The organism is Streptomyces sp. 11x1, assembly GCF_032598905.1.
Lineage (GTDB): Bacteria > Actinomycetota > Actinomycetes > Streptomycetales > Streptomycetaceae > Streptomyces.
In genome coordinates this window covers 3,778,784-4,006,940 of record NZ_CP122458.1, presented here as the reverse complement: position 1 = coordinate 4,006,940, position 228,157 = coordinate 3,778,784, and the positions used below count along the sequence as shown (strand labels likewise).

The 228,157-nt window shown below is 70.9% G+C and carries 194 protein-coding genes, 10 pseudogenes and 1 riboswitch (1 of these 205 only partly in view); of the genes and pseudogenes, 115 read left to right on the top strand and 89 right to left on the bottom strand.

What is annotated here, in order from left to right; translation table 11 throughout:
• The 4 genes from P8T65_RS17345 to P8T65_RS17330 all read left to right on the top strand — a co-directional run.
• On the top strand, positions 1–637 hold the final stretch of the coding sequence (locus P8T65_RS17345; protein ID WP_316726235.1) for a serine/threonine-protein kinase. The gene continues 1,292 nt to the left of window position 1, outside the view; only the last 637 of its 1,929 coding nucleotides appear in the window; its start codon lies off the left edge, out of view; it ends in the stop codon at positions 635–637.
• Positions 638–809: 172 nt separating this feature from the next.
• Entirely contained in the window at positions 810–2,447 is a 1,638-nt protein-coding gene (locus P8T65_RS17340; RefSeq protein WP_316726234.1) for a succinic semialdehyde dehydrogenase, read from the top strand.
• A gap of 111 nt (positions 2,448–2,558) precedes the next feature.
• A complete protein-coding gene (locus P8T65_RS17335) occupies positions 2,559–4,340 on the top strand; it encodes a GMC family oxidoreductase (protein ID WP_316726233.1) in 1,782 nt (593 codons plus the stop codon).
• A 238-nt stretch (positions 4,341–4,578) separates the two neighbouring features.
• Positions 4,579–5,319, top strand: coding sequence for a hypothetical protein (locus P8T65_RS17330; protein WP_316726232.1), 741 nt, complete (start codon positions 4,579–4,581; stop codon positions 5,317–5,319).
• Between the two features lie 408 nt (positions 5,320–5,727).
• On the opposite strand, the gene P8T65_RS17325 is transcribed toward P8T65_RS17330, so the two are convergent.
• Positions 5,728–6,015, bottom strand: a complete 288-nt coding sequence (locus P8T65_RS17325; protein WP_316726231.1) for a chorismate mutase — start codon at positions 6,013–6,015, stop codon at positions 5,728–5,730.
• 601 nt (positions 6,016–6,616) lie between these two features.
• On the opposite strand from P8T65_RS17325, the gene guaA reads away from it, so the two are divergent.
• Complete coding sequence (guaA, locus tag P8T65_RS17320; RefSeq protein WP_316726230.1) at positions 6,617–8,197, top strand: glutamine-hydrolyzing GMP synthase; 1,581 nt, start codon at positions 6,617–6,619, stop codon at positions 8,195–8,197.
• Positions 8,198–8,259: 62 nt separating this feature from the next.
• Here guaA and P8T65_RS17315 read toward each other — a convergent pair whose 3' ends face one another.
• The gene (locus P8T65_RS17315) at positions 8,260–8,742 is read right to left on the bottom strand and encodes a pyridoxamine 5'-phosphate oxidase family protein (RefSeq protein ID WP_230219639.1); all 483 of its coding nucleotides are present in this window, start codon (positions 8,740–8,742) and stop codon (positions 8,260–8,262) included.
• A 251-nt stretch (positions 8,743–8,993) separates the two neighbouring features.
• Between P8T65_RS17315 and P8T65_RS17310 the strand changes: the two genes are divergently transcribed.
• Entirely contained in the window at positions 8,994–9,788 is a 795-nt protein-coding gene (locus tag P8T65_RS17310) for a class II aldolase/adducin family protein (protein ID WP_184904509.1), read from the top strand.
• Between the two features lie 101 nt (positions 9,789–9,889).
• Here the strand turns inward: P8T65_RS17310 and P8T65_RS17305 are convergent, their stop codons facing one another.
• The gene (locus tag P8T65_RS17305) at positions 9,890–10,828 is read right to left on the bottom strand and encodes a DUF4429 domain-containing protein (protein ID WP_316726229.1); all 939 of its coding nucleotides are present in this window, start codon (positions 10,826–10,828) and stop codon (positions 9,890–9,892) included.
• Positions 10,829–11,211: 383 nt separating this feature from the next.
• On the opposite strand from P8T65_RS17305, the gene P8T65_RS17300 reads away from it, so the two are divergent.
• Positions 11,212–12,465 (top strand): hypothetical protein, encoded by a 1,254-nt coding sequence (locus tag P8T65_RS17300; RefSeq protein ID WP_316731618.1) that lies wholly within the window; start codon positions 11,212–11,214, stop codon positions 12,463–12,465.
• A 386-nt stretch (positions 12,466–12,851) separates the two neighbouring features.
• The gene (locus P8T65_RS17295) at positions 12,852–13,400 is read left to right on the top strand and encodes a DoxX family protein (protein ID WP_316726228.1); all 549 of its coding nucleotides are present in this window, start codon (positions 12,852–12,854) and stop codon (positions 13,398–13,400) included.
• Between the two features lie 269 nt (positions 13,401–13,669).
• Here P8T65_RS17295 and P8T65_RS17290 read toward each other — a convergent pair whose 3' ends face one another.
• Together P8T65_RS17290 and P8T65_RS17285 are read right to left on the bottom strand one after the other, a co-directional pair.
• The gene (locus P8T65_RS17290; protein WP_316726227.1) at positions 13,670–13,942 is read right to left on the bottom strand and encodes a hypothetical protein; all 273 of its coding nucleotides are present in this window, start codon (positions 13,940–13,942) and stop codon (positions 13,670–13,672) included.
• On the bottom strand, positions 13,929–15,443 hold the full coding sequence (locus tag P8T65_RS17285) for a PspC domain-containing protein (protein WP_316726226.1): 1,515 nt from the start codon (positions 15,441–15,443) through the stop codon (positions 13,929–13,931). The genes P8T65_RS17290 and P8T65_RS17285 overlap by 14 nt, the downstream gene beginning before the upstream one ends.
• A gap of 131 nt (positions 15,444–15,574) precedes the next feature.
• On the opposite strand from P8T65_RS17285, the gene P8T65_RS17280 reads away from it, so the two are divergent.
• Both P8T65_RS17280 and P8T65_RS17275 read left to right on the top strand, forming a co-directional pair.
• Positions 15,575–16,900, top strand: a complete 1,326-nt coding sequence (locus P8T65_RS17280; protein WP_316726225.1) for a PspC domain-containing protein — start codon at positions 15,575–15,577, stop codon at positions 16,898–16,900.
• Positions 16,897–17,772: a response regulator transcription factor gene (locus P8T65_RS17275; RefSeq protein ID WP_316726224.1), complete on the top strand. Its 876-nt coding sequence runs from the start codon at positions 16,897–16,899 to the stop codon at positions 17,770–17,772. Before P8T65_RS17280 ends, P8T65_RS17275 begins: the two co-directional genes overlap by 4 nt.
• A gap of 176 nt (positions 17,773–17,948) precedes the next feature.
• Here the strand turns inward: P8T65_RS17275 and P8T65_RS17270 are convergent, their stop codons facing one another.
• Positions 17,949–19,028 (bottom strand): NlpC/P60 family protein, encoded by a 1,080-nt coding sequence (locus P8T65_RS17270; RefSeq protein WP_316726223.1) that lies wholly within the window; start codon positions 19,026–19,028, stop codon positions 17,949–17,951.
• A gap of 482 nt (positions 19,029–19,510) precedes the next feature.
• Here P8T65_RS17270 and P8T65_RS17265 point away from each other — a divergent pair, with 482 nt between their 5' ends.
• Positions 19,511–19,864, top strand: a complete 354-nt coding sequence (locus P8T65_RS17265; RefSeq protein ID WP_316726222.1) for a hypothetical protein — start codon at positions 19,511–19,513, stop codon at positions 19,862–19,864.
• A gap of 276 nt (positions 19,865–20,140) precedes the next feature.
• Positions 20,141–20,257: pseudogene (locus P8T65_RS17260) on the top strand (IS5/IS1182 family transposase); the annotation flags it as partial.
• Positions 20,258–20,490: 233 nt separating this feature from the next.
• Here P8T65_RS17260 and P8T65_RS17255 read toward each other — a convergent pair.
• The gene (locus tag P8T65_RS17255) at positions 20,491–21,078 is read right to left on the bottom strand and encodes a hypothetical protein (RefSeq protein WP_316726221.1); all 588 of its coding nucleotides are present in this window, start codon (positions 21,076–21,078) and stop codon (positions 20,491–20,493) included.
• A 349-nt stretch (positions 21,079–21,427) separates the two neighbouring features.
• Here P8T65_RS17255 and P8T65_RS17250 point away from each other — a divergent pair, with 349 nt between their 5' ends.
• On the top strand, positions 21,428–21,883 hold the full coding sequence (locus P8T65_RS17250; protein WP_316726220.1) for an NUDIX hydrolase: 456 nt from the start codon (positions 21,428–21,430) through the stop codon (positions 21,881–21,883).
• Between the two features lie 188 nt (positions 21,884–22,071).
• Positions 22,072–22,773, top strand: a complete 702-nt coding sequence (locus P8T65_RS17245) for a hypothetical protein (protein WP_316726219.1) — start codon at positions 22,072–22,074, stop codon at positions 22,771–22,773.
• A gap of 269 nt (positions 22,774–23,042) precedes the next feature.
• On the opposite strand, the gene P8T65_RS17240 is transcribed toward P8T65_RS17245, so the two are convergent.
• Positions 23,043–23,222: a hypothetical protein gene (locus P8T65_RS17240; RefSeq protein ID WP_316726218.1), complete on the bottom strand. Its 180-nt coding sequence runs from the start codon at positions 23,220–23,222 to the stop codon at positions 23,043–23,045.
• Between the two features lie 109 nt (positions 23,223–23,331).
• Positions 23,332–23,574, bottom strand: a pseudogene (locus P8T65_RS17235) (ATP-binding protein); the annotation flags it as partial.
• On the opposite strand from P8T65_RS17235, the gene P8T65_RS17230 reads away from it, so the two are divergent.
• Positions 23,462–23,878: a DUF6192 family protein gene (locus P8T65_RS17230; protein ID WP_399103133.1), complete on the top strand. Its 417-nt coding sequence runs from the start codon at positions 23,462–23,464 to the stop codon at positions 23,876–23,878. The pseudogene P8T65_RS17235 and the gene P8T65_RS17230 sit on opposite strands and share 113 nt — an antisense overlap.
• Entirely contained in the window at positions 23,878–24,294 is a 417-nt protein-coding gene (locus P8T65_RS17225; protein WP_316726216.1) for a RacP protein, read from the top strand. Before P8T65_RS17230 ends, P8T65_RS17225 begins: the two co-directional genes overlap by 1 nt.
• 305 nt (positions 24,295–24,599) lie before the next feature.
• Here P8T65_RS17225 and P8T65_RS17215 read toward each other — a convergent pair whose 3' ends face one another.
• The 3 genes and pseudogenes from P8T65_RS17215 to P8T65_RS17205 all read right to left on the bottom strand — a co-directional run bounded on the left by P8T65_RS17215 (position 24,600) and on the right by P8T65_RS17205 (position 27,449).
• Positions 24,600–24,956 carry a hypothetical protein gene (locus P8T65_RS17215; protein ID WP_316726215.1) on the bottom strand — a complete coding sequence of 119 codons (357 nt, stop codon included), beginning with the start codon at positions 24,954–24,956 and terminating at the stop codon, positions 24,600–24,602.
• A gap of 358 nt (positions 24,957–25,314) precedes the next feature.
• A pseudogene (locus P8T65_RS17210) lies at positions 25,315–25,905 on the bottom strand (transposase); the annotation flags it as partial.
• A gap of 332 nt (positions 25,906–26,237) precedes the next feature.
• Positions 26,238–27,449, bottom strand: coding sequence for an NlpC/P60 family protein (locus P8T65_RS17205; protein ID WP_316726214.1), 1,212 nt, complete (start codon positions 27,447–27,449; stop codon positions 26,238–26,240).
• A gap of 8 nt (positions 27,450–27,457) precedes the next feature.
• A riboswitch (cyclic di-AMP (ydaO/yuaA leader) is annotated at positions 27,458–27,630 on the bottom strand.
• A gap of 241 nt (positions 27,631–27,871) precedes the next feature.
• Between P8T65_RS17205 and pcrA the strand changes: the two genes are divergently transcribed.
• The gene (gene pcrA / locus P8T65_RS17200; RefSeq protein ID WP_316726213.1) at positions 27,872–30,388 is read left to right on the top strand and encodes a DNA helicase PcrA; all 2,517 of its coding nucleotides are present in this window, start codon (positions 27,872–27,874) and stop codon (positions 30,386–30,388) included.
• Between the two features lie 96 nt (positions 30,389–30,484).
• Here the strand turns inward: pcrA and P8T65_RS17195 are convergent, their stop codons facing one another.
• A complete protein-coding gene (locus P8T65_RS17195; RefSeq protein WP_316726212.1) occupies positions 30,485–32,092 on the bottom strand; it encodes a M23 family metallopeptidase in 1,608 nt (535 codons plus the stop codon).
• A 415-nt stretch (positions 32,093–32,507) separates the two neighbouring features.
• Entirely contained in the window at positions 32,508–33,368 is an 861-nt protein-coding gene (locus P8T65_RS17190; protein ID WP_316726211.1) for an alpha/beta fold hydrolase, read from the bottom strand.
• Between the two features lie 657 nt (positions 33,369–34,025).
• Here P8T65_RS17190 and P8T65_RS17185 point away from each other — a divergent pair.
• Entirely contained in the window at positions 34,026–34,442 is a 417-nt protein-coding gene (locus P8T65_RS17185; protein ID WP_230219653.1) for a cobalamin B12-binding domain-containing protein, read from the top strand.
• Between the two features lie 150 nt (positions 34,443–34,592).
• Here the strand turns inward: P8T65_RS17185 and P8T65_RS17180 are convergent, their stop codons facing one another.
• Positions 34,593–36,251: a DUF5691 domain-containing protein gene (locus P8T65_RS17180; protein WP_316726210.1), complete on the bottom strand. Its 1,659-nt coding sequence runs from the start codon at positions 36,249–36,251 to the stop codon at positions 34,593–34,595.
• A gap of 92 nt (positions 36,252–36,343) precedes the next feature.
• Complete coding sequence (locus P8T65_RS17175; RefSeq protein ID WP_316726209.1) at positions 36,344–37,720, bottom strand: SWIM zinc finger family protein; 1,377 nt, start codon at positions 37,718–37,720, stop codon at positions 36,344–36,346.
• A gap of 133 nt (positions 37,721–37,853) precedes the next feature.
• On the opposite strand from P8T65_RS17175, the gene P8T65_RS17170 reads away from it, so the two are divergent.
• From P8T65_RS17170 to sucD, 6 genes are all read left to right on the top strand, one after another.
• The gene (locus tag P8T65_RS17170; protein WP_316726208.1) at positions 37,854–39,020 is read left to right on the top strand and encodes an AAA family ATPase; all 1,167 of its coding nucleotides are present in this window, start codon (positions 37,854–37,856) and stop codon (positions 39,018–39,020) included.
• A gap of 8 nt (positions 39,021–39,028) precedes the next feature.
• Positions 39,029–41,506 (top strand): DUF5682 family protein, encoded by a 2,478-nt coding sequence (locus tag P8T65_RS17165; RefSeq protein WP_399103130.1) that lies wholly within the window; start codon positions 39,029–39,031, stop codon positions 41,504–41,506.
• Positions 41,507–41,657: 151 nt separating this feature from the next.
• A complete protein-coding gene (locus tag P8T65_RS17160; RefSeq protein ID WP_316726207.1) occupies positions 41,658–42,824 on the top strand; it encodes a VWA domain-containing protein in 1,167 nt (388 codons plus the stop codon).
• A gap of 278 nt (positions 42,825–43,102) precedes the next feature.
• Positions 43,103–44,212: a hypothetical protein gene (locus P8T65_RS17155; RefSeq protein ID WP_316726206.1), complete on the top strand. Its 1,110-nt coding sequence runs from the start codon at positions 43,103–43,105 to the stop codon at positions 44,210–44,212.
• Positions 44,213–44,836: 624 nt separating this feature from the next.
• Entirely contained in the window at positions 44,837–46,015 is a 1,179-nt protein-coding gene (gene sucC, locus P8T65_RS17150) for an ADP-forming succinate--CoA ligase subunit beta (RefSeq protein ID WP_316726205.1), read from the top strand.
• Between the two features lie 19 nt (positions 46,016–46,034).
• The gene (gene sucD, locus P8T65_RS17145; RefSeq protein ID WP_230219659.1) at positions 46,035–46,919 is read left to right on the top strand and encodes a succinate--CoA ligase subunit alpha; all 885 of its coding nucleotides are present in this window, start codon (positions 46,035–46,037) and stop codon (positions 46,917–46,919) included.
• Positions 46,920–47,017: 98 nt separating this feature from the next.
• Here the strand turns inward: sucD and P8T65_RS17140 are convergent, their stop codons facing one another.
• Positions 47,018–47,980, bottom strand: a complete 963-nt coding sequence (locus P8T65_RS17140) for an RNA polymerase subunit sigma-70 (RefSeq protein ID WP_316726204.1) — start codon at positions 47,978–47,980, stop codon at positions 47,018–47,020.
• A 231-nt stretch (positions 47,981–48,211) separates the two neighbouring features.
• Here P8T65_RS17140 and P8T65_RS17135 point away from each other — a divergent pair, with 231 nt between their 5' ends.
• Positions 48,212–50,371 (top strand): DUF6350 family protein, encoded by a 2,160-nt coding sequence (locus P8T65_RS17135; RefSeq protein ID WP_316726203.1) that lies wholly within the window; start codon positions 48,212–48,214, stop codon positions 50,369–50,371.
• A gap of 70 nt (positions 50,372–50,441) precedes the next feature.
• Here P8T65_RS17135 and P8T65_RS17130 read toward each other — a convergent pair whose 3' ends face one another.
• Entirely contained in the window at positions 50,442–51,236 is a 795-nt protein-coding gene (locus P8T65_RS17130; RefSeq protein ID WP_184906476.1) for a hypothetical protein, read from the bottom strand.
• 372 nt (positions 51,237–51,608) lie between these two features.
• On the opposite strand from P8T65_RS17130, the gene purN reads away from it, so the two are divergent.
• Both purN and purH read left to right on the top strand, forming a co-directional pair.
• Positions 51,609–52,238 (top strand): phosphoribosylglycinamide formyltransferase, encoded by a 630-nt coding sequence (purN, locus tag P8T65_RS17125; protein WP_316726202.1) that lies wholly within the window; start codon positions 51,609–51,611, stop codon positions 52,236–52,238.
• On the top strand, positions 52,235–53,797 hold the full coding sequence (gene purH / locus P8T65_RS17120; RefSeq protein WP_316726201.1) for a bifunctional phosphoribosylaminoimidazolecarboxamide formyltransferase/IMP cyclohydrolase: 1,563 nt from the start codon (positions 52,235–52,237) through the stop codon (positions 53,795–53,797). The genes purN and purH overlap by 4 nt, the downstream gene beginning before the upstream one ends.
• Before the next feature lie 115 nt (positions 53,798–53,912).
• On the opposite strand, the gene P8T65_RS17115 is transcribed toward purH, so the two are convergent.
• Positions 53,913–54,035, bottom strand: coding sequence for a peptidoglycan-binding protein (locus P8T65_RS17115; RefSeq protein WP_399099092.1), 123 nt, complete (start codon positions 54,033–54,035; stop codon positions 53,913–53,915).
• Positions 54,036–54,422: 387 nt separating this feature from the next.
• Between P8T65_RS17115 and P8T65_RS17110 the strand changes: the two genes are divergently transcribed.
• Complete coding sequence (locus P8T65_RS17110) at positions 54,423–54,791, top strand: peptidase inhibitor family I36 protein (protein WP_316726200.1); 369 nt, start codon at positions 54,423–54,425, stop codon at positions 54,789–54,791.
• A gap of 63 nt (positions 54,792–54,854) precedes the next feature.
• Here P8T65_RS17110 and P8T65_RS17105 read toward each other — a convergent pair whose 3' ends face one another.
• The gene (locus tag P8T65_RS17105) at positions 54,855–55,433 is read right to left on the bottom strand and encodes a hypothetical protein (protein WP_316726199.1); all 579 of its coding nucleotides are present in this window, start codon (positions 55,431–55,433) and stop codon (positions 54,855–54,857) included.
• Between the two features lie 283 nt (positions 55,434–55,716).
• Here P8T65_RS17105 and P8T65_RS17100 point away from each other — a divergent pair, with 283 nt between their 5' ends.
• The 3 genes from P8T65_RS17100 to P8T65_RS17090 all read left to right on the top strand — a co-directional run bounded on the left by P8T65_RS17100 (position 55,717) and on the right by P8T65_RS17090 (position 58,558).
• Entirely contained in the window at positions 55,717–56,571 is an 855-nt protein-coding gene (locus tag P8T65_RS17100; protein WP_316726198.1) for a bifunctional methylenetetrahydrofolate dehydrogenase/methenyltetrahydrofolate cyclohydrolase, read from the top strand.
• A gap of 544 nt (positions 56,572–57,115) precedes the next feature.
• Positions 57,116–57,568 (top strand): DUF3017 domain-containing protein, encoded by a 453-nt coding sequence (locus P8T65_RS17095; RefSeq protein ID WP_316731616.1) that lies wholly within the window; start codon positions 57,116–57,118, stop codon positions 57,566–57,568.
• A 486-nt stretch (positions 57,569–58,054) separates the two neighbouring features.
• Positions 58,055–58,558 carry a helix-turn-helix domain-containing protein gene (locus P8T65_RS17090; RefSeq protein ID WP_316726197.1) on the top strand — a complete coding sequence of 168 codons (504 nt, stop codon included), beginning with the start codon at positions 58,055–58,057 and terminating at the stop codon, positions 58,556–58,558.
• Between the two features lie 138 nt (positions 58,559–58,696).
• Here the strand turns inward: P8T65_RS17090 and P8T65_RS17085 are convergent, their stop codons facing one another.
• Complete coding sequence (locus P8T65_RS17085) at positions 58,697–59,230, bottom strand: peptidoglycan-binding domain-containing protein (protein WP_316726196.1); 534 nt, start codon at positions 59,228–59,230, stop codon at positions 58,697–58,699.
• A gap of 438 nt (positions 59,231–59,668) precedes the next feature.
• On the opposite strand from P8T65_RS17085, the gene P8T65_RS17080 reads away from it, so the two are divergent.
• The 3 genes from P8T65_RS17080 (at position 59,669) to P8T65_RS17070 (ending at position 63,491) form a co-directional block, all read left to right on the top strand.
• Positions 59,669–61,033, top strand: coding sequence for a DUF2690 domain-containing protein (locus tag P8T65_RS17080; protein WP_316726195.1), 1,365 nt, complete (start codon positions 59,669–59,671; stop codon positions 61,031–61,033).
• A 491-nt stretch (positions 61,034–61,524) separates the two neighbouring features.
• A complete protein-coding gene (locus P8T65_RS17075; protein WP_184904451.1) occupies positions 61,525–62,514 on the top strand; it encodes a malate dehydrogenase in 990 nt (329 codons plus the stop codon).
• A gap of 146 nt (positions 62,515–62,660) precedes the next feature.
• On the top strand, positions 62,661–63,491 hold the full coding sequence (locus tag P8T65_RS17070; RefSeq protein WP_316726194.1) for a hypothetical protein: 831 nt from the start codon (positions 62,661–62,663) through the stop codon (positions 63,489–63,491).
• 71 nt (positions 63,492–63,562) lie between these two features.
• On the opposite strand, the gene P8T65_RS17065 is transcribed toward P8T65_RS17070, so the two are convergent.
• Positions 63,563–64,792, bottom strand: coding sequence for an epoxide hydrolase (locus P8T65_RS17065; RefSeq protein WP_316726193.1), 1,230 nt, complete (start codon positions 64,790–64,792; stop codon positions 63,563–63,565).
• A gap of 63 nt (positions 64,793–64,855) precedes the next feature.
• On the opposite strand from P8T65_RS17065, the gene P8T65_RS17060 reads away from it, so the two are divergent.
• The 4 genes from P8T65_RS17060 to P8T65_RS17045 all read left to right on the top strand — a co-directional run bounded on the left by P8T65_RS17060 (position 64,856) and on the right by P8T65_RS17045 (position 69,297).
• A complete protein-coding gene (locus P8T65_RS17060) occupies positions 64,856–65,887 on the top strand; it encodes a WYL domain-containing protein (protein ID WP_316726192.1) in 1,032 nt (343 codons plus the stop codon).
• 152 nt (positions 65,888–66,039) lie between these two features.
• The gene (locus P8T65_RS17055) at positions 66,040–66,429 is read left to right on the top strand and encodes a hypothetical protein (RefSeq protein WP_316726191.1); all 390 of its coding nucleotides are present in this window, start codon (positions 66,040–66,042) and stop codon (positions 66,427–66,429) included.
• A gap of 21 nt (positions 66,430–66,450) precedes the next feature.
• On the top strand, positions 66,451–67,635 hold the full coding sequence (locus tag P8T65_RS17050) for a glutathionylspermidine synthase family protein (protein WP_316726190.1): 1,185 nt from the start codon (positions 66,451–66,453) through the stop codon (positions 67,633–67,635).
• A 213-nt stretch (positions 67,636–67,848) separates the two neighbouring features.
• Entirely contained in the window at positions 67,849–69,297 is a 1,449-nt protein-coding gene (locus tag P8T65_RS17045; RefSeq protein ID WP_316726189.1) for a glycine hydroxymethyltransferase, read from the top strand.
• Positions 69,298–69,344: 47 nt separating this feature from the next.
• Here P8T65_RS17045 and P8T65_RS17040 read toward each other — a convergent pair whose 3' ends face one another.
• The 3 genes from P8T65_RS17040 to P8T65_RS17030 form a co-directional block, all read right to left on the bottom strand.
• Positions 69,345–70,112, bottom strand: coding sequence for a hypothetical protein (locus P8T65_RS17040; RefSeq protein ID WP_316726188.1), 768 nt, complete (start codon positions 70,110–70,112; stop codon positions 69,345–69,347).
• Between the two features lie 101 nt (positions 70,113–70,213).
• Positions 70,214–71,023 (bottom strand): hypothetical protein, encoded by an 810-nt coding sequence (locus tag P8T65_RS17035; protein ID WP_316726187.1) that lies wholly within the window; start codon positions 71,021–71,023, stop codon positions 70,214–70,216.
• A gap of 76 nt (positions 71,024–71,099) precedes the next feature.
• The gene (locus P8T65_RS17030; protein WP_316726186.1) at positions 71,100–71,723 is read right to left on the bottom strand and encodes an RNA polymerase sigma factor; all 624 of its coding nucleotides are present in this window, start codon (positions 71,721–71,723) and stop codon (positions 71,100–71,102) included.
• A gap of 175 nt (positions 71,724–71,898) precedes the next feature.
• On the opposite strand from P8T65_RS17030, the gene trpS reads away from it, so the two are divergent.
• Together trpS and P8T65_RS17020 are read left to right on the top strand one after the other, a co-directional pair.
• Entirely contained in the window at positions 71,899–72,891 is a 993-nt protein-coding gene (trpS, locus tag P8T65_RS17025; protein WP_399103126.1) for a tryptophan--tRNA ligase, read from the top strand.
• Positions 72,892–73,141: 250 nt separating this feature from the next.
• The gene (locus P8T65_RS17020; protein ID WP_316731615.1) at positions 73,142–73,723 is read left to right on the top strand and encodes a 2'-5' RNA ligase family protein; all 582 of its coding nucleotides are present in this window, start codon (positions 73,142–73,144) and stop codon (positions 73,721–73,723) included.
• A 29-nt stretch (positions 73,724–73,752) separates the two neighbouring features.
• On the opposite strand, the gene P8T65_RS17015 is transcribed toward P8T65_RS17020, so the two are convergent.
• Together P8T65_RS17015 and P8T65_RS17010 are read right to left on the bottom strand one after the other, a co-directional pair.
• The gene (locus P8T65_RS17015) at positions 73,753–74,508 is read right to left on the bottom strand and encodes a decaprenylphospho-beta-D-erythro-pentofuranosid-2-ulose 2-reductase (RefSeq protein WP_316726184.1); all 756 of its coding nucleotides are present in this window, start codon (positions 74,506–74,508) and stop codon (positions 73,753–73,755) included.
• A 91-nt stretch (positions 74,509–74,599) separates the two neighbouring features.
• Entirely contained in the window at positions 74,600–76,288 is a 1,689-nt protein-coding gene (locus P8T65_RS17010) for an FAD-binding oxidoreductase (protein ID WP_316726183.1), read from the bottom strand.
• 143 nt (positions 76,289–76,431) lie between these two features.
• On the opposite strand from P8T65_RS17010, the gene P8T65_RS17005 reads away from it, so the two are divergent.
• The 3 genes from P8T65_RS17005 (at position 76,432) to P8T65_RS16995 (ending at position 78,978) form a co-directional block, all read left to right on the top strand.
• Positions 76,432–76,977: a phosphatase PAP2 family protein gene (locus tag P8T65_RS17005; protein ID WP_316726182.1), complete on the top strand. Its 546-nt coding sequence runs from the start codon at positions 76,432–76,434 to the stop codon at positions 76,975–76,977.
• A complete protein-coding gene (locus tag P8T65_RS17000; RefSeq protein ID WP_399099084.1) occupies positions 76,970–77,938 on the top strand; it encodes a decaprenyl-phosphate phosphoribosyltransferase in 969 nt (322 codons plus the stop codon). The genes P8T65_RS17005 and P8T65_RS17000 overlap by 8 nt, the downstream gene beginning before the upstream one ends.
• Before the next feature lie 104 nt (positions 77,939–78,042).
• The gene (locus tag P8T65_RS16995) at positions 78,043–78,978 is read left to right on the top strand and encodes a YihY/virulence factor BrkB family protein (protein WP_316726181.1); all 936 of its coding nucleotides are present in this window, start codon (positions 78,043–78,045) and stop codon (positions 78,976–78,978) included.
• Positions 78,979–79,072: 94 nt separating this feature from the next.
• Here the strand turns inward: P8T65_RS16995 and P8T65_RS16990 are convergent, their stop codons facing one another.
• Entirely contained in the window at positions 79,073–80,374 is a 1,302-nt protein-coding gene (locus P8T65_RS16990) for a D-alanyl-D-alanine carboxypeptidase family protein (RefSeq protein ID WP_399099082.1), read from the bottom strand.
• A 127-nt stretch (positions 80,375–80,501) separates the two neighbouring features.
• Here P8T65_RS16990 and P8T65_RS16985 point away from each other — a divergent pair, with 127 nt between their 5' ends.
• The 4 genes from P8T65_RS16985 to P8T65_RS16970 all read left to right on the top strand — a co-directional run bounded on the left by P8T65_RS16985 (position 80,502) and on the right by P8T65_RS16970 (position 84,349).
• Positions 80,502–80,759, top strand: a complete 258-nt coding sequence (locus P8T65_RS16985) for an SCO4848 family membrane protein (protein ID WP_215448646.1) — start codon at positions 80,502–80,504, stop codon at positions 80,757–80,759.
• The gene (locus P8T65_RS16980) at positions 80,759–82,090 is read left to right on the top strand and encodes a metallophosphoesterase (protein WP_316726179.1); all 1,332 of its coding nucleotides are present in this window, start codon (positions 80,759–80,761) and stop codon (positions 82,088–82,090) included. Before P8T65_RS16985 ends, P8T65_RS16980 begins: the two co-directional genes overlap by 1 nt.
• 192 nt (positions 82,091–82,282) lie before the next feature.
• Entirely contained in the window at positions 82,283–83,836 is a 1,554-nt protein-coding gene (locus tag P8T65_RS16975) for an ABC transporter substrate-binding protein (protein WP_316726178.1), read from the top strand.
• Positions 83,837–83,953: 117 nt separating this feature from the next.
• Positions 83,954–84,349: an ATP-binding protein gene (locus P8T65_RS16970; RefSeq protein ID WP_316726177.1), complete on the top strand. Its 396-nt coding sequence runs from the start codon at positions 83,954–83,956 to the stop codon at positions 84,347–84,349.
• Here the strand turns inward: P8T65_RS16970 and P8T65_RS16965 are convergent.
• Positions 84,336–85,790 (bottom strand): annotated as a pseudogene (locus P8T65_RS16965) (ATP-binding protein); the annotation flags it as partial. The gene P8T65_RS16970 and the pseudogene P8T65_RS16965 sit on opposite strands and share 14 nt — an antisense overlap.
• On the bottom strand, positions 85,787–86,455 hold the full coding sequence (locus tag P8T65_RS16960) for a response regulator transcription factor (protein ID WP_316731613.1): 669 nt from the start codon (positions 86,453–86,455) through the stop codon (positions 85,787–85,789). The pseudogene P8T65_RS16965 and the gene P8T65_RS16960, both read right to left, overlap by 4 nt.
• Before the next feature lie 272 nt (positions 86,456–86,727).
• Here P8T65_RS16960 and P8T65_RS16955 point away from each other — a divergent pair, with 272 nt between their 5' ends.
• On the top strand, positions 86,728–89,175 hold the full coding sequence (locus tag P8T65_RS16955; protein WP_316726176.1) for an MMPL family transporter: 2,448 nt from the start codon (positions 86,728–86,730) through the stop codon (positions 89,173–89,175).
• A gap of 1 nt (position 89,176) precedes the next feature.
• Here P8T65_RS16955 and P8T65_RS16950 read toward each other — a convergent pair whose 3' ends face one another.
• The 6 genes and pseudogenes from P8T65_RS16950 to P8T65_RS16925 form a co-directional block, all read right to left on the bottom strand.
• A complete protein-coding gene (locus tag P8T65_RS16950) occupies positions 89,177–89,764 on the bottom strand; it encodes a Uma2 family endonuclease (protein ID WP_316726175.1) in 588 nt (195 codons plus the stop codon).
• Positions 89,765–89,854: 90 nt separating this feature from the next.
• Positions 89,855–90,658, bottom strand: a complete 804-nt coding sequence (locus P8T65_RS16945) for a TetR family transcriptional regulator (RefSeq protein WP_316726174.1) — start codon at positions 90,656–90,658, stop codon at positions 89,855–89,857.
• Positions 90,659–90,667: 9 nt separating this feature from the next.
• Positions 90,668–91,186, bottom strand: coding sequence for a DUF393 domain-containing protein (locus P8T65_RS16940; protein WP_316726173.1), 519 nt, complete (start codon positions 91,184–91,186; stop codon positions 90,668–90,670).
• The gene (locus tag P8T65_RS16935) at positions 91,183–91,599 is read right to left on the bottom strand and encodes a hypothetical protein (RefSeq protein ID WP_316726172.1); all 417 of its coding nucleotides are present in this window, start codon (positions 91,597–91,599) and stop codon (positions 91,183–91,185) included. Before P8T65_RS16935 ends, P8T65_RS16940 begins: the two co-directional genes overlap by 4 nt.
• Before the next feature lie 115 nt (positions 91,600–91,714).
• A complete protein-coding gene (locus P8T65_RS16930) occupies positions 91,715–92,125 on the bottom strand; it encodes a VOC family protein (RefSeq protein WP_316726171.1) in 411 nt (136 codons plus the stop codon).
• Positions 92,126–92,283: 158 nt separating this feature from the next.
• Positions 92,284–93,418 (bottom strand): annotated as a pseudogene (locus P8T65_RS16925) (hypothetical protein); the annotation flags it as partial.
• Between P8T65_RS16925 and P8T65_RS16920 the strand changes: the two are divergent.
• From P8T65_RS16920 to P8T65_RS47280, 3 genes and pseudogenes are all read left to right on the top strand, one after another.
• Positions 93,419–97,229: pseudogene (locus tag P8T65_RS16920) on the top strand (polymorphic toxin-type HINT domain-containing protein); the annotation flags it as partial.
• Positions 97,230–97,528: 299 nt separating this feature from the next.
• The gene (locus tag P8T65_RS16915; protein ID WP_316726170.1) at positions 97,529–98,044 is read left to right on the top strand and encodes a hypothetical protein; all 516 of its coding nucleotides are present in this window, start codon (positions 97,529–97,531) and stop codon (positions 98,042–98,044) included.
• Positions 98,045–98,182: 138 nt separating this feature from the next.
• The gene (locus tag P8T65_RS47280) at positions 98,183–98,848 is read left to right on the top strand and encodes a transposase (RefSeq protein ID WP_399099076.1); all 666 of its coding nucleotides are present in this window, start codon (positions 98,183–98,185) and stop codon (positions 98,846–98,848) included.
• Positions 98,849–99,365: 517 nt separating this feature from the next.
• Here the strand turns inward: P8T65_RS47280 and P8T65_RS16900 are convergent.
• On the bottom strand, positions 99,366–99,578 hold the full coding sequence (locus tag P8T65_RS16900; protein ID WP_316726169.1) for a DUF397 domain-containing protein: 213 nt from the start codon (positions 99,576–99,578) through the stop codon (positions 99,366–99,368).
• Positions 99,579–99,589: 11 nt separating this feature from the next.
• On the bottom strand, positions 99,590–100,441 hold the full coding sequence (locus P8T65_RS16895; protein WP_316726168.1) for a helix-turn-helix transcriptional regulator: 852 nt from the start codon (positions 100,439–100,441) through the stop codon (positions 99,590–99,592).
• 260 nt (positions 100,442–100,701) lie between these two features.
• On the opposite strand from P8T65_RS16895, the gene P8T65_RS16890 reads away from it, so the two are divergent.
• Positions 100,702–101,154: an ATP-binding protein gene (locus P8T65_RS16890; protein WP_316726167.1), complete on the top strand. Its 453-nt coding sequence runs from the start codon at positions 100,702–100,704 to the stop codon at positions 101,152–101,154.
• A 91-nt stretch (positions 101,155–101,245) separates the two neighbouring features.
• Here P8T65_RS16890 and P8T65_RS16885 read toward each other — a convergent pair whose 3' ends face one another.
• Complete coding sequence (locus tag P8T65_RS16885; RefSeq protein ID WP_316726166.1) at positions 101,246–102,049, bottom strand: hypothetical protein; 804 nt, start codon at positions 102,047–102,049, stop codon at positions 101,246–101,248.
• Between the two features lie 95 nt (positions 102,050–102,144).
• Positions 102,145–103,521, bottom strand: coding sequence for an FG-GAP and VCBS repeat-containing protein (locus tag P8T65_RS16880; RefSeq protein ID WP_316726165.1), 1,377 nt, complete (start codon positions 103,519–103,521; stop codon positions 102,145–102,147).
• A gap of 376 nt (positions 103,522–103,897) precedes the next feature.
• On the opposite strand from P8T65_RS16880, the gene P8T65_RS16875 reads away from it, so the two are divergent.
• From P8T65_RS16875 to P8T65_RS16855, 5 genes are all read left to right on the top strand, one after another.
• Positions 103,898–104,623, top strand: coding sequence for a DsbA family protein (locus P8T65_RS16875; protein WP_399103123.1), 726 nt, complete (start codon positions 103,898–103,900; stop codon positions 104,621–104,623).
• Between the two features lie 231 nt (positions 104,624–104,854).
• Positions 104,855–105,166: a hypothetical protein gene (locus P8T65_RS16870; protein WP_316726163.1), complete on the top strand. Its 312-nt coding sequence runs from the start codon at positions 104,855–104,857 to the stop codon at positions 105,164–105,166.
• Positions 105,167–105,315: 149 nt separating this feature from the next.
• The gene (locus tag P8T65_RS16865) at positions 105,316–105,813 is read left to right on the top strand and encodes an NINE protein (protein ID WP_316726162.1); all 498 of its coding nucleotides are present in this window, start codon (positions 105,316–105,318) and stop codon (positions 105,811–105,813) included.
• On the top strand, positions 105,806–106,204 hold the full coding sequence (locus tag P8T65_RS16860) for a DUF2752 domain-containing protein (protein ID WP_316726160.1): 399 nt from the start codon (positions 105,806–105,808) through the stop codon (positions 106,202–106,204). The genes P8T65_RS16865 and P8T65_RS16860 overlap by 8 nt, the downstream gene beginning before the upstream one ends.
• 313 nt (positions 106,205–106,517) lie before the next feature.
• The gene (locus P8T65_RS16855) at positions 106,518–106,781 is read left to right on the top strand and encodes a TM2 domain-containing protein (protein WP_033525300.1); all 264 of its coding nucleotides are present in this window, start codon (positions 106,518–106,520) and stop codon (positions 106,779–106,781) included.
• A gap of 205 nt (positions 106,782–106,986) precedes the next feature.
• Here P8T65_RS16855 and P8T65_RS16850 read toward each other — a convergent pair whose 3' ends face one another.
• The 5 genes from P8T65_RS16850 to P8T65_RS16830 form a co-directional block, all read right to left on the bottom strand.
• Positions 106,987–107,766 (bottom strand): succinate dehydrogenase iron-sulfur subunit, encoded by a 780-nt coding sequence (locus tag P8T65_RS16850; protein ID WP_184904368.1) that lies wholly within the window; start codon positions 107,764–107,766, stop codon positions 106,987–106,989.
• Positions 107,766–109,520, bottom strand: coding sequence for a succinate dehydrogenase flavoprotein subunit (gene sdhA, locus P8T65_RS16845; RefSeq protein WP_316726159.1), 1,755 nt, complete (start codon positions 109,518–109,520; stop codon positions 107,766–107,768). The genes P8T65_RS16850 and sdhA overlap by 1 nt, the downstream gene beginning before the upstream one ends.
• Before the next feature lie 23 nt (positions 109,521–109,543).
• Positions 109,544–110,035, bottom strand: coding sequence for a succinate dehydrogenase hydrophobic membrane anchor subunit (locus P8T65_RS16840; RefSeq protein ID WP_316726158.1), 492 nt, complete (start codon positions 110,033–110,035; stop codon positions 109,544–109,546).
• A 5-nt stretch (positions 110,036–110,040) separates the two neighbouring features.
• Positions 110,041–110,421, bottom strand: coding sequence for a succinate dehydrogenase, cytochrome b556 subunit (gene sdhC, locus P8T65_RS16835; RefSeq protein ID WP_078853945.1), 381 nt, complete (start codon positions 110,419–110,421; stop codon positions 110,041–110,043).
• Positions 110,422–110,721: 300 nt separating this feature from the next.
• On the bottom strand, positions 110,722–111,348 hold the full coding sequence (locus P8T65_RS16830; RefSeq protein ID WP_316726157.1) for a 2-oxo-4-hydroxy-4-carboxy-5-ureidoimidazoline decarboxylase: 627 nt from the start codon (positions 111,346–111,348) through the stop codon (positions 110,722–110,724).
• A 210-nt stretch (positions 111,349–111,558) separates the two neighbouring features.
• On the opposite strand from P8T65_RS16830, the gene P8T65_RS16825 reads away from it, so the two are divergent.
• The 5 genes from P8T65_RS16825 to P8T65_RS16805 all read left to right on the top strand — a co-directional run bounded on the left by P8T65_RS16825 (position 111,559) and on the right by P8T65_RS16805 (position 116,200).
• Positions 111,559–113,211 carry a glycoside hydrolase family 20 protein gene (locus P8T65_RS16825; protein ID WP_399103121.1) on the top strand — a complete coding sequence of 551 codons (1,653 nt, stop codon included), beginning with the start codon at positions 111,559–111,561 and terminating at the stop codon, positions 113,209–113,211.
• Between the two features lie 246 nt (positions 113,212–113,457).
• Positions 113,458–114,309, top strand: coding sequence for a DUF4328 domain-containing protein (locus P8T65_RS16820; protein WP_316726156.1), 852 nt, complete (start codon positions 113,458–113,460; stop codon positions 114,307–114,309).
• Between the two features lie 106 nt (positions 114,310–114,415).
• Complete coding sequence (locus tag P8T65_RS16815; protein ID WP_316726155.1) at positions 114,416–114,961, top strand: hypothetical protein; 546 nt, start codon at positions 114,416–114,418, stop codon at positions 114,959–114,961.
• Between the two features lie 85 nt (positions 114,962–115,046).
• The gene (locus P8T65_RS16810) at positions 115,047–115,652 is read left to right on the top strand and encodes a hypothetical protein (protein ID WP_316726154.1); all 606 of its coding nucleotides are present in this window, start codon (positions 115,047–115,049) and stop codon (positions 115,650–115,652) included.
• 119 nt (positions 115,653–115,771) lie between these two features.
• Positions 115,772–116,200, top strand: a complete 429-nt coding sequence (locus P8T65_RS16805) for a hypothetical protein (RefSeq protein WP_316726153.1) — start codon at positions 115,772–115,774, stop codon at positions 116,198–116,200.
• Between the two features lie 259 nt (positions 116,201–116,459).
• Here the strand turns inward: P8T65_RS16805 and P8T65_RS16800 are convergent, their stop codons facing one another.
• Positions 116,460–118,556 carry an FG-GAP-like repeat-containing protein gene (locus tag P8T65_RS16800; protein WP_316726152.1) on the bottom strand — a complete coding sequence of 699 codons (2,097 nt, stop codon included), beginning with the start codon at positions 118,554–118,556 and terminating at the stop codon, positions 116,460–116,462.
• Between the two features lie 341 nt (positions 118,557–118,897).
• On the opposite strand from P8T65_RS16800, the gene P8T65_RS16795 reads away from it, so the two are divergent.
• From P8T65_RS16795 to P8T65_RS16780, 4 genes are all read left to right on the top strand, one after another.
• Complete coding sequence (locus tag P8T65_RS16795; RefSeq protein WP_184904348.1) at positions 118,898–119,488, top strand: RNA polymerase sigma factor; 591 nt, start codon at positions 118,898–118,900, stop codon at positions 119,486–119,488.
• The gene (locus P8T65_RS16790) at positions 119,485–120,396 is read left to right on the top strand and encodes a hypothetical protein (RefSeq protein ID WP_316726151.1); all 912 of its coding nucleotides are present in this window, start codon (positions 119,485–119,487) and stop codon (positions 120,394–120,396) included. Before P8T65_RS16795 ends, P8T65_RS16790 begins: the two co-directional genes overlap by 4 nt.
• A 384-nt stretch (positions 120,397–120,780) precedes the next feature.
• Positions 120,781–121,467, top strand: a complete 687-nt coding sequence (locus P8T65_RS16785; RefSeq protein ID WP_316726150.1) for an RNA polymerase sigma factor — start codon at positions 120,781–120,783, stop codon at positions 121,465–121,467.
• Positions 121,467–122,780, top strand: coding sequence for a hypothetical protein (locus tag P8T65_RS16780; RefSeq protein WP_316726149.1), 1,314 nt, complete (start codon positions 121,467–121,469; stop codon positions 122,778–122,780). The genes P8T65_RS16785 and P8T65_RS16780 overlap by 1 nt, the downstream gene beginning before the upstream one ends.
• A 314-nt stretch (positions 122,781–123,094) precedes the next feature.
• On the opposite strand, the gene P8T65_RS16775 is transcribed toward P8T65_RS16780, so the two are convergent.
• Positions 123,095–124,027, bottom strand: coding sequence for a L,D-transpeptidase family protein (locus P8T65_RS16775; RefSeq protein ID WP_316726148.1), 933 nt, complete (start codon positions 124,025–124,027; stop codon positions 123,095–123,097).
• Positions 124,028–124,250: 223 nt separating this feature from the next.
• On the opposite strand from P8T65_RS16775, the gene P8T65_RS16770 reads away from it, so the two are divergent.
• Both P8T65_RS16770 and leuE read left to right on the top strand, forming a co-directional pair.
• Positions 124,251–125,831, top strand: a complete 1,581-nt coding sequence (locus P8T65_RS16770; protein ID WP_316726147.1) for a methylmalonyl-CoA mutase family protein — start codon at positions 124,251–124,253, stop codon at positions 125,829–125,831.
• A 140-nt stretch (positions 125,832–125,971) separates the two neighbouring features.
• The gene (leuE, locus tag P8T65_RS16765; RefSeq protein WP_316726146.1) at positions 125,972–126,625 is read left to right on the top strand and encodes a leucine efflux protein LeuE; all 654 of its coding nucleotides are present in this window, start codon (positions 125,972–125,974) and stop codon (positions 126,623–126,625) included.
• Positions 126,626–126,652: 27 nt separating this feature from the next.
• On the opposite strand, the gene P8T65_RS16760 is transcribed toward leuE, so the two are convergent.
• From P8T65_RS16760 to P8T65_RS16745, 4 genes and pseudogenes are all read right to left on the bottom strand, one after another.
• Positions 126,653–127,582 carry a class I SAM-dependent methyltransferase gene (locus P8T65_RS16760; protein ID WP_316726145.1) on the bottom strand — a complete coding sequence of 310 codons (930 nt, stop codon included), beginning with the start codon at positions 127,580–127,582 and terminating at the stop codon, positions 126,653–126,655.
• A gap of 177 nt (positions 127,583–127,759) precedes the next feature.
• A pseudogene (locus P8T65_RS16755) lies at positions 127,760–128,443 on the bottom strand (hypothetical protein).
• 24 nt (positions 128,444–128,467) lie between these two features.
• Positions 128,468–129,802, bottom strand: a complete 1,335-nt coding sequence (locus P8T65_RS16750; RefSeq protein ID WP_316726144.1) for an alpha-2,8-polysialyltransferase family protein — start codon at positions 129,800–129,802, stop codon at positions 128,468–128,470.
• Complete coding sequence (locus tag P8T65_RS16745) at positions 129,799–130,776, bottom strand: glycosyltransferase family 2 protein (protein WP_316726143.1); 978 nt, start codon at positions 130,774–130,776, stop codon at positions 129,799–129,801. The genes P8T65_RS16750 and P8T65_RS16745 overlap by 4 nt, the downstream gene beginning before the upstream one ends.
• Before the next feature lie 198 nt (positions 130,777–130,974).
• Here P8T65_RS16745 and P8T65_RS16740 point away from each other — a divergent pair, with 198 nt between their 5' ends.
• The 5 genes from P8T65_RS16740 (at position 130,975) to P8T65_RS16720 (ending at position 137,626) form a co-directional block, all read left to right on the top strand.
• The gene (locus P8T65_RS16740) at positions 130,975–132,330 is read left to right on the top strand and encodes a DUF6716 putative glycosyltransferase (RefSeq protein ID WP_316726142.1); all 1,356 of its coding nucleotides are present in this window, start codon (positions 130,975–130,977) and stop codon (positions 132,328–132,330) included.
• A gap of 44 nt (positions 132,331–132,374) precedes the next feature.
• Positions 132,375–133,676 (top strand): N-acylneuraminate cytidylyltransferase, encoded by a 1,302-nt coding sequence (locus tag P8T65_RS16735; protein ID WP_316726141.1) that lies wholly within the window; start codon positions 132,375–132,377, stop codon positions 133,674–133,676.
• Between the two features lie 15 nt (positions 133,677–133,691).
• The gene (locus P8T65_RS16730) at positions 133,692–134,630 is read left to right on the top strand and encodes an N-acetylneuraminate synthase family protein (protein ID WP_316726140.1); all 939 of its coding nucleotides are present in this window, start codon (positions 133,692–133,694) and stop codon (positions 134,628–134,630) included.
• A gap of 142 nt (positions 134,631–134,772) precedes the next feature.
• Complete coding sequence (locus P8T65_RS16725; protein WP_316726139.1) at positions 134,773–135,879, top strand: hypothetical protein; 1,107 nt, start codon at positions 134,773–134,775, stop codon at positions 135,877–135,879.
• A gap of 493 nt (positions 135,880–136,372) precedes the next feature.
• A complete protein-coding gene (locus P8T65_RS16720; protein WP_184904325.1) occupies positions 136,373–137,626 on the top strand; it encodes an amidohydrolase in 1,254 nt (417 codons plus the stop codon).
• On the opposite strand, the gene P8T65_RS16715 is transcribed toward P8T65_RS16720, so the two are convergent.
• On the bottom strand, positions 137,623–138,714 hold the full coding sequence (locus tag P8T65_RS16715) for an IS630 family transposase (protein WP_316725954.1): 1,092 nt from the start codon (positions 138,712–138,714) through the stop codon (positions 137,623–137,625). The two genes, P8T65_RS16720 and P8T65_RS16715, sit on opposite strands and share 4 nt — an antisense overlap.
• 403 nt (positions 138,715–139,117) lie before the next feature.
• Here P8T65_RS16715 and P8T65_RS16710 point away from each other — a divergent pair, with 403 nt between their 5' ends.
• From P8T65_RS16710 to P8T65_RS16675, 8 genes are all read left to right on the top strand, one after another.
• The gene (locus tag P8T65_RS16710; RefSeq protein ID WP_316726138.1) at positions 139,118–140,173 is read left to right on the top strand and encodes a BMP family ABC transporter substrate-binding protein; all 1,056 of its coding nucleotides are present in this window, start codon (positions 139,118–139,120) and stop codon (positions 140,171–140,173) included.
• A gap of 329 nt (positions 140,174–140,502) precedes the next feature.
• Complete coding sequence (locus P8T65_RS16705; RefSeq protein ID WP_316726137.1) at positions 140,503–141,555, top strand: BMP family ABC transporter substrate-binding protein; 1,053 nt, start codon at positions 140,503–140,505, stop codon at positions 141,553–141,555.
• Between the two features lie 282 nt (positions 141,556–141,837).
• Complete coding sequence (locus P8T65_RS16700; RefSeq protein WP_316726136.1) at positions 141,838–143,412, top strand: ABC transporter ATP-binding protein; 1,575 nt, start codon at positions 141,838–141,840, stop codon at positions 143,410–143,412.
• Entirely contained in the window at positions 143,412–144,548 is a 1,137-nt protein-coding gene (locus tag P8T65_RS16695) for an ABC transporter permease (RefSeq protein WP_184904318.1), read from the top strand. Before P8T65_RS16700 ends, P8T65_RS16695 begins: the two co-directional genes overlap by 1 nt.
• Positions 144,545–145,819, top strand: coding sequence for an ABC transporter permease (locus P8T65_RS16690; protein ID WP_316726135.1), 1,275 nt, complete (start codon positions 144,545–144,547; stop codon positions 145,817–145,819). The genes P8T65_RS16695 and P8T65_RS16690 overlap by 4 nt, the downstream gene beginning before the upstream one ends.
• On the top strand, positions 145,816–146,223 hold the full coding sequence (locus P8T65_RS16685; protein WP_184904314.1) for a cytidine deaminase: 408 nt from the start codon (positions 145,816–145,818) through the stop codon (positions 146,221–146,223). The genes P8T65_RS16690 and P8T65_RS16685 overlap by 4 nt, the downstream gene beginning before the upstream one ends.
• 70 nt (positions 146,224–146,293) lie before the next feature.
• The gene (locus P8T65_RS16680; protein ID WP_316726134.1) at positions 146,294–147,577 is read left to right on the top strand and encodes a thymidine phosphorylase; all 1,284 of its coding nucleotides are present in this window, start codon (positions 146,294–146,296) and stop codon (positions 147,575–147,577) included.
• A gap of 55 nt (positions 147,578–147,632) precedes the next feature.
• Positions 147,633–148,019 (top strand): STAS domain-containing protein, encoded by a 387-nt coding sequence (locus P8T65_RS16675; RefSeq protein ID WP_316726133.1) that lies wholly within the window; start codon positions 147,633–147,635, stop codon positions 148,017–148,019.
• On the opposite strand, the gene P8T65_RS16670 is transcribed toward P8T65_RS16675, so the two are convergent.
• Positions 147,912–148,916, bottom strand: coding sequence for a sigma-70 family RNA polymerase sigma factor (locus tag P8T65_RS16670; RefSeq protein WP_316726132.1), 1,005 nt, complete (start codon positions 148,914–148,916; stop codon positions 147,912–147,914). The two genes, P8T65_RS16675 and P8T65_RS16670, sit on opposite strands and share 108 nt — an antisense overlap.
• 360 nt (positions 148,917–149,276) lie before the next feature.
• On the bottom strand, positions 149,277–150,542 hold the full coding sequence (locus tag P8T65_RS16665) for an MFS transporter (protein WP_316726131.1): 1,266 nt from the start codon (positions 150,540–150,542) through the stop codon (positions 149,277–149,279).
• 63 nt (positions 150,543–150,605) lie between these two features.
• On the opposite strand from P8T65_RS16665, the gene P8T65_RS16660 reads away from it, so the two are divergent.
• Positions 150,606–151,604, top strand: a complete 999-nt coding sequence (locus P8T65_RS16660; protein WP_316726130.1) for a LysR substrate-binding domain-containing protein — start codon at positions 150,606–150,608, stop codon at positions 151,602–151,604.
• Positions 151,605–151,679: 75 nt separating this feature from the next.
• Here P8T65_RS16660 and P8T65_RS16655 read toward each other — a convergent pair whose 3' ends face one another.
• Positions 151,680–152,450 carry an alpha/beta hydrolase gene (locus tag P8T65_RS16655; RefSeq protein ID WP_316726129.1) on the bottom strand — a complete coding sequence of 257 codons (771 nt, stop codon included), beginning with the start codon at positions 152,448–152,450 and terminating at the stop codon, positions 151,680–151,682.
• Positions 152,451–152,563: 113 nt separating this feature from the next.
• On the opposite strand from P8T65_RS16655, the gene P8T65_RS16650 reads away from it, so the two are divergent.
• Positions 152,564–153,727 (top strand): adenosine deaminase, encoded by a 1,164-nt coding sequence (locus tag P8T65_RS16650; RefSeq protein WP_316726128.1) that lies wholly within the window; start codon positions 152,564–152,566, stop codon positions 153,725–153,727.
• Positions 153,728–153,860: 133 nt separating this feature from the next.
• Entirely contained in the window at positions 153,861–154,274 is a 414-nt protein-coding gene (locus tag P8T65_RS16645; protein WP_316726127.1) for an ATP-binding protein, read from the top strand.
• Between the two features lie 105 nt (positions 154,275–154,379).
• Here P8T65_RS16645 and P8T65_RS16640 read toward each other — a convergent pair whose 3' ends face one another.
• The 5 genes from P8T65_RS16640 to afsQ1 form a co-directional block, all read right to left on the bottom strand.
• Positions 154,380–154,580, bottom strand: a complete 201-nt coding sequence (locus P8T65_RS16640) for a PspC domain-containing protein (RefSeq protein ID WP_316726126.1) — start codon at positions 154,578–154,580, stop codon at positions 154,380–154,382.
• 122 nt (positions 154,581–154,702) lie between these two features.
• On the bottom strand, positions 154,703–155,257 hold the full coding sequence (locus P8T65_RS16635; RefSeq protein WP_316726125.1) for a VanZ family protein: 555 nt from the start codon (positions 155,255–155,257) through the stop codon (positions 154,703–154,705).
• 254 nt (positions 155,258–155,511) lie between these two features.
• Positions 155,512–156,135, bottom strand: a complete 624-nt coding sequence (locus tag P8T65_RS16630) for a hypothetical protein (protein ID WP_316726124.1) — start codon at positions 156,133–156,135, stop codon at positions 155,512–155,514.
• Positions 156,132–157,832: an ATP-binding protein gene (locus P8T65_RS16625; RefSeq protein ID WP_399099056.1), complete on the bottom strand. Its 1,701-nt coding sequence runs from the start codon at positions 157,830–157,832 to the stop codon at positions 156,132–156,134. Before P8T65_RS16625 ends, P8T65_RS16630 begins: the two co-directional genes overlap by 4 nt.
• On the bottom strand, positions 157,730–158,407 hold the full coding sequence (gene afsQ1, locus P8T65_RS16620) for a two-component system response regulator AfsQ1 (protein WP_013001223.1): 678 nt from the start codon (positions 158,405–158,407) through the stop codon (positions 157,730–157,732). The genes P8T65_RS16625 and afsQ1 overlap by 103 nt, the downstream gene beginning before the upstream one ends.
• Before the next feature lie 264 nt (positions 158,408–158,671).
• Here afsQ1 and P8T65_RS16615 point away from each other — a divergent pair, with 264 nt between their 5' ends.
• Positions 158,672–159,439, top strand: a complete 768-nt coding sequence (locus P8T65_RS16615; RefSeq protein ID WP_316726122.1) for a SigE family RNA polymerase sigma factor — start codon at positions 158,672–158,674, stop codon at positions 159,437–159,439.
• A gap of 201 nt (positions 159,440–159,640) precedes the next feature.
• Here P8T65_RS16615 and P8T65_RS16610 read toward each other — a convergent pair whose 3' ends face one another.
• Positions 159,641–160,270: a uridine kinase gene (locus P8T65_RS16610; protein ID WP_215448701.1), complete on the bottom strand. Its 630-nt coding sequence runs from the start codon at positions 160,268–160,270 to the stop codon at positions 159,641–159,643.
• A gap of 139 nt (positions 160,271–160,409) precedes the next feature.
• On the opposite strand from P8T65_RS16610, the pseudogene P8T65_RS16605 reads away from it, so the two are divergent.
• Positions 160,410–160,810: pseudogene (locus tag P8T65_RS16605) on the top strand (hypothetical protein); the annotation flags it as partial.
• A gap of 112 nt (positions 160,811–160,922) precedes the next feature.
• On the opposite strand, the gene P8T65_RS16600 reads toward P8T65_RS16605, so the two are convergent.
• Genes P8T65_RS16600 through deoC form a run of 3 tightly spaced genes read right to left on the bottom strand, consistent with a single transcriptional unit; the run spans position 160,923 to position 164,198 of the window.
• Positions 160,923–161,810: an aldehyde dehydrogenase family protein gene (locus P8T65_RS16600; RefSeq protein WP_316726121.1), complete on the bottom strand. Its 888-nt coding sequence runs from the start codon at positions 161,808–161,810 to the stop codon at positions 160,923–160,925.
• The gene (locus P8T65_RS16595) at positions 161,803–163,239 is read right to left on the bottom strand and encodes an aldehyde dehydrogenase family protein (protein ID WP_316726120.1); all 1,437 of its coding nucleotides are present in this window, start codon (positions 163,237–163,239) and stop codon (positions 161,803–161,805) included. Before P8T65_RS16595 ends, P8T65_RS16600 begins: the two co-directional genes overlap by 8 nt.
• Positions 163,240–163,244: 5 nt before the next feature.
• Positions 163,245–164,198, bottom strand: a complete 954-nt coding sequence (deoC, locus tag P8T65_RS16590) for a deoxyribose-phosphate aldolase (RefSeq protein ID WP_316731611.1) — start codon at positions 164,196–164,198, stop codon at positions 163,245–163,247.
• 197 nt (positions 164,199–164,395) lie between these two features.
• Between deoC and P8T65_RS16585 the strand changes: the two genes are divergently transcribed.
• Both P8T65_RS16585 and P8T65_RS16580 read left to right on the top strand, forming a co-directional pair.
• A complete protein-coding gene (locus P8T65_RS16585; RefSeq protein WP_316726119.1) occupies positions 164,396–165,067 on the top strand; it encodes a PH domain-containing protein in 672 nt (223 codons plus the stop codon).
• A 232-nt stretch (positions 165,068–165,299) separates the two neighbouring features.
• A complete protein-coding gene (locus P8T65_RS16580) occupies positions 165,300–167,066 on the top strand; it encodes a hypothetical protein (protein ID WP_316726118.1) in 1,767 nt (588 codons plus the stop codon).
• Between the two features lie 134 nt (positions 167,067–167,200).
• Here P8T65_RS16580 and P8T65_RS16575 read toward each other — a convergent pair whose 3' ends face one another.
• The 3 genes from P8T65_RS16575 to P8T65_RS16565 form a co-directional block, all read right to left on the bottom strand.
• Positions 167,201–168,832 carry a phospho-sugar mutase gene (locus P8T65_RS16575; RefSeq protein WP_316731610.1) on the bottom strand — a complete coding sequence of 544 codons (1,632 nt, stop codon included), beginning with the start codon at positions 168,830–168,832 and terminating at the stop codon, positions 167,201–167,203.
• 353 nt (positions 168,833–169,185) lie between these two features.
• Positions 169,186–170,010, bottom strand: a complete 825-nt coding sequence (locus P8T65_RS16570; RefSeq protein ID WP_316726117.1) for a purine-nucleoside phosphorylase — start codon at positions 170,008–170,010, stop codon at positions 169,186–169,188.
• Between the two features lie 116 nt (positions 170,011–170,126).
• Positions 170,127–170,564 carry a gamma-glutamylcyclotransferase gene (locus tag P8T65_RS16565; protein ID WP_045562870.1) on the bottom strand — a complete coding sequence of 146 codons (438 nt, stop codon included), beginning with the start codon at positions 170,562–170,564 and terminating at the stop codon, positions 170,127–170,129.
• 214 nt (positions 170,565–170,778) lie between these two features.
• Between P8T65_RS16565 and P8T65_RS16560 the strand changes: the two genes are divergently transcribed.
• Both P8T65_RS16560 and P8T65_RS16555 read left to right on the top strand, forming a co-directional pair.
• Positions 170,779–172,227 (top strand): NAD(P)H-quinone dehydrogenase, encoded by a 1,449-nt coding sequence (locus P8T65_RS16560; protein WP_184904279.1) that lies wholly within the window; start codon positions 170,779–170,781, stop codon positions 172,225–172,227.
• Positions 172,228–172,396: 169 nt separating this feature from the next.
• A complete protein-coding gene (locus P8T65_RS16555) occupies positions 172,397–173,404 on the top strand; it encodes a DeoR/GlpR family DNA-binding transcription regulator (protein ID WP_316726116.1) in 1,008 nt (335 codons plus the stop codon).
• A gap of 68 nt (positions 173,405–173,472) precedes the next feature.
• On the opposite strand, the gene P8T65_RS16550 is transcribed toward P8T65_RS16555, so the two are convergent.
• Positions 173,473–174,039 (bottom strand): helix-turn-helix domain-containing protein, encoded by a 567-nt coding sequence (locus tag P8T65_RS16550; protein ID WP_316726115.1) that lies wholly within the window; start codon positions 174,037–174,039, stop codon positions 173,473–173,475.
• Between the two features lie 213 nt (positions 174,040–174,252).
• Entirely contained in the window at positions 174,253–176,028 is a 1,776-nt protein-coding gene (locus P8T65_RS16545) for a biotin carboxylase N-terminal domain-containing protein (RefSeq protein ID WP_230219750.1), read from the bottom strand.
• Positions 176,029–176,398: 370 nt separating this feature from the next.
• Here P8T65_RS16545 and P8T65_RS16540 point away from each other — a divergent pair, with 370 nt between their 5' ends.
• Positions 176,399–176,899 (top strand): hypothetical protein, encoded by a 501-nt coding sequence (locus P8T65_RS16540; RefSeq protein ID WP_316731609.1) that lies wholly within the window; start codon positions 176,399–176,401, stop codon positions 176,897–176,899.
• A 9-nt stretch (positions 176,900–176,908) separates the two neighbouring features.
• Here the strand turns inward: P8T65_RS16540 and P8T65_RS16535 are convergent, their stop codons facing one another.
• The 4 genes from P8T65_RS16535 to P8T65_RS16520 form a co-directional block, all read right to left on the bottom strand.
• Positions 176,909–177,532: a nucleoside triphosphate pyrophosphatase gene (locus tag P8T65_RS16535; protein ID WP_184904271.1), complete on the bottom strand. Its 624-nt coding sequence runs from the start codon at positions 177,530–177,532 to the stop codon at positions 176,909–176,911.
• A 337-nt stretch (positions 177,533–177,869) separates the two neighbouring features.
• Positions 177,870–177,998 carry a morphogenic membrane protein MmpB gene (gene mmpB, locus P8T65_RS16530; protein ID WP_086784515.1) on the bottom strand — a complete coding sequence of 43 codons (129 nt, stop codon included), beginning with the start codon at positions 177,996–177,998 and terminating at the stop codon, positions 177,870–177,872.
• A gap of 72 nt (positions 177,999–178,070) precedes the next feature.
• Positions 178,071–178,280 (bottom strand): acyl-CoA carboxylase epsilon subunit, encoded by a 210-nt coding sequence (locus P8T65_RS16525; protein ID WP_184904269.1) that lies wholly within the window; start codon positions 178,278–178,280, stop codon positions 178,071–178,073.
• Between the two features lie 27 nt (positions 178,281–178,307).
• A complete protein-coding gene (locus tag P8T65_RS16520; RefSeq protein WP_316726114.1) occupies positions 178,308–179,906 on the bottom strand; it encodes an acyl-CoA carboxylase subunit beta in 1,599 nt (532 codons plus the stop codon).
• Positions 179,907–180,208: 302 nt separating this feature from the next.
• Here P8T65_RS16520 and P8T65_RS16515 point away from each other — a divergent pair, with 302 nt between their 5' ends.
• On the top strand, positions 180,209–181,111 hold the full coding sequence (locus tag P8T65_RS16515) for a biotin--[acetyl-CoA-carboxylase] ligase (protein WP_316726113.1): 903 nt from the start codon (positions 180,209–180,211) through the stop codon (positions 181,109–181,111).
• Positions 181,112–181,228: 117 nt separating this feature from the next.
• On the opposite strand, the gene P8T65_RS16510 is transcribed toward P8T65_RS16515, so the two are convergent.
• Positions 181,229–181,354, bottom strand: coding sequence for a hypothetical protein (locus tag P8T65_RS16510; RefSeq protein WP_316726112.1), 126 nt, complete (start codon positions 181,352–181,354; stop codon positions 181,229–181,231).
• 93 nt (positions 181,355–181,447) lie between these two features.
• On the opposite strand from P8T65_RS16510, the gene P8T65_RS16505 reads away from it, so the two are divergent.
• Complete coding sequence (locus P8T65_RS16505) at positions 181,448–182,602, top strand: adenylate/guanylate cyclase domain-containing protein (protein ID WP_316726111.1); 1,155 nt, start codon at positions 181,448–181,450, stop codon at positions 182,600–182,602.
• A gap of 15 nt (positions 182,603–182,617) precedes the next feature.
• Here P8T65_RS16505 and P8T65_RS16500 read toward each other — a convergent pair whose 3' ends face one another.
• Positions 182,618–183,175, bottom strand: a complete 558-nt coding sequence (locus P8T65_RS16500) for a hypothetical protein (protein WP_316726110.1) — start codon at positions 183,173–183,175, stop codon at positions 182,618–182,620.
• A gap of 702 nt (positions 183,176–183,877) precedes the next feature.
• On the opposite strand from P8T65_RS16500, the gene P8T65_RS16495 reads away from it, so the two are divergent.
• From P8T65_RS16495 to hutH, 3 genes are all read left to right on the top strand, one after another.
• Positions 183,878–184,693 carry an enoyl-CoA hydratase-related protein gene (locus tag P8T65_RS16495; RefSeq protein WP_316726109.1) on the top strand — a complete coding sequence of 272 codons (816 nt, stop codon included), beginning with the start codon at positions 183,878–183,880 and terminating at the stop codon, positions 184,691–184,693.
• Positions 184,694–184,853: 160 nt separating this feature from the next.
• On the top strand, positions 184,854–186,023 hold the full coding sequence (locus P8T65_RS16490) for a sensor domain-containing diguanylate cyclase (RefSeq protein WP_230219756.1): 1,170 nt from the start codon (positions 184,854–184,856) through the stop codon (positions 186,021–186,023).
• A 285-nt stretch (positions 186,024–186,308) separates the two neighbouring features.
• Complete coding sequence (gene hutH, locus P8T65_RS16485; protein WP_316731608.1) at positions 186,309–187,847, top strand: histidine ammonia-lyase; 1,539 nt, start codon at positions 186,309–186,311, stop codon at positions 187,845–187,847.
• A gap of 210 nt (positions 187,848–188,057) precedes the next feature.
• Here hutH and P8T65_RS16480 read toward each other — a convergent pair whose 3' ends face one another.
• Complete coding sequence (locus P8T65_RS16480) at positions 188,058–188,342, bottom strand: hypothetical protein (protein ID WP_399103117.1); 285 nt, start codon at positions 188,340–188,342, stop codon at positions 188,058–188,060.
• Positions 188,343–188,494: 152 nt separating this feature from the next.
• Here P8T65_RS16480 and P8T65_RS16475 point away from each other — a divergent pair, with 152 nt between their 5' ends.
• The 5 genes and pseudogenes from P8T65_RS16475 (at position 188,495) to P8T65_RS16455 (ending at position 195,410) form a co-directional block, all read left to right on the top strand.
• Positions 188,495–188,836 carry a hypothetical protein gene (locus P8T65_RS16475; protein WP_316726107.1) on the top strand — a complete coding sequence of 114 codons (342 nt, stop codon included), beginning with the start codon at positions 188,495–188,497 and terminating at the stop codon, positions 188,834–188,836.
• A 218-nt stretch (positions 188,837–189,054) separates the two neighbouring features.
• Positions 189,055–190,323 carry an Ig-like domain-containing protein gene (locus P8T65_RS16470; protein ID WP_316726106.1) on the top strand — a complete coding sequence of 423 codons (1,269 nt, stop codon included), beginning with the start codon at positions 189,055–189,057 and terminating at the stop codon, positions 190,321–190,323.
• A gap of 173 nt (positions 190,324–190,496) precedes the next feature.
• Complete coding sequence (locus tag P8T65_RS16465; RefSeq protein WP_316726105.1) at positions 190,497–191,990, top strand: ABC transporter permease; 1,494 nt, start codon at positions 190,497–190,499, stop codon at positions 191,988–191,990.
• A gap of 122 nt (positions 191,991–192,112) precedes the next feature.
• Positions 192,113–192,796 carry an ABC transporter ATP-binding protein gene (locus P8T65_RS16460; protein ID WP_316726103.1) on the top strand — a complete coding sequence of 228 codons (684 nt, stop codon included), beginning with the start codon at positions 192,113–192,115 and terminating at the stop codon, positions 192,794–192,796.
• Between the two features lie 293 nt (positions 192,797–193,089).
• A pseudogene (locus P8T65_RS16455) lies at positions 193,090–195,410 on the top strand (S8 family serine peptidase).
• Positions 195,411–195,486: 76 nt separating this feature from the next.
• Here P8T65_RS16455 and P8T65_RS16450 read toward each other — a convergent pair.
• Positions 195,487–196,407: a helix-turn-helix transcriptional regulator gene (locus P8T65_RS16450; RefSeq protein WP_316726102.1), complete on the bottom strand. Its 921-nt coding sequence runs from the start codon at positions 196,405–196,407 to the stop codon at positions 195,487–195,489.
• A 181-nt stretch (positions 196,408–196,588) separates the two neighbouring features.
• Between P8T65_RS16450 and P8T65_RS16445 the strand changes: the two genes are divergently transcribed.
• From P8T65_RS16445 to P8T65_RS16435, 3 genes are all read left to right on the top strand, one after another.
• The gene (locus P8T65_RS16445) at positions 196,589–197,632 is read left to right on the top strand and encodes an NAD(P)-dependent alcohol dehydrogenase (protein ID WP_316726101.1); all 1,044 of its coding nucleotides are present in this window, start codon (positions 196,589–196,591) and stop codon (positions 197,630–197,632) included.
• Between the two features lie 197 nt (positions 197,633–197,829).
• Positions 197,830–198,672 carry an MBL fold metallo-hydrolase gene (locus tag P8T65_RS16440; protein WP_316726100.1) on the top strand — a complete coding sequence of 281 codons (843 nt, stop codon included), beginning with the start codon at positions 197,830–197,832 and terminating at the stop codon, positions 198,670–198,672.
• Between the two features lie 396 nt (positions 198,673–199,068).
• Positions 199,069–199,623 carry a hypothetical protein gene (locus tag P8T65_RS16435; protein ID WP_316726099.1) on the top strand — a complete coding sequence of 185 codons (555 nt, stop codon included), beginning with the start codon at positions 199,069–199,071 and terminating at the stop codon, positions 199,621–199,623.
• A 183-nt stretch (positions 199,624–199,806) separates the two neighbouring features.
• On the opposite strand, the gene P8T65_RS16430 is transcribed toward P8T65_RS16435, so the two are convergent.
• Positions 199,807–200,901 (bottom strand): transcriptional regulator, encoded by a 1,095-nt coding sequence (locus P8T65_RS16430; protein WP_316726098.1) that lies wholly within the window; start codon positions 200,899–200,901, stop codon positions 199,807–199,809.
• Positions 200,902–201,887: 986 nt separating this feature from the next.
• A pseudogene (locus P8T65_RS16425) lies at positions 201,888–202,443 on the bottom strand (transposase family protein); the annotation flags it as partial.
• Between the two features lie 192 nt (positions 202,444–202,635).
• Between P8T65_RS16425 and P8T65_RS16420 the strand changes: the two are divergent.
• On the top strand, positions 202,636–203,088 hold the full coding sequence (locus P8T65_RS16420) for a DUF5707 domain-containing protein (RefSeq protein WP_316726097.1): 453 nt from the start codon (positions 202,636–202,638) through the stop codon (positions 203,086–203,088).
• Positions 203,089–203,148: 60 nt separating this feature from the next.
• Here the strand turns inward: P8T65_RS16420 and msrA are convergent, their stop codons facing one another.
• The 4 genes from msrA to P8T65_RS16400 form a co-directional block, all read right to left on the bottom strand.
• The gene (gene msrA / locus P8T65_RS16415; protein ID WP_316726096.1) at positions 203,149–203,814 is read right to left on the bottom strand and encodes a peptide-methionine (S)-S-oxide reductase MsrA; all 666 of its coding nucleotides are present in this window, start codon (positions 203,812–203,814) and stop codon (positions 203,149–203,151) included.
• A 176-nt stretch (positions 203,815–203,990) separates the two neighbouring features.
• On the bottom strand, positions 203,991–205,088 hold the full coding sequence (locus P8T65_RS16410; protein ID WP_316726095.1) for a hypothetical protein: 1,098 nt from the start codon (positions 205,086–205,088) through the stop codon (positions 203,991–203,993).
• Positions 205,085–206,725 carry a M48 family metalloprotease gene (locus tag P8T65_RS16405; RefSeq protein ID WP_316726094.1) on the bottom strand — a complete coding sequence of 547 codons (1,641 nt, stop codon included), beginning with the start codon at positions 206,723–206,725 and terminating at the stop codon, positions 205,085–205,087. Before P8T65_RS16405 ends, P8T65_RS16410 begins: the two co-directional genes overlap by 4 nt.
• 176 nt (positions 206,726–206,901) lie before the next feature.
• A complete protein-coding gene (locus P8T65_RS16400) occupies positions 206,902–208,020 on the bottom strand; it encodes a hypothetical protein (RefSeq protein WP_316726093.1) in 1,119 nt (372 codons plus the stop codon).
• 198 nt (positions 208,021–208,218) lie between these two features.
• Between P8T65_RS16400 and P8T65_RS16395 the strand changes: the two genes are divergently transcribed.
• Positions 208,219–209,373 (top strand): cystathionine gamma-synthase, encoded by a 1,155-nt coding sequence (locus P8T65_RS16395; RefSeq protein WP_184904226.1) that lies wholly within the window; start codon positions 208,219–208,221, stop codon positions 209,371–209,373.
• A gap of 60 nt (positions 209,374–209,433) precedes the next feature.
• Here the strand turns inward: P8T65_RS16395 and P8T65_RS16390 are convergent, their stop codons facing one another.
• The 3 genes from P8T65_RS16390 to P8T65_RS16380 form a co-directional block, all read right to left on the bottom strand.
• Positions 209,434–209,682, bottom strand: a complete 249-nt coding sequence (locus P8T65_RS16390; RefSeq protein WP_184904224.1) for a hypothetical protein — start codon at positions 209,680–209,682, stop codon at positions 209,434–209,436.
• Entirely contained in the window at positions 209,679–210,170 is a 492-nt protein-coding gene (locus P8T65_RS16385; protein WP_316726092.1) for a sigma factor-like helix-turn-helix DNA-binding protein, read from the bottom strand. The genes P8T65_RS16390 and P8T65_RS16385 overlap by 4 nt, the downstream gene beginning before the upstream one ends.
• 140 nt (positions 210,171–210,310) lie before the next feature.
• Positions 210,311–210,805, bottom strand: a complete 495-nt coding sequence (locus tag P8T65_RS16380; RefSeq protein WP_184906451.1) for a MarR family winged helix-turn-helix transcriptional regulator — start codon at positions 210,803–210,805, stop codon at positions 210,311–210,313.
• Positions 210,806–210,969: 164 nt separating this feature from the next.
• Between P8T65_RS16380 and ilvA the strand changes: the two genes are divergently transcribed.
• The gene (ilvA, locus tag P8T65_RS16375; protein ID WP_316726091.1) at positions 210,970–212,199 is read left to right on the top strand and encodes a threonine ammonia-lyase; all 1,230 of its coding nucleotides are present in this window, start codon (positions 210,970–210,972) and stop codon (positions 212,197–212,199) included.
• 64 nt (positions 212,200–212,263) lie between these two features.
• Here ilvA and greA read toward each other — a convergent pair whose 3' ends face one another.
• Together greA and P8T65_RS16365 are read right to left on the bottom strand one after the other, a co-directional pair.
• The gene (greA, locus tag P8T65_RS16370; RefSeq protein ID WP_230219785.1) at positions 212,264–212,764 is read right to left on the bottom strand and encodes a transcription elongation factor GreA; all 501 of its coding nucleotides are present in this window, start codon (positions 212,762–212,764) and stop codon (positions 212,264–212,266) included.
• 210 nt (positions 212,765–212,974) lie between these two features.
• Positions 212,975–213,373 carry a DUF4307 domain-containing protein gene (locus P8T65_RS16365; RefSeq protein WP_316726090.1) on the bottom strand — a complete coding sequence of 133 codons (399 nt, stop codon included), beginning with the start codon at positions 213,371–213,373 and terminating at the stop codon, positions 212,975–212,977.
• 211 nt (positions 213,374–213,584) lie between these two features.
• Between P8T65_RS16365 and mca the strand changes: the two genes are divergently transcribed.
• Positions 213,585–214,436 carry a mycothiol conjugate amidase Mca gene (gene mca / locus P8T65_RS16360; protein ID WP_184906449.1) on the top strand — a complete coding sequence of 284 codons (852 nt, stop codon included), beginning with the start codon at positions 213,585–213,587 and terminating at the stop codon, positions 214,434–214,436.
• A gap of 21 nt (positions 214,437–214,457) precedes the next feature.
• Complete coding sequence (locus P8T65_RS16355; RefSeq protein ID WP_316726089.1) at positions 214,458–214,703, top strand: hypothetical protein; 246 nt, start codon at positions 214,458–214,460, stop codon at positions 214,701–214,703.
• Between the two features lie 114 nt (positions 214,704–214,817).
• Here P8T65_RS16355 and P8T65_RS16350 read toward each other — a convergent pair whose 3' ends face one another.
• The gene (locus P8T65_RS16350) at positions 214,818–218,117 is read right to left on the bottom strand and encodes a tetratricopeptide repeat protein (RefSeq protein WP_316726088.1); all 3,300 of its coding nucleotides are present in this window, start codon (positions 218,115–218,117) and stop codon (positions 214,818–214,820) included.
• A 258-nt stretch (positions 218,118–218,375) separates the two neighbouring features.
• On the opposite strand from P8T65_RS16350, the gene P8T65_RS16345 reads away from it, so the two are divergent.
• The 6 genes from P8T65_RS16345 to P8T65_RS16320 all read left to right on the top strand — a co-directional run bounded on the left by P8T65_RS16345 (position 218,376) and on the right by P8T65_RS16320 (position 227,976).
• The gene (locus P8T65_RS16345; RefSeq protein ID WP_316726087.1) at positions 218,376–220,424 is read left to right on the top strand and encodes a thioredoxin domain-containing protein; all 2,049 of its coding nucleotides are present in this window, start codon (positions 218,376–218,378) and stop codon (positions 220,422–220,424) included.
• Between the two features lie 214 nt (positions 220,425–220,638).
• On the top strand, positions 220,639–221,901 hold the full coding sequence (locus P8T65_RS16340) for a glycosyltransferase (RefSeq protein ID WP_316726086.1): 1,263 nt from the start codon (positions 220,639–220,641) through the stop codon (positions 221,899–221,901).
• Entirely contained in the window at positions 221,898–223,646 is a 1,749-nt protein-coding gene (locus P8T65_RS16335) for a phospholipid carrier-dependent glycosyltransferase (RefSeq protein WP_316726085.1), read from the top strand. Before P8T65_RS16340 ends, P8T65_RS16335 begins: the two co-directional genes overlap by 4 nt.
• Positions 223,643–224,938 carry a glycosyltransferase family 2 protein gene (locus P8T65_RS16330; protein ID WP_316726084.1) on the top strand — a complete coding sequence of 432 codons (1,296 nt, stop codon included), beginning with the start codon at positions 223,643–223,645 and terminating at the stop codon, positions 224,936–224,938. Before P8T65_RS16335 ends, P8T65_RS16330 begins: the two co-directional genes overlap by 4 nt.
• A gap of 32 nt (positions 224,939–224,970) precedes the next feature.
• Positions 224,971–227,394 (top strand): galactose oxidase-like domain-containing protein, encoded by a 2,424-nt coding sequence (locus tag P8T65_RS16325; protein ID WP_316731607.1) that lies wholly within the window; start codon positions 224,971–224,973, stop codon positions 227,392–227,394.
• Positions 227,395–227,781: 387 nt separating this feature from the next.
• Positions 227,782–227,976, top strand: a complete 195-nt coding sequence (locus P8T65_RS16320; protein ID WP_316726083.1) for a hypothetical protein — start codon at positions 227,782–227,784, stop codon at positions 227,974–227,976.
• Positions 227,977–228,157: the final 181 nt, after the last annotated feature.

Sequence of the window (228,157 nt, the reverse complement as noted above, 5' to 3'; positions counted from 1 at the left end):
GCGTGCCGGTCGTCTCGTCGCTCTGGCCGCCGTCGGGCTGCTGCTGACCGCCGGGGGAGCCTGGGCCGGGGTCGCGCTCGACACCGGCGGCGGTGTCACCGAGGTCGCCGAGCCAACGGTCGGGTGGGTGGACGCCCGCGTCGAGTCCCCGAGCACCGACCCCACTTCGGGCACCACGGCCGGCACGCGCTGGGTGGCCCACCGCGAGGAGGCCATGGACGCCGTCCTCGCCCTCCCCGTGCCCTATGAACGGATCCGCGCGGAAGGCGGCGACGACGAGCAGCCCCGTGCCGTCACCTACGAGGGCGAGGAGGTCGTCCGGGTGCGGCTGACACAGTGGGACGAGGCGCCCGCCTCACCCATGGAACAGGCCAAGGACTCCACGGACATCGTGGCGGGCGACGTGAAGTCGACCGCCAACTACACCACCACGAGCTTCCACGACCAGGAGGCCGTCCTCGCCGACACCACCCACTACCTGGACGGCACACCCACCCGCGTCCTGGAACTGATCGTCCGCACCGACGACGACCGGATGTACGAACTGCGGGTGGACATGCCGAAGGGCACGGCGGACGAGAAGAAGGGCACGGCCGTCTTCAAAGGGGCGCGGGAGCGGCTGGAGATCGGACCGTAGGCAGCCGCCGCGCACGGACGTGATCCACGCCGCATTCGCGGCCGCACGCCACCGCCCGCCGCCCTGATGAGCCACTTCGTTGCCAGCGATCACTGGCGTGGTGTGTGCGCCCGGTGAAAGCCTGTTACCGCCGGGTACCCAAAGTCGTACGGTCCGGAATACCCTGCGCGTCATGACGGACTCGCAGGCCCCCGAGAAGACCGGTACGACCACCACGGTAACGACCGGCACCAACCCCCTCGCGGCAGCCCCGCAGGGCGCCCGTACCGCCGCCGACGTGGTCACTCCCGAACTGGTCGCCCAGCTCACCAAGGGCGTGGTCGGCTCCGGCCGCACCGCCAACCACACGCCGTTCACCGGTGAGAAGCTCGCCGACCTGCCGGAGTCCACCCCCGAGGACGTGGAGCAGGCCTACGCGACGGCCCGCGCCGCGCAGGCCGTCTGGGCCCAGCGGTCCGTGCGGGAGCGCGCCGCCGTCCTGCTCCGCTTCCACGACCTGGTCCTCGAACGCCAGGCCGAGGTGCTCGACCTCATCCAGCTGGAGACCGGCAAGGCCCGCCTCCACGCCCACGAGGAGGTCCAGGCCGTCGCGGTCGCCGCACGTCACTACGGCCGCAAGGCCCCCTTCTACCTCAAGCCGAAACGGCACACCGGCGCCGTCCCGACCCTCACCAAGGTCACCGAACTCCGCCACCCGCGCGGCGTGATCGGCCAGATCGCCCCCTGGAACTACCCCCTCGAACTCTCCGTCGGCGACGCGATCCCCGCCTTCGTCGCGGGCAACGCCGTCGTGATGAAGCCCGACACGGAGACCTGCCTGACCGCCCTGTGGGCCCGCGACCTGCTCATCGAGGCCGGCCTGCCCGCCGACGTCTTCCAGGTCGTCCTCGGCGAGGGACCCGTCATCGGCCCCGAGGTCGTCAAGCACGCCGACTACGTCTCCTTCACCGGCTCCACCCGCACTGGGCGCGAGGTCGCCCAGGGCGCGGCCGCCCGCCTCGTCGGCGTCTCTCTCGAACTCGGCGGCAAGAACGCGATGCTGGTCCTCGCGGACGCCGACATCGAGAAGGCGGCGGCGGGCGCCGTCCGCGCCTGTTTCTCCTCCGCCGGCCAACTCTGCATATCCATCGAGCGGTTGTACGTCCACGAGTCCATCGCCGACGCCTTCCTGGAGCGCTTCGCCGCCCGCACCAAGGCCATGCGCCTCGGCACGTCCCTCGCGTACGGCGCCGACATGGGCTCCCTCGTCGGCGAACGCCAGCTGGAGACCGTCACCCGCCACGTCGACGAGGCCGTGGAGAAGGGCGCGAAGGTCCTCGCGGGCGGCGTGGCCCGCCCCGACATCGGCCCCTACTTCTACGAGCCGACCATCCTCGACGGCGTCACGGAGCCCATGTCCGTGTGCACGGAGGAGACCTTCGGCCCGGTCGTCTCCGTCTACCGCTTCACGGACGAGGACGAGGCCATAGCGGAGGCCAACTCCACCGCGTACGGCCTCAATGCCTCCGTCTGGACCAAGGACGGCCGCCGCGGCCGCGAGGTCGCCTCCCGCGTCCGCGCCGGCACGGTCAACGTCAACGAGGGCTACGCCTCCGCGTACGGCTCCGTCCAGTCCCCCATGGGCGGCATGAAGGACTCCGGCCTCGGCCGCCGCCACGGCTCCGAGGGCATCCTCAAGTACACGGAGGCCCAGACGGTCGCCCAGCAGCGCCTGCTGCCCATGGCCCCGTCCCTCGGCATGGACGACGAGAAGTACGCCCAGTTCATGAGCCGCAGCCTCCGGGCGATGAAGGCACTCCGGCTGCGCTAGCGGCCCCTGCCCTCAGGGGCGCGGGGCTGTATCGACATGCGGCTCCGCCGCGTGGGCGCGAGCAACCACATACGGCCCGCAGACAAGGACCGTTCTCAACGAGGAGAACAAGTGTCGTACGACTACGACGTCATCGTCGTCGGATCCGGTTTCGGCGGTTCGGTCACCGCCCTGCGCCTGACCGAGAAGGGCTACAAGGTCGGCGTCCTCGAAGCGGGCCGTCGCTTCACCCGAGCCACCCTCCCCAAGAACTCCTGGGACCTGAAGAACTACCTCTGGGCGCCCGCCCTCGGCCTGTACGGCATCCAGCGCATCCACCTCCTCGGCAACGTCATGGTGCTGGCCGGAGCAGGCGTGGGCGGCGGCTCCCTCAACTACGCCAACACCCTCTACGTGCCGCCCGAGCCGTTCTTCGAGGACCCGCAGTGGAAGGACATCACCGACTGGCAGGAGGAGTTGAAGCCGTACTACGACCAGGCCCGCCGCATGCTCGGCGTACGGCTCAACCCGACGATGACCCCGTCGGACGTGCACCTGAAGGCCGCAGCCGAGCGGATGGGCGTCGGCGACAGCTTCCACCTCGCCCCGGTCGGCGTCTTCTTCGGTGACGGCGAGGACGCCGACGGCAAGGCGAAAGCCGCGCCGGGCGACCAGGTCGCGGACCCGTACTTCGGCGGCGCGGGCCCTGCCCGCAACGCCTGCACCGAGTGCGGAGCATGCATGACCGGCTGCCGCCACGGCGCGAAGAACACGCTCAACGAGAACTACCTCCACCTCGCCGAGAAGGCGGGCGCGGTGGTCCACCCGATGACCACGGTCGTGGCCGTGACGGAGGACTCGCAGGGCGGCTACGCCGTGACGACCCTCCCGACCGACAACCGCAGGAAGGGCGAGAGCCGGGTGCTCAGGGCCCGCCGCGTCGTCCTCGCGGCCGGCACCTACGGCACCCAGACCCTCCTGCACCGGATGAAGGCGAACGGCCAACTCCCGCACCTCTCGGACCGCCTGGGCATGCTGACCCGCACCAACTCCGAAGCGCTGGTCGGCGCCCAGACCGACAACCGCCGCTACCGCAAGGCGCACGGCGCGCCCGAGGTCGACTTCACCCGCGGCGTGGCGATCACCTCCTCCATCCACCCCGACGAGAACACCCACATCGAGCCGGTCCGCTACGGCAAGGGCTCCAACGCGATGGGCGGCCTGTCGATCCTCCAGGTCCCGTACGCGGGCAGCACCGCGTCGGGCACCGCCCGCGTCCTCGGCTGGCTGGCGTACGCGGCCAAACACCCCTTGCTGGTGGCCCGTTCGCTCTCCAACCGCCGCTGGTCGGAGCGGACCATCATCGGCCTGGTGATGCAGTCCCTGGACAATTCCCTGTCGACCCACCTGAAGCCGAAGGGCCTGGGCAAGGGCCTGTTGACGGCACGTCAGGGCCACGGCGCGCCCAACCCCAAGCAGATCGAGGCCGCTTCGCGGGCCGCCTCCACCATCGCCGCCGAGATCAACGGCTTCGCCGGCAGCAACGTGGGCGAGCTGATGGGCACCCCGCTCACCGCGCACTTCCTCGGCGGCTGCCCCATCGGCGCCACCGCGGACGACGGAGTGATCGACCCGTACCACCGCCTCTACGGCCACCCCGGCATCTCGGTCGTCGACGGCGCCGCCGTCTCCGCGAACCTGGGCGTCAATCCGTCCCTGACGATCACGGCGCAGGCCGAGCGGGCGATGTCGTTCTGGCCCAACAACGGCGAGCCGGACCGGCGCCCCGACCCCGGGGAGGCCTACGAACGCCTCACTCCCGTGGTGCCCCTGCACCCGGTGGTCCCGGGGGACGCCTTCGGCGCGCTCCGGCTGCCGCTGATGCCGGTTCCGACGGTGCCGCCGAAGAAGTAGTTACGGAGAAGGACCCGCACCCCCCTCCGAGCGCGGGTTCTTCTCTCGTGTGCCAGATGTGACTGGTGAGTGCCGTGAAAGGTTGCCCGCAATAACTGCTTTCTTGTGTGATGTGAGTCACGTGGATGGGTCGTCGGGTCGGTACAACCGACGGGCACGCCCCGCCGTCACATACATGTTCGATGGGGCCTATGGGGCCCCTGTGAGGCATGAAACGAAAGTCATGAGGGTGGGGGACATGAAGTCGACGATGTCGCGGGTGGCGGTGGCCGTCTCGGTCGTGGCCACGCTGGGATTGACCGCGGCGTGTGGCGGGGGCGGCGACGAGGACAAGGCGGAGAAGAAGCCGTCGGCCGCGGGCAGCGCCTCGGCAGCCGAGGACGCCAAGAACGGGGAGGACGGCGCCGGGAAGGCCGCGCTGACCGCCGCCCAGCTGAAGGAGGCGGCCCTCGCGAAGGGGGACGTGAAGGGGTACAAGATCGCCGACATGCCCGCGGAGGACATGCCGGCCGAGACCGTTCCCGCGCAGCCGGCCGCCTGTCAGCCCCTCGCGAACATGTTCTACTTCACCTCCGACCCGCAGGCGAAGGCCCGCGCCGGACGCACGGTCACCTCGGAGGACGAGCTTTCCGCCAGCGTCATCTCCCTCGCCCTGGCCGCGCACGAGCAGGACGACGCCGAGAAGGTCATGGCCGATCTGCGCAAGGCGACGGAGAGCTGCGACGGGTACGAGCACGTCGGCAACAAGTACAGCGGCATCGAGGCCCTCACCGCTCCCGACCAGGGCGACGAGGCCGTCGCCTACAAGGTGAAGGGCGACATCGAGGGCGCCGAGATCCCGATGTCCTTCACGGTGGTGCGCAGCGGCTCGACACTCATCGGGTTCTACTCGATGAACATGCTCGACGCGGACAAGGCCGAGGTGCCGGACGCGATCCTGGACGCACAGGTCGCGAAGGTGGAGAAGGTCGCCGGCTGAGCGCCCCCGGCGTGACGAAGGGCCCCGCGGAACGGCAGGCTCGGCCGTTCCGCGGGGCCCTTGGGGTCGGTGATCTGTTCCGCGTCGTGAAGGGGGAACGGGCTCCGTGACCGTCGCGCCCACCTCGGAACAGTTCCGCCGGTCGGCCCCGGGCGTCCCCGGAGCCGGCCGTTCTCTTGAGTGACCGGGCTGCTGTCCCCTGCCGTCCGGTCACAACCCTGGAGCGAGGTCCCACGGCGCACGGCACGATCCGGACGCCTCATCGCTCCAGCGGAGCCACGCGTGGTTCTTTCGGGCCCGCACCTGGCTGGCACGGACACCGACACCAACGAAACGCGTCGTACGGCGGTCACGCGCCGTACGGGTGAGAGGACAGGCGTACGTATGTGCGCCGCCGGTGCGCGCCGGTCAGACACGGCCCCGGCACAGCTCCAGCAGGGTCATGGCGAGCGCGGTGCCCGGCTTGCCGAGGGCGTCCCTGTAGTGGGCCAGGACCTCCATCTCCCGCGACAGGTTCACGCGCCTGCCGCCGGACTCGATCCGTGCCTCCTGGATCACGGCGGAGACCGCCACGCGTTCCTGGATCAGGCCGATGATCCGGTCGTCCAGGGCGTCGATGCGTTCCCGGGCACCGGTGATCACACCGGCCGCCTCGGAGGTACGGGCACCGGTCTTCTCGGTGGAGGTGAGGGTCATCCTGGGGCTCCTCGTCGGAAGTCGAACGGACCCCCGGAGCGGCAAGACCCGGAAAACGCCAGCCGCCCCGGACCTTGTCGGCCCGGGGCGCCTGGGGAAGTCGCTTGTCAGTTGCTCAAGCAGCACGACCATGGCAGCCGGTGGGCCCGGTGCCATAGCTAAAGACAAGGGTCGAGTGCGCGAACATGAGCGCCAGTATGCCACGCCCCGCCCCTACCGCCCGGCCCGCGCCCCTTTTAGGGGCGCGGGGAACTGCGCGACAAGCCACGACGAGGGCGCCAGTCCGCCACGAACCGATCCCGGCAGACGCGTGTCCGGAAGTTTGACGCACTCGCGCGTGTCCGGAATCGCGGTGGGGCATGCCGGATGCCCGGGCGAGGGCGGGCCGTCAATGGCGCCCGGGCGCAGGCGGCGACCGCCTCCCCGCGCCGGCCCATCCTTTGCGCGGCCTCGCCCCACCGTCCCCACCCGACGAGAGTCCTTCCTCCCGCAAAGGGGGCGCGGCGGTCCCCGGCCGAGCCACCGGTGGCCCGCTTCACGAGCGCCCACCCCGGTAGACTCGGACCACACAGACCCCCGCCCCACCGCCGGAAGGCACCTCGTGTCATCAGCGAACCCCGCTGCCGCCGTTCCCGACACCGTCCTGGTCGTCGACTTCGGCGCCCAGTACGCCCAGCTCATCGCCCGACGGGTCCGCGAGGCCCGGGTCTACAGCGAGATCGTGCCGAGCACCATGCCGGTCGCGGAGATGCTCGCCAAGAACCCGGCGGCGATCATCCTCTCCGGCGGCCCCTCCTCGGTCTACGCCGAGGGCGCCCCCCGCCTCGACCGCGAGCTCTTCGAGGCCGGCGTCCCCGTCTTCGGCATGTGCTACGGCTTCCAGCTGATGGCCACCACCCTCGGCGGCACCGTCGACAACACCGGCGCCCGCGAGTACGGCCGTACCCCCCTGCACGTCTCCAAGAGCGGCAGCACCCTCTTCGAGGGCACCCCCGACGAGCAGTCCGTCTGGATGTCCCACGGCGACGCCTGCTCCGCCGCCCCCGAGGGCTTCACCGTCACGGCCTCAACCGACGTCGTCCCGGTCGCCGCCTTCGAGAACGACGAGAAGAAGCTGTACGGCGTCCAGTACCACCCGGAGGTCATGCACTCCACGCACGGCCAGCAGGTCCTGGAGCACTTCCTCTACCGGGGCGCGGGCATCACCCCCAGCTGGACCACCGGCAACGTCATCGAGGAGCAGGTCGAGGCCATCCGCGAGCTGGTCGGCGACAAGCGCGCGATCTGCGGCCTCTCCGGCGGCGTGGACTCCGCGGTCGCCGCGGCCCTCGTCCAGAAGGCCATCGGCTCCCAGCTGACCTGCGTCTACGTCGACCACGGCCTCATGCGCAAGAACGAGACCGAGCAGGTCGAGAAGGACTTCGTCGCCGCGACCGGCGTCCAGCTGAAGGTCGTCGACGCGGAGGAGCGCTTCCTGAAGGCGCTGGCCGGGGTCTCCGACCCCGAGCAGAAGCGGAAGATCATCGGCCGCGAGTTCATCCGCGTCTTCGAGCAGGCCCAGGCGGAGATCATCGCCGACGAGGGCCCCGAGGTCGCGTACCTCGTCCAGGGCACCCTCTACCCGGACGTGGTCGAGTCCGGCGGCGGCACCGGCACGGCCAACATCAAGTCCCACCACAACGTCGGCGGCCTGCCGGAAGACCTCGAGTTCAAGCTGATCGAGCCGCTCCGCAAACTCTTCAAGGACGAGGTCCGGATGGTCGGCCAGGAGCTGGGGCTCCCGGAGGAGATCGTCCAGCGTCAGCCGTTCCCGGGCCCCGGCCTCGGCATCCGGATCGTCGGCGAGGTCACCAAGGAGCGCCTCGACCTGCTCCGCGAGGCCGACGCCATCGCCCGCGAGGAGCTGACGGCGGCCGGCCTCGACCGCGACATCTGGCAGTGCCCGGTGGTGCTGCTGGCGGACGTCCGCTCCGTCGGCGTCCAGGGCGACGGCCGCACCTACGGCCACCCCATCGTGCTGCGCCCGGTCTCCTCCGAGGACGCCATGACCGCCGACTGGTCGCGACTGCCGTACGAGGTCCTCGCGAAGATCTCCACCCGGATCACCAACGAGGTCGCCGACGTCAACCGCGTCGTCCTCGACGTGACGAGCAAGCCGCCGGGCACCATCGAGTGGGAGTGAGCCCCGGGCTCAGGGCCCTTCGGGGCTCGGGGCTTCGGGCTCTGTAGGGCTCGGGCAGGGGCTCAGGTCCGTTTGAGGGCGCGCACCGGCTCTCCGGGCTTCCAGACCTGGACGACCAGGTACTTGTCGTCCTCGACGTAGGTCCGTACGACCTCCGTCAACTCGGCGCGGAAGAGGTGGAACGGCTCCGGCGGTTCCACCTCTTCGCCGTACGCGGCCTTCTCCGCCGGATCGTCGACCTCGACCGCCCGCCCGCTCACCCGCACGTCCCCGCCGCCCATCCCCGTGCCCGGCCCCGGGTTGGCCTGCAACGCGAAGCGGGGATCGCGGCGCAGATCGAGTGCCTTGAGCGAGTCGGGCATCATCCCCAACCACAGCTCCCCCCGCTTGAACCGGACCTCCAGCCCGGTCGTACGCGGCGACCCGTCCTTGCGCAGGGTGGCGAGGACGTGATGGGTGAAGGCCCCGAAACGCGCTTCGACGGTCTCGGCGAGCTCAGGTTCGGCGGCGACGAAGGCGCCCCAGTTCGAAAGATTCTCCGGCATACATCGAGTCTCACCCGGATACCCGACAACCATTGTCCGGTTACCCCGAGCGACGTACGGCCGACATGCGGCCGATGTATCGGCGCCGCGGGGCGCCGTACGGCGCTGCCCGACCCGGCCGAGCGGTGCGCCACCTGACGCGCTTCGGTGACTTGCGTAACGGTTGCGCACTCTCTTCACGGGACGGACCTGTTCTCCCTGGGGACCGACGGTAGCTTCCGCTTCGTAAAGGAAGTCATTCTGGAGGACACATGCACGGGCCCACACCGCCCCTGCCTCTACCCACCGACCAGCTCCGGTTCGCCATGCCGCCGATGCACGAGTCGGTGGAGGACGAGCGACGGCACCGCAAGGAACGGCTGGCCGGGGCCCTGCGGATCTTCGGGCGCATGGGGTTCGAGGAGGGGGTCTCGGGACACATCACCGCGCGCGACCCGGAGTTCAGCGACTGCTTCTGGGTCAACCCGTTCGGGATGCCCTTCAAGCACGTCACGGTGAGTGACCTGGTCCTCGCCAACCAGGACGGCCAGGTGATCGAGGGCCGCTACCACGTGAACCAGGCCGCGTTCACCGTCCACGCCCAGGTGCACGCCGCCCGCCCGGACGTCGTCGCCGTCGCCCACTGTCACTCCGTGCACGGCCGCGCCCTGTCCGCCCTCGGCGAGCTGCTCGACCCGATCACCCAGGAGTCCTGCGCCTTCTACGAGGACCAGGCGCTCTACGACCACTACACGGGCGTCGCCGTGGACGCGGACGAGGGCCGCCGCATCGCCGCCGTCCTCGGCAGCCGCAAGGCCCTCGTGCTGCGCAACCACGGACTGCTGACGGTCGGCGACTCGGTCGACGCGGCGGCCTGGTGGTTCCTGTCCATGGAACGTTCGGCCCAGGTGCAGCTCACGGCGAAGGCGGCGGGCCGCCCCCTGCTCATCGAACACCGGCTGGCCGTCGCGACACGTGAGCAGGCGGGCGGCGACCTGGTGGCGTGGATCAACTACCAGCCGCTGTGGCAGGACATCAGCCGCAGCGAGCCGGATCTGCTGAGTTGAACCGCAGCATCCGGAAGGGGGCGCAGGGAAACGCGCGACCAGCCAAACAGCCCCCGCCGACGCGTGACGGCCTGGTGGGACGGCGATCTCGCGCGTGCCCGTCAGAAGCCGCGCAGCACGGCGGCCTTCGTGGCCGCGAACTCCTCGTCCGTGAGGACGCCCCCGCGGTGCAGCTCCCCGAGTTCGCGGAGCCGACGCAGGAGCGTGTCGTGGTGGTCGGAGGAGCCGGTGCGGTCGGAGGCGTCGGTGCGGTCGGAGACCGACGGCCGCGCCGCGTCGACCCCGCCCGGCCGCGCGCCGTCCACGGTTGTGTTCGCGGGGCCGTTCGCCCCTGTCGACGGATGGGGGAGCCGTGCCGTGACCGCCGTCGCGACGAGCGCCGTGAGCAGGTCGCGCCGCGCACTGCCCCACAGATCGAGGGCGAACGGATCCCGCTCCGGCGGCAGCTTCGAGAACACGGTCTCGCGCGTCACGAACCGCAGGAACCCGTCCTCGTAACCGGAGTTGGGCACCCACTCGACCTGCACCAGTTCCCCGATGTCGATGATCCGCGGGCCGGTCGCGCGCTTGACCCGGTCGGAGGTGTCGTTCCAGTCGATCCGGACCCGCGTCCCGTCGAACGACACCGTGCCGTCACTGGACCGCACCGACACCGGCACGGGCGGACCGGGCAGGAGGTAGGCCCCGGCGGGCTCCTTCGGCGTCTGCTCCAGCAGCATCGACCGCCGTATCTCCTCGGCCACGTACTCGGCGACCCCCGACCGGTCGAGATCGACCGTCAGCCGGTACGGGTCGGCCTCGTCCGGCAGCCGCCCGCCCGTGGCCTGCAGCAGCGGATCACTGCCCTCACGCAGCCGCAACCGCAGCCGCCCGCGCTTGCGTTCGGGCTCGTAGACGACACCGGCCACCGCCTCCAGCGGCACCGCGATCTCCCCGTACGTCTGTCGGAACAGCGCCACGGAACGGTGCAGGCCCGGCGTGATCCGGACCGTGTCGCCGTCGAAGGCCCAGACGCCGTCACGCTGGATGATCTCGGCCATAGGAGGATTCTCCCAGCCCGGTCAACACGAGCACCCGCACTTCACCCCGCGCCTCCCACGCACGGAGTGGCCCTGCCGAATGCGGGCCGTGTTCCATACGGCACAATTCGCTGTCATCGCAGGGCAGTTGTACGGCCGCACGGCTGTGGTAGTGAGCGGACGAATGTACGACACCGCGCTACGGCGGTATCGACGCAGCGGTCCCGGCAACGCACGGGCGACTGTCGTCGCCCTCGTGGCCGGAGCGGTGACAGCAGTGCTGGCAGATGGCAATGACGGTGGCGGCGAAAGCCGAAGTACGCGGACGTGGGCGCGGTGGCGCCCGCGGACGACGGCGCGGGAAGGCGGACTCGGGCGTGGCGGTGCAGGAGGCGAGAGGGGGCATGGGCGCGGGCGCCCATGAAGGCGGGTGCACGTGCGGGGACTGCCCGCACGGGGCGCGCGCGGGACACCGGCGCGCGGTCGCCGAGTTCCTGCTGAAGCGGGAGGAGTTCGCGTCGGGGCAGGGGCTGCCGGCGGCGGTCGCGCACTCCGCGTCCGCCTCCCGCCAGTGGGTGTCCGACGAACTCACCCAGTCCGCGGCCCTCGTCGCCGAACGCGGCCGGGTCGAGGGCGAGACCTGGCTGGCCCGCCTGTGGCTGCGCACGGCGATCGTGGTCTGGGCCGCCGTCGTCACCCTCCTCCTCGTCCAGTCCCTCACCGCGATCGGCACGGGGTGGACCTCGGCCCGCACCGCCGGTCTGCTCGCCGCCCTGCTGGTGGCCGCGGCCCTGACGGGCGCCGGGTATCTCCACCGGGCGCGCGGCGGTGCCCTCGCACCGGTCATCGGCGAGGACAACCGTCTCTCCACCTCCCGCGCGATCGCGGCCGGTTGGGTCCTCTTCGTCGTCTTCGCGGTCCTCGTCCTCGTCGGCCGCCTCGCCGCGGCCTCCAACCACCGCGAACGCGACGCCCTCATCGCCGGCCTCGACCTCGCCCGCGGCGCCGGCATCGTGACCGTCCTCGCCGTCGTCTGCGGCATCGCCGTCCTGGTCCGCCGCGTGGTCGGTCTCCGTGTCCTCTCCCAGCGCCTCCAGAAGGTCCGCGCCCACCGCCCCCGCGCCGCCGACCTCCTCACCGACGACTCCGGCCGCGGCAGCTTCACCGACATCCAGTACGTGATCATCTGCACCGTCGCCCTCGCCTTCGCGGCGGTCCGCCTCGCCCGCCGCCCCGACCAACTCCCCGACCTCCCCTGGGGCCTGGCCCTCCTCGTCCTCGTCTCCGCGGCCACCTACGTCGCCGGCAAGTACGCCGAGGGTGGCCGCCCCGTCATCCTCTCCGTCGTCCGCGCCCGCGAGGCCGGCGACCTCGACGCCCCCATCCGCAACGGCGACGACATCGAGATCCGCGGCTCCGGCTTCGTCCCACCCGGCGCCCAGACCGCCGACCACCTCTCCCGCATGGTCGTCCGCATCGGCCCCGTCCACGTCCACGTCCCGCTCGTCCCCGTCGCCGGCGGCTTCAGCAACCCCACCGACGCCGTCCTCACCGCGCCCGTCCCCGTCGACGTCGAACCCGGCAAGATCGAAGTCCAGGTCGTGACAGCGGCGGGCGTGGAGACCAACCGCTACACCATCGAGGTCGCAGCGGACTGACCGGTCACCGAGGGGACGGGCCCCAGGGCGGGGACGAAGGAGGGGAGCGGGGAGTTCAGGGGAAGCGGGCCGCCGTCCGTCCAGCGGAGGTGCGGAGGTTCAGAGGCGGGGGGCACGGAGGCGCGGGGAGCGGCTCGGCCCCTCGGTCGGTGGCGCGGGGAGCAGGTCGGCCCTCGGATCCGCGGCCCCTCGGCCGGTGGGCCGGCGGGCCGGAGGAAAAGGTCCGTCGGCGGTGGAGGGGAGCCTCCCGGACGGAGGCCACCCTGCCTCCCGACAAGGCTCTCCGACCCGGAAAAACACGCCCGAACCATTGAGCACCCCCACCCCTCTGAACGTATCGTCTGTTGAGGGGTCAACGGCACGGCGGACAAGAGGCGGCGCAGACCATGACTCACGACATTCGCTCGGACTCCCACACCCCCTACTTCGACGGCGGCCCCGACCGGCGCGACACCGCCACCCGCTACGCTCTCCTGCCCCTACGCCTCTTCCTCGCCGTCACCTTCATCTACGCCGGCTTGGACAAACTCACCGACAGTGCCTTCATGGCGGACTCCGGCTCCGGCTCCATCGGCGACATGATGAGCGCCGCCCGCGACTCCTCCGCCATCCCAGCCATGATCGACATGGCCCTGAACAACCCCGTCGGCTTCGGCTACGCCATCGCCATCGGCGAACTCGCCGTCGGTATCGGCGCCCTCCTCGGTTTCCTCACCCGCCTCGCCGCCTTCGGCGGAGCCCTGATCTCCCTCAGCCTCTGGCTCACGGTCAGCTGGTCGGCATCTCCGTACTACTACGGCAACGACCTCCCCTACCTCATGGCCTGGATCCCGCTGATCCTCGCCGGCGCCCCGGTCCTCTCGGTGGACGCCGCCATCCGTTCTCGACGCCGGGGCGGCACCAGCAGGCACCGAGCGGGCGCCGCCTACCACTGAGCCCCACGACGCCCCGCCGCACCGGATGAGTGCGGCTGAGGCCGGGCGGAGTCGTCCGGTGAGCGGGGCTGTGCCTGGCCGCACTGGTTGAACTGTCCGCTGGGGGAGCCGTGCGGTCTGGTTGGGGCCGCGTGAGTCCGAGGAGCTCTGGCTCGCTCCCCGCCCGCTCCCAGCCGGACCGGCCTTCCTCTCTGCCGCGTTCACCCACTCTCTGCCGCGTCCATCCGCTGTCGGCCGGGCTTCCCTACTTTCAGCCGTCCCTGCCTGCTCTAGCCATGCCTATCCGTGCCCGCCGCCCCGGATGCCCCCGCCGCTCCCGTGGGCCCCGTTGCTCCCGGCCGCCCCGCGCGCCGCCGCCCCCGTATCTCGTGGTCCAGAGAAGCCACGGCCCCCGCGAGACACAGCCCCCCGACCACCAGGGGTATCACCACGAACCACGGGGTCTTCCAGGCGCCTCCCGCGTCGCCGAGGTACACGACACCGGCGGCGGCGAGGAAGAGGCCGGCGACGAGCTTCCCGGGCCGGAACTCATGCCGCAGCACGGGCCACCTCCGCCTGTCCCAGACCGACTTCGAGGTCGATGGTGAGCGTGCCCCCACTGCCCGAGCCCTTCGCGGGGGGCAGTGTCAGCCGGTCGCTCCTGTCCGGTGCCACGTCCACGTCCTCCTTGTCGTCACCCGGCAACTGGATGTCACCCAGGCCCACTTCGATGTCGAGCCGCACGGTGACGTCCGGTGGAACCACCACCTGCACCTTGCCCGCGCCCACCTCCACGCTGGTGCTCAGCGACTCTCCCTTCGGTATGTCCACCCGGGACAGGTCCAGCGTCCCCACCCCGGTCCCGAGCTCGTAGCGGGCCGCCACGCTGTCCGCGTTCCGCGGTGTCCACTTCGTACGGGCCCAGTCGGTGGTGATGTTCGACGGAAGCGCCGCCGTGCCCGCCAGGAGTCCCGCCGTGACCACCGCCAGGAAGATCGACCCCGCTCCCGTACGGCCGAGGAAGGCGCTGAGGGCTATGCCCAGACCGAACACGGTCAGAGCGCAGGCCAGACCGGTCTGCAGGCTGGCGGCGAGGGTGCGGTCCTCCCAGGTGGCTCCGGTACCCGCGCCGCCGGCGAGCAGCGCCAGCAGGAAGATCCAGCCACCGATCCAGCGCGGCCCCCGCGGCTTCGGCGGACGCGCCACGCGTATGTCCTGACGGGTGGGCCGGATGCCCCGGGCGATGTTGACCGCCGCGGCTATGTCCCGGTCGCGGGACTCCCACGGGCCCCATAGATAGCCCGTCCCACCGATGTGGGTACCGTCCTTGACTATCGGGTCGCGCCACCACGACGGGTAGGCGGAGGCCACCGGTGGTGCCTGGGCCTCCGGCGGGGCGTCGGCCACCGCCTGGGCGGCCAGTGGATCGGGGTCGGGGGCGCCGCGGTGCTGCGACCAGTACCCCGCGCCGGCCAGGAGCAGGGAGACGACCACCGAGAAGGTCAGGACGGTGGTGTTGCCCAGCATGGTGAGGAAGACGCCGCAGCCGACCAGCGCGAAGAGCACGGCCGTGAGGGCCTGGCCGTCGACCCGGCCGGTCAGCAGCTTGCGCAGCTCGTTCTCCTCCTCGTCGTCGTACGGCACGAACAGCCAGGCGAAGCCGTAGAAGAGGAGGCCGAGGCCTCCGGTGAGGGAGAGCACCGCCAGCACCACGCGGAAGATCACCGGATCCATGTCGCACTGGCGCCCGAGCCCGGCACAGACACCGCCCAGCATCTTGTACCGCCGGTCACGGCGGAATCTGTGCGGGGGACCGGGGGGACCGAGAGGGCCGGGGGAACCGGCCGAAGCGTCGGGGCCGGTGGCGTCCGATTGATCCGCTCGCGTGCCCGCTTCTGCCTGCGGGCCCGCGCCCGTGTGCGCGCCCGCGCCCTCGTGCGCGCGCGGCTTCCTGGCCCCCGTGCCCGGTGGGGGCACGGCGTCCTGCGGCTCGCTGGTGGACCGCAGGGCGTCCGGACCCGAGCCGGGGCCCGGCTCCGCTGCCGCGTGCTGGTGATCCGTCATGCGTCCATCGTGACCGCCGCGCCGTTGCGATGGCACTCGGGATGACCCTGGTCGAACCCTGATATCCGTCAGGGGGATGTGTTCGATCACGCTCGCGCCGAAGATCAGGGACGTCTCGGGGGTCGACCCTGATGCCTCGCTCGGCCGTGCGTGTGAACATCGATGGCATGCCGGAAGCCGCAGCACCGCCAGTCGACACTCCGCGGCCCCCGCGCAAGCTCTACCGCAGCAGCGACGGACGCTGGCTCGGAGGCGTGGCGCGAGGGCTCGCCGGACATCTCGGTCTGCCTGTGACCTGGGTGCGGCTCGTGTTCGCCGGCCTCTTCCTGGCCGATGGCCTCGGTGCCCTCGTCTACGCGGCGTTCTGGTTCTTCGTTCCCCTCGGCGTGGGAGGCGTCGACAACCAGCGGCCTCCGGCCATCGCCACGGAGATCTCCCCCGACGGCCGCCGCAAGCTCGTGGCCCGCAAGCCCGACCGAGGCCAGATAGTCGCCCTCCTCCTCATGGTCGTCGTGGCCATGGTCTTCGTCGGCAATGTGAACCTCGGGGAGGGCGCCAGGGCGTATCTCTGGCCGACGGTGCTCGTCGCCGCCGGCGTCGCCCTGGTCTGGCGCCAGGCGGACAACGCGCGGCGGGCCCGCTGGGCCGAGGTAGGCCGCCGTCGACGCACGATCACCCTGCTGCGCTCCGTGGCCGGTGTCCTGCTGGTCACCGCGGGGGTCTCCGGGATATTCGTCCTCCAGGGCTCGGCCGCCCACCTCGGCTCGGTCCTGCAGGCGGCGCTCGCGGTCCTCGTGGGCATAGCCCTGCTGGCCGGTCCGTACCTCGTGCGCATGACCCAGGACCTCTCCGAGGAGCGCCTGATGCGCATCCGCGCCCAGGAGCGCGCGGAGGTCGCGGCCCATGTCCACGACTCGGTGCTGCACACGCTGACGCTCATACAGCGGAACGCGGACAAGCCGAACGAGGTCCGCCGCCTCGCCCGCGCCCAGGAGCGCGACCTGCGGAACTGGCTGTACAAGCCCGAGGGCACGGGGAAGGACGAGGACGACGAGCCCGACACCCTCGCCGAGGCCGTCCGGCGGAACGCGGCCGAGGTCGAGGACAAGCACGGTGTCCCCATCGAAGTGGTCGTCGTCGGCGACTGCCCCCTCGACGAGGGACTGACCGCACAGATGCAGGCCGCGCGCGAGGCGATGGTCAACGCCGCCAAGTACGGTGGCGAGGGCGGCGCCGTGCAGGTCTACGCCGAGGTCGAGGGAAGGACGGTATTCGTGTCCGTCCGCGACCGCGGTCCAGGATTCGACCTCGACGCGATACCCGCCGACCGCATGGGCGTCAGAGAATCGATCATCGGCCGCATGGAGCGCAACGGAGGCACGGCACGGCTCCGCGCCGTACCGGGCGGCGGCACGGAGGTCGAGCTGGAGATGGAGAGGGCGGAGACGACGTCATGAGCGACGCGAACGGGGCCAACGACACTGCCGCAGAGGGCGGTTCGGGCACGACGCCGAGCGGGGGGCCAGGAGGTACTGCCGCGAGGGGCACGGGTTCGGCAGAGGGGCTGCCCGGCGAGCCCGTCCGGCAGGAAACGCCGGTCCAGCCCTCCACGCCCGAGGGTGCCGCCGCGCCCAGCGCACTCGGCGCACCGGGACCGTCCGGTCCCGGGCGGCATGTCCGGGTGGTGCTGGTGGACGACCACCGTATGTTCCGTACGGGAGTGCAGGCCGAGATCGGGCAGACGGACCGTACGGGGGTGGAGGTGGTCGGGGAGGCCCCCGACGTCGATCAGGCGGTCTCGGTGATCACGAGTACGCGGCCCGAGGTGGTGCTCCTCGATGTGCACCTGCCCGGCGGCGGCGGGGTCGAAGTCCTGCGCCGCTGTTCGTCGTTGATGGCGGACGCCGAGCAGCCCGTGCGCTTCCTCGCCCTGTCCGTGTCGGACGCGGCGGAGGACGTGATCGGGGTGATCCGGGGCGGCGCACGCGGCTATGTCACCAAGACGATCACCGGCTCGGACCTGGTGGAGTCCATCTTTCGGGTCCAGGAAGGCGACGCGGTCTTCTCTCCCCGCCTGGCCGGCTTCGTGCTCGACGCCTTCGCCTCCACCGACGCCCCGCCCGTCGACGAGGACCTCGACCGCCTCACCCAGCGCGAGCGTGAGGTGCTGCGGCTCATCGCCCGTGGCTATGCATACAAGGAGATCGCCAAGCAGCTCTACATCTCGGTGAAGACGGTCGAGTCCCATGTGTCCGCCGTCCTGCGCAAGCTGCAGCTCTCCAACCGCCACGAGCTGACGAGGTGGGCGACGGCACGCCGCCTGGTGTGAGGCCGGAGCGCCACGGCGGGACGGCGGGGCAGGTCGGCCGAGGCGGGTCCGGCCGCGCCCGCCGTGTCTCCCCGCGCAGGGCACCCCCACCCGCCACTCAGGCCCACGGCTCGGACCCCACGGCTCGGACCCAAGCCTCGGGCCCACGGCTCGGTGCCCACGGCTCAGGGCCCCGCTCAAGCCACCCGTGTCGCCCCCGCGTACGGCATCTCGTCCAGGGGTGCCACGCGTACCGGGGCCGAGGGGTTGGGGGCGTGGATCATCTGGCCGTTGCCGATGTAGATGCCCACGTGGCTGATGCCGGAATAGAAGAAGACGAGGTCGCCGGGGCGGAGGTCGGAGCGGGCGACGCGGGGGCCGGCGTTGATCTGGGAGTAGGTGGTGCGGGGGAGGGAGACACCGGCGGCGCGGTAGGCGGCCAAAGTGAGGCCGGAGCAGTCGAAGGCGTTGGGCCCGGTGGCGCCCCAGACGTACGGGCTGCCGATCTTGGAGTAGGCGTAGGAGATGGCCGCGGCGGCGCGGGAGTTGGGGGCGTCGGCCGTGGCGGAGGCGGCGGAGACCGGCCCGGTGAGGCCGCGCTGGGCCGTGGTGGAGGAGCGCGAGGCGTGCCCCGTGGCGCCGCTGCGGGTGTCGAAGCGTGAGCGGTCCTCGGTGGTGAGTCGGCCGAGCAGTTGACGGGCGTCGGTCAGCTTGGAGGTGACGGTTTTCTTGTGGCGTTTCAGTTCGGTCTGCCGGGTCTTGAGCGTGCCCAGTTCGACGCGGGCGGCGCCGCGCAGCCGTTCGATGTCCAGCAGTTGCTTCCGTACGCTCGCCACGTCCGCCGAGTGTCGGCTGCCGACGCGCTCGGCGAGGGCGGCGCCGTCCAGGTACTGGTCGGGATCGGCGGAGAGGGCGAGCTGCCAGGTGGGGGCGATGCCGCCGTCCCGGTACTGCGCCGCCGCCAGCGAACCGAGTTCGTCGCGGGCCGAGTTGAGCCGTTCGGTGCGGCGGGCGGCCTGGTCGCGCAGCTCCTCTAGGTTCTCCTGAGCCTTGTCGGCCTTCTCCTTCGCGCCGTTGTACTTCTCGGTGGCGACCTCGGCCTCTTGGTACAGCTTGGCCACCTTCGCCCTGACCTGCTCCGGGGTGAGCTGGGGGTCGGCGTGCCCGGTGCCGTCGAAACCGGTCGCCGTCGCCGCGCCCGCGAGGGCGATCGTCGCGGCCGTGCGGGCCGTATGGCCGCCGAGCGAGCGCTGTCTGGGCTTGCGGTGCGCTGCCACGTGGAGTCCACGTCCTCTCCGTACGACCGCCGTCCGCAGTACGAACATCGTCTGTCCGTACGGACCGCCTGGGGGGAGCGGTGACGCGTCCGGCGGCGGCCCGCACAGGGGGAGCGGGATGCCGCCGGACCTTTCTCGGCGGTGGTGGCCGACTGCCGCCCCTGGCCCGGGCGGCGGTGGGGAGCCGGTCACCTGAGGGAGGACGCTAAACCTGGGTGTGATGGCTCGGTAACGCGTTGTACAGAAGTGGCGCGCACCGACTGGGAGGTGACCGTATGTGACCGGGATCCGGTCCCGGCGCTGCCGACTTCACGCTGTGCGATGACCGATGCGGCGATTTCGGACCGGGCGGGGGCATCTCGGTGCTATGGGGCGCATATATGCAAGGTCATCTGAGGGTCCGCTCGAGGGTGCCGGTCGAGGGTTCCGGTCCGGCCGCCCCGGTGCCCGACGGGTCCCGGGCGCCTCATTAGGCTCCGGGCATGGACGTACTCATCCACATCCTCGTCGCCCTCCACATCATCGGCATCGCCTCCCTCCTGGGCGGCTTCCTCACCCAGATGAAGGCGATGGGCCAGGGCGCCGCCCGCTTCGTCCCCGCCATGCTGCACGGTGCCCTCACGATGCTCGTCACCGGTGCCCTCCTCGTCGGCCTCAACCAGGCCGACGACCAGCCCGTCGACAACATCAAGATCGGCGTCAAGCTCGCGCTGCTGATCGTGATCCTCGGTCTGGTCTACGTGAAGCGCGACGAGGAGACGGTGGAGAGGCCGCTCTTCGCCCTGGTGGGCGCGCTGACCACCGCCAACGTCTTCATCGCGGTGCTCTGGACCTGAGGCAAGCCTCGCGGTGAGGCCCCCGGGGGCGAGCCCCGTGTAGGTTCTCGTTTGACCTGCCGGTCGGGAGTCGACCGACCTGGGCTTTTGGCGCTGGTTCTCAGCGATTTGTCGGCGGCTTCTTCTCACCGAACTGTCGGATTCCTCAGGCTCGACCGACACGTGGCAGGTCACGATAGGGCGGCGCGGCGGCGACCCGACGCACACCAGCGGCGTGCACTGGTCGGCGGCAGACATGACCAGCCCGCTCGCGGCCGTACGATCCGCGTCGGGCAATACGAACGGCTCATCCAGCATTCCGAGACCTTGATCACCTGGGCGGCTGTCACTCTCATGACCAGGCGCCTCGCCCGGAAAGGCGCGACCCCCAGCTGGCCGAGGAAACCGACCGCTGCCGACGGCTGACCGGCCTTCCCCGACCGCATCAGGAGCGTGGCGATGGCGCCGGACGGGCGGCTGGTGGTCGCCTTCGGCTCGGACATTGCGGTCCTGGCCCACCGCTGACCCACTCTGAAAGCGGGTGAAGGCCCCCTACGTACCGCTCTCTCCGTCCCACCGGCAGGTGCGCGGCTGTGGGGGACGGAGGACGCCGTGGCGGTCGCGCGGGTGGAGGGTGTGGCCGTGGATCAGGAAGTCGCCGGGCCCCGCGACCTCTGGGGCTCGGCCTGTGGGCGTCTCGCCCACAGGAAGGCACCCGTCACGACGTCCAGGCAGTAGAGCACGGCGACGCCGGTGCGGTGACCGTCCCGATACTGGAGGGTCACGCGGTCTCCGGAGAGCGTCAGCGGGGCCGTGCGCCGCATGAGCGTCATACGGCGCCAGTCGGGCTGGACCACCGCTCCGTCCCCGGTCTCGCGCGGCAGCACGGTCGACCACAGGAGCGAACCGTCCGTGCCGACCCGTTCGACCTGCCCGAAGTCCCGCCCGTTGCCGGGCTCCCAGACGAGCACGAACGCCTCGGGCAGGAGCAGGAAAGCCGTCAGCCGCGCTCCCGGTCCGCGTGGCAGCGTGAGCCGGCGCAGTTCCCTGCCGTCGGGTCCGCTCTCCCGCAGCACACACGTCGTCCACACCGTGCTGTACGCCGTCCACAGGGTGCCCTCGGCGGAAGGCCACCGGTCACGGACCTCGTTCTCGCGGATCGGCGCAGCGTCGGGGGCGCGGCCGTGCACGGCACAGGGGAGACCCGCGGCGCACAAGGGATCGTTTCCTTTCATGCCCCGACGATACGGTCAACCGGGTTCATGGGCAGGAGGGTTCCGGGGGCCGCTCGCGATCCGCCGACACGCACATGAAGAGGGGAGAGTCCCAGGCACCCGTTTCGATCAGGCCCGAAGCGAACGCGTTGCGGCCTGTCTTTGCAGGGCGGGAGTGGGCAACGTTTGTCGACGGTTCTTGCGGACGGGTTCTATGGAAGCGACGAGAATGTGGCCGTCCGCCGTTTCGAGGACGCAGGCTGCCGTGGGCGTGTACGCGGCTGGGGCACGCGGCGGGGCGGTCGAGCCGCCAACGGCCTCCACCGACCAGCTCTGTTCATCAAAGTGGACCTCGCCTTGAGGAGGCGTCATGGCCGACAGCAGTCACGGATACGTCAGGGACCGGCGTGGCTGCTGCCACTGGGGTCCGCACGGCGCTGCAGGTCTTCTGCTGCGCCAAGGTCCTCGATTCCTGCTCCAGCGCCGATCCTGGCGAGTCCATCACGGCCGCACCTGGAGCATTCCCGGAGGCGCGCTGAAATCCGGCGAGAGCCCCTGGGACGGGGCCCGCAGGGAGTTCGCTGAAGAGCTCGGCAGCGTTCCAGCAGTGTGTCCCGTCCGCACCTTCGTCGACGACCATGGCGGATGGGCCTATCACACTGTCGTCGCGGACGTGGTGGAGCTGTTCGGTCGTCACGGTGGCGACGGCGAAGGCGCTGCCCACCGGTGGTGCACTCCCGCCGAGATCGACTCGCTGCGCCTCCATCCCGGATTCGCGGCCGCCTGGCCTCAGTTGATCGCCGGGCTGGGTATGGCCGGACGATGATACTTCGTGGGCAAGGGGCCAACGGGGTGCTGGCCGCGAGGCGGCAAATGTCGTTCCCGCCGTATCTGGCAGGGGCGTTTTCCAGGATCGTCACTGTCCGGCCGATCCGTTCGGCTGTGCGGGCAGGAGCGGGAACCTCACCTGGCTCAGCAGCGTTCTTCAGCAGGCGATGAGAGGAGGAGCTGGGAGTGGACGAGAGTCAGTCTGCAGTTGCGGAGCCGACGTGGTTTGTTCGCTCGCTCCGCGAGCGTGGCTACGCCTTCAGCAGCGAGCCGGGTCTTGCCACGAGTTCGGGACCTGGCTATCTGGTCAGCGCCGCGGGCCACACCGTGGCCTGCGCGGTGATGACAGGGGGACGCACCTTCAACCTCGATTCGTTCCTGGACGGATTCGAGGAGGCGGCAGACCGACTGGGGAGTCTGCGTGACCGAGGTCTGCCTCTCGTGGTCGTTGTGGAACGCGACCTGGACAGCTGGTTCTTCCCTGACCCAGGCTCTCGGCTGCTCGATACGCTGCTGCACGGCGACGTGCCCAGGGAACTGTACGACGACCCGCCCCGAAGTCCTTGGTCGCCCCGTGGCGACGAGCGGCCGGAGCGAAGGCTGGTGGACGCCCACCCTCACATCAGTGCGCTCGCGGTGGTGTACCACCACAGCAGCCCCGACGCCCCGCGGCTTCGGGACATTCCGGAACCCTTTGATCCGCCCCAGGAGTGGTTGCAGGCCCTGCTCGAGGCACTCCCTGAAGCCCCGTCGGGCTCCTTCTCTTCCCTGCACCTCTTGGAAACCTTGGGTGGCACTGCCGCGACCCTGCCTCGTGAGGTCTTCGACGGACCCATGGACCGACGGTGGATCCCGAACGACGACCGCACCCGCCTCCTTCCCCCTTGACCGGAACCCGGGCGATCCCACGCATGCGAGCGGCTCGGTCACGGCGTCAACCCGGCCACGCTGGCAGACGGGCCTTGATGAGGCGCGCGGTATCGGCCCGGAGTTTCTCACCGGGGAGCTGCGGGCTCGCACGACCCCCTGGATGGTGTTCGCCGTGCAGGCGGGCCCAGCAACTCTGCCGGGGATCTTGCAGTCGTCGAGGCCGGCCGCCAGCGGCCCGTCAGGGCTTCAGCCGGGGAGCCCGTGGCGGTCCAGGAAGTCTTGGAGGGTCACTCCGGCCGCTCGTCAGGGTCATGGTCACGCGGAGGCAGCTCCGTGTCTCTGAGGCTCCATGCCGCATCATCGACGGCACGCTCCCGCATGAGGTCGAACACCATATAGACAAACACCACCCCGGCCGACACGAGGACGGCGCCGATGCCGATGGCCCATCCGGCTATTTTTGACAAGGCGTGCCTCTTCCTCTGCTTTTGTTCGTGGACGTCTTGTCCACGATGCCAGGGCTGTCACGGTACTTCAGGATGGACACCGCCGTGACGGCGGCGGGAACCCTGGTGGTCAGCCTGCGGCGGTGTCCTGGGCTCGGGCGGCCCGGGTTCTGGCGAGTCGGTAGGAGTCGGTGCCGGTCTCGATGATGTTGCCGCCGAAGGTGAGGCGGTCGACGATGGCCGCAAAGAGCCGGGTCTCGGTGAACGTCCTGGTCCACCCGCCGAATGATTCGGTAGAGGCGCTGGCGCAACTGCGTTCCCAACGCCACTGCCTGGACCGACACACCGACGAACAGAACTCCGCCCCGGGCCGAACTCCCGGCCTGAATCGTTCCCAGCAGCCCCGGCAGATCCTCTCCCCAGCTCGACCGGCGTACTCGGACACCAGGCCGGCGCAGGACTCAGAGCTACTCGGCACCGAGGCTCAGAAACACGCACGAAGACGCACTAAGACCGTGCCGCAACTGCGCGACCGGCAGCTGACCGGCGACGAACAGGCCGTGCTCGCGCAGAATGTCGCCCGCTGTCGGGCCGTGCTGGACTGGATCGAGACCACTGCCGAGACCGGCAAGGTCGACATGGACGAGAAACCCGCCCGCCTGCTGCGGAGTGAGTAGTGGCACGCAAGCGCTCCCCGGCCGCGGAGCGCCACGCCGACCTGGTCCGCACCGCGCTGTTCGAGGTCGCGCCCGCCGGCATGACGCTCACACGGCTGATGGGCTCGTGCGAGCTCAGCCGCTGGCAGACCAGACGCGGGCTCGGCGCGCTGCGGGACATGTGCGCCGAACGCGGCTGGCCGCCGGTGATCTGGACCCGGGAGCTGGGCTATTACTTCTGCGCGAGTGAGGAGGAGCTGGAGGAGCGGGAGCGGGCCTGGCTCAGTGGGAAGCTGACCCAGTTCCGCCGGATGATCACGGGCACGATCGGCCCGTACCTGGCCTTGTTCCCAAAGAGCACGTGGGCCGGCTACCTCAGCAACCAGATGAAGGCGATCGAGTCGAACCTCGCGATGGCCGCCCGGCCACCGCGCTGACACCTCCGGGGCGGGGCGCTCACCGCCAGATCAGGAGCCGGGGCCGGCCCCAGCGCCCCCGCCGCCACTGCCGCGACCACGAACGCCTCCCCGTGATGAGCAGATCCCTCATCACCTGGGCGGCCATCACCCTCATGACCCGCCGCCTCACCCGCCGCAAGGCGCGCCCCGTGGATCGACGCGACGTCACCCCGTACTACCTGGCACAGGCAGCGGCTGGCCTGCCGCCCAACCTGCGGTACCGGCCCGGTCACAGCGGCTTCCGACAGTCCAGCGGAGGCGGACCAGGCACTGGGTTGACCGACTCAGGGCTTGCTCGTCCAGGTCTGGGGGACGGCGATCGTGGCCGTCTGCGCTACGTGGTCTGAGAGGTACGCCATGCCGCCCAACGGCATCGCAACCGGTTCGGTGAAGAGGAGTTCGGTCCTGGTGACGGTGTAGCGATCGGGGTCACCATGGACGAGCAGGTAGTCGACCCGGTAGGCCGCGGCACCGGCGGGCAGCAGTTCGGCGTGGAAAGTGGGCAGGTCCGCCGCGGCGAACGGGTCCCGCCACGCGCCTGCGTCCACGACCGCCTCGTACAGAGCGGAACCGCTGGGGAGGTTGAAGTCGCCGCTGGCGATCATCAGCTCCGTGTCACCGCCGCGGGCCGCCCGCAACACCTGGTGGACCCTCCTCAACTGCGTTGACTGGAGGGCTTCGTGGCGGTTGCCCGCCGACCAGTCCCCGTCCCTGTTCGCGGTCAGATGCACGTTGCCCACCACCGTACGGCGTCCGGAGACCTCGAAGGTCAGCACGCCTTGAACGCTGCTGCCCAATGCCAGCGCGCAGCGGAACAACAGGCCGCCGGTCTGCGGACGCGTGCCGCGGAACGAGACGTATCCGACCGACCGCAACGGCGTCCTGGAGAAGGAGACCAGGCCTCCGGCGGGCTGGCCGAGGAATCCGGTGCCGCGGGCGACGAACAGGAAGGACGGCAGATGCCTGCGCAGAAACCTCTGCAGTCCCGGCGTCCAGACCTCCTGACCTGACCTTCACGTTCACACAGTCGATGAAGACGACCGGGTAGACGCTGTCCAGCGGACGGTTCTGCCATTCCGTCATGCCGGCCATCACACTGTCGGTGATCGTGGAGATCGTGGACTTGGAGATTTCCGCGCCGTACACCTCGGCGAGATGCGCGGAGATCTCCCCGTGCGTGAGCCCTTTCGCCGACAGCGACAGAACCATCTCGTCCACGCCGCCCATACGTCGCTGACGCTTCCTGACCAGCTGCGGTTCGAACGATCCGGCCCTGTCCCGCGGCACCGCGATCTCGACCGGCCCCGACTCGGTGATCACCGTCTTGGAGCGGTGCCCGTTGCGGTAGTTGTCCCGACCGCCCTCGGCCCGCTCACCGGGCTCGTGCTCCAGATGATCGGTGAGCTCGCCCTCCAGCGCGGACTCCAGCACCCGCTTGGTCAACTGCTGCAGGAGGCCGCCCTCCCCGGTGAGCTTCACGCCACCGGCCTGAGCCCGGGCAACCAACTCGGCGACCAGCCCGTCATCCACGGCGCCCGTCCCGCTCACAGCGGCCTTCCCGGCCTCGGTGTCACTCGTCACGTCAGTCATCAACTGTCGCTTCCAGCTCGGGAGTTACACCACTCACCGTACAGACCCCCGCCTGGCGGTAGCGGACCTTTACAGCTCTGGCCTCAGCCGTTGGCTCTCGACCCGAGACGTACGACACTGCCACCCCCGATATACGTAACCGAAGGGACACAGAAGGTGATCCCGGCCGAAGCTGCCCATGGACCGCGCCGTCCCATGCGCCAGGGGAGCGCAAGAATGCTGTGAGTGGCCAAGAGTCACTCTACGGAGCGATTCTCAGCGACCTGTCGTAGGCGACAAGTTGACGACAGATCGCTGAGAATCCGACAGATCTAAAGCGGCCGTACACCCGGTCACGCGGGCCGCACCACGCTGTGGATCGAGGACTCGCCGTCGTAGAAGATCGACTCCTCGCGGACGTACGTGCCTGGCTTGGGGGCGTGGATCATCATGCCGTTGCCGATGTAGATGCCGACGTGGCCGATGTTGTCGTAGAAGAAGACGAGGTCCCCCGGCCTGGCGTCGGCGAGGGGGACGGTGGTGCCCGCCTCGACCTGGTCGTAGGTGGTGCGCGGGAGGTCGACGCCGGCGGCCTTCCAGGCGGCCTGGGTGAGGCCGGAGCAGTCGTAGGAGCCGGGGCCGGTGGCGCCCCAGACGTACGGCTTGCCGATCTGCGCGCGGGCGAATGCCAGGGCCTTGGTGGCCTTCGTGGCGTAGGTGGAGTCCTCGACGGGAGCGGTGGTCCCGCTGGTGCCGGGAGACGTCTCCGTGTCGGCGGCGGTCCCTCCCTGGGTCTCCTGGGTCTCCTGGGTCCCCTGGGCCTCCTGGGTGCTCGGGGACTCCTGGCTCGCCTGCTGCGCCGCCTGCCGACGCGCGAGTTCCTCCGCCTTGCGGTCGGCCTCCTCCTGCTCGCGCTGTTCGATCGCGGCGAGCCGGGCCTTCTCCGCGGCGGTGAGGGTGGAGAGCAGTTCGCGGGCCTCGGCGAGCTTCGCCTGGACCTTGGCCTTGCTGGTCTTGAGGGCGTTCTGCGACTCGGTGAGCTTCTCGAGGCTGTCGCTCGCGGTCCGGCGCTGCTCCGCCGCGTCGGCCTGCTCGGTGACGTACGCGTCGACGGCCTGCTTCTGACGGTCCGTCATCCGGTCCATCAGCTGGTTCTGGTCGAAGTAGTCCTGCGGGTTGTCCGCGAGGAGCAGCGAGGCCTGGTCGGGGGCGGACGCGCCGTTGCGGTACTGGGCCGCGGCGAACGATCCCAGTTCCTCCCGTGCCTCGTTGAGCTTCTCCGTGCGCTTGGCGACGTCGTCGAGGAGGGTGTCGACCTTCTTCTTCTGCTTGGTCGTCCTCTCCTTGGCCGCGTTGTAGTTCTCGGTCGCCGACCCGGCCTGGCGGTAGAGGTCGTCGACCTTCTTCTCGACGTCCTCCAGGCTCGGCCTGTCGTCGTCGGAGGGTGCGGCGGTGGCCGTCTGGGAGAGCAGGGCCACGGAGGTGAGGGCGGCCGTGGCGAGAGCGGGGGTGCGTATGCCCGCGCGCGTCCGGCCGGTCGGACGCGGCTTGCGGTGCGGCGCCATGGTGCGGCGTCTCCTTCCGTAGTCCGCCTACCGAGTTAGCTGTCGGGTTCGGGCGCAAGCTTCGGAAGGTTTGCCCTGCGGCCCTTGCCGCGAGCGGCGGTCGGGTCGATTCACCCCAGAGGTCGGTGGGTCCCCGGCTCCGGCGCCGCGAGAGGCGTACCGGACTCGGCGGGGGCCGTGCGGCCCGGCGACGTTCGCCGGTTGTGTCGTACGACCCAAGAGAAGAAGTTAGCCAACTCGTGGGTCCCGTGTGAAGGTTGATGTTCGATATGCCCGATACGTTTTCGTGACCTTAGCCTCTTGCGCGCGACAGGCGGTAGGCTCGATCGCTCACCGTCGTGAGGTGAGCGCGGTGAGTGGTGGGTGTGGACTTCCCGGGGCGGCCCCCCGCTGTCAGTGGGGGCGCCTAGACTCGGAGAGCGATGAGCAGCCTCTTTGACGACAGCTTCCTGGCGGACCTCCAGGCCCCCCGCGGCCACGCGGAGGAGCCCCCGCCGCCGCCCGAGGACGATCATGTACCGGAGCCGCTTCCGGACGATCTGTTCGGCGGGAAGTTCGACGTGCCACCGGACCGGGACGAGTACTACCGCGGCGGTGCCCCCCGCCCGGCCCTCGACGCGGCGGCCCTCCTGGACGGGCTGAACGAGAACCAGCGCGCGGCCGTGGTGCACGCCGGCTCCCCTCTGCTCATCGTCGCCGGCGCGGGTTCCGGCAAGACCCGTGTGCTCACCCACCGCATCGCCCATCTGCTCGGCGAGCGGCATGTCCACCCGGGCCAGATCCTCGCGATCACCTTCACCAACAAGGCCGCCGGTGAGATGAAGGAGCGCGTCGAGCAGCTCGTCGGCCCGCGCGCGCACGCGATGTGGGTCATGACCTTCCACAGCGCGTGCGTCCGGATCCTGCGGCGCGAGTCGAAGAAGCTCGGTTTCACGTCCTCCTTCTCGATCTACGACGCCGCCGACAGCAAGCGGCTGATGGCGCTCGTCTGCCGTGATCTGGACCTCGACCCGAAGCGCTTCCCGCCGAAGTCCTTCAGTGCCAAGATCTCGAACCTGAAGAACGAGCTGATCGACGAGGAGGACTTCGCCGCCCAGGCCGCCGACGGCTTCGAGAAGACCCTCGCCCAGGCCTACGCGCTCTACCAGTCGCGCCTCCGCGAGGCGAACGCGCTCGACTTCGACGACCTGATCATGACGACGGTCAATCTGCTGCGCGCCTTCCCGGACGTCGCCGAGCACTACCGGCGTCGCTTCCGTCATGTCCTCGTCGATGAGTACCAGGACACCAACCATGCCCAGTACGCCCTGGTCAGAGAGCTGGTCGGCACCTCCGAGCACCCGGTGGACGTGCCACCGGCCGAGTGGGACGTGCCGCCGGCGGAGCTCTGCGTCGTGGGTGACGCGGACCAGTCGATCTACGCCTTCCGCGGCGCGACCATCCGCAACATCCTCCAGTTCGAGGAGGACTACCCGGACGCGACGACGATCCTGCTGGAGCAGAACTACCGCTCCACGCAGACGATCCTCTCCGCGGCCAACGCGGTCATCGAGCGCAACGAGTCCCGCCGCCCGAAGAACCTGTGGACCAATGCGGGCGCCGGTGCGCAGATCACCGGCTATGTCGCCGACACCGAGCACGACGAGGCCCAGTTCGTCGCCGACGAGATAGACCGACTGACGGACGCGGGCGAGGCGAAGGCCGGCGACGTCGCCGTCTTCTACCGGACGAACGCCCAGTCCCGTGTCTTCGAGGAGGTGTTCATCCGCGTCGGCCTGCCCTACAAGGTCGTCGGCGGGGTGCGTTTCTACGAGCGCAAGGAGGTCCGGGACGTCCTCGCGTATCTGCGTGTCCTCGCCAACCCCGAGGACTCCGTCCCCCTGCGCCGTATCCTCAACGTGCCCAAGCGCGGCATCGGCGACCGTGCCGAGGCGATGATCGACGCCCTCTCCCAGCGCGAGAAGATCAGCTTCCCGCAGGCCCTGAAGCGTGTGGACGAGGCGTACGGCATGGCGGCCCGGTCGACCAACGCGGTCAAGCGGTTCAACACGCTGATGGAGGACCTGCGGACCGTCGTCGAGTCCGGCGCCGGACCGGCGACCGTCCTGGAAGCCGTCCTCGAACGCACGGGCTATCTGGCCGAGTTGCAGGCATCCACCGACCCGCAGGACGAGACCCGGATCGAGAACCTCCAGGAACTCGCCGCGGTCGCCCTGGAGTTCGAGCAGGAGGCCGGTGCCGCGGAGGGCGAGACCGAGGGCGGTGCGGCGGGGACGACCTCCGCCGGGCTCGCCGACTTCCTGGAGCGGGTGGCGCTGGTCGCCGACTCCGACCAGATCCCCGACGAGGAGGAGGACGGCTCGGGCGTCATCACGCTCATGACCCTCCACACCGCCAAGGGCCTGGAGTTCCCGGTGGTCTTCCTCACCGGCATGGAGGACGGCGTCTTCCCGCACATGCGCGCCCTCGGCCAGACCAAGGAACTGGAGGAGGAGCGCCGCCTCGCGTACGTCGGCATCACCCGCGCACGTGAACGGCTCTACCTCACCCGGTCGACGCTGCGCAGCGCCTGGGGACAGCCCTCGTACAACCCGCCGTCCCGGTTCCTGGAGGAGATCCCGGCCACTCATCTGGAGTGGAAGCGCACGGGTGCCTCCGCGCCGGTGTCCTCGGGTCCGGCCGCCGGTATCGCGGCGTCGCTGTCGTCCTCCCGCTCCCGTTCCTCGGCCCGTGGCGCGTCCGGCTTCGCGACCCGCCGCGGCGACGAGAAGCCGGTGGTCTCCCTCGCCGTGGGCGACCGTGTCACGCACGACCAGTTCGGCCTCGGCACGGTCGTCGGCGTCGGGGGCTCGGGAGCGAACGCGGAGGCGACGATCGACTTCGGCGACACCAAGCCGAAGCGGCTGCTGCTGCGGTACGCGCCGGTGGAGAAGCTGTAGCGGACGCGCCCCGCGCCGTGCTCAACGAGAAGGGCCCCTGCTCAGCAGGGGCCCTTTCGTCTTGTCCGTGCGCGCCAGGCGGGTGCCGGCTGACTGTTACGTCGGGTCCAGCCCGTGGCTGCGCAGCCACGACAGCGGGTCGATGGCGGAGCCGCCCGCCGGGTGGACCTCGAAGTGCAGATGCGGCCCGGTCGAGTTGCCCGAGTTGCCCGAGTAGGCGATGGTGTCGCCGGCCTTGACGGTCGTACCGGAGGCGACCTTGTACGTGGAGAGGTGGCAGTACCAGGTCTCGGTGCCGTCCTTGGCGGTCACGATGACCATGTTGCCGTAGGCGCTGTTCCACTGGGTGCGCACGGTGCCGTCGGTCGCGGCCATCACCGGGGTGCCGTACGAGACGGGGAAGTCTATGCCGGTGTGCAGGGACATCCAGTTGACGCCGGACTGCCCGTAGTACGCGCTGAGTCCGCGCTCGGCGACGGGGAGCGCGAACTTCGGCCGCAGGCGCTCCTTGCGGGCCGCCTCCGCGGCGGCCTTCTTCTGCTCCAGCACCTGCTGGGCCTTGAGGTCGATGCGCTCCTGCGTCCGGCTGGCCCGGTCGGCGAAGTCGTCGGCCTCGGCGGAGAGGCTCTCCAGCTGGGTGTCGAGCTGGTTGTTGGCGGTGGACGGCTTCACGGCGGTGGCGTCCGACTTGACCGACGCCGTCGTCTCCGTGTCGTCCGACGTGGCGCCGACCGAGGCCGCCGCGATCCCCGCGACTCCCATGACACAGGCCGACGGAACGGCCACGGTCAGCAGGGCGGAACGTTTGGCCGGAGCCTTCCGGCGCGACCGTGAGGCCGCGCGGGTGGCCGCCCGGCCGGGGCCCGCGCTCCTGGTGGCCGCTGTGGTGATCTCTTCCTCGCCGTCGAGGAGCACCGCGCGGTCCGCGCCGTCGGTCTCGAACTCGCCGTCCGCCGAGGGGTGTTCGTCCTGGTCGTACGGGGCGATCTGCTCGAAGGTGGCGGTCGCCTGCTGGTGGAAGTCCGTGCCCTCGGCCGACAGGTCCACCACGACGGTCTGCGGGTGGTCGTGCGCGTCGTACGACTCGGGGGCGCCGGCGGAGCGTTCGTAGGACTCGGCCGCGCCGCCATCGTGCTCGTCGCCGACGGGTGTGCCGTCACTGTTCCACTGGGTGGCGTCGAAGGCGCCCGTGTCGAAGTGCTGGGTGCCGGTCCACTGCTGGGTCTGGCCGCCCTGCCCCAACTGGTCCGCGTCGTCGGACTGTTCGGTCTGCAGCCAGCCGCTCGCGTCCCACTGGCCGCTCGCGTCGGGGCCCGTCGGCTGCGTCGGGACCTGGGAGAGGTGTTCGTAACCGGACGACCAGGACGTCGTGTCGTAACTGCCCGTGTCGTACGCGGCCTGGTGCTGCGCGGCGTACGGGTCGTAGTTCAGCGTCTGGTGGCTGCCGGTCGACCACTGGGTGGCGCCGTAGGAGCCGGTGCCGTTGTCGTTGCCCGGCATGTCACCGAAGAGGGGGTCGACCGCGAAGGTGCCCGTCGCGTTCGCGTGGGAACCGGTTTCAAAACCGGTAGCGGGGTAATCGCCGTACGTGGTGAAGTCGCCGTAGCCGACTTCCTGGTGGCCGTACGACGCGTAGTGCGCCGGTTCGGCTTCAGGAGCCGCAGCCGGGGGTGTTGCGGTCCCCGACGGGTGACGATCGTTCACCAACTTCTCTTTCGCCTCGACGACAGGGGCTGGCAGAGCAGTGCGGTGACTGTACCCGGCGGTATGCGGGCGCGACAATCTTCAACGGGTTTCACGCGCGCAGGAAACGGGCATTCGAGCGTCTTTCGGCGGTCTATGGGCACTACTTTGGCCTGGCGTTCGAAAGTTGTTCGATAGTCGACCGCTGTGTGCGGCATGCGGGACGCCCGTGAGAACCGGGGCGAGACGTTTCTCCGGGTGGTCGCGGGTCCGGCGTGGGGCGCGTAGTTGCCGTCGGGAGGGGTGTCGCGAGTCGGGCGCGTGATGGGGGCGCGCGGGTGTGCGCCACGTTTACCGCCTTACGTCCGCGTTTGGTCGCCCTGTGGTGAGCGTCACTCGCCCTGCCGCCGGGTTCTCGTCCGGTGGTCGGCGTGGCTCATGCCACCGTCAGGCCGCCGGGGCGGGCGGTTGCGCGGGCGCCCGTCCGTGAGGTGTCGAGGGCCTCCCGGATCCCGTTGGTGACGGCCGGGTGCACGGGCAGGGCGAGATGGCCGATCCCGGTGACCCTGATGTTCTGCGCCATCAGGTCCGGATGGTCGACGCAGGCGCTCTCCACCGGCGCCATCACATGGTCGAAATCGCTCCAGAACGCCACGAAGTGGGTGCGGCAGCCCGGTGCCGGTGCCCGCAGTTCCTCCAGCACGTCCGAACCCGGCCGCATCTGCCGGACGATCGGATGGGCGTCCGCCAGCGGCACCGCCCGGGTGCCGCCGTGCGGGGTCCCGAGCGTGACGAGCGTACGGACACGGTGGTCACCGCCGAGGCGTTGCACGTAGTACCGGGCTATCAGCCCACCCAGGCTGTGGCCGACGACGTCCACCCGCTCCTGGCCCGTGCGCTCGCAGATCTCCTCGATGCGTCGGCCGAACAACTCGGCGGCGGCGCGGATGTCGCAGGTGAGGGGTGAGTAGTTGAGCGACTCGAGATGCCGGGCGCCGGCCCCCGCGAGGGAGCGGCGCAGCAGGACGAAGACCGAGCGGTTGTCGATGAAGCCGTGCAGCAGGACGACCGGGGGCTTCTCCTCCGTGGGGAGCCGGGGCGCGTCGGACGGGGGGAGCGTGGGCGTGGCCCGCCGCTCCTGCGTCATCCCGGACGGATAGAGCAGCAGATGTCCCGCAAGGATCGCCAACTCCAGGGCGGTCGCCTTGAGAAGGGCCACGGACAGACCGGTCAGCCGGGTCGGCAGGAAGGGCTCACAGAGCGGAACAAGGGGCGCGACCGCCCTGGTGACCTTCATGCCCGACCTCCCGTCGCACACGGGCGGACGGCTCTGTCCCCCGTGTGCCTAGTGGAGAGACCGGCGGTGCGAGCGGCGGACGGCGGGTGCGATGCGACGTGACGCGGTGCGCGTGGAGCGCGCGTGCGTGACGTGCGGTACGTGTGCGACGTGTGAGGCGCCGACCACGCGACGAGGGGTCCTGCTCTTCCTGACTCCCCGCTGCCCTGCCCTCTGTCGTCCGCCGGTGCCGATCCGTCCTTCGCCCTGGCCTCCCGCGGGCGGTGGGTCGGTGCGGCCCCTTCCGGCGGCTCTCCTTGCGCACGCCTCCCCGTGGCGCGCACGCCACGGGAGCCTCCGGCCGGCGGCCCGGAAACGGTCCGGATGCCGCGATCACCTCCGTGATCACCTCGGTCCCCGCGACGCGTGAGCCGCGGAATCCGGGAGCAGTGCGCGGCGAACGTGTCCCACCGAGTGATTTCCCCCTCGCTCTCCACCGCGAAACTGCCGGTTGCGGGATCCTGGAGATCTGGAGATAACGTTCGTTCACTTCCCCGGTGGGCGGTGTGGGTAGGTGTTTCATGGACCTGAGGCCGTGAGGTGCGCGGTTCGCCTGGTTCGTGCGGCGCTCTCGGCCGCTTGGTCATGGGTTGGTGCAGTCGTTTCATGGAGGCAGTGATGGGTGTGGCAGCCGGTCCGATCCGCGTGGTGGTGGCCAAGCCGGGACTCGACGGCCACGATCGCGGGGCCAAGGTGATCGCGCGGGCGCTGCGGGACGCCGGTATGGAGGTCATCTACACCGGCCTCCACCAGACTCCCGAGCAGATCGTCGACACCGCGATCCAGGAGGACGCCGACGCGATCGGCCTCTCCATCCTCTCCGGTGCCCACAACACGCTCTTCGCGGCCGTCATCGAACTCCTCAAGGAGCGTGACGCCGAGGACATCCTCGTCTTCGGCGGCGGCATCATCCCCGAGGCGGACATCGCGCCGCTCAAGGACAAGGGAGTGGCCGAGATCTTCACGCCGGGGGCGACGACGGCGTCGATCGTGGAGTGGGTGCGGGCGAACGTGCGGCAGCCTGCGGGGGCTTGAACGGGTGTGGGGCGGCCGGGGGGTGCGTTGTCGGGTGCGGCCCCGTGGGGCCTGGGCTTTTAGGGGCGCCTCCCGCGTGCGGGGAACTGCGCGAGCAACCCCCACCCACCCGCACCCGACAACGCACCCACCCGGCCCGCACCCCCCGCCTCACGAACCCCCCGGCGGTGCCAGCTCCGCGCTCATCGTTGCCCGTAGGCGCAACGTCGTCGTCAGTCGCTGGAACGCCTCCGCCCAGTACCCCCCGGCCCCCGGCGCCGCGTCCTCCGCGTCCTCCGGCGTGGCCGTCAGCGGTTCGAGACGCACCGTTTCAGCGGGGTCCAGGCACCGCTCGGCCAGCCCCATCACACCACTGAAGCTCCAGGGATAACTCCCGGCGTCCCGCGCGATGTTGAGCGCGTCCACCACGGCCCGGCCCAGCGGCGGCGCCCACGGCACCGCGCACACCCCGAGCAGCTGGAACGCCTCCGACAAGCCGTGCGTGGCGATGAACCCCGCCACCCATTCGGCCCGCTCCCCGCCCTCCAAGGTCGCCAGCAGCTTCGCCCGCTCGGCCAGCGACACCGCGCCCGGCCCGCCGGCCTCCGGCGCGGACGGCGCCCCCAGCAACGCCCGCGACCACCCGGGATCCCGCTGCCGCACAGCTGCCCGGCACCACGCCCCGTGCAACTCGCCCTGCCAGTCGTCCGCGACCGGCAACGCCACGATCTCCTCCGGCGTACGCCCCCCGAACCGCCGCGACCAGGCCCCGAGCGGCGCCGCCTCCACCAACTGGCCCAGCCACCACGACCGTTCCCCCCGGCCGGCCGGTGCCTTGGGCAGCACACCGTCGCGCTCCATGCCCGGGTCGCACTCGTGCGGGGCCTCGACCACGATCGTGGGCGCCCCGGAGGCCGCCGACGCGCTGCCGGTGTGGTCGACGGCCACACACGCGGTCGCCCGCTGCGCCATCCGCCGCGCGAGCGCCGAGTCCGGCAGCGCGGACAGCAACTCCGCCGCCGTGGCACGGACGTTCCGGCTGCGGTCGGCCAACGCGGCCTCCAGGAAGGGCTCGTCCGCCGCCTCCAGCCCCGTACGGAGCGTGTCGAGGAACATGAGCCGGTCCTCGGCCCGCTCCGTCGCCCACGTGGACGACAGCACCTCACGGGCCGAGGCGGCGTCCCGAACCCGCATCGCCGTGAGCAGGGCGACGCGCTCCGAGAACAGGCCCTCCTGCCAGAGCTGTCGGACCCGTTCGGGCGCGTCCGGGCCGGGGAGCGCCGCGCCACCACCGGGCGCCGCACGCAGCGCGAAGCGCCAGTCCGGGTTGAGCCGGGCCAGCCACAGCGCCCGCGCGCCCGCGAAGGCGAGCACGGCGGGACGCAGATCCGTACGGCCGCGGGCCGCGTCCAGCAGGGCGGGCAGGGTCTCCGGAGGTGCCGCGTAACCGTAGGCGTTGGCCAGTGCCAGCCACTGGGGGAGGAGTTCCATCAGGTCGGGTGCCGCGCCCCGGCGTCCCCCGCCGGTGCCGGGCCGGTCGGTGAGCAGCGTCGTCAGCCGCCGCGTCGCGGCCGGTGGCAGGGGCGGACGCCAGTCCGGTGCCGCCGGTTCGGGTCGCGCCGCCGCCCGTACCGGCCGTATCCCCGCCCTGCGCCGGACGGTCGTCACGGCCGCCGCGTCCAGCAGCGCGACCGGCGCGTCCCGGCCCGGCACCGCCCCCGGCGGCGTACGCCGATCCGTCCCGAGCAACGCGGTGGTGACCAGCTCCTCCCAGGCGGGCACCGGCGTGGTCGGCGTGGAGGAGGGAGCGTCGTTTGTGGTGCCGCTCATGTGGGGTCCTTCCGTGCGCTGACGGTTGGGTGAAGCAGATGGGGTGTGGCGGGGCCGAGGAAGAGGTGAGGCGGCCCGTCCGCCGGCTCGTCTCAACACAGGGCCACCGTCTGCCCGGTGGATCCCTGGGCGTCCTTTCGCTCGGCTGCCCAGGCCGTCAGTGGTGTGAAGCCGAGGTGCCCGCACTCGCCGAACACGGTGACGGGTGCCCCGCCGGAGAGGGCCATGAGGCGCCAGAGGCCGGGGCGGGAGCGGGCGGAGGAGGTGAGAGGGAGGGCGAGCTCGCTGTCGGCGTCGATCAGTTGCCAGGAGTCGCCGTCCGGGGCGGGTATGACGCGGGTGAGCGTGACCGGGTACGCGTCGAGCCAGGGGTCGTCCTGGAGGGCCTCGCCGTACCGCGCGGCCGCCTCGGACGGGGTGATGCCCGGCGGGCGTACGGACGAGGGCTCGGGTGCGGTGAAGCGCTCGCCCAGCGCCGCGCGCAGCTGTCCCGCGCCCGGATACGCCGCGACCTCCGCCTCGAAGGCCAGCCCCACGGGGAGCGACAACTCGGGGGCGCGGCCCGCGGCTCCGTAGGAGAGGAGCAGTGCCGTACGGCCCGACCCGGTGCCGTACAGCCAGATGCGGCGGGTGGTGAGGCGGGAGTCGGCGGTGTCGTACTGGGCGAGAGTGAGCCACTGGTCGCGGACCGGTGGGCCGTCCGGGGAGCCGGACAGGCCGATCCGCGAGCGGACCGTGGCCGCGAGTCCCTCCGGGAGGTGGTCGCGGCGCAGCCAGCCCTGGTCCAGCAGATGGAGGAGGGCGCACTCCTCCAGGAGGCGGACGGGCCAGCCCGGCCCCGAGCCCGGCATTGCGCCCAACTCCCGCACCCGGGAGGCCAGTCCGGGTGCCTGGGCGTCGACCATGCGGGCCGCCGTCTCCTCCCAGAGCGCGTACCCCGCCTGTTCCGCGGCGGCCAGGCCGCCGCGGAACAGGTCGGTCAGGCGCTGTTCGAGCTCCGCCGCGCCCGCGGTGATCCGGTCGGCGCGTCGCTCGGCCCGGCGACGCGCCGCCTCGGGGTCAGCGGACGTGGCCCCAGATGCCGCGTCCGTCCTCGTCGTCCTCTCCGCTGCGCGCGTGCGGCGGCCGGCAAGCCACTGCTGCGCCCAGTCCGGTGCCTGCCCAGGAGGCACCGCGGTGTCGTCGCCCGCCCAGAGCAGGAGCAGCCCCAGCGCATGCTTGCACGGGAACTTCCTGCTCGGACAACTGCACTTGTAGGCGGGCCCGGTGGAGTCCGCGACGTCGATCACTGTTTGATACGGCTTGCTGCCACTGCCTTTGCATAGTCCCCACACCGTCCCCTCGTCCGAAGTACCCGCCGACGACCAAGGTCCGGCCACGGCGAGTTTGCTTCCGGCTTTGCGCGACGCTGCGTCAGGTGCCAATGCCAGCACCTGCTCAGCCGTCCAGCGCACCCCCTGCTGAGTCATGTTCTGAAGGTAGATCCCACCACTGACAATTGGCTTGCGCGATCCAATTTCCCCAGGTCAGACTGGATTGTCAGTGGCGTGGTGCAGTGTGGTCAGCAGATCCGAACCGGCCGAGCTGGAGGGGGACTCAGCCATGCCTGCGTCTGCTGGAACGACCACTGTCGACCCGAGCCGCAACCAGTCCGCGCCCGCGAACACACACCCGGGCGCCCGTCCGGACGGCGAGGTGCTGCGGGCGCACGCCGAGCACGCCTTCGCCGATGAACTCGCCGCGCTGGCCGCCCAGGACGACCGGCCCCGGCCGGCCCGATGGAAGCTCTCGCCGTGGGCGGTCGCCACCTATCTGCTCGGCGGGACACTGCCGGACGGCACGGTCGTCACACCGAAGTACGTCGGACCGCGCCGCATCGTCGAGGTGGCCGTCACCACGCTCGCCACCGACCGAGCGCTGCTCCTGCTGGGCGTGCCCGGCACCGCCAAGACCTGGGTGTCCGAACACCTGGCGGCGGCCGTCAGCGGCGACTCCACGCTGCTCGTGCAGGGCACGGCGGGCACCCCGGAGGAGGCGATCCGGTACGGCTGGAACTACGCGCAACTGCTCGCCCACGGGCCGAGCCGCGACGCGCTCGTGCCCAGCCCCGTCATGCGGGCCATGGCGGAGGGCATGACGGCACGCGTCGAGGAGCTGACCCGGATCCCGGCCGACGTCCAGGACACACTGATCACCGTCCTGTCCGAGAAGACGCTGCCGATACCGGAGTTGGGGCAGGAGGTGCAGGCCGTCCGCGGCTTCAACCTCATCGCCACGGCCAACGACCGCGACCGGGGCGTCAACGACCTGTCGAGCGCCCTGCGCCGCCGGTTCAACACCGTGGTGCTGCCGCTGCCGGAGAGCGCCGACGCCGAGGTCGACATCGTCTCGCGCCGTGTCGACCAGATCGGCCGGTCCCTCGACCTGCCGGCCGTGCCCGACGGCGTCGACGAGATCCGCCGAGTCGTCACGGTCTTCCGGGAGCTGCGCGACGGCGTCACCACCGACGGCCGGACGAAGCTGAAGTCGCCCAGCGGCACGCTGTCCACCGCCGAGGCGATCTCCGTCGTCACCAACGGGCTAGCCCTCGCCGCGCACTTCGGCGACGGCGTCCTGCGCCCCTCCGACGTCGCCGCAGGCATCCTCGGCGCCGTCGTCCGCGACCCCGCCGCGGACCGTGTCGTCTGGCAGGAGTACCTGGAGGCCGTCGTCCGCGAACGCGACGGCTGGACCGACTTCTACCGCGCCTGCCGGGAGGTGAGCGTGTGAGCGAGCTGGTGGAGGGAGCGCCGCCGGGCGGCGGCGCCGTCCGGGCCGACGGGGCGGGCGACGGGCCCTTGTTGCTGGGGGTGCGGCATCACGGGCCGGGGTCGGCCCGGGCGGTGCGGGCCGCTCTGGACGCGGCCCGGCCCCGGGTGGTGCTCGTCGAGGGGCCACCGGAGGCGGACGAGCTGATTCCGCTGGCGGCCGACGAGGACATGCGGCCCCCGGTCGCCCTCCTCGCCCACGCGGTCGACGAGCCCGGCCGGTCCTCCTTCTGGCCCTTCGCCGAGTTCTCCCCGGAGTGGGTGGCCATCCGCTGGGCCCTCGCCCGCGGTGTCCCCGCCCGCTTCATCGACCTGCCGGCCGCGCACTCCCTGGCCCGGGGGCACGAGGAGGACGCCGACGCCGAGCCGGAGGGGGCGGCCCCGTCGCCGGAGGAGGAGCCGCTGCGGGGCGACCCGCTCGCCGCGCTCGCCGAAGCCGCCGGGTACGACGACGCCGAGCGGTGGTGGGAGGACGTGGTCGAGCACCGGGGGACGGGCGGGGACGCCTTCGCGCCGTTCACCGTGCTGGAGGAGGCCATGGGGGCGCTCCGGGAGACGTACGGCACCGGGGGCCGAGACCGGGACCTGGTGCGCGAGGCGCACATGCGGTTGCGGATCCGGGCCGCGCAGAAGGAGTTCGGGGACGCCGGTGTGGCCGTCGTGTGCGGGGCCTGGCACGTGCCCGCGCTGCGGCAGAAGCGGACCGTGGCCGCCGACCGGGCGTTGCTGAAGGGGCTGCCCAAGGTCAAGGCCGACATGACCTGGGTGCCGTGGACGAACCGGCGGCTGGCCCGCGCCGGCGGTTACGGCGCGGGCGTCGACTCGCCGGGCTGGTACGGGCACCTGTTCGGTGCGCCCGATCGTCCCGTGGAGCGCTGGCTCACCAAGGTGGCCGGGCTGCTGCGCGCGGAGGACCGGATCGTCTCCTCCGCGCACGTCATCGAGGCGGTACGGCTCGCCGAGACGCTCGCCGCGATGCGCGGCCGCCCGCTGCCCGGCCTCACCGAGACCACCGACGCCGTACGGGCGGTGATGTGCGACGGCTCGGAGGTACCGCTGTCGCTGGTGCGGGACCGGCTGGTGGTCGGGGACGCCCTGGGGGAGGTGCCGGAGTCCGCGCCGGCGGTGCCGTTGCAGCGGGACCTCACCCGGCTCCAGCGGCGGCTGCGGCTCAAGCCGGAGGCCCTGGAGCGGGAGTTGGAGCTCGACCTGCGGAAGGAGAACGACGCGGAGCGCAGCCGGCTGCTGCACCGACTACGGCTGCTCGGCGTCGCCTGGGGCGAACCGACCACCTCACGCGGCAGCACGGGCACCTTCCGGGAGACCTGGCGGCTGCGCTGGGAGCCCGAGCTGTCCGTACGCGTGGCCGAGGCCGGGGTCTGGGGGACCACCGTGCTCGCGGCGACGACCGCCAAGGCCGAGGCGGACGCCGTCACGGCCGGCTCCCTCGCCGACATCACCGGCCTCGCCGAGCACTGCCTCCTCGCCGAACTCCCGGACGCCCTGCCCGTGGTGATGCGTGTCCTCGCCGACCGCGCGGCCCTCGACGCCGACGTCGCCCACCTCGCCCAGGCGCTCCCGGCCCTCGTGCGCACCCTGCGCTACGGCGACGTCCGCGCCACCGACACCCGGGCCCTGGCCGAGGTCGCCGCGGGCCTCGCGGAGCGCGTCTTCGTCGGACTGCCGCCCGCGTGCGCCGCGCTCGACACGGAGGCGGCCCAGGAGATGCGCCGCCATGTCGACGCCGTGCACGGGGCGGTGGGGCTGCTGGGCGACGCCGTGCGGGGGAAGCGGGCGCAAGGGGCCTGCGGCCTGCGGTCCCGCTGGCACTCGGTGCTCCACGTCCTCGCGGGGCGGGACACGGTGCCCGGCGTCATACGGGGGCGCGCCGTACGACTCCTGCTGGACGACGGGGAGTTGGCGCAGGACGATGCCGCCCGGCTCATGGGGCTCGTGCTCTCGCCGGGCACGCCACCGGCCGACGCGGCGGCCTGGATCGAGGGCTTCGTCGGCGGAGGCTCCGGCGGCGGGATGCTGCTGGTCCACGACGAACGGCTTCTGGGCCTGGTGGACGCCTGGCTCACCGGAGTTCCGGGGGACGCGTTCACGGACGTACTGCCGTTGCTGCGCCGGACGTTCTCGGCGTACGAGCCGGGGGTGCGCCGCACCCTCGGCGAGCTGGTCCGCCGAGGGCCGGGCCGGCCGACGAGCGCGGCGGCCGTCGGGGGCGGCATACCGGGTTTCGCCGACGAACTCGACGGTGACCGCGCGGACGCGGTGCTGCCGGTGGTGCGGCTGCTGCTGGGCCTGGACGACGCCCACGAGGGCGCTCAGGGCGCTCAGGGCGATCGCGGAGACCGGGAGAGGGCCGAGCAGGAGCAGACCGAGCAGGAGAAGACGGAGGACGAGAAGGCCGGCGACAACGGCCTTGTGGGGGTGGCGGGATGACGAGTGACGGACTGAGTGAGCCGAGGCGGGCCGCCACGGCGGGGGGCGGCAGGGACGGGCAGGGACACGGACACGGGCCGCGCTCGAGCGACCGTCCGACAACGGTCACGGTGATGCCTCTCTGGGCCCGGTTCCGTGCGGGGGTGGACCGATGACGGCAGGGGCCGGGGCGGATGTGGCGGCCGAGCGGTTGCGGCGGTGGCGGCTGGTGCTGGGCGGGGAGTCGGCGGACGGTACCGGGTGCGCGCTCGGTGGGCGGGACGCGGCGATGGACCAGGCGTTGACCGCCCTGTACGGGAAGGGCGACAAGTCGGGGACGGGGCGGGACCGTTCGGCGGGGCTCGGGGCGTCGGCGCCGTCCGTGGCCCGGTGGCTGGGGGACATCCGGACGTACTTCCCCTCCTCCGTCGTCCAGGTGATGCAGCGGGACGCCATCGACCGCCTAGGACTGTCCGCGCTGCTGCTGGAGCCGGAGATGCTGGAGGCGGTCGAGGCCGACGTCCACCTCGTCGGCACCCTGCTCTCCCTCAACAAGGCCATGCCGGAGACGACGAAGGAGACCGCGCGGGCCGTCGTGCGGAAGGTCGTCGAGGACCTGGAGAAGCGGCTCGCGACGCGTACCCGGGCCACCCTCACCGGCGCCCTCGACCGCAGTGCCCGCGTCAACCGGCCCCGCCACCACGACATCGACTGGAACCGCACGATCGCGGCCAACCTCAAGAACTACCTGCCGGAGTACCGGACCGTCGTGCCCGAGCGGCTCATCGGGTACGGACGGGCCACGCAGTCGGTGAAGAAGGAGGTCGTCCTCTGCATCGACCAGTCGGGGTCCATGGCTGCGTCCGTCGTCTACGCCTCCGTGTTCGGGGCGGTGCTGGCGTCCATGCGGTCCATCAGCACCCGGCTCGTCGTCTTCGACACGGCCGTCGTCGACCTCACCGACCAGCTCGACGACCCGGTCGACGTCCTCTTCGGCACCCAACTCGGCGGCGGCACGGACATCAACAGGGCCCTGGCGTACTGCCAGTCGCAGATCACCCGGCCCGCGGACACCGTGGTCGTGCTGATCAGCGACCTCTACGAGGGTGGCATACGCGACGAGATGCTGAAGCGGGTGGCGGCGATGAAGGCGTCGGGGGTGCAGTTCGTGACCCTGCTCGCCCTCTCCGACGAGGGAGCGCCGGCGTACGACCGCGAGCACGCGGCGGCCCTGGCGGCGCTCGGCGCACCGGCGTTCGCCTGTACGCCCGACCTCTTTCCGGAAGTGATGGCGGCGGCGATCGAGAAACGGCCGTTGCTGATACCGGACAGCGAGTGAAGGAGGGTCGGCGGCGGCGCGCAACGGCGCAGCGACGGCCGCGCGTGAAGGCGGAGCGGTCGCGGGTGGCGGCGGTCGTGGCCGGGGTGGCAGGCGGTAACCGGACAAGGGAGGTTGAAAAACGGACATGAGAACGCGTCGGTGACAGGGGCCTTGCGCGGCGGCCGACGTCCCGTGCGAGGATCGGCAACACTTCACAGCCTTCACACGGGTGTTCGCATCTCGCGCATCTTCGCCCCGTACTCCGCCGTTCCGCCGCACCGGAGGAATTTTCCGTCTTGATCCCAGCGACCGCGCTTCCTGGTGCCGGTGCCGGTGCCGGTGCCGGTGGCGTCCTGCGCGTGCTGCGCGGGGCCGCCGGGTGCCGTCTGGTGCGCGTGGCGCTGTTGGTGGGTGGACTGTTCGTGCTGGGCGTTGTGTGCGGGGAGCGGGCGAGCGCCGCGGACGGGGCCCCGACTTCGCCGTCCCCGTCCCTCTTGACCGCCGCCACGCAAGACGTCGTACGGCCGGTCGCCGAGCGAAGGGTGCGGCCGGTCGCCGAGGTGGCCGCACCGGTCGCCGGGACCACCGTGAAGCCCGTCGCGAAGCATGTGGCGCGGCCCGTCACCGAGCACATGGTGCGGCCCGCCGTACGGCCTCGGGCCGAGCATGCGGCACGGCCGGTCGCCGAGCGGATCGTGCGGCCGGCGTCCGAGAGAGCCACCGAGGGAGTCACCGGCGGCGTCCTGGAGCCGGTCGTCGGGGATGTTCTGCGGCCGGTCACCGAGTCGGTCGTGCGGCCTGTCACCGAGGGTGTCGTGGTGCCCGTGGGGGACCTCGTGGAGTCGGTGACCGGAGGGCTGGGCGGGGTGACGTCGCAGCTGCCGCCGGTGACCCTGCCGTCGCTGCCCGGAGTGCCGGGGCTTCCGGAGCTGCCGCCACCGCCCGGGCTGCCCGAATGGAACCCCCTGCCCGTCGAGTCCCTGCCCGTCGGCGGCGTGCCCCAGGAGTCGGGGCCGAGGGAGCCCGAGAACCCGGGCCCGGCCTCGGACGGTGGCGCCGGGCACGACGCCGAAGGGGCCACCGGTCCGGCTTCCGTCACGTACGGGCCGAAGGCCGTGGTCGGCGGTACGGCCGCCGTGCCGGCCCCGCACCGGACCGCCGGCGACCTGGACGCAGAGGGCTCGCCCGGCGTCCGCGTGCCGACGCAGCCCGACCCGGACGGTGTTCCCACCGGTTCCCTCGGACGGCACTCCGCCCTCGACAACGGCGGGCCCCGGCACGCCGAGCCGCACGCCGTCGCCGCTCCCGACCCGGCGCCGCTGAGCCTCGTGCCCGGCGCTCTCGCGACCGACACCCCGGGCGGGACCCGGGACCGGCACCGGGACATCCCCGAGTCCCCCGGCTGAGGGCCGGTCTCCCCACCCCGCCAGACCTGTAGCTCCGTGCCGGCTGATCACATCGGCCCGCTGTCCGGACGCCCCTCCGCGGTGCGGAGGACCGGCGGACCACGAAGAGCGGTGGCTGCTCCGCCCGCGCTTCCCGGCCTCAGGTCACCCCGATCCCCGTCCCCTTTCGTGTACCGCGCCGCCCCTCCGCCGTAGGGGACGCGGCCACAGTCGACCGACCCTCCGTGCGGAAACCCGGACGGCCGAAAGCCGTCGGCCCGGTCCGGGCGGATGTCGGGGGCGGTGACGGACGGTCTCCCATGGGGAGGAGATCGCCCGTCGGGGGCCCTTTCCACATCGGTGGAGGGCCTCTGGGAACCTCACCGGACGTACCCCCGTCCGGTGAGGTTCCGCACGCGCGGCACGCGGTGCCAGTGAGCACGGCATCATGTGACAGGTATCACCGCTCAGGTGTGACCCTCGATTTAGGGGGCCTCCGGAAGCAGCGATAACCTGCGAGACGGACATGCCGCGCGCTCGGACACCGTGTGCGCCTCCCTTGTGACTCTCGGCGGACGTCACGTTGCCCTTCGCGGCACGCCCACGCATCCAACGAACCGCGATCACTGATAGGGACGGAAGCGCGTGGACCTGTTCGAGTACCAGGCGAGGGACCTCTTCGCCAAGCACGGTGTACCGGTGCTGGCCGGTGAAGTCATCGACACGCCTGAGGCGGCGCGCGAGATCACCGAGCGGCTGGGCGGCAAGTCGGTCGTCAAGGCTCAGGTGAAGGTCGGTGGTCGAGGCAAGGCCGGCGGCGTCAAGCTCGCCGCCACCCCGGACGAGGCTGTCGCCCGTTCGACGGACATTCTCGGGATGGACATCAAGGGCCACACGGTCCACAAGGTGATGATCGCCGAGACCGCTCCGGAGATCGTCGAGGAGTACTACGTCTCCTACCTCCTCGACCGCACCAACCGCACCTTTCTCTCCATCGCCTCCGTCGAGGGTGGCATGGAGATCGAGGAGGTGGCGGCCACCCGCCCCGAGGCCGTCGCCAAGACGCCCATCGACGCCAACGTGGGTGTGACCCCCGAGGTCGCCCGTGGCATCGTCGAGGCCGCGAACTTCCCGGCCGAGGTCGCCGACAAGGTCGCCGACATCCTCGTCACCCTGTGGAAGACCTTCATCGAGGAGGACGCCCTCCTCGTCGAGGTCAACCCGCTGGCGAAGGTCGCCTCCGGCGATGTCCTCGCCCTCGACGGCAAGGTCTCGCTGGACGAGAACGCGGACTTCCGCCACCCCGACCACGAGGAGCTCGTCGACCACGCGGCCGCGAACCCCCTCGAGGCCGCCGCCAAGGAGAAGAACCTCAACTACGTCAAGCTCGACGGTGAGGTCGGCATCATCGGCAACGGCGCGGGTCTCGTCATGAGCACCCTGGACGTCGTCGCGTACGCCGGTGAGAACCACGGTGGCGTCAAGCCCGCCAACTTCCTCGACATCGGCGGTGGCGCCTCCGCCGCCGTCATGGCGAACGGCCTGGAGATCATCCTCGGCGACCCGGACGTCAAGTCCGTCTTCGTCAACGTCTTCGGTGGCATCACCGCCTGTGACGAGGTCGCCAACGGCATCGTGCAGGCGCTGCAGCTGCTCAAGGACAGGGGCGAGGAAGTCACCAAGCCCCTCGTCGTCCGCCTGGACGGTAACAACGCCGAGCTGGGTCGCAAGATCCTCTCCGACGCCAACCACCCGCTGGTGCAGCGCGTGGACACCATGGACGGCGCGGCCGACAAGGCCGCCGAGCTCGCGGCTGCGAAGTAAGGGACGAGGGAACACAGCCATGGCTATCTTCCTCAACAAGGACTCCAAGGTCATCGTCCAGGGCATGACCGGTGCCACGGGCATGAAGCACACCAGGCTCATGCTGGCCGACGGCACGAACATCGTCGGTGGCGTGAACCCCCGCAAGGCGGGCACCAGCGTCGACGTCGACGGCACCGAGATCCCGGTCTTCGGCACCGTCGCCGAGGCGATCGAGAAGACGGGCGCGAACGTGTCCGTCCTCTTCGTACCGCCGGCCTTCGCCAAGGCGGCCGTCGTCGAGGCGATCGACGCCGAGATCCCGCTCGCGGTCGTCATCACCGAGGGCATCGCGGTCCACGACTCGGCCGCGTTCTACGCGTACGCCGTGTCGCAGGGCAACAAGACCCGGATCATCGGCCCGAACTGCCCGGGTCTGATCACGCCCGGTCAGTCGAACGCCGGCATCATCCCCGGTGACATCACCAAGCCGGGCCGCATCGGCCTGGTCTCGAAGTCCGGCACGCTGACGTACCAGATGATGTACGAGCTGCGTGACATCGGCTTCTCGTCGGCCGTCGGCATCGGTGGCGACCCGGTCATCGGCACCACGCACATCGACGCGCTCGCCGCGTTCGAGGCCGACCCCGACACCGATCTGATCGTGATGATCGGTGAGATCGGTGGCGACGCCGAGGAGCGGGCCGCCGACTTCATCAAGGCCAACGTGAAGAAGCCGGTCGTCGGTTACGTCGCCGGCTTCACCGCGCCCGAGGGCAAGACCATGGGCCACGCCGGCGCCATCGTCTCCGGCTCCTCCGGTACGGCCGCCGCGAAGAAGGAGGCCCTGGAGGCCGCCGGCGTCAAGGTCGGCAAGACGCCGACCGAGACGGCGAAGCTCGCGCGCGAGATCCTGGGCGGCTGACCTTCGGCTCGGCCGAGCCTTCTGTGGGCCCGCACCCCGGTCACGGGGTGCGGGCCCACAGGCGTCTCCGGGCGGGGCCGGTCCGGCGGCGTTGCCGCTCAGTCGGCTTCCGGATGCAGGCGTTCCGGCCCGGCGGCCGCCTCCGACCTGAGCTTGGCCCGGAGCTTCTGTTCGGTCTTGGAGAGGGGGCCGGGGGCCGCTCGCGGGGGCACGCCCTGGACCGGGGCGCCCGGCGGGACCGGAGGCTCGTAGTGGTCGGGGGCGGTGTGGAGGGTGAGGGCGGTGGTGGTGAGGAGAAGGGTGGTGAAGGCGATCGCCGCGTGGATCCAGCGCCGGGCGTGCAGGTCGGCCCGGGCGCGCAGGTCGACGGGCCGGGCCGGGCCGGGCCGGACGTCCGACGGGAGCGCGGCGAGGAGACGGTTGAGGTCGTCGGGGGCGACCGGCTGAGGGAGGCGGGCGGTGACCGTCTCGCGGGCGTAGAGGAGACGGCCGGCGGCGGCGGGAGTGCTGGCCTCCGTCTCGGCGGCCGTGTCGGGCAGGTCGAGGCCGACGCCGTCGTAGAGGAGCAGGGTCCGGCGGTACGGGGGCGGCAGTTCCAGGAGGGCGGTCAGCAGGGCGCGGTCGGCGGGGTCGGTCGGCGGTGGTTCGCGGCGCTGGAAGGTGCAGGGGTGCAGACGGCGCCAGGGGGAGAGGGCGTAGTCGTGGGCCGCCGCCCGCACCCAGCCCGCCGGGTCGCGGTCGACCGCCACCTCCGGCCAGCGGTGCCAGGCCAGCTGGAAGGCGCGCTCGACGGCCTCACGCGCGAGCCGGCGCTGCCCGGTGAGCAGATAGGTCTGCTGTACGAGGGTGGGGGCGCAGTACGCGTAGAGCGCGTCGAAGGCCTGGGCGGGCGTCAGGCGCGGTGGGGGCGGGACCGAGGCCGAGGGCGGATCCTCGGCGCCGACGTCGGCGCAGGTGCCGAGGGGCTGCTGATACCACTCGGCCCCGCCCTGGACGGCCGGCTCACCGGAAGGCGCGGCCGCAGTTCCGGATGAGGTTCCGTTTTCGGCGCCGACGCCCATGCCGAGGCCGACACCGACGCCCGTACTGGCTCCAGCCCTGGTTCCCCTCCCGGCTCCCGTCCTGTTTCGATGTCCGGTTCCGGGCTCGACCCCGGGCGCGGTCACCGGGTCGCCTCCCGTCGTGGCGACCTCCGTTGGACCAACCCTCGTACGAAAAAACACATAAGCACATATTGAGCGACACGTGCGGGAAACGTCCGTTACGCCGGTAAAGCGCGTGTCGTTGGGAGCATGGCCGACGTGACGCACGCGACCGACCCGAACGACCCGGCCACCGGGCCGGGCCACCCCACCGGCCACGCCTGGGCGGCATCGTCCACGGCACCCGGGATGCCCCTCAGGCAGGGGGAGTCGACGGCCTCCCTCTACTCGTCGTCGCCGCGGTCCCCCCTCTCGCCGTTGCTCCGACGGGCGCGCCGCCGGTCGTCCAAGCTCGTCTCCGGGGTGCTGGGCGGAGCCCTCGCGGCGGGCCTCGGGTGTGCGGTGTTCACCGCGCTCGTGACCGTGCTCTGGATCAGTTCGCCGTACCCGGACAGCGGGCCCGGTGGGGCGCTGCACGTGGCGGCGGCCCTGTGGCTGCTCTCCCACGGCGTGGAACTCGTCCGCACCGACACGCTCTCCGGTGCCCCCGCCCCGGTCGGCCTCGTCCCCCTCCTCCTGCTCGCGCTGCCGGTGGTCCTGCTGCATCGTTCGGCCCGCGACCACGCGGGGGACGGCTCCGGGGTGAGCGCCAGGGTGACCTGGGCCGGACTCGTCATCGGATACGGGACCGTCGGTGCGGTGGTCGCGCTGTACGCCTCCGGGGGCGTGCTGCGGCCGTCGTGGCTGTGGGCCGCGCTCTGCGTGTCGCTGCTGGCGGCGCTCGCGGCGGGCACGGGGGTATGGGCGGCGCGCCGGGGCTCCCGGCTGCCCCTGCCCGCGCTCCGCGGAGGCGCCCCCGGGACGGAAGCGCGGCGGCAGTTGGCGGCCACCGCCGGACGGGCCGCCGGGGCGGGTGTGCTCGTCCTGGCCGGTGGGGGTGCCCTGCTGGTGGCCGTGTCCCTGGTCTGGCACGGAACGGCGACCCGTGACTCGTTCCTCCAGCTGACCGAAGGGCTGTCCGGGCGGTTCGCCGTCCTGCTGCTCTGCGTCGCCCTCGTCCCGAACGCGGCGCTGTGGGCGGCGGCGTACGCGCTCGGGCCCGGCTTCGTGCTGAGCGCCGGGCACACCGTCGCGCCGTTGAGCGCGGCCGCTCCCGCCCCGTTTCTGCCGTCCTTCCCGTTGCTCGCCGCCGTTCCGGCGGGCGGGGGTGCGCCGGTGTACTGGGTGGTGGGGGCGGTCCCGCTGGCCGCGGGGGTGACGGTCGGGTGGTTCATCGCGGGCCGGGCCGCCGCCGACCGGTCGAAGCCGTGGTCCGGACGGCGTACGGCCGCCGCGGTTCTCCTCGCGGCGCTGCTGTCCGCCGCCGCCTTCGCCTTCCTCGCCCACCTCGCCGGTGGGCCCCTCGGGGTCGCCGCGCTCACCGATTTCGGTCCCGTGTGGTGGCGTGCGGGCGGCGCGGCCGGCGCTTGGGTGGGAGCGGTGGCGCTCCCGGTCGCGCTGACGACGCGCTGGGCACGGGTACGGCCCCGCAAGCCCAAGGCCGCCGCGCCGACCACCGGCCCACGAACGGCGGCGGGGGTGCCGGGGGCGAGGGGGGCCGGGCGGGAGAGGGCGGCGGGGGCGCCGGGGCGCGGTAAGGCGGTGGAGGTGCCGGAGAGCGGAACGGGCCGGGAGAGGGTGCTGGACGCGCCGACGGCTGAGGTGGGGCCGGAGAGGGCGCGGGGGGCCGAGTTCGGGCGGGGTCAGGCGGGGGACGTGGCGGAGGGCGGCGCGATGAAGAGCGGCGCGGTGGAGAGCGGTGCGGTGGAGATGCCGGGGGCAGAGACAGCGCGGGGTGCGACAGCGCGGAAGGGCGTGGCGGGGGCGCACATGGCTGAACTGCGGACTCCGACCAATTCCACGCCCACCGCAGCCCCACAGGCGGACGCCGACCCAGGCACCGTTCCCGACGCCGGCCCAGTCACCGTTCCCCACGCCGACCCGGGCACTCTTCCCCACGCCGACCGGGGCACTGTTCCCCGCACCGACCCTGGAGCCGGTCCCACCCCCGACGCGTCCGTCCGAGGGGCCGCCGTCTCCCCGTCACCGCCCGTCTGGGACCCCGCCTCGCGTGAAGCCCGCTGGGCGGCGCTGCGCGAGGCGTTGATGCTCGGGGGCGAGAGTGATCGACCCCCCGGCCCTTCCGGCGACGGCGGCTTCGGTGGAGGTATCGCTGCCTCGGCCTCTACCGGAGCCCCTGCCCCTCCCTCGTCCGAGGGTGCGCCAGGGGTCGACACCGGCACCGAGCTCCGGCCCGGAGAAGCACCCTGACCAGTGCGAAGGCGCCGCCCGTGGTCGTCCTCGGCGGCGCCTCCGTGGCGTTGACCGCCGTGCCGGGCGGCTACTGCGCGCCCAGCATCTCCCGCAGCGGGCCCTCCGGGAGGAGGTCCTTGCAGGACTTGGCGGAGACCGTGGTGAGGGAGTCGTCGACGCAGGTGTAGTAGTCGCGGTAGACGAACTGCGCCGTGAAGGTGATGGCGACGATCGCGAGCGCGATCGTGGAGGTCACCAGGCCGCTGATGGCCGCCGTCCGCTGGGGGCGACCGCTCGGCTCGGGCGCCGCAGGCCGGGACGGGTCCGGCGTGGCCGGCTTCGCCCGCAGCGCGCTGACGGCCCAGTACACGGCCAGCGAACCGAGCAGCAGCGCCACGTACGGCCAGGCGAAGAGCGCGAAGAAGAAGGCCCACATACCGCTGAGCAACGAGTACCGCGCGCGACGCTGGGCCGGGTCCGTGGGGTCCCAGCGCAGCCCACTGCCCGGCCCGCCCTCGGGGCCCTGCCCGGAACCGCCGGGCCCACCCGGTCCGCCCTGGCCACCAGGACGGTCACCGAAGTGTCCGCCGGACGAGCGGCCGGGCTGCCGGTCGCTCCACTGACTGCCCCACGGCGAGTGACCACCACCGCGCCCCGCTCCGTCGTCGGAACCCCGGCCGTCGGGCCGGCGCGGCTGCCACGGCCGGTCGGGCGCGCCCTCGGGCGGCGGCGCGAACGGATTGTCGTCCGAAGAGCCTGAGCCCTGGCCCCGCCCGGGCTGCCCGGGCTGCTCGGGGGTGTCCTCGCTCTCGCGCGGAGGCGTGGGCGAGGAACTCCGCTCGCGCAGCAGGAGCGAAGGAAGGCGGAGGCTGCGGTCCGGCATCAGGAGTGCGTCTTCCCCTTGGTGAATACGGTTGGTGGTGTGCTCGGCGGTGACGTCGGCGGTGGCCCCGGTCTCGATCTCGGCGCTGAAATCCACTGGTAGGGCATGAGCCGGCACTCCGTGAACGCCCCGCACACCGACCGCGTTCCCGAGCCCGCTCCTGGCAGACGCTACCTCCCGGCCACGCCCCCGTCCCACGGGGGCCGTCCGAAGTGCCGGTATCGTTGCTGACGGTCGGCCGCTTCGTAGACTTCCCCGTATTGGGGGACGCGAAGCATTCGTAGGAATGCACAAGCGCGCAGGTGCACCGCACGCACCGGCGCGGTCGGCGGACCCGAACGTCCCCGCAGAACCCGTAGAAAGGGCCCCACCGTGGCCGCCAAGCCCGTGGCCAAGCGCCTCGTCGTGCTGGTCTCCGGATCCGGCACCAACCTCCAGGCGCTGCTGGACGCCATCGCGACGACCGGCGTCGAGGCGTACGGCGCCGAGATCGTGGCCGTCGGAGCCGACCGCGACGGGATCGAGGGACTCGCCCGCGCCGAGCGCGCCGGGCTGCCGACCTTCGTCTGCCGGGTCAAGGACCACGCGACGCGTGAGGAGTGGGACGCGGCGCTCGCCGAGGCCGTCACCGCCCATGAGCCCGACCTCGTCGTCTCCGCCGGGTTCATGAAGATCGTGGGGAAGGAGTTCCTCGCGCGGTTCGGCGGCCGGTTCGTCAACACCCACCCGGCCCTCCTCCCCAGTTTCCCGGGGACCCACGGGGTGCGGGACGCGCTGGCGTACGGCGCCCGGGTCACCGGCTGCACCGTCCACTTCGTCGACGACGGCGTCGACACCGGGCCGATCATCGCGCAGGGCGTGGTGGAGATCCGGGACGAGGACGACGAGAGCGCTCTGCACGAGCGCATCAAGGAAGTCGAGCGAAGGCTGCTCGTCGATGTCGTGGGGCGGCTCGCCCGCAACGGCTATCGCATTGAGGGACGAAAGGTAGTTATCCAGTGACCGCCGACATCAACAAGCGGCCCCTTCGTCGGGCGCTCGTCAGCGTCTACGACAAGACCGGGCTGGAGGAGCTGGCCCGCGGGCTGCACGAGGCCGGTGTCGAGCTCGTCTCCACCGGCTCCACGGCCGCGAAGATCGCCGCCGCGGGCGTCCCCGTCACCAAGGTCGAGGAGCTCACCGGCTTCCCCGAGTGCCTGGACGGCCGGGTCAAGACCCTGCACCCCAAGGTCCACGCGGGCATCCTCGCCGACCTCCGGCTGGAGGACCACCAGCGTCAGCTCGCCGAGCTGGGCGTCGAGCCGTTCGACCTCGTCGTCGTGAACCTCTACCCGTTCCGGGAGACCGTCGCCTCCGGCGCCACCCCCGACGAGTGCGTCGAGCAGATCGACATCGGCGGCCCCTCGATGGTCCGCGCCGCCGCCAAGAACCACCCCTCCGTCGCGGTCGTCACCAGCCCCGCCAGGTACGCGGACGTCCTCGCCGCCGTGCAGGACGGCGGCTTCGACCTCACCACCCGCAAGCGGCTCGCCGCCGAGGCCTTCCAGCACACGGCCGCGTACGACGTGGCCGTGGCCTCCTGGTTCGCCTCGTCCTACGCGCCCGCCGACGACTCGCAGTTCCCCGACTTCCTCGGGGCCACCTGGGAGCGCGCGCACACCCTGCGCTACGGCGAGAACCCGCACCAGCCGGCTGCGCTGTACGTCTCCGGGACCGGCGGTCTCGCCGAGGCCGAGCAGCTGCACGGCAAGGAGATGTCGTACAACAACTACACGGACACGGACGCCGCGCGCCGTGCCGCGTACGACCACGACGAGCCGGCCGTCGCGATCATCAAGCACGCGAACCCCTGCGGTATCGCGGTCGGCGCGGATGTCGCCGAGGCGCACCGCAAGGCGCACGCCTGCGACCCGCTGTCCGCGTTCGGCGGTGTGATCGCCGTCAACCGGCCGGTCAGCAAGGAGATGGCCGAGCAGGTCGCGGAGATCTTCACCGAGGTCATCGTCGCGCCCGACTACGAGGAGGGGGCCCTGGAGGCCCTCGCCAAGAAGAAGAACATCCGGGTGCTGAAGGCGCCGGGCGCCCCCGCCGCGCCGGTGGAGCTGAAGCCCGTCGACGGCGGTGCGCTGCTCCAGGTGACCGACCGGCTCCAGGCCGACGGCGACGACCCGGCGAACTGGACCCTCGCGACCGGCGAGGCCCTCTCCGCCGACGAGCTGGCCGAGCTGGCGTTCGCCTGGAAGGCCTGCCGCGCGGTGAAGTCCAACGCCATCCTGCTCGCCAAGGACGGCGCGTCGGTCGGTGTGGGGATGGGGCAGGTCAACCGCGTCGACTCCTGCAAGCTGGCTGTCGAGCGGGCCGGCGCCGAGCGCGCGCGGGGCTCGTACGTCGCCTCGGACGCGTTCTTCCCGTTCCCGGACAACATCGACGTGCTGGGTGCGGCCGGCGTCAAGGCCATCGTCCAGCCGGGCGGTTCGGTCCGTGACGAGCTGGTCGTCGAGGCCGCGCAGAAGGCCGGGATCACGATGTACTTCACGGGGACGCGGCACTTCTTCCACTGATTCCACTGAGTGGATGCGCTGAAGGTGTGAGGCGTGGGGCCCGTCGGTTCGTCCGACGGGCCCCACGCCTCACGCGTGCGCGGCAGGCAGGCCACTCGCTGCGTCGTGCCGCTCGCTACGTCGTGGCGCGCAGTGCCGCCCAGGTGTCGGGCCCGACCTGGCCGTCGATCTCCGGCCCCTTCGCGGTCTGGAACCGCTTGACCGCCGACTCCGTGTCCTTGCCGAACTTGCCGTCCACTACATGGGCAACACGAGTTGACGAGAGAGTACCGTGCGGGCGCTGCCGGGAGGGGCCCCCGGAGCGGCCCCCGGAGCGGGTCCGGTGGGCCGTCGCGGGCGCCCCGTATCAGCAGTTCTTGCTCATGACGTCCTTCCACGTTTTGCCCTTGCCGTGTACGCCTTGCCGTTGAAGTGCGCGGGCTTGCGGGATCGGCCGCCGCCGTGGTTGATGACGATCATGTCGGCGGCCCGGGATCGCCAGGGACGGCGGTCTCTTTCGTGGTGTGACGCGCCCTCCGTGGCGGCTGTGGCCGTTGCAGGCGGAATGGCCGATACCCCGGTGCAGAGGCTGGCGTTCCGCTGCGAGGGCCGAGGGGACAACGCTCTGGACTCAGGAGGTTCCGCCATGCGCAGCAGGTTGAATCGGTTACGCCGGGTCGTGGCCGTCGGCGCGGTGCTCACGGCCGCGCTCGGTACGGGAATGGGCGGCACCGCCGTCGCCGCCCAGAAGGAGGCGGCGGCAGTGCCGTGTCCGCAGGGGTTCGTGTGTCTCGCGGAGAACCCGAACGGCACGGGCCGCGTGTACCGCACAGCGCAAGGGACGGCGGCGCAGCTGGGTTCGGTGCGGGTCGGCGAGGCCACCAACAGCACGAGCATCGACTACTGCGTGATCGGCACCTTCAGCTACCTCCTCCGCCCTGGCGAGACACAGACTCGGGACAGCGTCGTCCGCACCGTGACGCCCCGTCCGACCAGCGGGACCTGCCCGGTGTGAACACGCCGAAGGGCCGTACCCCTTCTTCCGCGGGGTACGGCCCTTCGCTGTGCTCGGCGGCGCTCAGTAGCGCGGGCGGTTGAACCACGCCTTGCCGTTGGCGTTGCCGACGAAGACGGCGATCAGGATGCCCAGCACCAGGTGGACCAGGCCGATCAGGAAGAACGGGAAGACGCCCAGGACGGCTGTGATGATGCCGAAGACCAGCGCGGCGACGCGTACGCCGTTGCCGCCGGACTTGAACTTCACGGCCAGCATGATCGCGTAGACCAGCCAGGCCACCGCGAAGACGGCGATCGCCACCATCTGACCGGTGGGGATGTTGCCCAGCGCCTCCGCGAGGGCCGGGTCCTCGGTGCTGTCGCTGGCCGCGGCCACACCGATCGCGCCGATGCCGTACAGGAGCACGCCGACGACCTGGAGGCCGACGATGACCCAGAGCATGATGCGGGCCGCGTTCACCGTGCTGGGCATGGTCTCGGGAACGCCCGGGTAGCCGCCGTAGCCCTGGGAGACCGGCGGGGCGGTCGGGTAGCCGTACCCCGGCTGCTGGGGCTGGTTCTGCTGCGGGTAGCCGTAGCCCGGGGCGGGCGGCTGCTGCTGGGGCTGGCCGTACGGGTTGTTCGGGTCGCCGAAGCTCATGCGGGGTTTCCTCCGTTGCCTGATGCCGGGACGCGCGGCACGGTTCGGAGGAATGCCTGCCTTTTTGAACTGGTCACGCCCCCCGGCAGTGCCCGCGGCACTGTGTCCCAATCGTTTTATATGCCTGCCCGGATGTCCAGGGAGATACCGCGGGTGTTGTGCAAGTGCAACACATCCGATCTTGTCCGGCACGGACGCTCCGTACGGACAGGCAGGGGGCGGAAGGCGTCCGCCTGGTGACCGGATTGGAACCCGGCACCGGTCATCCGCGAAGATTGGGGCCATGAGCGCCCAGATTCTCGATGGCAAGGCCACCGCAGCCGCGATCAAGTCCGATCTGACCGCCCGCGTGGCGGTGCTGAAGGAGAAGGGCGTCACGCCCGGACTCGGCACGATCCTGGTCGGGGAGGACCCCGGCAGCCAGAAGTACGTGGCGGGCAAGCACCGCGACTGCGCGCAGGTGGGCATCGCCTCCATCCAGCGCGAGCTGCCCGCGACCGCCACGCAGGAGGAGATCGAGGCGGTGGTGCGGGAGCTCAACGAGGACCCCGCGTGCACCGGATACATCGTGCAGCTGCCGCTTCCCAAGGGCATCGACGAGAACCGCGTCCTCGAACTGATGGACCCCGACAAGGACGCGGACGGCCTGCACCCGATGAACCTCGGGCGCCTCGTCCTGAACGAGCCCGCGCCGCTGCCCTGCACGCCGAACGGTGTCCTCACCCTGCTCCGCCAGTACGGCGTCGAGATCAAGGGTGCCGAGGTCGTGGTCGTCGGTCGCGGTGTGACCATCGGCCGCCCGATGCCGCTGCTGCTGACCCGGCGCAGCGAGAACGCCACGGTGACCCAGTGCCACACGGGTACGCGTGACCTGGCCGCGCACCTCAAGCGGGCCGACATCATCGTCGCGGCGGCCGGCTCGGCCCACCTCGTCCGGCCCGAGGACGTGAAGCCGGGCGCCGCCGTGCTCGACGTCGGTGTCTCCCGCTCCGCCGAGGGCAAGATCGTCGGGGACGTGCACCCCGGGGTCGCCGAGGTCGCCGGGTGGATCTCCCCCAACCCCGGGGGCGTCGGGCCCATGACCCGCGCCCAGCTGCTCGTCAACGTGGTCGAGGCGGCGGAGCGCAGTGTCGGCTGACGGCAGGGCGGAGGGGACATCGGGACGGCCGGGGCCACCGAGGGCCTCCGGCCGGGCCGAACGGCCAGGGGCGTCGGCCGACGGCGCCCCCGGCCTCGGGAAGGCGGCGGTCGAAGCCGCCACGTCGGAGCGGCCGGGCGCGAGCGACGGGGCTGCGTCGGAGAGGGCACAGATGTCGAGGACGACGGAAAAGGCCGGGACGACAGAAACCGCGGGGGCCGCTGCCGAGGGGGCCGGGTCGGTTGCGGCCGAGGGGTTGCCTGCGGCTGGAGGGTCGGCTGAGGCGGCCGGGTCCGCTGCCGCCAGGGGATCGGGTGCCGCCGGGTCGGCTGGGAAGGGCAGTTCGGCTGCCGCCGGGTCGGTCAAGAAGCCGGGGAAGCCGGAGACGGTCGGCGCGGACGAGGGTGCAGAGGGCTCGCGCTCGACCGGAGCCGCGGGAGCCGCCGGGGCCGCCGGGTCGGGCGAGGCGGCCGAGGTCGCCGGCCCTTCGGCTGAGGCGTCCGGGGCGGCCGACGCGGCCAGGTCCGCCGAGGGCGGTGATGAGATCGAGGTGCGGGATCACATCAGCGTGCCCGATGCCGACGGGAAGCCCGTGCGCGGTACCCGGCGGTTCCCGATGTTCACGAAGGACACCGCGCGGCCCGAGGGCGGCGGCCGGGCGGCACCGCGTGAGGCGCCCGCGCCCGTCCGGCAGTGGCCGATCCTCGCCGTGCTGAGCACCGTGGGCCTCGGTCTGCTGCTCACCGCGCTGGACGCGTTCCGGATCGGCACGATCCTGATCGGCGTCGCGCTGCTCGCCGGCGCGGCGCTGCGCTGGGCCGTCCGGGACGTCGGCATGCTCGCCGTCCGCTCCCGCTTCACCGACATGGCCACGTACATCTTCCTGGGCACCGCGATCGTGCTGCTCGCGCTGATGGCCCAGCCCAAGCCGTGGCTGGAGATCCCGTTCCTCAAGGACACGCTGCACTTCACGGTGGGCGACGAGGAGACGGGCTGAGACCGGCCGTTCCGGCCCCGGTCCCTGACGCGGTGCGACGGCGGTCCGTCCCCTCCCCCGAGTAAGGACGGGCCGCCGTCGCGTTCCACGTTCCTGCACGGCGAACGACCTGTTCAACACCTGTCAGGCCGCTGTGGCACGGAAGTGACCATTCCGCCAAGGTGTCCGGATCGAGCCACCGCGACGGCACCCGGACGTCATCCCGGCATGGCAGCAGCGCAGGCCGCCGGCGGCAGGCCGGCAGTGGCAGGCCGGCAGCCGTGGATCACCACCGGCGCGGGCGCATTTCGCGCGCCCCCGTTCGTGCCCTTCGCTTCGCCTCACCAGGCCACCCACGTCACTCCACAGCACTCCCGCCCGGTCCGGCGCGCTGTCCGAACGCCACGGCTCCGACACCCGTACTGGTGGGAACCGGTCCACCCACGAGCTTCGTCACCTGCTCAGACCCGCCCTTGAGCCCCGCCTTTCAGTCGAGGAGGCAGCCCGATGAGCGCCTGGCAGCCGCTGCCGGACGAACTCCCCCCGGAGGTACAGCATTTCGTCGAGCAGCTGCGCCTGCTGAAGGACCGCACGGGACTGAGTCTCGTCGCGCTCGGCGCGCGCACCGCCTACAGCAAGTCCTCCTGGCAGCGGTACCTCAACGGCACCCAGCCCCCGCCCCGCCAGGCGGTCGTGGCCCTGTGCCGGGTCGCCGGGGAGGACGCCGCACGCTTCGGGGCGCTGCGCGAACTGGCCCTGCGGGCCTGGCCGCGCCCGGCCCCCCAGACGGTGCCGCCGTTCCAGCCGCCCGAGCCCGGAGCGGCGGGGGAGCGGAGGGAGAACGCGGCCGAGGCGTGCGAGGACGACCCCACGCTCCCCTGGTGGGACACCCCCGCCGACGAACCGGCCCCCCGCCCACCCGGCCGCGTCGCCCTCTACGCCGCCCTCGCCGTCCTGCTCGCCCTGGCTCTCGTCACCGCCGCGCTGATAGGGGCCGTCACCCTGTCGTGACGACCCCCGTCAACCTTGCGGCAACAGTCGACCTCCGGCGGCGCCCACGGTCACCTGTCGGCGCCCCCCGTCACCCGATCGGTGCCCGCCCTCACCCATCGGCGCTCGCCGGCACCGATCGGTGACGGCCGAACCCCCTCAGCCGCGCCAGCCGTACGCGGCGACCTTCCACTTCGAGCCGATCCTGACGTAGTAGTCCCCGTCGAGGCGCTTGAAGTCCACCTCGTGCGACAGGCCCGCGTACGTCACCTTGCCGTCGCCGTACGGCCCGTCGAGGAAGCCGTCGGCCTGGCCGAAGGTCTCCTTGCCGACGATCCCGTCGACGTCCTCCAGGTCTTCCTGTGCCTGCCAGTACTTGGTCGCCGAGCGGGTCTTCCAGCCGAAGATCCCGTCGATGTCCCACTGGGTGAAGGTGTGCAGATTCCCGCTGGAGTCCTTCCACTTGGCTCCGTCGGCGTACAGGACGCTCTGCCACAGCCGCGTCGCGTTGCTCTTGGCGTGCGAGTTGACGGACAGCGTGCCCTCGTCGCCCCAGTCGTTGTACGCGGCACCGGAGCCGTCGACGACGTGCGGCTCCGCGGCCGTGGCGAGCGGAGCGGCGGTGCCGAGCGCGAGCCCGGCCGAGGCCGTCACGGCGACGGCCGCGAGCAGCAGCCTGGACTTGAGTTGCATGTGATCCCCCTGGTCCCCGTTGTCTGTCGGTCTTCACTGACGGACACGTTCCTCGCCGGTGTGTACGAGGCGCACGAGCCCCTGTTCGACTTGTGTGACCGTGCCTGTGTGGTCCCTGTGTCGATGTGTTGACAACTTCGAGGTTGTGCGGCCGACCCGCTCGACACCAGGGCTAACGTGGGCATTTGGGATGGTCTGGGACGTCCCGTGCCTGGACCTGCGATTCCGCCCGGAAATCCGGGATGCCGGTGGGACACTGGACCACAGACCGTTGTGGGGCGCGCGACAGCGCGTGAGCACGTCCGAAATGCTCCCGCACGCCCCTTTCCGCGGAACTGGCATCCCCGCCGGGCGCATCCCAGTGGGTAGGCCAGAACGGGGCTTCGGAGAGGGCCCCGGGTCGTACGGAGAGACGTACGGGGGAAGAGGGGGGAAGTAATGCCTCGTTGGAGGGCCTTGCCGGATGAACTCGATCCACAGGTCAGGGAGTTCGCGGGCCAGCTCCGCCGGCTCGTCGACCGCGGTGGACTGAGCATCGCCGCGGTGGCCGACCGCACGGGCTACAGCAAGACGTCCTGGGAGCGGTATCTGAACGGCAGACTGCTCGCGCCGAAAGGCGCGATCGTCGCGTTGGCCGAGGTGACGGGTACCGATCCCGTGCATCTGACCACGATGTGGGAGCTTGCCGAGCGGGCCTGGAGCCGTTCGGAGATGCGCCACGACATGACCATGGAAGCGATCCGTATTTCCCAGGCCCGCGCCGCCCTCGGCGAGACGGGCGGCCAGTCCACTGTCAAGGGCGGCGGCAGGAACGGCAGAGCTGGCCGCAGCGCCACCGCGACGCCGGGCGTGGCGGGCCCGGCGGGCGTCTCGCCGACCGTCCCGCCACAGCCGCGCTCCCCGGCCGATCGCATCTCGCGCTCGCCGTACGGGGGTTCTAGCGAGCCGTCGGCCTCGTCGCCGTCCGCTCCCTCCGTGTCCTCCTCCGCGCCGCCGTACGGCGGGGTCGGCGGGGCCGGGTCGGCCGCCGGAGGGGCCTCGCGCGTCAGTTGGGGAGCGACCCCGTCGGGCTCCTCGCCCTCGGCGTCCTCATCCTCGCCGTCGGGCCTGGTGGGCGGGCGGTCGTCCTCGGCCTCCTCCGGGGCGGCCCCGGGTTCCGCCTCGGTGTCGTCGGCCTCCTCGTCCCGGGGCCCGGCCGGGGCCTCGGTCCCCGGGGGCGTCCAGGGCGGCGGTGACGCCGCGGCCCCGTCCGGTGTCTTCGGGCCCCCGCCGGGCGGCGGTGGCCGGTCCGGCGACGGCGACTCCCAGCCGAAGCGGCGCGTGACGATGTTCCTCGCCGGGGCCGTGGGCGCGCTCGTCGTCATCGCGGCGGCCTTCCTGCTCACCGACGGAGACGGCAAGGACCAGGCGGGGGACAGGTCGCCGACCTCCCCGTCGACCTCGATCGGCACGAACCCCGATCTCCCGGCCGGAGTGAAGTGCAGCGGTAAGGGCTGCGACGGCAAGGACCCCGAGACCATGGGATGCATCGGCAACCTCGTCCGGACCACCGACGAGGCCACGATCGGCACCACCCGCGTCGAGGTCCGCTACAGCAAGGCCTGCCAGGCCGCCTGGGCGCGCATCACCGGCGCCGCCCAGGGCGACGAGGTCCAGGTCACGGTCGGGAAGACCAAGCAGACGGCCGCCATCGAAGCCGCCGGCGACAACATCGCCTACACCCAGATGGTGGCCGTGAAGGACGCGGGCGAGGCCACGGCCTGCGCGACCCTGGCATCCGGGCAGAAGGGCTGCACGGGGTAGCGATTCGCAGCCTCTCCCTCGTCCTCGTTCGCCTCGCCCTCGGTCGACGCACTGTCGGCGGACTCGCCATCCGCCGACTCGCCGTCGATGCACTCGCTATGTGCCGACTCGCCCGTCGACCGATCCGGTCACCTTCCGTCATTGCCCCTACCGAAAAGTATTCACGGCGTAAGTGGAATGCCCGCCGAACTCTGGGGCAGGCGGAGGGTACCCCCACGGGAGTCCGGCCCGCCCGGGAGACGCACCACCCTCCCGGCCCGGCACCCCCACAGGCGGCCGTCTTGGTCCCACCCCCCGGACCGGCGGCCGCCTCTTTCGTGTGGCCCTCCCCCGCGGCGCGACTTGTGGGCTGGGCCACACGAACCCCGGCCGTCCGGGATCCCGGATGCGCGATAGCCTGACCATCGATCTCTTGACGCCGAGAGATCGATCATTTGTACGTCCCGCAGGGGCAGGGACGCCCCACCGCCAGCTGTCATACGGAGAACGCCATGACCCGCACTCCCGTGAACGTCACCGTCACCGGCGCGGCCGGCCAGATCGGTTACGCCCTGCTCTTCCGCATCGCCTCCGGCCAGCTGCTCGGCGCGGACGTGCCGGTCAAGCTCCGCCTCCTGGAGATCACGCCGGCGCTCAAGGCCGCCGAGGGCACCGCCATGGAGCTCGACGACTGCGCCTTCCCGCTCCTGGCGGGCATCGACATCACCGACGACCCGAACGTCGCCTTCGACGGCGCCAACGTCGGTCTGCTCGTCGGAGCCCGCCCCCGTACCAAGGGCATGGAGCGCGGCGACCTGCTCGAGGCCAACGGCGGCATCTTCAAGCCGCAGGGCAAGGCCATCAACGACCACGCGGCGGACGACATCAAGGTCCTCGTCGTCGGCAACCCGGCCAACACCAACGCCCTCATCGCCCAGGCCGCCGCGCCGGACGTACCGGCCGAGCGCTTCACCGCGATGACCCGTCTGGACCACAACCGCGCGCTGACCCAGCTGTCGAAGAAGACGGGCGTCCCGGTCTCCGAGATCAAGAAGCTCACGATCTGGGGCAACCACTCCGCGACCCAGTACCCGGACATCTTCCACGCCACGGTCGCCGGCAAGAACGCCGCCGAGGTCGTGAGCGACGAGAAGTGGCTCGCCGAGGACTTCATCCCGACCGTCGCCAAGCGTGGCGCCGCGATCATCGAGGCCCGTGGCGCATCGTCGGCCGCCTCCGCGGCCAACGCCGCCATCGACCACATCTACACCTGGGTCAACGGCACCGCCGAGGGCGACTGGGCCTCCATGGGCATCCCGTCCGACGGCTCCTACGGTGTGGCCGAGGGCCTCATCTCCTCCTTCCCGGTCACCGTGAAGGACGGCAAGTACGAGATCGTCCAGGGCCTGGAGATCAACGAGTTCTCCCGCGCCCGTATCGACGCCTCGGTCCAGGAGCTGGCGGAGGAGCGCGAGGCGGTCCGCGCGCTCGGCCTCCTCTGAGCAGCCCTCCCGGGGGGCGGCGCCCCCTAGCTCGTCCGCGCAGGCCCTGTCCCGGTTTCGACCAGGACAGGGCCTGTTCGGCGTGTTCGCCGCTATCGTCTGCCTACGCACGTCATGAGAACGCCGACGTCGGCAAGGGGGACAGGATGACGCGCTGGGACCCGCACCAAGGACGCTGGGTGGACGAGCCCTCAGCAGGGGGCAGCCCCTGGCCGCGCACGGCAGCCATCGTCGTACTCGCCGCGCTGTTAGGAGGCGGCGCCGGATTCGGGGTGTGGACCCTGTCCCGGGACGACGGCTCGACCCGTACGACGGCCACGGACACCTCCTCCACCACGCCCCCGCCTTCTCTCTCGGTGGCCGGCCCGGAGGACGACGAGGCCACCTCCTCGGCCACCCCGAAACAGTCGGCCCCGGGTCACGAAGGGGCCGACGGCACGGATGCGGACAACGGTGAGGACGGGGAAGGGAGCGCGAGCGCGGGCGCGAGCGACGGCGCGGACCTCGCCCCCGGCTACGTGCGCTCCGACGACCCGGTGGGCTTCACCGTCTACGCGCCCTCCGGCTGGGACCGGACCGCGAAGACACCGTCGGGCAAACCCCCGGTCGTGACGTACGAGTCCCCGGACGGCAGCCGGATCCTCCAGATCTTCCAGGTCAGCGAGGGCACCCCCGCCGAATCCATGGAGATGGCCGAGAACGAGAACTACGGCTTCGCCCGCCTCCCCGGCTACCGCGTCATCGACCGCGCCGCCGCCGACGACGACAGCTTCTCCGAGGTCGTCTACCGCTTCGACGGCGACGGCGACCTGGGCCCCCGCCTGGTCATCGACCACCGCTTCCGCACGGCCGACGACCAGATCTACGGCATTCGCCTCAGCGGTCCCGAGTCGACCCCGCTCGACACCCTGCGCGAGCCGGTCACGATGGCGGTCACCTCCCTGTGCCCGACGGGAGCGACCTGCGTACGGGGGTGAGCGCAGGGGCCGGCCTACGACGGCCTCTTCAGGAAGAGGCGCGCCCGGTGCTCCGGAGCGCTCCGGTCCCTTCACCGCAACTCGCGGAAGAACTCCCTCAGGTCCTCGACCAGCGCCTCCGGGGCCTCCAGGGCGAGGAAGTGGCCCCCGCGTTCGAGTTCGGTCCACCGCACGATGTCGTGGTCCCGCTCGGCCCAACGCCGGACCGTCACATCGCGCGCGGAGACCAGCACGGCGGTGGGCACCTTCGCGCCGCCGCCACCGGTCTCACCCTGGCCCTCCGCCCCACCCCAAGCCTCGGTCTCGCCCCAGGAACCCTCGGCGTCTCCCCAGGAACTCGCGGAGATCTCCTCGTAGTAGATCTGCGCGGCCGAGGCGGCCGTGCCGGTGAACCAGTAGAGCGAGACGTTCGTCAGCATGCGGTCCCGGTCGACGCTGTCCTCCGGCAACCCGTCCTCGGGGTCCGTGAGTTCCTTGAACTTCTCGACGATCCAGGCCAGTTGCCCCACGGGGGAGTCCGTCAGCCCGTACGCCACCGTCTGCGGCCGTTTGGAGTTGCACTGGAGGTAGCCGTCGTTGAAGTCCTGCATGGTCTGCCAGCGCCGTTGCTCGACCTCGCTGAGGCCGTCCGTCTCGCCCTCCGCCCCGACGGGGAAGGAGATCATGCCGTTGACGTGGACCCCGACGACGCGCTCCGGCGCCTGCTTCCCCATCTCGGGCGCGATCCACGACCCGGTGTCGTATCCCTGGACCCCGTACCGCTCGTACCCCAGACGGGACATCAGCTCCGTGAACACCGAGGCCGTCCGGGCCGCGTCCATCCCGGGTCCGGCCAGCGGTGTGGAGAGTCCGAACCCCGGCAGCGACGGGATGACCAGGTGAAACGCGTCCCCCGGATCCCCGCCGTGCGCACGGGGATCGGACAGCGGGCCGATGACGTCCAGGAAATCCACCACCGAGCCCGGCCAGCCGTGCAGCAGCAGCAACGGCGTGGCCCCCGCCTCCGGCGACCGCACATGCAGGAAGTGCACGTGCTGTCCTTCGACCTCCGCCGTGTACTGGTCGTACGCGTTGACCACCGCCTCCTGCGCCCGCCAGTCGAAGCCGGTGCACCAGTACTCGGCGAGCTCCTTCAGATAGCCCGTCGGCACGCCCCGGCTCCACCCCACACCGGGGAGTTCGTCGGGCCAGCGGGTGTCGGCCAGGCGTCGGCGCAGGTCGTCGAGGCGGTTCTGCGGGATCGCGAGCCGGAACGGAGTGGGTGCTGGCGTACGCGTGAATGCGGCTGTCGGGTTCGTCATGGCTCCGACGCTACGAACCGGTTGGGTCACCCTCGGTCCTAACTCTGCGGCACCCTCATGTCCATGCTGGAGACCTCCGGACGACTGCTGAAGCTGCTCGCCCTGCTGCAGAGCCACCGCGACCGCGACCGCTCCGGCGCCGAACTCGCCGAGCAGCTCGGCGTCAGCCGACGCACCCTGCGCCGGGACATCGAGCGACTGCGTGACCTCGGCTACCCCGTGCACGCCGCCCGGGGCGCCGCCGGCTACCGGCTCGGTGCCGGCGCTAGCCTGCCGCCCCTGCTGCTCGACGACGAGGAGGCCGTCGCGGTCGTGGTCGGACTGCGCACCGCCGCCGAGGGCACGGTCACCGGCATCGAGGAGGCCTCGCTGAGGGCCCTCACCAAGCTGGAGCAGGTGCTGCCGTCCCGGCTGCGGCACCGGGTGACGACCCTGCACCACGCCACCGTCCGAGCGGGAGCGGCCCCCGCCCCCAAGGTCGCGCCGGACACCCTCATGGCCATCGCCGAAGCCTGCCGCCGCCACGAACGCCTCCGCTTCGACTACACCAGCCCGCACAACTCGGCCCCGGATCCCCGTACACCGGAGCCCCGAGCCGCGTCCCGATCCACGCCGCCAACCGTGCCCCGTGTCCGCACCGTCGAGCCGCACAGGCTCGTCAGCTTCGACCGCCACTGGTATCTCGTCGCCTGGGACATGGACCGCACGGACTGGCGGACCTTCCGAGTCGACCGTCTCGTGCCGCGCACCCCGACCGGACCACGCTTCGTCCCCCGCGCACTCCCAGAAGGTGACGCGGCGACCTATCTGGCCCACCGCGTCTCGTCCCGGGCCTGGCCCTTCCGGGCCACCGTCACCCTGCACGAGTCGGCCGCATCGGTCGGGGACCGGCTCTGGCCCGGCATGGGGGTGCTCGAACCGGTCGACGACGATCGCTGTCTGCTGCATCTGGGCGCCGAGACCCCGCGCGACCTCGCCTGGATGATCACCTCGGTTGACGCCGACTTCACCCTCGGCGCGTCCGCCCCACCCGAACTCGCCGAGGCCCTGCGCGCCCAGGCCACCCGCTCGCTGCGGGCGATCCGCCGCCCGTAGGCCGCCCTGTGCACCCAATTGGCCTCCGCCAGGAGTCGATCACTAGTCTGAGCGCCGATAAAGCGCATATAAGACGGTGGCCGGTTTTCGTGTATCGCATCGCGGACCGGTCCCGGTACGGCAGGGCTCACGAGCCCTACGGGGGAGCACACATGGGAGAACAGCGCAGGCGGCTGCGGTCCAGCACGGTCGTACTCGGTGGGATGGGCGTCGTCGCGGCGGCCCTGACCTCCTGCGGTTCCGATCCGGACCGCCGCTGCGTGGACCGCGACAGCTACGACTACGCCAACGGCTACAAGATCATCGCCGACAAGAACTGCAACTCGAGCTCCAGCTCCTCGTCGTCGTTCGGCAAGAACCGCAAGAGCAACAGCAGCGGCAACCGCAGCCAGACCGGCTCGGTCGACTCCGCCTGGTACTACGACGCCGACGTCAGCGGCGGCCGCGCCGACTACGGCACCTTCAGCCGCAGCGAGGCCGTCGACCGGGACGGCTTCGGCTGCTCGGGCGACGGTGACGGCTCCGGTTCCGGCGGCGGCTGACCCGGCGGACGAGGCGACACCATGGAACGCCGCACCATCGAACCCCGGCCGGGCTGGCAGGAGACCGTCGAGGAACAGGGGCTGATCTACCCGCTGACCCGCCACCCCGACGGTTCCCTGCGCCCGTACTGGGACGAGAGCGCGTACTACGTCTTCTCGCTGCCCGAGGTCGAGGCGCTGGAGGAGGTCGTCGAGGAACTGCACGGCATGTGCCTCGCGGCGGCCGAACACATCGTGGCCGAGGACCGCTTCGCCGACCTCGGCATCACCGACCCGCGCCTTGCCGGCCTCGTCGCCGAGGCGTGGCGCCGACGCGCCGAACTGCCGTCCGTCTACGGCCGCTTCGACCTCCGCTACGACGGCACCGGCCCGGCCAAGATGCTGGAGTACAACGCCGACACCCCGACCTCGCTCGTCGAGGCGGCCAGCCCCCAGTGGTTCTGGATGGAGGAACGCTTCCCGGGCGCCGACCAGTGGAACTCCCTCCACGAACGCCTCGTCGACGCCTGGAAGAAGCAGTCCCCCCTCCTGCCGTCGGGCAGCCCCCTCTACTTCGCGCACTCCGCCGGCGACGAACTCGGCGAGGACCTGATGACGGTCGCCTATCTGAAGGAGACCGCCGAACAGGCCGGGCTCGCCACCGACTGGATCTCCATGGAGGACATCGGCTGGGACCGTCTCGCCGAACGCTTCGTCGACAAGAAGCTCCGCTTCATCCGCGGCATCTTCAAGCTCTACCCGTGGGAGTGGCTCACCACCGACCGCTTCGCCTCCCATGTCCTCGCCACCCTCGACAACGGCGGCGGCACCGGGACCACGATGTGGATCGAGCCCGCCTGGAAGATGCTCCTCAGCAACAAGGCCCTCCTGGCCGTCCTCTGGGAGCTGTACCCCGGCCACCCCAACCTCCTCCCCGCCTATCTCGACGGCCCCCGCGAACTGGCCGCCACCACCGGCTACGTCGCCAAACCCCTCCTCGGCCGCGAGGGCGCCGGGGTCACCCTGCACGCCCCGGGCACCGCCCCTGCACTCCGCGAAGAACCCTGCTGCTACCAGGAGTTGGCAGCCCTGCCCGCCTTCGACGACAACCACGTCGTCCTCGGCGCCTGGGTCGTCGAGAACGAGTCCGCGGGCCTCGGCATCCGCGAGTCGTCGGGCCTGGTCACGGACGAGTACGCCCGCTTCCTCCCCCACGTCATCCTCTGACCGACGGCCCCTCCTCCCGACTTCTCCCGACTCCTCCCGTCGTTCGAATGGTGGACGTCCCGGCCCGCCGCTCCGGCCCGCCCGATAGGGTGAGTGGTGGGCCGTGACTGGCGCGCTGGGATGGGACGGACCATCGGGGAGCGGCCCGGGGAAGATGAGTGCCGTGCGCCTGGGCCGTACCGTGAACGCTGAACGCAACGTCCGGAGGTCCCCATGTCAGCCGAGCCCCTCTCCCACGAGTCCACCGCCTTCCGTGCCGCCCTCGACGTGATCCGCGCCGTCGAGCCGCGGGTGGCCGACGCCATCGGCCAGGAGGTCACCGACCAGCGCGAGATGCTCAAGCTGATCGCCTCCGAGAACTACGCCTCCCCGGCCACCCTCCTGGCCATGGGCAACTGGTTCAGCGACAAGTACGCCGAGGGCACCGTCGGCCGCCGCTTCTACGCCGGCTGTCGCAACGTCGACACCGTCGAGTCCCTCGCCGCCGAGCACGCCAGGGAACTCTTCGGCGCCCGCCACGCCTACGTCCAGCCGCACTCCGGCATCGACGCCAACCTGGTCGCCTTCTGGTCCGTCCTCGCCGACCGGATCGAGGTCCCCTTCCTGGAGAAGGCCGGCGCCCGCCAGGTCAACGACCTCTCCGACGCCGACTGGGCCGAACTGCGCCAGGCCTTCGGCAACCAGCGCATGCTCGGCATGTCCCTGGACGCCGGCGGCCACCTCACCCACGGCTTCCGCCCGAACATCTCCGGCAAGATGTTCGACCAGCGCTCCTACGGCACCGACCCCGCCACCGGCCTCATCGACTACGAGGCCCTGCGCACCTCCGCCCGCGACTTCAAGCCGCTGATCATCGTCGCCGGTTACTCCGCCTACCCCCGTCTCGTGAACTTCCGGATCATGCGCGAGATCGCCGACGAGGTCGGCGCCACGCTCATGGTGGACATGGCGCACTTCGCGGGCCTCGTCGCCGGCAAGGTCCTCACCGGCGATTTCGATCCCGTACCGCACGCCCAGATCGTCACCACGACCACCCACAAGTCGCTGCGCGGCCCGCGCGGCGGCATGGTCCTGTGCGACGACTCCCTCAAGGACCAGGTCGACCGGGGCTGCCCGATGGTCCTCGGCGGTCCGCTCCCGCACGTCATGGCCGCCAAGGCAGTCGCCCTCGCCGAGGCCCGTCAGCCCGCCTTCCAGGACTACGCCCAGCGCATCGTCGACAACTCCCGTGCGCTGGCGGAAGGCCTGATGCGCCGGGGCGCCACCCTCGTGACCGGCGGCACCGACAACCACCTCAACCTGATCGACGTCGCCACCTCCTACGGTCTCACCGGCCGTCAGGCCGAGGCCGCGCTGCTCGACTCCGGCATCGTCACCAACCGCAACGCCATCCCGGCCGACCCGAACGGCGCCTGGTACACCTCCGGCATCCGCATCGGCACGCCCGCGCTGACCACGCGGGGGCTGGGCACGGCCGAGATGGACGAGGTCGCCGGCCTCATCGACCGCGTCCTCACCACCACCGAGCCCGGCACCACCAAGTCCGGCGCCCCTTCCAAGGCCCAGCACGTCCTCGACGCGAAGGTCGCCGACGAGATCTCCCGTCGTGCCACCGACCTCGTCGCCGGCTTCCCGCTGTACCCGGAGATCGACCTCGGCTGAACCGGCCGACCTTCTGGCCGCCGCCGACCGTCTGCCGACCGCCGCCCTCAGGCGTCCAGCAGCTCCTGACGGGGCTCCCGCAGCGGCCCGGACCCGTTCCGGGCCGCCGCGCGGCGCAGCAGGAGCGTGGCACCGCCGGAGCCGACGAGCAGGCCCAGCGCCAGGGCGGGTATCGCCCAGTGGGCGTGGTCGGCCAGACCGGGCGCGGTGGCTGCGGCCCTCGTGTCGGCGGTCGTCCCGGCGGAGTCGGCCGCGGTTCCTCCCGCCGCCTCGCCGGAAAGCGGCTCGTCCCGCACCGGGTCCCCAGGGGCCGGATCACCCTGGGCCGCGCCCAGGATTCCCAGGCCGTTGAGCAGCTTCCGCAGCTGGTCCGGCTGCTTCGCCCGGTGCCAGACGCCGGCGCCCGCAGCACCCGGATCCTCCTCGCCGACGACGAGCGTCGTGTGGATCCAGATGTCCTTGGTGTCCGGCGCGGCCGTGTAGACCCGGTCCAGCCGCCACGGCGTCACGTCGTGGATCATCCACGTCACGCTGACCATGTCACTGATCCGCTCTCCCCATATGTCCTCCCGCCCCCACCGCGGGGCCTCCTCCCGACCCTGGTCGAGCTCGCCGCCCGCGCGGGCGAGGAGCTTCTCCAGGTTGCCGTACTCCTCCTGTGTGCCGTACAGCGAAGCCGTCCGCTGACTGGTCGGGGAGACCAGCAGCACACTGGTCGGTCCGCCCGCCACTGAGGGCTGAGCCCCCAGCAGCACCAGGGCGAACGCGGTCAGCACCCCGCCCACCGTCGCCGTCAGTTGTCGCAGTCCACACATCCGACACCCCCCGATCGATCCCGGTGCGGTCCTCCCGCACTCGCGGTGTCATTCCTGGTACACCGCTCGGACCGCCGGGGTTCCCACCCGAACCGGACCGATCAGTCCAACGACTCCGCGATCTCCCGCGCCCGTGCCTTCGACTCCACGCCCTCCAGCCGCAGCGTGAAGGCCTCGTCGTGGACCCACAGAAGGGTGGGCCCCGCCGTGCGCTCCGAGCGGGTGAGGCGGGAGCCGTCCTCGGAGGTCATCCAGAAGCGCAGCAGGTGCGGCTCGGGGAACCACAGCGCGTCGTGCGCGCCCTCCTTCAGCCCGACCCACTCGACGGCCTGCTCGCCCACCACGGTCTTGCCGTACTCGGGGGCCAGCCGGGCCGCGTACTCGTCGAGCCGGACGGTCCCTCCCCGCTCGCCCCAGCAGAGGGTGATCACGAAGCGGTCCTTCGGCGCGCGCGTCACGGACACCGCGTCCGGAGGGCCCAGCGCCTTCGGTACGAGCGGAGCGAACCCCGCCCGCCGCCCGGCCTCGGCCAGTGGGACCGGCTCCGGGCAGCCGGGCACCCGCGCGCCCGGCGAAGGCGTCGCCGACGGGTCGTACCGCACCTCGACCCCGCCGAAGGAGAACCAGTCGGCCACCGCCGCCCGCACCGGAGGGGTGAGGACGAGGGCCGTGAGCAGCCCGCACAGTGCGGCGATCAGCGCGCGCCACCGCGTCCGTGCCCACCGGCGCACCGCCCGCAGCCGCTCCCCGGCCCCCGGCGGCTCGGCCACCGGCGTCGGCACCCGCTCGGCCAGTATCTGCTGGAGAACCCGCTCGACCATGGTCTCGTCGCCGTCGCTCCCGGGCCGGTCCAGCGCCCGCCCGAGCGCCCGCAGCTCCTGGGGCAACCGGACGTCACGCATGTCACGCATGTCACCCCCCGTGTTCCCGCCCTCCCGCGACGGCCCCGGGTCCCCGCCAGGACCACGCTCCCCGCCCTCGCCCGGCTCACGCACGCCCCTCACCCCCTCCCCCCTTCCGGCCCAGCGGTTCCCCCGGCTCGAACTCCGGCAGGAGGCGGCCCAACTTGCGCAGGGCCCGGCTCAGGCGGGACTTCACCGTGCCCCGGGGCCAGCCCAGGGCGGCCGCCGTCTCGGGCTCGTCCATCTCCAGCAGATAGCGGTACGTGACGACCAGCCGGTGTTCCTCGCTCAGCTTCTCCAGGGCGCCCAGGAGCGCGACACGTCGCTCTATCTCCAGCGCGGCGACCGCCGGGTCGGCCGAGGGCGGTATCAGCGGCTCGGCCTCCACGAAGGCGGCCTCCCGGTCGGCCAGCGAACGCTGGCGCCCCGCCGTCCGCACTGTGTTCCTCGTCTCATTGGCCACGATCGACAGAAGCCACGGCCGGAACGCGGCACCGTCCCGGAAGCGGCCCAGTGAGCAGTACGCCTTGAGGAAGGCCTGCTGCACCACGTCCTCCGCGTCCGAACCGGCGCCGAGCGCCCGCGCCGCTCGCAGCGCGATGCCCGTGTGGGCGCGCACCAGATCCGCATAGGCCTCCGGCTCCCCGGCGCGTACGCGTGCGATCACTGCGGCCTCATCGACGATGCGGCCCCCCTCCCGCGTTCTCACAACATGGGTACACCGCCCGGACCGGATCGGTTCCCACCCGTGTCACATCTGCTTCCGGTCGGTTCCGGAACGCCCCCCGACACCTGAGAGAATGGTGAGCATGGCCTCTGACCGCCCACCCGTCGCCCACCACCGCCCTCAAACGGGGCGCTCCGCGCCGCTGCCTGGTTTGCGCGTGCTCTCCGGCATCCAGCCCACCGCCGGCTCGTTCCACCTCGGCAACTACCTCGGCGCCGTCCGCCAGTGGGTGGCCCTGCAGGAGTCCCACGACGCGTTCTACATGGTCGTCGACCTGCACGCGATCACCGTGGCGCAGGACCCCGCGGACCTGCGCGCCAACACCCGGCTCGCCGCCGCGCAGCTGCTCGCCGCCGGTCTCGACCCGGAGCGCTGCACGCTCTTCGTCCAGAGCCACGTCCCGGAGCACACGCAGCTCGGCTGGGTCATGAACTGCCTCACCGGCTTCGGCGAGGCCTCCCGCATGACCCAGTTCAAGGACAAGTCCGCCAAGCAGGGCGCCGACCGCGCGAGCGTCGGCCTCTTCACGTACCCGATCCTCCAGGTCGCGGACATCCTGCTCTACCAGGCGAACGAGGTGCCGGTCGGCGAGGACCAGCGCCAGCACATCGAGCTCACCAGGGACCTCGCCGAGCGCTTCAACGGCCGTTTCGGCGAGACCTTCACGATCCCGAAGCCGTACATCCTGAAGGAGACGGCGAAGATCTACGACCTCCAAGACCCCACGATCAAGATGAGCAAGTCGGCGTCGACCCCGAAGGGGTTGATCAACCTGCTCGACGATCCGAAGGTCACCGCGAAGAAGGTCAAGAGCGCCGTCACCGACACCGACACGGTGATCCGCTTCGACACCGCGGAGAAGCCGGGCGTCAGCAACCTGCTGAGCATCTACTCGACCCTGACGGGGGTGGGTATCGCGGAACTGGAGCAGAAGTACGTCGGCAAGGGCTACGGTGCGCTCAAGACGGACCTCGCCGAGGTCATGGTCGACTTCGTGACGCCGTTCCGGGAGCGTACCCAGCAATATCTGGACGACCCGGAGACGCTCGACTCGATCCTGGCCAAGGGGGCCGAGAAGGCGCGCGCCGTCGCGGCGGAGACGCTCGCCCAGGCGTACGACGCGGTGGGCTTCCTGCCCGCCAAGCACTGAGCCGCACCACCTCTGCCCCCGCGCGCCTGCCGCACCACCGACAGCGCCGCACATCACTCCCGCTGCGCCTGCCCGGAGGACCGTCGTGGCCGTACAGTCGATAGCCGGTACGACCGACAGCGGTACGACGGACAGTCGGTACGACGGGCAGTCGGTACGACCGGTGGTCGGTTCGACGGACCGCCGTGTGCGACGGACCGCGGCTGACAAGGACTACGACAACTCGTATGACACGACGACAGGAGACGACGTGGGGACCGTAACGATCGGTGTGTCGATCGCGGTCCCGGAGCCCCACGGCAGCCAGCTCCAGGAGCGGCGCACGGGCTTCGGCGACGCCGCGGCTCACGGCATCCCCACGCACGTCACGCTGCTGCCGCCGACCGAGGTCGAGGCCATCGACCTCCCAGCGATCGAGGCGCACCTCCGCGAGGTCGCGGCGGCCGGGCGGCCCTTTCCGATGCGGCTGTCCGGCACGGGCACCTTCCGCCCGCTCTCGCCCGTCGTGTACGTACGGGTCGTCGAGGGGGGCGAGGCCTGCACCTGGTTGCAGAAGCAGGTCCGGGACGCGTCGGGACCCGTGGCACGCGAGTTGAACTTCCCGTACCACCCGCACGTCACCGTGGCGCACGGCATCGCCGAGGAGGCGATGGACCGGGCGTTCGAGGAGCTCGCCGGGTACGAGGCGCAGTGGCCCTGCACCGGGTTCGCGCTCTACGAGCAGGGTTCCGACGGGGTCTGGCGCAAGCTGCGGGAGTTCGCGTTCGGCGGGTCCGTGGTGCCGCCGCAGGCGGGTGCGCCGGTCGGAGACACGACGCTGCCCGCGCGGTGACATCGGGCGCCGCGCCCCCTGAGGGGGCGCTACAGCGGCAGGCGGCGGAAGATCGGCCTCGGCAGGTGCCTCAGGGCCGTCATCACCAGGCGTAGCGCACCCGGGACCCAGACCGTCTCCGAGCGGCGGCGCAGCCCCAGCTCGATGGCGGTGGCCACGGCCTCCGGGGTCGTGGCGAAGGGGCTCTCCGGGCGGCCCGCCGTCATGCTCGTGCGGACGAAGCCGGGGCGGACGAGCATGACGTGGGCGCCGGTGCCGTGGAGAGCGTCGCCCAGGCCCTGGGTGAAGGTGTCGAGGCCGGCCTTGCTGGAGCCGTAGATGAAGTTGGAGCGGCGGGCCCGCTCGGCGGCGACGGAGGACAGGACGACCAGGGAGCCGTGGCCCTGCGCCTGGAGGGCCCGCGCGCAGACCAGGGCGGACGAGACGGCGCCGGTGTAGTTGGTCTGCGCGACACGCGCGGCGGACACCGGGTCGCGTTCGTCGTTCGCCTGGTCGCCGAGGACACCGAAGGCGAGGAGCACCATGTCGATGTCGCCCTCGGCGAAGACCTTGCCGAGGACCGCCTCGTGGGAGCCGGGGTCGAGCGCGTCGAAGGTGACCGTGTGGGTCTCCGCGCCGAGGCCGCGCAGATGGACGGCCGCGTTCTCCAGAGCCTGCGACGGGCGCCCCGCGAGCCACACCGTGCGAGTGCGGCGGGCGATCAGCCGACGGGCCGTGGCGAGCGCGATGTCCGACGTACCGCCGAGGATCAGCAGGGACTGGGGGGTGCCGAAGGCGTCCTTCATGACAGCTCCTGGGTGTGGGGGACGGTGGGGGCAGGGGTGGGCGCCACGCTCACGGCACGGCGCTGACGACACAGCGCTCACGGCATGGCGTTCACAGGTCGAGGCGGCGGGCCAGGTCCGAGACGAAGACCCCGTGCGGGTCCAACTCCTCGCGCAGCGCGCGGAATTCGGGGAGCCTCGGATACATCGCGGCCAGCAGTTCGGGCCGTAGCCGGGCGTCCTTCGCCAGGTAGACGCGGCCGGCGGCGGCCGCGACCTCCTCGTCGAGCGAGTCCAGGAAGGCGCCGAGACCGGGCAGGCTCGCCGGGATGTCCAGGGCGAGGGTCCAGCCGGGCATCGGGAAGGACAGCCAGCCGGGGGCGCCCTCGCCGAACCGCTTCAGCACGGCGAGGAAGGAGGGGCAGCGGCGCGCCGAGATCCGGTGGACGATCCGGCGCAGGGTCTCCTCCCGGCCGTGTCCGACGACGAACTGGTACTGCACGAAGCCGGACCGGCCGTAGATCCGGTTCCAGTGCGGGACCCCGTCGAGGGGGTGGAAGAAGGTGGAGATGCGCTGGAGTTCGTCGGTGCGGGACCGGGGCGCGCGGCGGTACCAGAACTCGTTGAAGAGCCCCATGGCCGTACGGCCGAGAAGACCGTCGGGGACGAAGGAGGGGGCGGCGGGGAGGCGGGGGGTGCGGAACTCCAGCGGGCCGACGGGCGCGCCCCTGCGGAACCGCCACGCGTCACCGAGCGCAAGGCGACCCGCACGCGCGCGCGTGGACGAGACCCGGGACACGCCCGACGGCGGCGTCCACGGCGCTCCCGACGGCGGTGCCCACGGTGATCCCGAGGCCGGTGTCCACGGCGTTCCGGACGGCTGTGTCCACGCCGACCCTCGCCCCGCGTTCCCCCGCCACCGCGTCTCCAGGGCCTCCAGGGGCGCGTGGTCGCCGCGGGTGAGCACCGCTCGGCCCGTCGCGGAGCCCTTGGCGAGCAGATCGATCCAGGCGACGGAGTAACGGTAGTAGCGGTCCGTGGCCGTGAGGCGGGCGAGGAGGTCGTCGAGGTCGCGCGCGCGTTCGGTGTCGACGCACATCCAGGACGTCTCGACGGGCAGGAGGCGGACGGTCGCGGTGAGGATGACGCCGGTGAGGCCCATGCCGCCGGCCGTGGCGTCGAAGAGCGGGGTGCCGGGGACGACCGTGCGGATCTCGCCGTCGGCCGTGAGCAGGTCCAGGGAGAGCACATGGCGGGCGAAGGACCCGGAGACATGGTGGTTCTTGCCGTGGATGTCGGCCGCGATGGCGCCGCCGACGGTCACCTGACGGGTCCCCGGGGTCACCGGCACGAACCAGCCCAGGGGGAGCAGGACCTCCATCAGCCGGTGCAGCGAGACGCCCGCGTCGCACAGCACGGTGCCGCCGTCCGCGTCGATGGCGTGGACCCGGTCGAGGCCGGTCATGTCGAGGACGGCGCCGCCCGCGTTGTGCGCCGCGTCGCCGTACGCCCGCCCGAGCCCCCGGGCGATCCCGCCCCGCGCCCCCTGCGCCCCGCACGCCCGTACGGCGGCCGCGGCCTCCTCGTAGGTGCGCGGACGGACCAACCGTGCGGCGCTCGGCGCGGTGCGGCCCCAGCCGGTGACCGTGACGGGAGCGGGAGCGGGAGCGGGGGCGGCGTCGGAGGTCGAGGCGGACGCAGAGGCAGAGGTAGAGGTAGAGGCGGAGCCGGGGGCGGGTGTGGCACGGCGTGGGCCGGCGGGCGGGGGAGCCGGGGAGGTCGGGGCGGCGTCGGCTGGCATGCTCGCGACCGTATCGCCGCGTATAAGGAGGAGTCGGGCACGTCGGTGCGGCCGCTCGGTCGCCTCACCGAAATGGGTGATTAGTGGGATGTCGTTCAAGATTGCCGTAGCTCCGGCCCGGTCGCCCGCGAGAGTGGCGTCGCATGGATGAAGTTGACGTCGTCAAGGGCGTGCGGGGACTGGACCGGCGGCTCCTCTCCGCGCTGCACGCCCGTGGTGCCGACCCGCGTGTCGCGAGCGCCGCGCGCGGGCTGTCCCGGGTCGGGGAGCACGGCCTGCTGTGGCTCGCGGCCGGGCTGGCGGGGGCCGCCGTCGACCGGGAGCGGCGTCGTGTGTGGCTGCGCGGCACGGCGCTGACCGCCGGGGCGCATCTGGCCAGCATGGGCGTCAAACGCGTCGTACGGCGACCGCGCCCCGCACACGTCGAGCCGCTGGTCGGCACGATCGGACGGCACTCCTTCCCCAGCTCGCACGCGAGTTCGGCGGCCGCGGCGGTCGCCGTCGTGGCCCACGGAGCACTGGGCGGCGCCCCGCTGCTGCTGTCCGCCGCCGCGCCGCTCGCCGCGGCGATGTGCGTCTCCCGGCTCGTCGTCGGTGTGCACTATCCGTCGGACGTGGCGGCGGGCGTGGCGCTCGGGGCGCTCACGGCGCGGTTGGGTGCGCGCTGGGTGGTGAGCGGTGATGGCTGAGTGCACGATGGCAGGGCGCACGCCGGGGAGCGCCGTGGTCCTGGAGCGCCGAACGCATTCCGGACAGGCGCCCCCGAAGGCGGGCCTCGTCCGCGGGCTCCTCCGAACGACCCGGCCCCGGCAATGGATCAAGAACACCCTGGTCGTCGCCGCGCCCGCGGCCGCCGGGGAGCTCTTCACTCCTCGCGCGATGGTCCAACTCCCGCTCGTCTTCGTCCTCTTCACGGCCTGTGCCGCCGCCGTGTACCTCGTCAACGACGCGCGGGACGCCGACGCGGACCGTGCCCACCCCGTCAAGCGCCACCGGCCGGTCGCCGCCGGGCAGGTGCCTGTCGCCGTCGCGTACGGAGTCGGGGGCGCCCTCGCCGTGCTCGCGCCCCTGGGCGCCGCCTGGCTCTGCTCGCCGTACACCGCCGCGCTGCTGACGGCGTACCTCGGACTCCAACTCGCCTACTGCGTCAGCCTCAAGCACGTCCTGGTCGTCGATCTGGCGGTCGTCACCACCGGCTTCCTGATGCGGGCGATGATCGGCGGACTCGCGCTGGGCATCCCGCTCTCCCGCTGGTTCCTGATCACCACCGGGTTCGGCGCGCTGTTCATGGTCGCCGCCAAGCGGTACTCGGAGGCCGTGCAGCTGGCCGACCGGGCGGGCGCGACCCGGGCCCTGCTCACCGAGTGCACCGCCGGACACCTCCGGTTCGTCTGGCAGTTGGCAGCCGGGGTCGCCGTGCTCGGCTACTGCCTCTGGGCCCTGGAGGAAGGCGGCGTACCCGCCGCCGGCGTGCTGCCCTGGCGGCAGCTCTCCATGATCGCCTTCGTTCTCGCCGTCCTCCGCTACGCCGTCTTCGCCGACCGGGGCACCGCCGGTGAACCCGAGGACGTCATCCTGCGCGACCGTGCCCTCACCCTCATCGGCGCCGTGTGGCTGACGATGTACGGGCTGGCGGTCGCGGACTGGTGAGCCGGTCGTCACGCCGCCGCAGATGATGACGTCGGGAGGGGATACGCGAACCGGTCCGGGGGTACCCGGTATCGGGTGTCGGCGACTGGGGCAGAGTTCGGATCATGGACTGGCTGAAAAAGCTCCCCGGGGTGGGTCCTTGGGTGGAGCGTCTGATGACCACGCACGCGTGGCGCTCGTACGAGCGGCTGGAGCGGGTGAGGTGGACCCGGCTGGCCGCGGCGATGACGTTCATCAGCTTCCTGGCGCTGTTCCCGCTGCTGACCCTGGCGGCGGCCATCGTCGCGGCGACCCTCGGCAAGGACCGGCAGCAGGAGCTGGAGGACCGGCTCAGTGAGCAGGTGCCCGGCATCTCCGACCAGCTCGACGTCGCGGGCCTCGTCGACAACGCCGGTACGGTCGGGATCATCGCAGGCGCGCTGCTGCTGTTCACCGGCATCGGCTGGGTCGGCGAGATGCGCGGGTGTCTGCGCGCGGTGTGGGAGAAGGAGGACCCCGACGAGAACCCCGTCCTCGCCAAGGGCAAGGACACGGGCCTGCTGGCCGGTCTCGGTGGCGCGGTCCTCGTATCGCTGGCCGCTTCCGCCGCCGCCTCCTGGGCCGTGGGCCGGTTCGCCGACCAGCTCGGCATCGACCGCGACGGCTGGGGCGGCATCCTCCTGCGCCTCGCCGCGTTCGCCGTCGCCGTCCTGGCCGCCTTCCTGCTCCTCCTCTACGTCCTCACCCTGCTCCCGGGCGTCCAGCCGCCCCGTCGCCGCCTCGTGGTGGCCGCCCTCATAGGAGCCGTGGGCTTCGAACTCCTCAAGCTCCTCCTCAGCGGCTACATCCAGGGCATCGCCTCGAAGAGCGTGTACGGCGCCTTCGGCGTCCCCATCGCCCTCCTCCTCTGGATCAACTTCACCACCAAGCTCCTGCTGTACTGCGCGGCATGGACGGCAGAGGACAGCAAGGAGAGCGGGGAGGCAGGAGGCGCGGGGGACACCGGAGGCGCCGGGAGCGCAGAAGATCTCATGCCCCCGACCGGCACCACCGCCCCGTAAGGGGCGCGGGGAACGGCGCGAGCAACCACGACGAGACCCGCACCCCGCATCGGACCGGACCGGACCCCAGCGAGGCAGCCGCTCCCGGACCGCCCTACTTGCTGCCCCGCAGAGGCCACTTCCGATTCACCAGAAACACCCCACCGGCCACCAACACCAGCACGCCCCCCATGATCCCGAGGGCAACCCCGACCCCGCCGCCCCCACCGGACGCACCCGACGCGACCGACTTCCCGCCCGCCCCACCGGAGACCGACGCCGACGCGGACGCCGTAGCCCCCGGCTGTGCGCTCGGCTCGTCGGCACCCCCACCGGAGGTGTCCGCGCCCTTGGGCGGCACGAGCTCACCCACCGGCGTCACCTTGCCCGCCGCCTTGAACCCCCAGTCGAGGAGGCTCGCGGTCTCCTTGTAGACCTGGTTGTGCTCCTCCTTCTCCGGGTGCATGACGGTGACGAGGAGGACCCGGCCGCCGCGCTCGGCGACCCCGGTGAACGTGGCGCCCGCGTTCGTGGTGTTGCCGTTCTTCACACCCGCGATGCCCTGGTAGGAGTCGAGGCCGCTGTCCCCGGTGAGCAGCCGGTTGGTGTTCTGGATCTCGAAGGACGAACGGCTCTTCTTGCCGTTCTTGCCCTTCTTCGTCTCGCCCGGGAACTTCGCCCGCACGGTGGAGCAGTACTCCCGGAAGTCCTTCTTCTGCAGCCCCGACCTGGCGATCAGCGTCAGGTCGTAGGCGGACGACACCTGCCCCTTCGCGTCGTACCCGTCCGGGCTGACCGCGTGCGTGTCCAGGGCCTGGAGTTCCTCGGCGTGCGCGTTCATGTCCGCGACGGTCTGCTTCACCCCGCCGTTCATGGCCGACAGGACATGCACCGCGTCGTTGCCAGAGCGAAGGAAGACACCGAGCCACAGGTCGTGGACGGTGTACGTCTCGTCCTCCTTTATGCCGACCATGCTGGAGCCCGAGCCGACCCCCGCCAGATCGGCGGGCACGACCTTGTGCTCGTCGTCCTTGTTGAACTTCGGCAGCAGCGTGTCCGCGAACAGCATTTTCAGCGTGCTCGCGGGGGCCAGCCGCCAGTGCGCGTTGTGCGCGGCCAGCACCTCGCCCGACTCGGCGTCGGCGACGATCCAGGAGCGGGCGCTGATGCCCTTGGGCAGCACGGGCGCGTCGCTGCCGAGGCTGGCCTGCGTGCCGGGCCGGCCGAGTGCCTCGCCGCCGACGGTCGACATGGTCGCCGGGGGAGTCGCGGACGGCGAGGCGCTCGAACTCGGCGACGGCTTCGCCGCGAAGGCCGGGCCGGCCGTCAACAGCGGCAGCGAGGCCAGGGAGAGAGACAGCAGGGTGGCTGAGGTGACCGACAGGGGGCGCCTGACGGTCTTCTTGGAGGCGGGCACGATCGAGAAAGTACATGGCTCCGACCGGTAAATCCCACTGGAGCGCCCCGTGGCGCTCCGACTCCTGCTCACGCCCCCGCTCGCACCCCGGCGCGATACCCGGACGCTCGACGGCGATACTGAACGCATGAAGCTCAGCCGCCCCCTCTCCTGGTTCCTGCTCGCCTTCGGGGTGTGGAGCTGGGTCATCTGGATCACTTTCGTCAAGAACCTCTGGAAGGACGGCAGCGGGCTCGCGTTCGACGACGCGGGTGATCCGACGGCGTACTTCTGGGTGCATCTGACGCTCGCCGTCGTCTCCTTTGTTCTGGGGACGGCCATCGGGGTCATCGGGTTGCGCGGGCTGCGCGCCCTTCGCCGAGCCGCACCCGGGAGTGCCTCGTGATGACCGTCGTCTTCGTCCTGGTGCTCCTGCTGGTGCTGGCCCTCTTCGGCGCGCTGCACTGGTACGCGTGGCGCCGCCTGGTGCGCGACACGACACGCGGGCCGGGCCCGGCCAGACGCGTGGGCACGGCGGTGTTCGTCGCGGGGCCGGTGCTGATGATCGGCGGCTTCGCGGCCGAGCGCACCGGCGCGCCCTTCTGGCTGCAGCAGACGCTGACCTGGCCGGGCTTCATGTGGCTCGCCCTCGCGCTGTACCTGCTCCTCGCCCTTCTGGTGGGGGAACTGCTACGCCCTCTCGTACGCCGCCTGGTGGCGCGGCGCGTCCCGGAGCCCGCGCGGCAGCCGGAGCCCGCGGTGCGGGAGCCGGTCCCGGCGGGCGCGCAGTCCGCACAGTCCGCCGAGTCCGTACAGCCCGTCGAGCCCGCGCAGCCCGCCGACCCCGGACAGTCGGCGCCGCCCCGCGCGCCGGAACCCCCGGACCCGACCGCCCCTGCGACCCCGGCCGACCCCTCCCGCCGCCTCTTCGTCTCCCGGGTGGTGGGCGGCGCCGTCGCCGCGGCCGCCGTGGGCACGGTCGGCTACGGCACCTACGGCGTCGTACGCGGACCCAAGCTCAAGCGGGTCACCGTGCCGCTGGCGAAGCTGCCGCGCGCCGCGCACGGCTTCCGGATCGCGGTGGTCAGCGACATCCACCTCTCGCCGATGCTGGGCCGGGGCTTCGCGCAGAAGGTCGTCGACACGATCAACTCGACGCAGCCCGACCTGATCGCGGTGGTCGGCGACCTGGTCGACGGCGATGTGGCGGACCTCGGCCCGGCGGCGGCACCGCTCGCCGGACTGAAGGCACGGCACGGCAGCTACTTCGTCACCGGCAACCACGAGTACATCTCCGGCGCCGAGCAGTGGGTCGACGAGGTGCGGCGGCTGGGGCTGACGCCGCTGGAGAACGCCCGCCGTGAACTGCCGTACCTCGACCTCGCCGGGGTGAACGACATCGCGGGCGAGGACGAGGGCCAGGGCCCCGACTTCGCCAAGGCGCTCGGCGACCGGGACACCTCGCGGGCCGTGGTGCTCATGGCCCACCAGCCCGTCCAGATCCACGCCGCCGTCGACCACGGCGTCGACCTCCAGCTCTCAGGTCACACCCACGGTGGCCAGATGTGGCCCATGACCTATGTCGCGCAGGCCGCCAATCCGACCCTCGCGGGGCTGGAGCGCTACGGAGACACCCAGCTCTACGTGACCCGCGGCGCGGGCGCCTGGGGGCCGCCGGTGCGGGTCGGGGCGCCCTCGGACATCACGGTCGTGGAGCTGGCGTCGAAGCAGGCGTGACGGTTCGTCAGGAAGGCTTCCGCTACAGGTACGGAAGGCTTTCGGGCACATATGGCGACATGCTTACCAAGTTCTTTCTCAACTCAACAAAACCTGTCTTCCGTCCACACAGCCGACTGTGGTTAGGTGATCCGCGCCATCGCGGAACCACTGTGCGTAGTGGGCCGGGTGGGGTCCTTGGAAGGGGCACCGATGCGATCGGTTCGCATACGGATTCTCGCGTCGCTGCTGGTGGTGGCGATCGCGGCGATCGGTGGCTGGCAGCTGATGCCGGCTCAGCGGGACGAGAACAGGACGATCGTCGTCGGCACGACCGACAAGGTCACCTCGCTGGACCCGGCCGGAGCCTACGACGCCGGATCCTGGGCCCTGTTCAACAACGTGTTCCAGTCGCTGCTGACCTTCGAACCGGGCGGCGCGGCTCCCGTGCCGGACGCCGCCCGCAGCTGTGAGTTCCTCGGCAACGCGCTCACCGTCTACCGCTGCGTCCTGCGCCCCGGCCTGACATTCCCCAGCGGACGCGAGGTCACCGGGAAGGACGTCAAGTACTCCTTCGACCGGGTCAAGCGCGTCAACTCCGACGTCGGACCGGCCGGGTTGCTCGACACCCTGCAGTCGGTCAGCGCGGACGGGCCGACCGTCACCTTCCGTCTGTCCTCGCCGGACGCCACGTTCCCGTTCAAGGTGGCCACCGGCGCCGGCTCGATCGTCGACCGGACCAGATACCCCGTCAACCGGCTCCGCACGGACGGCGGCGCCGACGGCACCGGCCCGTACACCCTGACGTCGTACGGCGACGGGCAGGCCCGCCTCACCCCCAACGACGGCTACCAGGGCGACGCCCAGGGGGCCCGCACCCCGGTCCTGATGCGCTACTACGAGAACTCGGAGGCGCTGCAGGAGGCGTGGAAGGCGCGCCGGGTGGACGTCGCCACGCGCACGCTGCCGCCCGCGACGCTCGCCGCCGTCTCGCCCAGCGACCTCGACCAGCGGGTCACCGAGGCCGACAGCACCGAGACCCGCAACCTGGTGCTCAACGTGCGGGTGGGCTCGCCGTTCCAGGACCGCCGGGTGCGGCAGGCGCTGGCCGCGCTGATCAACCGAGAGAAGCTGGTCGCCGAGGTCTACCAGGGCACCACCGAGCCCCTGTACTCGCTCATCCCGGCCGGACTCACGGGCCACACGACCTCGTTCTTCGAGGCCAACCCCCGGCCCGACCCGCAGCGGGCCCGCAAGCTGCTCGACGAGGCCGGTGTCGGCATGCCGGTCCGCTTCACCTTCGGCTACACCGAGGGCAGCGGTTCGACCGCCGCCGAGGCCGCCGAACTGAAGCAGCAGCTGGAGGCGAGCGGGCTGTTCTACGTGACCACCAAGGCGTACGAGTGGACGGCGTTCCAGAAGCGGTACGCCGAGGGCAAGCTGGACGCGTACGGGGTGGGCTGGGTCGCCGACTACCCCGACCCCGACACCTTCAGCGGACCCCTCGTCGGCACCGGCGGCTCCCTGAACAACGGCTACGGCAGTGGGCAGGCCGACCGGCTGATCAAGGACAGCCGGCGGTACGAGGACCGCAGCCGGGCCGCCGACGACCTCAAGGAGCTCCAGGAGGTCGTGGCCCAGGACGTGCCGATGATCCCGCTGTGGCAGCGCAAGGAGTACGTGCTCAGCACCGAGGAGGTCGGCGGGGCGCAGTACCTGTCCGACGACACCGGCGTCTTCCGGCTGTGGCGGCTGGACTGGATATGACGGACGCCGTGTGACAGCTGACGCGAAGTCGCGGGCCGCACGCGCGCGGGAGTGACACGGCGTGCCCGCCCCACGCATCGTTCTGTGGTGGGGGTGTGTCCGGGGTGAGGAGTGAACGTGCCGAGACGCGACTCCTTCCGGCTGCCCCGGCATCCGGCGTCCGTGGGGCTCGCCCGACGACGCGTACGGGAACATCTGGTGGCCTGGGGGCACAAGGAGGGCTCCGGGGACCTGGCGGACATCGTCCTCGTCGTCTCCGAGCTCGCGACCAACGTCGTACGCCACGGGCCCTTGCTGGAGCGGGAGTTCGAGGTCGCTGTGACCGCCCTGGCCGACGGGTCCTGCCTGGTCGAGGTGTCCGACGAGGACATGACCGTGCCGCGGATCAGGGACGTGGGGGACCGGGCGGAGACGGGGCGGGGACTGAGGCTCGTGGAGCACCTCGCCGCGGCCTGGGGGGTGTGGAGCCGAGGTCGGCACGGGAAGACCGTGTGGGCCCTGATGGGAGGGTGACCGTCACTTTCAGGCCATCACCCGGGGCCGTGCTCACCGCGACCTCACCCTCGTGGGCCTCCACCACCCCCTGCACGATGGCCATGCCCAGCCCGCTGCCGGCCCCTCCCCCCGCCCGGAAGAAACGGTCGAAGATCCGGGCCGCGTCCTCCTCCGCCAGACCGGGCCCCTCGTCCGCCACGTACAGACGCACGGTCCCGGCCGAGCGCTTCACCCCCAGCCGCACGGGCACGTCCGCCGGCGTGTGGGTGCGGACGTTGCTCACCAGGTTGCCCAGCAGCTGACGGAGGCGCGACTCGTCGGCCCGGACGAGGAGGACGCCGTCCGCGCGGACGGTGACCGGGCGGTCGGGCTGCTGGGCGCGGAGATCGGCGGCGGCGTCGCGGACCAGGCGGGTGAGGTCCACGTTCCTGAGCCGCAGTTCGGGCCGCTGGTCGAGGCGGGCGAGGGTGAGCAACTCGTCGACGAGGCGGCCCATCCGGTCGACCTCGTCGCTCATCCGGTCCCAGGCACGCCGGCGCTCGCCCGGACCGGTGAGCATGCCCTTGTCGTGCAGCTGGAGGTAACCGCGGATCGCGGCCAGGGGCGTACGCAGCTCGTGGGAGGCGTCGCCGACGAAACGGCGCAGCTGGTCGGCGCTGCGTTCCCGGGCGTGGTGGGCCGTCTCGACCTGCTGGAGCATGGCGTTGAGGGCGAGCCGCAGCTGTTCGACCTCCAGGGTCGTCTCGTTGCTGGAGGGGACACGACGGGTGAGGTCGCCCTCGGCGATCGCGGACGAGGTCTCGACCATGTCCTCCAGCGGCCGCATCCGGCGGCGCACGCCGAACAGCGTCAGACAGGCGAGCGTGGCGAGGAGCAGACCGCCGACGGCGAAGTCCAGCTTGAGGGCCTTGGCGATGACCCCGTGCAGCGAGGCGGTGGAGGCGCCGAGCAGGACGGTCGTGCCGTCGTCCATCCGGGCCGCCGTGACGCGGTACGGGGCGCCCGCCACGTCGACGTCGTACGGTTCGTCGTCCGCGACGAGGGCGGCAGGGTCGCCCACCGCGGCGGCGAGGGCGCGCTGCTCCCCGGTGGGCGCGAAGCCGGCGACGGTCAGCGGCTCGCCCCCGGCGTCCAGCGAGGTGAAGACGGCGCCCTGGACGAGCGAGTCGGCGCCGTCGGCCGTGGGTTCATCGGACGTCCGGTCGCTGAGGGCGACCAGCGCGCTGAGCGCGTCGACCTGCTCCAAGCTGATCCGGGCGGCCCCGATGGAGTCGCGGGTCGACATCAGCTCCCGGTCGACGCTGTCGAGCAGGTACATCCACATGGCTATCGCGCTGACCGCGGTGGCCGTGACGACGCCCACGGCGAGCAGGACGACGTTCGCGAGCGTCAGCTTGGCGCGCAGGGAGTACAGGCCGTGCCGCCGACACGGCCTGCGCGGCCTTCCGGGACGGCTCACACGAGGCCGTATCCGACGCCCCGCCGGGTGGTGATCACCGGTGGGCCGAGCGTGTCCAGCTTGCGCCGCAGGTAGCTGATGTAGGTCTCCACGACGGTCGAGTCGGCCGGCGCGTGCTCGTACTGCCAGACGTGGCGCAGGAGTTGCTCCTTGGGGACGACCCGTCCGCCGTTGCGCACCAGGAACCGCAGCAGGGCGTACTCGGTGGGCGTCAGTTCCACCGTGCGGCCCTCCCGGCGCACCGAATACGTCGTCTCGTCCAGCTCCAGGTCGCCGTAGCGCAGCGGCGGGCGCTGGGGCAGCACGTCGGTGCGCCGGGTACGGCGCAGGACGGCGGTGAGCCGGGCGACGACCACCTCGATGTCGAACGGCTTGGTGATGTAGTCGTCGCCGAAGCCGAGGGCGCCCACGATCTCGGCGGGCGCGTCCCGGGCGGTCAGGAAGACGAGCGCCGACTCCGGCCGCCGGGAGCGCAGTTCGCGGCCCAGGGCGCGCCCGTCGCCGTCCGGGAGCATCACGTCCAGCAGGACCACGTCGGGCCGGGTGCGCTCGGCGAGCGCGAGCGCCTCGCGGACCGTGCCGGCCGTCATCACCTCGAAACGGTGGTAGCGCAGGGCGATGGAGAGGACGTCCGCGATGCTCGGCTGGTCCTCGACGACGAGCACGGTCGCCCCCTCCTGGCCGGAGGCCGCCGCGTCCTCCTGGCCGCAGGCCGCTCGCTCGTGGCCAGCGTTCGCTCGCTCGGTTCCGGTCATGTCCTCAGTATCCGCACCGGAGTTGCCGGATGCAGCCGCTCCGCTTTGGAGTTCCTTGAGAGTTTCGGCCCGGCCATGTCGCCCGGCCCCCGCCGCGGCCGAGGGTGAGATCAGGACCTGGTGGACCGACCGACGACCAATCGACCGACGACCAATCGACCGCACGACAAGGAGAGTTCATCATGGCGACCTTGGCACGGTGGTGCTATCGACACCGGCTGGTGGTCCTGTTGCTGTGGGTGGGAACCGTGTTCGGCGTCGGCTTCGCCGGCACGAGCGCGGGCATGGTCTACACGAACGCCCTCTCCCTCCCGGACACGGACTCCAAGTATGCGTACGACCTGCTGGACAAGGCCTTCCCCGAGCGCACGGGCGACACCGACACGGTGGTGTGGAAGGTGGACGAGGGGGCGGCCGACGACGAGGCCGTACGGTCCCGGATCGAGCCCGCGCTCGCGAAGATCGGCCGGATGGCGGGTGTCGGGGACGTCACCAGCCCGTACGACGACGGGGACCTGGCAGGCGGCGGTGCGGGCATCAGCCGCGACGGAACCATCGCCTACGCGCAGGTGACCTTCACCGAGCAGGTGGACTCGGTCCCCAAGGACCTCGTCGACGACGTCATCGAGACCGCGCAGGGCGCCGAACGGGCCGGTCTCCAGGTCGAGTTGGGCGGCCAGGCCATCGCGCGCAGCCAGCAGGTCTCCCAGGGCACGTCCGAGGCGGTCGGCATCCTGGCGGCGGCGGTCGTCCTCTTCCTCGCCTTCGGCTCGCTCTTCGCGATGCTGCTGCCGATCGTCGTCGCCGTCGCCGGGGTCGGCACCGGACTGATGGCCACGGCCCTGCTCAGCCACACCACGAACATCCCGGACGTGGCCCCGCTGCTCGGCTCGCTCATCGGTCTCGGTGTCGGCATCGACTACGCCCTGTTCATCGTCACCCGGCACCGGCGCGGCATCCTGCGCGGCATGGAACCGGAGGAGGCCGCGGTCACCGCACTCAACACCTCCGGCCGCGCGGTGCTGTTCGCGGGCGGCACCGTCTGCATCGCGCTCGCCGGAATGCTGGTGATGAACCTCCGCTTCCTGGACGGCGTCGTCATCGCGACCTCGCTGACGGTGGTCCTGAGCGTGCTGGTGGCCGTCACCCTGCTGCCGGCGCTCCTCGGTGTCCTCGGCCCGCGCGTCCTCAGCCGCCGCGAGCGCCGGCGCCTCGCCGTCACCGGTCCCGAACCCGAGCTGACGAGCGGCCTCGCGGCCCGTTGGTCGGCGTACGTCGAGCGGCGTCCGCGTTCCACCGCCGTGCTCGCCCTCGTCGTCATGCTGGTCCTCGCGATCCCCGTCCTGTCGATCCGTCTCGGCACCTCCGACCAGGGCAACCACGGCGACACCACGACGACCCGCCAGGCATACGACCTGCTGGCGGAGGGTTTCGGCCCCGGTTTCAACGGCCCCCTCCAGGTCGTCGTGGACGGAGCCGACACCGAGGGGCTGCTCGCGCGCATCGAGTCCACCGAGGGAGTGGCCCAGGTGGCCGCCCTACCGCCCACGAACGGCGTCACGGTGATCCAGGTCGTCCCCACGACCTCACCGCAGGCGGAGGAGACGGACCGGCTCATCGACCGGCTGCGCGAGGACGTCATCCCGGCGTCCGGGGCCGAGGCCCATGTGGGTGGGGTGACGGCGGTCTCGAAGGACTTCGCCTCGGTGACGGGCGACCGCCTCCCCTACTTCATCGCGGCGATCGTCGCGCTGGGCTTCCTGCTGCTGCTGGTCGCCTTCCGCTCTCTGATGGTGCCCCTGACGGCCGCGCTGATGAACCTCGTCGCGGCGGCCGCGTCCTTCGGGGTACTGGTGGCGATCTTCCAGTGGGGCTGGGGAACGGAACTCCTCGGCATCGGCAAGGAGGGCCCGATCGCCGCGTTCCTCCCGGTCATCATGCTCTCGCTCCTGTTCGGCCTCTCCATGGACTACCAGGTCTTCCTGGTCAGCCGGATGCACGAGGAGTGGGTCCACACCAAGGACAACGCCCGCGCCGTCCGCGTCGGCCTCGCCGAGACCGGCCGGGTCATCAACTGCGCGGCCCTGATCATGATGTGCGTCTTCAGCGCGTTCGTCCTCAGCGGCGAGCTGGAGGCCGCGATGGCCGGTATCGGCCTGGCCGCCGCCGTCGCCCTGGACGCCTTCGTCCTGCGTACGGCACTGGTGCCGGCCGCGATGCATCTGCTCGGCAAGGCGAACTGGTGGTTGCCGGCCGGGCTGGAGAAGTGGTTGCCGCACGTGGCGGTGGAGCCGAGGGAGGAAGCGCCTCCGGCGGTTCAGCCGCCCTCGGTGAACGGCGAAGACCACGCCTCCGCGATCCATGGCTTCGTCCGCACGGCGGAGGGCGAGCCGGTCGAGGGCGCCGAGGTGACCCTGCTGTCACAGGGCGGCCGTCAGCTGGACCGGGTGACCTCCCTGGCGGACGGCTCGTACATCGTGGCCGCCCCCGGTCCGGGCCCCTATCTGCTGGCGACGCCCTCAGCGACGTCCGCGTCCCGTACGCGTCAGGTGGTCGTGGGCGAAGAGCCGCTCGTGTACGACCTGGAGCTGGCGGAGGCGGCGGAGGGGGAGGTGGACGCCATCAACTAGTTCAGGACAGACCGGCTTGGAGGAGACGCTCGACGTCAAGCACGACCTTGCCGCCCACGGACTCGGGGAGCGTGACGAGCTCCCCGGGGATGTGGATGCCGTGCTTGGCGTAGCTGCCCCGTGCCGGATCGGTCAGGACGTGGAGGCGCTGGTGCTTGCGGTCGATGATCACATAGACGGGGACGCGGGCCTTGGCGTAGTGGGTGACCTTCGTCTGCAGGTCCGTCTTCCAGTTGCTGGAGGTGACCTCCATGACCAGGCGGAAGCACATCGGGTCGTAGCAGCTGTTCTCCACCAGGTGATCGCGGTAGTCGTCGTCGACGACCGACAGATCGGGGATGGCGTAGTCCTCGGGGCCGCTGGGCAGCCAGAGGCCGATGCCCGGAAGCGCACGCACCAGTCCCAGCTGCATGAAGGGGGCGGCGAACAGCATCAGCGCCTCGGAGTGAGGGCCGTCCGGTGCGGGGCTCACGAGGATCTGGTCTCCGATGATCTCGACGCGGAGGCCCGGAACGCTCTCCATGATGTGGTTCGCTTCGGCGATCAGCGCCCGCTCCCCGTGCGACCGCTCGACAGCTGCTGCGGACATCACGTGCCTCCCATGGGCTGGTGTCGAGACCGTCATGGTAAGCAGGCCCGACGAGGGATGTCCCGTTCGATCCCGTTCACCCGACAGTGATCACTCCGCCGCCCGCCCCTCGACCCCCGGCTCTGCCTTCGTCATCCCCGGCAGGAAGTCCGTGAACAGCTCGTGCACCTCGCGGACCAGCGGTCGCAGTGCCCGGAAGCGGGCCAGCGAGACACCCCGGGTGGTCAGCCGGGCCCCCCGCTCGGCCAGCCGGTAGCTGCGGGCGCGCCCCTCGCTCCGGTCGAAGACCCAGTACAGGACGAGCCCCATGAGGGAGAGCCACATCAACTCGGGCAGAATGCCACGGAGTTCGTCCGGGACCTTGGCCTTGGACCCGGCGAGCACCTCGCGGTGGATGGCGATGGACTCCTCGCGCGGCCCCGCCGACTCGGGGGAGAAGGGGCTGAGCGGGCTCTGCGGATCGGCCGCGTTCTTGAAGAACTGCGCCGCGAACTCGTGGTACGGCTCCGCCACGTCCAGCCACGCCTTGAGCACCCCGGCGATCCGCGCCTCCAGATCCTTCTCCCGCTCCAGCACGGGCCGTACCGCCACCAGGTGCTCCGCGCCGATCCGGTCGTAGAACCCCTGGATCAGATGCTCCTTGCCGGCGAAGTAGTAGTACGCGTTGCCGACGGAGACCCCGGCCTCCTTCGCGATGGCCCGCATGGTCGTCTTGTCGTACCCGCGCTCCTGGAAGAGCCGCAGCGCGGTCTCCAGGATCAGCGCGCGGGTCTGCTCGGACTTGGCGGTGCCCCGGGGGCCGGACTGCTCCGTGCCGCCCCCGGGGCCGCCGGGCTCCGCGTCGAGCTGGTCGTCGAAGGGCTCTGGGCTGGGGCTGTCGTTCGCTGCGGGCACGGGCAGAGCCTAACGAGTCGGGCAGGTACCGGTGTCGCAGTCACCCGGAGGCCGGTAGACCCACCCGTTCCGCCGGTCGTACGCCCACCCGCTCAGCTCGGCCCCGCCGCTCCCACAGCCCGAGCCGGGCTGCCGGTGGGCGCCCCGCCACTTCGCGGCGGTGAGTACGGCGGTGCGCGCGAGCCGGGCCCCCGCCGGGGTGCTCAGCCGGTGCGCGAGCGGCCGGTGCCGGCGCAGGGCCCACAGGCACACGATCCAGGCGGCGGACCCCCGGTACACCTGCCCGCCGTCCCCCACGATCGTGATCTCCTCCAGCGTCGCCGAATGATCGAGCGACGGGAACTGCTGATGTGCCTCCTCCGAGCCTGCCGCGACGAACGTCAGCGGAACCAACTGCCGCTGCCTGCCCAGCCACTCCCGCAGGAAGGCGCACAGCCCGCACCCGGCGTCGTAGAGCACGGTGAGCCCGTGGACCGGGACACGCTCGGCTCCCCGGTCCACGGTGGCCGGCCCGGCCTCGGCGCTCATACGCGCCCGGTCGGAGCGACCGGAGGGGCCCAGCCTTGCGGCGGGACCGGCGGCAGCTGCTCCCGCTCCATGACGCCCCGCCGCCGGAACTTGTTCAGCACGAACACGTTCCCCAGGTGCAGCGCGCCGAGCACGAGCAGCACCACGCCGAGCTTCGCCGACACCGCCTCGAACACCTCGCGGGGGCTGGTGATGGCGCCGTCGGCGTTCAGGTACAGCGCCACGAAGCCCAGGTTCACGAGATAGAACCCGACCACCAGGAGATGGTTCACCGCGTCCGCGAGCGTTTCGTTCCCCCGCAGCACGTCCGAGAGGAAGATCCGCCCGTTCTTGCTCAACGTCCGCGCCACCCAAACCGTCAGCCCCACGCTGACCAGCGAATAGACGACGTACGCGACGACCGTGAGATCCATGTCCCCACCCCTCAGTGACATTCTTGAACGCGTTCAAAGCGTTCTGGGGGGACTGTATCGCTGTTTTTGAACACGTTCAACCGTCGGTGGGGTGAACGGGCGGACGGCCGATCGATCATCCGGCGCGGGCGAGCTCCGGCCGCTTGCTGTAGTCCGTGAGGCCGATGACGTTCCCCCAGGGATCCGCGAACTCGACGGTCCATCCGGTGGCGACGGAGAAGGGGGCGTCGAGCGGCGGCACACCCGCCGCCGCGAGGGCCCGCGCGGCAGCCCGCGCGTCGGGCACCTCCAGCCACACCCGCGCGGACGCCCACGCGGGCGGCCGCTGCCGCAACTCCTTCTCCACCCGTAGCAGCAGTCCGGGCGTCTCCTTGCCGACCTTCAGCCCCGCGATCCCGGCCTCGTCCAGCCGAAAGCCGAGCTCGAAGCCGGCCCGCTCATAGAGGGAGACGGCCTCGGCGAGGTCGCCGACGGGGAGGAGGACGTTGTCGAAACCGAGTAGCTCGTATGACTCTTTGTCTGACATGTCGTCAGATTAGGGTGTCGGCCGATGTGACTGCGGGAGCGACAGCACGCGCCTGCGCGGTCGGGGGACGGCGGGAACAGGGGGACATGGCAAGGGGCAAGGCAAAGGGGCCGAACCGCGGCTGTCCGCGGCCGGCCCCCTCCCCACTCCCGCTCCGGTCAGCCGATGGCGATCCGGGTCTTCCAGTAGCTCGCGGGAGCCACGATCTCCGTACCCGAGCCCGCCAAGACGGCCTTGCCGCCGGCGTAGAAGCGGACCGAACCGTCCGAACGCACCGTCCAGATGTCAGGAATGGTGTCCCCGTTCGCGTCCGGGGTCCCGATCAGCAGCGGGATGTTGGCGCTGGACCAGCCGGCGGACCCGTACTCGAGGTCGGTGCCGCCGGAGGAGTCGGCGCCGGAGGACAGGGAGTCCAGGTCGGTGCCGCCGCCGCTCGCCGCCTTGCCCTTGCGGAGCTTGAGCTGGGCATGGACGTCCGTGCGGTACACCATGTCCGTCACTCCGTCGCCGGTGATGTCCAGGACGGTGACGATGTCGCGTTCGGTCCAGGTGGACGCCGCCAGGCGGGTGGCCTGGTCGATGGTGGCGCCGTGGTAGCCGGTGAGGGCCCAGAGTTCGTCGCCCGCGGTGGCGAAGAAGTCGGTACGGCCGTCGCCGGTGGCGTCACCCGTGGACACGATCTGCGTCAGCGAGGCGGGGCTCGGGGCCCCCTCGGGCAGCAGGATCTCCACGCGCTTGTCGATGTTGACGGCGCCGTAGCCGTCGCCGGGGTACACCCAGAGCTTGCCACCGACGCGCACCACCAGGTCCTGAAGGCCGTCACCGCCGTAGATGTCCCCCGTTGTGGGTGATCAGAGCGCCCTTGAAGTGACCGGAGGGCGCGGCGACGTACGGCGGCAGGTCGTCGCCGTTCGGATCCTTGTCCGGGTTGGAGCGGTAGGCGCCGGCCATCGAGTAGTCCAGGTCGCCGGAGCCCTTGGTGAGGTCGTCGGTGGCCTGGGAGGGGTAGAGGGCCAGATTGCCCGCGTCGGTGACGACCATCAGGTCCGGGAGCTTGTCCCCGGTGAAGTCGCCGGGTGAGTCGGCCTGGTCGCGAGGGCTGACGTAGAAGAAGTACTTCGTGGGCTGTGACACGTTGCCCGCGCTGTCCACGGTCCGCACGTACAGAACGTTCGGACCGGCGGTGGGCGGCTTGGCATTCGTCAGCGTCCCGCTGACCGTGGTCGCGGTACCGGCCTTCCGGTCCAGGTGGAAGGGGTAGCTGGGCGCGCTGAACCCGTATTCGTAGCGCACACCACTTGCGCGGCCCACGACATCGCCGACCCGGCCACGAAGCTGATCAGCGCGACCCGCACCACCTACGACAACCAGTCGTACGGTGACGCCCCGACGAAGGGGCTGGTGACGGCCGCCGCCGGTGTGGACGGCGCCGGCACCTCGTACTCGGTCGTCACGAAGACGACGTACGACCCGCTGGGCCGGGTCCGTACCGTCGCGAAGCCGGGCGCGGGTACGACGGAGATGCAGTACACCCCCGGGGACACGGGTGGCCCCGTCACATCCGTGAAGGCGATCAACGCCAAGGGACATGCCGTCACCACGACCTTCGACCCGGGCCGCAGCCTGGCTCTCACGGTCACCGACGCCAACGGCCGGGTCATCCGGAACGAGTACGACGCACTCGGGCGATTCGTGAAGGGCTGGTCCCCGTCCCGCTCCTCCGGTGGCAAGTCACCGAACGTCGAGATCGAGTACCAGCCGGCGATCGCCACCTCGAACGAGTCCCGTCCCGCCACCGTCACCACCAAGGCGCTGAAGGACGACGGCACCTACAGCCGTCAGGTGGCGATCTACGACGGCCTGATGCGCCAGGTCCAGACCCAGGCGGAGGCACACGGTCCCGGCCGCGTCGTCACGGACACCACGTACGACGATCACGGCCTGGTCGACGAGCAGACCGGCGCCTACCTCGCGAAGAACGAGCCGACCGCCGAACTCTTCGCCCCCAAGTCGAAGTCGCTCGTTCCGAGCCGGGTCAAGTTCCGGTACGACGGCCTCGAACGGCCGGTGAGCGAGTCGAAGTACCACGACGAGAAGGTGGTGCACGCGACCAAGACGCAGTACGGCGACACCAGCACCTACGTCGACCCGGCCGGTTCGACGTCGCCGCGGACCCGAACACACACGGACGCCCTCGGCCGAGTCACCTCGATCGTCCACTACAAGGACGACAGCACGACTGTCGGACGCACGACCACCTACGCGTACGACGCCCGTGGTCAGCGCACCAGCGTCAAGGATCCCGCCGGCAACGAGTGGACGTACACGTACGACGCCCGCGGCCGCGTCGTCTCCACGACCGACCCGGACGTGGGCAAGACGGAGACCTGGTACGACGAGGCCGACCGACCGTACAAGGTCAAGGACGCGAAGGAGCGGACGACCTACACGGAGTACGACGAACTGGGCCGGATCAAGTTCGTCCGCGAGAACTCCGAGACCGGCACGCCGGTCAAGTCGTTCAGGTACGACTCCCTGCCAGGCGCACTCGGACAGCCGGTCGCCTCGACCAGGCACACCGCGAACGGCGACTACATCAGCCGTGTCACGGGTTACGACACCGAGTACCGTCCGACGGGTACCGAGACGGTGATCCCAGCCAACATCATGACGACGGGGGTCTCGGGCACGTACGCGTACAAGTACACGTACACGTACACGCCGACCGGAACGCCGCAGACGGTCACGCTGCCGTTCGTGGGCGGACTGGCCCAGGAGAAGGTCGTCACCCGCTACAACAGCGACGGCCTGACGGAGTCGACGTCGGGTCTCGCCTGGTACACGTCCGACGTCACCTACTCCCCGTACGGCGAACCCCTTCGCACGGTGTCCGGCTCCCAGCCGAACCGCGTCTGGACGACCAACTTCGTCGACCCGTACACCGGACGACTCCAGCGCACGGTCGCGGACCGTGAGACGGCCGGCCCGCACCGTATCTCGAACAGCTACTACGCGTACGACAAGTCCGGCCTCATCACGTCGAACGCCCGTCAGCTGTCGGATGCTTCGGGCGACACCTGGGACACCCAGTGCTTCACGTACGACGTGATGGGCGAGCTGGTCAACGCCTGGACATCGAACATCACGCCCGCCGGTAACGGTTCGGGCTGCAAGTCGGCGGACGGGACGACGTGGGGCCCGCGGACGGACTACGCGGCCTCGTCGGGTCCGGTGGCCGACGCTCCGGACGCGGCGACCGACGCGTCCGCCCCGGACACCTCGCTGAAGTCGACGCTGGCGTCCACGGCCCCGGCGGCGAACACGGTCAGCACCGGCGCCACCGCCTACCACCAGTCCTTCACCTTCGACTGGCTTGGCAACCGGGCGACGCTGACGGAGGCCGACCCGACGGACGCGACCAAGAACGTCACGTTCACGTACGGCTACAACCCGAAGCAACCGCACACGATGACGTCGATCGGCTCCAGCCTGGCGGGGCAGGGCAGCACGTATACGTATGACGCGGTCGGCAACACGACGGTCCGTGACCTGGCCGCTGGGCCGCAAGACCTGAATTGGACCTCGGAGAACAAGCTCGACACGATCACGGTCGGCGGCAAGAAGACGACGTACGTGTACGACGCCAGCGGCAACCGCCTCCTGGAGAACTCTCCCTCCGGATCGACGCTGTACCTGGGCGAGACGGAGGTGACGACGAGCAGTGCCGGTGCGGTGACCCGCGCGTCCCGGTCCTACGCCCCGCCCGGCGCCCCGGTCGTGACCCGCACCGCAACCAGCGGCGCGACGACGGGGCACCAGCTCTCGGCCCTCCTCGCAGAGCATCTGGGCACGGCGAACACGGCGGTGGCGCTGGCGAGCGGCCAGGCGGTCACCCGCCGAGCCGCCAAGCCGTACGGCGAACTCCGCGGCCCGAGACCGGCGTCGTGGCCCAACAAGCGCGGCTACATCGGCGTCGGTATCGACGACACGGCCACGGGCCTGACCCACATCGGCGCCCGTGAGTACGACCAGGACTCGGGCCGCTTCATCTCGGCGGACCCGATCATCGACATCGCGGACCCGCTGCAGATGAACGGCTACGCGTACTCCAACAACAGTCCGGTTTCCAAGTCCGATCCCACGGGTCTGTGCCTGACCTGCGGCAAGGGATATCCGATCGGCGGAACGGGCACCAACGGAACCAAGAAGGAGTATGTGGGTGCCCGTCAGGGGAGCTTCTCAGGGAGGGGGTGGGGTCGGCGAGCCGAGTAGAACCCCGGACGAGCAATGGATAAGGGCACATACTCCGAGATCGAACGACGCGCGCCAGGTGGCCAGCCAGTACTACGCCCATGGAAGCAACAAGCTCGCCAACAGCTCTGAGTACTGGTATCCGAAGACCAATGTGTTCGGTACTCCGGAAACAGTCTGCTTTGGCCGCCTGGCCTGCAACGCGGCGTACGCCTACTCCCTCGACCACCCGGATGATGCGGCCGGCGCGAAGGAAATCGCCGCCAACTACTGCGTAGAGAATCTGAAAAAATGTCAGGCGGATGCTCGCGTCTGGGCTCGGACGATGGAGCTCGGGGACGAAGGCGTCATGGCCGCGGGGGCGGGCACCGGCCGTTTGATCGGTGCGGGCGCCCGAAAATTCGGAGGCTGCACGCAGTGCTTCCTCGCGGGCACCGACGTCCTCATGGCCGACGGCACCACTAAGGACATCGAGGATGTCGGACTCGGCGACAAGGTTCAGGCCAGGGACCCGGAGACTGGTGAGGCAGGAGCGCGTGAAGTCACTCACCTCATCGTCACAGAGGACGACAAGTACTTTAACGAACTCTCCATCGCCACGGAAGGCGGCGTAGAACAGCTCACAGCAACCTACGAGCACCCCTTCTGGTCGCCATCAGAGAACGACTGGATCGAAGCCGGCGACCTTGAGCCGGGCGTGACCCTGCTCACTGACGAAGACGACACGGTCATCGTCACCGGGAACCGCGCCTACACGCGCCATGCCCGGACGTACAACCTCACTGTCGACGACCTGCATACGTTCTATGTGCTGGCGGGCAACACTCCAGTGCTGGTCCACAACAGCCGGTGCCAGTTCGCCAGCATGTCTGGGCCCCAGGGCGTTACCCTCTGGCTTCCCCAGGGCCGCAAGGCCCTGGCGACGGCCAATAACCTGAAGGGGTGGTTCTATGACATCAAGCCAGCCGAAGCCGCGGCTGCTGGCTACCACAAGAGCACCAGATACGTGCGCGTCATGAATCCGGTGACCAGTGGGCCGCATTCGTACCCAAACGGCTATGTGAGCTATCTCAACGAAGGAGGGCAAATCATTAATCCCATTACCGGAAAGACCGTTGTCAAGTCCGATCCCTTCTAGCATATTCCGATCCCATGATCTTAATGGATAATATCTTCACCTCGCAGTATTATCGTCCGGCTGCTGAGTCCGTCGGCTGGGACCCACTGAAGGAGCCGGACGCCCTGGAGGATGCGCAGCTTCTGGATTGTAGAGTGTGCCCGACTGTGAATCGTGCGGCGCTGCTCTTCGAAATGCGTACAGCGTCGTACTATCCAACAGGCAATTCCGCCCTTCTCGTGGTCCGCGGGCTGCGATCGTTTCAGTGGAGCGGATCGCCGCAGCGGCAGAAGCTGATGGCATTCTCGGTGATTTCCAGTAGGCCTTCTCATGTCGTTGATGGCGGATTGCGTCTGGACTTTCAGTTTTTCCCTGACGGTGATCTTTCTTTCGGTGGAGAATGTATGGAATTCTATCTTCTCGAGGTCCACGGGATCTCTGAAGCGCCACCGAGCTACCCAGGGAATGATCTAGATCAGGTGTGTCGTGATCTTCCCTCGTGGAATTCTGAATGTACGGTGCTGCAATCGTCATCCATGAGCGGTAAATGACATGTTGGTGGCGCTAGAATCGGCTGTTCAAGGCTCTCCTTGGAGAGTCTATTCACTTCATCTTGGCAGGCCGAGTCTTGGGCAAGTAAGAGATTGTCTCACCTGGTGACGGTATGAGCTGCGGCATGATGTCTCTCCGTGAGTGCCGATCTGTCGCAGCGGCTGGTTCCTGACGGTCTGTGGGAACTGGACGCCCCGTTGCTGCCGTCGTTCAACTCCCGTCCGCAGGGCGGCGGGACCGCGCCGCTGGGCGAGCGTGCCGTGTTCACGGCGGTGGTGTATGTGTTGACCGGGCGAACTCGGCACCCGGGGCGAGATCGACTGGACCTCGGTGATCGTGGATGCCGCGTCGGTGCGGGCGAAAGGGGGGGTTCGCTGACCGGGCCGAACTCGGTCGACCGCGGCAAGAAGGGCAGCAAGCTGCACGTGCTGTCCGAGACCCAGGGTCTCCCTCTCGCCGTCGTCGTGTCAGGCGCGAACATGCACGACGGCCTCGCCCTCAAGCCGTTGCTCCGTGGCATACCCGCTATCCGTTCCCGGGGCCGACCCAGTCGGCGCCGCCCGGTCGAACTCTGCGTCGACAAGACACCCCATGCAGCTTTCGGGTCAAGCAGCTGCCGAGAGTGGAGCTGGGGCGGAGGTGTTGAAGGCGATCGCTTCGTCGAACTTCTGGCGATTGGTCAGACAGTGGTCGAGCTGGCCGAGCATACGGTTGAACAGATGCCGGAGGGCCGCGCGGTAGTGGTCGCCGGCGTCCCGTCGGCGGTTGTAGTGGTCGTGTGCGCCGGGGGAAGCGGTCAGTAAGGCGAGTAAGCAGGCATTCGTGAACGCTTTGGTAGGCTTCGTCAAAGATCCTGGGAACGTTCAGATTACGCGAAAATAGCGCGGTACGTGTGCCCGACACTACGTGGATCTCAATACCGGGCGCCATGTCTAGATGGATATTGCCAGTTCTGGTATCTGGCCATGCAAGGGAAGCTGTAGATGGCGACTTTGGAGCCGTTCCTTGTGCTTGCGAAGGCCGTTTCCGAAGGGAGGATTTCTCCTTCGGAGTTCTCTCTTGTCTGTCTTCCTCTGTACAAGGGGTGCGGCGGGTCGTATCCGTCTGGCGAGCAGTATCAGGCGGCGACAGATCTCTTCTATGTCGCACATGGCTATGATTCAGCTGGCATCGGCATGCCGGATCTGCCGAACGATGATCAAGTTCGCCAGAGGGTGGCTGATATCGCACGGCGAATGAGGATACTTCTGCAGTAGCGGAATTCGAACGGGCTGTCTTGGGAGAGCAACGGCTACAGTCGCGTTGTTGTCGATGGATGAGTCAGAACGGCACGACTGGTCGTGTGCGGTCGGGGGATATTCCTTGCCGTGTTGTGCGCAGCAAGGCGCTGAGTTCCCTGGGTTGGAAGGCTAGCGCGACCGTGGGGGCGTCAGATTCGCGGAGGTGGATGGTTCCGTCGTTGCTGGTGGCCAGTTCGAGGCAGTTGTTTCCCTCGCTGCTGTAGGACGACTTCTGCCAGTGGAGGGTGGGCACTTCGGAGCCTTTCAGAGGTCGTTGATGATCTCGCGGATCAGGTCTCGGGAGGCGGACTCCTTGAGGGCGACCGCCTCGAAGCGGGTCATGAAGGTGCGGTACTTCTCCAGCTGGAGGTCGGCGTGGAGGAACACGGACCCATGTTCGGCGTCGAGTTGCACGGTGTCCAGTTGAGGGACCGGACCATCGGCGTACAGGACGGTCTGTCCGGCGCCGGGGAAGATGCCGGCGGTGTACGGGATGGCCAGCACGGTCACATGGTTCAGCTCGCTCATTTCCATGACCTGCTCCAACTGTCCACGCGTCACGTCGCGGTCACCGAACCGCATGCGTAGAGCTGCCTCGTGGATGACCGCGGTGTATGGGGTCGGGTTGGCCGCGAAAAGGATGCCCTGGCGCTTGATGCGGTGGGAGACGCGGTACTCGATTTCTGGCGGGGACAGCTGCGGGATGGACTGCCGGAAGACCAGGCGCGCGTAGTCGACGGTCTGGAACAGGCCTGGGATGTGCGCAACTTGGGCGGTGCGGATCGCCTTCGCGTGGTGTTCTAGCTCGGCCAGATCGAGCAGGCCGGAAGGGAGGGTCTCGCGGTACTCGTCCCACCAGTTCCGGGCCCGGCCTGCGGTCATGGCCGCCAAGGCCTCGATGTATGTGTCGTCCGAACAGCCGTAGCTGTGGGCGAACATGCGGACCCGATCCGCGCTGACCCCGAAGCGCCCGGCTTCGATGGAGCTGATGCGCGCCGAGTTGACGTTGAGCAACTCGCCTGCCTCGCGGGAATTCAGACCGGCACGTTGCCGTAGTTTGCGCAGCTCAGCACCAAGACGCTGCTGTCGTTCCGTCGCTGCTGCCCTTGGCGGCATGCTGCCCGCCCTTCACTCGTTGGAGTAATGGTTATCCGTAGTAGGTAGTAACCCTACTCCCAACCTCTATCTTCAGTATCGCAACTGCTACTCAACGTGACGTTGGTTTTCAGGAAGTGCACCGCCTTGCCCGCGCACAGCGCCGCGTAGGCGGCAGAGCCACCGCCCACGTCACACGCTGATCTGTCCGTCTCGGCCTGCTTGTGGCCCCTCCGTGCACGTCATCGACCCTCGCCGTACCTCACAGAGGAGTTGCCTCCATGGCCGATCTCGCCCTCAGCGCATCCTTCGCAGACACCCCGCTCACCAACGACTGGGAGTACGCCCTCCGGATCCCCCACTCGCCCCTTGGCCCCCGTATCGTTCGCGCTCACGTGCGAGCGGTGCTCACCTCCTACGAGGCTGGCCCGACCGTTCTCGGCAACGCTCAACTCGTCGCCTCCGAGCTGGTCACGAACTCCCTTGCTCATACGAAGCATTCGGTCGCCGTACGGCTCCTGCGCGCCGACGGGCGGCTGCGGTTGAGCGTGTGGGACAACAACCCGTGTCTGCCGCGCGAGAGGCCAAGGCCGGGGCTCGATGCCGAGAGCGGGCGGGGTCTGTGGCTGTCCAGGGCGTGCGCCGACGAATGGGGGCATTACCTCGTGGTCAACGGGCGCCGTGGCGGCGGTGGCAAGGAGGTGTGGGCGGAGTGGCGTTTCCCGGGCGTATAGGCGAGGGGGCCGCCCGTTCGGAGAGAACGAGCGACCCCCTCGGGAGCCTTGGCTTCGAGAACAGCAGAAGCGTGGTGTGCGGCCCCCTTGGTCAGTCCGCGCAGCCGCCCACCCGTCGTGTGCTCACCGCGATGTCGTCCATCCTCATTTCGAACGTCGCCGGGGCCGGGTTCGCCTGGTACAGCTGCCAGCCCAGCTTCAGTTTGTCGAAGGTGGGGAAGGTGAAGTCGTCCGGCGTGCCGCCGTGGTTCTTCGTGGAGACGGTCAGGTCAGGCTGGGGCACGCCGTTCAAGTAGACCGTGACGCGGTTGTCGGTGGCGTCCAGGTGGAACTCCGCGCACTGCCACTTCCCCGCTACGGCCGGCGAGGTGGTCTTCCACGCCGTCCAGTCACCCGTCGGGCCGAGGTCCGAGCCGACGCCCCAGAAGTTGCCCTTGTCGGTGGGGGCGTACTGGCCGCCGAGGGGGCGGACCAGGGTGGGGGAGTCGTGGCCGGAGGCCTCCGCGAGGGTCCAGTGGGCCCAGTCCGGAGCGATCGGGAACTCGGTCACGCGCAGCCGCACACGGGCCCAGAAGCTGTTGCCGCGCGGGGCGAGGTCGGACAGGACCATGAAGGCGCGGCCGTTGCCCTCGGTGTGGACGCGGAGTTCACGGCCGTGGCCGGTGGTGCTGGGGGCGACGGTCAGGGTGCCGTCGGAGGTGTCGGTGGTCCAGCCTCGGCCCCGTGTCACCGGGCCGAGGGGGAGGCGGTCGAAGTTCTCCCGGACGAGCGTGCCGCCGTACGTGTGGCTGGAGGGGGCGTGCGGGGCGGGCGTTGCCGAGGCCGTGGGGGGTGTCGCGATCAGGATCGCGGCCGCGGCCGACAGTGCGGCCGCGGCTTTCCTCAGGTTGGTCATGGAGGCAGTGTGTGATCAACCGCCCCATCCGTCACGGGAGTTGGATGCAATCCAGCCAAGCGGCAACGCCCCACGCGCGCGCCGGACCAGTAGTCCTACTGCGGGAAGGTCGGGGTCAGGCTCAGCTCCGTCACGATGTCGCTCGTGATCCCGGACGCGCCCGCTCGGAAATGCAGGCTCGTCGCGCGGTTCACGCTGCCGGCCAGGAGGTCCTTGTCGCCATCGCCGTCGAGATCGCGCAGGCGGATGGCGGAGCCGAACATCCCGTACTCCTCGGGGTTGCCCGGCACTCCCGCCGTCGTCCGGCTGAACCACTGGGAGCCGGTGCCGGACAAGCCCTTCCTGCCGCCGCGCAGGATGTGAAAGCCGCCCGCGTCCTTTGCCGAGCCGATCTTCTCCCCGGGAACGCCCACCGCGAGGTCCGCGTAGCCGTCGCGGTTCGTGTCGCCGGCGGAGAGCTCGTACCCGAAGCCGTCGCTCTTCGTCGCGGCCGTGGCGACGCCGGAAGTGGCCTGGGTGAGGCGGTACTTGGTGGTCGGGTCGCTCTTCCCACCGCGCACGACGACCACCGAGCCGGCGCCCTTGTTGTACGACGTGTCGCCGACCGCAAGGTCGCCGTAGCCGTCCTTGTCGAAGTCCGCGATGACGCCGGTCGGGTCGTAGTCCGGCTCCGTGTTGTTGATCGCGACCAGCTTGTCGCTCCACCTGACCGTCTTGCCGCCGCGCAGCAACCAGGCGTCCTGGGTCATCTTGTTCTTGCGGTAGCCCTGGCCGAGGACGTACAGGTCGGTGGCCTTGTCCCTGGTGACCTTCCCGGCGACGAGCCCCGTGGGTTCCAGGGTGCGGGCGTGGTTCGAGCGGGTGTGCCGGGTGACCTTTCCCGTCTTGCCGGTCTTGGTGAAACCACCCCGGTAGATGTGGACGGTGTCGATGCCGTCGGCGACCGCCAGGTCCGCCTTGCCGTCGCCGTCGAAGTCGCCGGTCTCGAGCTCATTGCCGAAGCTGAGATGGGACTTGGCCTTGAGGGGGAGCCTGGTCGCCTTGGTCCCGAGACCGGACTTGGCGCCCCACATGATGGTGACCGCGCCCGCGCTGACCTTCCCGCTCACCTTCTCGCTGCGGTCGGCGACCGCCAGATCGGCGTAGCCGTCACGGTTGAGGTCGGCGGCGGCGAGGTCCTCACCGAATCCGTCGCCGTAGCCGCCCGCGTCGCCGGACTTCCCCGGCACACCCGCGCTGTTCTGCGTGAACGTCTTGGTCTTGGTGCCGGGGCCGGTCGCCGTCCCGTACGTCACCGTGAACGACCCCCAGTCGGTGGTCGCGTAGTCCCGGTACCCGTCGCCGTTGAAATCGTCGGCGTACTTCGCGGGGGCGGCGCTCGCGGTGCCGGTCGAGAGGCCGAGCAGTCCGCCGGTCAGCGACACGGCCGCGGCCGTCGCGAGAACCAGGCGGGTGTTCCTGCGCGTGAACATGCGTCTCCTGCGGTGGGCGCGGGGCCCGCTGGGGCCCCGCGCTGGTAGGGGTGCCCTGCCCGGATATCCGCACATTTGTGCACGCGGCCGCGCTGCGATCGCGAGGCGAACGGACTTTCGCTGACGCGCCGAACAGGCTTAAGGAGAAGACTTGTTGAGGGTCGCGAGGGTTGTACGGGACGGGAGAGGTCTTTTTCCGAGTGCCGGGGCAGCGCCGGACGTCGTACAGTACGCGGACATGCCAGGCCCGTGGGTGTTCCGGGCGAGGACGACGGGTGCTGAGGGAGGGGAGCCGCGCAGGCTGTGATCCGGCCCGTCCGCGAGTGGGGGAGGGGCGTTCTCGATGGTGGGTGCGCGGAGAAGACGGGTGACGGCCGTGGTGGTCGTGGTGCTGGGGCTGCTGCTCGGTGGATGCGGTGAGCGTGCCACCTCGGTGGAGCGGAAGCCGGCGTACGAAAGCCTGGGGGAGCTGCCCGAGGAGCTGGATGCCGACGGTACGACGATCCGTGTCGGGGATCCGCACGCGCCGGTCACCCTCCGTCTCTACGAGGACCCGCGCTGCCCCTACTGCGAGGAGTACGAGCAGACCGGCGGAGGTCCGGCCGCGCGTGACCGGACGCTGCGGCGCACGGTGGTGACCGAGTACACCCTCGCCTCCTTCCTGGACGACAGAGTGGGGGGCAGCGGCTCGAAGAAGGCCGTCAACGCCCTGCGCGCCGCGCTGGAGGAGGGCAAGTTCGCCGAGTACCACGCCGTGCTCTACGAGAACCAGCCGGAGGAGATCGTCGACGGCTTCACCGATGCGTATCTGCTCGAACTCGCCTCCGAGGTGGAGGGGTTGCGTGTTCCGGCGTTCGACTCCGCCGTCAAGACCATGAAGTACCGCGACTTCGTGACCAGGTCCGAGAAGGCCTACGAGCAGGCGGGCTCCGACCCGCGCGGACCCGGCACACCCACCGCCGTGATCAACGGGAACCGGGTCAGCGAGGAGTACTCCGGGATCCTTTACGACGAGGTCGCGTTCGACCGGCTGCTCGGCGCCGTGGAGAAGGACCCGGAGGCGTGGGAGGAGTACGAGCCCATGTCGGAGGACATGGACTGAGTGTCGGTCCTGTCAGTGCGGCCCCCTGCTGTCCTGCCGTGGCAACGGTGACGTTCGTCGAAGAGACGGCGAGTGGGGTGCGGGGCGACGGCCGGGCGGTCGAACTCGCCGAGGAGCGGATGACGGTGCGGGAGCTGATCCGGCGTCGGGTCGTCGTACTCCTGGCATCGGCCGAGCGTTCGGACCAGCGTCCGGGCCAGCCTTCGGGCCAGCGTTGCCGAGACCCGTCGGGTGCTGCTGGAGCGGCGCGTCCCCCGGCTCGCGATCGCCGACCGGTGCACGTTCGACGGGCGGTTCCTCCAGGTCGAGGGCAAGCTGTACACGTACCGGATCCATCTTGGCTCCGGCAGTATCCTGATGCCCCCGAACGACCGCTATCTGTGCATCGTTCCCAAGTCGACCGTCACCGACGGGAACGGAACCCCGCAGACCGGCTATCTCCCCTTCGAGGGCGACCGTATGCTCGCTGTCATCCTCAGCAAGGCGATGCTGCTCGCCAAGGACACGGAGATCACGGACCCGACGATCCTCAGCCAACTGTGATCAGGGGCTGTGACTCCGCCCACATGCGGGAGTCGGGGCGGGACCGGCCGAAGTAACAACTTCTCTCCGGGCCCTTGCCTCCTGCAATATGACGGACAGCCCATAGAGTTTTCAGCCGCTCAAGCAAACAACACGCAGGAGTCAGTACCGTGACCGAGCAGCCTCAGCAGCCCGCTCAGCCCCCGCAGCCGCCGCAGCCCGGATACGGGTACCCGAACGCCGCCCCCGGCCAGCCGAGCGCCGGCCCGTACGGGGCTCCGCAGGGCGGCTACCAGCAGCCGGGCGCGGGCCAGCCCGGCTACGGCTACCCCGCGCAGGGCGGCTACCCGCAGCAGGGCGGTTACCCCCAGGGCGGTTACCAGGTGCCCCCGACGCCGGGCGGCGCGTACACGGGCGACCCCAACGCCCCGTACGGGTACGACCCGTACGGCCGCCCGTACTCCGACAAGTCGAAGATCGTCGCGGGCGTCCTCTCGCTGTTCCTGGGCTCCTTCGGCGTCGGCCGCTTCTACATCGGTCACGTCGGTCTCGGCGTCGCACAGCTCCTCACCTGCGGCGGCCTCGGCATCTGGGCGCTGGTCGACGGCATCATCCTGCTCACCAGCAGCAACACCACGGACTCCAACGGACGTGTCCTGCGTGGCTGAGCGCGGCCTCACCACCCTCCGGCATCCGGCGGCGGCTCCCCTCGCGGTGGCCGCCGCCGGGCTGGCGGGCGCCGCGTACGTCTACGGCACCAACCCGCACGAGCCCGGCCATCTGCTGCCCCAGTGCCCGTTCCGCTACGTCACCGGGCTGCTCTGCCCCGCCTGCGGCGGCACCCGCATGGTGTACGACCTGATGCACGGCCAGTTCACCGCGGCCTGGCACGACAACCGGGTGCTGCTGCTCGCCGCGCCCTTCGCCCTGGTCCTGCTCGGCCGTTGGTTCGTCGAGGGGCTGCGCGGCCGCCGCTGGCGCCCCGAACTGAGGCCGCGCACCCAGGCCCTGATCCTGGGCATCGCCGTGACGTGGACGATCGTCCGCAACCTGTACTGAGTCGACCCGTACTGAGCCCGCGCGACCCCCGTAAATCCCTTACGCCCGCTTTATGTTGCTCAGTTGTCGCAAGTTGGCTGGAATCGGATCACGGAATCGGAACGATCGCCCGGATCCACTCCCATCCGCCCCTCACGTCTCATTACGCTGCAACAGCTACAGGGGGGATGACGGGGGATTACGTCGTGCTCGATCGCTGGCCGGTGTTCGCCGTGCCCGAACGCAGCAGGTTCTCTGCCACGCCTTTCCTCCTGTGATCGCTCCCGGAGCAGTCCGCTTCGGTATCTCAGTCAGTAATCCAGGAGTTACTTCCATGACCGTCCCCACCCCTGACGCTCCCTTCGGCCACGACCCGCAGGGTCGCCCGTACTCCGACAAGTCGAAGATCGTCGCCGGCATTCTGCAGCTCTTCCTCGGCACGCTCGGCATCGGTCGTTTCTACGTCGGTTCCGTCGGCGTGGGCGTCGCCCAGCTCCTCACCTGCGGTGGTCTGGGCTTCTGGTCCCTGATCGACGGCATCCTGTTCCTCACGAGCAACGACCGCACCGACTCGCAGGGTCGTGTCCTGCGCGGCTGAGTGCGGAGGATCGCCGTTCAGGTGATCGACCGAAGGGCCTCGTCCACCCCGGAGCTTCCCCCAAGGCTCCGCGCGGGGACGGGGCCCTCGTGCGTGGGCAGCCCCGGGTCGCATGCCCGCCGCGCACGCCCCGAGCATGAGGAAGGCCCGCAGGTGATCCTGCGGGCCTTCCTCACGCGTTGCCGCGGCCGTTGCCGCGACGGGATCAGAAGCGGCGCGTGATGAGCGCCCGCTTCACCTCCTGGATCGCCTTGGTGACCTCGATACCGCGCGGGCAGGCGTCCGTGCAGTTGAACGTCGTACGGCAACGCCACACGCCGTCACGGTCGTTGAGGATCTCCAGCCGCTGCTCGCCGGCCTCGTCGCGCGAGTCGAAGATGAAGCGGTGGGCGTTGACGATCGCGGCCGGACCGAAGTACTGGCCGTCGTTCCAGAACACCGGGCACGAGGACGTGCACGCGGCGCAGAGGATGCACTTCGTGGTGTCGTCGAAGCGCTCACGGTCCTCGGCGGTCTGGAACCGCTCACGCGTCGGCTCGTTGGTGTCCTTCGTGATCAGGAAGGGCATCACGTCCCGGTACGCCTGGAAGAACGGCTCCATGTCCACGACCAGGTCCTTGAGGACCGTGAGGCCCTTGATGGGCTCGATCGTGATCGGCTTCTCGGGGTTGATGTCCTTGATCAGCGTCTTGCAGGCCAGACGGTTCTTGCCGTTGATCCGCATGGCGTCCGACCCGCAGATGCCGTGGGCGCAGGAACGGCGGAACGTCAGCGTGCCGTCCACGTCCCACTTGATCTTGTGCAGACCGTCGAGGACGCGCTCCTTGGGGTCGATCTCCAGCTGGAAATCTTCCCAGACCGCCTCGGCCGCGACCTCGGGGTTGAAGCGGCGCACGCGGAACGTGACCGTGATGTACGGGGAGTTGGCGAAGCCGGGCTCGGGGCTGCCTGCCGCGTCCGCCTTGTCCAGAGTCGGAGTTGCCATCAGTACTTACGCTCCATCGGCTGGTAGCGGGTCTGGACGACCGGCTTGTAGTCGAGGCGGACGGTCTCGGAGCCGTCGTCGCCGACCTCGCGGTACGCCATGGTGTGACGCATGAAGTTGACGTCGTCGCGGTTGGGGTAGTCCTCGCGGTAGTGACCACCGCGGGACTCCTTGCGGGCCAGCGCGGAGACGGCCATGACCTCGGCCAGGTCGAGCAGGTTGCCCAGCTCGACGGCCTCCAGCAGGTCGGTGTTGAACCGGCGGCCCTTGTCCTGGATCGCCACGTTCTTGTAGCGCGTGCGCAGCTCGGCGATCTTCTCGACGGCCGTCTTGATCGTCTGCTCGGTGCGGAACACCATGACGTTGGCGTCCATGGTCTCCTGCAGCTCGCGCCGCAGCTCCGCCACGCGCTCGTTGCCCGTGGAGGAGCGCAGCCGCTCGATCTGCTCGACGACCAGGGACTCCGGGTTCTCCGGCAGCTCGACGAAGTCCGCCTTCTGGGCGTACTCGGCGGCCGCGATGCCCGCCCGGCGCCCGAACACGTTGATGTCGAGCAGCGAGTTGGTGCCGAGACGGTTGGCGCCGTGCACGGAGACGCAGGCGACCTCACCGGCGGCGTACAGACCGGGGACGACGGTGGTGTTGTCGCTGAGGACCTCACCCTCGACGTTCGTCGGGATGCCGCCCATGGCGTAGTGCGCGGTCGGCTGGATCGGGATCGGGTCCGTGTAGGGCTCGATACCGAGGTAGGTGCGCGCGAACTCGGTGATGTCCGGGAGCTTGGCGTCCAGCTGCTCCGGCGGGAGGTGCGTGAGGTCGAGGTAGACGTGGTCGCCCTCGGGACCGCAGCCGCGGCCCTCACGGATCTCCGTGTAGATGGAGCGGGACACGACGTCACGGGACGCGAGGTCCTTCATGACCGGCGCGTACTTCTCCATGAAGCGCTCGCCGTCCTTGTTGCGGAGGATGCCGCCCTCACCGCGGGCGCCCTCCGTCAGCAGGATGCCCATGCGCCAGATGCCGGTCGGGTGGAACTGGAAGAACTCCATGTCCTCCAGCGGCAGCCCGCGACGGTAGACGGCGGCCTGGCCGTCACCGGTCAGGGTGTGCGCGTTGGACGTCACCTTGAAGAACTTGCCGCAGCCGCCGGACGCGTAGATCACGGCCTTCGCCTGGAAGATGTGGATCTCGCCGGTCGCCAGCTCGTACGCCACGACACCGGCCGACTTCTTGACGCCGTCGACCTCGGTGATCAGCTGGTCCAGGACGTAGAACTCGTTGAAGAACTCCACGCCGTGCTTGACGCAGTTCTGGTAGAGCGTCTGGAGGATCATGTGGCCGGTGCGGTCGGCCGCGTAGCAGGACCGGCGGACCGGTGCCTCACCGTGGTTGCGGCTGTGACCGCCGAAGCGGCGCTGGTCGATCGTCCCGTTGGGCGTCCGGTTGAACGGCAGGCCCATCTTCTCCAGGTCGAGGACGGAGTCGATGGCCTCCTTCGCCAGGATCTCGGCGGCGTCCTGGTCGACCAGGTAGTCACCGCCCTTGACCGTGTCGAAGGTGTGCCACTCCCAGTTGTCCTCCTCCACGTTGGCGAGCGCGGCGGCCATGCCGCCCTGCGCGGCGCCCGTGTGGGAGCGGGTGGGGTACAGCTTGGTCAGCACGGCGGTGCGGCTGCGCTGCGTGGACTCGATGGCCGCGCGCATACCGGCGCCGCCGGCGCCGACGATGACGGTGTCGTACTTGTGGATCTTCATGATCGGTTGCCTCAGCCCCGTGCCTAGCGGATGTTCGGGTCGAAGGTGAAGATCACCAGCGTGCCCAGCAGGATGGTGAACACCGTGGCGGTGTAGAGCAGGCCCTTGAGCCACAGCCGGGTGTTCGGGCGCTCCGCGTAGTCGTTGATGACGGTACGCAGGCCGTTCGCGCCGTGCAGCATCGCGAGCCACAGCATCAGCAGGTCCCAGGTCTGCCAGAACGGCGAGGCCCAGCGGCCCGCGACGAACGCGAAGCCGATCTTGGAGACGCCGCCGTCGAGGACGAGCTGGATCAGCAGGTGGCCGATGACCAGGACGACCAGGACGATGCCGGACAGACGCATGAAGAGCCACGCGACCATCTCGAAGTTGCCGCGGGTCGACCTGGGGGTCTTCTTGGTGCGCTTGCGGGGCGGCTCGATGACGGGGGCCGGGTTGTCGGGGCTGTAGCCCGACAGGTCCCCGGCGCCCTCGACGGGGCCGATGCCGGAGGCGGTGGTTTCAGTGGCGGACATCTGCCTCAGCTCCCGAAGACTTCACGGACGGCGTGGCCGAGGACGGGGTACAGGGCCCCGATCATCAGCACGAGCCAGATGCCGACGACGGACCACAGCATCGTCTTCTGGTGACGGGGGCCGTTGGACCAGAAGTCGACGGCGATGACCCGAAGACCGTTGAGCGCGTGGAAGAGGACGGCGGCGACGAGGCCGTACTCCAGCAGCGCGACGATCGGCGTCTTGTACGTGGCCACGACCTTGTCGTAGGCGTCGGGGGAGACGCGGACGAGAGCGGTGTCCAGCACGTGTACGAACAGGAAGAAGAAGATGAGGACGCCGGTGACTCGATGAGCCACCCAGGACCACATTCCTTCCCGGCCGCGGTACAGCGTTCCAGCCGGCACGGAAGAACCCTCCGGGAGCGGGGATTGGGGCCGGCCGGCTTGCTTGTCGGTCTGACCCGGCCGGGTACGGTCCACCGGCCCCGGCCATGGTAGCGACGTCGTTGCACTTGGCTTAAGCCGGGAGGGTTGGTGTGATCAAACTGGCATACAAAGGCGCACGTAAGGGTTAGTACCGGGTGGGGCGGGGTGCGTGCGGGTTCGGATTCCGGGTGCGGGTGGGTGGGGGTTGTTCGCGCGGTTCCCCGCCCCCCTGAAAAGAGCAGTTCTCTGCGCACCCGATGAGGCGCGGTTTCCCGCGGTCTACGGCACCGGGCAGGTGTTCGTGGGGCTGATGTGGGTGGTCAGGCGGGTTCTTGCCAGGCGGCGTAGTTCCTCGGCCACCACCACGCGCTCCTCCTCCGGGTCGTTCGAGAGGCGGGAGCGGATGCCCTCCAGGGTGCGGTCGAGGAGTTCGTCCGGGTGGGTGGTGTCCAGGGCGATGACGAAGACATGGCCGAAGCGGGCCTCGTACGCCGCGTGCGCGGCGTTGAGCGCGGTGTGGGCGACCCCGTAGGTGTCGTCGGGCAGGGCGGGCAGGGTCTCGCCCGCCAGGGCCTCCGCCAGGTCCGCCGGTGTGAGGTCGTACGCGGCCTCGTCGGACGCGGCGAGCAGGGCGCACAGGTCCGGGTAGGGCCGGTGGTCGGTGAGGCGGTGCGCCCAGCGCAGGCTGCGCAGGCAGGCGAGCAGGGTCTGCCGGGCGGTCTCGGCGGGGGCGTGGTTGAACCGCTCCAGGGCCGAGGGGCCGGGAGTGTGGGCCTGCTCCGGGACGGCGACCTGGCCGGGGAGGCGTGGAAGACGGTGCGGAGGCAGCGTGGGTCCTCGGCGGTGCGTAGGGGGCGGCTGGGCAGGCTGTGCGAAAGGTGCCACCACGTTATCGAGGCGGTTCATGGGCTGTCCGTTCGATGCCCGAAATTCACCCGGACGGGAGAGTTTCGGAACCTGTGGTGGACGGTTTGGGCGGTGAGACGTCGTAGGTTCGAGAAGGGGACTCGGCGGAGAGTCGGGAGTGAGGCCGGGGGAAAGCGCGTGGCGAGAGGTGTGTGAGATGTCGTGGACGGCGAGCGGGACGAGGACGGGCACGGAGACCGGGGGCCTGTCGTGAACCGAGGCCGGCGCAGGGCACCCCGCAGGAAGACCGCGATCACGTCGAAAGGGTTGCTCCTGGGCACGGGAGTGGTGCTGGCGGGCGGTGCGGTCGCCGTGGCCGTGACCGTGTGGCCGGGCGGCGGGACGGGCACGCCCAGCGGCTCCGGGCCGTCGCCGCAGGGGTCGTCCGTGAGCGCCGCCGGGACCACGCCCTCCGTGTCCCCCTCGCCGTCGCGCACCTACCCCCTGTCGACGAAGCCGCGGACCATCCCCGCCGTACGGCAGCACGAGGCCGCGCGCGGCCCCGGCTGGAAGCCCGCCGACGGGGGCCGCGTCGTCGTACGGAACGCCGCGCTGGCCGACGAGGGACGGCTGACCGCCGGGGAGCTGGGGCTGGCGTACGCCGGGGAGGCCCGGCCCCGGGCCGGGGACGTGGAACTGGCGCTCACCGAGGCCGACGCGCCGAGGTCGGAGGCGTACACCCTCACTGTGAAGGACGGACGCGTGCGGATCGCCGCGCCCGCCGAGGCGGGGGTCTTCTACGGCACGCGCACCCTGAAGCAGGAGGTGCGCGGCGGCGGTACGGCGCAGGAGGGCGTCGTCCGGGACGAGCCGGCCAAACCGCAGCGCGGGTTCATGCTCGACATCGCGCGCAAGCACTTCACGGCGGGCTGGATCGAGGACCGCATCCGTGAGCTGGGCGACCTGAAGTACAACCAGCTCGGCCTGCACTTCTCCGACGACCAGGGGTTCCGGATCGAGTCCACGAGCCACCCCGAGGTGGTGTCGCAGCAGCACCTCACCAAGGCCCAGGTGCGGAGGATCCTGGACCTCGCGGAGAGCCGGCACATCACGGTCGTACCGGAGATCGACTCACCCGGACATCTGGGTGCCGTGATCGCGGGCAATCCGGGGCTCCAGCTGAAGAACGCGCAGGGCGTCGCCGCGAGCGGTGCCGTCGACATCTCCAATCCCCGGTCCGCCGAGGTCGTGGACGAACTGCTCGACGAGTACGCCGACCTGTTCGACGGCGCGTACTGGCACCTGGGCGCCGACGAGTACCGGGCGCTGATGGCCTCCGACCCCGAGGCCTCGTACCCGCAGCTGGCCGCCGCCGCGCGGCAGAAGTACGGCGCCGGTGCGACCGTCGCCGACCTCGCCACCGGCTGGCTGAACGACCGTGCCAAGGTGATGCGCGGACACGACCGGACCGTCCGGGCCTGGAACGACGGGTTCTTCCGGGGCGGCTCGGTCCAGGCGGACAAGGCCATCCAGGTCGCGTACTGGACGGGCAAGGAGATCGGGGCCCGGCCGCCGATCGAATACCTGAGCGCCGGGCGACAGGTGATCAATTACAACGACGAGTACCTGTACTACGTCCTCGGCGAGCCCAACCAGTTCGTCTACCCGACCGGGCAGCGCATCTACGAGTCCTGGACCCCCCGGGTGCTGCGCGGCACCACCGCCGTGCCCGCCCAGTACGACGACCAGATCCTCGGCGGCTCCTTCGCCGTCTGGTGCGACCTCGCGAACCGGCAGACCGAGGCGCAGGTCGCGGCGGGCGTCCGGATGCCGCTGCGGGCGCTCTCGCAGAAGCTGTGGGACCCGGGGAAACCGGGCCTGACCTGGGCGCAGTTCCGGGAGCTGGCGGGACAGGTGAGCTGAGTCCCGGGCGGCGCGGGCCGCGTGCCGCCCGGCACCGGCCCGCGCGACGATCGGCGTCACGGAAAGGGAAAGAGGTGGACGGGCAGCGCGGGTGAACCGTATGTTCCGCCTGTTCGATTGCCGAGCGTGAGGGTCTGGGGAGGACCGCCGTTCGGTCTGTTCCGATCATCCGATCTCGATCACCGATCACCATCACCGGTCATGGGCGTCCGAGTACGGGCGTCCGATCACACGGGGGGCTCCACGATGAACTGTGCGCGCTGCGCGACCTATGCGGCGGCACCCGGCGGTGAGCTGTGCCGGCAGTGCGAGGCGGCGGATCTGCACCCCGCGTCGGCGCCCACGCCCGCGCACGCCGCCGTTCCGCATCCGGCGGCGCCGGGGCTCCCCGCCCACACGGCTCTGCCGATCCAGTCCCCGCACGGCCCCGCGTGGCTGCGGTCGCCGGTGGGGCTGGGGCGTGCGGTGGCGATCCTGCTCGGAGTGGTCGCCGTGACCGACCTGGTCGCGGTGTGGGCGGATCTCGTGATGCTCGACGTGCTGGGAAGGATGACGGACGGAGAGTACGGGTTCAGTATCGACGCGGACGCGGACCGGGCCGACCGGCTCTCCGGTCTGACCGGAAGCGCGCAGATGCTCGCCTATCTCGTCACCGTCGTCGTCTTCCTGATCTGGTTCCACCGGGTGCGGGTCAACGCGGAGGTGTTCGAGCCTTTCGGGCACCAGAAGAAGCGGGGCTGGGCCATAGCGGGCTGGATCGTGCCGATCGTGAACCTCTGGTACCCACGCCGGATCGCCCTGGACGGCTGGGACGCCAGCAGCCCGTCCACGAAGCCGCGGTCGCACGCCCTCGTCAACGCCTGGTGGACGATGTGGATCATCAGCGGTGTGGCGAACCAGGTGAGTGGCCTGGCCCTGCGCCGGGCGGAGACGGCGGAGGAACTGCGGACGGCCACCGAACGTGTGCTGTTCGCGGACGCTTTCGAGATCCCCACCGCCGTGTTCGCCGTCTTCTTCGTCCTCGCCCTCACCCGTATGCAGGACGACAAGGCGCGGACCGGGTCGCGTGCGGAGCCCGAGCCTGTGGCCGCCCTCTGAACCTGTCCTCCGTGAACCTGTCCTCCTTCGCGGCTGTCCAGGGGGACCCGGGCGGATTGCCCGATTCCGGGAGCGAACCGCCGTACGGGTGTGGTCTATTCCCGGTATGGGGTACTGGGGGTACTACGTCGTGGGCAGAAGCGAGCGGCCGCTCGCGGAGCTGGACGCGCTGGCCGAGGCCGAGGCCTTGACGCTGTGCGTGACGGCGGACGACGGCTGGCAGATCTGGGCGTACCCGACGGGCGCGCCGGGTGCCGAGGCTGCCGGGGGTTCCGGGAGCACCGGCGATGTCGGCAACATGAACACGCTCGCCCGGGAGACCGGCGCGCCCGCGCTGTTCGGCTATGTCATGGACAGCGACTGCGTGGTCGTCGAGGCGGCGGCACCGGAGAGCGGGGCGTGGACGACGTGTCTCGCGCGGCGGGCCATGGCCGCCTATCTGGGGGACGGCCAGGGGCTCACGGTCGAGGACTACTTCCTCGAACCGCGCGACGCCGCCGAACGCGCCGTCGCCTGGGCCGCGGAGGCGGGACGGGTCGTCGTCGAGCGTTCCCTGGTCGAGGTGTTGACCTCGGAACCTGGACCGGCGGACCCCCTGGCTGAAAACATTCTCTTCCGGTTGCTCGACCGGCTCGGGGTCGTCCCTCTGTGACACTCCCGGGTCGTCGCACGCAGTAAGGGGAAGTGTGGGCTCCGTATAACGGGGGCACGGTCGAGCAGGATTTAGGGGAGGCGCGATGAGCCTGGTGGAGCTGTTGGCCCAGGCCGACGAACGTGGTCTGGCGGCCGGCGGGTTGGCTTGTTTGGACCGTTGCGTACCGCTTCTCGGGGGTGACGACGAGATCCTGCGTCCGCTGTGGGCGGGTCTGGTGGACGAGGGGGAGGAGTGGGGAGAGCGAGTCGCGAAGATACGCGGCGAACTGGCGCCACCGGACCCCTCCGACCCCGGCTCCGACGCGGGCGGTGAAGGTGACGGCAGTGGTGTCGGGGGCGAGGAAGTCGTCCTGCTCGCCCGCCGGATGCTCGACGCGGTTCCCGGGGAGCGGTCCGGTGAGGGGCTGCGGGAGTGGGCGGAGATGTGCTCCGTCTCCGCGCTGCGGATCCATCAACTGCTCGACCCGCTGGACGCCGGGGGCGCCGACTCCGTGGCGGCGTGCCGGGAGGGCCGTACCGAGGGCACGTCCCATCTCGTCGCCGCCGAACTGCGTCGTCAGATCGCGGTGTTGGAACTGCTCGCCCAGCACGGCGCGGCGGGGCTGCGGCAGGCGCTCGGTGTCGCCACGGAGGGGCGGCGGGTGCTGCGGGCGGTCGTGTCACGGCGTACGCGAGGGGCGCGGCGGTAAACCTCGTTTCCTGGCGGGTCCTGTGGGTGTCCTGGGGCCGCGTGTGGCGGTCCTGCACCGGTGTCGGGGACAGGCCGAAATCGCGAAACGTCTCGTGCCGGGCGGGCGCTTTCCGGAGTGTGAGCGCACAGCAGACATTCAGTTCGGTCGGTTCCTCCGGCGCACCGGGGAGCCGCGGGAACCGGCCCGGCAGCGCGGCGAAGCCCCTTCGGTGGGCCGCCGACGCGGTGGCGATGATGCGGGAAGGGGCGCGGGTGCGCCTCGACTACTCGACGCAGAGCCTGTGGCGGGTGGACCGGATGATCGAGGAGATCCGCCGGGAGGGAGCGCCGTACGCCGCCGTGGAGGGGGCGTTGCGGGGTTTCGGGGCGTACGGCGGTGAGGTCGTCGTGCGGTGGGCCGGCGGTGAGTGGGTCGAGTCGGACGGCGGCTACTGGGTCCGCACCTGGGACGGCCGCTTCTGGGACCCCTTCGACGAGGCCCGCCGGTGCTACACGGGGGACGGGTCGCTGCGGCTGCTGTGCCACGATGCGATGCCCTCCGGGTGAGGGCGGGTTTTCGGCTGTGGGTGCGTGGGGCTTCTCGCGCAGTTCCCCGCGCCCCTGAAAAGCAGGGGCTTCGCCCCGTGCTTTTCGCCCCTGAATGGCCGTAGGCCCTCAAGGGGCGCGGGGAACTACGCGACCAGCCCCCACTGGGCCCGCGGATGGGGGGCAAAGGGGCGCAGCCCCTGGGTGGGGGCACCTCCCGCTCGAGCGAAGCCGAGAGTGGAGGGACGGGCAGGGGCGGCGGGGGCGAGGAAAAGCCGGGCTACGGCGTCAGGAGCTGCCCCAGACGCGCGCCCCCCGGCGCACCCAACTGCGTGACGCCGTAGTACACGGACCGGGAAGCCACCGGCACGCCGTCCACCGACGGCATGAACAGCACCGTGCCGTTTCCTGCGTCCTCCCCCTCCACCCCGACCAGCACATCGCCGTACCCGTCCCCGGTGACATCCGCCCCCGACACCGCAGACCCGAACTTGTCCTCGGCCTCGGTCGAGCCCGGCACATCCGGCGCGTCCTGCGAGAACGCCACGGACCCCGCTCCACTCACCCCGGCGGCGGCCCCCTTCAGCAGCCACACCGACCCCGCGTTCGGCCGGTTCTTCCCGGCCCGGGTGATGTCCTCGTTCGGCGCCCCGGTCAGCACGTCGGCGTACCCGTCGGCGTCGACATCGCCGACGGCGACCGAGGAGCCGAAGCCGTCCGAGGTCTCGGAGGCGCCCTCCACCCCCGCCGTGGCCTGGTGGACCGTCCGCGTCCCCGTCGAGCCCAGCCCGGTGGACGTGCCGGGGACCACGGTCACCTGGCCGCCGGCGTTGCCGCCGGACTCGGAGGCGTACGGCTGTCCGACGACGAGGTCGTCGTAACCGTCCCCGTCGATGTCGCCCGCCGCGACGGCGCGGCCGCCCTTCACGGTCAGGGTCGCCGCCTTCGTCAGCCCCAGCGACCGGGAGCCCTTGAACCAGACGATCCGGCCGACGCCGGACGCGTCACGGTAGTTGAGGGCCACGTCGGCGTAGCCGTCCCGGTTGAAGTCGCCGGTCGCGGCGTCCGCGTAGGCGAGGGAACCGGTTGCCGTGGTGAGGTCCCCGGCGACCTCGTGGCCGTCGCCGAAGCGGGCCGCCCAGTTGCCGCCCGTCCCGGTGGCGGCGGTGAACACGTCCGCCCTGCCGTCCGCGTTGAAGTCCCCGGTCGCCACGGTCGCGCCGAACCGCGCGCCGGCCGGCTCGTAGTCGTCGCCGAGGGCCATGGTGTCGGCGCCGTCGGTGAAGGACGGCCCGTAGAGGATCGTCACCGCGCCCCGGTCCGCGTGCCCGGTGGTGTCGTCCTCGCCGGGCGCACCGACCACGAGATCCGCGTACCCGTCACCGTCGACATCGCCCCACGCGGTCGCCGCGCCCCACCGGTCGCCCGACTCGGCGGCGCCCGGCACGCCCGCGCTCGCCTGGTTCAGGCGGAGCCTGGCGGTCGGGACGGGCCCGCCCGCACCACCCGGCACCAGGGTGACCCAACCGCTGCCGGTCCGGGGGGTCGGCACCACCAGGTCGATCACGCCGTCGCCCGTGTAGTCGGCGGTCGGGATCGCGGATGCGCGGGCCGGGGAGGCGGCGTAGCGTCGTATCTCGGGGAGCTCGGCGTAGAGACCGGCTCCGGGGGAGGTGAGGGACGCCGCGTCGCTGCCGCCGGATATGACGTCCAGCTCCGCCGACTCGCCGCCCGAGTACACGCCGGTGTCCTCGGACGCCGTCAGCGTCACCCTGCCCGTGGGGTCGCCCGCGTACTGGCCCAGCTTCCACGCCGCCAGCCGTGCCACGGACTCCACGGCCGCCCGGTTCGGCGCGCCGCCGCCATCGAAGTCGCCGAGGACCGCGACGCCCGTGGACTCCCCGTCGAAGCCGGGGGTGTGCGCGCCGCGCACCGACAGGTCCACGCCGCCCGCCCGGCCCTCGTAGATACGGCCGCACTTGTCGACGACGAAGTTGTAGCCGAGGTCGCCCCGGCCCGCCGCCTGGATGTCGTCGGCCATGAGCGCGCGGATCAGGGCGGGCGACTCGGCGCAGCTGTAGGCGTTGGGGCCGCCCGTGTCGTGGACGAACACCGCGCTGATCCGGTCGTTGTACCCGGGCGTTCCCGTCACGGCCGCCTCGTCCGCGCCCCACGCGGCCCTGCTGATGATCGGGGGGCGGGTGACGGTCGAGGGGCGGGCGGTGGGTACGTCGTCGGCGGCGGCCGTGCCGACGCCCGGACCGACCACGGCGTACGACACGAGGCCCGCGCCACCGGCCACGACGGCCCCCAACGTCAGCCAGCCCCGCCGCCTCGGCCCCAGCGGCTCCGACGCATGGCTCCTACGGTGACTCAAATGCCCCACCCCTGGATGAACGGTACGAAGGCGCCGCCCCGGCGCAGGGGTGGCCCCTCTATTCAGCGCACAGGACTTCACGGAGATCGGCATCGGGGGGTGCGGGTGTGGCCTATGTCACGCGGGGGCGGTCTTCCCGCTTCCGGGCGATGTGCGGCCAATGCCCGGAGGGCGGAGGGGTGATGCGCGGGGTGTACCGGCCGCTGTGACACTTCCGCGAGGCGTGACGCAGATCAACGTGGGGGCCTGGGCGTTGGCCGGGACGGCCCTCGGAAGGCGATCCCGGCACTGACTTGGCACTGTCCCGGACAGTTCGGGGCCAGGGAGGGGAACCGCGGCGCGTGCAGGCCTACGACGGGGAGCTGGGCGCGGCCGTCGCGCGGGCCCAGGCCGGGGACGAGGCCGCGTTCGCGGTGGCGTACCGGCTCGTGCAGCCGGGGCTGCTGGGGTATCTGCGCGGCATCGTCGGGGACGACGCGGAGGATGTCGCCTCGGACGCCTGGCTGGAGATCGCACGGGACCTCGGGCGGTTCAAGGGCGACGGCGCGGGCTTCCGCGGCTGGAGCGCGACCATCGCCCGGCACCGGGCCCTGGACCATCTGCGGCGCCAGCGGGTCAGACCCCGGGCGACCGCGCTGGAGAACGACCTGCTGGAACTGCCCGGCACGCACAGCACCCCGGACCAGGCGCTGGAGAGCCTTTCCACCGAACAGGCCCTTGCACTGGTCGCCCGGCTGCCGCGTGACCAGGCCGAGGCCGTGCTGCTGCGCGTGGTCGTCGGCCTCGACGGCCCCGCCGCCGCCCGTGTCCTCGGCAAGCGCCCCGGCGCGGTCCGTACCGCCACCCACCGGGGCCTGAAGCGTCTCGCCCAGCTCCTGCGGAGCGAGGGTGTGACGGATGACGGCCCCCGGACGCTGGGGGAGTCGAGATGACCGACAGCGACGCCGGGACGCACGGCGAGAGGGAAGGGCGCGAGATGCCGTCGGGCAGGACGGAGCCGGACATGAGCGACCGGCCTGACAACGGAGAGCGGGACGACACCTCCGCTGCCTCCGTCCCACCGTCCCCCGAGTTCCGGGACGCCCCGTCTCCCGCCTACCCTGACACCTCGCCTGCCGCCGTGCGGGACACCCCCTCCGTCGATTCGCTTCTCGCCGCCGCCGTGCGTGCCGACGCGCCGGCCGACAGCGCGGGGGAGGCACGAGCCGTGGCCGCCTTCCGGGCCGCGCGGGAGAGCGGGGGCCGCACCGCACGCACCCGGCGGCGCGACGACTGGCGGCCCAACGCACGGCGCCGCGTCCAGCTCTCCGTCCGCACCACCCTGGCCGTCCTGCTGGCCAGCCTCACCCTCGGCGGGGTCGCCTTCGCGGCGATCGGCTCGGCCGCGCGCGGCGACAAGGAAGCCGATCGGGAGCACGGCAGCTACGAGAACCGCGAACGGCACGACCGCACCACCGACGGCGCCCCGACCTGGCCCGGCCCCGCGGACGTTCCGCGTACGGCTCCTCCGGCACCGGACTCCTCCGGCACGCCCGACCAGGACGGCGCGTCCCGGAACCCGGACGAGTCCGACCGGCGGGCCGACCGACAGAAGGACCGACAGAACGACGGCAAGGGCACGGGCGGCACTCGCACAGGCGACGGCACGGGCACGGGCGTGGGCACCGGCAACGGCAATGGCTCCGGCAACGGCATCGGCAGTGGTTCCGGCAACGGCAGCGGAGAGGTCGGCGCCGACAGCCGGCCGGAGTCCCCCCGGCCCGGAGAGACGAACGGGCCGACCGGACCGAAGGCGCAGGCCGCGCCGGAAACGCCTCAGGAGGCGCGGAGAACGAAGTGAGGCCGGCGTGCTCGCAAGACCCCCGTACTCGCAAGACACCCGGCCACTCCGCCGATGGCAACGGTCGGGGCCGCCACCCCCCACAGGAGAGGCCCCGACCGTCGCGCGGCACGGGCCGCGCGGCGACCCGTACTACCTACAGCGCCGCGTCCACGTTTTCTGTCACACCTCGCCGCATCACGAGTTAGTTGCATGTTCTACGGACATGGACGCCCAGCGGTTTCAGGCCGTAACGTGCCATTCGCGCCGGATCGTGGATGGCGGAAGACCACCACAACCATCGACGGCCCGGCACCGCAGGATTCATTGAGGACCACGACCACGACAGCGAGGACTCGGTCCGCGAGAGCGGCCCGGTCGAAGCGCAAAGAGGGGCGCGCGCGGGTGCTGGGGGACGACGCGGAGCTGACCGCCGCGGTGCTTGCGGCACAGGACGGGGACGAGACCGCGTTCCGGACTGTGTACCGCTCGGTGCACCCACGGCTGCTCGGGTACGTGCGCACGCTGGTCGGCGATCCGGACGCGGAGGACGTCACCTCCGAGTCCTGGCTCCAGATAGCCCGTGACCTGGAGCGGTTCAGCGGTGACGCCGACCGGTTCCGCGGCTGGGCCGCGCGGATCGCCCGTAACCGGGCCCTCGACCACATACGCATGCGGGGGCGCAGGCCCGCGATAGGCGGCGACGAGACCGAGCTGACCGGCAGGGCCGCCGAGTCCGACACGGCCGGCGAGGCGATGGAGGCCCTGGCCACCGGCCGCACGCTCTCCCTCATCGCCCAGCTGCCGCAGGACCAGGCGGAGGCGGTGGTCCTGCGGGTCGTCGTCGGACTCGACGCGAAGACCGCGGCCGCGACCCTGGGCAAGCGTGCGGGAGCCGTACGGACGGCCGCGCACCGGGGTCTGAAACGGCTCGCCGAACTGATCGGGGAGAATCCGGAGACGGCCGGTGAGGCCGACCCGGAGTCCGGCGATCCGCTGGACGCCGTACCCCCACCGAGAGGGCCGCGCGCACGCGCGGCTTCGTCCGCCGGTGTGACGCATACGCGTTGGCGGACGCAGAAGGATGTGTGATGGCCGACGAGCAGTACAGGTGGCTCAACCGCGACGCCGCGGAGCGGCTGCTGCGTGGGGAGCCCCTCGAAGCCGTCGACGCCGACACCCGTGACCGTGCCGCCCGGCTCGCCGAGGCGCTCGGCGCGCTGACCGCCGATGTCGCCCCGGTGTCCTCGCGGAGCCCCGAACTCCCCGGCGAGGAAGCGGCGTTGGCTGCCTTCCGCAGCGCGCGAACAGCGCGCGCCTCCGACGCGACCACGTCCGCCACCTCCGCCACCTCTGCCTCCTCCACCTCCGCCCGTTCCGCCCTCTCGTCCGACGGCGGGCGGGCCGTGGAGCCCGGCCGCGGCAGTGGCAGCCGTACGCACACCGCCGACACGCCCGCCGCCGACGCGGGGCTCGTCCGCCTGGGACGTCCCGGGCGCCCGGCAGGGGTCGACGGACACCGGGCCCGTTGGGGCAGGCCGGTACGGTTCGGGCTGGTCGCGGCCGTGGCCGCCGGGATGCTCGGCGGGGTCGCGGTGGCGGTCGGCGGCGGTGCGCTGACCGCGTTCCGCGACGGCGAACCGGAACCCTCCGCCACCGTCTCCGCCGGCCAGTCGCCGGACCGGCCGCTGCTGTCGCCGTCGCCGTCACCGAAAGCGCAGGACGGCGACGGCCGACGGGGGGCGTGGGGCGACACGAAACCCGAGATGACCCCGGACGGCTCCGCGCAGGGCGACGCCCCCTCCGGTGACGGCACCGACGAGGACGGGCGGACCGGGGACTCCGGGAAGAACGGCACGTCCGGCCAGGAGTGGTGGGACAAGGTCCGCTCCGCCTGCCGTGACGTTCGCGACGGCAAGGACCTGGGGGCCGACCGTCGGCGCGGCCTGGAGGACGCGGCGGGCGGCAAGGGCAAGGGGCAGCTGAAGCGGTACTGCGAGGGCGTCCTGGCCGGCGGCTCCGACTACCCCGGCACGAAGAAGAAGCGGCCGGGCGAGGGCACCGGGGTGGGCCGGGGCACAGGGAGCGGGTCCGGTACGGCGGACTCAGGTGACTCCACCGGCCGGTCCGGTGGCGGTGACGGCAGCCCGCGGTCCGGCGGCGACTCCGACGAGGACGACGACTCCCACCGCGGCGGGCACGGCGACGGCAAGGGCAAGAACCGCCCCGGGCACGGCAAGGGCCAGGGCAAGGGCAGCGGTCATGGCAAGGGCCATGGCCACGGCAAGGGCGGCCAGGGGAACAAGGGCGGCAAGGGCAACGGGGGCAACGGGGGCAACGGCCACCGGAGTCAGCTCGCCTCAGCGGCGCGGACCGAAGTCGCCGTCCGCATCACCCCCTCCTGACCCCTCCTGACCTGTGCTTTCGCATCCGTCACGAATTCTTTCGCGGAACGGGTAACACTTTTGGCGGCCCCGGCGCAGTAATGAGTGAGCCGACTGGTCATCGGCCGTCGCACTGAGCCGGGGTTCCCCCCGTACCTACGGCTCGTGCACCTCGGCGCGGGCGGGACACGTTCCCCCGGTCCCGCCCGCGCCTCATAACCCCCGTATTTCCCCCGTGGTCCCCCGTGACCCCGTACTCCCCCTGACGCGCCTGGCGCCCTCCCGCTATGCGTCATGTGACGCACGTCACGAAATCTTCCGTCACCAGTCACGCGTCACCAGTACACGACGACCTTGTCGCCGTTCCTGACCTGGTCGAACAGCCGCGCGATCGCCGCCTTGTCCCGGACGTTGACGCAGCCGTGCGAGGCCCCGTAGTACCCACGGGCCGCGAAGTCGGAGGAGTAGTGGACGGCCTGGCCGCCGCTGAAGAACATCGCGTACGGCATCGGGGTGTCGTACAGGGTCGACCAGTGGTCGCGGGACTTGAAGTAGACGCTGAAGAGGCCCTCCCGGGTCGGGGTGTAATCCGAGCCGAACCGCACCTCGACCGTCGTCAGCGTCCTGCCGTCCACCATCCAGCGCAGCGTGCGGCTCGTCTTGCTGATGCACAGCACCCGGCCCGTCATGCAGCGCGGATCGGGTGACGCGGCCGGCTGCCCGCCGTAGGCGTACAGCTCCCACTTGCCGGGCTCCCGCGTCATGTTCAGCAGCCGCGCCCACGTCACGCTGTCCGTCTTCCCGGTCCGCGGCAACCCCCGCTTGCCCTGGAAGCCCTTGACCGCCTGGACCGTCAGGTCGTCGTACGTCCCCGTGGGCCCCGCGAAGAGCCAGGCGACCTGCCGCAGCCGGGCCTGCAACTCGCGTACGTCGAGGCCCTCGTCGCCCTGGGACCAGAGGACCGGGGCGGGGGGTGCGGGGGTGGGGGAGGGCGGCGCGGTCGTCGGGGCCTCCTCGGGCACCCCCTTGCCGTCGTTCCCGCTTCCTCCGTTTCCGCTTCCTCGGCTCCCGCCCGCGGCCTGGTCCCCGCCGTCGCCGTCGCCGTCGCCTTCGTCCTGCTTCGGAGTGCCGTTCGGCGTGGCGCTCCCGTCGACGCGCACGGGCTGGCGCTGGCCGCCGTGCACCTCGATCCCCTGGGCCGTGCAGGCGCCGGCCATGGCGAGTGCCGCGATCGCGGCCACCGATCTCCGCATGTCCTTGGTACGCATCGGGGTCCCCGTCGTCTCATGATCGGCCGCGTCCGGTCGTTCTTCCCGGACAGGTTGCCCGGACGTGAGCCGTCGCGAACAAACGGGCATGGTTGTGAGCAAGGTCCCAGCCAGGGGCACTCCACCGGACCAACGGTCGCCGCTACAGTCCGACGCCAAGGCCGTTGTACTGACGAGTAACAAGCGAGCGTCCGAAGCGACGAGCAAGACGGAGGCACACATCATGGCGCGCGAGTCGGAGTCCGGGCTGCCGATCGAGCCGGTGTACGGGCCGGAGGTGCTGGAGGGCTGGGATCCGGCGGAACGGCTGGGGGAGCCGGGCGCGTACCCGTTCACGCGGGGTGTGTATCCGTCGATGTACACGGGTCGTCCGTGGACGATGCGTCAGTACGCGGGCTTCGGTACGGCCGTGGAGTCCAACGCCCGCTACCAGCAGCTGATCGCCAACGGCACGATGGGGCTGTCGGTCGCGTTCGACCTGCCCACCCAGATGGGTCATGACTCCGACGCCCCGATCGCCCACGGCGAGGTCGGCAAGGTGGGGGTGGCGATCGACTCCGTCGAGGACATGCGGGTGCTGTTCGACGGCATCCCGCTGGACAAGGTCTCGACGTCGATGACGATCAACGCGCCGGCCGCGCTGCTGCTGCTGATGTACCAGCTGGTCGGCGAGGAGCAGGGCGTACCGGCGGACCGGCTGACGGGCACGATCCAGAACGACGTGCTGAAGGAGTACATCGCGCGCGGGACGTACATCTTCCCGCCCAAGCCCTCGCTGCGGCTGATCGCCGACATCTTCCAGTACTGCAAGGCCGAGATCCCGAAGTGGAACACGATCTCGATCTCCGGCTACCACATGGCCGAGGCCGGTGCCTCGCCCGCGCAGGAGATCGCGTTCACCCTGGCCGACGGGATCGAGTACGTGCGCACGGCGGTCGCGGCGGGCATGGACGTGGACGACTTCGCTCCCCGGCTGTCGTTCTTCTTCGTCGCCCGGACGACGATCCTGGAGGAGGTCGCCAAGTTCCGTGCGGCGCGTCGGATCTGGGCGCGGGTGATGCGTGAGGAGTTCGGCGCGAAGAACCCCAAGTCGCTGATGCTGCGGTTCCACACGCAGACGGCCGGGGTGCAGCTGACCGCGCAGCAGCCCGAGGTGAACCTGGTGCGGGTCGCGGTGCAGGGGCTGGCGGCGGTGCTGGGCGGCACCCAGTCGCTGCACACCAACTCCTTCGACGAGGCGATCGCTCTGCCGACCGACAAGAGCGCCCGTCTGGCGCTGCGCACGCAGCAGGTGCTGGCCTACGAGACGGACGTGACGGCGACGGTCGACCCGTTCGCCGGTTCGTACGTCGTGGAGAAGATGACCGACGACGTGGAGGCGGCGGCCGTCGAGCTGATGCGGAAGGTCGAGGACCTGGGCGGTGCCGTCGCGGCCATCGAGCACGGTTTCCAGAAGGGCGAGATCGAGCGCAGCGCGTACCGCATCGCGCAGGAGACCGACTCCGGGGAACGGGTCGTGGTGGGCGTCAACCGTTTCCAGCTGGACGAGGAGGAGCCGTACGAGCCGCTGCGGGTGGACCCGGCGATCGAGGCCCAGCAGGCGGAGCGGCTGGCCGGGCTCCGTGCGCGACGCGACCAGCAGGCGGTCGACACGGCCCTGACCGCCCTGAAGAAGGCCGCCGAGGGCACGGACAACGTCCTCTACCCGATGCGCGAGGCCCTGAGGGCCCGCGCGACGGTGGGCGAGGTGTGCAACGCCCTCCGTGAGGTGTGGGGCACGTACATCCCCAGCGACGCTTTCTGACCGCTCGTGCGTGAGTTGCGGTCGATCGCGATCGACCACGGCCGCCTTCCGACCGCCCTTTTGTCTGGCTCTTGTATGGCATTCGTCTGGCTTCGGACGGGCATGTCGGGATGTCGGACTTCCGTGCGACACTCCTTCTCATGTTCGGTGTCATCGACCTCCCCACCTATCTGGCGGGCCTCGTCCTGATCGTGCTGCTGCCCGGCCCCAACTCCCTCTACGTGCTGTCCGTGGCCGCCCGGCGCGGGATACGGACCGGGTATCGGGCCGCCGCCGGCGTATGGGTCGGCGACACCGTGCTGATGACCTTGTCGGCGGCGGGAGTGGCCTCGCTGCTGCAGGCCAACGCCGTGCTGTTCGGGATCGTGAAGTACGCGGGCGCCGGCTATCTGTCGTGGCTGGCGATCGGGATGCTGCGGGCCGCGTGGGCGATGTGGCGCAGCCGCCGCGAGCGGGTGGTGGAGGGGCCGGGCGATGAGGTCGCGGAGGGCGAGCGGCCGTTCCGGCGGGCCCTGGTGATCAGTCTGCTGAACCCGAAGGCGATCCTCTTCTTCGTCGCCTTCTTCGTGCAGTTCGTGGACCCGGGCTATGCCTACCCGGCGCTCTCCTTCGTGGTCCTCGGCGCCTGCGCCCAGCTCGCCAGCTTCCTCTACCTGAGCGCGCTGATCTTCAGCGGCACCAGGCTGGCCGCCACGTTCCGCCGCCGGAAGAGACTGTCGGCGGGGGCGACCTCGGCGGCGGGTGCCCTGTTCCTGGGCTTCGCGGTCAAGCTGTCCCTGGCGAGCAGCGCCTAGCCCCTCCGCGCCCCTCCCCGCCCCGGCTCACCTCCCCGGTCGGTTTGCCGCGCGCGCCTTCCTGATCGCCCTCGTCACCACCGGAGGCAGCAGGTCCGCGGCCAGCTTCCGGGCGGGGCTCCGGGGTGGGCGGCGGCGGGCCGCGGGCTGGGGTGCGGGCACAGCCGGGGCGGGAGTCGGCGCCTCGGGCTCGGTCCAGTGGCGGGACTTCGGGAAGGCCGGGGCCTTCATGCCCCTGGACTTCAGGCGCAGGATGCGGTGACCGGCGGCCTGCTGGTTGCTGAGGTGGCAGTCGTCCCGGTCCGCGACCATGGCGAGCAGCGCCTCCTGGAGAGGTTCGGGGTCGTCCCAGGTGCCGTACAGCTTCTGCGTGCTGAGACAGACGGGGTTGAGGCCCCGGTTGAGGACGGCCTCCCACGCGGCGATGGAGACGCCCGGTGTGTGCTCCGAGCGGAAGTCGTCGAGGACGACCAGGCCTCCCGGCAGGAGGATGTCCCGGGCGGCGGTGATGTCGGCCTCGACGTGCTCGTACAGGTGCGAGGCGTCGATGTGCACGAAACGGCAGGAACGTGGCTCGACCTCGCCGGGGACGACCGAGCTGGGCCCCTGCAGCACCCGCGGCAGCTCGTCGTGGAAGGAGAGGTAGTTCGCCTCGAAGGCCCGGCGGGTGAGCGTGCTGCGGTACGACTTGGTGGCCTCCGCCGCGTTGGCGTCGTCCGGTGCGTCGCTCTCGAAGAGGTCGCAGACCGTGTACGCCTCGCCCTCCTGGAGATGGTGGCCGAGGAAGATGGCGCTCTTGCCCATGTAGACGCCGACCTCCAGGAGGTCGCCCCTCTCGCCCGCGACCTCCTGTCGGCTCAGGAACCAGTCGACGAGCAGTTGGTCGAGCACCGGGAACCAGCCGGGGACGTCGTCGAGCTCACGGGGCAGTCGGACCGTGCCGTGTTCAGAGGTCATTTCAGAGGTCATGAGGACGGAAGACCTTCTTGCGTCGACGAGGCGAACAGGCGAACGGGCCAGGAACCTATGAGATGCCTTTGGCCCGGTCAAGGATGCTGCGGAGCCTCTCCGCGGAAGCGTTTTCGAATCCTCGCGTCGCATGAACAGTGGGCCAATTCCAGGTTCCGGGACCGTTCAGCGCCGACGTCCACCGAGCGACGTCCGCAGCAGCGGCTGCAACGGACGTTCGACCCACCGGCGCAGCAGCCAGGCGAGCGCCAGCATCAGCGCCACGGAGAGCGCGACGGTCAGGGCCGACGGAACGCCCAGCCCCTGGTGCAGTGCCCGCACCACCGGCCAGCCCAGATGCTAGTGCACCAGGTAGAAGGGGTACGTCAGGGCCCCCGCAGTGGTCAGCCAGGGCCGGTCGACACGGTTCAGCAGGCCCAGCGCCACGGCACCGACGGCCACGAAGCCGACGGTGACGGCGACGACGATGCCGAGCTGGGAGCGGTAGGAGAAGTAGTCCGCGTTCGGGGCGTGCCACATCGCCTCGAACGTCTGGTACTGGCTCAGCAGCAGACTGAAGACCACGATCAGCCAGGCGGCGGTGTCCCGGCGGTCGCGGTGCACCAGCCAACTGTGGGCGGTGGGGAACTGCACGGCGGGCGAGGCCCCCCAGGCCTTCGCGATCTCGCCGTCACGCCCGCCGTAGTGATAGGCGGCGACGGCGAGAGCGGCTATCAGGCGCAGCCCGTCGAGCGCGTAGAGCCGGGGCGTTGCTCGACCGACGCCCGCAGCAGCGCCCCGATAGGGGCGCGGGGAACTGCGCGACCAGCCCCCACGGACCTGCTGCCGAGAGACGACCTGTTCATCGATCTCCGTCAAAGGAGGCACGAGGGCTCACCCCAAAGTCGCGCGCTTGAGAGACCGAGCCCGCCGAGCAACTCGCCGCACCGTCGCGTTACGCGGAATGAACGCGAGCTGCACCGGAATGCCCCCTGGCAGCCCCAGCGAGGTCAACCGCCGCCGCTTGAAGTACCGCAGCGTGTGCGTGCTCAGATGCCGCGTCAGATACGCCTCGGTCTCCGTCCGTAGCGACGGGTAGATCTTCGACTGCATCGCGAACCCCACCGCCCGGACCAGGCTGTTGAGGTCGGACACCGCCGTGCCCGGCCGCTGCGAGGCGACGGCCGCCGCGTCCCCCAGCTCCGGCAGCAGCGCGTCCACGATCGTGACGGGCACCCGGTTGCTGTTCTCGTACGGGGCGAGCCGGTCCAGCAGCGCGCCCGTACCGATGCGGGCCACCGGCAGCCCGTACAGCGCGGAGGCCGTCAGCAGGGCCGTCGAGAAGCAGCCGACGACCAGGGCCGGACGCATCCGCTGGTAGAGCACCTCGGCGAGGACCGGCGTGTCCAGCACGGTCAGGTCGGCGCCGAGCCGCTCCGCCTCCTTCTCCAGACCGCGCGACCAGCGGGCCGGGGCACTGGGGTGCGGCTTGAACACGACCTTGGAGTGCCCGAGCGCGACGGCACCCTTCAGCATCCGTACGTGGAGGTCCTCCTCCTCCTCGGCGGTCAGGATGCCGAGCGCGGACAGATACTGGCCGAGCAGCAGCGCCGACTCCTCGATCGCGGGCAACTCGTCACCCGTGTCCACGAGTTCGGCCAGCACCTTCACGAAGGCGTCCGTCGGCACGATCTCCGCCCCGACCCCGAACTCGGTGAGCAGCAGGGGTTCGAGCCCCGGTACGAGGTCCAGGTGGAGCAGCCGGTCGATACGGGTGCCGACCAGCGGGTCGATCTTGTTGCGGGTGGGGCCGTAGCTCATCAGGCCGTCGGCGTACACGGTCACCGGCGCGCCGGTGAAGATCTGCGTGAAGCCGAGCGCGGGGTGGACCTGGATGGACTCCACGGCCAGTTCGACGTCGTCGTCCCCCAGGTTCCACAGCAGCCGCAGATGCCGCTCCCACAGCGGTACGTCGTCCATGCGCGGGGACCAGCCGCCGGGATGGAAGGGGGAGATGGTCTCGTTCCAGGAGATCACCTCGTCGAAGCGGGACCGCAGCCGCTCGAAGCCGGGCATCTCGTCCGGGCCGGGGGCCGTCTCCGGGGTCGCCGCGTTGTTGGAGACCAGCAGGATGCGCCGGGCGGCGGGGCGGAAGCACTCGGTGTCCAGGGCGGCGGCCAGCGTGGCCACGCCGTACAGGGTGGACGCCATGAAGATCTGCGTGGTCATGCGGCGACCCCCGTGGCGGCGGGACGGCGGCGCAGCCGGCGCAGCCGGGTGGCGCGCTGGACATCCATGGAGTCGAGGGCCTCGTCGAGCACGTCCTGCGGCATTCCGCGCAGCGCGACCGCGCTCATCGACTTCAGTTTCCGTGCCACCGCCGGCTCGAACCTTTCGATGGAACCCAAATGGTGGGAGATGATCGCGCAATAGGTGCGCACGGCCTTGGGGAGGAGTTTGTCCGCGTCCCGGTCCTTCGCGGTTTCCGCGACGACCTGGTCGAATGCGCGAATGAAATCGAGTTGTCGTACGTCGCCGATCTGGGTCAGTGAGGAAGCCACACCGCGCCGGTAGAAGACGCCCAGCAGCCCCACCGTGGCGAACGAATCGGCCTCCCGGTGCAGCTTCCAGATCCACGGCCGGTCCTCGGCCGTGCGCAGCCCGTTGGTGAAGTGCAGCACGCCCTTGTCGACCAGCCGGCGGTGGTAGATGCCCGCCCAGGCGTACGCGTAGTCCACGGAGGTGGAGCGGTCGGCGGGCAGGATCGCGTCGCGCGGGTTCATCACCACGCCCCGCCGCCCGTTGGGCACCCGGTGGACCGAGCGGGCCCGCGCGGTGCACTGGACATGGTCCGTGCGCACGAAGTCGCAGCCCAAGTCCTCGATGGCACCCAGCAGTTGGGGATAGTAGCCGGGGGCGAGCCAGTCGTCCCCGTCGAGGAACGTCAGGTACTCGCCGCGGGCCTTGTCGATGCCCGTGTTGCGCGCGGTCGCCAGTCCTCCGTTCTTCTCGTGTCTGACGTACACCGCCCCCGGCAGCTCGCGCTCCGCGCGCGCGAGAATGTCCGGTGTCTCGTCGCGGGAGCAGTCGTCGACGAGAATGAATTCGAAGTCCTCACGAGCGTTGGCTCCGAGGCTCTTCAGGGTGTCGGGCGCGTATTGCTGCACGTTGTAGAACGGCACGATGACGGAGAGCTTGACCACCCCCGTGACGTTAGGCGGCGCTCTGGCATTCGTCTTGACCACCTGCTTGATGTCAGGTGAACGACGCGTGGCGGAACCGTGAACCAGATACTTTCCGGTGTCATTCGCACCCCGATTCGCCGTTCGGCGATGTGCTGTTAACCCTTTGTTGCATTCGGGTTGGGCCGATCAACGGAATCGCTTCCTAGCGTCTTCGATGTGCCAGCAAGTGCTACGAACAGCCTGCGAGTCGCCGTACTCGCGGATTCCGACACCCGGTGGAAATGGGGCGCGCTCACCGCGCACCGTCTCGCTCCGAAGGACGCGGACATCCGCCTGGACGGCTTCCTCCTGCGCGGCCGGGCCACCCCCACCGCCCGCCAGCTCCAGGAGGTCGGGGTCCGCCCCGACTCCCTGCGCGAGGTGACCGGCCTCGAATTCCTGCGCGCCATGAAGGAGGACACGAGCGAGAACGCGTACGACGTCATCGTCCTCTCCCTCGTCGGCGGGGGCGTCCAGGCGATACTGCACGGCCTGCGCCGGGCCTGGGACGGCCGGACGAAGCGGCCCGTGGTCGTCACCGGCTACGTCGGTGTCGTCTACGAGAAGCTCGCCGACGGTCTGCTGCTGCGGCACGGCGCGGACCTCGTCCTCGCCAACTCCCGCCAGGACGCGGACCGTTTCCGGGCCGTCTACGAGGGCGTGGGCGCCGACGCCTCCTCGGTCACCGAGGTCGCGCTGCCCTTCCTGGGCGGCAAGGCGTACGCCGGCTCCGACGGCCCCTACACGGTCGTCTTCGCCGTACAGCCGTCCGTCCCGGACAACCGCCGGGACCGTATGTACCTGCTGAACCGCCTCGTCCAGCACGCGAGGCGGCACCCGGACCGCCAGGTGCTGCTGAAGCTGCGCTCCAGGCCGGGCGAGCACACCACGCACATCGAGGAACTGCCTTACCAGAAGCTGACGGAGAAGCTTCCCGGCGGTCTGCCGGCCAACTTCCGTCTCGCGTACGGGAACATGGGCGAGGTCCTCGACACCACCGACCTGCTGGTCACCATCAGCTCCACGGCGGCCCTGGAGTCGCTGCACCGCCGGATCCCCACCGTCGTCCTCACCGACCTCGGGATCCGCGAGACCCTCGGCAACCACCACTTCGTGGGCTCCGGCTGCCTCGCCTCCTGGGACCAGCTGGACGCCGGATACGAGCCGACGCCGGACCCCGAGTGGGTGGCCCGGCAGGGGGTCATGGTGGGGGGCACCTCCCGGACGGAGTCCGGGGGAGGCTCGTACGCCACCGCCTTCGACGCCGCCCGTACCCGTATCGCGAAGCTGGTCGCGGCGCCCGAACTGCCGCCTCTCGCGCCGTACTACACGCCCGTCACCGCGCCCGGCTACCTCCCCGGCATCCTCGCCCGCCACCACCTCGGCCCCGACGGCGCACCGCTGCCCGGGGCGCCCGCGGAGGACCGGCAGGCCGGGCCCGTACGCCAGATCGTGCGCCGGGCGGCGCGCGGCGCCTACCGCCACGGAGTGCAGCGCGTGGCGCCCGTCATCCGCCGGATGGGGGAGCTGTGAGCCGCCGCCCCACCGCCTCGCAAGAGCCGCAAGGAGTTCCCGACATGTCCAACCCGGAAGCGGGGCAGGCGCCTTCCGCCCGCCGCGTCCTCGCCGTGATCCCCGCACGGGGCGGCTCCAAGGGCGTCCCCGCGAAGAACCTCGCCCCCGTCGGCGGCGTTCCGCTGGTGGCCCGCGCGGTCCGCGAGTGCCTCGCCGCCCAGCTGGTGACGGACGTCGTCGTCTCCACCGACGACCACGCCATCGCCGCCGCCGCCCGTGAGTCCGGCGCCGAGGTCGTGCTGCGCCCCGCCGCGATCGCCGGTGACACCGCCACCTCCGAGGCCGCCGTCCTGCACGCCCTGGACGCCCACGAGTCCCGCCACGGCGCCCCGGTCGACGTCGTCCTCCTCGTGCAGTGCACCAGCCCGTTCATCCTCCGCGAGGACATCGACGGCGTCGCCCGCGCCGTCGTCGAACACGGCGCCGACACCGCCCTCACCGTCGCCCCGTTCCACGGCTTCATCTGGCGCGACACGGCGGACGAGCCCGCGACGGCCGGAGCCGCCCACCCGGGAGGTACGGGCGGCGAGACCCCGGAGCCCGCCGACACCGCCGGCGGCTACGGCGTCAACCACGACAAGTCCTTCCGCCCCCGCCGCCAGGACCGCCCCCAGGACCTGCTGGAGACCGGCGCCGCCTACGCCATGGACGCGGCCGGACTGCGCAAGCACCAGCACCGCTTCTTCGGCCGTACGGAACCCGTCCGCACCGACCCCGCCCGGGTCCTGGAGATCGACGACCCGCACGACCTCGCCCGCGCCCAGGCCCTCGCGCCGCTCTTCGACGCGAACCGCCCCGGCACCCTCCCCTCCTACGACGACATCGACGCCGTAGTCCTCGACTTCGACGGCACCCAGACCGACGACCGGGTGCTGATCGACTCCGACGGACGGGAGTTCGTCTCCGTGCACCGCGGCGACGGACTCGGCATCGCGGCCCTCCGCAGGAGCGGCCTGAAGATGCTCATCCTGTCCACGGAACAGAACCCGGTCGTCGCCGCACGGGCCCGGAAGCTCAAGATCCCGGTCCTGCACGGCATCGACCGCAAAGACCTCGCACTGAAGCAGTGGTGCGAGGAGCAGGGCATCGCGCCGGAGCGCGTGCTCTACGTCGGCAACGACGTCAACGACCTCCCGTGCTTCGCCCTCGTGGGCTGGCCCGTGGCGGTCGGCAGCGCCCACGACGTCGTACGCGGCGCCGCACGCGCGGTCACCACCGTCCCCGGCGGTGAAGGCGCGATCCGGGAGATCGCCGGCTGGATCCTCGGTCCCTCTCTCGACTCTCTCGACCCCCTCGACAAGTAAGGAACTGGTCCCACGATGAGCACCAACTCCCGTCTGCGCACGTTCGGTTCGAAGACCGCCGGCCCGGGTAACCCCGTCTACGTCGTCGGCGAGATCGGCATCAACCACAACGGTGAGCTGGAGAACGCCTTCAAGCTGATCGACGCCGCCGCCGAGGCCGGCTGCGACGCCGTCAAGTTCCAGAAGCGCACCCCCGAGATCTGCACCCCTCGCGACCAGTGGGACATCGAGCGCGACACCCCCTGGGGCCGCATGACCTACATCGACTACCGCCACCGCGTGGAGTTCGGTGAGGACGAGTACCGCCAGATCGACGAGTACTCCAAGGAGAAGGGCATCGACTGGTTCGCCTCCCCGTGGGACACCGAGGCCGTCGCCTTCCTGGAGAAGTTCGACGTCCCCGCCCACAAGGTGGCCTCCGCCTCCCTGACCGACGACGAACTGCTGCGCGCCCTGCGCGCCACCGGCCGCACGGTCATCCTCTCCACCGGCATGTCCACCCCGAAGCAGATCCGCCACGCGGTCGAGGTCCTCGGCTCGGACAACATCCTGCTCTGCCACGCCACCTCGACGTACCCGGCCAAGGCCGAGGAGCTCAACCTCCGCGTCATCAACACCCTCCAGGCCGAGTACCCGAACGTCCCGATCGGCTACTCCGGCCACGAGACGGGCCTGCAGACCACGCTCGCCGCCGTCGCCCTCGGCGCCACCTTCGTCGAGCGCCACATCACCCTCGACCGCGCGATGTGGGGCTCCGACCAGGCCGCCTCCGTCGAGCCCCAGGGCCTGACCCGCCTGGTCCGCGACATCCGCACCATCGAGGCCTCCCTCGGTGACGGCGTCAAGAAGGTCTACGACTCCGAGCTCGGCCCCATGAAGAAGCTGCGCCGTGTCCCCGGCGTCGTCGCCGAGGCGGAGATCGCGGTGGCGGCGGGCGAGCCGGTCGGCGTCTGACCGACCGCAGGTGGCCGCGGGCCGTCGTGCGCCGGGGCGGCACGGGTGGCCCGCGGTCCACGGCGGCACCCGCCACCGTCGGCGAGCGATCCCCAGCCCCGCCCCCACCATCCGTACTCCCGGAAGCGACGGACATACGTCGATGAGCCCCCGCATCGGAACCGCCGGCTCCCGCACTCTCGCCTTCGTCGAGAGCCCGGTACAGCTCCTGAACGTGCTGGAGTGGGCGCACACCCACGCCCTCGGCACCCCCGAGGACCCTGCTGCGGGGCCCTTCCGTTCCGGTGGCGCGGGGCTCACCCTGGTGGTCCTGTCGCCCAACGACCCCATGACCCGGGGCCAGCTGCGCCGGATGGCGGAGCTGGCCCGGGACGAGGGCCACGAGGTGCGCTGGGAGGAGGCGCGCGGCGGCACCACCGCCCCCTTCCGCACCGTCGGCGGCCTCGCCCCGCTACTGCGCGCCGCGCGCCGCATCGTCCTGGGCGACCCCTTCTCCCGCTACGTCCAGCTCCTGCTGACCATCACCCGGGCATCCGACGTGGTCGTCGTCGACGACGGCACCGCGACCATGGAGTTCGTCTCCCAGCTGGCCCGCGGCGAACGCCTCGTACGCTGGCACCGCAAGGGCGGCCGCCCAGGCCCCCGCGACCTGATCTTCGCCCCGGTCTCCTCCAGGGCCCGCAAACGCCTCACCCCGGTCGGCGGCCGACGAGTCGAGGTGTTCTCCTCCATGCCGATCGACGAGACCCCCGAGGGCGTCTTCGTCACGGCCAATGACTTCGCCTGGACCCGCTCCCGCTTCGGCCCGCCCCGCATCACCAAGGGCGCCGACCTCGTGGGCACCTCCCTCGTGGAGACCGGAGTGGTGGACGGCGACCGCTACCGCGAAGCCGTCCGCTCCCTCGCGAAGGCCCACGGCGCCACGCGCTACTTCGCGCACCGCCGCGAGAGCGCCGAGAAACTCCACACCCTCGGCGCGGAGACCGGCCTAGAGATCGTCCGCCCCGACCTTCCCCTGGAGCTCATCGCCCGCCGCGGCCCCATCGGCCGGACGATCCTGAGCTTCCCGTCGACGGTCGTCCACACCCTCCCCCTGGCCCTGGCCGGGACGGACGTGCGCGTCGCCGTCTGCGACATCGACCCGGCGTGGCTCACCGAGAACGCCTCCCCCCGCGCCCAGGGCTTCCTGTCCGGCGTCACGGGCACGGCCCGGGACGTCCACCGGCTGTCGTCGGTGGCGTCGGCCTGAGGGCCCGGCCGGGACCAGCGGACCCTGTGCCCCGGGTCATGCGCCGGCCGTGATCCCCGTCACCCCCGGCACGCCTGCACAACCCGGTCGGGCAGCCGACCGCCGACGACCCCGCACGCCCGCACAACCGCAGGTCACCGCCCCCGTCCCAGCTGGGCGCGGCGGCGGTCCGCCAGCACGGTCGAACACAGGAAGTAGCCGCCCGGTCGCACGGTGGTGACGGTTCCGGCACCGTGGGGCGACGCGAACGTGGTAAGGGTGGAGTGTGGGAATCGTCCGGGCACCCCCGGACGTTTAGTCGATGGGATTCGCGGGCAAACCCGGCGCTCCCGTCTCCGAGGGCCACCCGCACCGAAAGACGGACGGGTATACCCATCCTTGCCAATACGTATGCGTTGTGCGGCCGGAAAACTTCCCCTTACAGGCTGATTTTTTGTTGATCGAGGTTAGAAGGTCGCCCGATCGCCCTACCCTTCAGAGGGTGAACCAACTGATGTCCCGAGAGTCCGAGGCCGATCTGCCAGGGGAAGCCGAAGCGTCGCTCCCCGGCACGTTGCCGGAAGCCCTGCGTGCCGAACTCGTCGCGTTCCGCCGCGACTTGCACATGCACCCGGAGCTCGGCAACCAGGAGTTCCGTACGACCGCCGCGATCAAGGCCCGCCTGGAGAAGGCAGGGCTCAGGCCGCGTGTGCTCGAGACCGGGACCGGACTCATCTGTGACATCGGCGACTGGAGCGGCGCCGACCACTCCGCGCTCGCCCTGCGCGCCGACATCGACGCCCTCCCGATCCCGGACACCAAGGTGGACTGCGACTACCGCTCCACCGTCCCGGACCGCGCCCACGCCTGCGGCCACGACGTGCACACCACCGTCGTCCTCGGCGCCGGCCTCGTCCTCGCCGACCTGCACCGCAGGGGAGAGCTGCCCCGCCCCGTGCGGCTGATCTTCCAGCCCGCCGAGGAGGTGCTGCCCGGCGGCGCCGCGGACGTCATCAGGACCGGCTCGCTCGAAGGCGTCGGCCGGATCATCGCCGTCCACTGCGACCCCCGCGTCGACGCGGGCCGCATCGGGCTGCGCCACGGCCCCATCACCTCGGCCTGCGACCGGCTGGAGCTCTCCCTGGACGGCCCGGGCGGCCACACCGCGCGCCCGCACCTCACCACCGACCTCGTCACCGCCGCCGCCCGGGTCGTCACCGACGTGCCCGCGCTGGTCGCCCGCCGCTTCGACGCCCGCGCCGGGCTCGTCGTGACCTGGGGCCGCATCGAGTCGGGCCACGCGCCGAACGTCATCCCGCAGCACGCCGAGCTCTCCGGCACCGTCCGCTGCCTGGACATCAACGCCTGGCGGCAGGCCCCCGACCTCATCCACGAGGCGGTCCAGGAGGTCGCGGTCATGCACCGCGCCAAGCCCGAGATCAACTACATCCGGGGCGTTCCGCCGGTCGTCAACGACCCCGTCGTCACCGAACTGCTGCACGACTCGATGGTGGCCCGCCGCGGCGTGAAGTCCGTCGAGGACACCGAGCAGAGCCTCGGCGGCGAGGACTTCTCCTGGTACCTGGAGCACGTCCCCGGCGCCATGGCCCGCCTGGGCGTCCGCCGTCCGGGCGACCTCACCGTCCGCGACCTCCACCAGGGCGACTTCGACGCCGACGAACACGCCATCACCGTGGGCGTCGAGCTCTTCACCGCTGCCGCCCTCCTCGACGCCCGCATGCGGGTCCTCGACGCGGCCGGCCGCTAGTGACCTGAGTCAGAGATTCTCTGGCAGTAGGTGGCGACTTTGTCGAGGATCTCGTCGGCGGTCTTCGTCCAGACGAAGGGGCGGGGGTTGTCGTTCCAACCGGCAATCCAGGACCGGATGTCGCGCTCGAGTGCCTGGACCGAGCGGTGGACACCGCGGCGGAGCTTCTTCGCTGTCAGCTCGCCGAACCATCGCTCCACCAGGTTCAGCCACGATGAGCCGGTGGGCGTGAAGTGCAGACGGAAACGGGGGTGTGCCACCAGCCACTTCTTGATCGCGGGTGTCTTGTGGGTGGCGTAGTTGTCCAGGATCAGATGCACCTCGAGGTCCGCAGGCACCTCCTTGTCGAGTTTGGCCAGGAACTTCTTGAACTCTGCGGCCCGGTGCCGGCGGTGCAGTGAACCGATCACCTTGCCGGTTGCCACCTCCAGTGCCGCAAAGAGCGTGGTGGTGCCGGCGCGGACGTAGTCGTGGCTGCGGCGTTCGGGCACCCCGGGCATCATCGGCAGCACCGGCTGTGAGCGGTCCAGGGCCTGGATCTGGGATTTCTCGTCCACGCACAGCACCAGTGCCTTCTCCGGCGGGTCGAGATACAGGCCCACCACGTCGCGGACCTTGTCGATGAACAGCGGATCCGTGGAGAGCTTGAACGTCTGCGAGCGGTGCGGGGCCAAGGCGAACGCCCGCCAGATCCGCGAGATCGCCGACTGCGACATGCCGGTGGCCGCGGCCATCGACCGGGTTGACCAGTGGGTGGCGTTGGCCGGCTTCTCCTCCAGGGTCTTGACGATCACCCGCTCGACATCGGCATCGGTGATCTTCCTCGGGACACCGGGCCTCGGCTCGTCGCACAGGCCGTCCAGGCCGTGGTCAAGGAACCGCCTTCGCCAGGTGCGGACCGTGTCCGGAGCGGCCTTCAGCCGTCGTGACACCTCCATGATCGAGTGCCCCTCGGCGCACTCCAGCACGATCCGGGATCGCTGAGCCAGAGCTTGCGCGGTCGACCGGCGACGCACCCACCCCTCAAGCACCTCACGCTGGGCATCGGTCAACGACAACGGCGGGATCTTCGGGCCAGGACGACTCATACCGAACCAACGACGAACCTCTGACTCAGGTCACTAGGGCCCTTCTGATGGATCTCCGTGGGAGAAGGGGCGGCTGTCCATCAGAAGGGCCCAACCCTCCCGAGCCCTCGGCTTGCGCCCCGCCCACCCTCGCGGCAGCCTGGTGCGCGTGTCCGTACGAGCCCCGTGCGGACCGCGCACTCTCACGCTGAAGTCACCCCCTGTACACGGAAAGCGAGGGACGCGAAAGGCCCCGTGCCCGAGACGTCCCTTTCGATCCCCTGGTTCACGAGGGCGTAACGGCCACCGGCACGAATGGATAACGGCCAGTCGAAACCCCGTTCCCAGGAGTGTCTACGCGCGTTAATGTGCGCCGAACTGAGCACCCGGTCGCGGGGCTTTGGAGAAGATGGGGAACTTCAAGATGCGTCGGATTTCCAAACTGACCCGCGTCGCGGTGGGGGTCGCGTCGCTGGCGCTCGCCGCCACGGCCTGTGGTGGCACCAGCAGCGAGAGCAGCAGCAACGGCGGCGAGACCAGCAAGGGCGAAAAGGGCCTCGCGATCGCGTACGACATCGGCGGCAAGGGCGACCAGTCCTTCAACGACGCCGCGTACGCGGGCCTGGAGAAGGCTCAGAAGGAGTTCGGTTACCAGACCGAGGACATCGAGCCCACCGAGGGCGAGACGGACGCCGACAAGCAGCAGCGTCTGGAGTCCCTGGCCAAGCAGGGCTACAACCCGGTCATCGGTGTCGGCTTCGCCTACGGCCCGGCCATGGAGGCCGCCGCCAAGCAGTACCCGGACACCACCTTCGGTATCGTCGACTCGGTCGTCGAGGGCGACAACGTCGCGTCCCTCGTCTTCGCCGAACAGGAGGCCTCGTACCTCGCCGGTGTCGCGGCCGCCAAGGCCACCAAGACGAACACCGTGGGCTTCATCGGCGGTGTCGACATCCCGCTGATCCACAAGTTCGAGGCCGGCTACAAGCAGGGCGTCGAGGACACCAACTCCAAGGTCAAGGTCATCTCGCAGTACCTGACCCAGACGGCCGAAGAGGGCGGCTTCTCCAGCCCCGACAAGGGCAAGGCCGCCGCCGAGGGCCAGATCGAGAAGAACGCGGACGTCCTCTACCAGGCCGCCGGCCTCTCCGGCCAGGGTGTCATCGAGGCCGCCGCCAAGGCCAAGGTCTGGGCGATCGGTGTCGACTCCGACCAGTACAACCAGGAGGCCCTGGCTCCCTACAAGGAGTACATCCTCACCTCCGCCCTCAAGGACGTCGGCGGCGCGGTCTACGCCCTCGCCAAGTCCGTCGAGGACGACAAGCCCCTCACCGGCGTCCAGACCTTCGACCTGAAGGTCGACGGCGTGGGCCTCGCCGACTCCAACCCGAAGATGGCCGAGATCGCCGGCCTCTCGGACGCGGTCGCCAAGGCCAAGGAGGAGATCATCGACGGCACGATCAAGGTGAAGACCGAGTAACGGTCACGCCTTCGAAAGTGTCCTGACAGCGGGCGGGTGTACATGTACACCCGCCCGCTTCACGTTCCAACGCCGGGTGCACCCATGTCCTTGGGGGGCGCGGGGAACTGCGCGACCAGCCACAACGCACCCGCACCCGAAACGCGACCCCCGACACCCCCGCGTGACCCCCGGGCACCCTTGCAACACGGCCCCATAACAACGTGGTCCACCAGGCTTCACCCGGAGGGTCTACGCGCGTTACTCTGCGGCGAAAGCCATACAAGGCGCCGATGCCGGGCAGCACTACTGCCCAGTCCCCCCGGCGCTGTACGACAGGAGCACCACAAATGCGCCGGGTTTCCCGCCTCGCGGTCGCAGGCGCAGCGACCGCCTCCCTCGCCCTCGCCCTCTCCGCCTGCGGCGGTACGTCGACGGACGCCTCGTCCTCGGCCGACTCCAAGGGCGACAAGGGCCTCGCCATCGCGTACGACGTCGGCGGCAAGGGCGACCAGTCCTTCAACGACGCCGCGTACGCGGGCCTGGAGAAGGCGAAGAAGGAGTTCGGGTACCAGACGCAGGACATCGAGCCCACCGAGGGCGAGACGGACGCCGACAAGGAGCAGCGCCTGGTCTCCCTGGCGAAGCAGGGCTACAACCCGGTCGTCGGTGTCGGCTACGCCTACGCGACGGCCGTGAAGGCCGCCGCCGAGCAGTACCCGGACACCACCTTCGGCATCGTGGACGACTCCACGGTGCAGCTGGACAACGTCGCGGACCTGGTCTTCTCCGAGGAGCAGGCCTCGTACCTCGCGGGCGTCGCGGCGGCGAAGGCCACCAAGACCAACACGGTCGGCTTCGTCGGCGGCGTGGACATCCCGCTGATCCACAAGTTCCAGGCGGGCTTCGCGCAGGGCGTCAAGGACACCAACCCCAAGGCCAAGGTGCTCACCCAGTACCTCACCCAGACGGCCGAGGAGGGCGGCTTCTCCAGCCCCGACAAGGGAAAGACGGCCGCCGAGGGCCAGATCGAGAAGAAGGCCGACGTCGTGTACGCGGCGGCCGGTCTGTCGGGCCAGGGAGTGATCGAGGCCGCCGCCGCGAACAAGATCTGGGCGATCGGCGTCGACTCCGACCAGTACCGGCAGGAAGCCCTCGCGACGTACAAGGACTCCATCCTGACCTCGGCCACGAAGGACGTCGCCAAGGCGGTGTACAACCTGGCGAAGTCGGTCGAGGACGGCAAGCCCGGGACCGGTATCGTCAGGGGCGATCTGAAGACCGGTGAGGTCGGCCTCGCCGACTCCAACCCGAAGTTCAAGAGCGACACCGAGCTCCAGGAGGCCATCGCCACGGCCAAGGAGAAGATCATCAGCGGCGAGATCAAGGTCAAGACCAGCTGATCCAGGTCGCGACCGACCCACCCAGCAGCACGAGCAGCCGGGCGACCGAGGGGCGGTCTCGGACACCACCGAGGCCCTCCCGAAGTCTCCAGTAACCGCGGGGTTACGTCCGCTCAACGGGGCACGGGGAGTATCGCTCCCTGTACCCCGTTGTCCCGGTGCGTCGCCGCCCAATTTCGATGCCGTAGGGGCGCTACGCGCGTAGACGACCCCCCTTTCCCAGGAGAGTGCGCCATCAACGCGTCCAGCAGCCCTCCGGCCGACGCGGCGGTCAACGACTCGGTGACCGCCGTCGAACTCGCCGGGATCACCAAGCGATTCCCCGGCGTCGTGGCCAACCACGACATCCACCTGACCGTCCGCAAGGGCACCGTCCACGCTCTCGTCGGGGAGAACGGCGCCGGCAAGTCGACCCTGATGAAGATCCTCTACGGCATGCAGAAGCCGGACGAGGGCACCATCGCGGTCGACGGCGAACAGGTCTCGTTCTCCTCCCCGGCCGACGCCATCGCGCGCGGCATCGGCATGGTGCACCAGCACTTCATGCTCGCCGACAACCTCACGGTCCTGGAGAACGTGGTCCTCGGCAGCGAGAAGCTCCACGGCATCGGCGCCAAGGCCCGCCGCAAGATCAAGGAGATCTCCGAGCGGTACGGCTTCGGAGTCCGCCCCGACGTCCTGGTCGAGGAACTGGGCGTCGCCGAGCGCCAGCGCGTGGAGATCCTCAAGGTCCTCTACCGGGGCGCCCGCACGCTCATCCTGGACGAGCCGACCGCCGTCCTGGTGCCCCAGGAGGTCGACTCCCTCTTCGCCAACCTGCGTGAACTCAAGGCGCAGGGCCTCGCGGTCATCTTCATCTCGCACAAGCTGGGCGAGGTGCTCTCCGTCGCCGACGAGATCACCGTCATCCGGCGCGGCACGACCGTCGGCACGGCCGTCCCCGCCGAGACCACCCCGCGCCAGCTCGCCGAGCTGATGGTCGGCAGCGAACTGCCCACCCCGGAGACGGCCGAGTCCACGGTGACCGACCGCCCCGTCCTCACCGTCAAGGACCTCCGGCTGGAGGCCGTCGGCGGCAAGGCGCTGCTCGACGACATCTCCTTCACCATCCACGCGGGCGAGGTCCTGGGCCTGGCCGGCGTCGAGGGCAACGGCCAGACCGAGCTGGTCGACGCCCTCATCGGCCTGAAGTCCGCCGACTCCGGCACGATCTCGCTCGCCGACGAGGAGATCACCACCTGGGCCACCCGCAAGCGCCGCGAGCAGGGCGTCGGCTACATCCCCGAGGACCGCCACCGGCACGGTCTGCTCCTGGAGGCCCCCCTCTGGGAGAACCGTATCCTCGGCCATGTGACCGAGCGGCCCAACGCCAAGGGCGTCTGGCTCGACCCGAAGGCCGCCCAGGAGGACACCCGCCGGATCGTCGCCGAGTACGACGTCCGCACCCCTGGCATCGACGTCACCGCCGCCTCCCTCTCCGGCGGCAACCAGCAGAAGCTGATCGTCGGCCGCGAGATGAGCCACAAGCCGCGCTTCCTGATCGCCGCCCACCCCACCCGTGGTGTGGACGTCGGAGCGCAGGCCCAGATCTGGGACCAGATCCGCGAGGCCCGCCGCGAGGGCCTGGCCGTGCTGCTGATCTCCGCTGACCTGGACGAGCTGATCGGCCTGTCCGACACCCTCCGGGTGATCTACAACGGCAAGCTGGTCGCCGACGCCGACCCGGCCACCATCACCCCCGAGGAGCTGGGCTCGGCCATGACCGGTGCCGCCGCCGGCCACCTCGAACACGAAGAGACCCCCGAGACCTCGGCGGACGAGTCCGCGTCCGGGTCCGAGGAAGACGAGGCCCGCTGATGAAGAAGTTCGACAAGGAGCGCGTGCTCCTCGCGGTGGCCGGACCGGTCCTCGCGCTCGCCGTGGCCTTCGCGCTGACCGCGATCGTGCTGCTGGCCTCCGGCAAGAACCCGGTCGAGCCGTTCACGATCATGTTCGAGCAGGCCACGTTCTCCGACATCCAGGTCCGGATCATCAACCAGGCCTCGCTGTACTACATCGCGGCCCTCGCGGTGGCCATCGGCTTCCGGATGAACCTGTTCAACATCGGTGTCGACGGCCAGTACCTCCTCGGTGCCATGATCACCGCGATCGTCGGCGCCCACATGGACCTGCCGGCCGCCCTCCAGATCCCGCTGCTGATGCTCACCGCGATCTGCACCGGCGCGTTCTGGGCCTCCATCGTCGGTGTCCTCAAGGTCACCCGCGGCGTCAGCGAGGTCGTCTCCTCGATCATGCTGAACGCGATCGCGACCTCCGTCATCGGCTACCTCTGGCTGCCGAACGTCTTCGGCGTCAAGGTCGGCAACAACAACACCACCGGCGAGATGGCCGAGTCGGGCTGGGTGCCCGGCATCGACATGGGCAAGGCCGGCGAGATCTACGGCCTGGTCCTCCTCGCCGTCCTCCTCGGCGTCGGCTACTGGATCGTCATCAACCGCACCCGCTTCGGCTTCGACCTGCGCGCCTCCGGCGCCTCGGAGTCGGCCGCCGCGGCCAGCGGTGTCGACCCCAAGCGCATGGTCCTCACCGCCATGCTGATCTCCGGCGGTGTCGCGGGCCTCGCGGGCCTGCCGATCCTGCTCGGCGACACCCACACCTACAGCCTCAACTTCCCCACCGGTATCGGCTTCCTCGGTATCGGCATCGCCCTCCTCGGCCGGAACAGCCCCGTCGGCATCGCCTTCGCCGCCCTGCTGTGGGCCTGGCTCGACAAGGCCTCCCCGGAGCTGGACTTCCACGGCTACGACAAGGAGATCGCGGTCATCATGCAGGGCCTGATCGTGCTCTCGGTCGTCGTCTCCTACGAGACCGTCCGCGAGTGGGGCCTGCGCCGGCAGCAGCGCCGGGTCGGCGCCGAACTCGCCGCCGGGAACGTCCTCGGCGCGGACGCCTCCGACAACAACAACGTCAAGAAGGAGGTGTCGGGCCGATGACCACGAGCACCACCGCGACCGACCTCAACCAGCCCTCGCTGGAGCCGACCGCCCCGACCGGCCGCAAGATGTCGCTGCCCGTGCTGCTGCTGGTCATCGCCGGCGTCCTGGCACTCACCTCGATCGTCCGCATCATCACCGGCGCCGACGGCATCACCAACGTGAGCCAGATGTCCACCGCGCTGGAGCTGGCCGTCCCGATCGGCCTCGCCGGTCTCGGCGGTCTGTGGGCCGAGCGCGCGGGCGTCGTCAACATCGGCCTCGAAGGCATGATGATCCTCGGCACCTGGTTCGGTGCCTGGGCCGGCTTCCAGTACGGCCCGTGGACCGGCGTCCTGGTCGGCATCGCCGGCGGCGCGATCGGCGGCCTGCTGCACGCCTTCGTCACCGTCACCTTCAACGTCAACCACATCGTCTCCGGTGTGGCCATCAACATCCTCGCCCTCGGCGCCACCCGCTACCTGGCCCCCCTCGCCTTCGAGGGCCACCAGGGCGGTTCGGCCAAGCAGTCCCCGCCGGTCGAGTCCATCGGCGACTTCACCATCCCCGGACTGTCGGACGCGCTGAGCGAACTCAACTCCAAGGGCTGGTTCTTCATCTCCGACCTCGCCGGGCTGCTCGGCGGTCTGGTCACCAACGTCTCGTGGCTGACCCTCGTCGCCGTCGCACTGATCCCCGCCACCTGGTGGATCCTGTGGCGCTCCGCCTTCGGTCTGCGCCTGCGCTCCTGCGGTGAGAACCCCATCGCCGCCGAGTCCCTCGGCGTCAACGTCTACAAGTACAAGTACCTCGCTGTGATCATCTCCGGCGGTCTGGCCGGCCTCGGCGGAGCCTTCCTCTCCATCGTCGCCAACCCCTTCTACCTGGAGGGCCAGACCAGCGGCCGCGGCTTCATCGGTCTCGCGGCGATGATCTTCGGCAACTGGATGCCGGGCGGCCTCGCCCTCGGTGCCGGCCTCTTCGGCTACACCGACAGCCTCAACCTGCGCGGCGGCTCCGAGAACGTCCACGCCCTGCTGCTCCTCGGTGCCCTCCTGCTGATCATCGGCGCGATCTGGCAGGCCGTGCGCAAGAAGTACGTCCCGGCCGCGATCACCTTCGTCATCGGCGCCCTGGTCTACGCCTGGTACGCGACCACCAACGAGGTCCCGAACCAGGTCGTCGCCGCCACGCCGTACGTCATCACCCTGATCGTCCTCGCGCTCTCCGCACAGCGGCTGCGGATGCCGAAGGCGGACGGACTGCCGTACCGCAAGGGCCAGGGCAAGTGACCGCCGGCGCACCGGCCGAGGCCGACTGGGACGAGCTGCGCGCCCTCGCGCGGGACGCCATGTCCCACGCGTACGCCCCGTACTCGGGCTACCCGGTGGGCGTGGCCGCCCGTGTCGACGACGGCCGCACGGTCTCCGGCTGCAACGTCGAGAACGCCTCGTACGGCCTCGGTCTGTGCGCCGAGTGCGGACTGGTCTCGGAGCTGCAGCGCACCGGCGGCGGCCGGCTGACGCACTTCACCTGCGTCGACGGCAAGGGCGAGATCCTCGTGCCCTGCGGCCGCTGCCGACAACTGCTGTACGAGTTCGGCGGCCCCGGCCTGTTGCTGGAGACCCCGGCGGGAATCCTGCCCCTCTCGGAGATGCTGCCCCAGGCCTTCGGCCCGGGCCATCTCACCAAGTGACTCCCGTGCGGCCCCTCTGACGAACGGTCGGAGGGGCCGCGCACTTTCGCAGATCTTTGGAAGGACAGCCATGGCCATGGACGCCATCTCAGTCATCCGCACCAAGCGGGACCGCGGCGAGCTCAGCGACGAGCAGATCGACTGGGTCATCGACGCGTACACCCGCGGCGAGGTCGCCGACTACCAGATGGCCGCCCTCAACATGGCGATCCTCCTCAACGGCATGGACCGCCGCGAGATCGCCCGCTGGACGGCCGCGATGATCGCCTCCGGCGAGCGCATGGACTTCTCGTCCCTGTCCCGTCCCACCGCCGACAAACACTCCACGGGCGGCGTCGGCGACAAGATCACCCTGCCCCTGGCACCGCTGGTGGCGGCCTGCGGCGCGGCGGTACCGCAGCTCTCCGGCCGGGGCCTCGGCCACACCGGCGGCACCCTGGACAAGCTGGAGTCCATCCCCGGCTGGCGCGCCCTGCTCTCCAACGAGGAAATGCTGAACGTCCTGGACGAGGTCGGCGCGGTCATCTGCGCGGCGGGCGACGGCCTGGCCCCGGCGGACAAGAAGCTCTACGCGCTCCGCGACGTCACGGGCACGGTCGAGGCCATCCCGCTGATCGCCTCCTCGATCATGTCGAAGAAGATCGCCGAGGGTACGGGGTCCCTCGTCCTGGACGTGAAGGTCGGCACCGGCGCCTTCATGAAGACCATCGAGGACGCGCGGGAACTGGCGTCGACGATGGTCGGCCTCGGCACCGACCACGGGGTGAAGACCGTCGCCCTCCTGACGGACATGTCGACCCCCCTCGGTCTCACCGCCGGCAACGCCCTCGAAGTCCGCGAGTCGGTCGAGGTCCTGGCGGGCGGCGGCCCGGCGGACGTCGTCGAGCTGACCGTCGCCCTCGCCCGCGAAATGCTCGACGCGGCCGGGGTGAAGGACACCGACCCGGCGAAGGCCCTGGCCGACGGCTCGGCGATGGACGCCTGGCGCCGCATGATCGCCGCCCAGGGCGGCGACCCGGACGCCCCGCTGCCGACCTCGCGCGAGCAGCACGTGGTCACGGCGACCGCCTCCGGGGTCCTGACCCGCCTGGACGCGTACGACATCGGCATCGCCGCCTGGCGCCTGGGCGCCGGACGCGCCCGCAAGGAGGACCCGGTCCAGGCCGCTGCCGGCGTCGAGCTGCACGCCAAGCCCGGCGACACGGTCACCGAGGGCCAGCCCCTGCTGACGCTGCACACCGACACGCCCGAGCGCTTCGACTACGCCCTGGAGGCCGTGCGGGGGTCGTACGACATCGCGGCCCCCGGCACCGCGTACTCCCCGACCCCGATCGTGCTGGACCGCATCGCCTGAGACGGCCGAGCCCGGCGGATCCGGGCAGGTCACGGCGAGTGTGGTCGCCTCCGCGATGAGTTCCGGGACGCTCCCCGGTCTACCGATCGTGGACGCGACGACACCCGCCGTACTCGTGCTGCCAGGCCCCGTCACCCGGGACGAGACGCCTCGGCTCTGTGCCGAGGTACGCGCGCGACTGGCGGAGACCGGGGGCGGGACCGTGGTGTGCGACGTCGCCGGTGTCGGACCGCCGGGCCTGGCCGTCGTCGACGTACTGGCGCGGATGCAGCTCACCGCCCGCCGGGCCGGGGGCCGCATACGGCTGCGGGACCCCGACCCGGCGCTGTGCGCGCTACTGGGCCTGGTCGGGCTTGCCTTCGAGGTGGAGGGGCAGGCCGAAGAGGGGGAACCAGCGGGCGGTGTCGAGGAAGCAGTGGAATCCGGCGATCCGGCCCTCTGATATCTCCAGCGCCTGCACCGCCCATGCGCTGAAGCCGCCCTTCTCCGGGTCCGGCTTGTACTGCGCGAAGCCCGGCAGCCCGTTGACCGCGACCGGCACGAGGTGCGATCCGGCGCAGGGCGCGCCGAGCGTGGTCATGAAGCCGGTGATGTCGCCGGTGCCGGTCAGCCACAGGTCGAACGGCGGCATCGTCATGACCGCGTCCTCGTGCAGCAGGGCCGTCAGTGCCGCCATGTCGTACCCCTCGAAGGCGGCCACATAGCGCTCCAGCAGCTTCTGCTGCTCGTCGTCGAGCGGGTCGGAGACATCGGCCGGCGCGACCTTCCCCTCGCCCTCGGCGAGGGTCGCGCGGGCCCGCTGGAGAGCGCTGTTCACCGAGGCCACGGACGTGTCCAGCAGCTCGGCGACCTCGCCGGCCTTCCACGCCAGCACCTCGCGCAGGATGAGCACCGCCCGCTGCTTGGACGGCAGCTTCTGCAGCGCCGCGACGAACGCCAGCCGCACGGACTCCTTGGCCACGGCGGCCTCCGCCGGATCGTCGGTGGTCGGCAGCACCCGGGCGTCCGGCACCGGCTCCAGCCAGGTGTTGTCGGGGCGGGGGGAGAGGGCGGCCTGCGCGAGCGGCGTCGAGTCGGTGAGATCCATGGGCCGGGCCCGCTTGTTCCCCGCGGTCAGCATGTCGAGACAGACGTTCGTGGCGATCCGGTAGAGCCAGGACCGCAGGGAGGACCGCCCCTCGAACTTCTCGTAACTCCGCCAGGCCCTGATCATCGTGTCCTGCACGGCGTCCTCGGCCTCGAAGGACGACCCCAGCATCCGATAGCAGTACCCGGTCAGCTCGACCCGGTGTTTCTCCAGCCGGACGTCCAGTTCCGCCGTCGCCGTACCGTCGCTCATGGCCAACCCACCCCTGTGGCTCACTCCGTCGCACGCACCCTTGCGCACCACCTCGGAAGCTATCGCAGCCCACTGACAACGGCCTGGCGAAGGGGTGAAGGTGCAGTTCAGGGGGGCTCGGTCGTCCGCGGGTCCGGTGGGGGCCGGTCGCGCAGTTCCCCGCGCCCCTGAAGGGCCTCCGGCCCTTTCGGGCCGAAAAGCACGGGGCGCAGCCCCTGCTTTTCAGGGGCGCGGGGAACTGCGCGAGAACCCCCACCGGACCCGCGCTGACCCACCCACCCCGCGCGGAGCGCGAAAGGGGGTCGAAGGGGCGCAGCCCCTTCTGGATGGGACGGGTAGGGGCGGCGGGGGCGAAGAACCTCAGTGAACCGGGACCGGGGCCCGCCGCGCCGCGTGGGACCCCACCACCGTGATCCCCACGACCCCCAAAACCGCCAGCAGCCCCAGGGCGACCGTCCCGCCCCAGCCGCCCGCATGGAAGGCCACCGCCCCCAGCGTGCTGCCCGCGCTGGAACCCACGTAGTACGCCGACTGATACAGCGCCGACGCCTGAGCCCGCCCCTCCTTCGCCGTGTGACTCACCGCCGACGACGCGGCGGCGTGCCCGGCGAAGAACCCGGCGGTGATCAGGACGAGTCCGAGCAGGACCAGCGGGAGCGAGTCGGACAGCGACACCAGCAGACCGGCGGTCGTCGTACCGCCCGCCAGATACAGCGTGCCCCGGCGCCCCAGCCTGCCCACCAGCTTCCCGGCGGTCGACGCCGACACCGTGCCCACCAGATACACCAGGAAGATCGACCCGATGACCCCCTGCGGCAGGGAGAACGGCGCGTCGGTCAGTCGGTAGCCGATCACCGTGTACACCGCCCCGAAGACGGTCATGAACAGCGCGCCGATCGCGTACAACCGACGCAGCAGCGGGTTGGCGAGGTGCGCCCGGACCGTACGGCCCAGCACCGCGGGCCGCAGCGACCCGGCCACGAAGTGCCTCGGCGCGGGCAGCAGCAGCCGGAAGGCCACCGCGCAGCCGACCGCGACCACCCCGAGCACGCCCAGCGCGACCCGCCAGCCCCACTCCTGGGCGACCCACCCGGTGACGACCCGACCGCTCATGCCGCCGACGCTGTTGCCGGCGACGAAGAGACCGATCGCGGTGATGAGCGCCTTGGGTCGCACCTCCTCGGCGAGGTAGGCGGTGGCCGAGGCCGGCACCCCGGCCAGCGCGGCACCCTGCACGGCCCGCAGCACCACGAGCGCCCCCAGCGAGGGCGCGAAGGGGATCAGCAGCCCGACCGTCACCGCGACCGCCAGCGACGCGGTCATCAACGTCCGCCGCCCGAACCGCTCCGACAGGGCGCTCATCGGCAGCACGAACAGCGCCAGCGCACCCGTCGCCGCCGACACCGTCCAACTGGCCGCGCTCGCCGTCGTTCCGAAACCGTCGGAGATCAACGGCAGCAGCGCCTGCGTGGAGTAGAGGAGGGCGAAGGTCGCGACACCCGCGAGGAACAGCGCGAGGCTCATCCGCCGGTAGCCGGGCCCGCCCGGGGCCACACGGGAATCGATGGGGGTGATGACTGATCCGGCGCCCACGCTGGTGGGCGCCTCGGTACTCGCGGAAGGCATGCCTCGAAACTACGTACGCCGCTATTCATCCGTCCAATGCATGGAACGGTCATAATCGTTCCCATGAAGCATCAGCAGAGGTCAGGGTCGCGGCTGTCGCTGTCCGGTGACACAGAAGACATCGAGCACACCGGGCACGGCGACCAGGGCGGGGACATCGAGGAGATCGTCCTGCGGCTCGCCCCCCGCCTCGCCTACTTCGCCGGGGTCGCCCGCACCGAGCACGTCACCCGGGCCGCGCAGGAGATGCGGGTCCCGCAGTCGACGCTGTCACGGGCGATGGTCCGCCTGGAACAGGACCTGGGCGTCGACCTGTTCGCCCGCCGGGGGCGCACGGTCTCCCTCACCCACGCCGGCCGCACCTTCCACACCTCCGTCGAGCGCGCCCTCACCGAGATCGAACGCGCCGCCGACGAGGTCCGCGCCGACGCCGACCCCGCCACCGGCAAGGTCGCCTTCGGCTTCCTGCACACCATGGGCGCCGAGACCGTCCCCGGCCTCCTCCAGGCCTTCCGCGCCGAGCACCCCCGCGTCCGCTTCAGCCTCGTCCAGAACTACGGCGAGGCCATGCTGGAGCGCCTGCGCGCGGGCGAACTCGACCTCTGCCTCACCTCGCCCGTCCCGGACGCCCCCGACCTGGTCGCCCGCCGCCTCGACGAACAGAAGCTCCGCCTCGTCGTCCCCGCCGACCACCGCCTCGCCGCCCGCAAACGCGTCCGCCTCGCCGAGGCCGCCGACGAAACCTTCGTCACCCTCGAACCCGGCTACGGCATGCGCCGCATCACCGACGACCTCTGCAAGGAGGCCGGCTTCAAACCCCGTATCGCCTTCGAGGGCGAGGAGGCGGAGACCCTACGGGGCCTGGTGGCGGCGGGCCTGGGCGTGGCGCTCCTCCCGCCCCCCGCCGTCCCCCGGCCGGGAGTGGTGGAGCTGACGGTCACGGCCCCGAGAGCGGCCCGCGAAATCGGCGTCGCCTGGCTCGACGGCCACCCGGACACACCCCCGGTGGCAGCCTTCAAGAAGTTCCTGCTGTCGAGAAGGGGCAACTTGCTGAGCAGCTGAGCCGCAGCCGCGCCCCTCAGGGGCGCGGGGAACTGCGCGAGAAGCCCCACCGAACCCGCGGTCGCGCAACGAACCTCAGACACCCCTCTGCGAGCGAGCCCCCCCGAAGCCGGAGGCAAGCGGCATCCGCAACCCCAACGGCGGCGGCGCCGCGAGCGCGTCCTCCACAGGCCGCGCGAACGCCCGCCCGAACAACACCCCCATCACGAAATCCGCGGCCAACGCGTGCACCTCGTCCCGGTACTGCGTCAACCCGTGCCGATCCGCGTGCACCTCGAACCGGCAGATGTCGGGGTTCGTCTTCTTCGCCCGCGCCGCGTACCGGAACGACAACTCGGGATCCACCCGCTCGTCGTTCGTCCCGTGCACGATCAGCACCCGCCGCCCGGCCAGCTGTTTCACCGGTTCGGGCGGCGCCGCCACATCCTCCTCGGGCAACCAGGGAGCGATGGCCAGCACGGAGTTGACGGCCTCGTGCCCGCCCGCGTGCAGCGCGGCCCGCGCCCCCATGTGGAGCCCGGCGAGACACACCGGGACGTCTCCGTAACGCCGGACGACCTCGTCCGCGGCCCACTCGGCGTCCCGCGCCAGCCGCGCCTGAGAGCCGTTCCATCCTCGGTAGCGGTAGTGCACGACATGCGTGGCCAGCCCCTCTGCGCGGCCCGCGCGGGCGAGTCGGCGGCCGAGGGCGCGCACGGACGCCGTCGCGATCATGGGGGAGGGTCTGCGGGTGGATGCCTCGTCGCCGGCCGGGAGCAGCAGGACGACCCCGCTGACCGTGCTCGGCTCCGGGCCGATCGTCCGCCCAAGTCGGGGCGTACGTACCGGCATTGCTTGCTGCGCCATGACAGAACAGTGTCAGAAGAGATGGTGTACGCCACCCGTCCTGAGGGTCACCGTTGGGTATCGACGAATCTGCCCGACAGGCGCTCTACGCGCGTAGGAGATATCGTACGAAAATGACGAACCAGACCGACCCGACCGGTAACACCCCGGACTCGGACCAGATCCGCCGGGCGCCCAAGGTTCTGCTGCACGACCACCTCGACGGCGGCCTGCGCCCCGGAACCGTCGTCGAACTCGCCCGCGACAGCGGGTACTCCCAGCTCCCCGAGACCGACGCCGACCGGCTCGGCCTCTGGTTCCGCGAGGCCGCCGACTCCGGCTCGCTGGAGCGGTACCTGGAGACCTTCTCCCACACCGTCGCCGTCATGCAGACCCGCGACGCCCTCTTCCGCGTCGCCGCCGAGTGCGCCGAGGACCTCGCCGCCGACGGCGTCGTCTACGCCGAGATCCGCTACGCCCCGGAGCAACACCTCGAAGGCGGCCTCACCCTCGAAGAGGTCGTCGAGGCCGTCAACGAGGGCTTTCGGGAAGGTGAACGGCGGGCCAGGGCCGACAGCCACCGCATCCGCGTAGGCGCCCTGCTCACCGCCATGCGGCACGCGGCCCGCGCCCTGGAGATCGCCGAACTCGCCAACCGCTACCGCGACCTGGGCGTCGTCGGCTTCGACATCGCGGGGGCCGAGGCCGGCTACCCGCCCACCCGCCACCTCGACGCCTTCGAGTACCTCAAGCGCGAGAACAACCACTTCACCATCCACGCCGGTGAAGCCTTCGGGCTGCCCTCCATCTGGCAGGCCCTGCAGTGGTGCGGCGCCGACCGGCTCGGCCACGGCGTCCGCATCATCGACGACATCCAGGTCCACGAGGACGGCTCCGTGAAGCTCGGCCGCCTCGCCTCCTACGTCCGCGACAAGCGCATCCCGCTGGAGCTGTGCCCCAGCTCCAACCTCCAGACCGGCGCGGCCCGTTCGTACGCCGAGCACCCCATCGGGCTGCTGCGGCGACTGCACTTCCGGGCCACCGTGAACACCGACAACCGGCTGATGTCCCACACCAGCATGAGCCGCGAATTCGAGCACCTTGTCGACGCTTTCGGTTACACGCTCGACGACATGCAGTGGTTCTCGGTCAATGCTATGAAGTCGGCATTCATTCCTTTCGATGAACGACTGGCCATGATCAATGACGTGATCAAGCCCGGATACGCCGAGTTGAAATCCGAATGGCTGTTCCGTCAGACGGCTTCCACCAGTGGTTCTGTGGAAGAAAAGGGCTGAGCGGCGTCATCGGGAAGCGGTCGCGCCGACGGCGACGCGGCCGCTTTTCGATGTTTGCCTCCGGTGGGACTTTGGTGTTTACGTTTCGGCACCGCTCACCACCCGCCAAACGCATTCCAAGGACGCATTCAACATGAAGCAGTCTGCTGCCAAGACCCTCGGTGTCGCCGTCGTCGGTGCCGCCATCGCCGCCGCCGGCGCGGGCGCCGCGAACGCCGCACCGGGTGTCCCCGACGCCTCCCAGGCCCTGGGCACCGTCACCCAGGCACTGCCCGTGGAGAACGTCTCGAAGGTGCCGCCGACCGCCTCCGGCGCCCTCGCCCAGGGTCAGAGCGCGCTCGGCGCCGGCCTCGAAGCCGCCCAGCCCGCCGCCAACAACGTCCTCGCCGAGGGTCCCACCGCCCCCGCCGCCGGACTGCTCGGCGGCCTCCCCGCCAAGACCCTCCCCGCCAAGACCCTCCCCGCCAAGACCCTCCCCGCCAAGACCCTCCCCGCCAAGGGCCTCGGCGCCAACGGCCTGCCCCTCGGCGGCGGCCCCGCCGCCTGAGGCGCCTCGCGACACCCGTACGGGGCGCACCCTTCACAGGGGGCGCCCCGTCGGTATGTGCACCGGGAGGCCGGCGGTCGTGGTCGGCCGCCGGTCCGGCGCGCGTCACCAGGCCGCGCGGGTCTTGCCCTCGGAGGGGAACAGAATCCAGAGGGCTATGTACAGCAGGAACTGCGGGCCCGGAAGCAGACACGACACCAGGAAGATCACGCGCATCGTGGTCGCGGAGGTGCCGAAGCGCCGTGCCAGCGCGGCGCACACTCCGCCGATCATCCGGCCTTCGGTGGGGCGGGCAAGGCGGCTCATGAGGGCTCCTTCGTCAGCGTAGGACGTCGACCGGAGGCCGACGGTGGGACGGGACCTCGAAGCGGCCCGCTCTCCTTTCCACACCTTCGACGCTACGGCGACGAACCGGACGAAGCATCCCTCTATGGGGCCATCCCCACCCTGGGAATCGTCGGGGTCCGACCCTGAGACAGCTCCTCGGGGAGCAACCGGGCCGCCCCCACCCGCGTCTTCGCCCTCCGCCGCAACGCCGACCTGAGCGCCGGTACGACCGCGACATGGGCGAGGCCCACGCCGACCGAGTTCAGCAGGATCGAGTCGATGTCCACGACCTGACCGGGCACCCCGGTCTGCAACAGCTCGATGGCCAGCGACAGCAGCGCCCCGGCCGCGACCGACCGGGCCAGCGAGGCGAGCGGCGACACGGCGAGCCTGCCGTGCAGCATCGGCAGCAGGACGCCCAGCGGGGCGAGCAGCGCCAGCCCCTCGCCGATGCGGTGGGCCGCCTCCGGCCAGCCGAGCGCCAGATCCGCTCTGATCCCCGCGAACGGCCGCAGATTCGCCGGACTCATCCAGGTGACGTCCAGCGGGCGCAGCGTGATCCAGGCAACGACCGCGAGATGTGCGGCGAGGAGGACACCCCCCGCCACACGGACACGGACCCCGGCGCCACGGCCGTTCGTACCTTGAGGCTGCACGCCCCCCAAGACGCGGCCCCCGGCACGATCGGTTGCACCTTCTTTTTTTGGGCTCGGTTCGCCTCCGGGGCGCAGAAGCCTGTGTCGAGACGGCGATCGTGCTCGGCCCTCCTTCGTCGGGCGCTGCGCGCGATCACCGTCTCGACACAGGCGCGCTCCTTCGGCTCACTCGCCGCCCCCTGTTGCAGTGGGCCTGTCAAGGGGGCGTCGGCGGGACAGGCACTCGCTCGTGAACCCGTGACCGTGGGCGTCCGTCAGGACCCGTCGATCTCCTCGGAAGGAGGGTTGCCCTCTCCCGGGGCCGACTGGGTCTCCTGGGTGCACTCGTAGCGGCGTAGGGAGGCCGCGCCGGTGCTGCCCAGGACGACCGAGCCGTTGTCGCCGGCGGCGGCGGAGTCGGCGAAGGTGCAGACGATCTGGGCGAGGGCGTACTTCGGGAGGGAGCCGGGGGCGGTGGACAGGCGCAGGGTGTCCTCGGGGTCGCCCGGGGCGGGGCCCGACACCGTGAGGCCGGGCGGGACGGCCGTGCTGTAGCCGACCTCGTCCTCCTCGTCGCTGGGGTCGCCGGCCAGGGCGTCCAGCAGGCCCTGGGCGACGACGACCCGCCGCTGCGCATCCTCGGTGCCCTCTGCGACCTGCACCGAGCGGTTGACACGGACGAGCGCCCCCGAGCAGAGCAGGAACACCTCGACCGGCATCCCGGACGGGGTGGCCTGGGTCGCGATGTCCGACACCGACAGCTCGCACGGCACCATCGAAGGCGCCGGCCCGAAGTCCGTCGGTACCTGCGTGGCCCGGATGCCGCAGCTGGTGAGCAGGCCGACGAGCGCCCCGGTTGCCGCCAGGAGCCGTACGCCGTGCACGGTTCGTATCGTCACCGGCCGTCCCCCTCGGTGCCCGCCGGGCCGCTGTCGCCCTGATCGCCGACCCGCTCGTCCCGTTCCTGCGCGACCAGGGAGGCCGCGTCGCGGGGCAGGCGCAGGGTGAAGACCGCGCCGCCCTTGGGGGAGTTGGCGGCGGTGATCTCGCCGCCGTGGATGTGGGCGTTCTCCAGGGCGATGGACAGGCCGAGGCCGCTGCCCTCGGAGCGCGGGCGGGAGGCGCTCGCCTTGTAGAAGCGGTCGAAGACGTGCGGGAGGACGTCCTCGGGGATGCCGGGCCCGTGGTCCTGGACCTCGATGAACAGGTTCTCGCCCTCCGTGCGCACCGACACGCGCACCGGGGAGCCGCCGTGCTTGAGCGCGTTGCCGATCAGGTTCGCCAGGATCACGTCCAGGCGGCGCGGGTCCAGGTTGATGATGATGCCGCGCTCGGCGTCCAGTTCCACCGCGTCCAGCCAGGCGCGGGCGTCGATGCAGGCGGTGATCTGGTCGGCGATGTCCACGTCGTCCAGGACGAGCCGGGCCGTCCCCGCGTCGAAGCGGGTGACCTCCATCAGGTTCTCGACCAGGTCGTTCAGGCGCCGGGTCTCGCTGACGACGAGCCGTACCGCCGGTTCGATCATGGGGTCGAGGCTGCCGGTGTCGGCGTCCAGCTCCTCCTCCAGCACCTCCGTGACGGCGGTGATCGCCGTCAGCGGCGTACGGAGTTCGTGGGACATGTCGGCGACGAAGCGGCGGGAGGCCTCCTCACGGGCGCTCATGTCGTCCACCTTCTTCTCCAGGGACTCCGCCGCGAGGTTGAACGTCCGGGAGAGGTCGGCCAGTTCGTCCGTACCGGAGACCCGCAGCCGGGTGTCGAGCTTGCCCTCGCCGAGGCGCCGGGCGGCCACCCCGAGGCGCTGCACCGGCTTCAGGACCGTGGTCGCGGCGGCCTGCGCGAGCAGCGCCGAGCCGATCAGCGACAGGCCCGTGGCGATACCGAGGGACCAGGCGAGGGAGTTGAGGTCCTTCGCCTCCTCCGCGAGGGACTTGCGCATGTAGCCGGTCGGCCCGCCGCCGATCATCTTCGCGCCGCCCACCAGGTAGGGGGTGTCGCCGTCGATGACCCGCTGCCAGTACACGTGGTACGCGTGCTTGTTGCCCCCGGTCAGCTTCTGCCGCTTGTTGACGGCCTTCTGCAGGGACGCGGGCACGTCCTCCAGCGAGAAACCGGTGAGCGCGTTGTCGGTGGAGGAGCCGGAGACCGTCTCGCCGTCGGCGCCCTCGGCGATCAGCAGCACGCTGGAGCGCTCGCCGCCGTCCGCCATCTTCCGTGCCGCGAGGCGCAGTTGGTCCTGCGTCGGGTTCGGGCGCAGCGTGCTCACATGGCTCTGCATCTCACGCTCGAAGTCGTTGAGCGCCGCGTCCTGCGCGCGGGTCTGCACGGCCTCGCGGTTGAGCCAATAGGCGATACCGGACGCCGACACGGCGGCCGTGAGGGCCACCAGGCCGAAGACGACCACCAGACGCAGCCGCAGACTGGTGAAACGGATCCTGGACTGCACTGTCCTGCGAACCGCGGCCCAGCCGCGGATCCCCCCTCGGGCCTTCGTCACTGAGGCGTGTCCAACCGGTAGCCCACGCCGCGCACGGTACGGATCAGGGTCGGCGACGACGGTACGTCCTCGACCTTGGCGCGCAGCCGCTGTACACATGCGTCCACCAGGCGGGAGTCGCCCAGGTAGTCGTGCTCCCACACCAGACGCAGCAACTGCTGCCGGGACAGGGCCTGTCCGGGGCGGCGGCTCAGCTCAAGAAGCAGCCGCAGCTCGGTGGGCGTCAGCTGGAGGTCCTCGCCGTTCTTCGTCACGGTCATCGCCGCGCGGTCGATCACGAGCGAGCCGAAGGTCGCGGCGTCGTTGGCCTCGCGCTCACCGCGCCGCAGCACCGCGCGGATCCGGGCGTCCAGCACCCGCCCCTGCACGGGCTTGACCACGTAGTCGTCCGCACCCGACTCCAGGCCCACCACGACGTCGATGTCGTCGCTGCGCGCGGTGAGCAGGATGATCGGCAGCTGGTCGGTGCGCCGGATCCGCCGACACACCTCGAAGCCGTCGATGCCGGGCAGCATCACGTCCAAAACGATCAGATCCGGCCGCTGTTCGCGCAGCAGCTTGAGACCATCCTCGCCGGTGGCGGCGGTGGCGACACGGTGCCCCTGGCGCGTCAGTGAGAGCTCCAGGGCCGTGCGGATGGCGTCGTCGTCCTCGATCAGCAACAGGGAAGGCACGGGCTCATTCTGGCCCATGGCATGGCGCCGAATCGACCGCTGGAGCGCTCCCACCCGACACCCGCACACGATCGTGCCGTTCGCGTAGCTGTACGACTCTTCTCTGTGATCGACCTGTGCCTCGCCTGGGCCGTGCCCAGGCGCCGACCCCTGTGACAGGTCTGTGACAGTCGGCGGACAGAGCCATGAAGGTGAACCGGCAATCTTTTCGGCACAGGCAAGCAAGCAGGCCGAAGACCGGAACTCCACGACGGGGGGCGCGAGATGAACACGCTGCACAGCACCAGCACTAGCGCAGTTGTCACGCGGCTCCACGACGTCGTCCGGAACACGGAGAAGTCCGGTGCGGTGAGCGGGCGGGGGTGCGCTCGCGGCACCGGGCGTCAGCACACCACGTTGATGTCGGTGGTTGACGCACACGTGGGGGCAAGCACCACGGGGGCAACGGGGGTCGCCCACGGGGGAACGGGGACCGCGTACGGGGAGGGCACGGGGGAACGCCGGTCTGTGTCGGAGGCGGAGTTCACCGCCTACGTCCAGGAGCGTCGTGCCTCCCTGTACGCAACCGCCTACCACCTGACCGGAGACCGCTTCGAGGCCGAGGACCTGCTGCAGAGCGCGCTGTTCTCGACCTACCGGGCGTGGGACCGGATCAGTGACAAGGCCGCGGTCGGGGGCTACCTCCGCCGCACCATGACCAATCTGCACATCAGCGCGTGGCGCCGCCGCAAGCTGAACGAGTACCCGACCGAGGAACTGCCGGAGACCGTCGGCGACACGGACGCGATGCGCGGCACCGAACTGCGCGCCGTCCTGTGGCAGGCGCTCGCCCGGCTCCCCGAACTCCAGCGGACGATGCTGGTCCTGCGTTACTACGAGGGCCGCACCGACCCGGAGATCGCGGAGATCCTCGACATCAGTGTCGGCACGGTGAAGTCCAGCATCTGGCGGTCCCTCCGCCGGCTGCGTGAGGACGAGGTCCTCAGCTTCGGCCGTGACGAGGAGGAGTCCTTCGGGGAGCTTGTCGCCTGAAGGTCAGCGGGGGGAGTAAGTAACGGGGGAAAAGCGGGGGAGCACGGGGGAACGGGGAACGTCACGGTGGCGCTGGGGGGCGCCGGTGTGACACATGGGGGGATCACGGGGGAAGCGGGACTGGAGGGCCGGGGGGTCCGTCCAGTCCCGCTTTCATGTCCGGCGTCGGGCCCAGGGGGCCTCGGGATCAGGGCCTCGGGCTCAGGCCGGGGCCTTCGCGACGCGGCCGGCGGCGGCCGCCGCCAGTCGGCCCAGCGCCTCGTCCCGGTCGCAGGGGTGGGCGCCCAACTCCGTCTGCCGGGCCACGATCGAACGCTCCAGCCGCATCAGCCGCCAGCCGCGACGCAGCAGGAACGGCACCGACTTGCGGCCCTCCTTGAGGTCGCGCAGGAAACGGCGGCGGAAGGTCTTCACCGGTCCACGGGTCAGACAGAGCGCGTCCGCCAGCAGACCGAGTTCACGGCAGCGTTCGACGATCTCGGCGGCGAAGATGCCCTCGGCGATGAACACCGGCGTCCGTCCGATGTGCAGGGCCTCCGCGCCCGTCCGCGCGCTGAGGGAGATGTCGTACGTCGGGACGGTCGTCCCGCCCGTGCGGCACAGTTCCCCGATCGCGGCGACGGCGGTGTCCGCGTCCCACGACAGCGGGTGGTCCCAGTCGATGTCCGTGCTGCCCTCCACCAGCGGCAGCGTCGGGTCGTCGCCCTCCTTGTAGAAGTCGTCGAGCCGCAGCACGGGCAGGCCGGAGCGGGCGGCGAGGAGGGACTTGCCCGAGCCGGACGGACCGGACAGCAGGACGACTCGGGTCGGTATCGGGGGATGCGAACTCACGAGAGTCCAGTGTGAGGCATCGAGCGGCTCCCGCCGAGACGGCGGGTAGCCCGTGGAGCGCACATCACACCTCAACTACCTTACGTGTCTCTATGAATACTTTCCGCAAGGGGGGCGCACAGGAGAAGGTGGCCCCCTGATGGGTCGACACTCGGCTCCCCGGAACTCCACCGCCCGGCGCGCGTTGCTGACCGTTGCCACCGCCGGGGTCGCGCTCGGCGCGGGCGCGGGCACGGCCGCCGCGGCGGACGACGCGGCCCCGGTCGTCGACGTGATGCGCACCCGGCGCACGTCGCTGGGGAAGATCGACCCGCAGGCGGGCCTGCAGGCCCTGACCGGCACGGTCGGTTACGTCACCGGACCGGTCGCGGGGCTCAAGCCCAACCCGCTGGCGGGCACCGGGGTCGATCCTCTCGACAACGGGGTGGGACGCAGCTGGCCGGCTTCCAGCCGCTGACGCCGACGGCGCTGACCGGGCCGGTGGCACAGGCACCGTCGATCGGGAGCATTCCGGTGGTGGGACAGGTTGGTGGGCTGATTGCAGGGCTGACGGGAGCGGAAAGCCGTGGGGGGAACTGCGCGGTCCTCGGAGACGGCGCGGGCCGTCCGTGGCTGGTCGCGCAGTTCCCCGCGCCTCTTACGGGGCGCTTTCTCAGTACGCCGACCCCGACGCGCCCAGCGACCCCGTCGGGTGCCAGACCGTCTTCGTCTCCAGGAACGCCGTCATGCGGTCGATGCCGGGCGCGGCCGACCAGTCGTCCACAGGCTGTGGACGCAGAACGCGCTTGAGGTTGTCGGCCGCGGCGATCTCGAGTTCCTTCGCCAGGACGTCGTCCGCGCCGGCCAGGTCGATCGCGTTGACGTCCTGGTGCGCGGCGAGGGGCGTCGCGATCTCCGACGTACGGCCGGAGAGGACGTTGACCACGCCGGCGGGGACGTCGGAGGTGGCCAGGACCTCGCCGAGGGAGAGGGCCGGGAGAGGGGACCTTTCCGAAGCCACCACCACGGCCGTGTTGCCCGTCGCGATCACCGGGGCGAGGACCGAGACCAGGCCCAGGAACGACGACTCCTGGGGGGCCAGGACCGCCACCACACCCGTCGGTTCGGGGGAGGACAGGTTGAAGTACGGGCCCGCGACCGGGTTTCCGCCGCCGACCACCTGGGCGATCTTGTCGGTCCAGCCCGCGTACCAGACCCAGCGGTCGATCGTGGCCTCCACCTGGGCCGCCGCCTTCGACTTCGACAGGCCCTCCGCGTCGGCCACCTCGTGGACGAACTGCGCCCTGCGGCCCTCCAGCATCTCGGCGACGCGGTAGAGGACCTGGCCGCGGTTGTAGGCCGTGGCTCCCGACCAGGCGCCGAACGCCTTGCGCGCGGCCACGACCGCGTCACGGGCGTCCTTGCGGGAGGAGAGCGGCGCGTTCGCCAGCCAGTTGTTCTTCGAGTCCGTCACCTCGTACACCCGGCCGCTCTCGGAACGCGGGAACTTCCCGCCGACGTACAGCTTGTAGGTCTTGAAGACAGTCAAGCGGTCAGACATCGAGGTACGCCTCCAGGCCGTGGCGGCCGCCCTCGCGGCCGAAGCCCGACTCCTTGTAGCCGCCGAACGGCGACGTCGGGTCGAACTTGTTGAACGTGTTGGACCAGACGACACCCGCGCGCAGCTTGTTCGCGACGGCCAGGATCCGGGAGCCCTTCTCGGTCCAGATGCCCGCCGACAGACCGTACTGGGTGTTGTTGGCCTTGGCGACCGCCTCGTCCGGGGTGCGGAAGGTGAGGACGGACAGGACCGGACCGAAGATCTCGTCACGGGCGATGGTGTGCGCCTGCGTGACGTTCGTGAAGAGCGTCGGGGCGAACCAGTAGCCGGCGGTGGGCAGTTCGCAGGCCGGGGACCAGCGCTCGGCGCCCTCCGACTCGCCGCGCTCGACGAGCGAGGTGATCCGGGTGAGCTGCTCCTCGGAGTTGATCGCGCCGATGTCCGTGTTCTTGTCCAGCGGGTCGCCGAGACGGAGGGTCGACAGGCGGCGCTTGAGGGAGTCGAGCAGCTCGTCCTGGATCGACTCCTGGACCAGCAGGCGGGAACCCGCGCAGCAGACCTGGCCCTGGTTGAAGAAGATGCCGTTCACGATGCCCTCGACGGCCTGGTCGATGGGCGCGTCGTCGAAGACGATGTTCGCGCCCTTGCCGCCCAGTTCGAGGGTGAGCTTCTTGCGGGTGCCCGCGACCGTCTTCGCGATCTGCTTGCCGACCGCGGTGGAGCCGGTGAAGGCGACCTTGTTCACGTCCGGGTGCGCGACCAGGGCCGCGCCCGTGTCGCCGTATCCCGGGAGGATGTTGACGACGCCCTTGGGCAGGCCCGCCTGACGGCAGACGTCCGCGAAGAACAGCGCCGAGAGGGGGGTGGTCTCCGCGGGCTTCAGGACGACCGTGTTGCCCGTCGCCAGGGCCGGGGCGATCTTCCACGCCAGCATCAGGAGCGGGAAGTTCCAGGGGATGACCTGGCCCGCCACGCCGAGGGGGCGGGGGCTCGCGCCGTAGCCGGCGTGGTCGAGCTTGTCGGCCCAGCCCGCGTAGTAGAAGAAGTGCGCGGCGACCAGGGGGAGGTCGGCGTCGCGGGTCTCCTTGATCGGCTTGCCGTTGTCCAGGGTTTCGAGGACGGCCAGCTCGCGGGAGCGCTCCTGGATGATGCGGGCGATGCGGAAGAGGTACTTCGCGCGCTCCGTGCCGGGCAGGGCCGACCACTTCTCGAACGCCCTGCGGGCCGCCTGTACGGCGCGGTCCACGTCCGCCTCGCCCGCCTGGGCGATCTCGGAGAGGACCTCCTCGGAGGCGGGGCTGACCGTCTTGAAGACCTTGCCGTCGGCGGCCTCGGTGAACTCGCCGTCGATGAACAGGCCGTAGGAGGGGGCGATGTCGACGATCGCCCGGGACTCGGGGGCCGGTGCGTATTCGAATGCGGAAGCCATGGGGATCAGTCCACCGTCACGTAGTCGGGGCCGGAGTAGCGGCCGGTGGCCAGCTTCTGGCGCTGCATCAGCAGGTCGTTGAGGAGCGAGGACGCGCCGAAGCGGAACCAGTGGTTGTCCAGCCAGTCCTCGCCGACGGTCTCGTTGACCAGGACGAGGAACTTGATCGCGTCCTTGGTGGTGCGGATGCCGCCGGCGGGCTTCACACCGACCTGGACGCCGGTCTGGGCGCGGAAGTCGCGGACGGCCTCCAGCATGAGGAGGGTGTTGGCGGGCGTGGCGTTCACCGCGACCTTGCCGGTGGACGTCTTGATGAAGTCCGCGCCGGCGAGCATGCCGAGCCAGCTGGCCCGGCGGATGTTGTCGTAGGTCGAGAGCTCGCCCGTCTCGAAGATGACCTTCAGGCGGGCCGCGGTGCCGCAGGCCTCCTTCACCGCGGTGATCTCCTCGTGGACCTTGAGGTAGTTCCCCGCGAGGAACGCGCCGCGGTCGATGACCATGTCGATCTCGTCGGCGCCCGCGGAGACGGCCTCGCGGACGTCCGCCAGCTTCACGGCGAGGGGGGAGCGGCCGGCCGGAAAGGCGGTGGCCACGGAGGCGACCTTCACGGTGGAGCCGGCGACGGCGGCCTTCGCGGCGGGCACCATGTCGGGGTAGACGCAGACCGCGGCGGTGGCGGGCGTGGTGCGGTCGGTGGGGTCGGGGAGGACCGCCTTGGCGCCCAGGGACCGGATCTTGCCGGGGGTGTCCGCGCCTTCCAGGGTCGTCAGGTCGACCATGGAGATGGCCAGGTCGATGGCGTACGCCTTGGCGGTCGTCTTGATGGAACGGGTGCCGAGGGAGGCGGCGCGCGCCTCCAGGCCGACCGGGTCGACGCCGGGCAGCCCGTGGAGGAAGCGGCGCAGCGTGCTGTCGGACGCGGTGACGTCGGCGAGAGCGTGGGGTGCAGCTGTGGACATGGTCACCAGACGAGCATATCTACGCGCGTAGCAGGTGTACAGCCCTCAGGATTGTTCCGACAGGCGGGGGCGGGGCGGGTGCGTGCCGTCTCCGGCGCGTGCGAGCCGTCCGTGGCTCGTCGCGCGGTTCCCCGCGCCCCGCGCGGGGCGCGACCTCGGCTGCGGGCAGGTGCGCGCCATCGTGCAGAATCGGACGTATGAGCACCTCGGATCAGGCCTCCGCGTCGACGCCCGGCAAGCCCGACAACAGGCCCGACGACAAGCCCGTCTACAAGGACCGGGCCTACCGGTCGCCCGCCGGGCTCGTGGGCGGCGTGCTGCTGCTCGGGCTGATCGCCTGGCTCGGTGGGGACGCCGTGGTGTCCGGCGACGGGCGTACGCCCTGGCTGGCGCTGGCCTCGATGCTGGTGGCCGTGCCGGTGGTGGTCGCGTTCTCGGTGCGGCCGGCTGTGTTCGCCAACGACGACCGGCTGCGGGTGCGCAATCCGTTCCGGGTGATCGAGCTGCCCTGGGCGAGCGTGGTGTCGCTGCGGTCCGGCTACACGAACGAGGTCATCGACGAGAGCGGCACCAAGTACCAGCTCTGGGCGATCCCCGTCTCGCTGCGGGGGCGCAAGAAGGCCCATCGGCAGCAGGCCCGGGAGGCGCGTCGGGGCGCCAAGGGCGGCGGTGACGGGCTCACCGCCGACGCCGGGCGGCCCGTGCGGGCGGAGGCCGATCAGGTCATGGTCGATCTGCGGGACCTGTGCGAGGCGCGGGCGAAGGCGGCCGGGGCGCAGGGGGAGCCGAGCGTGCGGTGGGCCTGGGAGATCGTGGGGCCCGCGGCGGCCGGGGCCGTGCTGTTGGCGGTACTGATCGCGCTGGGGTGACATCGGCCTGGTCTGACATCGGCCTGGTGTGGCACTGGCCCGGTGCGACGTGGTCCGGTGTGACATTGGCCCGGTGTGACGTGGAGCTCCGGGAAGTCGTTTCGGTGAGGAACACCGGACGTCTGTTCTAGGGTGGCGCTGCTCGTGTGTCCCGCCTTCACAGCCTGGCCCGCTTGGATCGTGTCGGACCGCGCGGCGCAACCACGACGGCGGCCGGAGTGTCCACACAACGATGAGTACCGAGCTTGAGCCCCAGTTCCCGGCCGGGGTCTCCCCACCGCCGTGCCCCCTGCCCGCGTTCGCCGTGCCCGACGGCAGCGTCGCCTGGAGCGGGGAGAAGACGGAGGTCTGGGCGCGGACCCGGCCGCCCCTGTGGGTGCCCGCGCGGACGCGGCCCCTGCATCTGCTCGCCGTGGTCCCGGGTGGCCTGATCGTCGGCTTCTGGCTGGCGAACTTCGTGGAGGTGCCCGCCGCCCTCGCCGCGCTGGTGCCGTTGCAGCTGGTGTGGACCCTGGTCAGGCCCGAGGTCGTACGGTTCTCCGCGCCCGCCCTGCTGCTTCTGCTCGCCTGGTTCGGCGGCTCGCACGACGTGCCGACCCTGGTGGGCCTCCTCGCCGCGACCTTCACCTGGGCGGCGGCCGAGATCCGGCTGAGCAAGCGCCGACTCCAGCGGCAGTGGGCGCTCGCGGCCACCGAGGGGGTCACGGCCACGGTGCCGGACCAGGTCGGGCCGCTGCGGCGCGGGCGGTTCCTCATGGGTTTCGGGGCCGTGCTGACCGTGGTCGGCGCGGGGATGCTCTCCGCCGTCTCCGGCTGGGACGTCGCCACCGACCGGCACGAGGCCACGCTCGTCGGCTGGTTCGTGGTCGGCTGGGGACTCACCACGTCGCTCTCCGGGCTGCTGGGCCGCCGTCGGTCCGCCGCGCTGCGGGGCGCTCCCGTGCCGGTGCTGCGGGTGCTCGTCCGCGACGGCGCCGACGGGGACGCGGAAGTGTTCGCCGCCGACGACATGGCGGCGCTGCGGCCGTTGTTCACGGTCGCCACCGAGCAGTGGTACGACGAAGACGACGAAGACGCCGAAGAGGCCGAGAAGCGCGACGGCCGGTCGGAGCGGGACGCGCTCCTCGACGCCGTCGAGGGCGTCGACGAGGACGACGACCAGCCCGGTCCCCTGCGCGAGGCCGTGCTGTACGGGCTGCCCCACGACGGCGCCGAGATCGTGATCGTCAGCGCGGCGGAGACGCCGGAGGCCCCGGGCGGGGCCGGTGGACCGGTGGACCTGGAAAAGCCGGCGTCCGCCGAGGGCGGTGCGCCCGCGGAACTGGTCGTCGAGTCGTCCAGCGGACCCGTGCGGCCCCTGTCCGACCGGACCGTACGGCACCGGGCCGCCCGGCAGCGTGCCGGGGCGAAGCGGCACACGGTCCACGAGGAGCTGCGGGCCACGGCCGTCACGGAGAGCCGGGCGCGGCTGGGGGACGCGCCGGTGTCCCTGCGGCGCTGGCGGGCGGGCTGGCCGGACTGGTCCGCCGCCCTGTTCATGATCGCCGTGACCGCCGCCGTGGGGCTCTACCCGGACGGACCGACGCGCTACGTCCTCGGGGGCCTCCTCGGCCTCTTCGGCGTCCTGACGCTGCCCCAGATGCTCACCTGGCGCATCACGGCCGACCGTTCGGGGCTGTGGCTGAGCGGCTGGGGCAGGCCCCGGCACGTCACGTGGGACGACCTCGCGACCGTGCGGTGCGCCGGTGCCGTGCTGACGGTGGGCAGCCGCCAGGAGTCGTTCGAGCTGTGGAGCGTCCGGGCGGAACGCTGGCGCTGGCTGGAGCGCAAGCTGCGGCTCGTTCACCCGTACGAGAGGACCGCCGCCGAGATCACCGCCCTGTGGCAGGAGCCGTCGCTGCGGCCGGAGGGGGAGTACGTGGGGCGGGGACTACCGCTGTGGCCGCTGAGTGCGGTGCTCGCCGTGGGGTGGGCGGCGGTGCTGGTGCTGGTGCCGTAGAGGCTGTGCCGGCGCCGTGGAGCCTGGAGCCGGTGAGGTCGGCGGACCGTGCCTCGCCGTCTCGTCGGCGCGCGCATGGCGGAGGTCCCGGCCGGTGCATCGGCCGGGACCTCCGTGTGCGAGGAGGGGCGGGGTCAGATGCCCGCTGCCGCCGAGAGGTCCCGCTTGATGCCGGTCAGCAGCTCCGTCGCCTTCGCGCGGGCCGCCGGGAGGGCGGTCGGGTCGGCGACGGGCACCACGACCTCCAGGTAGCACTTGAGCTTGGGCTCCGTGCCGCTGGGGCGGACGATGACACGGGCGCCGTCGAGCGTGTAGCGCAGGCCGTCCGTGGGCGGGAGCCGGTCCGTGCCCCGGGTCAGGTCCTCGGCCCGGGTGACGGGCAGGCCGGCCAGGGCGGTCGGCGGCCGCTCGCGGAGCCGTTCCATCGCGCTGGCGATGAGCGAGAGGTCCTGGACGCGGACCGAGAGCTGGTCGGTGGCGTGCAGCCCGTGCTCGACGGCGATGTCGTCCAGCAGGTCGAGGAGGGTGCGGCCCTCCTCCTTCAGCCGCGAGGCGAGTTCCGTGATGAGCAGAGCCGCCGTGATGCCGTCCTTGTCGCGGACGCCCTCGGGGTCGACGCAGTAGCCGAGTGCCTCCTCGTAGCCGTAGCGCAGGCCCTCGACGCGGGCGATCCACTTGAAGCCGGTCAGGGTCTCCTCGTAGGGGAGGCCCGCCTTCTCGGCGATACGGCCGAGGAGGGAGGAGGAGACGATCGACTCGGCGAAGGTGCCCCGGGCGCCGCGCGCGACCAGGTGGGTGGCGAGGAGCGCGCCGACCTCGTCGCCGCGCAGCATGCGCCAGTCGGTGCCGTCCTTCACGGCCACGGCGCAGCGGTCCGCGTCCGGGTCGTTCGCCACGATCAGGTCGGGGTCCGTCTCGCGGGCCTTCGCGAAGGCGAGGTCCATCGCGCCGGGCTCCTCCGGGTTCGGGAAGGCGACCGTCGGGAACTCCGGGTCCGGGTCCGCCTGCTCGGCGACGAGGACGGGTTCGGGGAAGCCGGCCCGGGCGAAGGCAGCGAGCAGGGTGTCCCGGCCGACGCCGTGCATGGCCGTGTAGACCGTGCGGGCGGTCCGCGGGGAACCGGGGGCGAGCACCGCGTCCGTACGGGCCAGATAGGCCTCCAGGACGCTGTCGTCGAGGGTGTCCCAGCCGGCGTCCGGGCGGGGCACGTCGTCGAGGGAGCGTACGGCGTCGATCTCGGCCGCGATCCCGGCGTCGGCCGGGGGCACGATCTGGGAGCCGTCGCCCAGGTAGACCTTGTAGCCGTTGTCGCGCGGCGGGTTGTGGCTGGCCGTGACCTCCACGCCGGCCACCGCGCCCAGATGCCTTATGGCGAAGGCCAGGACGGGCGTGGGCAGGGGGCGGGGGAGGACGGCCGCGCGCAGGCCCGCGCCGGTCATCACGGCGGCCGTGTCGCGGGCGAAGTCGGCGGACTTGTGGCGTGCGTCGTAGCCGATGACGACCAGGCCGCCGGTGTCGCCCTGTTTGTTGAGGTAAGCGGCGAGGCCGGCGGCGGCGCGGATGACGACCGCGCGGTTCATGCGCATGGGGCCGGCGCCGAGTTCGCCCCGGAGGCCGGCCGTGCCGAACTGGAGCGTGCCGGAGAAGCGGGTGGTCAGTTCCGCCGTGTCCGCCGCGTCGATCAGCCTGCCGAGTTCGTCCCGGGTGTCCGGGTCGGGGTCCTCGGCCAGCCACGCCTTGGCGCGGGCGATCAGGTCGTCGTGCACGGGGGTCAACCTCTCGTTCTATGTCTGCCGTCGGTCTTCTGCTGTGCCGTCGGTTCGATTGTGCTCGCCCCCGCCGCCCCTACCCGACCCATCCCAGGGGCTGCGCCCCTTTGACCCCGCCCGTCGTGGGTTTCGGGTGCGGGTCCGATGGGGGTTCTCGCGCAGTTCCCCGCGCCCCTGAAAGACCAGGCCCCTGCGGGCCTGAAGAGCCACTCACGCGGCCTGAAAGGCGAGGGGCGGCGGGCCTGAAAAGCGCAGGGCGCAGCCCGTGCTCTTCAGGGGCGCGGGGAACTGCGCGAGAACCCCCACCGGGCCGCCACCCGAAGAACGCGCCCCCGGCGGAGCCCTCCGCGCTACAGCCGGTTCAGGACCTGCGTCAGCAGCGCGCCCATGCGGGTCGCCGAGTCGCGGCCCGCCTGGAGGACCTCCTCGTGGTTGAGGGGCTCGCCCGTCATCCCGGCCGCCAGGTTCGTCACCAGGGAGATGCCCAGGATCTCGGCGCCCGCCTCGCGCGCGGCGATGGCCTCCAGGACCGTGGACATCCCGACGAGGTCCGCGCCGATCACGCGGGCCATGCGGATCTCCGCCGGGGTCTCGTAGTGCGGGCCCGTGAACTGCGCGTAGACGCCCTCCTCCAGGGAGGGGTCGATCTCCTTGCACAGGGCGCGCAGGCGCGGGGAGTAGAGGTCCGTGAGGTCGACGAAGTTCGCGCCGACGATCGGCGACGTCGCCGTCAGGTTGAGGTGGTCGCTGATCAGCACCGGCTGGCCGGGACGCATGCCCTCGCGCAGACCACCGCAGCCGTTGGTGAGGACGATCGTCTTCACACCGGCGGCGACGGCCGTACGGACGCCGTGCGCGACGGCGGCGACGCCGCGCCCCTCGTAGTAGTGGGTGCGGCCCAGGAAGACGAGCGCGCGCTTGTCGCCGATCCTGTACGAGCGGACCTTGCCGCCGTGCCCCTCGACCGCCGGCGGTGGGAAGCCGGGCAGCTCGGTGACCTGGAACTCGGCCTCGGGCGCGCCCAGGGCGTCCACGGCCGGGGCCCAGCCGGAGCCCATCACGAGGGCGACGTCGTGGGTCTCGGCGCCCGTCAGCTCACGCAGGCGCGCGGCGGCGTCGGCGGCGGCGGCGTACGGGTCGCCCTGGATGTCGTCCGGAAGAAGAGATGCGTTCACGCGACGAGGGTATCCGGTCTGAGCCTACGCGCGTAGATGACCAGGCTCACGGGATCGGGATCGTTGCCTTGTCGTTTCCAACACCGGGGGAGGCGCTCGCCCCCCCGGCCGGCCCCTCAGCAGGGGCGTTTGCGGAGTTCCATCACATAGTCGTGCGGCGCGCCCGCCGACTCCGCCGCGTCCGCGACCTCACCCAGATAGCGGGCGGAGGGCAGGCCGCCCTCGTAGCCGTTGAGGACGTAGACCCAGGCAGGTTCCTCACCGTCCAGCGTGTGTACGCGGACCCGCATCCGGCGGTATATGTCCAGCCCGACGCCGACCCACCGGTCCATCGCGTCCTCGTCCATGGGGGCGATGTCGTAGAGGGCCACGAAGACCTGGGAGCGGGGGGCCTCCACGACGGTGGCCAGGGCGCCCTCCCAGCCCATGTGCTCGCCGCCGAAGGTCAGCCGCCAGTCGTTCAGCCAGCCGGTTGCGCGCAACGGGGAGTGGGGGGCGCGGCGGGACATCAGGCGCGAGTCCAGGTTGCCGGCGTAGGCGGCGTAGAGCGACATGGGGAGAGGGTACGGGAGCGCTCCGCTCGGGGGCCGGGGCGCCTGAGGGGGCGGGGGGTTCGGTTGTTCGGCGGGTGCGGGTGTGTGGTGGCTGGTCGCGCCCACGCGGCGGAGCCGCATGTGTCACAGCCCCGCGCCCCTGGTGATGGCCCTGCGGGCCGATCACCCCGTCCCGTACCCCCCGACTCGTTGATACGCGGGCTCGTACGGGACAATGGGGCATGTGACTCGGATCGTGATCATCGGTGGCGGACCCGGCGGATATGAAGCGGCGCTGGTGGCCGCGCAGCTCGGCGCGGAGGTGACCGTCGTGGACTGCGACGGTCTGGGCGGGGCGTCGGTGCTGACCGACTGCGTGCCGTCGAAGACCCTCATCGCGACGGCCGAGGTGATGACGACCTTCGACTCCTCCTATGAGGAGCTGGGGATCATCGTCGCCGACGACACCCCGCACATCGACACGCCCGCGCGTGTCGTGGGTGTGGACCTCGGCAAGGTCAACCGGCGTGTGAAGCGGCTCGCGCTGGCGCAGTCGCACGACATCACCGCCTCGGTGACGCGCGCCGGCGCACGGGTCATGCGCGGGCGCGGGCGGCTCGTGGGGCAGCAGGACCTCGACGGGTCGCGCAAGGTCGTCGTGCGGGCGGCGGACGGGTCCGAGGAGACCCTGACCGCCGACGCCGTGCTCATCGCCACCGGCGGACATCCGCGCGAACTGCCCGACGCGCAGCCGGACGGTGAGCGCATCCTCAACTGGACGCAGGTCTACGACCTGGACGAGCTGCCGGAAGAGCTGATCGTCGTCGGATCCGGTGTCACCGGTGCCGAGTTCGCCGGCGCCTACCAGGCGCTCGGGTCGCGCGTCACCCTCGTCTCCAGCCGCGACCGGGTGCTGCCGGGCGAGGACCCGGACGCCGCCGCCGTCCTGGAGGACGTGTTCCGGCGGCGCGGCATGAACGTCATGGCACGGTCCCGGGCCGAGTCCGCCAAACGGGTGGGGGACCGGGTCGAGGTCGCGCTCGCGGACGGGCGCGTCATCACCGGCTCGCACTGTCTGATGGCCGTCGGCGCCGTCCCCAACAGCGCCGGGATGGGGCTGGAGGAGGCCGGGGTCAAGGTCAAGGAGTCCGGGCACATCTGGACCGACAAGGTGTCGCGGACCACCGCCCCCGGCGTGTACGCGGCCGGTGACGTCACCGGGGTGTTCGCCCTGGCGTCCGTCGCCGCCATGCAGGGCCGTATCGCCATGTACCACTTCCTCGGCGACGCCGTGGCCCCGCTGAACCTGAAGACCGTGTCGTCCAACGTCTTCACCGACCCCGAGATCGCCACCGTCGGCTACACCCAGGCCGACCTGGACGCGGGCGTCATCGACGCCGTCGGGGTGAAGCTGCCGCTGCTGCGCAACCCGCGCGCCAAGATGCAGGGCATCCGGGACGGCTTCGTCAAGATCTTCTGCCGGCCGGGCACCGGCATCGTCGTGGGCGGTGTGGTGGTCTCGCCGCGCGCCTCCGAGCTGATCCACCCGATCTCGATCGCGGTCGACAACAACCTGACGGTCGAGCAGATCGCGAACGCGTTCACCGTGTACCCGTCGCTGTCCGGCTCGATCGCCGAGGTCGCGCGCCAGCTCCACACACGCAAGTCGGGTGGAGGGGTCTGACGGCCCGTAGGGTTCGCACGGTCCGCACGGATCGCATGGTCCGTTCGGACCGTGCGATCCGTGCGTTCTGACCGATGTGTGCCGGGTTCCGTCCGGGATGGTCCCTATATCACTTCTCGCCCCACCCTGCGAACAACTTCTGCTATTCGGCGCAAACTGCTGAAAGCAGATGGTCGTTGGCGTTACTGTCAGTTTCGTGTTCGCTGCAGAACGTCGTCAATTGATCCTCGAAATGGTGCGGGCCAATGGAGCCGTGTCGCTCCGTGAGCTCGCCCGCGTCGTCCAGACCTCCGAAGTGACCGTACGGCGGGACGTGCGCGCTCTGGAGGCAGAAGGACTCCTCGACCGCCGACACGGCGGTGCGGTATTGCCGGGCGGGTTCACGCGGGAGTCCGGCTTTCCGCAGAAATCCCATCTCGCGACCGCCGAGAAGACGGCCATCGCCGATCTCGCCGCGAGCCTCGTCGAAGAAGGCGAGGCCATCGTGGTCGGGGCGGGGACCACCACGCAGGAGCTGGCGCGCCGGCTCGCGCGGGTCCCCGGGCTGACCGTCGTCACCAACTCCCTGTTGGTGGCCCAGGCGTTGGCCCATGCCAACCGTGTGGAGGTCGTGATGACCGGCGGCACCCTGCGCGGTTCCAACTACGCCCTGGTCGGTTCCGGAGCCGAGCAGTCCCTCCAGGGGCTGCGTGTCTCCAAGGCCTTCCTCTCCGGGAGCGGACTGACCGCCGAACGCGGCCTGTCCACGTCCAACATGCTGTCGGCGTCCGTCGACCGCGCGCTGGTCCAGGCCGCCGCCGAGGTCGTCGTGCTCGCCGACCACACCAAACTCGGCACCGACACCATGTTCCAGACGGTGCCGACAGATGTGATCACCCGGCTGGTCACCGACGACCCGTCCGGCCACGACGACCGCGCGGTCACCGAGCTGCAGGCCCTGGCCGATCAGGGTGTGCAGATCTCCGTGGCCGGGGCGTCGGGCGCCGGGGGAGCGGGAGGCGATCCCGTCCCGACGCGCCCTTCGCGCCGGGACGTGCCCCTTCCGGGGCCCCGCCGCAACCAGGTCCACGGCACCGCGCCCCAGCTGCGCACCGCCACGGTTCTGGGGGACCAGCCGCCCGCCGGTGAACGAGAACGGGAGCGGGCGGCCCGGGTCGCGGATCTGCGGCGCCGGTAGGGGGCGTGAGCCGCGGCGTCGGGCAGGGGAGCGCGGGCTGAGCCCGGGTGGGCTCGGGCCGGCGGTGGCTACGGCTTCAGGCCGCGCAAGGTGAGCGTCAGCAGGCGGTCGGCCAACTCCGGGTCGTCCGGGGTTTCCTCGGCCGCCAGCGCGATCGCGTGGGTGAGCTGGAGCAGATCTCCGATGGACACGTCGTCGCGTACGACGTGAGCGTGTTGCGCCCGCCGGAGGAGGGCCGTACCCGCCTCCCGGATCGGGGCGCAGCACCGGGCCAGGTCCGAGGGGTTCTCGTCCACGGCGCGGGAGTCCGCGTACGAGACCGTCATCAGGGCTTGCGCCAGTCCCCGGTATTCGCCCGCATGGGTGATGATGTCGCGCAGCCAGGCGACGAGCGCCGAGCAGGGGTGTTCCGCGCGCAGGTGTGTCTGGGCGCGGGCCAGCAGATCGGCGACGGCTTCCTCGAAGACCGCGCTCAGGAGGGCCTGGCGGTTCGGGAAGTGGCGGTACAGGGTGCCGATGCCCACGTCCGCCCGGCGGGCGATGTCCTCGAGCGAGGCGGCGGTGCCGTGGGCCGCGAAGGCGAGGCGGGCCTCCGTGAGCAGGCGGTCGTGGTTGCGACGCGCGTCCGCGCGCATGGGCCTCCGGCCTGCTGCGGGAGGCCGGGTCCCTGCGGGAGGCTGGGCCGGGGTGAGGCTCACTGCGGTGTTCACCTGCTCTCTTCTGCTGGGGGCGTCCTCAGCCTAAGAGCTCGGGTGACGGAGGTGGTTGCGCGGGTGCGGGTGCGTGGGGCTTCTCGCGCAGTTCCCCGCGCCCCCAAGCACATGGGGCGCGGGGGCTTCACGTGGCGGTCAGTCCTTGATTTCGCAGATGGGGGCGCCCGAGGTGAGGGAGGCGCCGACCTCCGCGGTGAGGCCCTTGACGGTGCCGGAGCGGTGGGCGTTCAGGGGCTGCTCCATCTTCATGGCCTCCAGGACGACGATAAGGTCGCCTTCCTTGACCTCCTGGCCCTCCTCGACGGCCACCTTGACGATGGTGCCCTGCATCGGAGAGGCGAGGGTGTCGCCGGAGGCCGCCGGGCCCGACTTCTTGGCCGCGCGGCGCTTCGGCTTCGCGCCGGCGGCGAGACCGGTGCGGGCCAGGGTCATGCCCAGGGCGGCCGGGAGGGAGACCTCCAGGCGCTTGCCGCCGACCTCGACCACGATCGTCTCGCGGTCGGCGTCGTCGTCGGCCTCAGTGGTGTCGGCGGGGGCCGCGAAGGGCTTGATGTCGTTGACGAACTCGGTCTCGATCCAGCGGGTGTGGACCGTGAACGGGTCGCTGGAGCCGGTCAGTTCGGGAGCGAACGCCGGGTCCTTGACCACCACGCGGTGGAAGGGGATCGCGGTGGCCATGCCCTCGACGGTGAACTCGTCCAGAGCGCGGGCCGCGCGCTGCAGGGCCTGCTGCCGGGTGGCACCGGTGACGATCAGCTTGGCCAGGAGGGAGTCCCAGGCCGGGCCGATGACGCTGCCGGACTCCACGCCCGCGTCCAGGCGGACACCGGGGCCCGAGGGTGCGGTGAACGTGGTGACCGTGCCGGGCGCCGGGAGGAAGCCCCGGCCCGGGTCCTCGCCGTTGATGCGGAACTCGAAGGAGTGGCCGCGCATCGGCGGGTCGTCGTAGCCGAGTTCCTCGCCGTCGGCGATACGGAACATCTCGCGGACCAGGTCGATGCCGGTGACCTCCTCGGTGACCGGGTGCTCCACCTGGAGGCGGGTGTTGACCTCCAGGAAGGAGATCGTGCCGTCCATGCCGACCAGGAACTCGACGGTGCCGGCGCCGACGTAGCCGGCCTCCTTGAGGATCGCCTTGGAGGCGGCGTACAGCTCGGCGTTCTGCGCCTCGGACAGGAAGGGGGCCGGGGCCTCCTCGACCAGTTTCTGGTGGCGGCGCTGGAGCGAGCAGTCACGGGTCGAGACGACGACCACGTTGCCGTGCTGGTCCGCCAGGCACTGGGTCTCGACGTGACGGGGCTTGTCGAGGTAGCGCTCCACGAAGCACTCGCCCCGGCCGAAGGCGGCGACGGCCTCGCGCACGGCGGAGTCGTACAGCTCGGGGACCTCTTCGAGGGTGCGGGCGACCTTCAGGCCGCGGCCGCCACCGCCGAAGGCGGCCTTGATCGCGATCGGCAGCCCATGCTCCTTGGCGAAGGCCACGACCTCCTCGGCGCCCGAGACCGGGTCCGGGGTGCCCGCGACCAGCGGGGCACCGGCGCGCTGGGCGATGTGACGGGCCGCCACCTTGTCACCCAGGTCACGGATCGCCTGCGGCGGCGGGCCGATCCAGATCAGACCCGCGTCCAGGACCGCCTGCGCGAACTCCGCGTTCTCCGAGAGGAACCCGTAGCCCGGGTGGACCGCGTCCGCGCCCGCGTCCTTCGCCGCCTGGAGGACCTTGCCCATGTCCAGGTAGCTGGTCGCCGGAGTGTCACCGCCCAACGCGAACGCCTCGTCCGCGGCGCGCACATGCAGCGCGTCCCGGTCCGGATCGGCGTACACGGCCACGCTCGCGATCCCGGCGTCCCGGCACGCCCGGGCGACGCGGACAGCGATTTCGCCTCGGTTGGCGATCAACACCTTGCGCACGATGGCTCCCTCTCCTTGAAACAAGCCGAGTTTAGGGACTGCCGACACGGCGTTTCGACCCGTCCACAATGGTGAGCTTGCCCACACGGAGCGTGCATCGAGGCTCACTCAACCCGCGAAATCCCTTGTCGCACAGCATGGCGCAGGACTCCACGCGAAAACCCTAGCCCTCTGATGTGGTCAAGGTCTCTGTGCGGCCATGCTGCGGCCGGTTGGGTTTCTTTGTGGAGTCCCTACTAATGGCCCAACGATTCTTTGCTCTCGTGAGAACCCTTGTCCCGAGGTTTACCCGTTAGTAGCGTTCGCGATGTCTCGAACACCTACCTGGGGTAACGAGAGCGACTGGCGAGAGCGGAAGTGGGTGGGGCCGGTGATCCGCAGACCGGTGGCGGTACTGACGGCGATCGTGCTGTTCGTGGAAGGGCTCGGGATCGCCGGGGTCCAGTGGCTCCTCGGCACCGTCGTCGACCGGCAGAAGATGTCGCTCGCCGGGCTGGATTCCGACGCCATGTCCGTCTCCACGAAGGCCGGGGGCGTCCTCTTCGGCCTCTACTTCGTCTTCTGCGGGGTCGTCGCGCTGCTCGTGGCGCTGCGCAACCGTCCCCCCGCCGGGCTCGGCAGGATCCTGCTCATCAGCGTCGCCGTCGTGCACGGGCTGCTCGGGGCGCTCACCGTGGGGCTGGTCGGGTGGGGCGCGTTCGCGTTCATGATGGTGGTGCTGGGGCTGGTGCTGCTCACCCTGATGACGTACGACCGGCAGGACGGGGTCGCTGACGCCGTGCCAGGTGGGTCCGGGGCCGACGGGGGCGCCGGAAGCACCGGGGGCGGGGGGCCGGAGCAGGCCGCTCCGGCCGCGCCCGGCGCCTCGTGAGGGCTCGCGTCAGTCGGTGCGGGGCGTCCACAGGTCGGTGATGGACACGCCGAGTCGGGCCAGCAGGCGGCGGAGCAGGGGGAGGCTGATGCCGATGACGTTCCCGTGGTCGCCGTCGATGCCGTCGATGAACGGCGCCGAGCGGCCGTCGAGCGTGAACGCCCCCGCGACGTAGAGGGGTTCGCCCGAGGCCACGTACGCGGCGATCTCCTCGTCCGTGGGGTCGCCGAAGTGGACGACCGTGGAGGCGGTCGCGGAGGTGTAGCGGCCGGTGGTGGTGTCGTAGACACAGTGGCCCGTCTGGAGGGTGCCGGCACGGCCGCGCATGGACTTCCAGCGGGCGGTGGCCTCCTCGGCGTCGGCGGGCTTGCCGAGGGCCTCGCCGTCGAGGTCGAGGACCGAGTCGCAGCCGATGACGAGGGCGCCCTTGACCTCGGGCTTCGCGGCGACGACGGAGGCCTTGGCCTCGGCGAGGGCCAGGGCCAGGTCGGCGGGGGTGGGCGCGGACACGGCGTCCTCGTCCACACCACTGACGATCACCTCGGGCGCGAGGCCGGCCTGGCGCAGGAGGTTGAGCCGGGCGGGGGACTGGGAGGCGAGGATCAGGCGACGGTGGGTGTGTGGGGCGGTCATGCGCTCAGGGTATTGCGTGGGTTGACGGGGGCGGGCCGGGTGGGCCGGGGGGTGCGTTGCCGGGTGCGGGCTGAGTGGGGCGAGTGGGGTGCGTTGTCGGGTGCGGGTGGGTGGGGGCTGGTCGCGCAGTTCCTCGCGCCCCTGGAGGGGTGCGGTCCGTCCGTCGGGTTCGCCCGGGGACGGTGGGTGGGTCGGGGCGCGCCGGGGGGTGTCCGTCCTCGGAACGGCGCGGAGTCGGTGGGCTGGAGAGTTCGACGAGTTGACGCGCCAACCGCTGCGGGCGGCCCTCCGACAAGCCCCCTTCTCGCCGTACGCGGCTCTCCCCACGGCGGGGTGCTCAGAGGATGCCCAGGACCAGCATCGCCAGGAGCATGGCGCAGGCCATGAGCACGCCGAGCCGCCGAAGCATGGCCTGCGTGTCGCGCAGTTCCTTCGGCGGCTCGTTCTCAGGGTCGGACCAGAGCATGCTGCGATGGTGCGCCGCCCGGCGGGCCGGGCGCCTGAGTACGCGTACTCAATTCGGTAGGCGAGGTTCCGCTCAGCCGGGCCAGTAGGTGCGGCTCCACGTGGTGGGGCCCGGGGCCGGCAGGCGGTGCGCGGCGATGCGGGACGGGTCGGACCAGGAGTCCCGGGGGGCGGGCGCGCCGGGCGGCTCGGTGGCCGCCGCCGCGGCGCGGGCGCGGACCACCGCCAGGGCGGCGGCCAGCTCCTCCGGGGTCGGGTTTCCGCGTACGACCTTGATGGTCATGTCGGCTCCCAGCGGGGTTGGAGAGGGCTACAGGGGGATGTTGCCGTGCTTCTTGGGGGGCAGGGATTCCCGCTTGGTGCGGAGTTGGCGCAGGCCGCGGACGAGGTGGCGGCGGGTCTCGGAGGGCGGGATGACGGCGTCGACGTAGCCGCGCTCGGCCGCCGTGTAGGGGTTGAGGAGGGCGTCCTCGTATTCCTGGATCAGACGGGCGCGGACCTCGTCGCGTTTGTCGTCAGGGGCGGCGGCGATGGTGCGGCGGTGCAGGATGTTGACCGCGCCCTGGGCGCCCATGACGGCGATCTGGGCGGTGGGCCAGGCGAGGTTGAGGTCGGCGCCGAGGTGCTTGGAGCCCATGACGTCGTAGGCGCCGCCGAAGGCCTTGCGGGTGATGACGGTGATGAGGGGGACGGTGGCCTCGGCGTAGGCGTAGATGAGCTTGGCGCCGCGGCGGATGATGCCTTCGTGTTCCTGGCCGACGCCCGGGAGGAAACCGGGGACGTCGACGAAGGTCAGCACGGGGACGTTGAAGGCGTCGCAGGTGCGCACGAAGCGGGCCGCCTTCTCGGAGGCGTCGATGTCCAGGCAGCCGGCGAACTGCATCGGCTGGTTGGCGACGATGCCCACGGGGTGGCCCTCGACACGGCCGAAGCCGGTGAGGATGTTCGGCGCGAAGAGCGCCTGGGTCTCGAAGAACTCCGCGTCGTCCAGGACGTGTTCGACGACCGTGTGCATGTCGTAGGGCTGGTTGGCGCTGTCCGGGACGAGGGTGTCGAGTTCGCGGTCCTCGTCGGTGAGGGTGAGGTCCGCCTGCTCGGGGAACGCCGGGGGCTCGCTGAGGTTGTTCGAGGGGAGGTAGGAGAGGAGCTGCTTGACGTATTCGATGGCCTCCTTTTCGTCGCCGGCCATGTGGTGGGCGACGCCTGAGGTGGCGTTGTGGGTGCGGGCGCCGCCGAGCTCCTCGAAGCCGACGTCCTCGCCGGTGACCGTCTTGATGACGTCCGGGCCGGTGATGAACATGTGCGAGGTCTGGTCGACCATGACCGTGAAGTCGGTGATCGCGGGGGAGTACACCGCTCCGCCCGCGCAGGGGCCGACGACGAGGCTGATCTGGGGGATCACGCCGCTCGCGTGGGTGTTGCGGCGGAAGATCTCGCCGTACATGCCGAGGGCCATGACGCCCTCCTGGATGCGGGCGCCGCCGGAGTCGTTGATGCCGATGACCGGGCAGCCGGTCTTGAGGGCGAAGTCCATGGCTTTCATGATTTTTTGGCCGAAGACCTCGCCGAGCGAGCCGCCGAGGACGGTGAAGTCCTGGGAGAAGACGGCTACCGGGCGGCCGTCGACCGTGCCGTAGCCGGTGACGACGCCGTCGCCGTAGGGGCGGTTGTTCTCCATGCCGAAGTCGGTGGAGCGGTGCCGGGCGAACTCGTCGAACTCCACGAAGGAGTCCTCGTCTAGGAGCAGCTCGATCCGCTCACGGGCCGTCAACTTGCCCTTGGCGTGCTGCTTCTCCACCGCGCGCTCGGAGCCGGCGTGCGTCGCCTCGTGGATACGGCGCTGCAGATCCGCGAGCTTCCCCGCGGTCGTGTGAATGTCGATGCTTGCTGGCTCTACCGGCTCGGACATCGGGGTGCGGCTCCCTGCCTGCTCATGGGGACGTGAGGGATCAGTCAGTACGTGCTGCGCGGTGCGTGCTCATAAGTGGGTGCGGTTACTCATCCGTAGCGTAGTGCTGCGCATAGCGTTCGGCAGTGCGGCGTTTACCACACTCCTGACCCCTTCCGCTTGCCCGGTGGGGGCGTCGCGGCGGGACACGTCGGACGGGTGACAACACGAGAGTGATCGAGCGCCCGTGAACCTCGGCTCGTCAGGGCTGGAATCCGTCCCCTTCTCGCGGGGCGGAGGATGTCAAACCTAGGGTGGGTCGCATGACGAAACCACCAGGTGCACAAGGTGACCCGTCCGGCGGACCGGGTGAGCCGAGGTCGGACCGCTGGTCCGACCTCGGCCGGCCGCCCCTCAACTCCGCTGCCCTGCGCCGGGCACTGGTTCGGGAGGGCGGGCACGGGGGCCTGTACTGCGATGTGGAGGTCGTGCAGCGCACCGGCTCCACCAATCACGACCTCGTCCAGCTCGCTCTCAAGGGGGATGCCGAGGAAGGTGCGGTCCTCGTCGCCGAGGAGCAGACGGCAGGCCGGGGGCGGCTCGACCGCGTCTGGACCGCGCCGCCGCGTTCCGGTCTGTTCTTCTCCGTCCTCCTCAAGCCGACCGAGGTGCCCGTACGGCACTGGGGCTGGCTGCCGCTCCTCACCGGGGTCGCCGTCGCGACCGGGCTGTCCCGGGCCGCCGGGGTCGACACGGCGCTCAAGTGGCCCAACGACCTGCTGGTGACCGTGGGGGGCGAGGAGCGCAAGGCCGGCGGGATCCTCGCGGAGCGGGCGGGCTCGGAGGGTGTCGTGATCGGGATCGGCATCAACGTCAGCCTGCGCGAGGAGGAGCTGCCGGTGCCCGCGGCGGGGTCGCTGGCGCTCGCCGGCGCCGTGAGCACGGACCGTGATCCGCTGCTGCGGGCCGTGCTGCGGTCGCTGGAGGAGTGGTACGGGCGGTGGCGGGAGGCCGGAGGTGATCCGTCCGCGAGCGGGCTCCAGGAGACCTATGCCGCGGGGTGCGCGACGCTGGGACGCACCGTGCGGGCCGAGCTGCCCGGGGATCGGTCGGTGGTGGGGGAGGCCGTGGCCGTGGACGGGGACGGGCGGCTCGTCATCGCCACGGAGGACGGGGTGCAGGAGCCGGTGGGGGCGGGGGACATCGTGCACTTGCGGCCTGTGTGACGGGGCTGCTGTGGGACCGGTGCGGCCTGTGGGACCACTGCGTGTTGGGGGGTGCTGGGAGGTGTGGCTGGTGAGGGCTGGGAACTCGGGGGTGGTGCTGGGTGAGGCGGGTTTCGCTCACCGGCGCTTGCCGGGTGCCGCCTGCGCCCACCCGTGCCGCCCCAGCGGCACGAGTGCCTGCAGCAGCATGGGCATGACTGCCCGCTGTGGCGTCGGGCGGGGATGACGGAGGGTGTCCACCATCGGCCCCACCTGACGGAGTGAGCTGGCGCACACCTGCCGTAGAGTTGAGGCCGGTCGAGTACGTGACCGCGGGAGATCGGAAGGGCAGCAGGAGTGAGCGTCGAGGACACGGGCTCCGGCACGAACGCGGATGGCCGCGTGGAGCCGCCCCCTCTCTCGGCTTCGCTCGAGCGGGGCGAGCCCCACGGCGTGGACGCCGACGAGGAGGACCCTCTGGCGCTGCGGCTCGAAGGGCTGATCCTCGGTGCCGAGCGCCGGTACACCCCTTTTCAGGCGGCACGCAGCGCCGGTGTCTCCATGGAGCTGGCGTCCCGTTTCTGGCGGGCCATGGGCTTCGCGGACATCGGTCAGGCCAAGGCGCTGACCGAGGCCGACGTGCTCGCGCTGCGGCGCCTCGCCGGTCTCGTCGAGGCGGGGCTGCTGAGTGAGGCCATGGCGGTGCAGGTGGCCCGTTCGACCGGGCAGACCACGGCACGGCTGGCCGAGTGGCAGATCGACTCCTTCCTGGAGGGGCTGACCGAGCCGCCGGAGCCGGGGATGACCCGGACCGAGGTGACGTATCCGCTGATCGAGCTCTTGCTCCCGGAGCTGGAGGAGTTCCTCGTCTACGTCTGGCGGCGTCAGCTCGCCGCCGCCACCGGGCGGGTCGTGCAGGCTGCGGACGACGAGGAGATGGTCGACCGGCGCCTCGCGGTCTGCTTCGCGGATCTCGTGGGGTTCACGCGGCTGACCCGTCGGATGGAGGAGGAGGAGCTCGGCGAGCTGGTCGAGGCCTTCGAGACCACGGCCGCGGACCTGGTGGCGGCGAACGGGGGGCGGCTCATCAAGACCCTCGGGGACGAGGTCCTGTACGCCACGGACGACGCCGGTGTCGCCGCCGAGATCGCCCTGCGTCTCATCGAGACCATGGCCAACGACGAGACCATGCCCGAGCTGCGCGTCGGCATGGCCTTCGGCACGGTGACGACGCGGATGGGTGACGTCTTCGGGTCCACCGTGAACCTCGCGAGCAGGCTCACCTCGATAGCGCCGAAGGACGCGGTCCTCGTCGACGGTGCCTTCGCCGAGGAGCTGATCCGCACGGGCGAGGCGCCCGCCTCCGAGGCCGAGGCCGCCGAGGCCGCGGCCGCCGCGGAGAAGGAGGGCGAGGAACCGCCCACGTACCGCTTCGCCCTCCAGCCGATGTGGCAACGGCCTGTGCGCGGGCTGGGCGTGGTCCAGCCGTGGCTGCTCACGCGGCGTGGCTGATGTCCGCCCCCTCCGCTACCTGCTCAGGGCGTCGTTGACGCATACGCCGACGATCGGGACGCAGAGGCCCGACTTCGTGGGCTTCGTGGGTGTGGTCGTGTCACCGGAGTGGGTCGGCGTGGTCGGTGAGTCGGGCGCGGTCGGCTGCTGAGGGGCTGCCGCCGGGCGCTGGGTGGGTGCCGGAGCACTGGGGCGGAGGGTTTCCGGAGTGCTGGGCGCCGTGGAGGTGTCCCGGGGCGGTGGGGTCCTGGGGAGGTCGCGTGTGCCGGGGGCGGAGGGGATGTCCACGCCGATGGAGGGTGCGGGCTGGTAGCCGGAAGGGGTCGGCAGGGGGGCGGGCGCTCCCGATGAGGGCGGCTGCTGGGTGGGCGTGGGGCTCCCGGCGCCCATGGGGGTGTCGGCGGTCGGGGTGCCCGCGTCCGGGGAGGGCTCGCCGCCCACGGTGGCTCCGGCCTCGGTCGTCCCGTCCGTGATGTCGTCCGCCGCGCTCGGTGCCGGGCCTGCCGCGCCGACGCCGCCGACCGGGTCCGACGTCAGCCGTACGAGGCTCAGCGCGCCCGCCGCCAGGGCCATCCCGCCCACCGCGAACAGCAGCTTCCGGGGCCGGGGCCGCCGGTGCCGGCCACGCGGGCGGGGGGCGGGCCCGGCCTGGGGCGAGTGCTCGGTTGAGGCGTCGGCTGTGGTCGCGGAGAGGGCGGCGGAGAAGGACGTCGTGTGGCCTGCGGGGGCCGTGGACGGTTTCCAGGGCGGCGAGGGGGTCGGCGGCCTCGGGGAAGCTTCTGGCGGCGTGGCGGCCGTCCGGGCTGTGGGAGGCCCTGCCGCCGTCGGTGACTGGGGTGGCTGCGGTGGCTGCGGTGACTCTGGTGGCTGCGTTGATTGCCATGGTTGCTGTGCCTGCGGTGGCTGGTGTGGCGCCCGTGGTGTGGTCTGCGTCGGCCTGGTGGCCGTGGCCGTGGTCGTTGTCATGGTCCGTCCCTCCCCTGTGCGCCCGTGTCCCTCGGTGCGCCTTTGGCGGAGCGCAGGCTATGCGGCGTAGGGGGCGGTGTGGCCGGAGAGGGCCCGGATGTCACCCGTACGGGGAGAAGGTCGCCGGGGCAGGTCAAGGGACGGTTCCGTGAGCCTTCCCGTTGGGGTGGCCGACGGGCGTACGGCTGACGCTGCCGATTGCCGGTGGATCGCCTGCCGGCGTATCCGGAGCCCGGTCAGGGTTTCGTTCGGTGGGGGTGGCTGGGATGATCGGGGTGGTTGTTAACTGTCGTTAACCGGGAGGGCGTCATGGGTGAGGGTGTGGAGCAGGCGGGGGAGCGGCGGTTCGGGGAGTTCGTCGTGGTGCGGCGGCACGGGTACGTCGCCGAACTCGCGCTGGACCGGCCCAAGGCCATGAACGCCGTGTCGACCGACATGGCCCGCTCCGTCGCGGCGGCGTGCGGCGCGCTCGCCGCCGACCGGGACGTACGCGTCGTCGTGGTGACGTCGACGCACGAGCGGGCGTTCTGTGTGGGGGCGGATCTGAAGGAGCGGAACTCCTTCAGCGACGCCGACCTGGTGCGGCAGCGGCCCGTCGCGCGCGCCGCGTACACCGGCGTGCTGGAGCTGCCGATGCCCACGATCGCCGCCGTGCACGGCTTCGCGCTGGGCGGCGGCTTCGAACTGGCCCTGTCCTGCGACCTGATCGTGGCCGACCGTACGGCGGTGGTCGGGCTGCCGGAGGTGTCGGTGGGGGTGATCCCGGGCGGCGGGGGCACGCAGCTGCTGCCGCGTCGGGTGGGGGCCGCGCGGGCCGCCGAGCTGATCTTCACGGCGCGGCGGCTGGAGGCCGAGGAGGCGCGGGAGCTGGGGCTCGTGGACGAGTTGGTGGCGGAGGGGCGGGACCGCGCGGAGGCGTTGGCGCTGGCCGAGCGCATCGCCGCGAACTCGCCGGTCGGGCTGCGGGCGGCCAAGCGCGCGCTGCGTCTGGGCCACGGGCTCGACCTGCGGGCCGGTCTGGAGGTCGAGGACGCGGCCTGGCGCTCGGTCGCGTTCTCGGGCGACCGGGCGGAGGGCGTGGCCGCGTTCAACGAGAAGCGGAAGCCGGCCTGGCCGGGGGGGTGACGGTGGGGCCGGGCGGTTCGTGTGCGCCGGTGTCGCGGGGGCGTGCCTCGTGGTCGCCTCGTGGGTGTCTCATGGCCGTTCGGCTCCGGTGCCCGTGGCCCGTACCCCTGTTCGCCCCACTAACGTCCCGAATCAGGGCAAAGCTACCTAGCCTGGGGTGATGGGAGAGGACAGGCGGCTGAGGGCCGTGGTCGCGTTGGCGCGGGGGATGGCGGGGGCGCGTACGTCGCCGGAGACGTGGTGGGCGGCCGCGGACGGATCGTGCCGGGCGCTCTCGGGGAGCTTCGCCGCGCTGTCCGTGTGGGAACGGGAGCGCGGGCTGCTGCGGGTGCTGGTGAACGTGGGGAACCGGGCGGCGGACGAGGAGGAGTTCCCGGAGGACGAGACGTACCCGGTGCACGAGTTCCCGGAGATCGCCGAGTTCCTGCACGAACGGTGGCTGGAGGGCGGTGAGCCCAACGCCTGGGTGGAGACGGCCGCCGGACCGGTCGGCGGTCGGCGGCCCGGCGGCTACTGCCATCAGCGGGTCGCCGCGCTGCGCCGGCGCGGGCGCGGCTGCTGCGTGGTGGCACCCGTGGTGCTGAACGGCCGGGCGTGGGGCGAACTGTATGTGGCCCGGCCCGCCGGGGAGCCCGTCTTCCACGGCGACGACGCCGCGTTCGCCACGGTGCTCGCCTCGGTCGTGGCGGCCGGTCTCGCGCAGTCCGAGCGGCTGGAGGAAGCCCGGCGGCTCGCCTTCACCGACCCCCTCACCGGACTGGGCAACCGCCGCGCGGTCGACCTCCGGCTCGACGAGGCGATGGAGGCGTACCGGCGCGACGGCACGGTGATCAGCCTCGTCGTCTGCGACCTCAACGGGCTGAAGAAGGTCAACGACTCCTACGGGCACGCCATGGGCGATCAGCTGCTGGAGAGGTTCGGTTCCGTGCTGTCGCGCTGCGCGGCCGAACTGCCTCGGGTGCTGGTCGCGCGGCTCGGCGGGGACGAGTTCTGTCTGCTCGCGGTGGGGCCGTCGGCGGACGATGTGGTCCGGGTCGCCGGGGACCTGTGCGTGCGGGCGCGGGAGCTGGAGCCGGGCGACGGGGTCGCCTGCGGGGTCGCGTCCACCGGGGATCCGATCGGGCCGCTGCGGTCGGCCCGGCGGCTCTTCCGGCTGGCCGACGCGGCGCAGTACCGGGCCAAGGCCGCGGGGTCCGTCGAGCCGGTCGTCGCGGGACGCGAGGGGGAGGGTGCCGAGGATCCCGTGGTCAGCCTCGCCGACCGGCCGCCCGCCCCGGTGGACCCCGCGCACCCGGGGGACCGGCGCCGCATTCGAGGGCGCCGGTCCTAGGGCGGGCCGCGCGGCGGGTCGAGTCGGCGCGCGGTCCTGGGCTGCCCACGGCCGAGGGGGAGTGGGCCGTGGGCCGGTCCGAGATCTCGACCCTACGCGCCTGTTCGGACCCCTAACGCTCTGACCTGGGAATTCTGAGCAATCTCTGAGCAAGTTCGGATCGTTCCCGGAGCGGATTCCGATCTACACGGATTGCGGACCGCGGCCAGTAAGGAGCCCCTCCCCCGTTCGGTCGTGACATTCGACGATTCAGTCCCTACGATCCTGAATATGGATATGCACTCTGTGGACACGGTGGTCCTCGGGACGTCCGGGGTCACCGCGGCCGACGTCATCGCCGTGGCGCGCGCCGGCGCCCGGATCGAGCTCTCCGACGAGGCGGTGGCCGCCCTCGCCGCGGCACGCGAGATCGTGGACGCGCTGGCGGCCAAGCCTGAGCCCGTCTACGGCGTCTCCACCGGCTTCGGCGCCCTCGCGACCCGGCACATCAGCCCGGAGCTGCGCGCCAGGCTCCAGCGCAACATCGTCCGCTCCCACGCGGCCGGCATGGGACCGCGCGTCGAGCGCGAGGTCGTGCGCGCGCTGATGTTCCTGCGGCTGAAGACCGTCTGCTCCGGCCGGACCGGCGTCCGGCCCGAGGTCGCGCAGACCATGGCCGACGTCCTCAACGCCGGTATCACCCCGGTGGTGCACGAGTACGGCTCGCTCGGCTGCTCCGGCGATCTGGCGCCGCTGTCGCACTGCGCGCTCACCCTGATGGGCGAGGGGGACGCGGAGGGCCCCGACGGGGTCGTACGGCCTGCCGGCGAGCTGCTCGCCGAGCACGGCATCGCTCCCGTGGAGCTGCGCGAGAAGGAGGGGCTGGCCCTCCTCAACGGCACCGACGGCATGCTCGGCATGCTGGTCATGGCGCTCGCCGACCTGGAACTGCTGTACACCTCGGCCGACATCACCGCCGCGATCTCGCTGGAGGCGCTGCTCGGCACGGACCGGGTCCTCGCGCCCGAGCTGCACGCCATCCGTCCGCACCCGGGGCAGGCCGCCTCCGCGGCCAACATGCTCGCCGTGCTGAAGGGGTCGGGGCTCACCGGGCACCACCAGGACGACGCGCCCCGCGTGCAGGACGCGTACTCGGTGCGGTGTGCTCCGCAGGTGGCCGGGGCCGGGCGGGACACCGTCGCTTACGCGCGGCTCGTCGCGGAGCGGGAGTTGGCGGCGGCGGTCGACAACCCCGTGGTCCTGCCGGACGGGAGGGTCGAGTCCAACGGGAACTTCCATGGCGCACCGGTCGCGTACGTCCTCGACTTCCTCGCCATCGCGGTGGCGGATCTCGCGTCGATCGCGGAGCGGCGGACGGACCGGCTGCTCGACAAGAACCGGTCGCACGGGCTGCCGCCGTTCCTCGCGGACGACGCCGGGGTCGACTCCGGGCTGATGATCGCGCAGTACACCCAGGCGGCTCTGGTGAGCGAGCTGAAGCGGCTGGCCGTTCCGGCCTCGGCCGACTCGATTCCGTCCTCCGCGATGCAGGAGGACCATGTGTCGATGGGGTGGGCGGCCGCGCGGAAGCTGCGGACCGCCGTGGACGGGCTGGCCCGGGTGCTCGCGGTGGAGCTGTACGCGGGGACGCGGGGGGTGGAGCTGCGGGAGGGGCTGGTGGCCGCGCCTGCCACTCGGGCCGTGGTGGCGGCGGTGCGGGAGGCCGGGATCGAGGGGCCTGGGCCGGATCGGTTTCTCGCGCCTGAGCTGGCGTTGGCCGAGGAGTTCGTGCGGGACGGGCGGTTGGTGGCGGCGGTGGAGTCTGTCACCGGGGGGCTTGCCTGAGTTGTCTCGCCCCCGCCGCCCCTACCCGTCCCATCACCAAGAGGCTGCGCCCCTTTGACCCCCCACCCGCGGGTCCGGTGGGGCTTCTGCGCAGTTCCCCGCGCCCCTGGAAAAAGCGGGGCTGCGCCCCGGCTTTTCCAGGCCCGCAGGGGCCTGGCCTTTTAGGGGCGCGGGGAACTGTGCGACCAGCCCCCACCGACCCGCAGCCGACTACACGCCCCGTACCGGCCCGAAATCCTCCCGCTCGCGGCGGATCGCGTACGCCAGGAAACCCGCGCCCACGCCCAGCATCGCCGTGCCCCCGATGACGTACGGGGTCGTGTTGGGGCTACCCGTGTCGGCCAGTTCGCGGGTTTCGGAGGTGGTCGTCTCCGTCGTCGTGGACGCGTTCGTCGTCGTCCGGTCGCGTATCGCCGCCTCGTCCTGGGTCGCGTTGGCGGACGGCACGAACCAGAGGGCACCCAGCAGCGTGCCCGCGGCGGTGGCGGTCAGCAGCGATCGGCGGGCGGTGGACGACGCGCGACGTGCGACGGACACGGAATATCGATCCCCTTGTGGCGCTGGCGAATTGGCCGTAGGGAGCGATGCTAATGAAAGGCGCGGGTCGTGGGAAAGTCGCGTGACCTGTGAGCCGTACGCTCCGGAGCATGAGCACAACGGAGACATCACAGTTTGTCCGGCTTCGCGTCGAGTTGGTCGTCGAGGTCGAGGATATGGAGGCCGTCACCGGCGCCGCGTTGCGGCGGATCGCGGACGACCCCGATATGCCCGCCGATGAACGGGTACACGCCGAGAGTGCGGTGACGGAGGACACGGCGGAGGCGCTCGCCTATCTGGTCGACCCGTTCGACCTGGTCGGGGACGTGCCGGGGGTCGAACTCGCCCAGGCCTCCTGGAGCAGCGAAGGCATCGACTACGACCCCGATTCGCCGGAATGGGGTCTCGACGAGGATGATGATCGGGAGGACGAGGAAGACCGACTCGGCTGAGCGGCTTGGGAGATTGATGGCCCCGGGCGGCAACCGCTGCCCGGGGTTCTTTCGTCTCATGGGTCGCACCAGTCACTAGTGCACCGCCGCCGGGTCGCCGTCGATCCGTTGCGGGTGGAGTGGCGTATCCCACATCTCCGCTTCGGCGGAACGGCTCGGTGCCGTAGTGGTGTTTAAGTGCTTACGGGGATCTTCGGGGTTTTGGGGATTCGGCAACGATGGAGAAGCGTGTGATGACGAACAGTAAGCGGCGCAGGGGCCTGACGGTCGCGTCCGCACTGCTCGGCGGGGTGCTGGTGCTCTCTGCGTGCAGCGGGGGTGACAGCGACAACGCGTCCGGGAACGACGGCGGGGACTCCTCGCAGGCCCAGGCCGACAAGGCGGCGGCCGAGAAGACCTCCGAGGCGGACATCAAGATCACGCCGAAGGACGGCTCGGACAACGCCTCCATCAACAACTCGGCCAAGGTCACCGTGAGCAAGGGCACGCTCACGGACGTGAAGATGACCACCTCCGAGGGCACCGCCGTCGAGGGCGAGATATCCGCCGACAAGAAGAGCTGGGCCCCGAGCGTCCAGCTGGAGCGGTCCACCAGCTACAAGATCACGGCAGCCGCCGAGGACTCCGAGGGCCGCGAGGCGCACGAGAACGCCGCGTTCACCACGGTCTCCCCGGCCAACAGCTTCATCGGCAACTTCACGCCCGAGGACGGCTCCACGGTCGGCGTCGGCATGCCGGTCTCGATCAACTTCGACAAGGCGATCACCAACAAGGCCGAGGTTCAGAAGGGGATCACCGTCTCCAGCAGCTCCGGTCAGGAGATCGTGGGGCACTGGTTCAACGCCAACCGCATCGACTTCCGCCCCGAGGACTACTGGCAGGAGAACTCCACCGTCACCCTGAAGCTCGCGCTCGACGGGGTCGAGGGCGCCGACGGTGTCTACGGTGTGCAGCAGAAGACGGTCACCTTCAAGATCGGCCGTAACCAGGTCTCCGTCGTCGACGCCAAGACCAAGCAGATGAAGGTCATGCAGGACGGGAAGGTCATCAAGACCATCCCGATCTCCGCCGGTTCGCCCGAGAACAAGACGTACCAGGGCGTCATGGTGATGTCGGAGATGTTCAAGGAGACGCGCATGAACGGCGCGACCGTGGGCTTCACCGACGACGACGGCAAGGGCGAGTACGACATCAAGGACGTGCCGCACGCCATCCGCCTCACCACGTCCGGGACGTTCATCCACGGCAACTACTGGGGCGCCGACTCCGTCTTCGGCAACGTCAACACCAGCCACGGCTGTGTCGGTCTGAACGACACCAAGGGTGCCAACGACAAGGGCACGGCGGGCTACTGGTTCTACAACAACTCGATCGTCGGTGACGTCGTGGACATCCGGAACACCGGTGACAAGACGGTCGCCCCGGACAACGGCCTCAACGGCTGGAACCTGGACTGGGCCGCCTGGAAGGCCGGCTCGGCGGTCTGATCCGCCGTCACCCGCACGTCGTCGATGCCGTCCCCGGGCTCCCCGGGGACGGCATCGGTGTCTGAGGGGCTCCTGTCCGCGGCATCGGTGTCCGCGGGGTCGCGCACAGGGTTCTCATCAGGCTCTTATCGCGGGCTTATGCCTTCATCACGCGGCGTACCTAGCTTGCCGCCATGTTCTTCACCTACCTGAGGCGCGAACTGCGCCGCCGCAGAAAGGCGGCGCTCGTCGTCGCCTCCGGCCTCGCCCTGGGCATCGCGCTGGTGATCGTGGTCAGTTCCGTGTCCTCGGGCATGGAGAAGGCCCAGGCCAAAGTGCTCGAATCCCTGTACGGCCTGGGCACGGACATGACCGTCACCAAGGCCGCCGCCGCGCCCGGCGAGAACGGCGGCGAACGCCCCCGGTTCGAGTTCGACGCCCAGGATGACGACTCCGACGAGGAGCAGAGCAGCGACCTCGTCCGGGTCCAGGGCTTCCAGACCTTGGCGAGCTCGACCGTCAACGAGGTCGGTGAGCAGCGCGGCGTCGCCGAGGCCGTCGGGGGCCTCAGTCTCCAGGTCATCAAGGTGGACGGGCAGTTCAGGCGCGGACAGTTCCAGCAGGACGAGGGGTCCGGAGGCCAGCAGCCGGGCGGCCCCGGTGGCGGCGGTCAGAACGGCGGCACGGGGCAGCCCCAGGGACGGGTCGAGGGCGGCGGCGCCGAGTTCGACGTCGACAACTACTCCGTCTACGGCACGGACGTCACCGAGCCCGAGCTGGGCCCGCTGACCTCCTCGAAGATCACCAGCGGTCGTACGTTCAAGAGGTCCGAGACCGACGCCAAGGTGGTCGTCGCGGACGAGTCGTACGCCAAGGAGAAGGAGCTGAAGGTCGGGAGCAGCGTCACGATCAACAGCGTCACGTACGAGGTCATCGGGATCGCGACGCCCGACAGCGGGGACGCGGCGGCCAACCTCTACATGCCGCTGAAACAGGCGCAGACGCTCAGCGACTCCAAGAACAAGGTCACCACGATCTACGTCAAGGCGAGCGACTCGCAGCAGATCGACAGCGTCAAGGCGGCCATCCAGGAGAACATCGACGGGACGACCGTCACCACCTCCGCCGACCTCGCCGCCACGGTCTCCGGGTCGCTGTCCACCGCGTCCGACCTCGCCTCCAACGTCGGCAGGTGGCTGTCGGTCGCGGTGCTCGTGGCCGCCTTCCTGGTGGCCGGGTTGCTCACCTCGTCGGCCGTGTCACGGCGGGTGCGGGAGTTCGGCACCCTCAAGGCGCTGGGATGGAAGTCGGGGCGGGTGACCCGGCAGGTCGTCGGGGAGGCCGTCGTCAACGGACTCGTGGGCGGTGCGCTCGGGATCGCGCTGGGGCTCGCCGGGGCCTACGCGGTGACGGCGATCAGTCCGACGCTCCAGGCCGAGGTCGGGATGACCGGCGGCGGGTTCGGCGGCGGACCCGGTGGGGGTGGCTTCCCGGGCGGAGGTGGTCCCGGTGGTGGGCAGCAGGCCGCGTCGAACGCGCTGGAGGTCGCTCTCACGGCGCCCGTCAGTGTGACGACGATCGGGGTCGCGGTGGGGCTCGCCGTCACGGGTGGGCTGATCGCGGGGGCGTTCGGCGGGTGGCGCGCCTCGCGGCTGCGGCCGGCGGACGCGTTGCGGCGCGTGGAGTAGCGGGACCGGCCGACCACTTGGCCACCCGGCCAGCCGGTCGCCCGGCCACTTGGCCACCCCGCCCCCGGCTGGCCGGCGGCCGAACCAGCCACCAACCCTCTTATCTCTCCCGGGAGTTGCACATGTACGTACTCAGCGGCGTCACCAAGCGGTACGCACGCGGCAAGGACACCGTCACCGCGCTCGACGCGGTCGATCTGACCATCGCCGACGGGGACCGGCTGGTCATCCAGGGGCCCACCGGCGGTGGGAAGTCCACGCTGCTCCAGATGCTCGGAGGGCTGGACAAGCCGTCCGACGGCAGCGTCGAACTCGACGGGACCGATCTGGCGCGGCTGTCGGAGGCGAAGCTCACGCAGGTGCGCAGCGAGAACATCGGCTTCGTCTTCCAGAGCTTCAACCTGATCCCGACGCTGACCGCGCAGGAGAACGTCGAGACCGCTCTCGTACCGCTCGGGGTGAAGGCGAAGGAGCGGCGCGAGCGGGCCGCCGAGGCACTGGAGTCGGTGGGCCTCGGCGAGCGGCTGGGGCATCTGCCGACCGAGCTGTCGGGTGGTCAGCAGCAGCGCGTCGCGATCGCCCGTGCGCTGGTGAAGCGACCGAAGGTGCTGCTCGCGGACGAGCCCACCGGCAACCTCGACGAGTCCACGCGCGACGAGATCATGGAGGTCCTCGAGACGCTGTGGAAGGAGCACGGGCTCACTTTCGTCATGGTCACCCATGACTCCGTGCTGGCGAAGAAGGCCCCCCGGGTCGCGACGATCCGCAAGGGGCGGATCACGGTGAAGGAGAACGCCAAGGCGTGAAGGGAACCCCAAGGCGTGAAAGGAGAACCCCAAGGCGTGACGGGGGCGCGTGCGGGTCGCGGTCGTCCCGTACTTCGCCGCTTTGCGCCCAGCCGCGAGGCATGTGGCACGAGTTGACCCCCGGTCATACTGCGTAGAACGGAGGGAATTGACGCGTATGTGTGCGGATGGTCCCCTGGCCGGATTGACCAGATTGACCGGGTCAAACGGAACAGCGGGATCGAGGGGGAGACTTGCGCAGACACGTCAAGCGCGTCCGTACGGCTGTGACCGCCCTGGCGTCGGCCGTGGTGGTGACGGCGGGCACGACCGTGGGGACGACGGCGGGTGCGGCCGTGGGGACGACGGCGGGCCTGACCAGGCCGGCGTCCGCGATATCCGAGCGCGCCCCCGGCGAGACTCCGGTCGGCGGCCCCGACGCCCGTGGCGCGGGAGGCAGGGTGAGCCACCGCATCACCCTCGTCACCGGTGACCGCGTGCTCGTCGACGACGGGGGCCGGGTGCTGGGCCTGGAGCGGGCTAAGGGCCGGGAGGACATGCCGGTGCAGGTCCGTACGGCCCACGGCCACACCTATGTGCTGCCGGCCGACGCGGCCCGGCTCATCGCCGGCGGAAGGGTCGACAAACGGCTCTTCGACATCACCGTGCTGAACCGGTCGGCGACCCGCACCTCGCAGAAGCAGGGCCTCACCCTGATCGTCGGCTACGCGGGACCCGCCGCGGGCGCCCGCGCCGACGTACGGGACGCCGGCGGCACCAAGGTCCGGCGCACCCTGAAGACCCTGAACGCCGACGCCGTGCTCACCCCGAGGGACGACGCCGCCGAGCTGTGGAAGGCGGTCACCGACACCGACGGCACCACCGCCACCGGGGTCGCGCACCTCTGGCTGGACGGCGTCCGCAAGGTCGCCCTCGACACCTCGGTCGCCCGGATCGGCGCCCCGAAGGCCTGGAAGGCGGGCTTCGACGGCAAGGGCGTCACCATCGACGTCCTGGACACGGACGTCGACGCCACCCACCCCGGCCTCAAGGGCCAGGTGGCGGTCGCCAAGAACTTCTCCACCTCGCCCGACACCACCGACAAGTACGGCCACGGCACACATGTCGCCTCCATCGCGGCGGGCACCGGGGCCCGGTCCAAGGGCAGGTACAAGGGCGTCGCGCCCGGCGCCGAGCTCCTCAACGGCAAGGTGCTCAGCGACGAGGGCTTCGGCGACGACTCCGGCATCATCGCGGGCATGGAGTGGGCCGCCGAGCAGGGCGCCGACGTGGTCAACCTCAGCCTGGGCGGAGGCGACACCCCCGAGGTCGACCCGATGGAGGCGATGATCAACAAGCTCTCCGCCGAGAAGGGCATCCTCTTCGCGGTCCCCGCCGGCAACGAGGGCGACGGGGAGCGGACGGTCGGCTCGCCGGGCGGCGCGGCCGCCGCCCTCACCGTCGGCGCCGTCGACGACAAGGACAGGATCGCCCTGTTCTCCAGCCGGGGCCCCGGCATGGACGGGCAGATCAAACCCGACGTCACCGCGCCCGGCGTCGGCATCACCGCCGCCGCGGCCCCGGGCAGCGTCATCGACGAGGAGGTCGGTCAGAAGCCCGAGGGGTACCTGACCATCTCCGGCACCTCGATGGCGACCCCGCATGTCGCGGGCGCCGCCGCCCTCCTCACCTGGAAGAAGGGCGAACTGTCCAGCGTGAGGACCGGCCTGGGCTCCTCCGCCGCGGGGAAGACGGGCGCAGTCATTCCCTGGGCCTGGCTTCCCGGCAGCTCCGGCTCACCCGCCGTCGCCGTCCCGCAGCCGCTGCCCGGCACCCGCACACTGCATCTGTCCGCCGTGCACGGGGTGAAGTGGAGCCTCGACTTCGAGCAGTACGGCGCCGAGGACGAGCAGGGCTTCCCGCTCCTGGACGCGTACTACACGACCGGCGACAGCCTCACACTTTCAAGGCCGGCCGGACGTACGCACAGACCTTCAACGTCGGGGTCTTCGGCCCCAAGATCACCGGGTTCTACGGCATCCGCCGCGACCGGAACCAGATCTACGGGCTGCTGCCGATGTTCGCCGACGGGCGCGGGCACGCCGGGGCCTCCTTCTACGAGAAGGTCACGACGGTCCTCCACCGGGGCGGCGAGAAGATCGCCACCAGTGAGGACGCGCTGGACGGGTCGGGTCAGTTCAAGGTCCCGGCGGGCCTTGCCGCCTACCGTCTGACGACCTCCATCTCCCGCTCCGCCGCTCTGGCCGGGGCCGCCTCCCGGATCGACGCGAGCTGGACCTTCACCTCGGAGAAGACCGCGAGCGACTCGAAACTCCCGGTCTCCACCGTCCGTTTCGGCGCCCCGTTCCTGGGACTCGACAGCACCGTCCGCGCCGGCAGCGAGGGCACCGTCCGCGTCACCGTGCAGGGCGCGGCCAGGGGCGGGAACCTCAAGTCACTGGCCGTGTACGTGTCCGGCGACGGCAAGAAGTGGACGAAGGCCGCCCTGAAGAACGGCCGGTTCACCCAGAAGGCCCCGGCGGCGGGGAAGAGCGTCTCCCTGCGCGCCGTGGTCACCGACAAGAAGGGGAACCGGTCGACGGTCACGACCCACGACGCGTACTTCGGCAGGTGACGGACGCGCCCTGAACCGTCCATCGACGGACGTGTCCTGAACCGTCCCGCTGCTCGGGCGGCGCCGTGGCACCCGACTACGGCGCCGCCGTCGACGAGCGGGTCACGTCCGTGCCCCAGCTGGCCAGCAGACGCAGGGCGTCGGCGGAGGGCGAGCCCGGTTCGGCGTGGTAGGTGATCAGGTTCTGCTCGTGGTCGTCGGGCATGCTGAATGTCTCGAAGGAGAGGGTGAGTGCACCGACCAGGGGATGGTGCATGCGCTTCACCCCGTGGCTCTTCTCCTTCACGTCGTGCGTCGCCCACAGCCGCCGGAACTCCTCGCTCTTCACCGACAACTCGCCCACCAGCGCCGCCAGCAGCGGATCGTCCGGATGGCAGCCCGCGTCCATCCGCAGATAGCTGACCATGTCGGCCGCCTTCTGGTCCCAGTCGACGTACAGGTCCCGGTAGTCGGGCCGCAGGAACACCATCCGCGCCCAGTTCCGCTCCTGCGCCGGCAGCGCCGACCAGCCCCCGAAGACCGCCTCCGCCATCCGGTTCCACACGAGGATGTCCGAGCGCCGGCCGGTGACGTACGCGGGAATGCCGTCCAGGCTGTCGACCAGCTGCCGCAGGGCGCCCCGCACCTGCTGCGGCCGGGCCGACCGCTTCTTCTTGTGCGCCTTCGGCTTCGCGAGGTGGGTGAGGTGCGCGTGCTCGGCGTCGTTCAGCTGGAGGGCGCGCGCGATGGCGTCGAGCACCTCCGCCGACACATTGCGCCCGTTGCCCTGCTCCAGCCTCGTGTAGTACGCCACCGACACACCGGCCAGCTGCGCCAGCTCCTCCCGGCGCAGCCCGGGAACCCTGCGGTGCCGCCCGAGGGCCGGCAGGCCCACGTCCTCCGGCCGCAGGCGGGCCCGCCGGGTGCGCAGGAACTCGCTGAGCTCGGCACGCCGGTCCAGCGCCCCGGCGGCCTGACCGGCCTCGTGCTCCCGAGCGGCTTCGGGCTGTTCGTCCATACAACAAGTATTCATGGTCGTACGACCACGCACGCCTGTGGGCCTGACCCCACCAGTGATAGGACCAGCGGACGTACGCAAAGCCGTGACCTGGGTGACCTCCGGGGTCTGGGGCAGGCTGGTCCTCGCGGCCGACTGGAAGGCAGGCCGGCCGCAGGACGAAGATCAGGAGAATTCCGGCATGACCACCACTGTTGCCGCCTACGCGGCGCCCGCCGCCAAGGCTCCGCTGGAGCGCACCACGATCGAGCGCCGTGAGGTCGGTGAGTTCGACGTTCTGATCGACATCAAGTACGCCGGTATCTGCCACTCGGACATCCACCAGGCCCGTGAGGGCTGGGGCGAGGCCATCTTCCCGATGGTCCCCGGCCACGAGATCGCCGGTGTCGTCGAGGCCGTCGGCTCCGGCGTCACCAAGTTCGCCGTCGGCGACAAGGTCGGCGTCGGCTGCATGGTCGACTCCTGCCGCGAGTGCGAGAACTGCCGGGCGGGCCTGGAGCAGTACTGCCTCAAGGGCAACGTCGGCACGTACAACGCCATCGGCAAGGACGGCGAGCCCACGTACGGCGGCTACGCGGAGAAGATCGTCGTCGACGAGGCCTTCACCGTGCGCATCCCCGACGGCATCGCCCTCGACGAGGCCGCGCCCCTGCTGTGCGCCGGCATCACCACGTACTCCCCGCTCAAGCACTGGAACGCCGGCCCCGGCAAGAAGGTCGCCGTCGTCGGTCTCGGCGGCCTCGGCCACATGGGCGTCAAGCTCGCGCACGCGCTCGGCGCCGAGGTGACCGTGCTGTCGCAGTCCCTCCGCAAGCGGGAGGACGGCCTGAAGCTGGGTGCCGACCACTACTACGCGACCAGCGACGAGGCGACGTTCAAGGAGCTGGCGGGCACGTTCGACCTGATCCTGTCGACGGTCTCGGCCCCGCTGAACCTGGACGCGTACCTGTCGCTGCTGAAGACCGACGGCGCCTTCGTGAACGTCGGCGCCCCCGAGGAGCCCGTCGCCCTCAACCTCTTCTCGGTCATCGGCGGCCGCAAGACCCTCGCGGGCTCCGGCATCGGCGGCATCCAGGAGACCCAGGAGATGCTGGACTTCTGCGCCGAGCACGGCCTCGGTGCCGAGATCGAGCTGATCCGCGCGGACCAGATCAACGAGGCGTACGAGCGGGTGCTGGCGAGCGACGTGCGCTACCGGTTCGTGATCGACACGGCGACGATCTGAGCGGTTTGATGTTGCTGTTCGGCCGCGGGTGAGTGGGGGGCTGGTCGCGCAGTTCCCCGCGCCCCTCGAGCCGCACGGGGCTGCGCCCCCGTGCGGCTTGCCCCGTGGTGGGTGCGGCCCGACGATGGAGGGAACGGGAGAGAGACAGACGGCCGCGACGCGATCACCACCCGGGGGGCTTGCGAGGTGTGAGCGACATGCCCCTGCAGAAGACCCGTCCGGGCACGGTCCACCGGCTGCGCCCTGACATCAGCGTTATCGCCGACAGCCTGGAGGTGCCGGGGATCGGGCACATCCCGGTGAACGCGTTCGTCCTGCTGTCCGCCCAGCCCGTCGTGGTCGACACGGGCCTGGGCCTGCCCGACCGGATGTTCGTCGAGACGCTCGGCTCGGTGCTGGACCCGCGGGACGTGCGCTGGATCTGGCTCACCCATCCCGACCGGGACCACACGGGCGGCATCTTCGACCTGCTCGCGGCGGCGCCCGACGCACGGGTCGTGACGACCTTCATCGGCGCGGGGATCCTCTCCTGCGAACGCCCGCTGCCCCTCGACCGCTGCTATCTGCTGAACCCCGGCGAGACGATGGACATCGGCGACCGCACGCTCACCGGCTTCCGCCCGCCCCTGTTCGACAACCCCGCCACCGTCGGCCTCTTCGACGACCTCACCGGTGTCTGCTTCAGTTCCGACTGCTTCGGCGCGCCGCTCCCCACGGCGGACCTCGCCCAGGCCGGCGACGTCCGGGACATCGCCGTCGACGATCTGCGCACTGCCCAGCTGCTGTGGGCCACGGTGGACAGCCCCTGGGTCAGGACGGTCGACATGGACAAGTACCTCGCGACCTTCCAGCCGCTGAAGGACCGCAAGCCGGACCTCGTCCTCTCCACCCATCTGCCCCCGGCCGCGGGGATCACCGGCTCACTCCTCGACACCCTCACCACGGCCCCGGACGCCCCACCCTTCACGGGCCCGGACCAGGCGGCCCTGGAACGCATGCTGGCCGACTTCGAACCGAGCGGCGGCGGCCACGGGCCCTGAGGCCGAGGGGGCTCACTGTGCCGGGAGGCGCCTACCGCCAGTCGCCCAACCGTGATCTCAGCCGTAGGTGCATCGCGGGGCGTCCCCGGAGCGGGGCCTCGTCATGTGTGCGCGAACGTACCCGGCACGAACACGTGCGGGGGCGGCCGCCAACACCGTTCGGTCCCTTCTCCGGCGTGTGGTCATCGGCTCTACGAAGATTGATCGCGATTGAGACATCCGTGTTGCCGGGCCTCTCAGGGCTGTCCCGTAATGATCTTTGGGTCGGCGGTGGTGAGGCGTTGCCTCAGCGGTATCGGCTTGATGCCCTCGCATGCCGGGTATCGCAGGCCCATGCGGGCATGGGGAGAGGCCGTGTGGGCGGGACCCAGGTGGGAGAGTTTTCTGCTGGGCGTGGTGAAGAGGGCGCTGGCGGGAAAAGAGGCGCAACCGTGGTGGGTGCCGCGGCGCGTGCTGAACGTGGTGTCGGCCGATGTCGACGACGCTGCCGGTGTCGGGGCGATCTGGATCCTGTGGCGTCCGAGGTCATCACGGATGCATGAGCACATTGCGCTTTTGGAGTGGTTCGGCGAGCAGTGGCGGTACGTGGGGGGCGGCAGTGGATCCGGAGACGATCCTGTCGACGTCGATGTGCTCGACGTTCGCAATGGAGCAGGCGTGCTCAGCCTCACTCGCACCCTTGACCCACCGTGCTCCATCACCACGGCCCCCTTCATCAGCTGCGCCAAATTGCGCCTCGGGCGGGATGTGAGTCACGTTCTCATCGGTGCTCGCCGGATCGAGGTCCCCGAGCAGCGCAGTCTCATCGCTGTTTGGACGTCTCCCTCTATCAGCCGCGGACTCCGTCCCATGATCGTGGCCCTGGGACGCGACGGCGCCGAGCGCTCCCGCATGGGCCCCCAAGACAGCCTGGACACTCATACCTGGGCGCGATCGAGAGAGGAGTCGTAGCCGGCCTGCTTCCTGGTCTCTCTTCGCGTTGGCCGTCCTCGCTGTCGCCTGCCTGTCACCCGGCGAGGATGAGGTTGTCGCAGGGCCGCTGCCGCACGCGTTGGTCTTGTCACTACCTCCGACACGGCTGCATCGCAGATGCTGCTGACTTGACGACCTGTGTCAAGGGGCGCCGACAACCCTTTACGCCTGGAAGGAATGAGGGTCCGACAGCAGTACGTCTCTGTGCTGCAACGCCAGTCGGAGCAACCCTGCGGCGGGAGAAGACAAACGGCTCGAAGGTAGATCGTTGACGCTGGCGTCATCGAGCGGCAGGCCAGTGATGGTCCCATTTGAGCGTGATCCGCTGATGACGAGGCCTTCGTCATTTCTCTCAACCGCCTCAGCGAAGATCGTGTCGAAAGTGTCCGCCTCGAATACCGCCACCGTCAGAATGCAGACAGCAAGATTCAACGGCTCCAACGCCATTCCCAGGCACCACACACGCAACGAGCCGTCCGCCAGAGCATCGTTGAGCGAGCTGTACGGCGGCTGGCCGTAGTCCACTTCAGTGCCTGCGTCCCCTTTGGCCTCTGGTGCTCCGAGCAACTCTTCGTTGTATTCGCGCATGATGGTCCGCCAAAGATCCAGGTCCTGACGGTGTGCCAGAGGCGAGAACGATGCAGGCTGAACCATTCCGGCGGGTAGCGGCCCGTAGGTGCCTTCCCCTGTGGCGACTTTCCCGGCCTCTCGGTAGAGGAGGAAGAACGTGCCCTGGCCGTCAGGTGTACGACGCAGAGTCAGCGTGCCGACAGCGGGAAGTACAACCCGTTTCCCGAGCGAAAGTGGATCCTCGGCCAGGAGCCGACGCATGGGTGTTGCTCGCCAGGGCGGTCTCTTTTCAGGGGTCCGTCTCGTGGCTACGGCAAGTTCGTGAGCCACAGCCTCGTTCTGATCGATGAGATCGAAGTACTGGCCGCTACCGAAAACCAGACGAGGCCCTTCAGGATGAGACCAGTCGGCCTGCACAAGACGAAAGGACGGGCGATCTTCGAAGAGGGTAGGACGAGCCAGGACTCCCATGGCCAAGGAATAGCGTTGGTAGCGGTTCGTTTTGGACTCCTTCGGCAGGCAACGCCGTGCCGCTCGCAGCAGCGGCAGGTTGACGGGTGGCGGTGTGTCCTGCCATTCCAATGTCACCGCCGACAGCGGAAGAAGAGCTGGCGGACGCATGCTCTCCTCCCACAACAGGGAAGTACCGCCGATCCGCTCCAGCGCAGGGCGGGCAAGGACATGCATGTCAGCGGCCACCTCGCACAACTGGCTGAACCGTTGTCGGAGGTCTGTCCGTTCCCTGACGAAGGATGCTCGAGACTCTCCGACGACCGCTTGGTCCAGTGCACGCCACGCGTAGTACAACCCGCCGGCTGCTATCAGCGCGCCCAACAGACCCAGCCACCCTTGCGCGTCCATAGCCAACCCCCGGCCAACGGAATGTCCGGATGGAGCTCTACCCTCCCGGCAGGCCCGACACGCCACGCGTCTCATGGGCCAGCCCTGCCAAGCGGCAGCGGACCGGCAGCCGACGACGGCAGGAGCGCGTCGACACGGCTCGCGCGCAGCTGCGAGGCCCCGGCCCCCGTGCGGAGGTCAGCGGAGAGCTACGCCGGGGATGAAGGCCACGAGCCCGGAGAGGAAACTGCCCACTGCTGCCAGGGTGACGAGAACGGCCTTCCCACGGAGAAGAGGCCGGAGTGGAACGCGCGTACCTGCCGCCGGAGGATCAGCATTTTGAGCTTCTGCCAGCGATGTTGGCGGATGTGACAGCCCAAGAGAAGACCGGTGGCGTTGTTCCGGCAACCGTCTTCCCGCCCCCTCGCAGGGGCCCGGCATGTCACGGGCGCCTGGAAGAAGCACCAGACCAGCACCAACGCCGACAGGGTCGCGACGACCACGGGTCCCGCGGCCCTGTTGATCCAGGCGGCGATCAGAAGAGCGGCGGCGATGACGCCCCACCACTGTCCCAATCCACCCAATCGATTGCTCCCTGCCCCCGAGATCGCCATGCCTGTAATCGTGGCGAGAAGTTCCGTGAATCATGCATCTGCGGAACGGCATGGCCGAAAAGTGGGTCCTGGAGGATGTCCCGTACCTGGCGGACGCCGGAGCGGGTGGTTCCCTACTCGGGTCGCCCGCGTGCTGCTATCGACCTGCCTCGCCCACCGGGCCACGGGGCGAACGAGTGGTGCAACTGGGGGTGGTTGGGGCTATTGGCGGGCTGCTGAGAGGCGGCAGTCGCGAAGGATCTTCCAGCATTTCATGCGGCGAAGGTGTGCTCGACGCGGGCACGGACCTTGCGGTGGGAGGCGTTGCGTTCCTCTTTCCAGGCCGGCAGGTCCTCGTCCTTGTGCCGACGGTGGTGCGGGATGGTCAGGCCGGTGCCCCGGTAGCCGCCGTCGGCGATCACTGCGAGGGTGGTGCCGACGGCGGTCTTCGCGCCGGACTCTTCCCAGGCCCGGCAGTCGTTATGGCCTGGTGGTTGGTGGAGCAGCGGTAGTTCTTGCTGGAGGCGGCCACGGTCCGGTCGCGGGTGGGGACCAGCGTGCCGTCCACGATGAGCACGCTGTTCTTGCGGAACCGTCGCCGGAGCCGGAGGGCGAGAGCCGGTCCGAGGTGGTCGACGATCCGGTCGGCCGCCGACTTCGAAACGCCGAAGACGCGGGCGATCTGGAGCAGGGTGAGGTTGGTGCGCGCGGCGATCAGCTTGTTGAACTGCTGCGGGCTCAGCCCCGTGAACGGACCTCTCCACGAAGGCCCCGACGCCGTGATCACACCAGCCACGGCAAGATCAGACAGGGCCGGATCCTGAGACCACGGTGATGCCTGTCGGGGAGGAAGCAATACAGGCCTACTCAGGCCGAGTTGAGTAGGTGCGCTGATATCCGGCAAGGGTCCGCGCGGCGAGTATCGGTGACGCGGCGCGGTGAACGCGCCGGCCCATTGCAGCTAGCTCGGACTCTTACGGAGATCTTCATGTCCCGACGTATCGCTCTGTCCGTGGCCGCCGGTGTCGTCGTTCTCGGCGGCGCCGGTGCACTCACTCTTGCCTACGCCGGGGACGAGTCGGTGGGGCCGGCGCACAGCACCGCCCGCTACACCGCTCCCGACGGCGACCGCGACGGCTCGCTGACCTTCGCCACCGACGTCACGGCCCCCTCCGGCGTCAGGAGTGTGCAGGTGCTGGCCTGGCCGCAGGACTCGTCCTTCGCCGAGGACGAGCTGACCGCCGAGGACATGGCCGAGGTGGACCGGGCGGTCTGCGAGCCCTCCGGGGAGGACACCGTGCACTGCACGTACAGCGTCAAGGTCACCGCCTCCGATGCGGAGTCCTCCCCGCGCGGCGCCTGGCACGTCGCCGTCCTGGCCACCGCCGAGGACGGCACCACGACCCTGGACCGCGAGGCGGCCGGCTTCACCGTCAGGTGACCCGGGCGGGCACCTGACGGGAGCGAGGCGGACGACGACGCGCGCCCCGGCGCCGCGGCCTCAGCCCTCGGCCTTCGCCACCCCGATCGGGCAGGACACGCCCGTCCCGCCGATGCCGCAGTAACCCGCCGGGTTCTTGTCGAGGTACTGCTGGTGATACGCCTCGGCCGGGTAGAAGGTGCGGCCCTCCGCCGGGAGGATCTCGGTGGTGATGTCACCGTGGCCCGCGGCGGTGAGGACCTTCTGGTAGGCCTCGCGGGAGGCCTCGGCCGCGGCGGCCTGGGCCGGGGTGTGGGTGTAGACGGCGGAGCGGTACTGCGTGCCGACGTCGTTGCCCTGACGGTAGCCCTGCGTCGGGTTGTGGGACTCCCAGAACACCTGCAGCAGGCGCTCGTAGGAGATCAGCGCGGGGTCGTACACGACCCGGACGGCCTCGGTGTGGCCGGTCAGGCCCGAGCAGACCTCTTCGTACGTCGGGTTCTCCGTGGAGCCGCCCTGGTAGCCGACGAGGGTCGTCCACACGCCCGCCGGGAGCTGCCAGAACTTGCGCTCGGCGCCCCAGAAGCAGCCGAGGCCGAAGTCGGCGACCTCGTACCCCTCCGGGTAGGGGCCGAGGAGCGGGGTGCCGAGCACGGTGTGGCGGTCGGGCACGGTGAACGGCAGCTCGGCGCGTCCACGCAGAGCCTGCTCGGGGGTGGGCAGCTGGGGCGTGCGGCCGAAGAGCATCGGGGCTCCTACTCCTTGGGACTGTGAGGCGGATCGCTGGGGTGGGCTGTGGTTTCGTGGCTCGTGACGAGCCGGCGGTACCTGGAGAACGTTCCGGGTGCCGCCCGCATTCCTGAGCCCTGAGCCCAGCATCCGTGAGCCCCGCCCCCTGAGCCCTGAGCCGCGAGCCCGTCCGGTCAGTCCGTCGAGGACGCCGCCGCCACCGCCACCGCCGCCGCGTTGCGCATCATGCAGTAGTGCGCGGCCATCGCCTCGTCGTCGCCCTGGTAGCGCCACGGCAGTGCGTTGACGTACCCGTCGACCAGCCTGAACTGTTCGAGCGCGGCGTCGTCGCGGTCCTGGAGGGAGAGGTAGTACGCGAGGAGGTGCCTCAGCTCCGGCAGACGGGGGTGCGTCGGGTCGGCCGCGGCCGCGTCCGTGAGACCGGCGTCCACGCGGCCGATCATCCTCGGGGTACGGTCCGCCTCCGCGTCGTCCGACGTGTCGTGCTCGAAGTGCGCGATCAGAGGGAACGCGGTGAGCAGGCTGCCCAGCGGTGCCCGGGCCGCCGCGCGCTCGGCGAACTCCGTCGCCAGCTTCTCCGAGCCCCGCCACTTCGCGCACCAGTACTGGAGCGCCGAGAAGTGGGCCTCGTAGTGGTGCGGGGCGCGAGCCGTGATCTCCGACCAGAGCCGGTCCATCTCGGAGTGCGGGTAGCCGAGCCCGAGTGCGACCCAGATCTCGGTGATGAACGGCGTCGGGTCGTCGGGGTTGAGCGCCGCCGCCCGGCCGATCTCCTCGCGGGAACGTTCCAGCATCCGGTGGAAGCCCTGGAACTGCTCACCGGTCGTGTACTTGGCCCGCTTCCCGCCGCGCAGGTCCCAGGCCAGGATGACCGTGCTCCGGGCGCGGACGACGGCGGCGTCGGGGGCGTCGGGACGGTCCGCCTCCCACGCGAGCAGCCAGTCGTCCTCCTTGGCCGCGATCTCGCCCAGCAGATACGCGGCCAAGGAGCGGCGCTCCCAGTCCCGGCCGGTGTCGTGCATCAGCTTGGCGGCCGCCTTCCAGTCCCCGCCGCGGACGGCGGCGAGCGCCGAGTCCACCCCGGCCGGGAGCGGGCCGGCGAACTCGGTGTTCTGCCGTTCGGCCGGCAGCAGCCCCATCTTTTCCGCGACGTCCGGGTCGACGTCGCCGCCGGCGCGGAAGAACTCCTTGAGGAACACCCCGGCGATCCAGAGCCCGAAGAGCAGGGTCGGTACCGCCAGGACGGCCAGTATCCACAGCAGTACGGTCATCGCGGTGCGTCCGTTTCTCGGGCGGCGGGGCCCTGGGGGGTGGGCAGCAGTGTGCGCAGCGGGCGGGTGTCGGGGTGGTCGGCGACGGCCGCCTCGATCGCGGCGCCGAGGTCGGTCTGCGTGCCGTCCGGGGCGGGCGCCAGTCGTACCGAGGCCGGTTCCGACCAGGAGAAGTCCCAGCTCAGCCGGGAGTGCGCGCTCAGCTCGGCCAGCACCATGCCCTGCAGCGCGTCGGCCAGCGCGGGCCGTACGAATTCACGGAAGGCCCGCCCCTGCGCCTCGGCCGCCTGGTCCGAGAGGGGCAGCCGCCGCGCCAGCTGCCACAGCTGACCGTCGTCGATCACCTTGAGCAGCGCGGCCGGCGTCGGGCGTTCCTTGGTGTACATGGCGAGCGCCCGGTGCAGCGGGGTGTCGAGGCAGGCGAAGTTCGCGACCATCGACCCGTCGAGCAGTTCCTGCCAGCCGGCGGTGCGACCGAACCGCAGCACGTCCTCGGTGAGGACCGCGTCCTCCAGCGCCGCGAGGGTCCGGTCCGGGTCGGCGAGCAGGCCGAGTGCCGCGCCCCGGGCCTCGTCCGCGCGGCTGTCGGCGGGCAGCGCCTCGATCCGCTCGACGCGGTCGGCGATGGGCGGGTGCGAGTCGTAGGGGGAGGCCGGCTCGGTGGGCAGGTCGGTGCGCAGGCCGACCAGTTCGAGCTGGCGGGCGGAGAGCATCCGGCCGTAGCCGCCGAAGAACTCGCCGCGCGGCGGCATCAGCCGGGCCTCGGCGCCGAGCGTGGCGTAGCTGTTCATGTAGAAGTCGTACGCCGCGTCCAGGGCCGGTATCTCGCGCAGCGCCGACGCGGTGGCGTCCCGGCCGGCGACACGGACGGACGCGAGGTCGGCGGCGTACTCCTGGCGGCGGGAGCCGGCGAGCGTGGCGCGGATGTACAGCTTGGCGTAGCCGATGTAGATCTTCGCCATCACGCGGTACGTGACGCCCGCGTGCCGGGTGTCGATCTCCCTGGTCTTCTTCCCCTTGGCCGCGGCCTTGGCGTTCTTCTTCTCCTGCCGGGCCCGTTCGCGTCCGGCGGTCTTGTCGGCCCGCTCCTCGAAGTGCCGGACGGTGCGCAGCACCTGGGCGCGGCCGCGCACGGTGAGGGCCGCGAGCCGGGTGTCGGAGTTCGAGTAGTGGCCCAGCTCGTGGGCGAGGACCGCGCGCAGCTGCGCCTCGGTCAGGCCCTGGAGCAGCGGTACGCCGAGGTAGAGGCGGCGCGGGCCGGGCAGCAGGCCGAGCAGCCGGGCGTCCTCGGTGACCGCGGCGTTCACGTCGGCCGTCAGGACGATCCGGGAGGGCGCCCGGGTACCGACCTGGTCGGCCAACTCCCTTACGGTCCGCCACAGTTCGGGCTCGTCGGTCTCGGTCACCGGCAGGCCCGGCAGTTCCTCGCCCTTTGGTGTCCGCAGCATGAACAGGCCGCGGACCAGCGGGATCGCGAGCAGTACGGAGACCAGGTACAGCTTGGCGGCGACGCCGGACGGAGCGTGCAGGTGGAGCAGGTAGTCGGCGCCGGCGAGCGCCGCGAGCAGGATCACGCCGAGCAGATAGAAGCCGGCGAGCAGCACGAGGGCGCGCAGTGCGCGCAAGGTCGCGCCCATTGGGCAGTCTTCCCCCCACGGAAAGATCGCGAACGACGATCATGTATACGGTGAAAAAGGGTGGTCAGGGCCGCTCTGAGGCGTGTCCATGGCCAAAGGAGTGAGGGGCGGAGTATTTCGCACGGGTGTGCGGGGTCGCAAGGGCTTACCGGAGGGGCCGCGCGTCTCGCCGGGGGTCAGTGCAGCAGCGTCGCCGGACTGCCTCCGTTCGCCTCGTACCCCGCGACCGCCAGCGCCCGGTACAGCGCGTAGTCCGCCGCCGGGTCGGAGGTGAGGGTCCAGGGGAGGGCGCCCACGTGGCCGTCGACGTGGACGAGCTGGTTCATGGCCTCCGACCAGCGCTCGGAGCGGACCAGGAACAGGATCAGCAGATGGCGGACATGGGCCAGCATCGGATCGTCGGGGCGCGCCGCGTGCACCGCGAACAGGGCGCCGTGGATCGCCTTGGTGACGACCTCGCTCTCGTAGAAGCCCTGCACCAGGTTCACCTCGGGCAGGTGCTCGAAGACCGCGAAGAGCGGCATGGCCGCCAGCAGCGAACCCTGCGGCGCTCGGGCGGCGGCCGCCTCGGCGAAGGAGTACGCCAGCTCCCGCGAGCCGTCCCACTTCTCGCACCAGTAGTGCAGGGCCGCCAGGTGCGCGCCCATGTGCGCCGGGGCCCGGTCGAGGATCTTCAGCCACAGCTGCTCGAACTCCTCGCGGGAGTACCGCAGCCCGCGTGCCACCGACAGCTCGATGATGTACGGGATCGGGTCGCCCGGGGCCAGCAGCGCCGCGTCACCACACGCCGACCTGGCCTCCTCCATGATGATGCGGAAGTCGTCCGTGCCCGGCGTCGACGTCCGCCACGCCTGCTGCACCAGGAACTCCGCGTGCACCGCCGCGCCGCCCGCGTCCTTGGGGGCCTCCGCGCGCCACACCCGCAGCCACTGTCCGCCCGGCGTCTCGCCCACCCCACCGGGACGCTGCGCCAGCTCCAGCGCCGCCGCGCCCGCGAACGCCTGCACCCGCTGCCATCTGACCTCGCCGACCGCGTCCGTAGCGGCCAGCAGCTGCTTCGCCGCGCGGTAGTCCTGGGACCGCTGCACCACGTCCAGCACGTCCAGCAGATCCTGGTCGGGCCCCGGCATCCGCACGTCCAGCAGCTCCTGGCGCACGAAACCGTAGTTCGCCGGGTCCGCCGCGTCGGGATGGCCCGCCTCGACCTGCTGAATACCGGCCCGCCGCCGCGCCACGATCGGCCACATCACGAACCCGATCATGAGCATCGCCATCAGGACCCAGAGAATCTCCATGCCACAAGGGTTCCAGACCGCAGTGACAATCGCCCAACCCGGGGGCGGGCCAGGCTGAAGGCCGTGGCGGAGCCCTGTGCTTTCAGGGGCGCGGGGAACTGCGCGGCCGGCCACGACGCACCCGCTGTCGCCACATGCCGGCCGCCCCCACTCCATGAGGCGCCCGGCATCCGCGCGGAGCGCTTAGGCTCGATACCCATGAGCGACACCCACCACAGCCAACACTTCGAGACCCTCGCGATCCACGCGGGCAACACCGCGGATCCCCTCACGGGCGCGGTCGTCCCGCCGATCTACCAGGTCTCGACCTTCAAGCAGGACGGCGTAGGCGGTCTGCGCGGCGGCTACGAGTACAGCCGCAGCGCCAACCCCACCCGCACCGCGCTGGAGGAGAACCTCGCCGCCCTGGAGGGCGGCCGCCGCGGCCTCGCCTTCGCGTCCGGGCTGGCCGCCGAGGACTGCCTGCTGCGTACGCTGCTCAGCCCCGGCGACCACGTGGTCATCCCCGACGACGCGTACGGCGGCACGTTCCGCCTCTTCGCGAAGGTCGTCTCCCGGTGGGGCGTGGACTGGTCGGTGGCCGACACCTCCGACCCCGCGGCCGTCCGTGCCGCCATCACCCCCAAGACGAAGGTCGTCTGGGTGGAGACCCCCTCCAACCCGCTGCTCGGGATCACCGACATCGCGCTCGTCGCCCAGGTCGCCCGTGAGGCCGGCGCGAAGCTGGTCGTCGACAACACCTTCGCCACGCCCTACCTGCAGCAGCCGCTCGCGCTCGGCGCGGACGTCGTCGTGCACTCGCTCACCAAGTACATGGGCGGCCATTCCGACGTCGTCGGCGGCGCCCTGATCGTCGGCGACCAGGAGCTGGGCGAGGAACTGGCGTACCACCAGAACGCGATGGGCGCGGTCGCCGGGCCCTTCGACTCCTGGCTGGTGCTGCGCGGCACCAAGACGCTCGCCGTCCGCATGGACCGGCACAGCGAGAACGCCACCAAGGTCGCCGACATGCTGACCCGGCACCCGCGCGTGTCGAGCGTGCTCTACCCGGGCCTGCCCGAGCACCCCGGGCACGAGGTCGCCGCCAAGCAGATGAAGGCGTTCGGCGGCATGGTGTCGTTCCGGGTCACCGGTGGCGAGGAGGCGGCCGTCGCGGTCTGCGACCGCGCCAAGGTGTTCACCCTCGGGGAGTCCCTGGGCGGCGTCGAGTCCCTGATCGAGCACCCGGGACGCATGACGCACGCCTCGGCCGCCGGCTCGGCCCTGGAGGTGCCCGCCGACCTCGTCCGCCTCTCCGTGGGCATCGAGAACGTCGACGACCTCCTGGAGGACCTCCAGCAGGCCCTGGGCTAGGCACCCCGAACGCGACCGGGATCGTTCCCGGTCGCGCCCCATCGGTCGCCCACCGGTGGCTCACCAGTCGACCACCGGTGGGGTCGTCGTCGACGGCGGCTCCACCCAGGGGCGGGTCGTCAGCGCCCACACGAGGAACGCGACCACGGCCGCCGTCAGCACCAGCCACAGCAGACGGCGGGCCAGCGTCCGGCGCCGCAGCATGCGCCCGCCGCGTCGCATCGCCGCCGTGCACAGGTCGGGCGGCACCTGGACCGGCCCGCGCTCCAGGATCAGCCGTACGGCCGTCTCGCGCTCCCGCAGACTCATGACGGCGCCACCTCCACCACCTTCTGGGCGGCGACCTCGCGCGGGGGATGCAACACGGTCGCCATCGCGCGCAGACAGATCGTCCGCACCCGCTCGACGGGCAGCCCGAGCAGCGCCGCCGTCTGTTCCTCGGCGACCCCCTCGTAGAGCCGGAGCACCAGGATCAGCCGCTCCTGGGGACCGAGGACGCGCAGGACGCCCCCGCGCGTGTGGCGGAAGAGGGCGTGGTGGTGCCAGGCCGCGCGCGCGAATCGGAGGGCCAGCTGCTGACGGGTCCGGTCGTAGGGGTCCTCACCGCGCAGCCGGTCCCAGGTGGCGTACGTATGGGCGAGGGCGTGCGTCAGCAGCCGCCGCGCGCGCGGGTTGTCGTCCTGCGTCTCCGCCGTGAGCAGGGTGGCGGTCCGCAGCAGCCGCCCCGCCGCACCCGCGACGAACGCCTCGAACTCCTGGGCCCGGCGGGCGCCTTGGGCCACATGCCGATCTCGCACCGCGCCTCCCGCCTGAGGCCGACCCTGAGGGGAACGGGGCCCGGCCGCCCACGGTTCGGTCCGCCGCGCACGGTGGTGTCCGCCGTCCACGACGAGGCCCCGGTCTCATATGAGGCCAGGAGCGGGGGCGCGGTCAAGGGTCAGGAGGGCGACGGTGCCTCCGGCGCCGCCGCCATGCGGGTGGAGAGCGCCGTGTTGAAACGGGTGAGGAGGGAGCAGAACGCCTCGCGCTCCTCGGGGGCCCAGTCCTGGGTGAGTTCGGCCATCAGCTGACGCCTGGAGGAACGTACCTCCTCAAGGCGGGCGAGCCCGCGGGGCGACAGCTGGAGCACCACCGCCCGGCCGTCCTCCGGGTGTGAGGTGCGCTTGACGAGTCCGGTGTCCACGAGCGGCGCCACCTGACGGGTGACCGTCGAGGAGTCGATCCCCATGCTCGCCGCGAGCGCCTTGACACCCATCGGGCCTTCGTTGTCGAGGCGGTTGAGCAGCAGGTACGCGGCACGGTCCATGGAGTTGCGCACCTGCCCGACGCCGCCGAGCCGGGTCTGTTCGGCACGGCGCGCGAACACCGCGACCTCGTGCTGCAGCGTGTCGAGAAGACCGGTGTCACCGACGGTCGTCATGTCCATCGACATTTCAGGTGTTGTGGGCATGGCCAAAGGCTCAATTCATGCGTGGGGCGCTGGGTTGGGGGACAGAGTACGCGGACCGGGCGCGGGGTGTACCGGCGCCGCTGAAACCCGTCCCGCGCCTTGGTCACACCCGCGTTCCACCGCTGTGAACTGCGAGACTGGTGGTCATGAGCTACAGCACGGCTGACTCCTTTCCGGTGGTGACGCTCGACGACGTGCGCGGCGCACAGAAGATGCTTACCGGCGTCGCACGTGTCACCGCGATGGAGGGCAGCAGGCATCTGTCGCAGCTCGTCGGCGCGCCGGTGCACCTCAAGTGCGAGAACCTCCAGCGGACGGGCTCGTTCAAACTGCGCGGCGCGTACGTCCGCATCGCGGGTCTGCTGCCCGAGGAGCGCGCCGCCGGTGTCGTCGCCGCGAGCGCCGGCAACCACGCCCAGGGGGTCGCCCTCGCGTCCTCCCTGCTCGGGGTGCGCTCCACGGTCTTCATGCCGAAGGGCGCCCCGCTGCCCAAGATCAGCGCGACCGAGGAGTACGGCGCCGAGGTGCGGCTGCACGGCACGGTGGTCGACGAGACGCTGGCCGCGGCCCAGGAGTACGCGGCCGAGACCGGCGCGGTGTTCATCCACCCGTTCGACCACCATGACGTCATCGCCGGCCAGGGCACGGTCGGCCTGGAGATCCTGGAGCAGTGCCCGGAGGTGCGGACGATCGTCGTCGGGGTCGGCGGCGGAGGGCTCGCGGCGGGCATCGCGGTCGCGGTGAAGGCGCTGCGGCCGGACGTGCGGGTCATCGGCGTCCAGGCGGAGGGCGCCGCCGCGTATCCGCCGTCGCTGGCCGCCGGGCGGCCCGTGGCGGTGCAGAACCCGGCGACGATGGCCGACGGCATCAAGGTCGGACGGCCCGGCGACGTGCCGTTCGGGATCATCGCCGACCTGGTGGACGAGATCCGCACGGTCTCGGAGTACGACCTCTCCAGCGCCCTGCTGCTCTGTCTGGAGCGGGCCAAGCTGGTCGTCGAACCGGCCGGCGCCAGCCCCGTCGCGGCCCTGCTGCGCGACCCGGAGTCCTTCGAGGGCCCGGTCGTCGCGGTGCTCTCCGGCGGCAACGTCGACCCGCTGCTGATGCAGCGCATCCTGCGCCACGGCATGGCCGCCGGCGGCCGCTACCTCCAGGTACGCCTCCGGCTCACCGACCGCCCCGGCGCCCTCGCGACGCTCCTCGGGGTGCTGTCGGCGGTCGACGCCAACGTCCTGGACGTGAGCCACGTACGCACCGACCCCCGGCTCGGGCTCACCGAGGTGGAGGTCGAACTGCACCTGGAGACCAGGGGCCCGAAGCACTGCGCGGAGGTCAACCTCGCCCTGCGGCAGGCGGGTTACACCGTCCTCGACTGATGCCGCACGACCGGGCCCCGGCACCGAAGGGTGCCGGGGCCCGGACCGAGCGAGGGACGTGCGGTCAGCTCTGGTAGGGCACGGCCTTGAGGATCTTCACCGAGGCGAGCTTGCCGTTCGGCAGCTCGTACTGGGCGTCCTCGCCGACCTTCTTGCCGATCACGCCCGAGCCGAGCGGGGACTGCGGCGAGTAGGTCTCGATGTCGGAGCTGGCGTACTCCCGGGAGGCGAGCAGGAAGGTCACGGTGTCGTCCTCGTCGCCGTCGAAGGCGATCGTCACGACCATGCCGGGAGCCACCGCGCCGTCCGCCGACGCCGGCGCCTCGCCGACCTTCGCGTTCTCCAGGAGCTGGGTCAGCTGGCGCACACGGAGCTCCTGCTTGCCCTGCTCCTCCTTGGCCGCGTGGTACCCGCCGTTCTCGCGCAGGTCGCCCTCCTCGCGCGCGGCCGCGATCTTGGCGGCGATCTCCGTGCGCGCAGGACCAGACAGGTACTCCAGCTCGGCCCTGAGCTGGTTGTACGCCTCCTGGGTCAGCCAGGTGACGTTCTCGCTGGTCTGGGTCACAGGTGCTCCTCGTAGGTACTGGGAATACAAAGCATCGCCCTACCCAGAAGAATGTTCCTTCACGAGTGGGCGAAACCACGAGCCTAACAATTCAGTGGCGGAAGGGGGAGGACATAAACCACAAGCGTTACGTCGACGCAGGTCAGGGCCGAGGTACGGGGAGCCGATGGCTCGGCCGCGGGCCCGGCCCGGGGGCGCGGCGGGCCGGTATCAGCCGGCGTGACAGCCGAGCAGCTCGGCGGTGGTGCCGCGCGCCGTCGTCCTCAGGGTGACGACCTCGTCGATGTCCGTGGTGGCGGCGTCGAAGCGGAAGTCCGCCCGGCCCACCTCGGCGCCGTCCGCGGACTGGGAGCGCACGGTGCAGTAGCCCTCGACACCGGCGTCCTTGTCGCCCCTGAGGTGCACCTTCACCGAGGTCGCCGAGGTATCGAAGGTGTAGATCTCGACGCTGATCCTGTTGCCGGCGACGTAGTGGTAGGCGAACCAGCCGACGAGGACGAGGAGGGCAGCGGCCAGGACACTGCCGACGATCACGAGCTTGCGGTCCGCGCGCTCGTCCGCGGAGCGGCCGTAGCGACCCTCGGGAAGCCGTGTGCCCGCCGTCGTCATGGTCGCCCTCTCTGATCCGGACCGGGAATATCCCACCCCCCGATGCCGTCACTATAGAAGCCCCCCGCCCAGCGCCTGACGGCCGCCCCACACGGGTGTCCGCGCGGGGCGGCAGTATGGACTCACCGGATCGCGCCGGGCCGAGTCACCGATCGTTCAGGCCGGGCGCCGACTTACGAGGGAATGAGTCTTGACTGACCAGCTGCGACTGATGGCCGTGCACGCACACCCCGACGACGAGTCGAGCAAGGGTGCGGCCACCATGGCGAAGTATGTGTCCGAGGGGGTGGACGTGCTGGTCGTGACCTGCACGGGCGGGGAGCGCGGCTCCATCCTCAATCCGAAACTGCAGGGCGACAAGTACATCGAGGAGCACATTCACGAGGTACGCAAGAAGGAGATGGACGAGGCCCGCGAGATCCTCGGCGTCGGCCAGGAGTGGCTCGGCTTCGTCGACTCCGGCCTCCCGGAGGGCGACCCCCTCCCGCCTCTTCCCGACGGCTGCTTCGCCCTGGAGGACGTCGACAAGGCGGCCGGCGAGCTGGTCCGCAGGATCCGCGCGTTCCGGCCCCAGGTGATCACCACCTACGACGAGAACGGCGGGTACCCGCACCCCGACCACATCATGACCCACAAGATCTCGATGGTGGCGTTCGAGGGCGCGGCGGACACCGAGCGGTACCCGGAGGCCGAGTACGGCCCGGCGTACCAGCCGCAGAAGCTCTACTACAACCAGGGCTTCAACCGCCCGCGCACCGAGGCGCTTCACAACGCCCTGCTGGAGCGCGGCCTGGAGTCCCCGTACGGCGACTGGCTCAAGCGCTGGGACGAGTCCGACCACAAGGACCGCACCCTCACCACGCACGTGCCCTGCGCCGAGTTCTTCGAGATCCGTGACAAGGCCCTCATCGCCCACGCCACGCAGATCGACCCCGACGGCGGCTGGTTCCGGGTCCCGATGGAGATCCAGAAGGAGGTCTGGCCGACCGAGGAGTACGAGCTCGCGAAGTCCCTCGTGGACACCTCGCTCCCGGAGGACGACCTCTTTGCGGGCATCCGCTAGCCCTGGGGGACAATGCCAGGCATGAGCGTAAGCCTGGCAGTCACACACCTCGTCCCCCTCGCCAAGGAGCTGGACGAGGACAAGGTCACCCCCGGCGTCCTCGGTTTCATCGTCTTCGCGGTGATGGCCCTGGCCGTCTGGGGCCTGATGAAGTCCATGAACAAGCACATGGGCAAGGTCGACTTCAAGGAGTCGTCGGACCCGGACGCCTCCGTCGAGGAGACGGCGACGGGCGCGGCCGGGAGGACGACTCCGGCGAAGGGCTGACCGCGAAGGACCGACCGCCGACGTGACGGCTCGCCGGGCGGGCCGTGTGACACCGCGAGGTGCCACACGGTCACGCCCTGTCGTCGCGGGGCCACAGAGCCTTCCAGCACTCCCTCACCCGTGCCCCACGCCCGACACCGGCACCCCCATCACCTCGCGCGCATGGCGGTTCGGCACCATGCCGAGGGTCCAGGCCCGCCAGCCGCTCTCCAGATTGACGCCCCGCTCCAGGAGGAGCTGGTAGGCCTCGATGTACTCGGTGAGTTTCTCGTCGCGCAGGGGATGGTCCGTGCGCGAGAGATGGGCCAGGTCCTCCTGGGCGACGGCCGTGCCGATCTCCACGCCGCCGGGAGCCGCGTAGGGCAGCAGGGTGCACTTGAGGAAGCGGGCCCAGTCCTCGCCCCGGCGGTCGCCGTAGGAGGCGAAGAGACGGGTGGCCTCCTCGCAGAGGGCCAGTGCCTGCGGGGTGCGGGTGTTGCCCGCGTCCACGACCGCCAGTTCCAGGCAGGTCCAGGCCTCGCCGTGGGCGACGCCGATGCGCTGGAAGTCGGCGCGCGCGTCGACCAGGAGCTGACGGGCGAAGCCGGAGTTGCGCAGCGAGCCGGTCTGCACGGCCCGCTGGTCGCGGGTGACCCGGGCGGAGTGGTGACGGGCACAGGCCAGGCCGTACACGTCCCGCATCCGGGAGAACATCGTCCGGGAGCGCTCCAGCTCGCGGACCGCCTGGTCCAGGTTGCCGGTCTCCTCCAGGGCCTGCCCCAGGTAGTAGCCGGACCAGGCCTCGCCGCGCGCGTCCTCGTTGTCGCGGTGGCGCGAGACGGCCTGGCGCAGACCGTCGACGGCCGCCGAGGGGTCCCCGGCCACGAGACGGGCGCGGGCCAGCTGCGTCATCGACCAGGCCTCGCCCCGGGGGTCTCGGGTACGGCCGAACAGGTCGAGCGCCGTGCGCAGTTCGGTCTCCGCGCGCGGTATCTCGCCCATACGCAACAGCAGTTGGCCCAGCTGGTAGTAGGCCCAGCCCTCGCCGTGCAGGGACTCCTGCTGACGGTGCAGGACCAGCGCCCGCGTCAACAGGTCCAGCGAGTCCGCCAGATGGGAGCGGTCGCGTTCCACCGCCGCGAGGGCGTGCATCGTCCACGCGCGGTCCGCCGCCAGCTCGGGGGCCGACTGCATCTGCAGGGCCTCCAGCAGCTTCTCCGCCGCCTCCGTCAGATTGCCCTGGTGGTGCAGGGTGATGCCCAGGGAGCACAGGGCACGGGCGGCGCCCGCGTCGTGGTTGGTCTCCATGTACAGGTTGACCACCGACGCCAGCGTCGTCCGTGACTTGTCCAGCTCGCCCAGCTGACGGGCCGCGATACCCGTACGCCACTGCACGGACCGGGTCAGCAGCCCCTGCCCCACGGACTGGGCCAGCTCGTTGAGCTCGCCGAGACGGTAGAGGTCGCCGCGCAGCAGGCAGTAGTCGCACAGGGCGCCCAGCAGACTGAGCACGGCCGCCTCGTTCACGCCCTCCGCGTGCCGGAGCGTGGAGGTGATGAAGCTGGTCTCGTCGTCCAGCCAGCGCAGCGCCTCCTCCAGCGACACGAAGCCGTGCTGGCCGAAGCGGTCCGAGCGGGTCGACATGTTGCCGTCGACCAGGCGCAGGACGGAGTCGGCCAGATCCGCGTAGGTGACGATGAGGCGTTCCTGCGCGGCCGTGCGCTCGCTCGGCTCCTCCTCGTCGAGGAGGCGGGCGTGGGCGAAGGCACGGACCAGGTCGTGCAGGCGGTAGCGGTTGCCGTGCACGTGGTCGATCAGGCCCGCGCGGGCGAGCGCCGTGAGGTGACGGGTCGCCTCCGTCTCGTCGGTGGCGAGGAGCGAGGCGGCCGCCGCCGCGCCCAGCGACGCCCGTCCCGCCAGCGCCAGGCGGCGCAGCAGCTTGCGGGACAGCTCCGACTGGTCGGTGTAGCGGAGCCAGAGGGCCCGCTCGATCGGCTCGACCGGGCCGTACGCGCCCAGGTCCGTGGCCAGTTGGCCGGGTGTGCGCGGGCCGAGGGACGAGCCGGCGATGCGCAGGGCGAGCGGCAGACCGCCGCACAGGTGCCGGATCCGGGCGACGGACTCCGTGTCGTACGAGCCGGAGCGCACCCCCGAGGACGGCCCCGCGCCGGTGCCCGCGCTCGCGTTCGCTCCCGCGACGGCTCCGGCGCTCGCTCCCGCCGACAGCGCCGCGCCGTCCTGGGCCGCCGTGCTCAGCAGTTCGTGCGTGCCGTCGGCGTCGAGCGCCTCGACGGGGAGCTGGTGGACCCAGGCGGGCAGGTCGGCGGGCAGGGCGAGCGGGGAGCGGGCGGTGACCAGCACGAGACTGTCGGAACGCTCGGGGACGAGGGCGCGGACCTGCTCGGGGTCGGAGGCGTCGTCCAGGACGATGGTCACCGGCACGGTGGTCAGATGCTGGTGGTACAGCTCGCTGAGCCGTTTGACCTGCTGGTCCTGGGAGGTCCGCTCACGGAAGAGCAGCTGGTCGCGGGGGGCGCCGAGACGATTCAGCAGATGCATCAGCGCGTCCCGGGTCGACAGCGGCGGCTCCTGGGGGCTGTCGGCACGCAGATCGACCACACAGGCGCCCCGGAAGTAGTCCCGCAGCTCATGGGCGGCGCGGACGGCGAGGGCGGTGCGGCCGGAGCCGGACGCGCCGTGCAGCACGACGACGGTCGGCCGGGTCTCGGTCTCCGCTCGGGCCGCCTGCACCCACTGGCGGATCTTCCCCATCTCCGCCCGGCGGCCCGCGAACCGGTCGTCGGCCTCGGGGAGTTGGGCGAACGACTGCTCCAGCACGTTGCGCCGCCGGGCCGCCGCGCTCTTGTCGGCGCCGCGCAGCCGGGGCGCCGTCTTCTTCGCCGTCGCCGTCGACGCGGCGAGGACGCGCTGCTGGTCCAGGAACGGGCGTATCCCGCGCACCTCCAGCGCCGTCAGCCACTGCAGCCGCAGCTGCTCGGGGCCGCCGGGCTGGCTCAGAGTGCCCGCGTGGTGGTGGGCGGCGGGGAGGTGAGAGGCGGTGACCTTCAGGACCGTGGCCACGGCGCTCGCGATGCCGACGATCACGCCGGTGCTCACGGCGGTGCCGGGGGCGACGCCGAAGGAGAGGTCGGCGACGACCGCCGCGCCGGCGGCGACGGCCGCGACCAGCAGGGGAGTGCCGGAACCCTCCTTCGCGTAGCGCTGGCGGAAGGTGGGGCGGCCGGCCTCGGACTCGTCCAGGGCGCGGGTGTACGTCTCGTACTCCTCGGCCGCGTTCTGCGCCATCGAGTCCAGGGAGGCGCGGGCGCGGCCGAGCAGGACCACTCCGTCGGTACGGCCGCCCGATCTGCGGACCTCCTCCTCGACCGCCCGGACCAACAGCCGTTCGGCCTCCCCCCGGTGGCTGTCCCGCATCACGCTTCCCCCTTCGCCGAGACGGTTGCCTCCGGCCAGTGTGCGGGGATCGGTGCGTGTAGGCGAGAGGGCGTGATCGTGGGCGGGGGCCAGGGGACGGGGATTCGCCGTAGGAGGTCGGGTTGTCGGCCGGGCGTGGGTGGGGCGTGGTCGCTCGCGCCCACGCGGCGGAACCGCACATCGACACAGCCCGCGCCCCTTACGGGGCGCGGCCCGTGCTGAGCCGCGATTCATGGGTACTGGGGAATGATGGTGCCCATGGCGAATCGACTGGCCCACGAGACCTCTCCCTACCTCCTCCAGCACGCCGACAACCCGGTCGACTGGTGGCCGTGGTCGGCCGAGGCGTTCGAGGAGGCGCGCAGGCGGGGGGTGCCGGTGCTGCTCAGCGTCGGGTACTCGAGCTGCCACTGGTGCCATGTGATGGCGCACGAGTCCTTCGAGGACCGGGAGACCGCCGAGTACCTGAACGCGCACTTCGTGAACGTCAAGGTCGACCGGGAGGAGCGGCCGGACGTCGACGCGGTGTACATGGAGGCCGTACAGGCGGCGACCGGGCAGGGCGGCTGGCCCATGACCGTGTTCCTGACGCCGGAGGAGGAGCCCTTCTACTTCGGCACCTACTTCCCGCCCGCCCCCCGCCACGGCATGCCCTCCTTCCGGCAGGTCCTGGAAGGCGTGCGAGCCGCCTGGGCCGACCGGCGGGACGAGGTCACCGAGGTCGCCGGGAAGATCGTGCGGGACCTGGCGGGGCGGGAGCTGAAGTTCGCGGCGGTCGACGCGCCCGGGGAGGACGAGTTGGCGCAGGCGTTGCTGGGGCTCACCCGGGAGTACGACGCGGCGCGGGGCGGCTTCGGCAGGGCGCCCAAGTTCCCGCCCTCGATGGTGATCGAGTTCCTGCTGCGGCACGCCGCGCGCACCGGCTCCGAGGGCGCGCTGCAGATGGCGCGGGACACCTGCGAGCGCATGGCCCGCGGCGGTATCTACGACCAGCTCGGCGGCGGCTTCGCCCGGTACTCCGTCGACCGTGAGTGGGTCGTGCCGCACTTCGAGAAGATGCTGTACGACAACGCCCTGCTGTGCCGCGTGTACGCCCACCTTTGGCGGGCCACCGGTTCCGAGCTCGCCCGGCGCGTCGCCCTGGAGACGGCCGACTTCATGGTCCGCGAACTGCGCACGAACGAGGGCGGATTCGCCTCGGCGCTGGACGCCGACAGCGACGACGGCACCGGTTCCGGCAAGCATGTCGAGGGGGCGTACTACGTCTGGACGCCCGAGCAGCTGACCGAGGTGCTCGGCGAGGAGGACGCGGCGCTCGCCGCGCACTACTTCGGGGTCACGGAGGAGGGCACGTTCGAGGAGGGAGCGTCCGTCCTGCAACTACCGCAGCACGAGGGCGTGTTCGATGCCGAAAGGATCGAGTCGGTCAGGGATCGGCTGAATGCGGCGCGTGCGGGCCGGCCCGCCCCCGGCCGCGACGACAAGGTGGTGGCCGCCTGGAACGGCCTCGCCGTCGCCGCGCTCGCCGAGACCGGCGCCTACTTCGACCGCCCCGACCTGGTGGACGCCGCCATCGCCGCCGCCGACCTCCTCGTACGCCTGCATCTGGACGAGCGCGCGCGGCTCGCGCGGACCAGCAAGGACGGGCAGGTCGGGGCGAACGCGGGGGTGCTGGAGGACTACGCGGACGTCGCCGAGGGGTTCCTGGCGCTGGCGTCGGTCACGGGGGAGGGGGTGTGGCTGGAGTTCGCCGGGTTCCTGCTCGACCATGTGCTCGTCCGGTTCGTCGACGAGGAGTCCGGGGCGCTCTTCGACACCGCCGCCGACGCGGAGAAGCTGATCCGGCGGCCGCAGGATCCGACCGACAACGCCACGCCGTCCGGGTGGAGCGCGGCGGCGGGTGCGCTGCTGAGCTATGCCGCGCACACCGGTTCCGAGCCTCATCGGACCGCCGCCGAACGGGCGTTGGGCGTGGTGAAGGCCCTGGGGCCGAGGGCGCCGCGGTTCATCGGGTGGGGGCTGGCCACGGCGGAGGCCCTGCTCGACGGGCCGCGTGAGGTGGCGGTCGTCGGACCGGAGGGGCATCCGGGGACCAAGGAGCTGCACCGGGCGGCGTTGCTGGGGACCGCGCCGGGCGCGGTGGTGGCCGTGGGGACCACGGACAGTGACGAGCTGCCGTTGCTGGCGGACCGTCCTCTGGTCGGCGGTGAACCGACCGCTTATGTATGCCGTAACTTCACATGTGATGCTCCGACGACCGATGTCGACCGGTTGCGTTCGACCCTCGGAACGGCTCCGACTGGCTGAAAGTCGCCGGTCAGGGGCGCGGAGCAAGGGTGCACAACTGACCGGAAACCGCGAGGTGTGCGGACACGTCCGATTAGGTGTTCTACCGAACGGAAACACGCTTTTTATCGGAAGGGTCCCCGGGGTTCACAGTTTCCCCCTAGTCTCTCCACAGTGACGCGACGGGAGTAACTCCTGTCGCGACAGGGGGTATTGGGATCCGGGGGGATCTATCTTGCTGACGTCCGTCTTCATTGCCGTCGTCTCGCTGGTCCTGTTCTGGATGGCGGCCTTCACCTTGTGGTGGCAGATGCACGCGTGGCGAACGCCCGAAGTGCTCGCCTCCACCCGTTTCAGTAGACCGGACGGCGACGAACATGTGTCGTTCTCACTGCTGCTGCCGGCGCGCCATGAACAGGCCGTACTGGACCACACCATCCAACGACTGCTCGAATCCAGCCACGACGACTTCGAGATCATCGTGATCGTCGGGCACGACGACCCGGAGACCACCGCGGTGGCCCGGGCCGCGGAGGGGCGCGACCCGCGCGTCCGCGTGGTGGTCGACCACCACGAGAAGAAGAACAAGCCGAAGGCCATGAACACGGCATTGCCGCACTGCCGCGGTGATGTCGTCGGGGTCTTCGACGCCGAGGACCAGGTCCATCCGGAGCTGTTGTCCCACGTCGACCACGCCTTCCGCACCACCGGCGCGGACGTCGTGCAGGGCGGGGTGCAGCTCATCAACTACAACTCCAGCTGGTACAGCCTGCGCAACTGCCTGGAGTACTTCTTCTGGTTCCGGTCCCGCCTCCATCTGCACGCGCAGAAAGGGTTCATCCCGCTCGGCGGCAACACCGTCTTCGTCCGCACCGACGTGCTGCGCGCGGCCGACGGCTGGGACCCCAACTGCCTCGCCGAGGACTGCGACCTGGGCGTCCGGCTCTCCAGCGTGGGCAAGAAGGTCGTCGTCGCCTACGACTCCGACATGGTGACCCGCGAGGAGACCCCCGGCAGCCTGATGTCCCTGATGAAGCAGCGAACCCGCTGGAACCAGGGCTTCCTCCAGGTCTACCGGAAGCGCGACTGGCGCCAACTGCCTTCCTTCCGGCAGCGGTTGCTCGCCCGCTACACACTGATGACGCCCTATCTCCAGGCCGTATCCGGGGTGATCATCCCCCTCAACGTGGGCATCGCGCTCTTCCTCGACGTCCCCGTGGGCGTCGCCTTCATCACCTTCCTGCCGGCCGTGACCGCCCTGGTCACCTTCGTGTTCGAGGTCGTCGGGCTGCACGACTTCGGCAAGCAGTACGGGCTGCGCGTCCGGTTCGTCCACTACGTCAAGCTCATCGTGGGCGGCCCCTTCTACCAGGTGCTCCTCGCCTTCGCTGCCGTACGCGCGGTGTGGCGCGAGCAACGAGGCCGCAACGACTGGGAGTTGACCAGTCACGTCGGCGCACATCTCGCGAACGTGAACCGAGAGGACGTTCCTGCGTGACCTCCACACTTCCCGCGGCGGCCAAGACGAAAGTCAAGGTCCCCGCGCAGCGGACACCTGCGCCCACAGTCGGTTCGACAGGTCGAACAAACGATTCCTCTCCCGTTTCGCCCGCGCCCGGGACACCACCGAAGCGCCTGCGGAACTCGCCCCCCGACCTGGTCCTCTGCGGTCTCCTCCTCGTCGCGATCATGATCGTGCAGGGCTGGAACATCGCCGACTACCCGACCCTCAGCGACGACGAGGGCACCTACCTCGCCCAGGCCTGGGCCGTCCAGGAGGGCAGGGGCCTCGCCCACTACACCTACTGGTACGACCACCCGCCCCTCGGCTGGATCCAGCTCGCCGTCCTGACCTGGATTCCCGCCCAGCTCGCCCCCGAGTCGATGACCGTCGGCTCGATGCGCCTGGTCATGCTGCTGATCAGCGCGGTCAGCGCCGTCCTCGTCTACGTCCTCGGCCGCCGCCTCTCGCTGCCCCGCTGGGCCGCCGGCCTCGGCATGGCCCTCTTCGGGCTCTCTCCGCTGTCGGTGGTGCTCCAGCGGGAGATCTTCCTCGACAACATCGCGGTCATGTGGACGCTGCTGGCCTTCTGCCTCGCCGCCTCGCCCAGCCGTCACCTCTGGCACCACTTCGGTGCGGGCATCGCCGCGGCCGCGGCCGTGCTCACCAAGGAGACGATGCTCCTCGTCCTGCCGGCCGTACTGCTCACCATGTGGCGGCACAGCCACCGGGACACCCGGAAGTTCGCCATCACCGGCGCCGTCACCGCCTGCACCCTGATCGGCATCTCGTACCCGCTGTTCGCCCTGCTCAAGGGCGAGTTGCTGCCCGGCGCCGGCCATGTGTCCCTCTGGGACGGCATCGTCTACCAGATGAGCCGCCCCGGCTCCGGCTTCATCCTCACCGAGGGCACGGGCTCGTACGGCGTCCTGCAGTCGTGGCTGTACTACGACCGCGTGCTGCCGCTCGGCGGACTCGCGGGCGCCCTGCTCCTGCTGGTCACCTGGCGCTGGTCGGTGACCGCGCGGGCCCTCGCCGGTCCCGCGCTCGCCGTCGCGATCCTCGCCGGAATGGCACTGCGCCCCGGCTACCTCCCCGCCATGTACGTCCTCCAGGCGCTGCCCTTCCTCGCGCTCGTCCTCGCGGGCGGCACGGCGAGCGTCACCCACGGCGTCCTGCGCCGGTGGCGGAGCACGACCGAGAAGCGGGCCCTGACCTGGGCACGGCACGGTGTGGCCCTCGCCCTGGCCGCCGCCGCGGCGGCGTACGTCGTCCCGCGCTGGTACGACGGCAACCACACCGCGATGACCTTCAACGCCAACGCCCCCTACCAGCAGGCCGCCAAGTGGCTCGGCAGTGAGATCGAGGACCCGGCGGGCACCCGCGTCCTCGTCGACGACGCGCTCTGGCTCGACCTCGTCCACGAGGGCTACGAGCCCGGCCTCGGCGTCATCTGGTTCTACAAGGCCGACCTCGACCCGGCGGTGACGAAGACGATGCCACGCGGCTGGCGCGACCTGGACTACGTGGTCGCCTCCCCGACCGTACGGCGCGACGCGGTCGACCTGCCCAACGTCAAGGGCGCGATGGAGAACTCGACCCCGGTGGCCACCTTCGGCACCGGCGAGGACCGGATCGAGATCCGCAGGATCGACACCGGCGGCGACCGTACGGATGGCACCGAGGCCACCGGCGACGGCGACCGCATCCGCGAGACCGAGGCCGCTGGAGGCGACCGATGAACAGCGGAAGCTACGAGTCCACCGCACCCGGGGAACTCGGCGATCCCGCCGTGCGGGGTGCCGAAGTTCCCGAGCCCGGGGCCGTCACCATCGTCGTACCGACCTTCAACGAGTCCGCCAACGTACGGGAGTTGCTGCACCAGATCACCGAGACGGTCCCCGGGCGGCTGCCCTGCGAGGTCGTCTTCGTGGACGACTCCACCGACGACACCCCCGAGGTGATCGACAAGGCCGCGCAGGACTGCCCGTTCCCGGTGACCGTGCTGCACCGCGACGAACCCGTCGGCGGTCTCGGCGGCGCGGTGGTCGAGGGGATCAAGGCGGCCACCTCCGACTGGATCGTCGTCATGGACGGCGACCTGCAGCACCCGCCGTCCCTCGTACCGGAGCTGGTGGCGACCGGGGAGCGGTCGTCGGCGGGTCTGGTGGTCGCCTCCCGCTACATCAAGGGCGGCAGCCGCGCCGGACTCGCGGGCAGCTACCGGGTGGCCGTCTCACGCGGGGCGACCTGGCTCACCAAGTCCCTCTTCCCGCGCCGGCTGCACGGCATCAGCGACCCGATGAGCGGCTTCTTCGCGATCCGCCGCAGCGCCGTCACCGCCGACATCCTCCAGCCGCTCGGCTACAAGATCCTCCTCGAACTGGCCGTGCGCAGCCGCCCCCGGCAGGTCACGGAGGTGCCCTTCGTCTTCCAGGACCGGTACGCCGGCGAGTCCAAGTCGACCGCGCAGGAGGGCCTGAGGTTCCTGCGCCACCTCGTCGGACTGCGCACCGCGTCGCCGCTGGCCCGCATGATGGTCTTCGGGCTGATCGGCGTCACCGGCTTCCTGCCGAACCTCGCGGGCCTGTACGCCCTCACCTCGGCCGGGATGCACTACGTCCCCGCCGAGATCCTCGCCAACCAGCTCGGGGTGCTCTGGAACTTCCTCCTCATCGAGCACCTCTGCTTCCGCGAGCGGCGCCAGTACCGCAAGGGGTGGGACCGCATCGGCCGGTTCGCGTTGCTCGCCAACGCCGACCTGGTGCTGCGTATCCCGCTGATCGCCCTGTTCGTGGGCGAGTTCGGGATGGGCGCGCTGCCCGCGACCGCGCTCGCCCTGGTGACGACGTTCGTCCTGCGTTTCGTGGGGACCGAGGCGCTCGTCTATCTGCCCCGCAAGAAGTCCCGCCGCGGGGAGCGCGGCGGGCGGAAGCGGGCCGAGAGGCATGCTGAGCGGTCCGGTCGGTCCGATGAGACCGATCGCTCCGGGCAGCCTGCGGAGCCCGAGCAGTCGGCAAGGAGAGCCGCGTGAAGAACCACCTGAAGAACCGGTTGACCGGCTGGATGAGATCCAGACCGAGACCCAGACGCAGAACCGCCCTGCTGGCGGTCGGAGCCCTCGCCTCCGGCCTCCTGCTGATCTCACCCCAGCCCGCGTCCGCCGCCAACCTCATCCAGAACCCCGGCTTCGAGACGGCCGGTACGGACGACATGCCGTACTGCTGGAAGAAGTCGGGCTGGGGCGACAACGACTTCACGTTCACCACGACCTCGGACGCCCACTCGGGCGCCAAGGCCATGAAGGTCGAGCTGACCCGCCGGGTCGACGGCGACCGCAAGGCTCTGATCACCGAGTCGGCGGCCTGCGCGCCCTCGGTCACGGTGGGCAAGCAGTACGACCTGGCTCTCTGGTACAAGTCGACGACGCCGGACACGTCCATCACGCTCTTCCGGCACGACACCACGGCCGGATGGCAGTACTGGACCGACCTCAAGACGCTGGAGATGGCGGGCAGTTGGACCGAGGCCACGGTCCGTACTCCCGCCGTGCCGACCGCCACGGACCGCATCGCCTGGGGTGTCTCCGTCTACGGCACGGGCTCTGTCACCACGGACGACTACACGATGGACGTGGTCGCCGACCCCGTCCCCGAGCCGGAGTGCACGGGCACGCCGGACGAGTGCCTGAACGGCCGCTGGGACGTGCTGCCCACGCAGAACCCCGTCCGCTCCATGCACTCGGTCGTCCTCAACAACGGCAAGGTGCTGCTGATCGCCGGCTCCGGCAACAGCGAGGAGATGTTCGAGGCGGGCACCTTCACCTCGGCGGTGTACGACCCGAAGAACGGCACGTACAAGCAGATCCCGACGCCCGACGACATGTTCTGCGCGGGTCACGTCCAGCTCGACGACGGCCGGGTCCTGGTCATGAGCGGCAACAAGGGCTATCCGTCGGCCGACGGCACGATCGGCTACCAGGGCTACAAGGACTCGTACATCTTCGACCCGGTGACGGAGACGTACAGCAAGACCAACGACATGAACGACGGCCACTGGTACCCGTCGGCGACGATCCTCGGCAACGGTGACGTCATCTCGTTCGGCGGCCTGAAGGAGGATTCGACCGGTTCGGTGACCGCCGAGCTGTGGTCGGACGCCGAGCAGAAGTGGCTCGAACTCTGGAAGGTCAACCAGACCTGGTCGTACTGGGGCCTGTACCCGTCGATGATCCTCATGCAGGACGGCCGCCTCTTCTACTCGGGCAGCCATGTCTTCGGCAACAACATCCCGGGCACGGGCTCGGCGATCTACGACTACGGCGCCAACACGGTCACGCAGGTCCCGGGCCTGCAGCGGAAGGACGAACGCGACCAGTCCGCGAGCGTGCTGCTGCCTCCCGCCCAGGACCAGAAGGTCCTGACGCTCGGCGGCGGCAACATCGAGTCCAACCCGGAGGCGAACCGCCTGACGGACGTCATCGACCTGAAGGCCGCGAACCCGGCGTACGTCGCGGGCCCGCCGATCCCGCAGGGCACGGTGGACCTCGGCAACGGGAAGGTCGCCCAGACGGGCGACCAGGGCAAGATGTACGTCTCGGCGGTGCTGTTGCCCGACGGCAAGGTGCTGGAGACGGGTGGCGCGCTGCACAACCGTGCCGACCCGGTGTTCGAGACATCGATCTACGACCCGGCGACCAACACGTTCGACCCGGTGGCGACGGACCCGGAGGAGCGCGGCTACCACTCCTCCGCGTTCCTCCTCCCCGACGGTCGGGTCATGACCACGGGCGACAACCCGGGCAACGGCACCTGGAACCACGACGTGTCGATCTACACCCCGCCGTACCTGTTGAAGGGCCCGCGACCGAAGATCACGTCGGTGATCGACAAGGAGTGGGTCTACGGCGACACGCAGCGCATCACGGTGGACCGGCCCGTCGCCAAGGCGGAACTGATCCGCCCGGCGGCGGTGACCCACTCCTCCGACCCGAACCAGCGCTTCGTGGACCTGCCCTTGTCCGTCGACGGCAACAACATCGACCTGAACGTGACGAGCAATCCCAACCTGGCCCCGCCCGGCTGGTACATGCTCTTCGCGGTCGACGCGAACGGCGTCCCGTCGGTGGCGGAATGGGTTCACCTCCAGGGCCCGACCGCCCTGGCCCAGGCCTCCGGTGACGCCCCCTCGGCTCACGTCCACGACTTCGCGGACGCCCCTGAGGGCAAGACCACGGGCCCGCTGAAGAAGACCAGGTCCAAGAAGGTCAGCCCCACGGTCTCCGGCTGCGACCGCCACTACGGCACGGCGAACGTCTGCGTCCCGACGGCCTTCCCGGCGGAGGTCAAGAAGACGACGGCGTCACGGTGCGCGTGGCTGAAGAAGAACGACTACGGCCGCCTGAAGGTCAACGGCAGGGACGACCCGCTGAAGCTGGACCGCAACAGGGACGGCCTGGCGTGTGGGAAGGCGGATTTGAAGCGAACCTAGGGGCGCGGGGAACCGCGCGACCTGCCACATACGGCCCGCGGTGACCCACTGCCGATGTCCTCGGCCCCGTACCAGGCGACATCCGCCGGGCACGGGGCCGTGGTCTGACCTGTGGCTGTTACGCGCGGCCGACGAGGTGTGCGGCCCCGGGCGAGGCTTGAACGGGTTGACGACAGGACTTGCAGGCCCGCGCTCGTGTCTTCGCCCGCTCCACGGCTACGGCGGATCGGGAAGTCAGGGCGACTGGATCAGTGGTGCTGGCGTTGGTCACGTCGAAGGCAGGAAGCCGACCGGGATGGTTGACTTCCCCATGGTGATCGCGCATCGCAGAATGTGCAGGTGATAGCAGCCGCGATGATCATCCTGGGTCCGCTTACGATATCGATCATGGGCATCATTCTGGCTACTGACTACCGTGGGTGGCGGGATGCGGTGGCCAAGGTGCACGGGGGAGTCTGGAATGCCGGCTACCCCAAGTCCTACGCGATCTTCCGGTACGTGGGGCTGGTGGCGGCGTGGGCAGGAGCCGTTTTCGCCGTGGGGGCCACGGCGCTCGTGATGTTCATCCACGCGAGGAAGTAGCGAACCGGCTCGTCGGGCCGTGGGAGGGCGCTCGACGACGACCAACGCTGACAACCATCGACAGTCAAGTCGCAGGTCACAGCGTTGGTAGGTTACACAGCCTCAGGTCAGGGACCCAACCCTCTGCTTCTTCGGCCACCGATGGCACTCAACGGCGTTGACTGGGCCATCAGGACTCCGC

Excerpts from the sequence above, each read along its gene's own strand:
- P8T65_RS17340 (WP_316726234.1), top strand. The coding sequence starts at position 810 with ATGACGGACTCGCAGGCCCCCGAGAAGACCGGTACGACCACCACGGTA.
- P8T65_RS17330 (WP_316726232.1), top strand. The coding sequence starts at position 4,579 with ATGAAGTCGACGATGTCGCGGGTGGCGGTGGCCGTCTCGGTCGTGGCC.
- P8T65_RS17325 (WP_316726231.1), bottom strand. The coding sequence starts at position 6,015 with ATGACCCTCACCTCCACCGAGAAGACCGGTGCCCGTACCTCCGAGGCG.
- P8T65_RS17315 (WP_230219639.1), bottom strand. The coding sequence starts at position 8,742 with ATGCCGGAGAATCTTTCGAACTGGGGCGCCTTCGTCGCCGCCGAACCT.
- P8T65_RS17310 (WP_184904509.1), top strand. The coding sequence starts at position 8,994 with ATGCACGGGCCCACACCGCCCCTGCCTCTACCCACCGACCAGCTCCGG.
- P8T65_RS17305 (WP_316726229.1), bottom strand. The coding sequence starts at position 10,828 with ATGGCCGAGATCATCCAGCGTGACGGCGTCTGGGCCTTCGACGGCGAC.
- P8T65_RS17300 (WP_316731618.1), top strand. The coding sequence starts at position 11,212 with ATGGGCGCGGGCGCCCATGAAGGCGGGTGCACGTGCGGGGACTGCCCG.
- P8T65_RS17295 (WP_316726228.1), top strand. The coding sequence starts at position 12,852 with ATGACTCACGACATTCGCTCGGACTCCCACACCCCCTACTTCGACGGC.
- P8T65_RS17285 (WP_316726226.1), bottom strand. The coding sequence starts at position 15,443 with ATGACGGATCACCAGCACGCGGCAGCGGAGCCGGGCCCCGGCTCGGGT.
- P8T65_RS17280 (WP_316726225.1), top strand. The coding sequence starts at position 15,575 with ATGCCTCGCTCGGCCGTGCGTGTGAACATCGATGGCATGCCGGAAGCC.
- P8T65_RS17275 (WP_316726224.1), top strand. The coding sequence starts at position 16,897 with ATGAGCGACGCGAACGGGGCCAACGACACTGCCGCAGAGGGCGGTTCG.
- P8T65_RS17265 (WP_316726222.1), top strand. The coding sequence starts at position 19,511 with ATGGACGTACTCATCCACATCCTCGTCGCCCTCCACATCATCGGCATC.
- P8T65_RS17255 (WP_316726221.1), bottom strand. The coding sequence starts at position 21,078 with ATGAAAGGAAACGATCCCTTGTGCGCCGCGGGTCTCCCCTGTGCCGTG.
- P8T65_RS17250 (WP_316726220.1), top strand. The coding sequence starts at position 21,428 with ATGGCCGACAGCAGTCACGGATACGTCAGGGACCGGCGTGGCTGCTGC.
- P8T65_RS17205 (WP_316726214.1), bottom strand. The coding sequence starts at position 27,449 with ATGGCGCCGCACCGCAAGCCGCGTCCGACCGGCCGGACGCGCGCGGGC.
- pcrA (WP_316726213.1), top strand. The coding sequence starts at position 27,872 with ATGAGCAGCCTCTTTGACGACAGCTTCCTGGCGGACCTCCAGGCCCCC.
- P8T65_RS17190 (WP_316726211.1), bottom strand. The coding sequence starts at position 33,368 with ATGAAGGTCACCAGGGCGGTCGCGCCCCTTGTTCCGCTCTGTGAGCCC.
- P8T65_RS17185 (WP_230219653.1), top strand. The coding sequence starts at position 34,026 with ATGGGTGTGGCAGCCGGTCCGATCCGCGTGGTGGTGGCCAAGCCGGGA.
- P8T65_RS17180 (WP_316726210.1), bottom strand. The coding sequence starts at position 36,251 with ATGAGCGGCACCACAAACGACGCTCCCTCCTCCACGCCGACCACGCCG.
- P8T65_RS17175 (WP_316726209.1), bottom strand. The coding sequence starts at position 37,720 with ATGACTCAGCAGGGGGTGCGCTGGACGGCTGAGCAGGTGCTGGCATTG.
- P8T65_RS17170 (WP_316726208.1), top strand. The coding sequence starts at position 37,854 with ATGCCTGCGTCTGCTGGAACGACCACTGTCGACCCGAGCCGCAACCAG.
- P8T65_RS17160 (WP_316726207.1), top strand. The coding sequence starts at position 41,658 with ATGACGGCAGGGGCCGGGGCGGATGTGGCGGCCGAGCGGTTGCGGCGG.
- sucD (WP_230219659.1), top strand. The coding sequence starts at position 46,035 with ATGGCTATCTTCCTCAACAAGGACTCCAAGGTCATCGTCCAGGGCATG.
- P8T65_RS17140 (WP_316726204.1), bottom strand. The coding sequence starts at position 47,980 with ATGGGCGTCGGCGCCGAAAACGGAACCTCATCCGGAACTGCGGCCGCG.
- P8T65_RS17135 (WP_316726203.1), top strand. The coding sequence starts at position 48,212 with ATGGCCGACGTGACGCACGCGACCGACCCGAACGACCCGGCCACCGGG.
- P8T65_RS17130 (WP_184906476.1), bottom strand. The coding sequence starts at position 51,236 with ATGCCGGACCGCAGCCTCCGCCTTCCTTCGCTCCTGCTGCGCGAGCGG.
- P8T65_RS17110 (WP_316726200.1), top strand. The coding sequence starts at position 54,423 with ATGCGCAGCAGGTTGAATCGGTTACGCCGGGTCGTGGCCGTCGGCGCG.
- P8T65_RS17105 (WP_316726199.1), bottom strand. The coding sequence starts at position 55,433 with ATGAGCTTCGGCGACCCGAACAACCCGTACGGCCAGCCCCAGCAGCAG.
- P8T65_RS17100 (WP_316726198.1), top strand. The coding sequence starts at position 55,717 with ATGAGCGCCCAGATTCTCGATGGCAAGGCCACCGCAGCCGCGATCAAG.
- P8T65_RS17090 (WP_316726197.1), top strand. The coding sequence starts at position 58,055 with ATGAGCGCCTGGCAGCCGCTGCCGGACGAACTCCCCCCGGAGGTACAG.
- P8T65_RS17085 (WP_316726196.1), bottom strand. The coding sequence starts at position 59,230 with ATGCAACTCAAGTCCAGGCTGCTGCTCGCGGCCGTCGCCGTGACGGCC.
- P8T65_RS17080 (WP_316726195.1), top strand. The coding sequence starts at position 59,669 with ATGCCTCGTTGGAGGGCCTTGCCGGATGAACTCGATCCACAGGTCAGG.
- P8T65_RS17075 (WP_184904451.1), top strand. The coding sequence starts at position 61,525 with ATGACCCGCACTCCCGTGAACGTCACCGTCACCGGCGCGGCCGGCCAG.
- P8T65_RS17070 (WP_316726194.1), top strand. The coding sequence starts at position 62,661 with ATGACGCGCTGGGACCCGCACCAAGGACGCTGGGTGGACGAGCCCTCA.
- P8T65_RS17065 (WP_316726193.1), bottom strand. The coding sequence starts at position 64,792 with ATGACGAACCCGACAGCCGCATTCACGCGTACGCCAGCACCCACTCCG.
- P8T65_RS17060 (WP_316726192.1), top strand. The coding sequence starts at position 64,856 with ATGCTGGAGACCTCCGGACGACTGCTGAAGCTGCTCGCCCTGCTGCAG.
- P8T65_RS17055 (WP_316726191.1), top strand. The coding sequence starts at position 66,040 with ATGGGAGAACAGCGCAGGCGGCTGCGGTCCAGCACGGTCGTACTCGGT.
- P8T65_RS17050 (WP_316726190.1), top strand. The coding sequence starts at position 66,451 with ATGGAACGCCGCACCATCGAACCCCGGCCGGGCTGGCAGGAGACCGTC.
- P8T65_RS17045 (WP_316726189.1), top strand. The coding sequence starts at position 67,849 with ATGTCAGCCGAGCCCCTCTCCCACGAGTCCACCGCCTTCCGTGCCGCC.
- P8T65_RS17040 (WP_316726188.1), bottom strand. The coding sequence starts at position 70,112 with ATGTGTGGACTGCGACAACTGACGGCGACGGTGGGCGGGGTGCTGACC.
- P8T65_RS17035 (WP_316726187.1), bottom strand. The coding sequence starts at position 71,023 with ATGCGTGACATGCGTGACGTCCGGTTGCCCCAGGAGCTGCGGGCGCTC.
- P8T65_RS17015 (WP_316726184.1), bottom strand. The coding sequence starts at position 74,508 with ATGAAGGACGCCTTCGGCACCCCCCAGTCCCTGCTGATCCTCGGCGGT.
- P8T65_RS17010 (WP_316726183.1), bottom strand. The coding sequence starts at position 76,288 with ATGCCAGCCGACGCCGCCCCGACCTCCCCGGCTCCCCCGCCCGCCGGC.
- P8T65_RS17005 (WP_316726182.1), top strand. The coding sequence starts at position 76,432 with ATGGATGAAGTTGACGTCGTCAAGGGCGTGCGGGGACTGGACCGGCGG.
- P8T65_RS17000 (WP_399099084.1), top strand. The coding sequence starts at position 76,970 with ATGGCTGAGTGCACGATGGCAGGGCGCACGCCGGGGAGCGCCGTGGTC.
- P8T65_RS16995 (WP_316726181.1), top strand. The coding sequence starts at position 78,043 with ATGGACTGGCTGAAAAAGCTCCCCGGGGTGGGTCCTTGGGTGGAGCGT.
- P8T65_RS16985 (WP_215448646.1), top strand. The coding sequence starts at position 80,502 with ATGAAGCTCAGCCGCCCCCTCTCCTGGTTCCTGCTCGCCTTCGGGGTG.
- P8T65_RS16980 (WP_316726179.1), top strand. The coding sequence starts at position 80,759 with ATGACCGTCGTCTTCGTCCTGGTGCTCCTGCTGGTGCTGGCCCTCTTC.
- P8T65_RS16975 (WP_316726178.1), top strand. The coding sequence starts at position 82,283 with ATGCGATCGGTTCGCATACGGATTCTCGCGTCGCTGCTGGTGGTGGCG.
- P8T65_RS16955 (WP_316726176.1), top strand. The coding sequence starts at position 86,728 with ATGGCGACCTTGGCACGGTGGTGCTATCGACACCGGCTGGTGGTCCTG.
- P8T65_RS16950 (WP_316726175.1), bottom strand. The coding sequence starts at position 89,764 with ATGTCCGCAGCAGCTGTCGAGCGGTCGCACGGGGAGCGGGCGCTGATC.
- P8T65_RS16940 (WP_316726173.1), bottom strand. The coding sequence starts at position 91,186 with ATGAGCGCCGAGGCCGGGCCGGCCACCGTGGACCGGGGAGCCGAGCGT.
- P8T65_RS16935 (WP_316726172.1), bottom strand. The coding sequence starts at position 91,599 with ATGGATCTCACGGTCGTCGCGTACGTCGTCTATTCGCTGGTCAGCGTG.
- P8T65_RS16930 (WP_316726171.1), bottom strand. The coding sequence starts at position 92,125 with ATGTCAGACAAAGAGTCATACGAGCTACTCGGTTTCGACAACGTCCTC.
- P8T65_RS16915 (WP_316726170.1), top strand. The coding sequence starts at position 97,529 with ATGATCTTAATGGATAATATCTTCACCTCGCAGTATTATCGTCCGGCT.
- P8T65_RS16895 (WP_316726168.1), bottom strand. The coding sequence starts at position 100,441 with ATGCCGCCAAGGGCAGCAGCGACGGAACGACAGCAGCGTCTTGGTGCT.
- P8T65_RS16890 (WP_316726167.1), top strand. The coding sequence starts at position 100,702 with ATGGCCGATCTCGCCCTCAGCGCATCCTTCGCAGACACCCCGCTCACC.
- P8T65_RS16885 (WP_316726166.1), bottom strand. The coding sequence starts at position 102,049 with ATGACCAACCTGAGGAAAGCCGCGGCCGCACTGTCGGCCGCGGCCGCG.
- P8T65_RS16880 (WP_316726165.1), bottom strand. The coding sequence starts at position 103,521 with ATGTTCACGCGCAGGAACACCCGCCTGGTTCTCGCGACGGCCGCGGCC.
- P8T65_RS16855 (WP_033525300.1), top strand. The coding sequence starts at position 106,518 with ATGACCGTCCCCACCCCTGACGCTCCCTTCGGCCACGACCCGCAGGGT.
- P8T65_RS16850 (WP_184904368.1), bottom strand. The coding sequence starts at position 107,766 with ATGGCAACTCCGACTCTGGACAAGGCGGACGCGGCAGGCAGCCCCGAG.
- sdhA (WP_316726159.1), bottom strand. The coding sequence starts at position 109,520 with ATGAAGATCCACAAGTACGACACCGTCATCGTCGGCGCCGGCGGCGCC.
- P8T65_RS16840 (WP_316726158.1), bottom strand. The coding sequence starts at position 110,035 with ATGTCCGCCACTGAAACCACCGCCTCCGGCATCGGCCCCGTCGAGGGC.
- P8T65_RS16830 (WP_316726157.1), bottom strand. The coding sequence starts at position 111,348 with ATGAACCGCCTCGATAACGTGGTGGCACCTTTCGCACAGCCTGCCCAG.
- P8T65_RS16820 (WP_316726156.1), top strand. The coding sequence starts at position 113,458 with ATGAACTGTGCGCGCTGCGCGACCTATGCGGCGGCACCCGGCGGTGAG.
- P8T65_RS16815 (WP_316726155.1), top strand. The coding sequence starts at position 114,416 with ATGGGGTACTGGGGGTACTACGTCGTGGGCAGAAGCGAGCGGCCGCTC.
- P8T65_RS16810 (WP_316726154.1), top strand. The coding sequence starts at position 115,047 with ATGAGCCTGGTGGAGCTGTTGGCCCAGGCCGACGAACGTGGTCTGGCG.
- P8T65_RS16790 (WP_316726151.1), top strand. The coding sequence starts at position 119,485 with ATGACCGACAGCGACGCCGGGACGCACGGCGAGAGGGAAGGGCGCGAG.
- P8T65_RS16780 (WP_316726149.1), top strand. The coding sequence starts at position 121,467 with ATGGCCGACGAGCAGTACAGGTGGCTCAACCGCGACGCCGCGGAGCGG.
- P8T65_RS16775 (WP_316726148.1), bottom strand. The coding sequence starts at position 124,027 with ATGCGTACCAAGGACATGCGGAGATCGGTGGCCGCGATCGCGGCACTC.
- P8T65_RS16770 (WP_316726147.1), top strand. The coding sequence starts at position 124,251 with ATGGCGCGCGAGTCGGAGTCCGGGCTGCCGATCGAGCCGGTGTACGGG.
- leuE (WP_316726146.1), top strand. The coding sequence starts at position 125,972 with ATGTTCGGTGTCATCGACCTCCCCACCTATCTGGCGGGCCTCGTCCTG.
- P8T65_RS16760 (WP_316726145.1), bottom strand. The coding sequence starts at position 127,582 with ATGACCTCTGAACACGGCACGGTCCGACTGCCCCGTGAGCTCGACGAC.
- P8T65_RS16750 (WP_316726144.1), bottom strand. The coding sequence starts at position 129,802 with ATGACCACGCAGATCTTCATGGCGTCCACCCTGTACGGCGTGGCCACG.
- P8T65_RS16735 (WP_316726141.1), top strand. The coding sequence starts at position 132,375 with ATGTCCAACCCGGAAGCGGGGCAGGCGCCTTCCGCCCGCCGCGTCCTC.
- P8T65_RS16730 (WP_316726140.1), top strand. The coding sequence starts at position 133,692 with ATGAGCACCAACTCCCGTCTGCGCACGTTCGGTTCGAAGACCGCCGGC.
- P8T65_RS16725 (WP_316726139.1), top strand. The coding sequence starts at position 134,773 with ATGAGCCCCCGCATCGGAACCGCCGGCTCCCGCACTCTCGCCTTCGTC.
- P8T65_RS16720 (WP_184904325.1), top strand. The coding sequence starts at position 136,373 with ATGTCCCGAGAGTCCGAGGCCGATCTGCCAGGGGAAGCCGAAGCGTCG.
- P8T65_RS16715 (WP_316725954.1), bottom strand. The coding sequence starts at position 138,714 with ATGAGTCGTCCTGGCCCGAAGATCCCGCCGTTGTCGTTGACCGATGCC.
- P8T65_RS16710 (WP_316726138.1), top strand. The coding sequence starts at position 139,118 with ATGCGTCGGATTTCCAAACTGACCCGCGTCGCGGTGGGGGTCGCGTCG.
- P8T65_RS16705 (WP_316726137.1), top strand. The coding sequence starts at position 140,503 with ATGCGCCGGGTTTCCCGCCTCGCGGTCGCAGGCGCAGCGACCGCCTCC.
- P8T65_RS16695 (WP_184904318.1), top strand. The coding sequence starts at position 143,412 with ATGAAGAAGTTCGACAAGGAGCGCGTGCTCCTCGCGGTGGCCGGACCG.
- P8T65_RS16690 (WP_316726135.1), top strand. The coding sequence starts at position 144,545 with ATGACCACGAGCACCACCGCGACCGACCTCAACCAGCCCTCGCTGGAG.
- P8T65_RS16680 (WP_316726134.1), top strand. The coding sequence starts at position 146,294 with ATGGCCATGGACGCCATCTCAGTCATCCGCACCAAGCGGGACCGCGGC.
- P8T65_RS16675 (WP_316726133.1), top strand. The coding sequence starts at position 147,633 with ATGAGTTCCGGGACGCTCCCCGGTCTACCGATCGTGGACGCGACGACA.
- P8T65_RS16670 (WP_316726132.1), bottom strand. The coding sequence starts at position 148,916 with ATGAGCGACGGTACGGCGACGGCGGAACTGGACGTCCGGCTGGAGAAA.
- P8T65_RS16665 (WP_316726131.1), bottom strand. The coding sequence starts at position 150,542 with ATGCCTTCCGCGAGTACCGAGGCGCCCACCAGCGTGGGCGCCGGATCA.
- P8T65_RS16660 (WP_316726130.1), top strand. The coding sequence starts at position 150,606 with ATGAAGCATCAGCAGAGGTCAGGGTCGCGGCTGTCGCTGTCCGGTGAC.
- P8T65_RS16655 (WP_316726129.1), bottom strand. The coding sequence starts at position 152,450 with ATGGCGCAGCAAGCAATGCCGGTACGTACGCCCCGACTTGGGCGGACG.
- P8T65_RS16650 (WP_316726128.1), top strand. The coding sequence starts at position 152,564 with ATGACGAACCAGACCGACCCGACCGGTAACACCCCGGACTCGGACCAG.
- P8T65_RS16645 (WP_316726127.1), top strand. The coding sequence starts at position 153,861 with ATGAAGCAGTCTGCTGCCAAGACCCTCGGTGTCGCCGTCGTCGGTGCC.
- P8T65_RS16640 (WP_316726126.1), bottom strand. The coding sequence starts at position 154,580 with ATGAGCCGCCTTGCCCGCCCCACCGAAGGCCGGATGATCGGCGGAGTG.
- P8T65_RS16625 (WP_399099056.1), bottom strand. The coding sequence starts at position 157,832 with ATGTGTACAGCGGCTGCGCGCCAAGGTCGAGGACGTACCGTCGTCGCC.
- P8T65_RS16615 (WP_316726122.1), top strand. The coding sequence starts at position 158,672 with ATGAACACGCTGCACAGCACCAGCACTAGCGCAGTTGTCACGCGGCTC.
- P8T65_RS16600 (WP_316726121.1), bottom strand. The coding sequence starts at position 161,810 with ATGTCTGACCGCTTGACTGTCTTCAAGACCTACAAGCTGTACGTCGGC.
- P8T65_RS16595 (WP_316726120.1), bottom strand. The coding sequence starts at position 163,239 with ATGGCTTCCGCATTCGAATACGCACCGGCCCCCGAGTCCCGGGCGATC.
- deoC (WP_316731611.1), bottom strand. The coding sequence starts at position 164,198 with ATGTCCACAGCTGCACCCCACGCTCTCGCCGACGTCACCGCGTCCGAC.
- P8T65_RS16585 (WP_316726119.1), top strand. The coding sequence starts at position 164,396 with ATGAGCACCTCGGATCAGGCCTCCGCGTCGACGCCCGGCAAGCCCGAC.
- P8T65_RS16580 (WP_316726118.1), top strand. The coding sequence starts at position 165,300 with ATGAGTACCGAGCTTGAGCCCCAGTTCCCGGCCGGGGTCTCCCCACCG.
- P8T65_RS16565 (WP_045562870.1), bottom strand. The coding sequence starts at position 170,564 with ATGTCGCTCTACGCCGCCTACGCCGGCAACCTGGACTCGCGCCTGATG.
- P8T65_RS16560 (WP_184904279.1), top strand. The coding sequence starts at position 170,779 with ATGGGGCATGTGACTCGGATCGTGATCATCGGTGGCGGACCCGGCGGA.
- P8T65_RS16555 (WP_316726116.1), top strand. The coding sequence starts at position 172,397 with ATGGTCGTTGGCGTTACTGTCAGTTTCGTGTTCGCTGCAGAACGTCGT.
- P8T65_RS16550 (WP_316726115.1), bottom strand. The coding sequence starts at position 174,039 with ATGCGCGCGGACGCGCGTCGCAACCACGACCGCCTGCTCACGGAGGCC.
- P8T65_RS16535 (WP_184904271.1), bottom strand. The coding sequence starts at position 177,532 with ATGACCGCCCCACACACCCACCGTCGCCTGATCCTCGCCTCCCAGTCC.
- mmpB (WP_086784515.1), bottom strand. The coding sequence starts at position 177,998 with ATGCTCTGGTCCGACCCTGAGAACGAGCCGCCGAAGGAACTGCGCGAC.
- P8T65_RS16525 (WP_184904269.1), bottom strand. The coding sequence starts at position 178,280 with ATGACCATCAAGGTCGTACGCGGAAACCCGACCCCGGAGGAGCTGGCC.
- P8T65_RS16520 (WP_316726114.1), bottom strand. The coding sequence starts at position 179,906 with ATGTCCGAGCCGGTAGAGCCAGCAAGCATCGACATTCACACGACCGCG.
- P8T65_RS16515 (WP_316726113.1), top strand. The coding sequence starts at position 180,209 with ATGACGAAACCACCAGGTGCACAAGGTGACCCGTCCGGCGGACCGGGT.
- P8T65_RS16510 (WP_316726112.1), bottom strand. The coding sequence starts at position 181,354 with ATGGTGGACACCCTCCGTCATCCCCGCCCGACGCCACAGCGGGCAGTC.
- P8T65_RS16500 (WP_316726110.1), bottom strand. The coding sequence starts at position 183,175 with ATGGCCCTGGCGGCGGGCGCGCTGAGCCTCGTACGGCTGACGTCGGAC.
- P8T65_RS16495 (WP_316726109.1), top strand. The coding sequence starts at position 183,878 with ATGGGTGAGGGTGTGGAGCAGGCGGGGGAGCGGCGGTTCGGGGAGTTC.
- P8T65_RS16490 (WP_230219756.1), top strand. The coding sequence starts at position 184,854 with ATGGGAGAGGACAGGCGGCTGAGGGCCGTGGTCGCGTTGGCGCGGGGG.
- P8T65_RS16475 (WP_316726107.1), top strand. The coding sequence starts at position 188,495 with ATGAGCACAACGGAGACATCACAGTTTGTCCGGCTTCGCGTCGAGTTG.
- P8T65_RS16470 (WP_316726106.1), top strand. The coding sequence starts at position 189,055 with ATGGAGAAGCGTGTGATGACGAACAGTAAGCGGCGCAGGGGCCTGACG.
- P8T65_RS16465 (WP_316726105.1), top strand. The coding sequence starts at position 190,497 with ATGTTCTTCACCTACCTGAGGCGCGAACTGCGCCGCCGCAGAAAGGCG.
- P8T65_RS16460 (WP_316726103.1), top strand. The coding sequence starts at position 192,113 with ATGTACGTACTCAGCGGCGTCACCAAGCGGTACGCACGCGGCAAGGAC.
- P8T65_RS16450 (WP_316726102.1), bottom strand. The coding sequence starts at position 196,407 with ATGGACGAACAGCCCGAAGCCGCTCGGGAGCACGAGGCCGGTCAGGCC.
- P8T65_RS16445 (WP_316726101.1), top strand. The coding sequence starts at position 196,589 with ATGACCACCACTGTTGCCGCCTACGCGGCGCCCGCCGCCAAGGCTCCG.
- P8T65_RS16440 (WP_316726100.1), top strand. The coding sequence starts at position 197,830 with ATGCCCCTGCAGAAGACCCGTCCGGGCACGGTCCACCGGCTGCGCCCT.
- P8T65_RS16430 (WP_316726098.1), bottom strand. The coding sequence starts at position 200,901 with ATGCATGTCCTTGCCCGCCCTGCGCTGGAGCGGATCGGCGGTACTTCC.
- P8T65_RS16420 (WP_316726097.1), top strand. The coding sequence starts at position 202,636 with ATGTCCCGACGTATCGCTCTGTCCGTGGCCGCCGGTGTCGTCGTTCTC.
- msrA (WP_316726096.1), bottom strand. The coding sequence starts at position 203,814 with ATGCTCTTCGGCCGCACGCCCCAGCTGCCCACCCCCGAGCAGGCTCTG.
- P8T65_RS16410 (WP_316726095.1), bottom strand. The coding sequence starts at position 205,088 with ATGACCGTACTGCTGTGGATACTGGCCGTCCTGGCGGTACCGACCCTG.
- P8T65_RS16405 (WP_316726094.1), bottom strand. The coding sequence starts at position 206,725 with ATGGGCGCGACCTTGCGCGCACTGCGCGCCCTCGTGCTGCTCGCCGGC.
- P8T65_RS16400 (WP_316726093.1), bottom strand. The coding sequence starts at position 208,020 with ATGGAGATTCTCTGGGTCCTGATGGCGATGCTCATGATCGGGTTCGTG.
- P8T65_RS16395 (WP_184904226.1), top strand. The coding sequence starts at position 208,219 with ATGAGCGACACCCACCACAGCCAACACTTCGAGACCCTCGCGATCCAC.
- P8T65_RS16390 (WP_184904224.1), bottom strand. The coding sequence starts at position 209,682 with ATGAGTCTGCGGGAGCGCGAGACGGCCGTACGGCTGATCCTGGAGCGC.
- P8T65_RS16380 (WP_184906451.1), bottom strand. The coding sequence starts at position 210,805 with ATGTCGATGGACATGACGACCGTCGGTGACACCGGTCTTCTCGACACG.
- ilvA (WP_316726091.1), top strand. The coding sequence starts at position 210,970 with ATGAGCTACAGCACGGCTGACTCCTTTCCGGTGGTGACGCTCGACGAC.
- P8T65_RS16365 (WP_316726090.1), bottom strand. The coding sequence starts at position 213,373 with ATGACGACGGCGGGCACACGGCTTCCCGAGGGTCGCTACGGCCGCTCC.
- mca (WP_184906449.1), top strand. The coding sequence starts at position 213,585 with ATGGCCGTGCACGCACACCCCGACGACGAGTCGAGCAAGGGTGCGGCC.
- P8T65_RS16355 (WP_316726089.1), top strand. The coding sequence starts at position 214,458 with ATGAGCGTAAGCCTGGCAGTCACACACCTCGTCCCCCTCGCCAAGGAG.
- P8T65_RS16350 (WP_316726088.1), bottom strand. The coding sequence starts at position 218,117 with ATGCGGGACAGCCACCGGGGGGAGGCCGAACGGCTGTTGGTCCGGGCG.
- P8T65_RS16345 (WP_316726087.1), top strand. The coding sequence starts at position 218,376 with ATGGCGAATCGACTGGCCCACGAGACCTCTCCCTACCTCCTCCAGCAC.
- P8T65_RS16330 (WP_316726084.1), top strand. The coding sequence starts at position 223,643 with ATGAACAGCGGAAGCTACGAGTCCACCGCACCCGGGGAACTCGGCGAT.
- P8T65_RS16325 (WP_316731607.1), top strand. The coding sequence starts at position 224,971 with ATGAGATCCAGACCGAGACCCAGACGCAGAACCGCCCTGCTGGCGGTC.
- P8T65_RS16320 (WP_316726083.1), top strand. The coding sequence starts at position 227,782 with ATGGGCATCATTCTGGCTACTGACTACCGTGGGTGGCGGGATGCGGTG.